Consider the following 167,693-nt stretch of genomic DNA (forward strand, 5'->3'; position numbering starts at 1 on the left):
TCGCCACCCGCAGCGACCTGGCGCGCCGCTGGCACGACCTGATGGACGTCAACGCCGGGCGCATCGCCGACGGCGAGGCCAGCATCGAAGATGTGGGCTGGGAGCTGTTCAGGCTCATGCTCGACGTCGCCAGCGGCCGCAGGAAGACCTGGGCCGAGCAGTGGAAGCTGCACAACGCGCTGGTGCTGTTCAATCCGGCGCCTGTGACCTGAGACCTTCAGAACGCAAAAAAGCCCGCACACCGGCGGGCTTTTTTCTTGGCAGCGAGCGGCGACTTGCGCCGCTCGGCATGCGCTCAACGCGTCGGCTTGAAGCCGCGCGGCTTCTGCGCATCGCGCGGCACGAACACCTTGCCGCCACCGCCGCCGCCATGGCCGCGGGGCGCGAAGCCGTCGCCATGGCCGCGCGGCGCGAAGCCCTCGCCACGACCGGCGCCGCCACCACCGAAGCCGCCGCCGCGCGGGGCGCTGTCGCCCCAGCCCGGCTTGCGGCCGTAGCCACCGCCGCCTTCATCGCGGCCGCCGCCGAAACCGGCATTGCCCGCATTCTGGAAGCCGCGCGGTGCACCGGCGCCCGGGCCGCGTGCATTGCGGTCGTTGAAGCCGCTGGCACCGGCGTAGTTGCTGCCGCCGCCGAAGCCGCCGCCATTGCCGCCGCGATGGCCACCGCCGCCGCCGAACTTGCGGTCGCGCGAATGGTTGTCACGGCTGTCGCGGCCGCGGAAGTCGCCCTGCGGCGGGCGCGATTGCGGCGCACGCTGCTGCGGCTCGAGACCCGGGATCACCTCGGACTTGAACTGCTGGCGGGTGTAGCCCTCGATGTCGAAGATCCGGCGGCGGTCGCGCTGCTCGGCGAAGGTGATCGCCAGGCCGTCGCGGCCGGCACGGCCGGTGCGACCGATGCGGTGGGTGTAGTCCTCGGCCTTCATCGGCAGGCCGTAGTTGAAGACGTGCGTGATGGTCGGCACGTCGATGCCGCGCGCAGCCACGTCGGTCGCCACCAGGATCTGCACCTGGCCCTGGCGCAGCGCCATCAGGCGGCGGTTGCGCAGGCCCTGGCTCAGGGCGCCGTGCAGCGCGACAGCGCTGAAGCCGTCCTGCTGCAGGTCGTTGGCGAGGCCGTCGCACTCGACTTGCGTGCTGGCGAACACGATCGCCTGGTTGATGGTCGTGTCGCGCAGCCAGTGGTCGAGCAGCTTGCGCTTGTGCTGCATGTTGTCGGCCCAGAACAGGCTCTGCTTGATGTTGGCGTGCTTTTCCTGCGGGCTGTCGATGGTCACGCGCTGCGGCTCGCGCATCACGCGCTGGGCCAGCTGCTGGATGCGCGGCGCGAAGGTGGCGCTGAACATCATGGTCTGCTGGCGTTCGATCGTGAGCTGGTTGACTTCGGCCAGGTCGTCGGAGAAGCCGAGGTCGAGCATGCGGTCGGCTTCGTCGACCACCAGGAACTTGACCTGGTCGAGCTTGATCTGCATCGAGCGCTGCAGGTCGAGCAGGCGGCCCGGCGTGGCGACCACGAGGTCGGCGTTCTGGAGCTTGGCGATCTGCAGCTGGTAGGGCATGCCGCCCACCACGTTGGCGATGCGCAGGCCGCGGCAATGCTTGACCAGGTCGATGGCGTCGTGCGCCACCTGCTGGGCCAGCTCGCGCGTCGGGCACAGGATCAGGGCGCCGGGCGTGGCGGCCTTGAAGTGGCGCGAATTGGTCGGGTCCTTGCGCTTGGGCTTCTTGGGCGGCGCTTCGCCGCGGGCGGCGGCTTCGGCGGCCAGGCGCTGGAACTCGGCCCTGCTGGCGGCTTCGGCTTCGGCCTGGCGCTGCAGCAGGGTGTGCAGCACGGGCAGCAGGAAGGCGGCGGTCTTGCCGCTGCCGGTCTGGCTCGACACCATCAGGTCGACGAAGCGGGTGGCGCCATCGGCACCGCCGCTGGCGGTCATGGCGCGCGGAATCACCTGCTCCTGCACGGTGGTTGGCTGGGTGAAGCCCAGGTCCTCGACCGCGGCGATCAGCTCGGGCGCCAGGCCCAGCTTGATGAAGCCGTTCGGCAGCTTGGGTTCGGCGGCGGTCTCGACCGCGTCCAGGGCCTCGAGCTCGGGCACTTCGGCGGCAACGGAAAGCGACTCGCTGATCACGGGGGAAACAGCGAAATCATCGGATTGCACAGGCGCGAACTCGCCCTGCGCTTCAAAAGCGTCGGTCATTGATTCAATCTCAAACGCGAGCGCTGCCGCAGGCGGCGCCCCGTCGGGTGGTGAAAAACATCAACCATCCAACGACGTTCAGCCGTCGACTCTCGTCGGGGCTGCGGCCCGTGATTCAGTCACTCAGCGTGACTCGGGCGCGATGTGCAAGATAGGGAGATGCAAGAAAACGCTGAAGGCTGTTCAGCGAAGCCTCGAATTATGGCATGAATCGGGGTTTTTACCTAATCTTCAATCCTGGAGCTTGAGGAAGGTGTCCCGGTAGTGCGCGAGTTCCTCGATCGACTCGTGGACATCGGCCAGCGCGGTGTGGGCCTGCTGCTTCTTGAAGCCGTTGTAGGCGGCCGGCTTCCAGCGCTTGGCGAGTTCCTTGAGCGTGCTGACGTCCAGGTTCCGGTAGTGGAAATAGGCCTCCAGCTTGGGCATGTACTTGACCAGGAAGCGCCGGTCCTGGCCGATCGTGTTGCCGCACATCGGCGAGCCGCTCTTGGGGATGTAGCGCGAGATGAACTGCATCAGCTCCTTCTCGGCCGCCGCCTCGTCGACCGTCGAGGCCTTGACCTTGTCGATCAGCCCGCTGCGCCCGTGCGTGCCCTTGTTCCAGGCGTCCATGGCGTCGAGCAGCGCGTCGCTCTGGTGGATCACCAGCACCGGCCCCTCGATGCGGGGTGTCAGGTCGGGTCCGGTGACGACCACCGCGATCTCCAGCAGGCGCTCTTTCTCGGGGTCCAGGCCGCTCATCTCGCAGTCGAGCCAGACGAGGTTCTGGTCGCTCTTCTTGAGCGTGGCGGGGGCGGTCGGTTCGGTGGTTTCGGGCATCGGGCGATTGTCGTCGATGGCCCGGCGCCGCCCGGCGCGCCGGACGCCCCTGCTGACAGCAGGCCGACCGGCGCGCCCGGCAGGAGACCCGGCAGGCAGGGGGCTAAACTCGGCCGCCATGCCCAGCCCCCTGCCCGCCTCCCTCCTCCTCACGATGGCCTTCGCGCTCGCGCTGGTCGCGGGCCTGGTCGTGAAGTTCTGGCTCGCCAGCCGCCAGGTGCGCCACGTCGCGCGCCACCGCCATGCCGTGCCGGCCGCCTTCCGGCAGGCCATCACGCTGGACGCCCACCAGAAGGCCGCCGACTACACGGTCGCCAAGACCCGCTTCGGCCTGCTCGAACTGGCCTGGGGCGCGGCCGTGCTCCTGGCCTGGACCCTGTTCGGCGGGCTCGACCTGCTGAACCGCCTGCTGCTCGACCTGCTGGGCGGCGGCATGTGGCAGCAGCTCGCGCTGCTGGCCGCCTTCGCGCTGATCGGCGGCCTGGCCGAACTGCCCTTCACGCTGTGGCAGACCTTCAGGCTGGAGGAGCGCTTCGGCTTCAACAAGATGACCTGGCGCCTGTGGCTCACGGACGCGGCCAAGGGCGTGCTGCTCGGGGCGCTGATCGGCCTGCCGATCGCGGCGCTGATCCTCTGGCTCATGGGCGCCGCCGGCAAGCTGTGGTGGCTGTGGGCCTGGGCCGCGTGGATGGGCTTCAACCTGCTGCTGATGCTGGTCTATCCGACCTTCATCGCGCCGATCTTCAACAAGTTCAAGCCGCTCGACGACCTCGCCCTGAAGGAGCGCGTCAATGCGCTCATGCAGCGCTGCGGCTTCGCCGCCAAGGGCCTGTTCGTGATGGACGGCAGCACCCGCAGCGCCCACGCCAACGCCTACTTCACCGGCTTCGGCGCCAGCAAGCGGGTGGTCTTCTACGACACGCTGCTGCGCCAGCTCAGTGCCGGCGAGGTCGAGGCCGTGCTGGCCCACGAGCTGGGGCACTTCCGCCACAAGCACGTGATGAAGCGCATGGTCGCGATGTTCGCCCTGAGCCTGGCCGGCTTCGCGCTGCTCGGCTGGCTCTCGGCGCACAGCTGGTTCTACACCGGCCTGGGCGTGCAGCCCAACCTGCTGGCGCCCAACGACGCGCTGGCGATCCTGCTGTTCATGCTCGCGCTGCCGGTGTTCGGCTTTTTCGTCGCACCGCTGCCGGTGCTGGTGTCGCGCAAGCACGAGTTCGAGGCCGACGCCTATGCCATCGCGCAGACCAGCGGCGCCGACCTGTCGGCGGCCCTGCTCAAGCTCTACCAGGACAACGCGTCGACCTTGACGCCCGACCCGCTGTTCGTGAAGTTCTACTACTCGCATCCGCCGGCCTCCGAGCGCCTCGCCCGCATGGCGGCCGCCTGAACCGAAAGCCGACCATGAGCAGCATGCTGAAAACCAAAGACTGGAAGACCCAGGCGCGCCGGGCGCTGAGCGCCACCGAGATCGTCGCCGCACTGTCGCGGCTCGAGGGTTGGAAACTCACGGGCGACGGCCCGGACGTCGCGATCGAGAAGCGCTTCGCCTTCGCCAACTACTTCGAGACCATCGCCTTCGTCAATGCGCTGGCGCTGGTGGCCCACCGGCACGACCACCACCCCGACCTCTCGGTGCACTACAACCGCTGCGTGGTGCGCTTCAACACGCACGACGTCGGCGGCCTCTCGGCGACCGACTTCGAGTGCGCGGGCCAGGCCGATGCCCTGCTCGCCTGATTTCCGCATGGAAAGCGCCCTTGGCTAAGCAGCAGCGCGGCGGCAGCACCGGCGCAGCCCTCCACGACGGGCTGGTGGTCGCCAGCCACGGCCGCCACTGCATGGTCGAGACCCCCGACGGCACGCGCCTGATCTGCCATCCGCGCGGCAAGAAGAGCCAGGCCCTGGTCGGCGACCGCGTGCAATGGCAGGCCAGCGAGGACGAGGGCACGATCGAGCGCGTGCTGCCGCGCAAGAACCTGTTCTATCGCCAGGACGAGATCCGCACCAAGTCCTTCGCGGCCAACCTCGACCAGGTGCTGATCCTGATCGCGGCCGAGCCCGAATTCTCGGAAACCCAGCTGACGCGCGCCCTGATCGCAGCCGGCGCCGAGCGCATCACGCCGGTCATCGCGCTGAACAAGAGCGACCTGGCGGTGCCCTTCGAGCGCGCCTCGAAGCGGCTGGAGCCCTACCGCCGCATGGGCTATCGCGTGCTGCCGATGTCGCTCAAGGCCGACGGCGGCGCCGGCCATGGCGAGCTGACCGAATTGCTGGCGGGCAAGGTGACGCTGGTGCTGGGCCCCTCGGGCGCCGGCAAGAGCACGCTGATCAACCTGCTGGTGCCCGGCGCCAGCGCGCTGACCGGCGAAATCTCGCAAGCGCTGAATTCCGGCAAGCACACCACCACCAGCACCACCTGGTACTGGGTCGACCCGGCGCGCACGACCGCGCTGATCGACTCGCCGGGCTTCCAGGAATTCGGGCTGCACCACATCGCGCCGATGCAGCTCGCCCACCTGATGCCCGACATCGCGCAGGAAGCCACGGCCTGCAAGTTCTACAACTGCAGCCACCTGCACGAGCCGGGCTGCGGCGTCATCGCCCAGGTCGAGTCGGCGACGCAGGCCGGGACGATCAGCGCCTCGCGCTACCGCATCTACGGCGAGCTGTTCGCCGAGCTCAGCCAGACCAGGTACTGAGCGCTAGGAAGATCCGCCCAGGATCTCGCCCAGCGCCTCGACCAGCGCACCGCACTGCTCCCGGGTGCCGACGCTGATGCGCAGGTACTGCGCGATGCGCGGCTGGGCGAAATGGCGCACCAGCACCGCGCGGGCGCGCAACGCCGCCGCCAGGGCCGCCGCATCGTGCGCGGGATGGCGCACGAAAAGAAAGTTGGCCTGCGAAGGCAGCACCTCGAAGCCCAGGTCCTCGAGCTGCAGCGCCAGGCCTTCGCGGGTGTCGATCACGGCATCGCGGGTCTTCGCGAACCAGGCCTCGTCCTCGAGCGCGGCCACGGCGCCGGCGCTGGCGAGGCGGTCGATCGGGTACGAATTGAAGCTGTTCTTGACCCGCTGCAGCCCGTCGATCAACGGCGCCTGCCCGCAGGCGAAGCCGACCCGCAGCCCAGCCAGCGAGCGCGACTTCGACAGCGTCTGCACCACCAGCAGGTTCGGATGGCGGGCCACCAGCGGCAGTGCGCTCTGGCCGCCGAAATCGACGTAGGCCTCGTCGACCAGCACCACGCGCTCGGGGCAGGCCGCCAGCAGCGTCTCGATCTGCGCCAGCGGCAATCCGCGGCCGGTCGGTGCGTTCGGGTTGGCGACCACGATGCCGCCGCAGCCCGCCCTGGCCCGCTCGGCCAGCGCGTCGGCGTCGATGCGCAGCGCCTCGTCGACCGGCTGCAGCGCGCAGGCGATGCCGTAGAGCTGCGCGTAGACGCGGTAGAAGCTGTAGGTGATGTCCGGCAGCAGCAGCGGCGCGTCCTGCTGGAAGAACGCGAAGAAGGCATGCGCCAGCACCTCGTCCGAGCCGTTGCCGACGAACACCTGCCGGATGTCGAGCCCGTGGCGGGCGGCGATCGCCTCGCGCAGCACGGTCGACTCAGGGTCCGGATAACGCTCCAGCCCCGACTCGGCGGCGCGCTGGATCGCATCGATCGTGCGCGGCGACGGCGGGTACGGGTTCTCGTTGGTGTTGAGCTTGACCAGGTTGGCGATGCGCGGCTGCTCGCCCGGCACGTAGGGCTCGAGCGCCGCGATGCGCGGGCTCCAGAAAGACGGCGTCATCCGAGCAGGCGGGCGAGCGTCAGCAGCGCCAGCAGCACCATCCACATCACGACCGAGCGCCAGACCAGGCCGACGACGCTGCGCAGGTGGCCGGGCTCGGGTTCGCGCCCGGGCGTGCTGCCGCCATCGGGCAAGGCGCCCCCGGCGAACGACTCCCCGGCCTGGGCGCGCGACAGCGGATCGTTGACCGGGACCGTGCTCAGCGTGCCGCCGCCGAGGCTCACGTTGACCGCGCCGGAGGTGGCCGCCAGGATCACGCCGTCGTTGCCGTTCGGGAAGCGGCGGGCGTCGTTGCGCCAGCAATCGATCGCCTCCTCGAAGCTGCCGACCACCGCGAAGCCCAGCGCCGTGATCCGCGCCGGCAACCAGTCGATGACGCCCCAGGCGCGGCCCGCGGCCTGCTGGACCCAGATGCTGGAGGGCTGCATCGAGGCGCCGTTCTTGTGGGCCCAGTAGCGCGAGACGAATTCGCTCATGCGATAGAAGACCGCACCGGCCGGCCCGAGGCCGACCGCCGCGAGGATCGAGAACCAGGCCAGCACGCCGAACACGTGCCGATGCGCCGCGATCACCGAATGCTCGATCACGTGGCGCACGATCTCGCTGCGCGGCAGGTTGGCTGCCTCGACCTGCTGCCAGTGGGCCAGCAGCGATCGCGCCAGCGGCTCGTCGCCTTCGTCGAGGGCATCACGGATGCCGGTGAAATGGTGGCTGAACTGGCGAAAGCCCAGCGTGACGTAGAGCAGCGCGATGCTCCACAGCACCGCGAAGGGCAGCCCCAGCGTGAGGATCAACGCCCAATGGACCGCCAGCGCCAGCAAGGTCGGCACCCCCACCGCGAGCGACCACGCGACCCAGCCGTGGTGCGGCTTGCCGGCATCGAAATTGCGGCTGGTCCAACGCGTCCACGCCAGCACGCCGCCGTAGACGGGGTTGTGGTAGGCCAGCGGGCGCACCTGCTCGATCAGCAACGCGCAGAGGATCGCAAAGAAGCTCATTGCTCGATGATAGCGACTGCCCCGGGGCGATCCGGACGCCCCGCGCCCCCGCTCAAGCGCTGAGGAAGCGGTAGAGGTTGCGCAGCATGCCGGCGGTCGCGCCCCAGACGAAGCGCTCGTGCGGCCCGTCCTGGTAGGGCATCGACAGCCACTCGCGCGCCGTCGCGTCCTCGCCGACCATGGCATGGCGGCGATGGTTGGCGGGATCCATCAGGAAGGCGAACGGCACCTCGAAGGCCGCCTCGACCTCATAGGAATTGAGGTTCAACTCGAAGCCCGGTCGCACCAGCGCCACCACCGGCGTCACGATGAACGAGGTGACCGTGGTGTAGGTCGGCAGGCTGCCGAGGACCTCGATGTAGTCGGCCGACAGGCCGACCTCCTCCCAGGCCTCGCGCAGCGCCGCGGCGGCGGTGTTGGCGTCCTCGGGGTCGACCCGCCCGCCGGGGAAGGCGACCTGCCCCGAGTGGTTCTTCAGGTGCGAGCTGCGCTCGGTCAGCAGCACCGTCGGCTGCTCCCGCATCACGATCGGCACCAGCACCGCGGCCTGCGCCGGCGCGCGGTCGAACATGCGCGGCTCGCGCCGCACCTCGGGCGTCCAGTCGGGCGGCGTGGCGAAGCGCGCGCGCAAGGCCCGGGCCCCGAGCTGCGCCGGATCCACCGCGGGCAGGCCGCTGTCGACACCGATCGGCGGCACCTCGCGCGGGTCGAAGGACTGCAAGGCCGGCGGGACGACGGCGTTGATGACTTCGACGGGAGAGGCGCGCATGGCCGGCGGTGATGTGGTCAAAAAAATGGGTCTCGACGAGTAAAAACGCAAAAAGCCCCGGCGCGATGACCAGGGGCCGACAACTAAATCACGAACAGTCCGTCCGCGCTCGGCGCCAATGCAAAAAGCCGCCTCGGACGGCGGCTTTCTGCACGGCAAGGGCGCGCTGCTTATTTTGCAGCCGCTGCGGAGGGGGCCTTGCCCGGCAGCTTTTCCTTGATGCGTGCCGAACGGCCGCTGCGCTCGCGCAGGTAGTACAGCTTGGCGCGGCGGACGTCGCCGCGGCGCTTGACTTCGATCTTGGCGATCAGCGGGCTGTAGGTCTGGAACGTGCGCTCCACGCCTTCGCCGCTGGAGATCTTGCGCACGATGAAGCCGCTGTTGAGGCCACGGTTGCGCTTGGCGATCACGACGCCTTCGTAGGCTTGCAGGCGCTTGCGCGAGCCTTCGACGACGTTCACGCTGACGATGACCGTGTCACCGGGCATGAAATCGGGAATCTGCTTGTTGAGCCGGGCGATTTCTTCCTGCTCGAGGGTCTGGATGAGGTTCATGATGTCCTGAGTTCGATCTTGTCCGCGCTACACAAAAGGCGCTGTGGGCTCGATGGCGCGACCTGGGGTCGCTTCACTGAACCCGGCGCGGCCGGCCAGAGGATCGGGGAACCGAGGATTATAGCTTTTTTTTGAGCGTCTTCTCGTCGATCGCGCCGAGGCGGCCGGCCTGCCTGGCCGCGTCGATCAGATCGGGCCGCTTGTCGCGGGTGATGGCGAGCCGCTGGTCGCGGCGCCAGCGCTCGATCTGGACATGGTGGCCCGACATCAGCGGCGCCGGCACGCCCTCGCCGCGCCATTGCTCGGGACGGGTGTAGTGCGGGCAGTCGAGCAGGCCGTCGAGCGCCGGATTGAAGCTGTCCTGCACGTGGCTGGCCTGGTCGCCGAGCACGCCGGGCTGCAGCCGCGCCACCGCATCGAGCAGCGCCATGGCCGGAATCTCGCCGCCGGAGAGGACGAAGTCGCCCAGGCTCAGCTGGTGCGTGACGCGAGCGTCGATGAAGCGCTGGTCGATGCCCTCGTAGCGGCCGCAGACCAGCACCGCGCCCTCGCCGCCCGCCCATTGCTCGACCTGCGGATGGCGCAGGGTCTCGCCGATCGGCGAGAACAGCAGCACCGGGGCCGCGGCGCCGCGGGCGGCCAGCGCCGCGTCGAGGCAGGCCGACAGCGGCTCGGCCATCATGACCATGCCGGGGCCGCCGCCGAAGGGGCGGTCGTCGATGCGCCGGTAGTTGCCCTCGGCGAAGTCGCGCGGGTTCCACAGCACCACCTCGACCTGCTTCGATTCGTAGGCGCGGCGCGTCACGCCGCTCGCCAGAAAAGGCGCGAACAGCTCGGGGAAGAGAGTGATGACGTCGAAGCGCATGGCGGCACCGGGGCCGGGCCTGGACGGCTCAGTAGTCGGGCTGCCAGTCGACCGTGATCAGCCGACCCGCCAGGTCGACCTTGTCGACGAAGGCCGAGACGAAGGGCACCATGCGCTCGACCGGCTTGCCGTCCTCGGTCGCATCGAGCACCAGCGTGGTCTGCGGGCCCGAGGCCAGCAGCTCGCGCACGCTGCCGAGCGCCACGCCTTCACGGTTGACCACCGCCAGGCCGATCAGGTCGACCCAGTAGTACTCGTCGTCGCCGGCGGTCGGGAAGCTGGAGCGCGGCACGAACACGCGCGCGCCGCGCAGCGCCTCGGCCGCATTGCGGTCGGGCACGTCTTCGGACGAGGCGACGATGACGTCGGAATGTTCCTTGGCTTCGCGGATCGCGAGCTTGAACGCCTGGCTGCCCGCTGCGCCCGGGGGCTGGAGCAACCATCGCTTGGAAGAGAACAGCGCCTCGGGTTCGGCGCTGTGGGGCAGGACCTTGAACCAGCCCTTGATGCCCCAGGCATCGGCGATGCGCCCGACTTCGATCGCATCCGCCGGCAATTCGGCGGCTTCGAGGGTGGGCAGCATCGCCTCGGCTACAGCTTAGGCCGCGGCCTTGGGGGCCGCGGCAGCGGCTTGCTTGATCAGGCGGGTGACCGTGGGCGAGGCTTGCGCGCCGACGCTCTTCCAGTAGGTCAGGCGGTCCTGGGCGATGCGGATGCTTTCCTCGTTTTCCTTGGCGGTCGGGTTGTAGAAACCCAGGCGCTCGATGAAGCGGCCATCGCGGCGAACGCGCTTGTCCGACACGACGATGTTGAAGAACGGACGGCCTTTGGAACCGCCGCGGGAGAGTCGAATGACGACCATGATTTATCCTTGGGGTGGTGCAGCAAACCCGCAAGGTTCGCCCACAGTGTTCTTTCAGCGTCGAGACACGCGACATGGCCACCCGGCCAGCGACACGCTGAAAAGCCCATGATTATAGCCCGCTCTCCCGATTCTCCAATTGCTGGCCCCGCCAGACCCCCCGAATGATCCAGATCCGCCCCAGCCGCGACACCGACGTCGCGGCCATCACCGCCATCTACGCCCACCACGTGCTGCACGGCACGGGCACCTTCGAGACCGATCCGCCGAGCGCCGCCGACATGGCCTCACGCCGCGCCGACGTGCTGTCGAAGAACCTGCCCTACCTGGTGGCCGAACGCGACGGCGAGCTGCTCGGCTTCGCCTACTGCAACTGGTTCAAGCCGCGCCCGGCCTACCGCTTCTCGGCCGAGGACTCGATCTACCTGGCCGATGGCGCCCGCGGCCAGGGCCTCGGCGCCCAGTTGCTGGCGGCGCTGTCGCAGGCGGCCGAAGCGGTGGGCGTGCGCAAGCTGATCGCGGTGATCGGCGACTCGGCCAATGCCGGCTCGATCGGCGTGCACCGCGCCCAGGGCTTCAGCCACGTCGGCGTGCTGAAGGACTGCGGCTGGAAGTTCGGCGAATGGCGCGACGTGGTGCTGATGGAGAAAGTGCTGGGCGAAGGCAGCACCACCCGTCCGGAATGAAAAACAAGACCGTGGCCGCCTGGCTGGCCTTCCTCGGCGGGCCGCTGGGGCTGCACTGCTTCTACCTGCGTGGCTTCTCGAGCCTGCTCGGCTGGCTGCTGCCGATCCCGACCGCGCTCGGCCTCTACGGCCTCGAGCGGGTGCGCCTGTACGGCAGCGACGACGGCCTGAGCTGGGCCTTGCTCCCCCTGCTGGGCTTCACGATCGCGGGCTGCGCCCTGACCGCCATCGTCTACGGGCTCATGACGCCCGAGAAGTGGAATGCGCGCTACAACGCCGGGCGCAGCGGCGACGCGGCGGCCGGCAACACCAGCTGGCTGACCATCGGCGCCGTGGTGCTGGCGCTGTTCTTCGGCAGCACGATCCTGATGGCCAGCATCGCCTTCAGCTTCCAGCGCTACTTCGAGCACGAGATCGAAGCCGGCCGGAGGATGTCGCAGTGACTCAGAAGACCTGGATGCCGATCCAGTAGGCGATCGCCGCCACGAAGGCCGAGGCCGGGATCGTCAGCACCCAGGCCCAGACGATGTTGCCGGCCACGCCCCAGCGCACCGCGCTGGCGCGCTGCACCGAGCCGACGCCGACGATCGCGCCGGTGATGGTGTGGGTGGTCGACACCGGGATGCCCAGCGCGGTCGCCAGGAACAGGGTCAGCGCACCGCCGGTCTCGGCGCAGAAGCCGCCGACCGGCTTGAGCTTGGTGATCTTCTGGCCCATGGTCTTGACGATGCGCCAGCCGCCGAACATGGTGCCGAGCGAGATCGCTGCATAGCACACGACGATGGTCCAGGTCGGCGGCAGCGTCGAATCGGCGGCCGCGTAGCCGGTGGCGATCAGCAGCATCCAGATGATGCCGATGGTCTTCTGGGCGTCGTTGCCGCCGTGGCCGAGGCTGTAGGCGCCGGCCGAGATCAGCTGCAGCGTGCGGAACCACCGGTCCACGCGCGACGGCGTCGAGCGCCGGAACACCCACGCCACCAGGATCATCATGAACGAGCCGAGCAGGAAACCGAGCAGCGGCGAGACGAAGATGAAGGCCACCGTCTTCCAGATGCCGGCCGCGATCAGCGAGCTCGAGCCGGCCTTGGCGATCACCGCGCCCACGATGCCGCCGATCAGCGCATGCGATGAGCTGCTCGGAATGCCGTAGTACCAGGTGACCAGGTTCCAGCTGATGGCGCCGACCAGGGCGCCGAACACCACGTGCACGTCGACGATGCCCGGCTGCACGATGCCCTTGCCGATCGTCGCCGCCACGCTCAGGTGGAAGACGAAGATCGCGATCAGGTTGAAGAAGGCCGCGAACACCACGGCCTGGCCGGGCTTGAGAACGCCGGTCGAGACCACGGTGGCGATCGAGTTCGCCGCGTCGTGGAAGCCGTTCATGAAATCGAAGGCGATGGCCAGTGCGACCAAACCCACCACCACCCAGAGGGCGACCTGAACCGTTGCCATTCGAAGGATTCCGTTGCTTCAGGAGTTCTCGAGGACGATGCCCTCGATGACGTTGGCGACGTCCTCGCACTTGTCGGTGATGGTTTCGAGCAGCTCGTAGATCGCCTTGAGCTTGATCACCTCGCGGACGTCGGGCTCCTCGCGGAACAGCTTGCTCATGGCGCTGCGCATCACGCGGTCGGCATCGGATTCGAGCCGGTCGATCTCCTCGCAGGTCTTCAGCGTGGCCTCGGCGGTGGCCGGGTCGGTGATCTTCGACAGGAACTTGACCGCGTCCTTGACCCGCTCGCAGCACTTCACGCTCAGCGTGGTGAGGCGCGTGATCTCCTCGGTCATGTGGCGCACGTCGTAGAGCGCCATGGTCTCGGCCGAGTCCTGGATCAGGTCGGCGACGTCGTCCATGGTGTTGATCAGCTTGTGGATCTGCTCGCGGTCGATCGGCGTGATGAAGGTCTTGTGGATCAGCCGGTTGACGTCATGCGTCACGCGGTCGGCCGCCCGCTCGGCGTTGTCGACGTCGCGGTTGTACTGCTCCCGCAGGTGCAGGTCGTTGTAGTTGGCCACGAGCTGCTCGAACGCGCGCGCGGCTTCGACGATGCGGTCGGCGTGCTGATTGAACATCTCGAAAAAATTCCCCTCGCGGGGCAGCAGCTTGCCGAACATGGCGCTCTCCTGGGTTCATGGGTCGTCGCAAGCACATGCCGGTGACGCCATCGTGAAAAACCGCGCAAGTGTAATGGGCGGGCCCGAAATGGCCTTCAGAGCCGCTCGATCCGCTGGTCCGCCACCTGTGCGAGTTGCTGGGACGTGACCTGCTCCGGGGCGATTTCCGCCAACGGCAGCAGGACGAAGGCGCGCTCGGCCAGCCGCGGATGCGGCAGGCGCAGCTGCGGGGTGTCGAGCACCGCGTCGCCATGGCGCAGCAGGTCGAGATCGAGGGTGCGCGGGGCGTTGCGATAGGGCCGCTCGCGGCCGGCACCGGCTTCGAGGCGCTGCAGCTCGGCCAGCAGCGCGTGCGGATCGAGCCCGGTCTGGAGCGCCACCACCGCGTTGACGAAGTCGGGGCCGCCCGCATTCACCGGCGCGCTGCGGTAGAGCGACGAGCGGGCGCTGACGCGGGTACGCGGCAAGCGGTCGAGGTCGTCCATGGCCCGGAGCACGGTCTCGCGCGCGTCGCCGAGATTGGCACCGATCGCGACGAAGGCCCTACTGTCCATTCACTCCGCCGCCACACCGCCGGCCTCGCCGGCACCGCCGCTGCGCGGCTTGCGCCGGCGGCGGCGCTTGCGCGGCGCATCCGAGACCTCGCCGTCGGGCGGCAGCGCGGTGTCGGCGTCTTCGCCCTCGGCCGGGCCGCCGGCGCGGCGCTCGGCCGGCGCCGGGGCCGGCGCGCGGGCCGGCACGCGCTGGCGGGTCTTCTTGTGCTGCTCGTCGCGCACCTGGTCCATCAGGTCCTGGCGGCGGATGTCGTCGGCGGTGCTGAATTCCTGCCACCACTCGGCGATCGCCTCGCCGACCTCGCCGACGTCGGCGCGCAGGCGCATGAAGTCGAAGGCGGCACGGAAGCGCGCCTGCTCGACCAGGCTGTGCGGCGTGCTGCCGCTGCGCTTGTCGAAGCGCGGCTGCATCATCCAGATCTCGCGCATGTCGGCGGCCAGCTTGCCGCGGCCCGAGACATCGCCGATGCGGGCGTTGAAGACATCGTCGATCGCGTCCTGCAGCGCCGGGAACGGCGGCTGCGGGCGCTGGCCGTGCCGACCCTCGACCCGCTGGGCCCAGCCGTCGCGCACGTCGGCCCACAGCACGCAGGCCAGCAGGAAGCTCGGCGCCACCGGCTTGCCCTCGCCGACCCGGCGGTCGGTGTCCTGCAGCGCGGCATGGACGAAGGGCGTGTCGGCGCGCTCGACCACGACGTCGAGCAATGGATAGATGCCGGTCGCGAGGCCGAGCTTGCGCAGCTGCGCCACCGTGGCCACCGCGTGGCCGGTCTGCAGCAGCTTGAGCATCTCGTCGAACAGCCGGCTCTGCGGCACGTCGGCCAGCAGCCGGCTCGATTCGACCAGCGGCGCCGCGGTCTTGGGCTCGAGCTTGAAGCCCAGCTGCGCCAGCTTGGCCGAGAAGCGGATGGCGCGGATGATGCGCACCGGGTCTTCGCGGTAGCGCGTGATCGGGTCGCCGATCATGCGCAAGGTGAGCTTCTTCGCATCCTTGATGCCGTTGTGGTAGTCGACCACGACCTGGCTGGCCGGGTCGTAGTACATCGCGTTGACCGTGAAGTCGCGGCGCGCGGCGTCCTCTTCCTGCGGGCCCCAGACGTTGTCGCGCAGCACCCGGCCGCTGGCGTCCACGGCGTGCTTCATGCCCGCGAGTTCGCCCTTGCTGGTGCGCTCGTTGCCGGCCACCTGCTCGGCGCCGGCGTTGTCCATGTAGGCGCGGAAGGTCGAGACCTCGATCACCTCGTGCTCGCGCCCGCGCCCGTACACCACGTGCACGATGCGGAAGCGCCGGCCGATGATGAAGGCGCGCCGGAACAGGCCCTTGACCTGCTCCGGCGTCGCATTGGTGGCGACGTCGAAATCCTTGGGGCGCAGCCCCAGCAGCAGGTCGCGCACCGCGCCGCCGACCACGTAGGCCTCGTAGCCGGCCTGCTGCAGCGTGGTCACCACGTTCCGGGCGCGCTCGTCGACCAGCGCCGGGTCGATGCCGTGGACCGAGGCGTCCACCTCCTGCCGCTTGCCGAAGCGGGCCTTGCCGCCGGAGCCCGGAGCACCGGATTTGCCGAGGAGTTTGTCGATGAATTTCTTGATCATTGGGGAGAGGGCTTGAGCCCTATTCGTTTTCGAGCATCGACCGGATCAGCGGGATGGTGATCGCGCGCTGGGTCTGCAAGGCATAGCCGTCGAGCTGCGCGAGCAGCTCCATCAGGCTGCCGAGGTCGCGGCTGAAGCGGTGCAGCATGTAGTCGAGCACCTCGTCGGACAGCACCACGCCGCGGTCGTCGGCCGCCTGGCGCAGCACCGCGCGCCGTTCGGCCTCGCTCAACACCTGCAAGTGGAACACATGGCCCCAGCCCAGCCGGGTGCGCAGGTCCTCGCGCAGCGGCAGGTCGGCCGGCGGCAGGGCGCCGGCGGCGACCACGCCGCGCTGCAGGCTCTGGGCGTTGACGAACCAGTTGAAGGCCGCGTGCTGCTGCACCGCGTTGTAGAGATGGACGTCGTCCAGCAGCACCGCGCCCCAGCGCTCGTCGAACTCGGGCGGGTTGACGGCCGCCGGGTCGAGCCAGCCGACGCTGGCGCCCTGCTCGCGCAGCGCGCCGCGGACCGCCTCCAGCAGGTGCGTCTTGCCGCTGGCGCCTTCGCCCCAGAGGTAGGTCGGCACCGGCGAATGGAGGGTGGGCGCGCGCGCGTCGCCGACCCACAGCTGCAGGTGCCGCAGGGCCGGCTCGTTCGGCCCGGCGAAGAAGCCCGCCAAGGTCGGGCCGCTGGCGATGCCGATGTCGAGCGCGAGCTGCTTCATGCCATGACCGCCGGGGGCGGCTGGGAGGGCGCGGACGACGCGAAGAAAGGGTTCATGAGGGATTGGCGCAGGACACGAAGTGGCAAGCGGGGGCCGGGTCGACCAGCGCCCTTAAAATCGTGGCGAATTCTATCGGCCCGCCCAGATCGGTTGCCGGCCCTCATTGTCCTCCTCCTTCCGCCCTCCCCTCTTCTGCCCGGTCCGACCATGAACTCCAACTCCACCACCCCGCTCAGCTACAAGGACGCCGGCGTCGACATCGATGCCGGCGACGCGCTGGTCGACCGCATCAAGCCGCTGGCGAAAAAGACGATGCGCGAGGGCGTGCTGGCCGGCATCGGCGGCTTCGGGGCCCTGTTCGAGGTGCCCAAGCGCTACAAGGAGCCGGTGCTGGTGAGCGGCACCGACGGCGTCGGTACCAAGCTCAAGCTGGCTTTCGAATGGAACATGCACGAAACCGTCGGCATCGACCTGGTGGCCATGAGCGTCAACGACGTGCTGGTGCAGGGCGCCGAGCCGCTGTTCTTCCTCGACTATTTCGCCTGCGGCAAGCTCGACGTCGACACCGCCGCGGCGGTGGTCGGCGGCATCGCCCGCGGCTGCGAACTGAGCGGCTGCGCGCTGATCGGCGGCGAAACCGCCGAAATGCCCGGCATGTACCCGGCCGGCGAGTACGACCTGGCCGGCTTCGCGGTCGGCGCGGTCGAAAAGTCGCTGATCCTGACCGGCAAGGACGTCCGGCCCGGCGACGTCGTGCTCGGCCTGGCATCGGCCGGCGTCCATTCCAACGGCTTCAGCCTGGTGCGCAAGGTGATCGAGCGCGCCGGCGCCGACCTGCCCGCCACGCTCGACGGCAAGCCTTTCCGCGAGGCCGTGATGGAGCCCACCCACCTCTACGTCAAGCCGGTGCTCGAGGCGCTGGGCAAGCACCCGATCAAGGCGCTGGCCCACATCACCGGCGGCGGCCTGCTCGAAAACATCCCGCGCGTGCTGCCCGAAGGCACGGCCGCCCACCTGAAGAAGGGCAGCTGGCCGCAGACCGAGCTCTTCGCCTGGCTGCAGAAGGTGGCCGGCATCGACGACATCGAGATGAACCGGACCTTCAACAACGGCATCGGCATGGTGGTGGTGATCGAGGCCGCCCATGCCGCCGCCTGCGCCGCCACGCTGCAGGCGGCCGGCGAGACCGTGCACACCATCGGTGTGATCGCCGAGCGCGGCACCGGCGCGGCCGTGGTCGTCGCCTGAAGCGCCCCGCCCGCGTGAGCGACCCCAACGCTGCCCCTTCGCGCTCCGTCGTCACGGCGAGCTACCTGCTGATGGCGGCGGGGCTGCTGCTGATCATGTGGCAGGGGTTGCTGCCGGGCCTGCTGTCCGCGTGCATCGGCTTCCTCGGCACGCGCTGGCTGGCGCGCGCCTTCGATCTGGCGCTGCGCCGGCGCCGCAAGATCAGCGCCAACGACCCGGCCTGGAGCGCGGCACCTGCGCTGCCGCGGGTGACGGCGGCGACGCTGGTGATGCTGGCGCCGATCGGCCTGCTGATCCTGGGCTTCTCCGAGGCCCGCGAGTTCGTGCTGAATGCGCCCGAGCAGTACAAGGAACTGCTCGACTACATCGCCCGCACGGTGCTCGAACTGCGGCTCAAGCTGCCACCGGACATCGGCGCCTACCTGCCGGAAGGTTCGGGCGAGGTGCAGCGCATGATCGCCAACTACCTGCGCGGGCAGGCCGGTTCGCTGGCGCTCACCGGCCGCGCCTGGCTCGGCGGGCTGCTGTTCGCCTATGTCGGCCTGATCGTCGGCTCGCTGGCCGCCGTGGCCATCCAGCCGCCCTCGCGCCGGCCGCTGGCGCGCGAACTGCGCGCGCGCATCGTGCTGTTCGGCGAGGCCTTCGGCCAGATCGTCGCGGCGCAGTTCTGGATCGCGGCCTTCAACACCTTCCTGACCGCCCTCTTCCTGCTGTTCCTGCTGCCGCTGTGGCACATGGAGCTGCCCTACACGCCGGCGCTCATCACCCTCACCTTCGTGGCCGGCCTGGTGCCGATCGTGGGCAACCTGATCTGCAACACGGTCATCACGCTGGTCGGGCTGTCGGTGTCGCCGCTCACCGCGCTGGTCTGCCTGGGCTTCCTGATCCTGATCCACAAGGCCGAATACCTGATCAACGCCAAGGTGGTGGGCAGCCGCACCCAGATGTCGGTGTGGGAACTGCTGGCCGTGATGTTCGTCGCCGAAGCGGTGTTCGGGCCGGCCGGGCTGGTGGCGGCGCCGCTGTTCTATGCCTACCTCAAGAAGGAACTGAAGACGGCGGGCCTCGTCTGATGTCCGAAAATGATCGAATCCGGTCCGCCGAGGCCGGGACGGAAAGCCGCCGCTCCTGAAAAATCTGGCGCATCATCCACTTTCGCTCCGGAGATGCCCCCCATGACCAGCTGTCTGATAGTGATCGACGCACAGGAGTCGTTCCGCCACCGCCCGTATTTCGACGCGCACGCCCTGCCGCCCTACCTGGCGGCGCAGAACGCACTGATCCATGGCTTTGCCGCCGCCGGCGCGCCGATCGTGCGGGTCTTCCACAGCGACGGGCCGGCGCTCGCCAGCAACGCCTTCGCGCTCGAATCGGGCCATGTGCGCCCGCTCGAGGGCCTGGCGCCCTTCGAGGCCGCCGCCACCTTCACCAAGCGCCGCCACAGCGCGCTGGTCGGCACCGGCCTCGACGTCTGGCTGACCCAGAACCGCATCGAGCGCCTGGTGGTCAGCGGCATCCGCACCGAGCAATGCTGCGAGACCACCACGCGCCATGCCTCCGACCTGGGCTGGCAGGTCGACTACGTGACCGAGGCGACGCTGACCTTCGACATGGTGCAGCCCGACGGCCGGCCGCTGCCGGCAGCGGACATCCAGGCCCGCACCGCCACGGTGCTCGACGGCCGGTTCGCCAAGGTGTGCAGCGCCGAGGAAGCGCTGGCCCGGCTCGCCGAATCGACATCATGAGCCCAGGCGGCGAGACGCTGCGGGTCGCGATCCTGGCCTTCGACGACGTCGAGGCCCTGGACCTTGCGGGCCCCTACGAGGTCTTCACGACCGCCTCCCGCATGCACCAGCGCGACGCGGCCGGCATGGCGCCGCCGTTCGAGGTGCAGTGCGTCGCCCGTTCCAGGGCGCCGGTGCGCATGCGCGCCGGCCTCCAGGTGCTGCCGGACCGCAGCTTCGAAGACCCGCCAGCGGTCGACTTGCTGATCGTCCCTGGCGGCGTGGTCGATGCGGCGATGGCCTGCGCAGCGACGCGCGAATGGATCGCCCGTGCCAGCCGCGAGGCCCGCATCACCGCCTCGGTCTGCACCGGCGCCTTCCTGCTGGCCGCCAGCGGCGCGCTGCACGGCGAAACGATCGTCACCACCCATTGGGAAGACGTCGCGGACCTGCGCGCCCGCTTCCCGGCGCTCGACGTCCGCGAAGGCGTGCGCTGGGTCGACCAGGGCCGCATCGTCAGCTCGGCCGGCATCACGGCCGGCATCGACATGAGCCTGCACCTGGTGGCCCGCCTGGCCGGCGAGCCGCTGGCGCTGCGCACCGCCCGGCAGATGGACTTCGCATGGACGAAGGCCTAGCGGCCGGCGCCGCAGATCCCGTCCGGGTCGTCTTCGCGCTGCTGCCGCACAGCCTGGTGCTCGACTGGGCCGGCCCGGCGGAAGCGCTGCGCATCGCCAACCAGCTTCGGGTGGCGGCCGGCCTGCCGCCCCGTTTCGAACTGGTGTTCGCGAGCCCCGAGCCCGAATCGGCCAGTTCGGTCGGCGTCCGGCTGGCCGGCCTGCAGCCGCTGCCGGCGGACTGGAGCGCGCCGACCTGGGTGGTGCTGGTCGGACTGCCGGGCGAGGCCATCGCGGTCGACAACCCGCCGGCGCGGGCCCTGCTGCACTGGCTGCGCGGCCTGCGGCTCGAAACCGGCCGGCTCGAACTGGTCACGGTCTGCGCCGGTACCCTGCTCGCGGCCCATGCCGGCCTGCTCGCGGGCCGGCGCGCGACCACCCACCACCACCACTTGGAGGAACTGAAGCAGGTCGAGCCGCGCTGCGAGGTGGTCGCCAACCGCGTCTTCGTGCTCGATGCGCCGCTCTACAGCAGCGCCGGCGTCACCACCGGCATCGACCTGATGCTGCACCGCATCGGCCAGGCCTGCGGCGAGACCCTGGCCGCCCGCGTGGCCCAGACCATGGTGGTGGCGATGCGGCGCGGCCCGCAGGACCCCGAGTTGTCGCCCTTCCTGGCCTATCGCAACCACCTGCATGCGGCGCTGCACCGGGTCCAGGACGCGGTCAGCGAGGCGCCCCAGGCCGACTGGACGGTGCCGCGCATGGCCGACGTCGCCCACACCTCGCCGCGCCACCTGACGCGGCTGTTCGTGGAGCATGCCGGCGTCGCGCCGCTGGCCTACCTGCGCCGGCTGCGGCTGGCCACGGCGCAGCTGGCGCTGCGCTCGGGCGCCAACGTGACGCGGGCGGCGGAACTGTCGGGCTTCGGCTCCGACACCCAGCTGCGCCGCGCCTGGCGCCAGTTCGGGCTGCCTGGCTCGCCCTCGACGCCAACCTGAATCCGGCCGGCGCGCTAAAGATATCCGCAGAAGCGAAGAATGTGGCCGTCCGGCTCTCGGATGGCGAATTCGCGCAGGCCCCAGGGCTGGGAGGTCGGCGCCTCGACCACCTGGACCCCGCGCTTCACGTAGGCCGCATGCAGGCCATCGATGTCCTGCCCGACGTGGATCACGATCTCGCCGCGCCACGGGCTGGCCTCGCGCCGCCCGCACTGCCAGAGGCGCAGATAGACCGGGTCGCCATAGCTGCGGTCGCCCTTCTTGACCCGCGCATAACTCGGCGGCTCGCCCGCGATGAAGTCGAGGTCGAAGCCCAGCACGTCGCAGAAATAGCGCGCCGCGCGCGCCGCATCGGCCACCGGCAGCACCGGCTGGACGCCATGGAACTGGTGCCGGGTGCCAAGGTCGGCCAGCGGCGCCTGGGCGGATTCCATCAGAACTCCGCCCGGCGCAGCGCGGCCACCCGCTCGGCGATCGCGTCGAGGTCGAGCGCGTCCTCGGCATGCGCGAGGTAGGTCTCGAGGTCGCGCACCGCGAACGCGGCATTGCCCTGTTCGGCGTGGGCCAGGCCCCGGTCGCGGTGCTCGCCCCAAGCCTCGGGCAGCAGCGCCACCAGCCGGTCCTGGACCGCGATGGCGCGCTGCCAGTCTTCCTGGGCCTGGTGGATCTCCTTCAGGTTGCGCAGCATCCGGCCGATGATCTCGCGCGGCGTCGCCGGCTGCAGGTACAGGCCCAGCGGGACGTCGAAGTCGCCGACCAGGCCGTTGCTGCGCTTGTAGGGCTCGAGCCGCTCGCTCAGCTCTTCGCGCGAGAGCGACTTGCCGGTGAAGGGATCGATCACCACCTGCCCCTTCGGCAGCGTGACCTTGAGCATGAAATGGCCCGGAAAGCCGACGCCGCGCGCCTGCAGGCCCAGCCCCTGGGCCAGCTCCATCCAGAGCACCGCGAGCGAGATCGGGATGCCGCGCCGGGTGCGCAGCACCGCGTTGAGGTAGCTGTTGTCGGGGTCGTAGTAGTCGTTGACGTTGCCGCCGAAGCTCAGGTCATGGAAGAAGAACTGGTTCAGCGAGCGCAGCCGATGCAGCGGCGCCGCGTCGGCCGGCAGGCGCCGCTTGAGGCGGGCGAGCAGCTGGTCGACATCGCCCAGCACCTGCTGGACGTCGAGTTCGGGGTATTCGTCCTGGGCCAGGCTCGCGGCCGCCTCCAGCAACGGGAACTGCTCGTCGCTCTTCACGAGCGATTCGAAGTATTCGAGAGCGGTGGGCGTCGAGAAGCGGAACGTCATGTGTCTTTGTAGAGGAGCGGACGGGGACCGTCAAGGCGCCACGGCGATCAGCGGCGCACGAAGCTGCGAAGCTTCAGGCCGGTCAGCGCGAGCAGCGCGAAATAGAGCAGCGCCCCGCCCGCGACCAGCGCGGCCAGCAGGCCGATCCGCTGCAGCCGATGGGCCTGCAGGCCGATCCAGTCGAAATGGCGGTCGCCCCAGAACAGCAGCACGCCGAGCACGGCGGAGGCGAACAGCACCTGGAGCAGGAACCTGCCCCAGCCCGCCAGCGGCCGGTAGCTGCCGCGCCGGATCAGCCCGACCAGCAGCCACAGCGCGTTGACCAGCGCCCCGATGCTGATCGTCAGCGTCAGCGCCGCATGCTGCAGCAGCGGCACCAGGAAGACGTTGAGGATCTGGGTCAGCACCAGGACGCCGACCGCGATCAACATCGGCGTGCGGGTGTCCTGTTTCGCGTAGTAGCCGGGCGCCAGCACCTTGATCGCCACCAGGCCGACCAGGCCGACGCCGTAGCCCATCAGCGCCACGCTGGTGCGCTGCACGTGCAGCGCGCTGAACTCGCCGTTGTGGAACAGCACCGCCACCAGCGGGCGCGCGAACACCAGCAGCGCCAGCGCGCAGGGCACCGCGAGCAGCACCACCAGGCGCAGGCCCCAGTCCAGCATCGCCGAGTAGCGCGCGTCGTCCTTGGCGGCGCGGGCGCTGGCCAGTTGCGGCATCAACACCACGCCGAGCGCCACGCCCAGCATCGCGGTCGGGAACTCCATCAGGCGGTCGGCGTTGGTGATCCAGCTGACGCTGCCGGTTGCCAGGTGGGAGGCGATCTGGGTGTTGATCAGCAGCGAGATCTGGGCCACGCTGACGCCGATCAGCGCCGGCAGCATGAGCCGCATCACGCGGCGGGTGGTCGCATCGCGCCAGGCGTCGCGCAGGGCGCCGAAGCTGGCGCCGATGCGCGGCATCATGCCCAGGCCGCGCAGGGCCGGGATCTGGATCGCGAGTTGCAGCAGGCCGCCCACCATCACGCCGACGCACTGGGCATAGATCGGCTCGATGCCGAAGCGCCTGAACAGCGGCGCCCCCCCCACGATCGCCGCGATCAGCGCCAGGTTCAGCAGCACCGGCGAGGCCGCCGGCACCGCAAACTTGCGCCAGGTGTTGAGCACGCCGCCGGCCAGCGCCACCAGCGACATGAAGCCGATGTAGGGGAACATCCAGCGCGTCATGACCACCGCGGCGTCGAAACCCTGCGGGTTGCGCTGCAGGCCGCTGGCCATGGCCCAGACCATCAGGGGGGCGCCGGCGACGCCCAGCGCGCAGACCACCACCAGGGTCCAGGTCAGCAGGGTCGCCACGTGGTCGACCAGCGCCTTGGCGCCGGGGTCGCCGCCCTCGGTCCGGGTGGCGGCCAGCACCGGCACGAAGGCCTGGCTGAAGGCGCCCTCGCCGAACACCCGCCGGAACAGGTTCGGGATGCGGAAGGCGACGTAGAAGGCGTCGGTCATCGCGCTGACGCCGAACACCGAGGTCATGAGGACGTCGCGGATCAGGCCGGTCACCCGGGAAGCGAGCGTCAGGAGCGAGACGGTGGAGGCGGATTTGAACAGGGACACGGGGCAGAAGTGTAGGCGCCCGCGCGTGCTCTTCCGGAGCCTGGCGGCGGTTTGGCGCAACTCGCCTATAATGGAGGGCTTTGCTGCATCATCCCCAGACCCTCAAGGAACACTGAATATGGCATCCGCCAAGCCCAAGAAGAAGAACCCGCGCCTCGCGTCGGGCCGTAAACGCGTCCGCCAGGACGTCAAGCTCAACGCCGCGAACACCTCGCTGCGCTCGAAATACCGCACCGCCGTGAAGAATGTCGAGAAGGCCGTGCTGGCCGGCGACAAGACCAAGGCGGCAGAAGCCTTCGCGAAGGCCCAGAGCGTCGTCGACACGGTCGCCGACAAGGGCATCTTCCACAAGAACAAGGCCGCTCGCGACAAGAGCCGCCTGTCGGCCAAGGTCAAGGCCCTGGCCCTCGCCCCTGAAAAGGCCGTCGCCGCCTGACGCTATCAGGCAAACAGCCCGGATCGGTTCGCCGATCCGCCGTTTGATCGGGGTGCGCTGCAGCAAAGTGAAAAACCGCCTTCGGGCGGTTTTTTCATGGGCACTTGATTCAGGTGGAGGTCTTGGGCAGGGCCGGCGCGTCCGGCACCAGGCAGGCCTCGGCCACCTGCAGGCCGTTGTCCTTGGCGAAGTTGACGCAGAAATCCCAGGCCATCGGCTCGAAATCGCGCAATTCGCGGTTCACCACCACGCACTTGATGCCGTTGATCACGGTCGGCACGCACCAGGGCGAATAGTTCAGGTGGCTGCCGGGCTGCGGACCGCCGGGGCGGAACGAGCACATCACGCCCGCCAGTCGCTCGGCCCAGTCGCTGGGACGAAAAGTGCGGCCATCCTGGGTGATTCCCTGAATGAAGATTTCTTTGGCGTTTGGAGAGACCATCGGTGGTGAGAGAAAAGCGCGAGCAGTTGCTGCGCCGCACAAGATTCTATCCGGGGGTCCCTCGGGCGACACGCCTGGGGGCATTGCTGTGATGCGCAATCCTCACTGAACTGTCGCGACCGGCCGCCTAGAATCCGCGTTCCCTTTTCCGGAGATCCGCATGAGCGCCACTGCCGCCCCCTCGTCGCCCCACGTCATGAACACCTACGGTCGCCTGCCGATCGCGCTGTCGCACGGCCAGGGCTGCCGAGTCTGGGACACCGAGGGCCGCGCCTATCTCGACGGCCTGGGCGGCATCGCGGTCAACACGCTGGGCCACAACCATCCCGAGCTGGTGCCGGCGCTGCAGGACCAGATCGCCAAGCTGATCCACAGCTCCAACTACTACTACGTGCCGGGCCAGGAACAGCTGGCCGCCAAGCTGACCGAGCTCTCGGGCCTGACCAACGCCTTCTTCTGCTGCACCGGGTTGGAGGCCAACGAGGCCGCGCTCAAGCTGGCGCGCAAGTTCGGCCACGACAAAGGCATCGAGCGGCCCGAGATCGTGGTCTACGAGGCCGCCTTCCATGGCCGCAGCATCGCCACCCTGTCGGCCACCGGCAACCCCAAGGTGCAGAAGGGCTTCGGCCCGCTGGTCGAGGGCTTCATCCGCGTCCCGCTGAACGACATCGAGGCGCTCAAGAAGGCCACCGAGGGCAATCCGAACGTGGTCGCGGTGTTCTTCGAGACCATCCAGGGCGAAGGCGGCATCCATCCGATGCGCTGGGAATACCTGCGCCAGGTGCGCGCGCTCTGCGACCAGCGCGACTGGCTCATGATGATCGACGAGGTGCAATGCGGCATGGGCCGCACCGGCAAGTGGTTTGCCCACCAGTGGGCGGGCATCTTGCCGGACGTGATGCCGCTGGCCAAGGGCCTGGGCTCGGGCGTGCCGATCGGCGCCGTGGTGGCCGGCCCGCGCGCCGCCCACATCTTCGGCCCCGGCAACCACGGCACCACCTTCGGCGGCAATCCGCTGGCCATGCGCGCCGGCATCGAGACCATCCGGATCATGGAAGAGCACAACCTGCTCGACAACGCGGCCACCGTCGGCGCCCACCTGAAGGCGGCGCTGGAGCGCGAGTTCGCGGGCTTGGCCGGCGTGAAGGAAATCCGCGGCCAGGGCCTGATGCTGGGCATCGAGCTCGACCGTCCCTGCGGCGTGATCCTGAACCGCGCCTGCGACGCCGGCCTGCTGCTGAGCGTCACGGCCGACAGCGTGATCCGCCTGGTGCCGCCGCTGATCCTCAGCATCGCCGAAGCCGACGAGATCGTGGCGATCCTGGCGCCGCTGGTGAAGGCCTTCCTGGCGGAGCCTCAGCCATGAACACGAGCGCGATACGGCACTACCTGCAGTTCTCGGATTTCGATGCCGACGACTACGCCCACCTGTTCGCGCGCGCGGCGCTGATCAAGAAGAAGTTCAAGGCCTACGAGCGCCACCAGCCGCTGGTCGACCGCACGCTGGCGATGATCTTCGAGAAGGCCTCCACCCGCACCCGGGTGAGCTTCGAGGCCGGCATGTACCAGCTCGGCGGCAGCGTGGTGCATCTCACCACCGGCGACAGCCAGCTGGGCCGCGCCGAGCCGATCGAGGACAGCGCCAAGGTCATCAGCCGGATGGTCGACCTGGTGATGATCCGCACCTACGAGCAGACCAAGATCGAGGCCTTCGCGGCCCATTCGCGGGTGCCGGTCATCAATGGCCTGACCAACGAGTTTCACCCGTGCCAGATCCTGGCCGACATCTTCACCTTCATCGAGCACCGCGGCTCGATCGCGGGCAAGACCGTGGCCTGGGTCGGCGACGGCAACAACATGGCCAACACCTGGCTGCAGGCCAGCGAGATCCTGGGCTTCAAGGTGCACGTCAGCACGCCCAGCGGCTACGAGGTCGACCAGTCGATCGCGGGGCTGCGCTCGAACGCCAGCTACCAGGTCTTCAAGGACCCGATGGAAGCCTGCCGCGGCGCCGACCTGGTGACCACCGACGTCTGGACCAGCATGGGCTACGAGGCCGAGAACGAGGCCCGCCGCGCCGCCTTCGCCGACTGGTGCGTCGACACCGAGATGATGCGCGTGGCCCAGCCCGACGCGCTCTTCATGCACTGCCTGCCGGCGCACCGCGGCGAGGAAGTCGAGGCCGACGTCATCGACGGCCCGCAGTCGGTGGTCTGGGACGAGGCCGAGAACAGGATGCACGTGCAGAAGGCGCTGATGGAGTTCCTCCTGCTCGGCCGCGTAGCCTGACCCTTCACGCCTGCGCCGCTTCCTTCGCGGCGCGCCGCAGGCAGTCGATGAACACCCGCGCGGCCGGCGTCAGCGCCTGGCTGTCGCGCACCAGCAGGGAAATCCGCAAGGTCGCCAATGGCGGGCCGGCCAGAGGCAGCCGCACGAGGCCGCTCGCCATGGGCTGCCCGCTGACGAGGCTGCCCGACAGCAGGGCCAAGGCGTCGGTCTGGTACAGCAGCATCAGTGCCATGTGGGTCGACTGGCAGGCAATGACATCGGCCGGTGCCGCGCTTCGGCGCGCCGCGAAGAGGCGCTGGAGCAGCGCCCGCCCATAGCCCGGCACCAGCCACAGGCAGCCCTGAAGGCTGGACAGCGAGCGGGCACTGGCCTGCGGATGGCCCTGCCGCGCGACGACCACCAGCGGCCGCTCCAGCAGCAGCTCGTGGTCCAGGCCGTCGTGGTCGGACTCGCCCGCTTCGCTGACCACGGCGAAGTCGTAGTCGCCGCCATGCCAGCGCTCGTCGGAGCTGGGCCAGGTCAGCTCCTGCAACTCCAGCGCCACGCCGGGTCGCCGGCCCCGGAAGTCGGCCAGCGCCGCCGGCAGCAGCTGGGCCGCCGTCGAGCTGAACGCGATCGACAGGCGGCCGCCAGTGCCATCGCGCAGTTCGGCGATTTCTTCCTGCGTGCGCCGCACTTCATTGAACAGCAGGTGACTGCGCCGCAGCAGGGCCGCGCCGATCTCGGTCGGCGCCACGCCCTTGACGCTGCGCGCGAACAGGTTCGCGCCGACCGCGCGTTCGAGTTCGCGCACCGCATGGGTCACGGCCGGCTGCGTGAGGGCCAGCCGGCGCGCCGCCGAACGGATGCTGCCGGCCTCGGCGACGGCACGAAAGATCTCGAGCTGGCGAAGGCTCGGGTACGGGGCGGCCGTCGAGGCAAAGGGCGCCAGGCTATCAATCGGATTGATCATCGACAAAACAACTCTGTCTTTTATTTATACCGTTGCTTTTCTACAGTGGAGCCCCTTCCCACGCAAGCCCTTCACGAGGAACCCCGATGACATCCCCTCTCCCCCGCTGGACCCGCCGCGCGGCCCTGCTCACCCTGGGCCTTGCGGCCGCCATCACCGCCCAGGCCCAGACCAAGCCGCCGGTGCGCATCGTGGTCGGCTTCGCCGCCGGCGGCGGCGTCGACACGATGGCGAGAATCCTGGCCGAAGGCATGGGCCAGGCGCTGGGCCAGACCTTCGTGGTGGAGAACCGGCCGGGCGCTGGCGGCCTGATCGCCGCGCAGGTCCTGAAGGCCGCGCCGGCGGACGGCAACACACTGATGCTGACCAACGACCACACCGTCGCGATCCTGCCGCACACGCTGAAGAATCCGGGCTTCGACACCGCCCGGGACTTCGCGCCGGTCGCCGTCGTCAGCGACCAGATCGTGTTCGCCCTGGCCACGCACCCCGGCACGGGCATCACGCAGCTCAAGGACATCGGCGCATGGGCCCGCCAGAATCCGGGCCAGGCCAACTTCGGCGTGCCGGCGCCGGGCAGCATGCCCGAGTTCGCGGTGGGCCTGCTGGCCAAGGGCCTGCAGGTCGACGCGACGCCGGCCGCCTACCGGGGCGGCTCGCCGCTGGTGATGGACCTGTCGGCAGGCCAGATCCCCTTCGGCGTCACCTCGACCTTCGAACTGATGCCGTTCGCCAAGACCGGGAAGGTCCGTTTGCTGGCGGTCTCGGGCAGCGCACGGCAGGCGGACCTGCCCGACGTGCCGACCTTCGCCGAACTCGGCATCCAGGGGCTCGAGCTGGCCAACGTGGCCGGTCTCTATGCGCCGGCCGGCACGCCGCCCGCCGTGATCGCACGCTACAGCGAGGCGGTGCGCGCCACGTTGTCTTCTGCCAAGACCAGGGAACGCCTCCAGGCCCTGGGCGCGACACCGAACTACGGCGGTCCCGACGCGCTGGCCCAGCGCATGCAGCGCATCTCCGACGCCTGGGGCCCCGTGATCCGCCAGTCCGGCTACCAACCGCAGTGAGAAAGCCATGCAAGACGACCTCCTCTTGAACGACAGCGCCGTTCGAACCTGCTTTTCGGCCGACTACGCCGAAGCCCGCGCCAAGTTCATCGCCGCCGCCCAGGGTGCCGGCGCCCATCTCGAACACCGGGTGCTCGAAGGCATCGCCGGTGCGCTGGGCGAAACCCTCGCGACCGACGTGGCGCTGCTCGGCACGGCCGACGCCGAATCGCTGGTGGTCCTCAGTTCCGGCGTCCATGGCGCCGAGGGCTTCTGCGGCTCGGGCTGCCAGGTGGCGCTGCTGCGCGACCCGGCCCTGCTGGGGCTGGCGCGCGAGCGCGGCGTGGCCCTGCTGCTGATCCACGCAGTCAACCCCTACGGCTTCTCGCACCTGCGCCGCACCAACGAAGACAACATCGACCTGAACCGCAACTTCATCGACTTCGCTCAGCCCACGCGCAACCCCGCCTATGCCGAGCTGCACGAGCTCATGCTGCCGGCGCAATGGCCGCCGACGGAAGACAACGCGCGCAGCATCGCCGGCTATGTCGCCCGCCACGGCGAGACGGCCTTCCGCGAGGCCGTGACCACCGGCCAATCCGAATTCCCCGACGGGCTGTTCTATTCGGGCATCGCGCCGAGTTGGAGCAACCGCACGCTGCGCGCCATCCTGCGGGCGCATGCCGCCCAGCGCCGGCGCATCGCCTGGATCGACGTCCATACCGGCCTCGGCCGCTGCGGCCATGGCGAAAAGATCCATGCCGGGCTGCCGGGCACGCCCGACAACCTGCGCGCCACGCGCGCCATCTGGGGCGCCGACGTCGTCGCCGCCTGGGAGGGCGATTCGGCCTCCCGCCAGGTGGTGGGCCATGCGGTGAGCGCGGTCTTCGCCGAATGCCCGCGGGCCGAGAGCGTCGGCATCGCGCTCGAATACGGCACCCGCAAGGCCACGGCCATGGAGGCCCTGCGCGCCGAACACTGGCTGCACCGCCACCCAGGCGCGGCGAGCGCCGAGCAGCGCGCAGGCATCAAGCAGGACCTGCGCGACGCCTTCTACGTGGACGACGACGAATGGCGCGGCATGATCGCGGGCCAGTGCCGCACGGCGCTGCTGCAGGGCGTGCTGGCGCTCGGGCGCTGAAGCGCCTGCGCCTGGCGGCGGGCTCGGCGTTCGATGACACCTGTGGCGTGTCCGATGTTGGAAATAACCGACACCACGAACCCGCGCCCGGCGCTACCTTTGCGCCATGACACAACGCCTCTGGGATATCTCCCCTCCCGTGCATGAGGGCGCGCCGGTGTTCCCCGGCGACACGCCCTACCGGCAGCGCTGGGCCGCGACGATATCGCCGGGCTGTCCGGTCAACGTCAGCGAGATCAGCCTGTCGCCGCATGTCGGCGCCCATGCCGACGCACCGCTGCACTACGACCCCGCCGGCGCGCCCATCGGCGAGCTCGATCTCGCGCCCTTCCTCGGTCCCTGCCGCGTGATCCACGCGATCGAGCGCGGCCCGCTGATCGAATGGGCGCACATCGCCCACGCGGTCGACGCGCTGCCGCCGCGCGTGCTCGTGCGCACCTACCGGCGCGCGCCGGTCGAACGCTGGGACGGCGCCCTCGCCGCCTACGCGCCGGCCACCATCGAGCGGCTCGCCGCCCTCGGCGTGACGCTGGTCGGCATCGACACCGCCAGCATCGACCCGGCCGACAGCAAGACCCTCGACAGCCACCAGGTGATCCGCCGGCTCGGCCTGCGCGTGCTCGAGAACCTGGTGCTCGACGAAGTGCCCGAGGGCGACTACGAACTGATCGCCCTGCCCCTCAAACTGGTGAGCGCCGATGCCTCGCCGGTGCGCGCAGTCCTGCGCCAACTCAACCCGGAATCCCCATGACACTCGACGACTGCCGGCGCCTCGACGCCGAAGACCCGCTGGCCGCGCTGCGCGACCGCTTCCTGCTGCCCGAGGGCGTGATCTACCTCGACGGCAACTCGCTCGGCGTGCTGCCGAAGACCGCGCCGGGCCGCATCGCCGAGGTGGTCGCCAAGGAATGGGGCGAGGGCCTGATCCGCTCCTGGAACAGCGCCGGCTGGTTCGACCTGCCGCAGCGGCTGGGCGACAAGGTCGCGCGGCTGGTCGGCGCCGCGCCGGGCGAAGTGGTCTGCACCGACAGCACCTCGATCAATCTCTACAAGGTGCTGTTCGCGGCCCTGAGCCAGGTGCTGCTGGCCACGCCCGACGCCAGCCCGCAGCGCCGCGTCGTGCTGAGCGAGCGCAGCAACTTCCCGACCGACCTCTACATCGCCGAGTCGATCTGCCGCGAGCGCGGCTTCACGCTGCGGCTGATCGAGGCCGACGAGCTGCCCGCGGCGCTCGACCAGGAAGTCGCGGTGCTGATGCTGACCCACGTCAACTACCGCACCGGTGCCATGCACGACATGAAGGCCCTCAGCGCCGCCGCCCACGCGGTGGGCGCGCTGACGGTCTGGGACCTGGCCCACAGCGCTGGCGCGGTGCCGGTGGCGCTCAACGACAGCGAGGCCGACTTCGCGATCGGCTGCGGCTACAAGTACCTCAACGGCGGCCCCGGCGCGCCGGCCTTCGTCTGGGTGCACGCACGCCATGCGGGCCAGTTCGCGCAGCCGCTGTCGGGCTGGTGGGGGCATGCGGCGCCATTCGAATTCACGCCGCACTACCGGCCGGCGCCGGGCGTCGCCCGCTACCTGTGCGGCACCCAGCCGATCATCGCGCTGGCCGGCCTCGAATGCGGGATCGACAGCGTGCTGGCCGCCGAGCCCTTCGACGCCGGCCGCGGCCCGATGGCAGCGCTGCGCGCCAAGTCGCTGGCGCTGACCGACGCCTTCATCACGCTGGTCGAGCAGCGCTGCGCCGGGCGCTTCACGCTGGTGACGCCGCGCGAGCATGGGCGGCGCGGCTCGCAGGTCTGCCTGGCCCTGCGCGACGGCGGCCCGGGCGCCTATGCGATGGTGCAGGCGCTGATCGCCCGCGGCGTGATCGGCGACTTCAGGGCCGGCGACGCCCAGATGCCCGACATCCTGCGCTTCGGCTTCACGCCGCTCTACCTCGGCTTCGAAGACGTATGGAACGCGGTCGAGCACCTGGTGCAGGTGCTCGACGGCGAAGAATGGCAACGGCCCGAGTTCAACCAGAAGCTCGCGGTGACCTGAGGAGAAAGACTTTCATGAGCACCGAACAAATCGTCCACGACGAAAAGGCGCAGCTCGACTTCAGCGCCTCGATGAGCTACAGCGACTACCTGAGCCTCGACCAGATCCTGACCGCGCAGCATCCGCGCTCGCCGGCGCACGACGAGCTGCTGTTCATCGTGCAGCACCAGACCAGCGAACTCTGGATGAAGCTCATGCTGCACGAATTGCGCGCCGCGATCCGCGCCATCGCCGAAGACGACCTCTCCATCGCCTTCAAGATGCTGGCGCGCGTGTCGCGGATCATGGAGCAGCTGGTGCATGCCTGGGACGTGCTGGCGACCATGACGCCGCCCGAATACAGCGCCATGCGGCCCTACCTCGGCGCCTCCAGCGGCTTCCAGAGCTGGCAGTACCGCTGCATCGAATTCGCGCTCGGCAACAAGAACGCCGCCATGCTCAAGCCGCACGCACACCGGCCCGAGCTGCTGGCCGAGGTCGAGGCCGCCTGGCGCGCACCGTCGCTGTACGACGAGGCGCTGCGGCTGCTGGCGCGGCGCGGCCTCGCCGTGCCGGCCGACCACCTGGAGCGCGACTGGTCCAAGCCCTACGAGGCCAGCGACGGCGTCGAGCAGGCCTGGCTGGTCGCCTACCGCGAGCCCAAGAAGCACTGGGAGCTCTACCAGCTGGGCGAAGAACTCACCGACCTGGAGGATGCCTTCCGCCTCTGGCGCTTCCGCCACGTGACCACGGTCGAGCGCGTGATCGGCTTCAAGCGTGGCACGGGCGGCACCGGCGGCGTAAGCTATCTGCGCAAGATGCTCGACGTGGTGCTGTTTCCTGAGATCTGGAAGCTGCGGACCGATCTCTAGCCAGCCCGCATCGACGTCCTTCGCAGCTTCGCATCGACAACAAGAGAGGAGACGAAGATGGACAACGATTTCTTCGGGGACGAGGAACTGGCGCTGCTGCGCGCGCATGGCATCGCGCTGTTCGCGCGCCGCGTGATCTTCGACGCCCGGCCGCCGCTGGACGAGGCCCGGGTCGCGGCGCTGCAGGCCCAGTGCGCCGGGCCGCTGCCGCCGGAGCTGCTGTCGCTCTGGCGCCTGACGGCGGGCGGGCGCATCGACTACGACCTGCACCTGCACATGAACGGCAACGAGGAGTCGGTGGTCTGGAGCGAACTCTTCCACGACGGCGGCGACGGCCCGCGCGACCTGCAGGGCTGGATCGACCACGAGCGCCAGGGCGCGCAGGAAGCGGCCGCCGACAGCGGCGAGGCCTGGGACGGCAAGCTGACGCTGCTGCCCTTCGGCGGCTTCGAGGACTGCGACCGGGTCTACGCCGTGGTCGAGCCCGGCCCCGACTACGGCCACGTGCTGGCCTGGAAGCAGGGGCTGCCGGCGCCCTGGGCGCACGAGCTGCACGAGGACGGCATGACCACCGTCGCCCACGACCTGTGCGCCGCCTTCGAGGCGCTGCAGCTCGACGAGGACCCGCTGGCGCCGGCGGGCGACTACTTCACCGGCCAGGCGCTGCTCGAATACCTCGACCAGCGCCACCAGGAACACGGCCTGTCGCTCGAGCTGATGGACCGGCTGATCGCCTTCTACCGGCGCGCCATGGTCGACTGGCGCACGCCGCTGGCGGCCGGCACGCTGGCACAGGACGCGCCGCTGGCGCGCGTCGCGCTGCGGCATGCGATCGCCACCGACGACGCCGAACTGGTCGCCCGCCTGGCGACCGCCGACGTGACGCTCCACGGGCCGCTGCTGGGCAGCGCGATCGCCACCGACCTGGCCCTGAGCCACGGCGCCCACCAGGCCGCCCAGGCGCTGGTCCAGGCCGGGGCGCCGGTGGCGCACGATGCGCTCGACTACATCGACAGCGCGGTCTCGCCGGAACTGGTCGGCCTGCTGCTGCAGCGCGGGGCCGAGCCCAGCGCCACCGCGATCGCCGAATGCGTGGCCTGCGGCGCGCCCGCGGCCGCACGCTTGATCGCCGAAGCCTACGGGCGGTCGCACACCGACCTGGCGGGCACCTACGCCGCCGCCCGGGACGGCATGCTGGCCGAACTCGAGACCGCCCTGGTCGAAGTGCATGCGGGTCGCCTCACCCACTACCTGGGCCCGGCGGGCCTGGCCAAGCGGGTCGACCACCTGCAGAGCTTCAGCCTCTGATCAGCCCTCGTAGAGCCAAGGCACGTCGAGCAGGCGCGCGCCCAGCAGGCGCAGGGCCGCGTCGCGCCCGAAGCGCCCCAGGCCGGTGGCATGGAAGATCGCGCCATTGCGCCGGGCCCGGGCCTGCACCTGGGCATTGCGCTGCCAGCGCGCCTCGGCGAAGCGCATCAACGCCGCCGGCACCGCCGCCGCGTCGCCGCCGTCCAGGGCCTCGGCCAGCGCCACCGCATCCTCGATCGCCATGCCCGCCCCCTGGGCCAGGTAGGGCAGCATCGGATGCGCCGCATCGCCGACCAGGGCGATGCGCTCGCCGGCCATCTGCGCCGGACCGCCGAGGGGCGGCCGGTCGTTGAGGGTCCAGGCGCGCCAATCGGGCACCGCCTCCAGCAGGGCCTGGAGCGCGGCGCTGGTGCGCCCGGTCGCGGCCTGCAGCGCCGCCAGGCTGGACGACTGGTCCCAGTCGCGCGCATCGCCGGCGGGCGCCGATTCGGCCAGCACCACCACGTTGAGCGCGTCGCCGCGGCGCACCGGGTAGGCCACCGCGTGCAGCCGGGGCCCGAGCCAGACCGTGACCTGCGTGCTGCGCAGCGCCGCCGGCAGCGCCGACTGCTCCACCAGCGCGCGCCACGCCGTGTGGCCGGTGGCCCGCGGCGGCGAATCCTCCAGCACGAACCGACGCACCGTGCTCCAGAGGCCGTCGGCGCCGATCAGCGCATCGCCCTCCCAGGCCCGGCGCTCGGTGCTGGACACGCAGACCGCATGGTCGCGCGCGACCACGCCGGTGACCCGCGCTGCGGTGGTCAGCGTGACGGCCCCGGTGCCGCGCGCCGCCGCCAGCAGCAGCGCGTGCAGGTCGGCGCGATGGACGCAGAAATAGGGGGCCGCATAGCTGTGCAGCATCGCATTGCCCAGCGGCAGGCGGGCGATCTCGCGGCCGTCGGTGGCGCTGCGAACCACCAGCGCATCGGGCCGCGCCGCGATCCGCACCAGCGGCTCCCAGACCTCCAGCTGCTGGAGCCGGCGCGTCACGTTGGGACCGAGCTGGATGCCGGCGCCGACCTCGCCGAAGGCCACCGCCTGCTCGAGCAGGTCGACCCGATGGCGGCGCCGGGCCAGCGCCAGCGCGCTGGCGAGGCCCGCGATGCCACCGCCCGCAATCAGGACATGGGCTGGCATGGAACGCACTCAGCGGGAGTGCGTGGCAGCGGTCTGGCCCTCGGCTTCGGCCTTCCGGCCGGCGCTGCCGCAACTGCCGCAGCTGTCGCAGGCGCCGCAGCCCGAACCCTTGGCGAGGGAAGCCGCCAGCTGCCGCGCCCGTTCGGCATCGACCAGGCCCGCGCGCTGCGTTCCCGCGGCCAGCTTGCCGGCCGCCGAGCGGCGCCAGTTCGCCGGCATCCAGCGCCACAGCGCATAGAACGCGGCCAGCGCGACGATCAATCCGACAATGATTTCCTGCGTCATCTCATCCTCCTGTGAGTGCCAGTGCCACCCGGTAGGTGATCCAGCACGCAATGTAGGCGAGCGCGAACAAATAGCCAGCCATGATCCAAACATAACGCCAGGAGCCGGTCTCGCGCTTGACGGCGGCCAAGGTCGAGATGCATTGGGGCGCAAAAACATACCAGACCAGCAGCGACAGCGCGGTCGCCAGCGACCAGCTGCCGGCGATCAGGGGCTCCAGCTGGCCGGCGACGTCGTCGCCGGTGGCCGACAGCGCATACACCGTGCCGAGCGCCCCCACCGCCACCTCGCGCGCCGCCATGCCGGGCACCAGCGCGATCGAGATCTGCCAGTTGAAGCCGATCGGCGCAAAGATGTGCTCCAGCCCGCGGCCGATCATGCCGGCCAGGCTGTACTGGATCGCCGGCCCGGCGGCGCCTTCGGGCGGCGACGGGAAGGTCGACAGGAACCACAGCAGGATGGTCAGCGTGAGGATGATCGTGCCGACGCGCTGGATGAAGATCCAGGCCCGTTCGTAGAGGCCCAGCGCCAGGTTGCGCAGGTTGGGCCAGCGGTAGGCCGGCAGCTCCATCATCAGCGGCGAGCGCTGCTGGCTGTCGCGGAAGCGCTTCATGACCCAGGCCACCGCCATCGCCGAGACGACGCCGAAGACATAGAGGGCGAACAGCACCACGCCCTGCAGGTTGAAGACGCCACCGACGGTGCGCGCCGGAATGAAGGCGGCGATCAGCAGCGCATAGACCGGCAGCCGGGCCGAGCAGGTCATCAGCGGCGCGATCATGATGGTCGTGATGCGGTCGCGCCAGTTGCTGATGGTACGGGTCGCCATCACGCCGGGGATGGCGCAGGCGAAGCTCGACAGCAGCGGGATGAACGAGCGGCCCGAGAGCCCGACGGTGCCCATCACGCGGTCGAGCAGGAAGGCGGCCCGCGGCAGGTAGCCGGAATCTTCCAGCGCCAGGATGAACAGGAACAGGATCAGGATCTGCGGCAGGAACACGATCACTCCGCCGACGCCGGCGATGATGCCGTCGACCAGCAGGCTCTGGAGCATGCCTTCGGGCACGATGCGCTTGATCAGTTCGCCGAAGGCGGCGGTGCCGTCCTTGATCGCGTCCATCGGCACCTCGGCCCAGCTGAACACGGCCTGGAACATCAGGAACATCGTGACCGCCAGCACCACCATGCCCCACACCGGATGCATCACGACGCGGTCGATGCGGTCGCTGGTGGCCAGGCTGCCCATCGGCTCGCGCACCGCCAGGCCCAGGATGCGGCGCACCTCGCGCTGGGTGTCGAGCACCTCGTCGAGGCCGGGCGCATGCCATGGCTGCGGCAGGGCGGCGGCCACCGGGGCGTCGAGGACTTCGAGCAGGCCCTGGGCACCGCCGCTGTGGACGCCGACGGTCTCGATCACCGGCACGCCGAGTTCGCGCGACAGCACGGCCGCATCGACCGCGATGCCCTGCTTCTTCGCCATGTCGGTCATGTTGAGCGCCACCACCATCGGCAGACCCAGCCGCTTGGCCTCGAGCACCAGCCGCAGGTTGAGCCGCAGGTTGGTGGCATCGGTCACGCAGACCAGCAGGTCGGGCAGCGCCTCGCTGCTCTTGCCGGTGACGACGTCGCGCGTCACGGCTTCGTCGGCCGACAGCGCATTGAGGCTGTAGGCCCCCGGCAGGTCGAGCAAGAAGACGCGCCGCCCGCCCGCCGTGCGCAAGATGCCTTCCTTGCGCTCGACCGTCACGCCGGCGTAGTTGGCGACCTTCTGGCGGCTGCCGGTGAGCAGGTTGAACAGCGCGGTCTTGCCGCAATTGGGATTGCCGAGCAGCGCGACGCGCTGCGGCGGGCTCGACGACACCGCGGCGCCGGGCTGGAAGTTCAGGGTCGCCTCAACCACGGCCGACCGCCCCCGGGGTCACGCGGATCAGCGACGCCTCGTGGCGGCGCAGCGCGAAGGTGGTGTGGCCCAGCCGAACGGCCAGCGGCTCCCGGCCGGGCACGCCGGTGGCGACGATGCGCACCGCTTCGCCCGGGACGAAACCGATCTCGGTCAGGCGCAGCACCAGTTCCCTGCCCTCGCCCTCTTCGGGCCGGAGCACATCGAGCACCGTGGCCCATTGGTGGTTGGGAAGCTGATCGAGGCTGATGGCGGCCGAGGCCGCGCCATTCGTTGTTGTCACCCGCGGAATCCAGAGAATACAAAATGAGAATTATTCTCGAAAACTCCGGCTTGGGGGCGATCTGGCACAAGAATCCCCTCAAGAAGGGGCGGTCCTTGCGCAGGACCGCCCAGGAAGTCAGCCGTCGGTCAGGCGGCCAGCAGCTGCCGCAGCACGAACGGCAGGATGCCGCCGTGCTGGTAGTAGTCGACCTCGATCGGCGTGTCGATGCGCAGCCGCACCGTGACTTCCTGATGGGTCCCGTCCGGGCGGTGGACCACGATCTTGACGTCCATCTGCGGCTTGAGCTCGCCGCCGATCACGACGTCGACCTTCTCGTCGCCGGTCAGGCCCAGGCTTTCCCAGGAGTCGGCGCCTCGGAATTGAAGCGGCAGCACGCCCATGCCGACCAGGTTGGCGCGGTGGATGCGCTCGAAGCTGCGCGCCACCACGGCCTTGATGCCCAGCAGCTGGGTGCCCTTGGCGGCCCAGTCGCGCGAGGAGCCGGTGCCGTATTCCTCGCCGCCGAAGATCACGGTCGGCACGCCCTGCGCGATGTACTTCATCGCGGCGTCGTAGATGAACATCTTCTCGTTGCCGGGCTGGAACAGCGTCAGGCCGCCTTCCTCGCGCGAGCCGTCGGCATCGGCCGGGATCATGAGGTTCTTGATGCGCACGTTGGCGAAGGTGCCGCGCATCATCACGTCGTGGTTGCCGCGGCGCGAGCCGTAGCTGTTGAAGTCGGCCTTCGACACGCCGTGCGCCTTGAGCCAGATGCCCGCGGGCGAGCTTTCCTTGATCGAGCCGGCCGGCGAGATGTGGTCGGTGGTGATCGAGTCGCCGAACAGCGCCATGATGCGGGCGCCCGTGAAGCCGGCATCGGTCGCGTGCGGCTTCATCTTGAAGCCCTCGAAGAACGGCGGCTCGGCGATGTAGGTCGACTTGGGCCAGTCGTAGACCTGGCCCTGGGTGCCCTTGATGCTGCTCCAGAGCTTGCCCGGGTTGGCCTTGATCTGCTCGTAGTTCTGGCGGAAGGCCTTGGCGTTCATCGCGAAGCGCAGGTTGTCGTCGATCTCCTTCGGCGTGGGCCAGATGTCGCCGAGGTAGACGTCCTGCCCCTTCTTGCCCTTGCCCACCGGCTGGGTCATGAGGTCGACCATCACGTTGCCGGCGATCGCGAAGGCCACCACCAGCGGCGGCGAGGCCAGGAAGTTGGCCTTCAGGTTCGGATGGATGCGGGCTTCGAAATTGCGGTTGCCCGACAGCACCGCGGCGCCGATCAGGTTGTTCTTGGTGATCGCCTCGTTGATCTCGGGCGTCAGGTCGCCGGCATTGCCGATGCAGGTGGTGCAGCCGTAGCCGGCCAGGTAGAAGCCCAGCTTCTCGAGATACGGCAGCAGGCCCGCCTTCTCGAGGTACTCGGTGACGATGCGCGAGCCGGGCGCCAGCGAGGTCTTGACGTGCGGCTTGACCGTGAGGCCCGCCTCCACCGCCTTCTTAGCCAGCAGGCCGGCGGCCAGCATCACGCTCGGGTTCGAGGTGTTGGTGCAGGAGGTGATGGCGGCGATCAGCACGTCGCCGTTGCCGATCGTGAGCTCGCCCTTGGCGGCGGGCAGCGGGTGGCGCAGCTTCAGCGTGTCGGCCGGCTGGTTGAAGCCGTTGGCCTCGTTCGGCTTGCTGTAGAGCTCGGAGAACTTGGTCGCCAGGTGGCCCAGGTCGATCCGGTCCTGCGGCCGCTTCGGGCCCGCGAGGCTCGGCGACACGGTGCCCAGGTCGAGCTTGACCACCTTGGTGTATTCCAGCTCGCCCGGCGCCGGCATGCCGAACAGCCCCTGGGCCTTGTAGTAGGCCTCGAAGCGCTCGACCTCGGCGTCGGTTCGGCCGGTGCCCTTGAAGTACGCCACGGTCATCTCGTCGACCGGGAAGAAGCCCATGGTGGCGCCGTATTCGGGTGCCATGTTGCCGATGGTGGCCCGGTCGGGCACCGCGATCGAGGCGGCACCCGGGCCGAAGAACTCGACGAACTTGCCGACCACCTTCTCGCCGCGCAGGATCGCCGTGACATAAAGCACCAGGTCGGTGGCGGTCACGCCTTCGCGCAGCTTGCCGGTGAGCTCGAAGCCGACCACGTCGGGCGTCAGCATGTAGACCGGCTGGCCGAGCATCGCGGCCTCGGCCTCGATGCCGCCCACGCCCCAGCCGACCACGCCGATGCCGTTGATCATGGTCGTGTGGCTGTCGGTGCCGACCAGCGAGTCGGGGTAGTAGACCGGGGGCTCGCCCTTGTCGTTGGGGCTCTTGTAGACCCCGCGGGCGAAATATTCGAGGTTGACCTGGTGCACGATGCCGAAGCCCGGCGGCACGACGCCGAAGGTGTCGAAGGCCTGCATGCCCCACTTCATGAACTGGTAGCGCTCGTTGTTGCGCTGGAACTCGAGCTTCATGTTGAGGTCGAGCGCCTTCGGCGTGCCGTAGTAGTCCACCATCACCGAGTGGTCGACCACCAGGTCGACCGGCACCAGCGGCTCGATGGTCTTGGGCGACTTGCCGAGCGACTGCGCGACGCTGCGCATCGCGGCCAGGTCGGCCAGCAGCGGCACGCCCGTGAAGTCCTGCAGCACCACGCGGGTGACGACGAAGGGCACCTCGTCGGTGCGCTCGGCATTGGGCGCCCAGTTGGCCAGCTGCTCGACATGCTCGGCCGTGACCTTCTGGCCGTCGCAGTTGCGCAGCACCGACTCGAGCACGATGCGGATCGAAACCGGCAGCTTGGCGACGTTGGGATAGTGCTTCGCGAGTTCCTTCAACGACCAGTACTTGCCGGCCTTGCCCGATGCGGTCTTGAAGGTCTTGAGCGTGGGGGCGAAGGCGTGCGCCGGGGCTTTGGCCATGAAGAAACTCCTGTGTTCGTGGAAGCTCCGCAAAGATAGCAGGGTTCGATGACCTCGGCTGCAGGCGGACGACTCAGGCCGCCAGCGCGCGCGGCCCGGGCGCCCGGGCGTTCCGCAGGCCCATCCACTGCAGTTCGGCGAACACCACCACCACCACCGCCTGGGCCAGCACCCAGGCCCAGCCCGGCGCAGCGATCGAGCTGCCCGTGACGGCCAGCAGGCCGATGCAGGCGAGCGCCCAGGCGAAGTTGCCGGCCACCACCCACCCGATCAGCCGGCGCGGCGGCAGCGCGCGGCGGGCCATCCAGGCCGCGGCAGCCGCGTAGGCCAGCAGGAAGACCCCGGTCGCCAGCAGCAACGGTGGCGGCAAACCGGTCCAGCGCGCCAGGGCCGTGCCGAAGATCAGCTGCAGCGCCCCGGTGGCGGCGCACGAGACGGCGTCGGCCGCCATCACGCGGGACAGGAAACGGGGGGAAGCAAAGAGGGACATGGCGAACTCCTTGGGTGTGGCGCGGCGGGCCCTTCCCGCCGCGTTGGAGTCGATGATTCCCGCGCTGCGGCGTCGGGTCGATGACCTCGCAGGTCATGGCCGTCCTGCGCCGCTTCACTAGGATGGCGGCCATGAACACCCTGAGCAGCGCCCCCCCGACCGCGGCCGACCCCTTCGGCGCCCACCTGCGCCACTGGCGCCAGCACCGGCGCCTGAGCCAGCTCGACCTGGCCCACGAGGCGCAGGTCTCCACGCGCCACCTGAGCTACGTGGAGACCGGCCGCGCCGAACCGAGCCGCGAGATGGTGCTGCGCCTGGCCGAGCGGCTCGACGTGCCGCTGCGCGAGCGCAATGCCCTGCTGGTGGCGGCCGGCTACGCCCCGATGTACCGCGAACGCTCGCTCGACGATCCGGCAATGGCCGCAGCGCGGCGGGCGGTCGACCTGGTGCTCAAGGGCCATGAGCCGTTCCCGGCGCTGGCGGTCGACCGCCACTGGAACCTGGTGGCGCACAACGCGATGGTGCCGATGCTGATGGCCGGCGCGGCCCCGCATCTGCTCGAGCGGCCGGTCAACGTGCTTCGCCTCAGCCTGCATCCCGAAGGGCTGGCGCCGCGGATCGCCAACCTGGGCCAATGGCGGGCCCACCTGCTCGAACGGCTGCAGCAGCAGATCGCCGCCACCGGCGACGCCGGGCTCGCGGCCCTGCACGACGAACTCGCGGCCTACCCGCATCCCCAGGTGGGCCACGATGCACCGCCCGCCGGTGCCGAAGCGCCCCACGTGGTCGTGCCCTTCCAGCTCGTGACGCCGCAGGGCGTCCTCAGCTTCATCAGCACGACGACGATCTTCGGCACGCCGGTCGACGTCACCTTGCAGGAACTGGCGGTCGAATCCTTCTTTCCGGCCGATGCGCAGACCGCGAATGCACTGAGCGCGCTCGCCGGCCGCTGACCGGGGCTGCGACGCGCGACCACACGCGCGTCGGTCATGGACGACATGCCAATGCGCCCGTCCAGCGCATGCCGGCGGCCGGGACGGCCCTAGCTTCGAGGTTTCGATCCACCGACACACCGGAGAACCGCCAATGAGCCATACCGACGAACAAGCCAAGCTGTGGGAGCTGATCAAGGACACCCGCTACGGCATGCTGACCCACCGCCACGGCGACGGGCAGCTTCACAGCCATCCGCTGACCACGCAGAACAAGAAGTTCGACGAGGGCGCGACCCTGTACTTCTTCATTCCGAAGGACGGCGAGATCGCGCGCCACGTCGCCACCGACCCGAGCGTCAACGTCGCCTACGCCGACACCGACGCCGACAGCTACGTCTCGGTCTCTGGCCAGGCCGCACTGCTCGACGATGCGGCGAAGAAGGAGGAGCTCTTCAACACCATGGCCAAGTCCTGGTTTCCCCAGGGCGCCGGCGACCCGAACCTGGGCCTGCTGGCGGTGCGCATCCTGGATGCCGAGTACTGGGACGTCGACGACAGCAAGATGGTGCAACTGTTCAAGATGGCCAAGGCGGCGGTCACCGGCCAGCCGCCGACCGACCTCGCCGAGCACAAGAAGCTCAACCTCGCCTGAGCCGCCGCCACCATGAAAAAAGCCCCGCGGGAGCGGGGCTTCGGGGTCTGACACGACAGCGAGGTCAGGCAGCGACCTTGTCGGCGATGTCCTTGTACTCGTCGATCTTGTCGAAGTTGAGGTACTGGTAGATCTGTTCGCTGGAGGCGTCGATCACGCCGACGTTGGTCATGTACTCCTCCTTCGTCGGGATGCGGCCCAGGCGCGAGCAGATAGCGGCCAGCTCGGCGCTGCCGAGATACACGTTGGTGTTCTTGCCCAGCCGGTTCGGGAAGTTGCGCGTGCTGGTCGACATCACGGTCGCGCCTTCGCGCACCTGCGCCTGGTTGCCCATGCACAGCGAGCAGCCCGGCATTTCGGTGCGCGCGCCGGCGTTGCCGAAGACGCCGTAGTGGCCTTCTTCGGTGAGCTGCTGCGCATCCATCTTGGTCGGCGGCGCGATCCACAGCTTGACCGGGATGTCGCGCTTGCCTTCGAGCAGCTTGGACGCGGCGCGGAAGTGGCCGATGTTGGTCATGCACGAACCGATGAACACTTCGTCGATGGTGGCGCCGGCCACGTCCGACAGCGTCTTCACGTCGTCGGGGTCGTTCGGGCAGGCCACGATCGGCTCGTGGATGTCGGCCAGGTCGATCTCGATGACGGCCGCGTAGTCGGCGTCGTCGTCGCCCTTGAGCAGTTGCGGGTCCTTGAGCCAGGCTTCCTGCGCCGCGATGCGGCGGGCCAGCGTGCGGCCGTCGGCATAGCCCTCGGCGATCATCCAGCGCATCAGCGTGATGTTGCTGTTGATGTACTCGATGATCGGTTCCTTGTTCAGGTGCACCGTGCAGCCGGCGGCCGAGCGTTCGGCCGAGGCGTCGCTCAGTTCGAAGGCTTGCTCGACCTTGAGGTCCGGCAGGCCTTCGATCTCGAGGATGCGGCCCGAGAAGATGTTCTTCTTGCCCTTCTTCTCGACCGTCAGGTGGCCGGCCTTGATCGCGTACAGCGGGATCGCGTTGACCAGGTCGCGCAGGGTCACGCCGGGCTGCATCTTGCCCTTGAAGCGCACCAGCACCGATTCGGGCATGTCCAGCGGCATCACGCCGGTGGCCGCCGCGAAGGCCACCAGGCCGGAGCCGGCCGGGAAGCTGATGCCGATCGGGAAGCGCGTGTGGCTGTCGCCGCCGGTGCCGACCGTGTCGGGCGTCAGCAGGCGGTTGAGCCAGCTGTGGATCACGCCGTCGCCCGGGCGCAGCGAGACGCCGCCGCGGGTGGCCATGAAGTCGGGCAGCTCGTGGTGCATCTTGACGTCGACCTTCTTCGGGTACGCCGCCGTGTGGCAAAAGGACTGCATGACCAGGTCGGCGCTGAAGCCCAGGCAGGCCAGGTCCTTGAGCTCGTCGCGGGTCATCGGGCCGGTGGTGTCCTGGCTGCCGACCGAGGTCATCTTCGGCTCGCAGTAGGTGCCGGGGCGAACGCCCTGGCCTTCCGGCAGGCCGCAGGCGCGGCCGACCATCTTCTGCGCCAGCGAGAAACCCTTCTTGGTGTCGACTGGGCTGACCGGCAGGCGGAACAGCGTCGAGGCCGGCAGGCCCAGCGCTTCGCGCGCCTTGGCCGTGAGGCCGCGGCCGATGATCAGCGGAATGCGGCCGCCGGCGCGAACTTCGTCGAACAGCACGTCGCTCTTGACGGCGAACTCGGCGATCACCTGGCCGTCCTTGAGCGCCTTGCCGTCGTAGGGACGCAGCTCGACCACGTCGCCCATGTTCATCTGGCTGACGTCGAGTTCGATCGGCAGCGCGCCGGAGTCTTCCATCGTGTTGTAGAAGATCGGCGCGATCTTGCCGCCCAGGCAGACGCCGCCGAAGCGCTTGTTCGGCACGTAGGGGATGTCTTCGCCGGTGAACCACAGCACCGAGTTGGTCGCGCTCTTGCGCGACGAGCCCGTGCCGACGACGTCGCCGGCGTAGGCCACCAGGTGGCCGCGCGCGCGCAGATCCTCGATGAACTTCACCGGGCCGCGCTTGCCGTCCTCCTCAGGCACGATGCCGGGGCGGGCGTTCTTGTGCATGGCGAGCGCATGCATCGGGATGTCCGGACGGGTGGTCGCATCCGGCGCGGGCGACAGGTCGTCGGTGTTGATTTCGCCGGCCACCTTGAAGATGCTGACGGTGATGCTTTGCGGCACTTCGGGCCGGCTGGTGAACCATTCGGCGTCGGCCCAGCTTTGCAGCACGGCCTTGGCGTTGGCATTGCCCTTGTCGGCCTTTTCCTTGACGTCGTGGAACTGGTCGAACATCAGCAGGGTCTTCTTGAGGCCTTCGGCCGCGACGGCGCCGACTTCGGCATCGTCGAGCAGGTCGACCAGCGGGCCGATGTTGTAGCCGCCGAGCATGGTGCCGAGCAGTTCGGTCGCCCGGGCGCGCGTCAGCAGCAGGCTCTTTTCGGTGCCATGCGCGACGGCCGCGAGGTAGCTCGCCTTGACCTTGGCCGCATCGTCCACGCCCGCGGGCACGCGGTGCGTCAGCAGGTTGAGCAGGAACTCGGCGTCGGCGACGGCCGGCGACTTCATGAGCTCGATCAGCTCGGCGGTCTGCTTGGCAGTGAGCGGCAGCGGCGGGATGCCGAGCGCGGCGCGCTCGGCGACATGGTCAACGTAGGCTTGCAACATCTTCTTTTCTCCGGAAACACAAAGGGGCGGGCGGCTCCCGCTGGGAAGCAAGAGCCGCGCCTTGGGGGATTACTGCGTCTTGACGGTCGGTGCCGCGTCGCCGCTTTCGAACAGGCTCTTGGGCGGGTTTTTCTTCATGTCCTCGGCCACCTCGAGCTGCTTGGCCGCCTGGCATTCGTCGGCCAGCCGCAGGCCCAGCTTCTGGCTCATGAGCATCGACTTGTTGCCCAGCTGCAGCCACATCGCCTCGCGCACCGGGTCCTCGAGCCGCACCGCGCCGGTGCGGCTGGAAACCGGGTGCAGGCGGTACTTGACGCCCGCGTGCGTCAGGGTGAAGAAGCCGGGCTTCTTGGGGTCGGCCTCGATGTTCACGCTGGCGCCGAGCTCGCACTTGATGGTGCCGGTGAGGATGGTCTCGGCCACCTTCAGGTCCTGCTCCGACAGGGTGACGTCGGTCTCTTCGCTGATCGGCTTGGCTTCTTCGACCTTCTTGATGATGCGCTTGGGCACCACCTTCTGCACGACCTTCTTGCCGGTCGTGTTGGCGGCCGGCTTCGCTGCGGAGCCGGTGGCAGGGGTCTGGGCCATGGCGGCCATCGGGAGAGCCAGGGCGGCAGCGGCGATCAGCGCAATTGTCTTCATGGGAATGGATCTTTCGGGGGGTTGGGTTTCAGGATGAAGAGGGCGCGAACCACGGCTGCGCCTCGGAAGGCAAGCTGCGGCCGGTGGCGTGCGCCCGTTCGAGCACCTGCCAGAAATGGCGATAGCTGGCACGATCATGCAATGTGCCATCGATGCTGACCGGCGCCCACGCGGCCAGCGCCGCGGCAGCCAGGATTTTTGTAGCGATTTGAATCTGCCGCTCGTCCGGCGCGAAGGCTTCGAGGATCGGGCGGATCTGGTTCGGGTGGATGCTCCACATCCGGGTGTAGCCGAATTCGACCGCCGCCTTGCGGGCGGCGGCGCGCATCGCGCCGACGTCGTTGAACTCGGTCACGACGCAATGCGACGGCACCTTGCCGTGCGCGTGCGCGGCTGAGGCGATCTCGAGCTTGGCGCGCACCACCAGCGGGTGGGTGAACTGGCCGGCGGCGCCCATGCCGTCGGCCGGGATCGCGCCGCCGTGCGAAGAGACGAAATCCATCAAGCCGAAGCTCAGCGACTGCACCCGCGGGTGGGCCGCGATCTCGAAGGCATGGTGGACCGCCAACGGCGATTCGATCAGCACGTGCAGCGGCAGCGCCTCGGCGCCGACGGCGTCGAGCGCCAGCGCGGCCTCGCGAACGTCGTCGACCGTCTCCACCTTCGGCACCATCAGGTGGCTCAGGCGATGGCCGGAGCGGCCGGCGATCGTCATCACGTCGGACGGAAACGCAGGATGGTCGACCGGATGGACCCGGACGCCGACGCGCATGCCCGGCGCCGCCGACAGCGCGAGTTCGGTCACCAGCGCCGCATGCTCGGACTCGCCGCCGACCGGCGCGCCGTCCTCGCAGTCGAGCGTGACGTCGAACACGCAGGCGCCGAACTCCTCGGCCATCTCGGCCTGCAGTGCCAGGCTCTTGCGCATGCGCGCCTCGACGCCGCTGTAGTGGTCGCAGACCGGCAGCGCCACGGTACCGGCCTGGGCGCCGAGCAGCACCTCGCGCGGATGGGGCACTGGATTCTCGATGCTCATGGTTTTTTCTGCGCCACGATGAACATGCGCGGGAAGGCCAATAGCAGCCGGCCATCGGCGCGCGCCGGGTAGGCGCGGGCGATGCGGCGTTCGTATTCGGCCAGGTAGCTGGTCTTCAGCTCGCTGGGCAAGGGATCGACGAAGGGCTTCAACCCGGTGCCGCTGACCCACTCGACGATGGCCGCCGCGGAGGCCATCGGATGCTGGTAGGCCGTGCGCCAGACGTCGACCGCCGCGGCCTCGCCGGCCAGCAGGTCGTAGTAGCCGTCGATGCCCAGCAATTCGGTGCGCAGCCGGTCGGGGTTCCCGATGGCCTGCGCCCAGGGTGCCTCGGCCGCCACCTCGCGCATCAGCCGATGCGTGGGTTCCTGGCGGTTGTCGGGCATCTGGATCGCCAGCACGCCCCCGGGCGCCAGCATCGCGAAGAGCCTGGGGATCAGGGCTTCGTGGTCGGGCACCCACTGCAGGGCGGCATTGGCATAGATGAGGTCGGGCGCCGCCTCGGGCGCCCAGGTGGCAATGTCGCCGAGCTCGAAGCGGGCCTGCGGCAGGCGCTGCCTGGCGCTGGCGAGCATCGGCTCGGAATTGTCGGTGCCGACCACCGCGGCAGCCGGAAAGCGCTGCACCAGCAGCTCGGTGGAATTGCCCGGCCCGCAGCCGAGGTCGAACACCCGCGCGGCCTGCGCCAGCGGCACCCGGGCCAGCAGCTCCCGGGCCGGACGGGTGCGCTCGTCCTCGTAGCGGCTGTAGAGCGCGGGGTTCCAGTCGAGCATGCCGGTCGTGGCTCAGAGCAGGTGGGCGACGCCGGCTTGCTCGTCGGTCAGTTCCTTGAGCGTCTTGTCGATGCGCTCCTGGCTGAAGGCGTCGATCGCCAGGCCGTCCACGACCTTGTACTCGCCGTTTTCGCAGGTGACGGGGAAGCCGAACATCACGTCCTTCGGAATGCCGTACTGGCCGTCCGACGGGATGCCCATCGTGACCCACTTGCCGTTGGTGCCCAGGGCCCAGTCGCGCATGTGGTCGATCGCGGCATTGGCGGCCGAGGCAGCCGACGACAGGCCGCGGGCTTCGATGATGGCGGCGCCGCGCTTGCCGACGGTCGGCAGGAAGGTGTTGGCGTTCCAGTCCTGGTCGTTGATCATCTTGGCGACGCTCTCGCCGTTGATGGTGGCGAAGCGGTAGTCGGCGTACATCGTGGGCGAGTGGTTGCCCCAGACGGTCAGCTTCTCGATGTCGGCCACGGCCTTGCCGGTCTTGGCGGCCAGCTGGCTGGCGGCACGGTTGTGGTCCAGGCGCAGCATGGCGGTGAAGTTCTTGCGCGGCAGGTCGGGGGCGCTCTTCATCGCGATGTAGGCGTTGGTGTTGGCCGGGTTGCCGACCACCAGCACCTTGACGTTGCGGCTGGCGACGGCGTTGAGCGCCTTGCCCTGGGCGGTGAAGATGGCGCCGTTGACGGCCAGCAGCTCGGCACGCTCCATGCCCGGGCCGCGCGGACGCGAGCCGACCAGCAGGGCGTAGTCGGCGTCCTTGAAGGCGGTCATGGGGTCGCCGTGGGCTTCCATGCCGGCCAAGAGCGGGAAGGCGCAGTCGTCGAGCTCCATCATCACGCCCTTGAGCGCCTTCTGGGCTTTTTCGTCGGGGATCTCGAGCAGTTGCAGGATGACCGGCTGGTCCTTGCCCAGCATTTCGCCGGAGGCGATGCGGAACAGCAGGGCGTAACCGATTTGGCCAGCGGCACCGGTGACGGCAACGCGAACAGGCTTCTTGCTCATGGGAATACTCCAGGAAATGATGAAAACGGGGCACGGCCGCGGAGTGCGGCCACGAGGTCGGGCCGGGACACGAAGCCCGGCCTTCGGGCCGTCTTCGATTTTATGCCGATTTGAGGTTTCGGTGGCGCCTGTCTTATGTCTTATATAAGATGTCGCCCCGAAGCACCCTCGCGGTGCACCCACGAAACCCCATGGCCACCTCTCCCTCCACTGTCGCCGAGCCCTCCACGCCGTCGTTCAGTCCGCTCTACCAGCAGATCAAATCTCTGATCCTGCAGAGCCTCCACGCCGGCGAATGGAAGCCGGGCGAGCCGATCCCGAGCGAGATCGAGCTGGCCGCACGCTTTCGCGTCAGCCAGGGCACCGTGCGCAAGGCGATCGACGAACTGTCGGCCGAAAACCTGGTGGTGCGCCGCCAGGGCAAGGGCACCTTCGTCGCGACCCACGCGGAGCAGCACGTGCAGTACCGCTTCCTGAAACTGGTGCCCGACAGCGGCGACGTCGACTCCGAAGGCCCGGCCGAGCGCGAGATCGTCGACTGCAAGCGCCAGCGCGCCAGCGCCGACGTCGCCCGCGCCCTCGCCTTGCGCACCGGCGACGCCGTGCTGCAGGTGCGGCGGGTGCTGGCCTACCGCGGCACGCCGACCATCCTCGAGGAGCTCTGGCTGCCCGGAACCCCGTTCAAGGGCCTGACCGCCGAGCGCCTCACCGCCTGGCACGGGCCGATGTACGCGCTGTTCGAGACCGAATTCGGCGTGCGCATGGTGCGCGCCGAGGAAAAGATCCGCGCCGTGCTGCCCGATGCTGCGCAGGCGGCCCTGTTGCAGGTCGTCACCTCGACGCCGCTGCTGAGCGTGGAGCGCGTGGCCTACACCTACCACGACACGCCCATGGAACTGCGCCGCGGGCTCTACCGCACCGACACCCATCACTATCGAAACGACCTCGGCTGACAGCGGCCTCGCGCGCCAACATCCGACCATCGCGGTGCGATGACCGGAGCGGCGAAAGCCGCGAGATGGTGCGTTGCAATAGAATTTTGAGTTGTTTGCTTTTCGCCAAAGAACAAGTAGCCCCTCGTAAAACCCGAAAGCCCCCATGACAGAGTTGGCCACCCCACCCCGACAGCCGCGGCGAGAGTTCCGCAATATCAACCCCCTTTCCGACCTCACCACCTACCGGCTGCCGCCGGCGGGCATCGTGTCGATCCTGCACCGCGTGAGCGGGGTGCTGATGTTCCTGCTGCTGCCGTTCATCATCTGGATGTTCGACACCTCGGTGTCCTCGGAGATCTCGTTCGCCCGCTTCACGGCCGCCTTCAACGTCGGCCTCGGCTTCGTCCCGGGCTGGTTCCTCAAGCTCGTCGCGCTGGCACTGATCTGGGCCTATCTGCACCACTTCATCGCCGGCCTGCGCCACCTCTACATGGACGTGAACCACCACGCGGTCGACAAGAAGTCCGGCAACAGCAGCGCGCTCGCCACCCTCGGCCTGAGCATCCTGCTGACCGTCGTCCTCGGCGCCAAGCTGTTCGGCCTCTACTGATTGCGCGAGGAAACTGAAATGTCTGTGAACTACGGCTCCAAGCGCATCGTCGTCGGCGCGCACTACGGATTGCGCGACTGGCTCAGCCAGCGCATCACCGGCGCCCTGATGGCGCTCTTCACCGTCATCCTGCTGGCGCAGGTGATCTTCAAGCGCGGCCCGATCGGCTACGACCTCTGGGCCGGCATCTTCGCCGCCCAATGGATGAAGGTGCTCACCTTCGTCGTCATCGCCTCGCTGCTCTATCACGTCTGGGTCGGCATGCGCGATGTCTGGATGGACTACGTCCAGCCGGTCGGCATCCGCCTGCTGCTGCAGGTTTTCACCATCGTCTGGCTTGTCGGTTGCGCGGGTTGGGCCATTCAAGTGCTCTGGAGGCTCTAAGCCCATCATGACCTACACCAAAGAACAAATCACCAAGCGCAAGTTCGACGTCGTCATCATCGGTGCCGGCGGCTCCGGCATGCGCGCCTCGCTGCAACTCGCACGCGCCGGCCTCAACGTCGCCGTGCTGTCCAAGGTGTTCCCGACCCGCTCGCACACGGTCGCGGCCCAGGGCGGCGTCGGGGCCTCGCTCGGCAACATGAGCGAGGACAACTGGCACTACCACTTCTACGACACGATCAAGGGCTCCGACTGGCTCGGCGACCAGGACGCGATCGAGTTCATGTGCCGCGAAGCACCGAAGGTGGTGTACGAGCTCGAACACTTCGGCATGCCCTTCGACCGCAATCCGGACGGCACGATCTACCAGCGTCCGTTCGGCGGCCACACCGCGAACTATGGCGAAAAGCCGGTGCAGCGCGCCTGCGCCGCCGCCGACCGCACCGGCCACGCGATGCTGCACACGCTTTACCAGAAGAACGTCGAAGCCCGCACCCAGTTCTTCGTCGAGTGGATGGCGCTCGATCTGATCCGCGACGCCGAAGGCGACGTGGTCGGCGTGACCGCGCTGGAGATGGAAACCGGCGACCTGCACATCCTGCAGGCCAAGACCGTGCTGCTGGCCACCGGTGGCGCCGGCCGCATCTTCGCGGCCTCGACCAATGCCTTCATCAACACCGGCGACGGCCTCGGCATGGCGGCCCGCGCGGGCATTCCGCTGCAGGACATGGAGTTCTGGCAGTTCCACCCGACCGGCGTGGCCGGCGCCGGCGTGCTGCTGACCGAAGGCTGCCGCGGCGAAGGCGCGATCCTGCTCAACAGCAACGGCGAACGCTTCATGGAACGCTACGCGCCGACGCTGAAAGACCTGGCGCCGCGCGACTTCGTCTCGCGTTCGATGGACCAGGAGATCAAGGAAGGCCGCGGCTGCGGTCCCAACAAGGACTACGTGCTGCTGAAGCTCGACCACCTCGGTGCCGAGACCATCCACAAGCGGCTGCCCTCGGTGTACGAGATCGGCGTCAACTTCGCCAACGTCGACATCACCAAGGAGCCGATCCCGGTGGTGCCGACCATCCACTACCAGATGGGCGGCATCCCGACCAACATCAACGGCCAGGTCGTGATCCAGAAGGGCGACGAGAACAGCGCCGTGGTCAACGGCCTCTACGCGGTGGGCGAATGCTCTTGCGTCAGCGTGCACGGCGCCAACCGCCTGGGCACCAACTCGCTGCTCGACCTGCTGGTGTTCGGCCGCGCGGCCGGCAACCACATCGTCGAGTTCAACGACAAGCTGAAGGAACACAAGGACCTGCCGGCCGATGCCGCCGACCGCACGCTGGAGCGCCTGAACCAGCTCGAGGCCTCGACCTCCGGCGAATACGCGCAGGACGTGGCCAACGAGATCCGCGCCGTCATGCAGCAGCACGCGGCCGTGTTCCGCAAGCAAGCCTCGATGGACGAAGGCGTGAAGAAGATCGCCGCCGTGCGCCAGCGCGTCGCCTCGGTCACGCTCAAGGACAAGTCGCGCGTCTTCAACACCGCCCGCATCGAAGCCCTCGAAGTCGACAACCTGATCGAGGTCGCACAGGCCACGATGGTGTCGGCCGCTGCCCGCCGCGAATGCCGCGGCGCCCACACGGTGGAAGACTACGAGCGTCCGGCCGACGATCCGGTCGCGCCGCTTGGCCGCAACGACGCCGAATGGATGAAGCACACGCTTTGGTACAGCCAGGACAACCGCCTCTCGTACAAGCCGGTCAAGCTGCAGCCGCTGACGGTGGCATCGGTGCCGCCCAAGGTGCGCACGTTCTAAGCCCACGAGAAAGCATCACAAGGTCATCACGATGAAGCGCACATTTCAAATCTACCGCTACGATCCGGACAAGGACGCCAAGCCCTACATGCAGACCGTCGAGATCGAACTCGACGGCCACGAGCGCATGCTGCTCGACGCCCTCATGAAGCTCAAGGCGCAGGATCCGACCCTGTCGTTCCGCCGCTCCTGCCGCGAAGGCGTCTGCGGCTCCGACGCGATGAACATCAACGGCAAGAACGGTCTGGCCTGCCTGACCAACATGCTGACGCTCAAGGGCACCATCGTGCTCAAGCCGCTGCCCGGCCTGCCGGTGATCCGCGACCTGATCGTCGACATGACGCAGTTCTTCAAGCAGTACAACTCGATCAAGCCGTACCTGCAGAACGACACCGTGCCGCCCGAGAAGGAGCGCCTGCAGTCGCCCGAGGAGCGCGACGAGCTCAACGGCCTGTACGAGTGCATCCTGTGCGCCAGCTGCTCGACCAGCTGCCCGAGCTTCTGGTGGAACCCCGACAAGTTCGTCGGCCCGGCCGGCCTGCTGCAGGCCTACCGCTTCATCGCCGACAGCCGCGACGAAGCCACCGGCGAGCGCCTGGACAACCTCGAGGACCCGTACCGCCTGTTCCGCTGCCACTCGATCATGAACTGCGTCGACGTCTGCCCGAAGAACCTGAATCCGACCCGGGCGATCGGCAAGATCAAGGAACTCATGGTGCGTCGCGCCATCTAGTCCCGACGAGCCCCCCGATGCCAGCCACCGACAACCCCTCCGAGCCGATCAGCGAGCGCGCGCTGAGCAAGCTCAAGTGGCGCTGCCGGCGCGGCTTGCTTGAAAACGACCTGTTCATTGCCCGCTTCTTCACGCGGCACGAGGCAAGCCTGACCCGCGGGCAGGCACAGGCACTGGAGACATTGATGGACCTGTCGGACAACGACCTGCTCGACCTCCTGCTCGCGCGAAAGGAGCCCGAGCCCGGATGGGCCGGGGCCGAGGTGGTCGAACTGCTGCAGCTGATGCGCAGCGACGGTGCGCAATCCCTATCTTCCTGATCCATTCTTTGAAAGACACTCGAAATGAAAGCATCCGAGAACAAGGCCACTCTGTCGTTCAGCAACGGCGGACAGAACGTCGAGCTGCCGATCTACAAGGGCACCTTGGGCCCCGACGTGATCGACATCCGCAAGCTCTACGCCCAGACGGGCATGTTCACCTACGACCCGGGCTTCATGTCGACCGCCTCGTGCGAATCGGCCATCACCTACATCGACGGCGACAAGGGCGAGCTGCTGTACCGCGGCTACCCGATCGAGCAGCTCGCGACCAACTGCGACTTCCTCGAGACCTGCCACCTGCTGCTGTACGGTGAACTGCCCGACGAAGCCAAGAAGACCACCTTCACCAAGCTCGTGACCAACCACACGATGGTCAACGAGCAGATGCAGTTCTTCCTGCGCGGCTTCCGCCGCGATGCCCACCCGATGGCCATCATGACCGGCCTGGTCGGCGCCCTGTCGGCCTTCTATCACGACAGCACGGACATCAACAATCCGAAGCACCGCGAGATCGCCGCGATCCGCCTGATCGCCAAGATGCCGACCCTGGTCGCCATGGCCTACAAGTACACCGTGGGCCAGCCCTACATGTACCCGAAGAACGAACTCAGCTATGCGGGCAACTTCCTGCACATGATGTTCGCCACGCCGTGCGAGGAGTACAAGGTGAGCCCGGTGCTCGAGCGCGCGCTCGACCGCATCTTCATCCTGCACGCCGACCACGAGCAGAACGCATCGACCTCGACCGTGCGCCTGTGCGGCTCGTCGGGCACCAACCCGTTCGCCGCGATCGCGGCCGGCGTGGCCTGCCTCTGGGGCCCGGCCCACGGCGGCGCCAACGAGGCGGCGCTCAACATGCTCTACGACATCCAGAAGGCGGGCGGCGTCGAAAAGATCGGCGAGTTCATCAAGCAGGTCAAGGACAAGAACTCCAACGTCAAGCTGATGGGCTTCGGCCACCGCGTCTACAAGAACTACGACCCGCGCGCCAAGCTGATGCAGGAAACCTGCAAGGAAGTGCTGGGCGAGCTCGGCCTGGAAAACGACCCGCTGTTCAAGCTCGCGATGGCGCTCGAGAAGATCGCCCTGGAAGACGAATACTTCGTCTCGCGCAAGCTCTACCCGAACGTCGACTTCTACTCGGGCATCGTGCAGCGCGCGATCGGCATCCCGGTGCCGCTGTTCACCGCGATCTTCGCGCTGGCCCGCACGGTGGGCTGGATCGCCCAGCTCAACGAGATGATCGGCGACCCGGACTACAAGATCGGCCGCCCGCGCCAGCTTTTCGAAGGCTCGGTCAAGCGCGACGTCAAGCCGATCGCCCAGCGCTGATTGCCGTCCGGCCCGCACCCAGGAAAGCTGCCCACGGGCAGCTTTTTTGCGTCTTGGCTGACACGGGCCGGCCGGCGGACCGAATAGCTTGGAGTCCTCATCCAAACGAAGGAGTTCCACCATGAAGAAGCTTGCCGCATTGCTCACCGTCATCTTCGCCGTGTCCGTGCCGCTGGCCGGCTGCAACACCATGAAGGGCGCCGGCCAGGACATCCAGAAGGGCGGCCAGAAGATGGAAGACGCCGCGCAGAAGAAGCAATAACTCCCGGGCCGCGGCGCCATCGCGCCGCGGCATCTTGGCCATCTCGGATCACGATGGCCAAAGCCTTGAAACAGGGGGAAAATACGGGCTTCCATCTCTGAACGAGATGCCAAGCCCCGATGACCTCCTCCGAACGCAGTTTTGCCCGCCGCATCGACCTCACGTCGCTGCAGTTGTTCGTGGCCGTCTGCGAGCTCGGCAGCATCGGGCGCGCGGCCGAGCGCGAATTCATCGCGGCATCGGCGATCAGCAAGCGGTTGTCCGACCTCGAAGCCACGCTCGGCACGCCCCTGCTCTACCGCCATGCCCGCGGCGTCGACCTGACGCCGGCCGGCGAAAGCCTGCTGCACCACGCCCGCTCGGTGCTCTACAGCCTCGAGAAGATGCAGGGAGAACTCAGCGAGTACGCCGACGGCGTCCGCGGCCATGTCCGGGTGCACGCCAACATTTCGGCCATCGTCCAGTTCCTGCCCGAGGACCTCGGGGCCTTCACCCGCGAGCACGACGCGATCAAGATCGACCTCGAGGAGCACCTGAGCAGCGAAGTGGTGCGGGCCGTCCATGAAGGCGCGGCCGACCTCGGCGTCTGCCATGTCGCCGAAGGCGGCAACGAGCTCCAGAGCCTGCCCTACCGCGACGACACGCTGGCCTTGATCGTGCCCGCCGGCCATCGGCTGGCGTCCCGGCGCTCGATCGCCTTCGTCGACTCGCTCGACTACGACCATGTCGGCCTGCACAGCAACAGCTCGATCTACGTCGCGATGCACCAGGCCGCGCTGGCCGCCAACCGCAGCATCCGGCTGCGCATCCACGTGACCGGCCTCGACGCGATGTGCCGCATGATCGAGAACGGCCTCGGCGTCGGCGTGATGCCGCTGCGGGCCTTCGAGCTGATGCAGGGCGGCATCGGCCGCGGCCTGACCTCCGTGGCGCTGCAGGACCCCTGGGCGGCACGCCAGATCCGGCTGATCGCCCGCGACTTCTCGACCTTGCCGGTCGCCGCCCGCATGCTGGTCAAGCACCTGCACACACCTGCTGTCGCGACGCCCGCGCAGCTCGCCGCCTAAGACAATCACCTCCCCACGAAAGAGACCCATGGCACGCACCCTCTACGACAAACTCTGGGACGAACACGTCGTCCACACCGAGGAAGACGGCACCGCGATCCTCTACATCGACCGCCACCTGGTGCACGAAGTGACCAGCCCGCAGGCCTTCGAAGGGCTGCGCGAGGCCGGCCGCAAGCTGTGGCGCATCAGCTCGGTGGTGGCCACGGCCGACCACAACACGCCGACCACCGGCTGGGAGCGCGGCTACGACGGCATCGCCGACCCGACCAGCAAGGAACAGGTCACGACCCTGGACAGCAACATCAAGGAATTCGGCGCCGCCGCGTTCTTTCCGTTCCTGAGCAAGCGCCAGGGCATCGTGCACGTGATCGGGCCCGAGTCGGGCGCCACCCTGCCCGGCATGACCGTGGTCTGCGGCGATTCGCACACCTCGACCCATGGGGCCTTCGGCGCGCTGGCGCACGGCATCGGCACCAGCGAGGTCGAGCACGTCATGGCCACGCAGACGCTGCTCGGCAAGAAGGCGAAGAACCTGCTCGTGAAGGTCGAGGGCAAGCTGCCGCTCGGCTGCACCGCCAAGGACATCGTGCTCGCGATCATCGGCCGGATCGGCACCGCCGGCGGCACCGGCTACACGATCGAATTCGCCGGCTCGGCGATCCGCGACCTCAGCATGGAAGGCCGCATGACGGTCTGCAACATGGCGATCGAAGCCGGTGCGCGCGCCGGCCTGGTGGCGGTCGACGAGAAGACCATCGCCTACGTCAAGGGCCGGCCGCTGGCGCCGACCGGCGTCGAATGGGACCTGGCGGTCGCCTACTGGAAGACCCTGCAGTCCGATTCCGACGCTCACTTCGACCTCGTGGTCGAGCTCGACGCCGCGCAGATCAAGCCGCAGGTCACCTGGGGCACCTCGCCCGAGATGGTGGTGCCGGTCGACGGCCGCGTGCCCGATCCCGACAAGGAGAAGGATGCCAACAAGCGCGGCGCGATCGAACGCGCCCTGGTCTACATGGGACTGGAACCCAACAAGCCCATGAACGACATCTTCATCGACAAGGTGTTCATCGGCTCCTGCACCAACAGCCGCATCGAGGACATGCGCGAAGCCGCGGCCGTGGTCAAGAAGCTCGGCCAGAAGGTCGCCAAGAACGTCAAGCTCGCGATGGTCGTGCCGGGCTCCGGCGTGGTGAAGGCGCAGGCCGAGCGCGAAGGACTCGACCAGATCTTCAAGGCCGCCGGCTTCGAGTGGCGCGAGCCCGGCTGCTCGATGTGCCTGGCGATGAACGCCGACCGCCTCGAGCCGGGCGAGCGCTGCGCCTCGACCAGCAACCGCAACTTCGAAGGCCGTCAGGGCGCGGGTGGCCGAACCCACCTCGTGAGCCCCGCGATGGCCGCGGCGGCCGCGGTGCACGGCCACTTCGTCGATGTCCGAACCTTCGCCTGATCCGGGAGCCCACACCATGCAAAAATTCACCGTACACAAGGGCCTCGTGGCACCGATGGACCGCGAGAACGTCGACACCGACGCGATCATCCCGAAGCAGTTCCTGAAATCGATCCGCAAGACCGGATTCGGCCAGAACCTGTTCGACGCCTGGCGCTACCTCGATCCGGGCGAACCGGGCCAGGATCCGGCATCGCGCAAGCCGAACCCCGACTTCGTGCTGAACCAGCCGCGCTACGCCGGCGCATCGATCCTGCTGGCGCGCCAGAACTTCGGTTGCGGCTCGTCGCGCGAACATGCGCCCTGGGCGCTCGACCAATACGGCTTCCGCGCGATCATCGCGCCGAGCTATGCCGACATCTTCTTCAACAACAGCTTCAAGAACGGCCTGCTGCCGATCGTGCTGCCCGAGGCGCAAGTCGCCCAGCTGTTCGACCAGACCTTCGCCTTCCCGGGCTACAGCCTGACGATCGACCTCGAGCGCCAGGTGGTCATCCAGCCGGACGGCGGCGAATTCGCCTTCGACGTCCAGGCCTTTCGCAAGTACTGCCTGGTCAACGGGCTCGACGACATCGGCCTCACGCTGCGCCACAAGGACGAGATCAAGGCCTTCGAAGCCGCGCGCCTGGCCCAGAAGCCCTGGCTGGCGCACACGATGCTCGACGCCTGAAGCCCTTTCATCTCTTTTCAAGCAATCCCTGACACCATGAAAATCGCAGTCCTCCCCGGTGACGGCATCGGCACCGAAATCGTCGCCGAAGCCATCCGCGTGCTCGAAACGCTCGACCTCAGGTTCGAGATGGAGTCGGCCCTGGTCGGCGGCGCCGCCTACGAGGCCCACGGCCATCCGCTGCCCGAGGCCACCCTCAAGCTGGCGAAGGAAGCCGACGCCGTGCTGTTCGGCGCCGTCGGCGACTGGAAGTACGACAAGCTCGAGCGCTCGCTGCGCCCCGAGCAGGCCATCCTGGGCCTGCGCAAGAACCTCGGCCTGTTCGCCAACTTCCGGCCGGCGATCTGCTACGAGCAGCTGGTCGGCGCCTCCAGCCTCAAGCCCGAGCTGATCTCGGGCCTGGACATCCTGATCATCCGCGAGCTGACCGGCGACATCTACTTCGGCCAGCCGCGCGGCCGCCGCACCGCGGTCGACGGCCACTTCCCGGGCGCCGAGGAAGCCTTCGACACCATGCGCTACTCGCGCCCCGAGGTCGAGCGCATCGCCCACGTCGCCTTCCAGGCGGCGCGCAAGCGCAGCAAGCGCGTGACCAGCGTCGACAAGGCCAACGTGCTGGAGACCTTCCAGTTCTGGAAGGACATCGTGACCGAGGTCGGCCGCGAGTACCCGGACGTCGAGCTCGACCACATGTACGTCGACAACGCGGCCATGCAGCTGGTCAAGGCGCCGAAGAAATTCGACGTCGTGGTCACCGGCAACATGTTCGGCGACATCCTCTCGGACGAGGCGGCGATGCTCACCGGCTCGATCGGCATGCTGCCCTCGGCCTCGCTGAATGCCAGCAACCAGGGCCTCTACGAGCCCAGCCACGGCAGCGCGCCCGACATTGCGGGCAAAGGGGTTGCCAATCCTTTGGCTACAATCCTGTCTGCTGCCATGATGCTTCGCTTCTCCCTCAACCAGCCCGAGGCTGCCGACCGGATCGAGTCGGCGGTCCAGTCCGTGCTGGCGCAGGGGCTGCGCACGGCAGACATCTGGTCCGCGGGCACGACCAAGGTCGGCACCCGCGAGATGGGCGATGCCGTGGTGGCTGCCATCACCAAAAAGACGATTACCGGCTAAACCAGCCCGCTTCGTCACGCCCTCCCCGGCTCTGACGAGCCGGGCGCAAAGAGAAGTTTTTTCTTTTTTCACAAGGGCACATTGAAATGGCGAACGCAAATCAACCTCTGGTCGGCCTCGTGGGCTGGCGCGGCATGGTCGGCTCGGTCCTGATGGACCGGATGCAGGCCGAAGGCGACTTCGGGCTCATCGAACCGGTCTTCTTCTCGACTTCCAACGCCGGCGGCAAGGCCCCGGCGATGGCCAAGAACGAGACCACGCTCAAGGACGCCCACGACATCGCCGCGCTCCAGAAGTGCGATATCGTCATCACCGCCCAGGGCGGCGACTACACGAGCGAGGTGTTCCCCAAGCTGCGCGCCGCCGGCTGGAAGGGCCACTGGATCGACGCCGCGTCCACTCTGCGCATGAACGACGACGCGATCATCGTGCTCGACCCGGTCAACCTGCCCGTGATCCAGAACGCGCTCGCCAAGGGCGGCAAGAACTGGATCGGCGGCAACTGCACCGTCAGCTGCATGCTGATGGGCGTCGGCGCGCTGTACAAGGCCGGCCTGGTCGAGTGGATGACCAGCATGACCTACCAGGCCGCTTCGGGCGGCGGTGCCCAGCACATGCGCGAGCTGCTGACGCAGTTCGGCACCCTCAACGGCGAAGTGCGGGCGCTGCTCGACGACCCCAAGTCGGCCATCCTCGAGATCGACCGCAAGGTGCTGGCCAAGCAGCAGTCGCTGAGCGCGGCCGAAACGGCCAACTTCGGCGCCCCGCTGGGCGGCAGCCTGATCCCCTGGATCGACAAGGACCTGGGCGACGGCATGAGCAAGGAAGAATGGAAGGCCGGCGCCGAGACCAACAAGATCCTGGGCCAGGGCGCGGGCTTCGGCACCGCGGCCACGCCGGTCGACGGCTTCTGCGTGCGCGTGGGCGCGATGCGCTGCCACAGCCAGGCGCTGACCTTCAAGCTCAAGAAGAACGTTCCCGTGGCCGACATCGAGGCCCTGATCGCCGCCGACAACGAGTGGGTCAAGGTGGTGCCGAACACCCGCGAAGCGACCGTCAAGGACCTGACGCCGGTGGCCGTCACCGGCACCATGTCGATCCCGGTCGGACGCGTGCGCAAGCTCGCCATGGGCCCGGACTATGTCGGCGCCTTCACGATCGGCGACCAGCTGCTGTGGGGTGCCGCGGAACCGCTGCGCCGCATGCTGCGCATCCTGCTGGAAGCCTGAGGGGAGGCATCGGGGGCCCGTCCGGGCCCCCGCCGTTGCGGCATCGCAACGGCAAATGCATGACGAAGTTTGCACGCACTGGGTAGATAAGGCCTGTCGCCTTGTCAGTGCAGGGTGTTGATGTTAACGTCCCCTTACACTTTTGGGCCGAGCTGCCCCTACCAGCATGACACGACAACCGTTGCCTGCGGCCCGCCTTTCGGCCACCTCCCCGAGTTCGACGACCCCTGGCCGGAGTCAGCTCACGCTCCTGAGCGCGGCGGTCGCCCTGGCTCTGGGCGGCGGCCTGGCCGCTGACGCCAGCGCCCTGGCGCTGGGACGGCTGAATGTGCAGTCGGCGCTGGGCGAACCTCTGCGGGCCGAGATCGAGGTCACCGAGATCACGGCGGCCGAAGCCGACAGCCTCAAGGTCAACATCGCCTCGGCCGAGGCCTTCCGCGCCGCCGGCGTGCCCTACAACGCGGCGCTGTCGGACGTCCGCGTCGGCGTCCAGAAGCGCGCCGACGGCCGCTACGTGGTGCGCCTCACCAGCAACCGCCTGCTCAGCGAGCCCTTCGTCGACCTGCTGCTCGAAGCCAACTGGGGTTCGGGGCGCGTCGTGCGCGACTACACGGTCCTGCTCGACCCGCCGACCAGCCGCCAGGCGGCCGCCCCGGTGGCGCCGGTGGCACCGCAGATCTCCGCCGCGCCCGCGCAGCGCGTCGTGCCGGCCGAAGTGCAGGCGCCGCCCGTGCGGCGCGAGCGCCCGGTTGCCGCAGCGGCACCCGCACCCGCACCCGCGCCCGCCGCTGCCGACAGCGGCACGGTGCGCACCTCGAACGGCGAGCAGGTCAAGGTCCAGCCGGGCGACACCGCAGGCAAGATCGCGGCCGCCTACAAGCCGGCCGAGGTATCCCTCGACCAGATGCTGGTGGCGCTGCTGCGCGCCAATCCCAACGCCTTCATCGGCGGCAACGTCAACCGGATCAAGGCTGGCGCGGTGCTCGAGTTGCCCGGCACGCCCCAGGCCGAGTCCGTTCCGGCCGCCGAGGCCCGCCGCACCGTGACGGCCCAGAGCCAGGATTTCGGCGAGTACCGTCGCCGCCTGGCCGACAACGCGCCGACCTCGAAGGTCGCCGACGCCGACCGCCAGACCTCCGGCAAGCTGCAAGCCAACGTCGAGGACCGCAACGCCGCCAACGCATCCAGCGACAAGCTCAAGATCTCCCAGGGCCTCGCCCCGGGCCGCCCGACCGAAGAGCAGATCGCCCAGGCGAAGCAGGCACAGGCCAGCAATGCACGCGTGGCCGAGCTGTCCAAGAACATCTCCGAGCTGAACAAGATCCAGGCCGCCAGCGGCGCGGCGCCCACGGCGCCGGCCCCCGCGCCAGTGGCACCGGCAGCCTCGACGGCACCGGCCGCTGCGGCGCCTGCGTCGGCCGCCAGCCCTGCACCCGCCGCCGCGGCGCCCGCCACCCCGGCCGCGGCGACGACGCCGGCCGTGGTCGCGCCGACGGTCGCTGCGGCCGCCGCGGCCGCCGATGCCGGTCTCAAGGCAGCCGCCCCCGCTGCGTCCGCACCGGCCGCCGCCGCACCCGCGGTGACGCCGCCCGTGGCCGCCGCCAAGCCGGTCGCCAAGGCGCCGCCTCCCCCGCCGCCCGCGCAGCAGAGCTTCTTCTCCGAACTGCTCGACAACCCGCTGATGGCCGGCGCGGCCGCGCTGATCGCGCTGCTGATCGGGTTCCTGCTCTACCGCGTGCTCGGCCGCAAGCGCCGCGACGCCGGCGACAGCGTCTTCATCGAAAGCCGCATCCCCAAGGACTCCTTCTTCGGCGCCAGCGGCGGCGAATCGGTCGACACCAAGAACCGCGGCAACTCGGTGGTGTCCTCGCTGTCCTACTCGCCGAGCCAGCTGGACGCCGGCGACGTCGATCCGGTGGCCGAAGCCGACGTCTACCTCGCCTATGGCCGCGACCTGCAGGCCGAGGAAATCCTGCGCGAGGCCCTGCGGGTCAATCCGGAACGCACTGCCATCCACCTCAAGCTGCTCGAGATCCACGCCAAGCGTCGCGACCTGCGCGCCTACGAAGCGCTGGCCGCCGACGTCCACAAGCTCACCGGCGGCACCGGCAGCGACTGGAACCGCGTGGTCGAGCTCGGCAAGGACCTCGATCCGGGCAACCCGCTCTACGAGACCGGCAGCCGCGGTGGCGTGTCCGCCGCCGAGGCCGCTGCCTTCGCCGGCACGCTGGCCGCCGCCAGCGCCCCCGCCCCGCTCGCGCCGACCCCGGAAGTCGAAGCCCCGCCGCCGGCCTTCGTGCCCTCGGTGGCCCCGCTGGACTTCGACCTCGAACTCAGCGCGCCGCCAGCCACCACCGCCCCGGCGCCCATCACGGCCAGCCTGCCGATCACGCCGGCCCCGGTGCACAAGCCGGTCCCGGCCGCCGCCGAGCTGCCGAGCACCGTCACGGCGCCGCTCAACGGCCATCTGCCGGCCGCCCCCGCGATCAGCCGCCTCGACCTCGAGAACGACTTCGATACCGCCCCCGGCGCCCTCGAGCCCATGGCGCGCGGATCGTCGCACGCCGACGAGGAGCGCACCCAGCCCGCGCCGCTGCGCGCCGGCCTGCCCGCCGATTCCGGCTTCATCGAATTCGACATGAGTTCGCTGGCTGGCCTGTCCAGCCGCACCCCGCCCGACACCGAGCGCGGCCGCCTCGAGGCGATCGACGACAGCAACGAGAACCCGCACGCGATCAAGCTCTCGCTGGCTCGCGAACTGAAGGCGCTGGGCGACGTCGAAGGCGCCCGCTCGCTGGTCGAGGAAGTCGCCGCCGAGAGCGCCGGCGACATCAAGGCCGAAGCCAAGCAACTGCTCGGCCAGCTGCGCTGAGCGGCCATGCGGCCGCCGATTCCGCTGTGAGGCTGGCCCTCGGTATCCGCTACAACGGACAGGCCTACCAGGGCTGGCAAAGCCAGCTCTCGGGCCTCACGGTGCAGGACAAGCTCGAGGCGGCCCTGGCCCAGTTCGCCGCCCAGCCGATCTCGACGCTGTGCGCCGGTCGCACCGACACCGGGGTCCACGGCCTGATGCAGGTGGTGCACTTCGATACCTCGGTCGAGCGCACGCCCTTCTCCTGGGTCCGCGGCACCAACCGCTTCCTGCCGCCCGACATCGCGGTCCAATGGGCGCAGCCGGTGCCCGACCAGTTCCACTGCCGCGCCAGCGCGCTCACCCGCCGCTACCTGTACGTGCTGTCGCAATCGCCGGTGCGCCCGAGCCTGGACGCCGGCCGGGTCGGCTGGACGATGCACGCGCTCGACGGCGATGCGATGCGGGCCGCCGCCGCCGTCCTGGTCGGCCAGCACGATTTCAGTTCTTTCCGTGCCTCGGCCTGCCAGGCGCGTTCGCCGGTCAAGGACCTGCGCCGGATCGCGATCACGCGCCATGGCGAGGGCGAACGCTGCCGCTGGCATTTCGAGTTCGAGGCCGACGCCTTCCTGCACCACATGATCCGCAACATCATGGGCTGCCTGGTTCGCATCGGCCGCGGCGACTCTCCGCCCGAATGGATGGCCGAGGTGCTGGCCGCGCGCAGCCGGGTGGTGGCGGCGCCGACCTTCTCGCCGGCCGGCCTGTATTTTCTCGGCCCGCTGTACGACGCCGGCTGGGGCCTGCCGCCGGAGGCGACGCTGCAGGCCGGAGGTGCTGCGTATGATGGTCCGCCATGAACGCCCCGCCCGCCCGCACCCGCATCAAGATCTGCGGCCTGACGCGTGAGGCCGACGTCGACGCCGCCGTCGGGGCCGGCGCCGACGCGATCGGCTTCGTGCTCTATCCGGCCAGCCCGCGCGCGGTGAGCGTCGAGCGCGCTGCCGAGCTGGCCGCGCGGCTGCCGCCCTTCGTGACGCCGGTGCTGCTGTTCGTCAACGAATCGGTGCCGGCGACCCTCGATGCGCTGGCGCGCGTGGCCGGTGCCATGGCCCAGTTCCACGGCGACGAACGGCCTGAACAGTGCTGGGAAGCCAGCGGCCGCGGTCGCCACCGCTACCTGCGCGCGGCCCGGATTCCGCTCGGCGCCGCCGGGGCTTCCTTCGACCTCGTAAAATACGCGTCCGATTACTCCCGCGCCACGGCCATCCTGCTCGACGCCCATGTCGAAGCCTACGGCGGTGGCGGCAAGGCATTCGATTGGTCACTACTTCCACCCGCCGTCGACGCTCACCTCGTCTTGAGTGGTGGGCTCGCACCTGCAAACGTGGGCGATGGCATTCGCCAGCTGCGGACGCGCTGCAGATCGCTGTCCGTTGACGTGAGTTCGGGCGTCGAGGCCGCCAAGGGCCTCAAGGACGCCATGAAGATTCACGCATTCGTGGCCGCCGTGCGTGCGGCCGATGCCCTTTCCTGACTGGCGCCCCGCTTCGATCCGCGGGCGCCGGCCCACCGAAGCGAGACCATGGAAACCTACCAGCAACCCGACGCCAGCGGCCATTTCGGCATCTACGGCGGCACCTTCGCCAGCGAGACGCTGACCCATGCGATCAGCGAACTGCGCGACGCCTACGCCCGCTACAAGGACGACCCCGAATTCCTCGCCGAATTCCACTACGAGCTGGCCCATTTCGTCGGCCGTCCCTCGCCCATCTACCATGCGGCGCGCACCAGCCGCGAGATCGGCGGCGCCCAGATCTACCTCAAGCGCGAGGACCTGAACCACACCGGCGCCCACAAGGTCAACAACACCATCGGCCAGGCCATGCTCGCCAAGCGCATGGGCAAGCCGCGCGTGATCGCCGAAACCGGCGCCGGCCAGCATGGCGTGGCCACGGCCACCATCTGCGCCCGCTACGGCCTCGAATGCGTGGTCTACATGGGCAGCCAGGACGTGAAGCGCCAGAGCCCGAACGTCTACCGCATGAACCTGCTCGGCGCCACCGTGGTGCCGGTCGAGTCGGGCAGCAAGACACTGAAGGACGCGCTCAACGAAGCCATGCGCGACTGGGTCACCAACGTCGAGAACACCTTCTACATCATCGGCACGGTGGCCGGCCCGCACCCGTACCCGACGATGGTGCGCGACTTCCAGAGCGTGATCGGCACCGAGTGCATCGCGCAGATGCCGGCCATGCTGGCGGCGCAGGGCATCACCGGCGAGGCCGAAGGCCGGCAGCCCGACGTGGTGGTCGCCTGCGTCGGCGGCGGCAGCAACGCGATGGGCATCTTCCACCCGTACATTCCGTTCGCCGGCACGCGGCTGATCGGTGTCGAGGCCGCCGGCGAAGGCCTGGACAGCGGCAAGCATTCGGCCTCGATCCTGCGCGGCAGCCCTGGCGTGCTGCACGGCAACCGCACCTACCTGCTGCAGAACGACGACGGCCAGGTGACCGAGACCCACAGCATCAGCGCCGGCCTCGACTATCCCGGCGTCGGCCCCGAGCACGCCTACCTGGCCGACATCGGCCGCGCCGAGTACGTCGGCATCACCGACACCGAGGCGCTGGAGGCCTTCCACTACCTGTGCCGCACCGAGGGCATCATCCCGGCGCTCGAATCGAGCCACGCCTTCGCCTACGCCATGAAGCTGGCGAAGACGATGCGGCCGGACCAGTCGATCCTGGTCAATCTCTCGGGCCGCGGCGACAAGGACATCGGCACCGTGGCCGACCTGTCGGGGGTCGACTTCTACGACCGGCCGTCGATGCGCGGCCTGCAAGTGAAGGGAGCCAAGTGATGCGCCGCATCGCCGCCACTTTCGAGGCCCTGCAAAAAGAAGGCCGCAAGGCGTTGATTCCCTATGTCACGGCCGGCTTCCCCTATGCCGACATCACGCCCGCGCTGATGCACGGCATGGTCGCCGCCGGTGCCGACGTGATCGAGCTCGGCGTGCCGTTCTCCGACCCGATGGCCGACGGCCCCGTGATCCAGCAGGCCGGCGAAGTCGCGCTGGCGCTCGGCGTCGGCATGACGCAGGTGCTGGCCATGGTCGCCGCCTTCCGCGAGCAGGACAACGCCACGCCGGTGGTGCTGATGGGCTACGCCAACCCGGTCGAACGCTATGACGGCGTGCATGGCAAGGGCGCCTTCATCCGCGATGCCGCGGCCGCCGGCGTCGACGGCCTGCTCGTGGTCGACTACCCGCCCGAGGAATGCGAGGACTTCGCCGCCGCCCTGAAGGCCCATGCCATCGACCTGATCTTCCTGCTGGCCCCGACCAGCACCGACGAGCGCATGGCGCAGGTCGGCCGGATCGCCAGCGGCTACGTCTACTATGTCTCGCTCAAGGGCGTGACCGGTGCCGGCCACCTCGACACCGACGCCGTCGGCCGCATGCTGCCGCGCATCCGCCGGCACGTGGGCGTGCCGGTCGGCGTGGGCTTCGGCATCCGCGACGCCGGCACCGCCCAGGCGGTCGGCGCGGCCGCCGACGCGGTCGTGATCGGCACCCGCATCATCCAGCTGATCGACGGCCAGCCGCGCGAGGCGGTCGTGCCGGCGGTGCGCGATTTCCTGGCCGGGATCCGCCAGGCGCTCGACGCCCTGCCCCGGTCCGCGACTGTCGGATAATCCACGCCAACGAAGGAGCACCATGAGCTGGCTTGAAAAACTGCTGCCCCCCAAGATCACGCCGACCGACCCGAGCGAGCGGCGCCAGATGCCCGAGGGCCTCTGGATCAAGTGCCCGAGCTGCGAAACCGTGCTCTACAAGACCGACCTGGAGCACAACCAGAACGTCTGCCCGAGCTGCGGCCACCACCACCGCATCGGCGCCCGGGCGCGGCTCGACGCCTTCCTCGACCCCGAGGGCCGCTACGAGATCGGCCAGGAAGTGCTGCCGGTCGACGCCCTGAAGTTCAAGGACAGCCGCAAGTACCCCGAGCGGCTCAAGGAGGCGCTCGAGAACACCGGCGAGACCGACGCCCTGGTGGTGATCGGCGGCTCGGTGCACAGCATCAACCTGGTGGTCGCCTGCTTCGAGTTCGACTTCATGGGCGGCAGCATGGGCAGCGTGGTCGGCGAGCGCTTCGTGCGCGGCGTCGAGACCGCCATCGAGCAGAAGGTGCCCTTCGTCTGCTTCACCGCCACCGGCGGCGCGCGCATGCAGGAAGGCCTGCTGTCGCTGATGCAGATGGCCAAGACCAATGCGGCGCTCACCCGGCTGGCCAAGAAGGGCCTGCCCTACATCAGCGTGCTGACCGACCCCACGATGGGGGGTGTGAGCGCCGGCTTCGCCTTCGTCGGCGACGTCGTGATCGCCGAGCCCAAGGCGCTGATCGGCTTCGCCGGTCCGCGGGTGATCGAATCGACCGTGCGCGTGACCTTGCCCGAGGGCTTCCAGCGCGCCGAATTCCTGCAGACCAAGGGCGCGGTCGACTTCATCTGCGACCGCCGCGAACTGCGCAAGACCATCGCCAGCACGCTGGCGATGCTGCTGCGACAGCCCGCCGACGCCGTGGATTAGGCTCGCCCCCCGGCCTGGCTGCGCCGGCCGTGGGACGTCAGCCCAGGGTGAAGGCGCCCTGCATCATGTTGCCGAGGACGATCGCGACCACCTGCAGCAGCACGATCGCGGCCAGCACCGACAGGTCGACCCCGCCGACCAGCGGAATGAAGCGGCGCAGCGGCCGCACCAGCGGCTCGGCCAGGCGCGCGATCAGGTCGTGCAGCATCGACGACGCATTCGGCACCCAGGACAGCACCGCGTGGACGATCAGCAGCGCGGTCAGCCCCGACACCGCGAGCTGAAGCAGCCCGATCAGCGACACCAGCGGCAGCACGGCCCAGCGCCCGATGCCGCCCAGCAGCAGCCACAGCAGCAGGAACTTGGCCAGCACCAGCAGCCAGGCCGCCACCGCGCTGGCCAGGTCCCAGCGCTTGACCGACGGAATCACGCGGCGCAGCGGCAGCACGATCCAGTCGCTGACCGCGAACACGAAGCGCCCGAGCGGATTGCCGAAAGGCACCCGGTGGTATTGCATGTAGAGACGCAGCAGGCAGGCGCCGCCCAGGAGGCCGACGATCACGTCGAGCAGGAACGAGGGGATCTGGTAGAACATGGCGCGTGGTCGTGAAGGGAATGCGATGATAGCCACGCCAAGGTTCATCGATGACGACACAACCCCTTCTGCGCGCCCTCCCATTGTTCCCGCTCGGCACGGTGCTGTTTCCCGACGGCCTGCTGCCACTGCGCATCTTCGAGGTCCGCTACCTCGACATGATCGGCCGCTGCCACCGCAACGGTGCCCCGTTCGGCGTCGTCTCGCTGACGCAGGGCCAGGAGGTTCGCCGCCCCGGCGCCGAAGCCGAGTCCTTCGCCGAGGTCGGCACCCTCGCCGTGATCCGCGAATTCGACGCCCCGCAGGCCGGCCTGATGCAGATCGAATGCGTCGGCACGCAACGCTTCCGGCTGCGCTCGAGCGAACTGCACAAGCACGGCCTCTGGACCGCCGAGGTCGACGCCGTGCCGGACGACCTGCCGCTGGCCCTGCCCGAGGACCTCCAGCACACGGCCGACGCCCTCCGGCGCCTGGTCAACACCCTCGAGGAACGGCGCCGCATGGAAGGTGGCGATGGCGTGCGGCTGCCGATCGGCGAGCCGCACCGCTTCGAGGATTGCGGCTGGGTCGCGAACCGCTGGTGCGAACTGCTGCCGATGAAGACCGAACTCAAGCAGCGGCTGATGGCGCTCGACAGCCCGCTGATGCGGCTCGAACTGGTCAGCGACCTGCTGGCCCGCGCCGGCATCGCAAAATAGCTGGCCCGGGGGCGCCGCCCGTTAAAATGGCAGGTTGCGCGCTTTTTGCCGCGCCCCCACTCCAGCGCCCATGTCCGACCACCTGACTCCTTCCGTTCCCGCGCCTGCCGCGGCCTCCGCACCGGCGCCCGCCGTCGACGACAACCAGCTCATCGCCGAACGGCGCGAGAAGCTCAAGGCGCTGCGCAGCGCGCAGGCGGACGGCAAGGGCGTCGCGTTCCCGAACGACTTCAAGCCCGGCCACCGCGCGGCGGCGCTCGTCGCAGCCCATGGCGAGACCGAGGCCGAGCTGCTGGAGGCCACGCCGATCGAAGTGAGCGTGGCCGGCCGCATGATGCTCAAGCGGGTGATGGGCAAGGCCAGCTTCGCCACCCTGCAGGACGCCACCGGCCGCCTCCAGCTGTACGTGCAGCGCGACGCGGTCGGCGACGAAGCCTACGCCGATTTCAAGCGCTGGGACCTCGGCGACATCATCGGCGCCGTCGGCACGCTCATGAAGACCAAGACCGGCGAGCTGTCGGTCAAGGTGACGCAGCTGCGCCTGCTGACCAAGAGCCTGCGGCCGCTGCCCGACAAGTTCCACGGCATGGCCGACCAGGAGCAGAAGTACCGCCAGCGCTACGTCGACCTGATCACCGACGGCGCCGCGCGCGAGCGCTTCGCGGCCCGCAGCAAGGCCGTCAGCGCGCTGCGCGAGTTCATGGTGGCCCACGACTTCCTCGAAGTCGAGACGCCGATGCTGCATCCGATCCCGGGCGGTGCCAACGCCAAGCCCTTCAAGACGCACCACAACGCGCTCGACCAGGAGATGTTCCTGCGCATCGCGCCCGAGCTGTACCTCAAGCGGCTGATCGTCGGCGGCTTCGAGCGCGTGTTCGAGATCAACCGCAGCTACCGCAACGAAGGCATCTCGGTCCGGCACAACCCGGAATTCACGATGATGGAGTTCTACGCGGCCTACTGGAACTACCGCGACCTGATGGACTTCACCGAGACGCTGATCCGCACCATCGCCGACAAGGCGGTGGGCAGCCAGCAGCTCGACTACCAGGGCAAGCCGGTCGACCTGAGCCAGCCCTTCGAGCGGCTGACGATCCGCGAGGCGATCCGCAAGCACACGGAAGCCGGCGACGGCGTCGACGATGCCGCCTGGCTGGTCAACGCACTGCGCAAGATCGGCCTCAGCGAGGAAAAGGACAAGCTCTCGCAGCGCAGCCTGGCGAGCCTGCAGGTGATGTACTTCGAGGAGACCGTCGAAGAAAAGCTCTGGCAGCCGACCTTCATCATGGAGCACCCGACCGAGATCTCGCCGCTGGCGCGCGCCAACGACGAGCGCCCCGAGGTCACCGAGCGCTTCGAGCTCTACATCACGGGCCGCGAGTTCGGCAACGGCTTCAGCGAGCTCAACGACGCCGAAGACCAGGCCGCGCGCTTCAACGCCCAGGTCGCGGCCAAGGACAGCGGCGACGACGAAGCCATGTTCTTCGACCACGACTTCGTACGCGCGCTCGAATACGGCATGCCGCCGACCGGCGGCTGCGGCATCGGCATCGACCGCCTGATGATGCTGCTGACCGACTCGCCGAGCATCCGCGACGTGATCCTGTTCCCGGCCTTGCGGCGCGAGTCTTGAGCCAGCGCGCACCCGCCATCGGGATCGACTTCGGGACGTCGAATTCCGCCGCCGCCTGCGTGGGCGCGGACGGGCTCGCCCGGCCGCTGCTGCTCGAAGGCTCGGCCATCGCCATTCCGACCGCGATCTTCTTCAATGCCGAGGACCGCAGCACCCATTTCGGCCGCGAGGCGATGGCGCTCTACCTGGCGGGCACCGAAGGCCGGCTGATGCGTTCGCTCAAGAGCATCCTGGGCAGCGCGCTGATGCAGGAGCCGACCGAGATCGACAACCAGCTGGTCAGCTTCGAGGACATCATCACGCTGTTCCTGGCCGAGCTGGGCGACCGGGCCCGGCGCCAGCTCGGCGCGGCGCCCGGCCGGGTCGTCATCGGCCGCCCGATCCGCTTCGTCGACGACGACGAGAAGCGCGACGCCCAGGCCGAAGCCTCGCTGCGCCAGGCGGCCGAGAAGGCCGGGCTGGGCGAGGTCACGTTCCAGTACGAGCCGATCGCGGCCGCCTTCGACTTCGAGCGCCGCGTGACGCGCGAATCGCTGGTGCTGATCGTCGACATCGGCGGCGGCACCTCCGACTTCACGGTGGTGCGGCTCGGCCCCGACCGGATGGAGAAACCCGACCGCGCCGGCGACGTGCTCGCCACCACCGGCGTCCACATCGGCGGCACCGACTACGACCAGCGCCTGAGCCTGGCCTGCGCGATGCCGCACCTGGGTTTTCGCCACCATGGCCCGCAGGGCCGCGAAGTGCCGAGCCGGACCTTCTTCGACCTCTCGACCTGGCACCTGATCAACTGGCTGCAGACGCCCAAGTCGATCCGCCAGGTGCAGGAGCTGCGCAGCAGCTACCGCGACACGCGGCTGCACGACCGGCTCATGAATGTGCTGGTGAACCGCGAGGGCCACCGCGTGGCCAGCGAGGTCGAGGAGGCCAAGATCCGCTCCTCGATGACCAACGGCGAGGTCTCGATCGACCTGTCGTGCGCGGAGCGCGGCCTGCAGGCCGCCTTGAGCGCGCCCGACATGGCGCAGCATCTGGCGGCGCTGCTCGACAGCGTGGTGGCCTGCGCTGGCGCGTGCGTGCAGCGCGCCGGCCTCCGGCCCGGCGACCTGGACGCGATCTACCTGACCGGCGGCTCGTCGGCGCTGCGGCCGTTCCAGCAGGCGCTGCGCGAGGCCTTCCCGGGGGTCGAGCTGGTCGAGGGCGACCTGTTCGGCGGCGTGGCGGCCGGCCTGGCCTATGCCGCTTCGGCCGCTTCCGCCAGCGAACGCACGCCCCAGCCGGCATGAAGTACCTCGCCGCGTACCCCGCGGCGCTGCGCGCCCAGGTCCAGACCCTGGTCGGCGAGGGCCGGCTCGGCGACTGGCTGCGCCAGCGCCACGGCGCCGCGCACGAGATCCGCACCGACCGCGCGCTCTACGACTACGTGAGCGAACTCAAGAGCGAGTTCCTGCGCAACGCCGAGCCGCTCTCGAAGGTGATGTACGACAACAAGCTGCACGTGATCCGCAACGCCCTCGGCACCCACACCACGGTCTCGCGCGTGCAGGGCGGCAAGCTCAAGGCCAAGCGCGAGATCCGGGTGGCGAGCCTGTTCAAGGAAGTGCCGATCGAATGGCTGCGGATGATCGTCGTGCACGAGCTGGCGCACATGAAGGAGCGCGAGCACGACAAGGCCTTCTACAAGCTCTGCCTGCACATGGAGCCCGACTACCACCAGCACGAGTTCGACCTGCGGCTGTACCTGACGCACCTGGACGGCGGCGGCGAGCGGCTGTGGACGCCCTCGGCCTGAAAGGCTAGGGCAGCAAGGCCACGGCCTGCGCGTAGTCGGAAGCGGCCTGGAGCCCCGCCCAGTCGGGCGCCGGGCCGCGCGGCAGCAGGCTTCGGCGGCGCCGCTCGCTGGCCGGATCCGGCTGCCAGCGTCCACTGCGCCGGGCCGCGGCGACGCCGTCGAGCAGCGCGTCGAGCGCTGCCCCCTCCCCCACGCTCTGGCTGCACAGCAGCGCCAGATCGCAGCCTGCGTCGAGCGCGGCCAGGGCCGCGTCGGTGTAACTCAATACCTGGCCGTCGATCCGGCGTGCCGCCTCCATGCTGAGGTCGTCGCTGAACACGGCGCCGTCGAAGCCGAGCTTGCCGCGCAGCACCTGCTGCAGCCACTTCGACGAGAAGCCGGCCGGACGGGCATCGACTTTCGGGTAGATCACGTGCGCCGGCATCACGGCGGCCAGCGTGCCCGTGAGCCAGTCGTAGGGCCGCGCGTCGTCTGCCAGGATGGCCTTGAGGCTGCGCCGGTCGACCGGGATCGCGACATGCGAGTCGGCCTTGACGAAGCCATGTCCCGGAAAGTGCTTGCCGCAGTTGGCCATGCCGGCCTGCAGCAGCCCGTGCATCAGGCTGCGCGCCAGCAGCGCCACCACGCGCGGGTCGCGATGGAAGCTGCGGTCGCCGATCACGCTGCTCTCGCCGTAGTCCAGGTCGAGCACCGGCGCAAAACTGAAGTCGACGCCGCAGGCCCGCAGCTCGCCGCCCAGCACCCGGCCGCAGGCGACCGCCGCCTGGGTCGCGCGCAGCGCGTCGCGCAGCCACAACTCGCCCAGCGTGCGCATCGAGGGCAGCCGCGTGAAGCCGTCGGTGCGGAAGCGCTGCACCCGGCCGCCCTCGTGGTCGACACAGACCAGGATGTCGGGCCGGATCGCCTTGATCTCGGCATTCAGCGCGATCATCTGGGCCCGGTCGCGCCAGTTGCGCGCGAAGTGGATCACGCCGCCCACCAGGGGGTCGGCCAGGCGCCGGCGGTCGGCCGGACTCAGTTCGGTCCCCGCCACATCGATGATCAGGGGCGCGTGCAAGGTCTTGTCGCTCATTCTTTGCGTTCGACCACGACGAAGCTCGCCGCATAGTCGGTTTCGTCGGTCACGGTCACGTGGGCGTGCAGTCCCTGGGCCTCGAACCAGTCCTTGAGACCGCCGTGCAGGACGATCACGGGCTTGCCGCTCTTCTCGTTGAGGATCTCGCACAGCCGCCAGCTCATCGGCATCCGCATGCCCATGCCCACCGCCTTGCTGAAGGCTTCCTTGGCCGAGAAGCGGGTCGCCAGGTAGCGCAGGCCGCGCTTCGGCCAGCGCGCGCTGCGGGCCTGCCAGATCGCGAACTCGGCCTCTCCGAGCACCTTGTGGGCGAAGCGCTCGCCCTGGCGCTCATAGGTGGCGGCGATGCGCCGGATGTCGCAGATGTCGGTGCCGATGCCGTAGATCACGCCAGCGTCGTCCTTCTATTGCGCTTCTTCGATGCGGCGCAGGTACTCGCGGGTCGCCGCGGCGTAGCCCAGCTCGAGCGCATCGGCGACGAAGGCATGGCCGATCGAGACCTCGCGCACGCCCGGCACCGCGCGCAGGAATTCGCTCAGGTTGTCGCGGCTCAGGTCGTGGCCGGCATTGACTTCGAGCCCGGCGGCCTGCGCGGCGCGGGCCGCCTCCACGTAGAGCTGCAGCACCTGGGCCGCCTTCGAGGTGTCGCGCGAGGCGGCGTAGCCCTCGGTGTAGAGCTCCACCCGATCGGCGCCGACCGCCTTGGCGGCCGCCATCATCTCGGGCGCCGGGTCCATGAAGAGGCTCACCCGCACCCCCAGCGCCCGGGTCTCGGCGATCAGCGGCCGCAGCCGCTCGGCGTCCTCGGGGAAGCTCCAGCCATGGTCGCTGGTGGCCTGGGTCTGGCTGTCGGGCACGAAGGTGGCCTGGTGCGGACGCAGCTCGCGCACGAACTCCATCAGGTTGTGGAAGGGATTGCCCTCGATGTTGAACTCGGCCGCCGGCCAGTCCTTCTTGAGCAGGCCCGACAGGTCGCGCACGTCGTGCGGCCGGATGTGGCGCTCGTCGGGGCGCGGGTGGACGGTGATCCCGTGCGCGCCGGCGTCCAGGCACAGCGCGGCGGCGAACAGCACGCTGGGGATGCCGAGCGGGCGCGTGTTGCGCACCAGCGCGACCTTGTTGAGGTTGACGGACAGGGCTGTGGACATAGGCGTGCTCATAGGGCTTGCAGATCCCGCATCATTTGCCGCGTGTGCAGCGTGGCGACGCCGCAATGGTAGTTGAGCAGCACCCGCAATTGGGTGCGCAGCGCACCGTGGATGCCGGCGCAAATTCTGAGCGTCGAGGCGAAAGGCGCCCGGTCGTCGAGCGCCGCCTGCAGGGCCTCCCATTCGGCGGCCCGCAGCGCCGGCTCGGTGTCGTCCGCCTGGCGCAGGCCGGCCTCGGGCACCAGCGCATAGCGCGCCGCCGGCGCCAGCGGCGTCAGGGTGGCGGTCTGGGCGTCCAGCGACGGCAGCAGCCCGACCGCACGCAGCAGCAGCAGCTCGAAGGCCCGCAGCCCGGCCGCCTGGGTCGCCGCCTGCGCCGCCCCATGGTCGCCCGCCAACACCTGGACCACCGCCGCGTAGGCGTCGAACAGCAGCTCATGCGGATCGTCGCGCGCCAGCAGGCGCATCAGCAGCTCGTTGACGTAGTAGCCCGACAGCAGCGCCTCGCCGGTCGGCATCACGTGGCCGCCCATCCATTCGGCCGCCTTGAGGGTCCGGATCTCGGCCTCGCCGGTGAAATTGAGCTGCAGCGGCTGCAGCGGCAGCAGCACCGGCCGGAAGTTGGAGCTCGGCCGCTTGGCCCCCTTGGCCACCAGTGCGATCCGCCCCAGGTGGCGCGTGAAGACCTCGAGGATCAGGCTCGTCTCGCTCCAGTCGTAGCGGTGGAGCACATAGGCCGGTTCATGCGAAACGCGCTTGACGGCCACTCACTCGTATCCGAAGGAGCGGACTCTGGCCTCGTCGTCGGCCCAGCCCGAGCGCACCTTGACCCACAGCTCGATGAACACCTTGGCGTCCATGAGCTTCTCGAGTTCCTGCCGCGTCTCGGTGCCGATGCGCTTGATGCGCTCGCCCTTGTCGCCGATCACCATCGCCTTGTGGCCGTCGCGCTCGACCACGATCGTGGCGGCGATGCGCAGCAGCCGCTTCTGGCCCTTCTTCTGGGGCGGCTCCTCCTCGAACTTGTCGATCAGGACGGTCGAGGTGTAGGGCAGTTCGTCGCCGGTCAGGCGGAACAGCTTCTCGCGCACCAGCTCGCCGGCCAGGAACTTCTCGCTCCGGTCGGTGAGTTCGTCCTCGGCGTAGAACCAGTCCTGCTCGGGCAGGTACTTCTCGCAGATGCCGAACAGGCGCTCGACGTCTTTCGCATTCTTGGCCGACATCGGCACGAATTCGGCGAACGCGTGCTTGCCCTGCATGGTCTGCAGCCAGGGGGCGATGTCGCCGCGGCGATGCACGTTGTCGAGCTTGTTGGCCAGCAGCACGGTCGGGATGCCCTTGCCGAGCAGCTTCAGCACGCGCTCGTCGGCCGGCGTGAAGCTGCCGGCCTCGACCACGAACAGGATCAGGTCGACATCGCCCACCGCGCCCTGCACGGTCTTGTTGAGCGACTTGTTGAGCGCATTGGCGTGCAGGGTCTGGAAGCCCGGCGTGTCGACGAAGACGAACTGGGTCGCGCCCAGCGTGCGCATGCCGGTGATGCGATGCCGGGTGGTCTGGGCCTTGCGCGAGGTGATGCTGATCTTCTGCCCGACCAGGGCGTTGAGCAGGGTCGACTTGCCCACATTGGGCTTGCCGACGATCGCCACCAGGCCACAGTGGCGGGTGCCCTCCGTGCCGTCGCCGGCCGGGGGGAGGATGGATTCGTTCACTTCGTTCATGGGGTTGCCTTCGCGCCTCGCGCCTTGAGCCGGATCAACATGGCCGCCGCGGCGGCCTGCTCACCGGCGCGGCGCGAGCCGCCGATGCCGCGTTCGCGCAGGCCCAGGTCGGGCACCTCGCATTCGACATCGAAAGTCTGCTTGTGTGCCGCCCCCAGCGTTCCGACGACGCGGTAGGCCGGCAGCTTCATTTTGTGACCCTGCAGCCATTCCTGCAATTCGGTCTTGGGATCCTTGGAGGCTGCCTCCATGCGCGGGCTGATCGCCACCGACTCGTAGAGCCGGTGCACCAGCGCCTGCGCCGCCGCGTAGCCGGCATCGAGGTAGACGGCGCCGATCACCGCCTCCAGCGCATCGGCCAGGATCGACGGCCGGTTCTGCCCGCCCGAGCGCGATTCGCCCTCGCCCAGCCGCAGCAAGGGCGACAGCGCCAGCTTGAGCGCCAGCTGGTGCAGGGTGTCCTGCTTGACCAGGTTGGCGCGCACCCGCGACAGGTCGCCCTCCGGCAGGGTCGCCAGCCGCGCGTACAGCAGGTGCGACACCGCCAGGTTCAGCACCGAGTCGCCGAGAAACTCCAGCCGCTCGTTGTGATCGGCCGAAAAACTGCGATGGGTGAGCGCCTGCTGCAGCAGACGCGCGTCGGCGAAGGAATGCTGGAGGCGCGCCTGCAGCGCGACAAGGCCGCCGTCGGTCACGGGGAAAACGTCAACGCGATTGGCCCCGGTACTTCAGGAGCAGGTAGGCCGGGCCGAACAGATGGATCTCGCGGTCGTAGGCGAACGAAACCACCACCTTGTCGCCGTCCTTCTTGACGTCGAGGTCCTTGCCGCTGACCGACTGGAAGTCGTCGATGGCCTGGGCCCGGTCGAAGATGGCGCGCACTTCGGGCACCGTCGACCCCGCCGTGGCCTTGCCGGCCGCCTTGGTGATCGCCTGGTACTCGATCAGCGTCGGGATCACCTGCGCCACCACCACGCCGACGCACGCCAGCACGATCGCGACGAAGAGCAACCCGATGAACGAGATGCCGCGCTGTTTCTGTCCTGTCTGCCTTGCTCTCATGCCCTCTACCCCTCCATCAAGAACCGGATGCTTATTGGAATGTGCCGATGCGCTTGAGATTGCCGAAATTCATCCACACCAGGAAGGCCTTGCCCACGATGTTCTGGTCCGGAACGAAGCCCCAGTAGCGCGAATCGAGCGAGTTGTCGCGGTTGTCACCCATCATGAAATAGTGGCCCGGCGGCACCTTGCACACCACGCCCTCGACACTGTAACGACAATTTTCCTGGTTCGGGAACGGCATGATCTCGGCCTCGGACAGGCCCGCGCGGCGGCTGTCGTCGTTGAGCAGGCGATGCGCCTTGCCGCCCAGGTCCTCGTTGTACTGCTTGAGGTAGCGCATCGTCTCCTCGTCGAAATACTCCGGGATCGCGACCTTGGGGACCGGCTGGCCGTTGATCGTGAGCTGCTTGTTGAGGTAGGACACCTCGTCGCCCGGCACGCCGACCACCCGCTTGATGTAGTCCATGCTCGGCTTGGGCGGGTAGCGGAACACCATCACCTCGCCGCGTTCCGGCGCCCGGCCCTCGGTGATCTTGGTGTTGATGACCGGCAGCCGCAGGCCGTAGACGAACTTGTTCACCAGGATCAGGTCGCCGGTGAGCAAGGTCGGCATCATCGAGCCCGACGGGATCTTGAAGGGCTCGAACAGGAAGGAGCGCAGCAGGAACACGGCCAGGATCACCGGGAACAGGCCGGCGGTCCAGTCCAGCCACCAGGGCTGCATCACCAGCCGTTCGCGCGCCTTGGTGTCGACCGTGTCGACCTGCGTGATGCCCTGGCGGGCGAGTTCCTCGCGCCGCTGGGCCAGCGAGGCGTCGAGCGCATCGGCCGCGCGCCGGCGCTTCGGCAGGAAATAGAAGCGTTCGGCCAGCCAGTAGAGGCCGGTGACCACCGTGGCCAGGAACAGCAGCAGCGCGAAGTTGCCTTCGACCACGCCGAAATACCAGGCGCCGATGTAGCCGACGAACGCGGCGAGGATCAGGGAAGTGAGAAATGCCATCTTAGTTTTCTTGTGTGCAGCCCCATGCCGGAGATGCCGCGGAACCGGCGTCGCATCGGGGGTGGTTCATCAGTCCTCGACTTGCAGGATGGCGAGGAAGGCCTCTTGCGGGACCTCGACCGAGCCGATCTGCTTCATTCTTTTCTTGCCCGCCTTCTGCTTCTCGAGCAGCTTCTTCTTGCGGGTGATGTCGCCGCCGTAGCACTTGGCGAGCACGTTCTTGCGCAGGGCCTTGATTGTCTCACGCGCGATGATGTTGACCCCGATGGCGGCCTGGATCGCGACGTCGAACATCTGGCGCGAAATGATCTCGCGCATCTTCGAGACCACCGCCCGGCCGCGGTACTGGCTCTGGCTGCGGTGGACGATGATCGACAGCGCGTCGACCTTCTCGCCGTTCAGCAGGATGTCGACCTTGACCACGTCCGAGGCCCGGTATTCCTTGAACTCGTAGTCCATCGAGGCATAGCCGCGGCTGACCGACTTCAGCTTGTCGAAGAAGTCGAGCACGATCTCGCCGAGCGGCATCTCGTAGGTCAGCATCACCTGGCGGCCGTGGTAGGCCATGTTCATCTGCACGCCGCGCTTCTGGTTGGCCAGCGTCATCACGACGCCGACGTACTCCTGCGGCATGTAGAGATGCACCGTCACGATCGGCTCGCGGATCTCGGCCATCTTGCCGACGTCGGGCATCTTCGACGGGTTCTCCACCATGATCACTTCGCCGTCGTTCTTCATGACCTGGTAGATCACGCTCGGCGCGGTCGTGATCAGGTCCTGGTCGAACTCGCGCTCCAGCCGCTCCTGCACGATCTCCATGTGCAGCAGGCCCAGGAAGCCGCAGCGGAAGCCGAAGCCCAGCGCCTGGCTCACCTCGGGCTCGTAGCGCAGCGACGAATCGTTGAGCTTGAGCTTCTCGAGCGCATCGCGCAGCGAGTCGTACTCGCTGGCCTCGGTCGGATAGAGCCCGGCGAACACCTGCGGCTGGATCTCCTTGAAGCCGGGCAGCGCCTCGGTCGCGGTGGCCGCGGCGCCGCCGGTGCCGGGCTTGATCAAGGTCACGGTGTCGCCGACCTTGGCGGCCTGCAGTTCCTTGATGCCGGCGATGATGTAGCCCACCTCGCCGGCCTCGAGCGAGGCGCGCGGCTCGTTGGCGGGCGTGAAGACGCCGATGTTGTCGGCGTTGTACATCGCGCCCGAGGCCATCATCTTGATGCGCTCGCCCTTGACCAGCCGGCCGTCGACCACGCGCACCAGCATCACCACGCCGACGTAGGGATCGAACCAGCTGTCGATGATCATCGCGCGCAGCGGACCGTCGGGATTGCCGCGCGGCGCCGGCATCCGCGCCACCACGGCCTCGAGGATTTCCTCGATGCCCATGCCGGTCTTCGCGGAACACGGGATCGCATCGGTCGCATCGATGCCGATCACGTCCTCGATCTCGGTGCGCGCGTTGTCGGGGTCCGCGTTGGGCAGATCCATCTTGTTGAGCACCGGCACCACTTCGACGCCGAGGTCGAGTGCGGTGTAGCAGTTGGCGACCGTCTGCGCTTCGACGCCCTGGCTCGCATCGACGACGAGCAATGCGCCTTCGCAGGCCGACAGCGAGCGACTCACTTCATAAGAGAAGTCGACATGGCCCGGCGTGTCGATCAGATTGAGGTTGTAGACCTGTCCGTCCTTGGCCTTGTAGTGCAACGCAGCGGTCTGCGCCTTGATGGTTATCCCACGCTCTTTCTCGATGTCCATCGAGTCGAGAACCTGCGCTTCCATCTCGCGCTCGGCGAGACCACCACAACGTTGGATCAAGCGATCGGCAAGCGTCGACTTGCCGTGATCGATGTGCGCAATGATCGAAAAATTTCTGATGTGATTCATCAACGGGAACGCTTAAGTACTTGAATTGGCTCGGGCGCAGAAGGCGTCAGGCAAGAAAAAAGGGCGCGTCCCCTAGAGACGCGCCCTGAACCAACAAGCAATGGCAACTGCAGTAGTTGGAACTTCATTGTAGGCAAAAAGGGGGGCGCGTACAGCCGGGCCAAAGCCCGGGAAGGGTCGTTGCAGGTCAGCAACATGCCACTTATTAACAACTTATCAACAGGATCGGTGGAGCAAATGCTTAACAACTTGTGGGCGAACTGTGGAGCGCCGGTGGACGGGCTACGGGAATCTCGCATCGTGAAGCACCTCGGACTGCTTATGCGACGAGCGGCGATCAGAGGCACCCTATTCTACCGAAATTCATCGTTAGCCGCCTCCTAAGTTAGCAACCACCAACCAAAATCCGTCGCCCGAAGTGTCAAAAAAATTTCTTGGGCGCTGCGGTCGGCGCGCGACACTGGCCGAAAAATGACCCCAAACCCGACTGCCGGGTGGGGCCACTTGACGCCCGCCGCCCGATCAGCGAGCCGGCCGGAGCAGCGCGTACTGCGCCCAGTCGCCGCGGCGGAACAGCAGGCTGACCGGCTTGCTCTTGTCCGCCTTGGCCAGGGCGGCGTCGAATTCCTTCAGGTTGGCCACCTCGGTGTTGCTCACCGCCAGCACCACGTCGCCTTCGCGCAGGCCGGCGCGCGCCGCCGCATCGCTGGCGGCATCGATCCGCACGCCACCCTTGAGCTTCAGTTCCTTCTTCTGTGCATCGGTGAGATCGCTCAGCGCCAGGCCCATCGACTTGGCGGCCGCGGAAGCCGAGGGCTTGGCGGCGGGTTCTTCGCGATCGGCGACCTTGGTCGGCTTGTCGGGCTCGATCTCGGCGATGGTCACGTTGATGTCGCGCGCGCTGCCGCGGCGGAACACCGTGATCGAGCTCTTGGTGCCCGGCTTGGTGTTGCCCACCAGGCGCGGCAGGTCGCTCGGTTTCTCGATGGCCTTGCCGTCGAACTTGGTGATGATGTCGCCCGGCTCGATGCCGGCCTTCTCGCCCGGCGAGCCGGCCTCGACGCCGCGCACCAGCGCGCCCTGCGCCTTGCCCAGGCCGATCGATTCGGCCACGTCCTTGGTGACCTGGTCGATCTGCACGCCGATGCGCCCGCGCGACACGCGGCCCGAGGCGCGCAGCTGGTCGGCGACGCGGCTCGCCTCGTCGATCGGGATCGAGAACGAGATGCCCATGAAGCCGCCCGAACGCGAGTAGATCTGGCTGTTGATGCCCACCACCTCGCCGCGCATGTTGATCAGCGGGCCGCCCGAATTGCCGGGGTTGATGGCGACGTCGGTCTGGATGAACGGCAGGTAGTCGCCGGTGTCGCGCTGCTTGGCGCTCACGATGCCGGCCGTGACGGTGTTCTCGAGGCCGAAGGGCGAGCCGATCGCCATGACCCATTCGCCCACGCGCAGCTTGGACACGTCGCCGACCTTGACCGCCGGCAATCCGGTGGCCTCGATCTTGACGACCGCGACGTCGGTGCGCTTGTCGGCGCCGATGATCCGGGCCTTGAACTCGCGCTTGTCCGGCAAGGTGACTAACACCTCGGAGGCGCCGTCGACCACGTGGGCATTGGTCATCACGTAGCCGTCGGGCGACAGGATGAAGCCCGAGCCGACGCCGCGTGGGCGCTCCTCGTCGGGCGCCTGCGGCCGGTTCGGGCGCGGCCCCTGGCGCGGGACCCCGGGCATCGGCTGGCCGAAGAAGCGGCGGAAGAACTCCTGCATCTCCTCGTCCGGCTCCCCGCTGGCGCCGCCCTGGGCGACCTTCTCGATGGTGCGGATGTTGACCACGGACGGGCCCACCTGGTCCACCAGGTCGGTGAAATCAGGCAGCGCGCGCGCCTGCGCATGCACAGGCGTCACGGGCAGCAGCGCGGTGGTCGAAGCGAGCGCGAGCGCGCAGGCCATCAGGGACGAACGGAAGCTGTTCCCCTTGATCTTGAGCATCATCGGTTTCTTTCGTTGAAGAGACAAAAACTGTCGGGTACGCGCTAGCGCGCGCGGACCAGGTTCTGGGCGAACGCATCCAGCGTCTGCGGCGGCACTTCGCCGACCGCGGTCAGCCACCAGTCGCCGTTCTTGTCGGTCAGGCGGCGCGTGAGCGTGTAGGTGGCGCCGAGCGCGAGCAGCACTTCCTCGGGCTTGCGCTGCGCATCGTAAGGCTCGATGAACAGCGACACGGTGGCCAGGCCATCCGAGAAGGTCCACTGCATCGTGTGGCCCAGGCTGTCGCCGCCCATCGGGCGGCGGAACGAGCTGACCGGCCGGAAGCCGGCGACCGGCTTGCCGAGCGCCCAGCCCTCGCGCTGCGCCGTGGTGCGCTCCAGCTCCGACTTCTCGACCCGGTAGCCGGCGGTGCTGCCCATCATCTGCGCCAGCGCGTGGGCCTTGACCGGCGCGTCGAGCTGGAGTTCGGAGAAGGCCGACTGCTCGATCACCTTGTTGTCGCGGTCGAGGGTCTGCAGCTTGACCACCAGGCCCGAGCGCCGCTCGCTCCAGACCCGGTAGCCGAAGCGCAAGCCGTCGCGGGGCTCGATCTGGACCACGTCGGTGTCGAATCCGGCGACGCGGTCCTTGCCGATCGCGCGCACGCCGTACGAGTCGGCGATCGACGAATCGGGCGCGCCCGACAGGTTCGGGAAGATCTCCAGGTTCTCGCGCTTCTCGCGCTTGACGACCTTCGAGTCCGGCAGGAAGGTGACGACCTGGTCGTTGCGCCGGAAGGTCGAGCGCGGCGGCCCCGACAGGGCCTCGATGCGCTCCATCTGGAGGTCGCCCTCGCAGACATGCCAGATGCGCGCGCTCGACAGGTTGCCGGCCGGCGCCGACACCACGAAGGTGCCGACATAGCTGCGCTGCCGGGCCGCCGCATGCATGCGCTCCAGCCACTCGACGACGCCCATGGCGGGCAGGTCGCCGCCTGCGGCAGCGGGCGCGCTTCTCGCGGCGGCCGGGGCAGGACGGCTCTGGGCGAGCGACACCTGCGCCATGCACAACGCCGCCACCAGAACCAGGAATCCGCGTGCGGAGATCGGCATCGAATGAGTCATTGCAGAGGCTGCCGGCGCTGGCGTCAGCGCGACGGCCGGTCGAAGGTGGCGTTGCGCAGGAAGCCCGAGGGCATCTGCGAAGCGCCTCCGGCTTGCTGGTGGGCTTCGAGCAGCTGGTCGAGCCGCGGATCGCGCAGCATGACCTGCGGATTGCCGTTGCCGATCATGACCCGGGTCGCAGCGAGGCTCGGCGCCGCCGGCTTCGTCGCCTCGGCCGTGGCGACGACGGCCGGAGCGGCCTGCTGCAGCGCCAGCTGGGCGCCGGCCGCGCGGGAATCCGCGACGCCGACCCAGTTCCAGCCGATCGCTGCCGCCGCCGCCAGCGAAGCGGCGCCGGCGACCAGCTTCCAGCGGAACACGGGCTCGTTGGCCGCTTCGACCCGCAGCCGCGCCGGCGCGGACTCGGCTGCCACGGGCTTGAGCGCCGGCACCGGGGGCTCGGCCGCCAGCCGGCTCTGGAACCGGGACAGGAAGGCCGAGGTGTCGCTGCAGGCGGCATGGCCACCCGAACGCAGGACGTCGCCCACCAGGTGATAGGTCTGCCAGGTCGCCCGCAGTTCGGGGTCGACGCCCAGCCGGCCGACCACGTCGGCAAATTCGCCGTCGCGCAAATGGCCGTCGGCGAGCGCGGAAACCTGCTCTTGGACTGTGTTTGTTTGCTTCATCTCATTCACCTGCTTACCAGCGCTTGCCCGACTGGTTGTCCAGCAAGGGCTTGACCCGGGTCGAAATAGCCTCGCGGGCGCGGAAAATCCGCGACCGCACCGTGCCGATCGGACAATTCATGACCTCGGCGATCTCTTCGTAACTCATGCCCTCGATCTCGCGCAGCGTCACCGCCTGCCGCAGTTCAGCCGGCAGCGCTTCCATCGCCGCCTCGACGGCAGCCGCGATTTCATTGGCCGCCAGCACGGTTTCGGGGGTCTCGTCGCTGATTGGTTCGTTTCCGGGCCGGTAAGTTTCATCGTCGTCGTCAGAAGACGATCGCAGGGCGCTCTCGGAGATGGTCGGGTCGCGCTTCATGTCGACCAACGCCTTCTTCGCCGTGTTGACCGCGATCCGGTAGAGCCAGGTGTAGAACTGGGCCTCGCCGCGGAACTGGTGCAGCGCGCGGTAGGCGCGGATGAAGGTTTCCTGGGCGATGTCCTCGACCAGGTTGACGTCGCGCACCATGCGGCCGATCAGCCGTTCGATCCGCCGCTGGTACTTGATCACCAGCAGCTCGAAGGCCTTCTGGTCGCCCGCGACGGTGCGCTGGACCAGCTGGAAATCGACCTCGCCCGGGCTTTGCGCCCCGGCGGGCGCGTCGGTCGGGCCGGTGCCGGGCGGCACGGGAGGCGGAGACACTGTCATACGCGGGGATGATGCACCGGCGCCGCCGCCGGGTCCGCGTCGGCAGGGACCACGCGCGCATGGAGGGCGCGCCGCAGATCCAGCCAGCGCTCGGGCATGGCCTGGCGGTCGACCCAGATCCAGCGCCGCGACCGCGCAGGCGGGTCCAGGCGCACCAGCAGCAGGGATTGCAGGTCGAGCGCCACGCTGGCGCGGGCCGAGCGCAGCGGGGCGCCGCCCGACATCGACCAATGCCGGCCATCGAAGGCCAGTTCGCCCGGCGCGGCACTCTGCAGCAGGCCGGTCCAGGCGGCCGCGCCGGCGACGACGGCGCTCAGCGCCAGCATCGCCTGGCGCCAGTCGAAGCCGTCGGCCTGCAGGGACGCGAGCGTGACGCTGGCGACGCCGAGCGCCCAGAGCGAGACCAGAAGGTGGCGCGCATAGCGCGAACGCCCCACCGGATAGTTCACCGACGGGGCGCTGTGCATGGGTCGGAAAGTATCAAACGCGCTTGAACACCAGCGTGCCGTTGGTGCCGCCGAAACCGAAGTTGTTCTTGACCGCGACGTCGATCTTCATGTCGCGCGCCTCGTTGGCGCAGTAGTCGAGATCGCACTCCGGATCCTGGTGGAAGATGTTGATCGTCGGCGGGCTCTTCTGGTGATGCAGCGCCAGGATCGTGAACACCGACTCGATGCCGCCGGCGCCGCCCAGCAGGTGGCCGGTCATCGACTTGGTCGAGTTCACGACCAGCTTGCGGGCGTGATCGCCGAAGGCGTTCTTGATCGCGTTGGTCTCGTTCAGGTCGCCGAGCGGCGTCGAGGTGCCGTGCGCATTGACGTACTGCACCTGGTCGGCGTTGACGCCCGCATTGGCCAGCGCCATCTGCATCGAGCGGCGCGGGCCGTCGACGTTGGGCGCCGTCATGTGGAAGGCATCGCCGCTCATGCCGAAACCGGAGACCTCGGCGTAGATCTTGGCGCCGCGCGCCTTGGCCCGTTCGTACTCCTCGAGCACGACCACGCCGGCGCCCTCGCCGAGCACGAAGCCGTCCCGGTCCTTGTCCCAGGGCCGCGAGGCGGTCTTGGGGTCGTCGTTGCGCGTCGACAGCGCACGCGCCGCGGCGAAGCCGCCCAGCCCGAGCGGCGAGACGGTCGATTCGGCGCCGCCGGCGATCATCACGTCGGCATCGCCGTACTCGATCATGCGGGCCGAGGTGCCGATGGCATGCAGGCCGGTGGTGCAGGCGGTGACGATCGCGATGTTCGGGCCCTTGAATCCATACTTGATGGACACATGGCCCGAGATCATGTTGATGATCGACGCCGGCACGAAGAACGGCGACACGCGGCGCGGGCCGCGGTTGACCAGTTCGGCGTGGGTGTCCTCGATCAGCGGCAGGCCGCCGATGCCGGAGCCGATGTTGCAGCCGATGCGCACCGCTTCTTCTTCGGACAGCGCGTCGCCGGTGGGCAATCCGCTGTCCTGCACCGCCTGGATGGCGGCAGCGAGCCCGAGATGGATGAAGCGGTCCATGTGGCGCGCTTCCTTCTCGGGAATGTAGTCCTTGATGTCGAAGCCCTTGACCTCGCCTGCGAACTTGCAGGCGAAGGCGCTCACATCGAACTTGGTGATGGTGTCGATGCCCGAATTCCCGGCCAACAGGTTGGCCCAGGATTCGGTGACGGAATTTCCGACAGGAGCGAGGCAACCGAGTCCGGTCACGACGACGCGGCGTTTGGTCATGCCGGCATACCTTTCTGGGAGCTGAGACCGCCCTGGAGCGAGCGGTGCCTCAGCGCGGCCGTATCAGGCCTTTTGATTCTTGGTGGCGTAGTCGACGGCGTTCTGGACCGTCGTGATCTTCTCGGCGTCTTCGTCGGGGATCTCGATGCCGAATTCGTCTTCGAGCGCCATCACGAGTTCGACCGTGTCGAGCGAGTCCGCGCCGAGGTCGGCCACGAAGGCCTTCTCGTTGGTGACCTGGGACTCTTCAACGCCGAGTTGTTCGGCAATGATTTTCTTGACACGTGCTTCGATATCGCTCATTTGGTTCCCTCTGAGGGTTGTAGGTAATCGGTTGATTTTAGCCGGCCGCATTGTGGCATTTGCCGCACGGCCGTGGGTGAAAGCGCTTGCGTTCCTGGGGCTACATGTGCATGCCGCCATTCACGTGCAGTTCCTGCCCCGTGATATAGGCGGCCTGCGGCGACGCCAGGTAGGCGACCGCGTGGGCGATGTCGGCGGGTTTGCCGAGATGCCCGAGGGGGATCTGGGCCAGCAGCGCCTGCTGCTGCGCCTCGGGCAGGCTGGCCGTCATGTCGGTCTCGATGAAGCCCGGCGCCACGCAGTTGACGGTGATGCTGCGGCTGCCGAGTTCGCGCGCCAGCGCCCGCGTCATGCCCGCCACGCCGGCCTTGGCCGCCGCGTAGTTGGCCTGGCCCGCGTTGCCGGAGGCACCCACCACGCTGGTGATGCTGATGATGCGGCCGTAGCGCTGCTTCATCATCGGCCGGATCACGGCGCGCGACAGGCGGAAGACGGCCTTCAGGTTGGTGTCGAGCACCGCGTCCCAGTCGCCGTCCTTGAGCCGCATGGCGAGCGTGTCGCGCGTGATGCCGGCGTTGTTGACCAGCACGTGGACCGCGCCGTACACCTTGACGATCTCGTCGACCAGGGCGTCGACCGCGGCGCCATCGTTGACGTCCAGCACGCAGCCGCGGCCATCATGGGCCGCCAGCGCGGCCGTGATCTTGGCGGCGCCCTCCGCCGAGGTGCCGGTGCCGATGACCTTCAGGCCGCGCTGGGCCAGTTCGAGCGCGATGGCGGCGCCAATGCCGCGGGTCGCACCCGTGACCAGGGCGACCTGGCCTTCGAATTTGGGAATACTCATGACTGAACCTGTGGGTGGGCGCTCAGGCGCCGAGCAGTTGCCGGGTTTCGGCGAGCGTCGCCGGATCGTAGAGCGAGGCCGCCGCGACGGCCGGGGCGATCCGCTTGGCCATGCCGGCCAGCACCTTGCCCGGGCCGCATTCGACGATGGCCTCGACCCCGCGCGCCTCGAGGGCCTGCACGGTCTCGACCCAGCGCACCGGGCCCGCCGCCTGGCGCACCAGGGCGGCGCGGATGCGCTCGGGGTCGGTTTCGACCGCGACATCGATGTTGTTGACGACCGGAATCCGGGGCGTCGCCAGCGCGACCGTCGCCAGCCGCTCGCGCAGCGCCTCGGCCGCCGGCTTCATCAGGCTCGAATGGAAGGGCGCGGACACCGGCAGCGGCAGCGCCCGCTTGGCGCCGTTGGCTTTCAGCACCTCGCAGGCCTTGTCGACCGCCGCCTTGCTGCCGGCGATCACGGTCTGCATCGGGTCGTTGAAATTGACTGCTTCCACCACCTCGGCGCTGCCGGGTCCGAACGAGGCCGTGACCTCGGCGCAGCCGGCCTGCACCTTGGCGGCCTCCATGCCCAGCACGGCCGCCATCGCGCCGACGCCGACCGGCACCGCCTGCTGCATCGCCTGGGCCCGGAAGCGCACCAGCGGTGCCGCCTGCGCCAGCGTCAGCACACCCGAGGCCACCAGGGCCGAGTATTCGCCCAGCGAATGGCCGGCGACCACCGACGGCTCGGCGCCGCCTTCGGCGCGCCAGGCACGCCAGGCGGCGATCGCGGCGACCAGCATCACGGGCTGGGTGTTGGTGGTCAGGGCCAGCGCTTCCTTGGGGCCTTCGTGGATCAGGCGCGCGATGTCTTCATCGAGCGCATCGGAGGCTTCGCGCAGCGTTTCGGCGACCGCCGGGTGGTCGCCCCAGGCGTCGAGCATGCCGACCGCCTGCGAACCCTGACCCGGAAAGACGAATGCAAAGGATTTCATGATCTTGTGTCTCCTGGGCGCTGCGGCCCGCCAGGGGCCACGCGCTCCATTACTTAGTAGGTCAGCAGCACCGCACCCCAGGTGAAGCCGCCGCCGACGCCCTCGAGCATCAGCGTATCGCCCTTCTTCACCTTGCCCGAGCGCACCGCGGCGTCGAGCGCCAGCGGGATGGAGGCAGCCGAGGTGTTGCCGTGCTCGTCGACCGTCACGATGAGCTTGTCGCGGGCGAGCTTCAGCTTCTTGGCCGTGCCTTCCATGATCCGGATGTTGGCCTGATGCGGAATCAGCCAGTCGATGTCGGCCTCGGTCTTGCCGGCCTTGGCCAGGGTGGCGCGGGCGGCTTCCTCGAGCACGCGGACCGCCAGCTTGAAGACCGCCTGCCCATCCATGTGCAGCAGCGGCTTGCCCAGCACCTCGCCGCCCGCCACATGGCCCGGCACGCAGAGGATGCCGACATGCTTGCCATCGGCGTGCAGATCGCTCGCCAGGATGCCCGGCTCGTTGCTGGCTTCGAGAATGACGGCGCCGGCGCCGTCGCCGAACAGCACGCAGGTCGTGCGATCGTTGAAATCGAGGATGCGCGAGAACACTTCGGCACCGACCACCAGCGCGCACTTGGCGCTGCCGGTGCGAATCATCGCGTCGGCCACCGTCAGCGCATAGACGAAGCCGCTGCACACCGCCTGGACGTCGAAGGCGGCGCAGCCCGCGATGCCCAGCTTGTGCTGGAGGATCGCCGCCGACGACGGGAACACCATGTCGGGGGTGGAGGTGGCGACGATGATCAGGTCGATGTCGGCGGCGCTGCGGCCGGCGGCTTCGAGCGCGTGCTTCGCGGCTTCCAGGCCGAGGTCGCTGCTCGACACCTCGGGGGCGGCGAAGTGGCGGGCGCGAATGCCGGTACGCTCGATGATCCACTGGTCGGAGGTCTCGATGCCGCGGGCGGCGAGTTCCTGGGCCAGGTCGTCATTGGTCACGCGGCGCGGCGGCAGGAAGCTGCCGGTGCCTGTGATGCGGGAAAAAGGGGTCATCAGACGTGGAGCGCCGGCGTGTCGGCCGGCGCCGCCGAGTCTTGCCGCGCGAGCAGTGGCGCGGCGTGGGCGATGCGGGCCCGCACACGGTCGAGCAGGTTGTTGCGAGCGGCATCATAAGCGCGATCGAGGGCATGGCCGAACGCCACCTCGTCCGCGGAGCCATGGCTCTTGAACACCAGGCCGCGCAGGCCGAGCAAGGCGGCGCCGTTGTAGCGCCGGTGGTCAAGCCGCTTCTTGAGCGCTTTTAGAACCGGATATGAAACGATCGCGGCGAATTTACTGAAGATGCCGCTGGAGTACTCGATGCGCAAAAAGTCCACGATCATCGAAGCCACGCCCTCGGTGGCCTTCAGCGTCACATTGCCGACGAATCCGTCACACACCACGATGTCGGTGGTGCCCTTGAAGATGTCGTTGCCCTCGACGTTGCCGTAGAAGTTCAGATCCTGCGAATTGGCCGCTTTTCGAAGCAGTTGGCTCGCTTTTTTGATGGTTTCGCTGCCTTTGATGGCTTCCTCGCCCACGTTGAGCAGGCCGACGCTGGGCGATTCGTTGCCCGTCAGCGCCGACACCAACGCCGAGCCGAGCACCGCGAACTGCAGCAGATCCTCGGCGTCGCAATCGACATTGGCGCCAAGGTCCAGCACCGTGGTCGCCCCCCCCTTGCTGTTGGGCAATTGCGGGGCGATGGCGGGACGGTCGATGCCGTCGAGGGTTTTGAGCAGATAGCGTGCGATCGCCATCAATGCCCCCGTGTTGCCGGCAGAAACGGCCGCCTGCGCGGCGCCGTCCTTCACCTGCTGGATCGCGACGCGCATCGACGAGTCTTTTTTCTTGCGCAGCGCGACCTCGATGGGGTCGTCCATGCCAACCACTTCACTGGCACCGATGACGGTGGCGCGAGGGTGCGTGAAGCCCGCCAGCGCAGCCGGCGCACCGACCAGCAGCAGCGACGCCTCGGCGTGGCGCTCGAGGAACGCCCGGCAGGCCGCAAGCGTGACGCGCGGCCCGTGGTCGCCGCCCATGCAATCAACGGCGATCGTGATCACGGGCGGCACTGGAGCGGATGCTGAGGACGTAGCCATCAAAACAAAGGCCCGACGCTACAGGACAAGTAGCCTCGGGCCTTGGCCTGGGAGCGGAAATCAGGCTTCGGACTTGGTCTTGAGGACCTTGCGGCCACGATAGAAGCCGTTCGGGCTGATGTGGTGGCGCAGATGCGTTTCGCCGGTGGTCGGCTCGACGGCGATGCCGGGCACGCCCAGCGCGTTGTGCGAACGGTGCATGCCGCGCTTCGACGGCGACTTCTTGTTTTGCTGGACGGCCATGATGGCTCCTGGAAATGTTGGGTGGGTTGGTGGTGTGCACGCGAGCCCCGGTCGATCCTGTGATCTTGGGGCCATACGGGTCCACATACCCGGCAGCGCGCGCGAAGCCCATGATTATAGCCCATCCACGACATCAAGGCCAGTACCCGGGCCGCGCGCGTCCGCTCAGCCCTTGTCGGACTTGTCCGAGCGCAGGGCGCCAAGCACGGCGAAGGGATTGGGACGGGCCGCTTCGGCGCCGTCGAAGTCCGGGTCGACGGCCGACAGCCGGGTCGGCTGCGGACATACCTCGTGCCGCGGCGTGACGGGGATTTCCATCAGCAGTTCGTCCTCGATCAACGCATGGAGGTCGAAATCGCGGCTGGCGACCAGCACGTCCTCGTCGGACACTTCGTCCTCGGCCGCGGCGGTGGCCTCGTCGGGGGCGAACCGGAACCAGCGATCGACCTTCAGCGCCAGCTCGACCGGCGCCAGGCAGCGCTGGCAGATCAGGGGCGCGCTCGCCTGGGCGTCGAGGTGCAGCCAGGACACGGGGGCGCCATCGGCGCCGCTGCGCGACTGGCCGGTCGCCACCCAGCGCACCGTGGCGTCGGCGGCGGGGTCGGCCAACTCGGCGCTCAGGCGCTCGAAGCCCGACAGGGGATCGTTGCCGGACAGGGTCGCGGCGGCGTCGGCGAAGCCGTTCACGTCGAGCCGGCCGGGGACAAATTCTTTGCTCATCGACGCCAGTCTAAACCGCTCACGCACAATCGGGACCATGCAACGCCAAGTGATCCTTGCCTCGACCTCCCGCTACCGGCGCGAACTGCTGACGCGCCTGCGCCTGCCCTTCGACGTCCAGGCGCCGGAGGTGGACGAAACCCCGCTGGCGGGCGAAGCGCCGCGCGCGCTGGCCGAGCGGCTGGCGCTCGAGAAGGCGAACGCGGTCGCCCGCCGCTTTCCGCAGGCCGTCGTGATCGGCTCCGACCAGGTCGCCGACCTGGCGGGCGAGCCCCTGGGCAAGCCCGGCGACCACGCCCGCGCCACCGAACAGCTGCGCCGCATGCGCGGCCAGACCCTGGTCTTCCAGACCGCGGTCGCCGTGGTCTGCCACGCCAGCGGCTTCGCCGAGCGCGACCTGGCGCCGGTGCGGGTGGTCTTCCGCGCTCTGGAAGACGCCGCGATCGAGCGCTACCTGCGGGCCGAGGAGCCCTATGACTGCGCCGGCAGCGCCAAGAGCGAGGGCCTGGGCATCGCGCTGCTGGAGGCGATCGACAGCGACGACCCGACCGCGCTGGTCGGCCTGCCGCTGATCCGCACCGCGCGCATGCTGCGCGCCGCCGGAGTCGACCTGCTGTGAGCACCCCGGCCCTGGGCAAGCTCTACCTGGTGCCGGCGCCGCTCGATTTCGGCTGCGACGAACAGGCGCCGCTCGAGGACGCGCTGCCGCGCGGCACGCTGGCGACGGCCGCCGGCATCACCCACTGGATCTGCGAGAACGCCAAGTCGGCGCGCGCCTACCTCAAGCGCATCGATGCCGTCTGTCCGCTCGCGGCGCCACTGCAGTCGCAGCAGATCCAGGAGTTGCCGCGCGAAGTCCACAAGAAGGGGGATCATGCGGGGCAGTTCGACGCCCGGCCCCTGCTCGCGCCCGCACTCGCCGGACACGATGTCGGCCTGCTCAGCGAGGCTGGGATGCCCGCCGTGGCCGATCCCGGCTCGTCGGTGGCCCGGGCTGCGCACGAGCTGGGCATCGTGGTGGTGCCGCTCACCGGACCGGTTTCCCTGCTGCTCGCGCTGGCGGCCAGCGGGCTCAACGGCCAGAATTTCGCCTTCGTCGGCTACCTGCCGCAGGACGCCGACGCCCGCACCCAGCGGATCCGGGAACTCGAATCGCTGGCGTTGCGAACCGGCCAGACCCAGCTCTTCATCGAGACGCCCTACCGCAACGCCGCCCTGCTGCAGGCGCTGACCCAGACGCTGCAGCACAACACGCGGCTGGCCGTGGCGCGCGGACTGACGCTCGCCTCCAGCAGCGTACGCAGCGACACGGTGAAGGCTTGGCGCGCCAGGCCGATGGCCACCGACGGCCGCGCGCCGGCGGTGTTCGCGATCGGCCGCTGAGACCCGCTCGCCGATGCAAATTTCCAACGCCATGCGCTGGGCGGCGCGGACGCAGTTCTTCTGTTCGGGTTTCGTCTTCGCGACCTGGGGCGTGCACATCCCGACCGTCAAGTCCCACTACGGCGTCGACGAGGCGGAACTGGGCCTGGCGATGCTGGCCGCCGGCGTCGGCGCCCTGGTCGGCCTGACCCAGGCCAGCCGCTGGATCGGCCGTGCGGGCGCCCGCCGCACCGCCGGCGCCTGCGGCGCGACCTACGCCCTGCTGCTCGCCGGGCTGCTGGCGATGCCGAGCTTCCCGGCCCTGCTGGGCCTGCTGGCGGTGTTCGGCATCGTCACCAGCGTGTTCGACGTCGCCATCAACGCCGAAGCCGCGCAGTTGGAACTGCGCTGCGGCCGACCGCTGATGAGCGGGATGCACGGCATGTTCAGCCTGGGCGGCATGGTCGGCGCCGCGACCGGCAGCGCCGCCCTCGCGGCCGGCCTGCGCCCCCAGTGGCACCTGCTGCTCGTCGCCGGCGCGATGGCCTTGACCGTCGTCGTGGCGGCCCGTTCGATGCTCCCGCCCGAGGCCACGGCCTCCGCCAGCGCCGACCACGGCTTTCGCCTGCCGCGCGGCGCGCTGGCCCTGCTGGGCCTGCTGGCGGCACTGGGACTGATCGCCGAAGGCGCGATCTACGACTGGAGCGTGCTTTATCTGCAGCAGGAACTCGGCAGCCCCCAGCAGCAGGCGGCGCTGGCCTACGCCAGCTTCTCGGCGGCGATGGCGCTGGCCCGTTTCGGCGGCGATGCGCTGCGCGCGCGTTTCGCGCCGCCCGTGCTGCTGCGCGCCAGCGCGCTGCTGGCCGCGGGGTCGATGGCGCTGGTGCTGCTGACCGACCGGCCCTGGCTCGCACTGGTCGGCTTTGCCGGGGTCGGCGTCGGCTTCGCCAACGTGGTGCCGATCCTGTTCGCGGCTTCCGCGCGGGTCCCGGGCGTGGAGCCCACCCGCGGCATCGCCGGCGTGTCGGCGCTGGCCTATCTGGGCTTCATGGCGGGCCCGCCGGTGATCGGCTTCCTGGCTCAGCTCAGCTCGCTGACCCACGCGCTCTACCTGGTGGTGGCCTTCGCCACGGCGCTGGCCATTTCTGCGCGCCACGCCGATCCGGCGTGAGCGCGCCGGCCCTCAGCGCAGGGCCGGCGCCGCGTGCAGGGCCCGCACCGACGCATCCGCCAGCGCCGCACCGAACTTCTTGGCCAGTTTTTCGGCGACGTTGTCGCGCCGCGTGTAGTCGATCACTTCCTCGGCCTTGATGACGTCGCGGGCGACCAGGTCGACGTTGCCGAGCTGGTCGGCGAGGCCGAGTTCGATCGACTGCTGGCCGCTCCAGAACAGGCCGCTGAAGAGGCCCGGCGTGTCGGTCTTGAGCCGTTCGCCGCGGCCGCTCTTGACCACCTCGATGAACTGGTTGTGGATCTGGCCGAGCATCTGCTGCGCGTGCGCCTTCTGGGCGTCGTTCATCGGGCTGAACGGGTCCATGAAGCCCTTGTTCTCGCCCGCCGTGAGCAGCCGGCGCTCGACGCCCACCTTGTCCATCAGGCCGGTGAAGCCGAAGCCGTCCATCAGGACGCCGATGCTGCCCACGATGCTGGCCTTGTCGACGAAGATCTTGTCGGCCGCGGCGGCGATGTAGTAGGCCGCCGAAGCGCAGGTTTCCTCGACCACCGCATAGACGGGCTTGTTGTACTTGGCGCGCATGCGCTTGATCTCGTCGTTGATGATGCCGGCCTGCACCGGGCTGCCGCCCGGTGAATTGATCAGCAGCACGATGCCCTTGGCGCCGTCGTCCTCGAAGGCGGTCTTCATCGCGGCGACCACGAATTCGGCGCTGGCGTCGGCACCGGCGGCGATCTCGCCCTTGATCTCGATCACCGCGGTGTGCGGCGTCGCCTTGGCGGTGGCGGGCGTGCCGCGCGACATCGCGAACCAGAGCAGGAAGACGAAGAAGGCAAGCCAGCTCAGCCGGACGAAGGTCTTCCAGCGGCGGGCGGCGCGCTGCTCGCGCACCGCGGCGAAAGCCAGCTTCTCGAGCGTCGCGCGCTCCCAGCCCGGCGATGAGGTCGGATCGTTCTTTGCCATGGTTCTCTTGCCGTCTGCGGAAAATGGAGGCGCCGGGCGCTCGAAGGGCTCGAAACCCTCGGGCTCCGTGCGGTTGGAATCGGTCATGTCAGAAGGCTGCTTGAAGGTTCCAGGCAGTATGCCAGTGCACCACGCCGTCCCGCTCGCTCAGTGCGATCTTCACCAGGCCGCCGCGGCAGGGCCCGCCGGCACATTCGCCGGTGTCCGGCTTGTACACCGCCCCATGGGTCGCGCACAGCAGCCACTGGCCCGAGTCGTCGAAGAAGCGGTCGGGCTGGAAGTCCATTTCCATCGCCACGTGGCTGCAGCGGTTCAGATAGGCGTGGGGCGCGCCTTCGAAGCGCACGGCGAAGGCCCGGCAGGTCTCGCCGCCATGCACGACGTCGAAGGGCACCGCCCGGCCGCCCTCGACCAGCTCGGCCGAGTTGCACAGGGGAATCGGCTCGCTCATGGCCGGCTCAGGCGTTCTTGGCCAGCCACTGCGCGAGCGCGGGAACCGAGTGCGCCACATGCAGCGGCGCCAGGGCGTCGAAGCTGTCCGGCTCGTGGGCGCCGTAGCTGACGCCGACACCGGCGCAGCCGGCATTGATCGCCAGCTGCAGATCGTGGGTGGTGTCGCCGATCATGAGCGTGCGGTCGGCCGGGATGTCCAGCTCTTCCATCAGTTCGAGCAGCATGCGCGGGTGCGGCTTGCCGAAGGTCTCGTCGGCGGTTCGGGAGGCGTCGAAGCGGTCGCGCAGCGCGACGGTGGACAGGGCTTCGTCGAGCCCGCGGCGCGACTTGCCGGTGGCGACCGCCAGCTTGTGGCCGCGCGCGCGCAGGGCATCGAGCATCTCCAGCACACCGTCGAACAGCACCAGGTCGTCCTGGTGCTGCAGGAAGTGGAAGCGGTAGCGGTGGCCCAGCTCGGCGTATTTCTCCTTCGGCACGTCCGGCGCGGCGCGCGCCAGCGCCTCGGCCAGGCCGAGGCCGATCACCCAGGCGGCATCGCTCTCGCTCGGCCGGGCGCCGCCGACGTCGACCACGGCGGCCTGGATGCAGCGGGCGATCAGCCGCGTGGAGTCGTAGAGGGTGCCGTCCCAGTCGAAGGCGATCAGGTCGAAACGGCGGGGTCGGGAGTCAGTCATGGGCTTGGACGAAAGGATGGGTGGCGAGCGCTTCGAGCGCGGCGGGCGGCATCAGCACCCGCAGCTCGGGCGGCAGGTCGGCCTGGAGGGCGATGCGCTCGGCGCTCGCGGGATGGGTGAACTGCAGCCGCCATGCATGCAGGAACATGCGCTTGAGGCCCAGCTTCTGCAAGGCCCGGTTGCGCTCGAAGACGCCATATTTGTCGTCGCCGGCGATCGGATGGCCGGCCGAGGCGAGGTGGACGCGGATCTGGTGGGTGCGGCCGGTCTTGATGGTCACGGCCAGCAGGGAGAAGCCGGCGGCGTCGCCCGCCAGTTGGCAGCGGGCCAGCACCTTGACCAGCGTGACCGCGCGCATCGCGTCCGGGTGGTCCTTGGCGACCACGCGCACGCGCCGCTCCCCCTCGGCGGCGCCCGCGGCCGCCGGCAGCAGGTACTTGGCCAGCGGCGCGTCCAGCACCTTCTTGTTGGCCGGCCAGGCACCTTCGACCAGCGCCAAGTAGGTCTTGCCGGTCTCGCGCTCGCGGAACTGGTCCTGCAGCGCGGTCAGGGCGCTGCGCTTCTTGGCCACCAGCAGGATGCCGGAGGTCTCGCGGTCCAGCCGGTGGACCAGTTCGAGGAAGCGTGCCGCGGGCCGGGCCCGGCGCAGTTGCTCGATCACGCCGAAGCTCACGCCGCTGCCGCCATGCACCGCCACGCCGGCCGGCTTGTCGATCGCCAGCAGCGACTCGTCTTCGAGCAACAGCGGAAACTCGCGCGCCGGCGCCGCCGGCGTGGCGCCCTCCTCCGCACGCGCCGACACCCGCACCGGCGGCAGCCGCACCAGGTCGCCGGCCGCCAGCCGCGACTCGGCCTGGGCCCGTCCCTTGTTGATGCGCACCTCGCCGGAACGGATGATCCGGTAGACGTGGGTCTTGGGCACGCCCTTGAGATGGCGGAACAGGTAGTTGTCCAGCCTTTGGCCGGCGGAATCCTCGTCGACCGTCAGAAAGCGAACTTCTGCCGCCGCGGGGCCCGGCTTCGCACCTATAATGTTTTTCACCAGCGCGGTCTTGTAAGTGCTTGATTAATCAGAAGTTTAGAGCACTGCAGGGAGCGCTGTGAGGTCGATGCCGCTTTGAGGCAGCGTCCGCAGGCCACGCGCAAGAGCGCAAGGCGGCGGGCCCTGCACCCGAGTCAAGCCGACGCCCACGAAACACCGATACGGAATACCCCAGCCGGCAGGCCCCAATCTGCCGGCGGATCGAAGCGAGTCCCTTGTGTTGATGCTGCTGATTCAACTGATCCTGCGCTGGCAAAAGCCGGCAGCGTCAGCCATTGAATCGCCGCCAGCGCGCGCCACCCCTGCGCCAGTTGCTATAAAAATAGTAGCAAATCGACTTCTCATGCGGCTCGCGCTCATCCACGCGCCCCCACCCCGTCTGGCATCGAGTTGACTCTCGATGGGGTCGGCTGCGCTCGCGCGGCGGCCCCCAGCAGCCTGGGTTCAGCGGCAATTCCTTCGTTTCGCGAGCGTCGTCCGTGCATCGTTAGGTCCGTCATGGACCGGTAAGAGCGATACGAACAGATATAAGGACAACGCATCATGAAACGGATGCTGATCAACGCCACGCAGCCTGAAGAGCGCCGCCTGGCCATCGTCGACGGGCAGAAGCTCCTCGACTACGAAATCGAGATCGAAGGGCGCGAACAGCGCAAGGGCAACATCTACAAGGCCGTCGTCACGCGCGTCGAGCCCTCCCTGGAGGCCTGCTTCGTCGACTACGGCGAAGACCGCCACGGCTTCCTGCCGTTCAAGGAAATCTCCAAGCAGTACTTCGCCGAAGGGGTCTCGGCCAGCCAGGCCCGGATCCAGGACGCGATCCGCGAAGGCCAGGAACTGGTCGTGCAGGTCGAGAAGGAAGAGCGCGGCAACAAGGGCGCGGCGCTGACCACCTTCATCTCGCTGGCCGGGCGCTATGTGGTGCTGATGCCGAACAACCCGCGCGGCGGCGGCGTCAGCCGGCGCATCGAGGGCGACGACCGGGCCGAGTTGAAGGAGGCCATGGACCAGCTGGAGTACCCGAAGGGCGCCAGCATCATCGCCCGCACCGCCGGCATCGGCCGTTCGGCACCCGAGCTGCAATGGGACCTGAACTACCTGCTCAAGCTCTGGAGCGCCATCGACGGCGCCGCCAAGGGCGCCAAGGGCGCCTTCCTGATCTACCAGGAATCCTCGCTCGTGATCCGCGCGATCCGTGACTATTTCAATCACGACATCGGCGACATCCTGATCGACACCGACGACATCTACGACCAGGCGCAGCAGTTCATGGCGCACGTGATGCCCGAGCATGCGGCCCGGGTGAAGCGCTACCGCGATGACGCGGCGCTGTTCAGCCGCTTCCAGATCGAGCACCAGATCGAATCGGCCTATGCCCGCACGGTGCAGCTGCCGAGCGGCGGCGCGATCGTGATCGACCACACCGAGGCTTTGGTCTCGGTCGACGTCAACTCGGCGCGCGCCATCAAGGGCGGCGACATCGAGGAAACCGCCACCCGCACCAACCTGGAAGCCGCCGATGAAGTGGCGCGCCAGATGCGCCTGCGCGACCTCGGCGGCCTGATCGTGATCGACTTCATCGACATGGACGAGTCGAAGAACCGTCGCGAGGTCGAAAGCCGCCTGCGCGACGCGCTGCGGCAAGACCGCGCCCGGGTGCAGTTCGGCTCGATCAGCAAGTTCGGCCTGATGGAAATGAGCCGCCAGCGCCTGAAGCCGGCGCTCAGCGAAGGCTCGTCGATCCCCTGCCCGCGCTGCGGCGGCTCGGGCCACATCCGCGACACCGAATCGAGCGCGCTGCAGATCCTGCGCATCATTCAGGAAGAGTCGATGAAGGACAACACGGCCGCCGTGCATGTCCAGGTGCCGGTCGAGGTGGCGTCGTTCCTGCTGAACGAGAAGCGCCCCGAGATCGCCAAGATCGAGCTCAAGCAGCGCGTCACCGTGCTGATGGTGCCCAACAAGACGCTCGAGACGCCCAACTACAAGCTCGAACGCCTGAAGCACGACGATCCGCGCCTCGACCACATCGAGGCCAGCTACAAGATGGCCGACGAGATCGAGGATCCGACCTCGGTCACGCGCCGCTCGCAGGAGCCGACCAACAAGCAGACGCCGGTGATCAAGGGCGTGCTGCCCGACGCGCCGGCGCCGGTTGCGGTGCCGAAGCCCGAGGCGGTGCGCCCACCGGTGGCGGCACCGGCGCCCGTGGCCGCACCCGCTCCGGTGGCGGCGCCCGCCAAGTCGGCCGAGTCCGGCCTGTTCGGCTGGATCAAGAGCCTGTTCGGCGGCGCCCCGGCACCGGCGCCGGCGCCGGCCGTGATTCCGGTCGAAGCGCCGAAGCCGCGCCGCGAAGGCCGCGAAGGCCGCGACGGCCGTGGCGGACGCGATGGTGAAGGCGCGCGCAGCGCGCGCGACGGTGAACAGCGCCGTGGCGGCCGCGGTGAAGGCCGCGGTGGCCGCGATGGCGAGGCTCGCGGCGGTGAAGGCCGTGGCGGCGAACGCCGCGGCGGCCGCGGTGGCGAGCGCCGGGATGGCGAGCGCCGCGAAGGACGCGAAACCCGCGGCGAGGCGCGCGCCGACAGCCAGGTCCGGGAACCGCGGGAGCCGCGTGAGGCGCGTGAACCGCGCGAAGCCCGCGCCCCGCGCGACGGCGAGCGTCGCGGCCGCGGCGAGCGCCGCGACGGCGAAGCCCGCCAGTTGCCGGCCGAAGCCGCCGACGTCCAGTTGGACGCCCAGGCGCTGTCGCCCAGTGCCGGCGAGGGCAGCGAGACGGCAGCCCCGGCCGAACGTGCACCGCGCGGACGCGGCGAGCGCCGAGAACGCGGCGAGCGCAACGGCGACGGCGGCCGCGAACGCAATGGCGACACGACCCGCGACGCCCAGGGCGAAGCCAGCCCGGACGGCGCCGCCAACGAGCGCGGCGCACGCAACGGGCGCGAAGACCGCCCGCCGCGCGGCGAACGCAGCGACGGCCGCCGCGAGCGGCGCAGCGACGCTCCGGCACGCCTGTCGGAAGAAGCAGCGGGCGCAGCCGCATCGACGCTGCCCGAAGCGGGCGCACTCGGCGCCCCCGAGGCCGCCCCTGGCGCCGAAAACCAGGGCGAAGCGGCACCGCGGCGCGACGGCGACGAACGCCGCGGCCGTTCGCGCGACCGCTACGGCCGTGACCGGCGCGAGCGCGGTCCGCGCGAGGAAGGCGGCGAGGCCGAAGCGGTGCCCGCCGCCGCGGCACCGGTCGAAGCGGAAGAAGCCGTCGTCCGGTCGGCCCTGCCGCCGGCGCCGGTGCGCACGGAACGCCCGGCCGCACCGCCCGCAGCTCCGATCGTGGTCGAGGCCAAGGCGCCTTCCTCGCGCGCCCTGCCGAAGGTCCAGCCTTTCGAATTGCCGCTCGATGAGCTGGCGCAGGTGGCGGAAGGCTCCGGTCTGCACTGGGTCAACTCGGACGCCGAACGGGTGGCCGAGGTGCGGGCGGCCATCGCCGCCGAGCCCCAGCCCCAGCACGTGCCGCGCGAGCGCCCGCCGGCGATCGTGATCGACGAGGGTCCGCTGGTGCTGGTGGAAACCCGCCGCGACCTGGGATCGATGACGCTGCCCTTCGAGGACGCGGCACGCGGCGCCAACGCGACGCACTGAGGCGGCGGCGGAGAGCCGGCGCGAGCCGCTCTTCCGCGACGCTCCACTTTGAAGGGAGGCCTTTCGGCCTCCCTTTTTCGTTTCTGACGCACGCCCGTCGCCCATTTGCAACCGTTCGTCGGCTGGCGCAGCCCCTTGCGCGGACCCGCAGATCACGCACCACAAACGAAACCATCGGTACTAATCCGCAAAAGCGCGATTGGCGTGCAGAAACAACACCAGGATGTTCTTCCGTGTTAACAATTTGTTATACAAAAGGACTACACTGCAATCGTCGAAGGTAAGCCGGTCCCGCCCCTCTGTATCAACGCAAAGACGAGGGATCAGCCTACGCCTTTTGGCGGACCATGTAAGGCTTTTGCTGACACCACGAAGGCCACGACATATGTTCAAATTCTTGCTGATAGTAGTAAAGCGTTACACTGCCCCGCTCTAGGTTGAGGCAGTACCCGTTACGGGGGAATTTCAGATGTTTCGTTCCGATTCGACCACCAGCGGCAACGTGGTCCGACGCTTTCCCCCAGAGGGTGGGGGCCCGTCTGCACCGCCGCTGGAGGCCAGCCCGCCCCGGCTGTCGATCCTCCAGCGCATCGTCAAGCGCGCCGTCGACATCGTCGGGGCGCTGGTCTTCTTCGCCCTCTTCGGACCGCTCTATGTCATGGTGGCCCTGGGCGTGCTGATCAGCATGGGCCGGCCGGTGCATTTCTGGCAGACCCGCCTCGGCGAACGCGGCCAGCGCTTCCGCTTCTACAAGTTCCGTTCGATGGTGCGCAATTCGGACGATGTCCTGGACGAGTTCCTTAGCCGCAGCGACATGGCCCGCACCGAGTGGGACACGTTCCAGAAGCTGGAAAAGGACCCCCGCATCACGCCGATCGGCGTGGTCATCCGCAAGCTGAGCCTGGACGAGCTGCCGCAGTTCTGGAACGTCCTCAAGGGCGACATGAGCCTGGTCGGGCCGCGTCCCTGCATGGAACGCCAGCGCAGCCTCTACGGCCGCGGCTGGACGCATTACTGCGCGATGCGCCCCGGGATCACCGGCCTGTGGCAGGTCAGCGGCCGCAACCGGCTGTCCTATGCGCGCCGGGTCGAACTCGACGTGGAATACGTCACCAACTGGTCGCTGTGGCTGGACATCAAGATCCTGTTTCGGACCGTGCGCGCCGTGGTCAGCGGAGAGGGTTCGCGGTGACCCGGATCCAGCCTGTCATCCTGTGCGGCGGCAGCGGCACCCGGCTCTGGCCGCTGTCGCGCAAGACGCTGCCCAAGCAGTTCGCGCCGCTGATCGGGAACAAGAGCCTGTTGGCGCTCACGCTCGAGCGCCTGCGCCGGCTCAATCCCGAAGTGACCTGCGTGGCCGCGGAGGAGCATCGATTCCTGGTGCAGGAGGCGATCGACGCCGCGCTGGTGACCGGCAAGCAGCTGCTCGAGCCGGTGGCCCGCAATACCGCCGCGGCGATGGCCGCCATGGCGCTGCTGGCCGACCCGGAAGAACTGCTGCTGTTCGCGCCGGCCGACCACCACATTCCGGAGGCCGAGCGCTTCGTCGCCACGATCCAGAAGGGCATCCCGGCGGCGCAGGCCGGCTATCTCGTGACCTTCGGCGTCGAACCGTCGTTCCCCAGCACGGCCTACGGCTACATCCGCCAGGGGCTGCCGCTCGAGGCGACGCTGGGCGACGACGCCGGGCATGCGGTCGCCGCCTTCATCGAGAAGCCGCCGGCGGAACGCGCCGAGCAGATGCTGCTGGAAGGCGGCCATCTCTGGAACGCGGGCATCCTGCTGGTCCAGGCCAAGGTCCTGATCGCCGCCCTGCAGACGCACGCCCCGGACATCCTGGAAAACTGCAGGCTGGCCACCGCCGCGATCGAAACCGACGGCGACTTCATGCGCATGGACAGCGCCGCCTTCGGACGCTGCCGCAGCCAGAGCATCGACTACGCCGTGCTCGAGCAATGCGATCGCGTCGCGGTCATCCCGTTCCAGGGCCGCTGGAGCGATGTCGGCAGCTGGAACGCCGTGGCCGACCTCCACGACACCGATGCCCACGGCAACCGGATCAGCGGCCAGGGCTTCGCCATGGGCGCGACCAACACCTTCATCCACGCGCCCAGCCGGCCGGTGGTGGCGCTCGGCACCAAGGACCTGCTGGTGGTCGACACGCCGGACGCGCTGCTGGTCGTGCACCGCGAGTGCGCCGAGCAGGTCAAGGACGTGGTCGCGCTGCTGACCACGCACGGCCACAGCCAGGCCACCCGGCACCGCCGCATTCCCAGGCCCTGGGGCGCCTACGACAGCATCGACGACGGCGAGCGTTTCGCGGTCAAGCGGCTGACGGTCAAGCCGGGTGCGCGGCTGGCGCTGCGGATGCACCACCATCGCGCCGAGCACTGGGTGGTGGTCAAGGGGACGGCGCGCGTGGTGTGCGACGACAAGACGGTGCTGGTCAAGGAGAACGAATCGATCTATATCCCCGTGGGCGCGGTCTATCGGCTGGAGAACGCCGGCAAGATGGCCCTCGAGGTGGTCGAGGTGCAGACCGGCGGCTACCTGGGCGAGGACGACATCGTGCGCTTCGCCGATGTAGATTCACTCGACATCGGCGGCGCGAAGAAGATCGCCTGACCTTTTCAACAGCGACCTGGCGAGATTTCAATGAACGAGTTGCACAAGCGGATTTTCGTGGCGGGCCATCGCGGCATGGTCGGCAGCGCCATCGTGCGCTGCCTCGAAGCGCGGGGCTACACCCGGATCATCACCCGCAGCCGCGACGAGCTCGACCTCACCGAACAGGCGCAGGTGCGGGCCTTCTTCGCCGAAGAACGACCCGACGAAGTCTATGTCGCGGCGGCGAAGGTCGGCGGCATCCATGCCAACAACAGCTACCCGGCCGAATTCATCTATTCGAACCTGATGGTCGAAGCCAACCTGGTTCACGAGTCGTGGCGCAGCGGCGTCGCCAGGCTGCTGTTCCTCGGTTCCAGCTGCATCTACCCGCGTCTGGCGCAGCAGCCGATGTCGGAGGACGCGCTGCTGACCGGCAAGCTCGAACCGACCAACGAACCCTATGCGGTCGCCAAGATCGCCGGCATCAAGCTGTGCGAGAGCTACAACCGCCAGTACGGCTGCGACTTCCGCAGCGTGATGCCGACCAATCTCTACGGGCCGGGCGACAACTACCACCCGGAGAACAGCCATGTGCTGCCGGCGATGATCCGGCGCTTCCATGAGGCGAAGGCCAACGACGCGCCGGCCGTCGTGATCTGGGGGACCGGCTCGCCGAAGCGGGAGTTCCTCCATGTCGACGACATGGCGCGCGCCTGCGTGCACGTGATGGACCTGCCGCGGGACACCTATGCCGCCCACACCGATGTCATGGCCAGCCACCTCAACGTCGGCACCGGCGAGGACCTGTCGATCGCCGAGCTCGCGCAGCTGGTGAGCGAGGTGGTGGGCTACCAGGGCCGCATCCAGTACGACTCCAGCAAGCCCGACGGCGCGCCGCGCAAGCTGCTGGACGTGTCGCGCATCCGCGGGCTCGGCTGGACGCCCTCGATGGCATTGCGCGCGGGCATCGCGCACGCCTACGAAGACTTCTGCAGCGAAGCCCTGGTCGCCTGAGGCGGCCCCGTCGCGGCGGTATGCCAACCATGGGCGCCTCCTTTCTGTCCCTCGTTCCGCCGGGCGCCGGCGGCGTGCGGGACTATGCGAGCCTGATCGGCCAGTCGCTGCAGGCCCCGCCGCTCGAGATGACCCGCACGACCGACGTCTCGTCGCTGTCGGGCGACTGCCTGCTGCTGCATTTCAGCGGCTACGGCTACCACAAGCGCGGCCTGCCGCTCTGGCTGGTCGAGCAGGTGCGCCACCTGCGCAGCCGGTTCCAGGCCTTCGGCGTGGTGTTCCACGAGCTGTACGCCTCCAGCCCCCCCTGGGGATCCGCCTTCTGGCTCGGCGCCTGGCAGAAGCGGATCGCTCGCGAGCTGCTCGATCTGTCGGATTTCTGGCTGACCAACCGGGAGGAGTCCGGCCGCTGGCTGCTGGCGCGGCGCGAAGCGGCGCCGCACCGCGTGCTGCCTGTTTTCTCGAACGTGGGCGAGCCGGCCTCGATCGACACCGACAGGGCGCCGCATCTGGTCGTCTTCGGCGGCCCCGGCGTGCGCGCCAATGTCTATCAATGGGGCGGCGGCGAAGTGTTCGACTGCGCCCGCCGCAGGGGCCTGGTCATTCACGACATCGGCCCCCCGCTGCAGGATGCCGAACTGGCGCAGCGCCTGGTGCTGGAAAAAGCCGTCGTGCACGGCAAGCTGTCGGCGCAGGCGGTGAGCCAGGCCTTGTCCGGCGCCAGCTACGGCGCCCTCTCCTATCCCCTGGACTACGCGTCGAAGAGCGGCGTGCTGGCCGCCTACAGCGCCCACGGCCTGTGCCCGATCCTGCTCTGGAACGACTACCGGCCGCACGACGGACTGGTCGCCAACCTCAACTACCTGCCCGGCTTCGGCGCGCTCGAGCACGTCGATGCGCGCACCGTCGGCCGCGAGGCGCGCCAATGGTACGAGCCGCATTGCGTCGATGCCCATGTCGCCGCCCTGCGGACGATGCGCAGCGAGGCCCGGCGATGAGCCCCCGCCCGGCCGCTCCGAAGGGGGCTCGCACCGCAGTGCGAAGCACGGAGGTTGCTCCGTGAGCGATATCGGCTATTTGTGGTCCTTGCGGGAGCGCCCGGCGCTCGGGTCGCGGCGCTGGTGCATCGTCTGGGCCAAGCGGGCCCTGCATTCCGTCGCGCTGCTCAAGATCATCATGGCGCGGCGCAGCTTCCGCGCCCGCGGGGCCGAGGTCGGCGCACTGTCGATCCTCGACCGCTTCGCGCTCAAGGGCCCGGCCGCCCACCTGAGCGTCGGCGAGCATTGCTTCATCTCGGGCTCGTCGGAGATCGTGGCCCTCGACCAGGTCCGCATCGGATCGCGCGTCGTGATCAACGACCGGGTCACGATCCTCACGGCCAGCCATCATGTCGGGGATCCGGGCTGGCGATCTTTCAAGAAGCCCGTGCGCATCGACGACTATGCCTGGATCGCCGTCGGCGCCACCATCCTCCCGGGCGTCACGATCGGCTACGGCGCGGTGGTCGGCGCCGGCGCGGTGGTCGCCAAGGACGTGCCGCCGCTGGCGGTCGCCACCGGCAATCCGGCCGTCATCCGCCTGAACGCGCGCCCCGCCGACCTCTGCTACGACCCGGTCGCCCTGCTGCCTCCTTTCGAGGCCTGGATCGGACGCCGTGCCGATCCGGCCGGTCCGACGAATTCGCCCGTGCACGGCGTCGAGCCGCGGCCATGACGCCGGTCCTGGTCACGCACCCCGGGCTGCAGCACTCGCACCAGCTCGCCCTGGCGCTGCACGAGCGTTCGCTGCTGCAGTCCTTCTGGTCCGGCGTGCCGGTGGTGGCCGAAGGCGAGGCGCTGCCATGGTGGCTGCCCGCCACCTACCGCTCGAAGGTGCGCACCGTCGAGATCCCGCGCGCGCTGCGGCGCCATCCGGCGCGCTTCCAGCTGGCCCTGCGGATGTCGAACGCGGTGAACATCGGCATTCCGGGTTCCGACATGGTGCACCGCGTGTTCCACTGGTTCGACCACTGGGCGGCGCGGCAGATCCTGCAATTCAAGCCCAAGGTCGTGGTCGCCTACGAGAATGCGGCCTTCCACACCTTCCAGGCGGCGAAGGCGATCGGCGCGCGCTGCGTGCTGGATGCGGCCGCCTTCCACCACGAGACCGCGGCCCGCCTGCTGGGCACGCCGGCGACCCCCTACACGCCCGAGATCAATCGCCGCAAGGACGAGGAGATCCGGTTGGCCGACCTGATCCTGACCTGCTCGCCACTGGCCGCCGAGAGCTACACCGCGCATGGCGTGCCGGCCGACAAGGTGCGCCCGATGATGCTGGGCGCCGAGCGGCCGCCCGGCCTGCGCGGCTGGCAGGCCCACGACGGTCCGCCGCGTTTCGTCTTCGCCGGCGCGCTGAGCCGGCTCAAGTCGATCGACAGCATCGTCGCCGCCTTCCGGCGGCTGCACGCCGAGGGCATCGCCTACGACCTGGCGTTCGTCGGCGGCGTCGCCGACGCCGAGCTGCTGCGCGCGGTGCTCGCCACGCCCCATGCCCGCCATACGCCGAACGTGCCGCAGGGCGAGCTGTTCTCGATCCTCGCGCGCGCCGACTGCCTGCTGCTGCCCTCGCGCTTCGACTCGTTCGGCATGGTGGTCGCCGAGGCGATGGCGTGCGGCACGCCGGCCGTGGTCTCGACGAACACCGGCGCCAAGGCGATGATCGAGGCTTTTCCGGGCAGTGGCTGGATCGTCGAGCCGGGGGTGGATGCCTTGCATGCGCAGTTGCGGCAACTGGCGCAAGAGCCTGAACGCTTGCATGCGGCCCGGTCCATCGCGCGCCAGTCCGGCGATGCGTTTTCGTGGGCCAGCTATCGCCACCGGGCCGGAGAGTTGTTCGAGGAATTTGTTCAATGAGTACCACCGCCACTTTCTCGCACGCAGCGGCGCGGCCGGCGTCGATGACCCGTGCGGGCAAGGCCTTCATCGCGGTGTTCCTGGTCGTCGTGCTGGAAGGCGCGGTGCGCAAATGGGTGGCCTCGTCGGCCACCCTGCCGCTGCTGCTGGTGCGCGACCTGCTGGCGATCTACGTGGTCGCCTACGCCCTGCGCAACGGCGCCCTCCAGCGGCAGCGGGGCATCACCCAGGCACTGCTCGTCTGGTCCTGCCTGGTCATCGCCTGGGGTCTGCTGCAGCTCGTGGTCGGCCAGAGTACGCCCACCGTGCTGCTGATCGGGCTGCGCTTCTGGCTGCTGTACATCTGGTTCGGGGTGGCCGCCGCCGCCACGATGAACGAAGCCGACTACCGGGCGGCGCTGCGGGTGGCGGCCTGGAGCCTGCTGCTGATGGCGCCGCTGGTCGTGCTGCAGCATTTCTCGCCGCCGGGCGCACGCATCAACAACCAGATCGACAGCGACGAGGCCGACATCTTCCTGGTGATCGCCGACGTGGTCCGCACCACCGGCACCTTCAGCTTCACCGCCGGCTTCACGACCTACCTGGCGCTGATGGCACCGCTGGTGTTCGCGGCGGTCGGGTCGCGCAAGCGGCCCGGGCGCCAGACGCTGTTCGCGGCGGCGCTGTTCGCCGCCTTCGTGGTCACGAGCGTGGTGAGCGGCTCGCGCGCCGCCGTCATCCTCTCCGGGGTGATGGTCGTCGCCTACTTCGTCGGCCGGCTCTGGCTGGCGCAGGGCAAGGCCAGGACCCGGGCGCTCGTGGGCGTCGTCGCCGGGATCGTGCTGCTCGCCGCTCTGCTCTATGTCTTCCGCGGTGCGATCGCGATCACCGGGCAGCGCTTCCAGGAGGCCTCCGAGGTCGAGACCTTCTGGGGCCGCATCTTCACCATCTTCATCGGCCAGTCCGTGGCCTTCGATGACTTCACCTGGATCGGCTACGGCATCGGCCTGGGCTCCAACCTGGCCAGCTATGTGCGCACCGGCAGCACCGGCGCCTTCGCGCTGGCCGAAGTCGAGGCCAGCCGGATCCTGCTCGAAGGTGGCCTGATCGGCTATGTGTTCACCGTCTTCAAGGTGGGCGTCATCGTCGTCGGCGTCCGAAAGGCCTGGCGGCTGTCCAACCGGCTGCACTCTGCCTATCCGATCCTGCTGTGGGCGGTCGTCTCGCTCGCGCTGCTGACCTGGTCGGCCATCGGGCAGCTGACGGCCCACGGCCTGCTGGGGCTCATGCTCGCGTTCGGCCTGCTGGTGTTCCGGCATCCCACGGTCGAGTTCTTTCCTCCTCGCCATCCATCCGCGTGAGACTGCTCCATCTGATTCCCAAGGTCGATCCCCGCGCCGGCGGAGCGATCGAAGGCGTGCTTCGAATCCACCAGGCGCTGGTCGCGCTCGGCCACGAGAGCGAACTGGTGTCGCTCGACGACCCCGCGGCGCCCTGGGTCAGCGAATGCCCGGCGCCGCTCCATCCGCTGGGCCCCTCGCGCGGCGCCTACCAGTACAACCCCGACGCGGTCGCCTGGCTGCGTGCGCATGCGGGCCGCTACGACGCGGTGATCGTCAACGGCCTCTGGCAGTACGCCAGCTTCGCCGCCTGGCGTGCCCTACATTCGGCACCCACGCCCTACTTCGTCTACACCCACGGCATGCTCGATCCGTGGTTCAAGCGGCGCTATCCGCTCAAGCACCTGAAGAAGTGGCTGTACTGGCCCTGGGCGGAGTACCGCGTGCTGCGGGATGCGGCGGCGGTGATCTTCACCTGCGAGGAAGAGCGCCTGCTGGCCCGCCAGTCCTTCTGGCTCTACCGCGCCCGCGAAGTGGTCGGCTCGTACGGCACCTCCGAGCCGCCTTCGGATGCCGCGGCGCTGAGCGAAGTCTTCCTGGCCCGCTTTCCCGAGCTTCGGGGCAAGCGCGCCTTGCTCTATCTCGGGCGCATCCACGAAAAGAAGGGCGGCGACCTGCTGGTCGAGGCCTTCGCCCGGGTCGCTGCCGATTCGCCCTCGCTGCAACTCGTGATGGCCGGGCCGGGCGATGAGCGCCTGGTGGCGCAGCTGCGCCAGCGCGCCGCGGAGCTCGGCATCGCCGACCGGATCACCTGGACCGGCATGCTGCAGGGCGACCTCAAATGGGGTGCCTTCCATTCGGCGGACGCGTTCTGCCTGCCCTCGCACCAGGAGAACTTCGGCATCGCCGTGGTCGAGGCGCTGGCCTGCGGCAAGCCCGTCCTGATCAGCGACAAGGTGAACATCTGGCGCGAGATCGCGCAGGACGGCGCCGGGCTCGTGGCCCCGGACACGCTGGCCGGCACCGTCGACACGCTGCAGCGCTGGCTGGCGCTGACGCCGGCCGAGGCCGCCGCCATGCGGCTGGCGGCCCGGCGCTCGTTCCGCGATCGCTTCCAGGTCGAGCAGGTCGCGCAAACGCTGGTCCGGATCGTGAGCGAACGAACGCCGGGGTCGGGCAGCGCTGCGCCGCCACCGGGTCCGCGCCCTGCCAAGGCCGCCATGCTGCCCGAGGGTCAATGAAACTTCTTGTCTACGGAATCAACTTCGCACCGGAACTGACCGGGATCGGTAAATACACAGGCGAGATGGTGGCCTGGCTCGCGGCCAGGGGGCACGAGGTGCGGGTGGTGACAGCCCCGCCCTACTACCCGGACTGGTCGGTCCGCGCGGGCTACAGCGGATCGCGCTACGCCCGCGAGGACTGGCGCGGCGCCACCGTCTACCGCACGCCGCTGTGGGTGCCGCGCAAGGTGACCGGGCTGAAGCGGCTGGTCCACCTGGCGAGCTTCGCGCTGTCGAGCCTGCCCACGCTGCTCGCCCAATGGCGCTGGAAACCCGACGTCGTGTGGGTGACCGAGCCGCCGCTGTTCTGCTCGCCGGCGGCACTGGCCTTCGCCCGGCTGCGCTCGGCGAAGGCGTGGCTGCACATCCAGGACTACGAGGTCGACGCGGCCTTCGAGCTCGGCCTGCTCAAGGGCGCCGGCGTGCGTTCGATCGTGGCCGCCGCGGAGCGCGGCCTGATGCGCCGCTTCGACCGCATCTCGACCATCTCGTCGCGCATGATGGAGCGCGCCAGCCACAAGGGCACCGAAGCCGCGCGGCTGGTCTCGCTGCCGAACTGGGCCGACGTGTCGGCCGTGCAGCCGCTGCAGGCGGCCAGCCCCTATCGGGCGGAACTGGACATCGCGCACGATGCCGTGGTCGCGCTCTACTCGGGCAACATGGGCGCCAAGCAGGGCCTCGAGGTGCTGGCCGAGATGGCCCGGCTGCTGCAGCACGAGCCCGGACTGACGTTCGTGTTCTGCGGCAACGGCGCCGGCCGCACGGAGCTGATGCAGCGCTGCGCGCAGCTTTCGAACGTGCGCTTCCTCGACCTGCAGCCGGTCGAGCGGCTCGGCGACCTGCTCGGCCTGGCCGACATCCACCTGCTGCCGCAGCGCGCCGACGCCGCCGATTTCGTGATGCCGTCGAAGCTGACCGGCATGCTCAGCAGCGGCCGGCCGGTGGTGGCCGGCGCCAGGCCCGACACCGAACTGGGCAAGGTCGCCGCCCAATGCGGGCTGGCGGTGCCGCCGGACGACGCCCGGGCCTTCGCGGATGCGGTGCTGACGCTGGCCTCCCAGCCCGATCTGCGCCGCCAACTGAGCCTGCGCGCCCGTGCCTTCGCCGAAGCCAACTTCGACCGCGACGCCGTGCTCGCCCGCTTCGAGAAGGACCTCGAAGCCTGCATCGCCGTCCCCACAACGAAAAGAGCCGGCGAAGCCCGGCTCTAGTTGGTGAAACACCGCGGAACCGGCTCTGCCGGGCCGCTGGTGTTGCCCCGGCAGGGGGCTGAGGAGGCGCCCGGACACGAAGTGCCGGGCAACCTGGAGGGCGAGCTTATTGCTCTTCGGGCAGGATGCTCTCGTAGTTGTAGTTGGTGTAGCGGTAGCGGCCGTACTTGTAGGCGGCGTAGGCCCTGCGGTTGACGTTCATGCCGTTGAGCAGCACGCCCGTGGCCGCCTTGCCGCCCATCGCCAGGCGACGGGTGCTCTCCTTGAGCTCGCCCATCGTCGACAGGCTGGCGCGCGCCACCAGCAGCACGGTGCCCACGTGCGTCGCCACCGTGCTGGTGTCGGCAGCAACCAGCACCGGCGGCGCGTCGATGACGACCAGGTCGTACTGCTCGGAGAGGCGCTCGAGGGTCGACTTGAACGAGTCCGACACCAGCAGTTCGGCCGGGTTGGGCGGCAGCTGGCCGGTGGCCAGGAAGTCCAGGCTGGGCACCACCTGGCGGTGCACGGTCTGCTGGATCGTCAAGCTGCCGGCGATCAGTTCGGACAGCCCCCCATGGCGCTGCAGGCCGAAATACTGGTGCGTGTGGCCGCGCCGCAGGTCGGCGTCGATCAGCAGGGTGCGGCGGCCGGCCGCGGCCATCAGCGCCGCGAAATTGGCGGCCACGAAGCTCTTGCCCACGCCCGGCGTGGGGCCGGTGATGAGCACCCGGTTGTTGGGCGACTCCAGCATCGCGAACTGCATGGCGGTTCGCAGGCTGCGCAGGCTCTCGACGGCCGGATCGTCGGCCTTCTCGATCGTCAGCAGGCGCACCCCGGTCGCGCCGCTCAGGCGCCGGGCCGCAATCGCCTCCTGCGCCGGGCTCAATGGAATGGTCGAGAACACGGGCAGGCCGATGTCGGCCTCGACCTCGTGCGGATCCCGCAGCCGCTGCTCGACGAAGGCGTTGCGCAGGAAGGCGGCGCAGATGCCGAGGAACAGGCCCAGGGCCAGGGCCGAGGCGACGATGACCTGGCGGTTCGGCTTGATCGGGAACGACGGCGCGATCGCATCGTCGAGCACCCGCACGTTGCCCACCTTGCCCTCCTTGACCAGCCGCAGTTGCATCGCGTTGTTGAGCAGCGACTGGTAGAGCTCGGTGTTCACCTTGACGTCACGCTCCATGCGCACCGCCTCCTGCTGGAGCGCGGGCAGGCCCTTGATCCGGATCGTGATGTTCGAGATGTCCGAGCGCAGCGCCGCGATCTGGCCATCCAGCGTCTGCACCAGCGGGTGATTGGCGGTGAAGCGCGCCTCGAGTTCCCGCCGGCGCTGCTCGGCGTCCAGCAGCTTGCTCTGCCGGTCGACCGCCTGGGCCAGCACCGACGAGGCCTCCTCGGTGAAGGAGACCATCCCCTTCTGGTTGCGGAAGCGGTTGTAGGTTTCTTCGGCCGCTTCCATCTGGCGCTTGTACATCGGCAGCTGGACATCCAGGAAGGCCAGCGTCTTGCGCGCTTCGGCCGCCTTGCGCTCCACGTTCTGCAGCACGTACTGCTCGCCCACGGCGTTCAGGATCTGTGCCGCCCGGTCGGGATTGGTGTCCTGCAGCGTCACGTTGATGATGCCCGAGGACTTGCCCCGTTCGCTCAGCCCGAGGCCGGCCTGCAATCCCAGCGCGGTCGGCAGCGTGCCGAGGCGCTGCAGGTTGAACTCGGCGCCCGGCTTGCCGGCCAGCCGGTTGATCATGAGCTCGATCGGCCCGGCCGCCGTCTGTGCCTTCAGCGCCGTGCCGACCGTGCCGGTCAGGGGCTTCGACAGCATCGGCGAGGCCAGCGTGTACTGCCCGCCTTCCTGGGCGGTCACCGTGAACAGCGCGCCCTCCAGCGACTTCGGAACGTCGAACTGCGCCACCTCGATCAGTTCCCGCCCCGACACATAGCCGCCGAAGCCGAGGAATCCGGGGTCGGACAGCCCCGTCGAGCGCCGTGCCAGCCAGCCGCCGACATAGGGGACGTAACGGGGGCTGGCGGCGATGTAGAGCTTGATCGCCTCGACCGCCTTGCCGGCGATCATGCGCGAGCGGATGATCTCCATCTCGGCCGAACCCGGCGTCTTGACGTCGAACAACGCGCCGCCGGCTTCGCTCAGGATCCCCTTGCTGCCTTCGGGATCTTCCACCTGGATCACCAGGTTGGACTCGTAGATCGGGCGCTCGAGCAGCGCGTAGACCACGCCGCCCAGGAACACGACCAGCGTGATGAAGGCGATGAGCCACTTGTTCGCCACCAGCACTTCGAGGTAGTGCCCGATGTCGAAATCCTCCTCCTCCGCCGCTTCGAACGCACTGGGATTGGATTTGGGGGTGAGTGTGGAATTCATCGACTGGATACTCTTGAAATGCGTTGGACCCATTGCTGGGTGCCGTCTTCGATGAGCGTCAGCGCACGCTCGAAAGAGGCGCGACCGGAGCCATACGGGTCCGGCACGTCCTGATCGCTGAACTCACACAGGCGAAATACCTTGCCGGCGGCAAAGAGGTAGCGCTCCTCGATCGACCGGCGCTGCTTGCCGTCCATCACGAGGATCAGGTCGGCGCGCTGGCAGGCGTCGAGGCTGATCTGCTTCGCGCGGTGCGCTTCGATGGCGACGCCGCGCTGGTGCATCAGGTCGCGCGCGATCTCGTCCGCGGGCTCCCCCACCATCGCGGCCAGCCCTGCGGACGCGACCTGCGCGTCGGGCAGCGCCGCGACCAGCAGGCCTTCGGCCATCGGACTGCGGCAGATGTTCCCGATGCACACGACGAGGATGTTCCGGATGGTCACGATCGGTCCGCTATCGACCGCCGGACGTGCTGCCGCCGCGATAGAGATACGAATACCCGTACGAGGTGGTCGGCAGGATCAGGTTCAGCACCCGGTTCCACTGCACCAGCGGCACAGGATCCACATAGACCACGTCCTTCGGCCGGAGGGCGAAGCCGTCGGCCATGGCGATGGCCGTCGGCGTGCGCGCGTTGAGGTGGAAGATCGACTGGCCACCCTTGGCTTCGTTGCGGATCACGTAGATCTGCAGCGGATTGGCCGTGTTCAGGTTCACGCCGCCCGCCTCGATCAAGGCGTCGCTCAGGCTGAGCCGGCCGTTGCGCATCGTGACGCCCATCTGGGTCGTCACCTCGCCCATCACCACGACCTTGCTTTCGTCGCGGCTGCGCACGTACACCATGTCGCCCGGCTTGAGGGGGATGCGGCTGGGGTCGATGCCGGCGTCCGCCATCGCCAGCAGGTTGAGCTGGGTCATCTTGCCGTCGCGCGTGAGCATGATGGCGGAACGGTCGCCGTTCGGCGACACGCCGCCGGCGCGGTTGAGCGCCTCCGCGAGGGTCATCGGGATGTCGCTGAACAGCATCAGGCCCGGAGTCCGGATCTCACCGTCCATGTAGGCGCGCTTGCTGCGGAAGGCATTGACGCGCACGCTCAGCTGCGGGTCCCGGTAGACGCGCGACAGGCGCTTGACGAGGGCGGCCTCCGCCTCCTCGATGGTCATGCCCGCGACCACCAGCGAGCCGACGTACGGAAAGCTCAACTGGCCCGTGGTCGACACGATGTAGCCGGGCGCAGCGGCCACGGCGGCGCCGTCGCCCCCGACCGAAGGCGGGGCGCCCGAACTGTAGGAAATCTCCGGATGATCGAGCACCGCGATGCCCAGCACGTCGCCGGGCCCGATCCGATACGGGCCGGTGTCGCCGACCAGCTTCATCACTTCGGGGCCGAGCGTCGTTTTCTGGGTCGCCGCGCGTTGCGCCCCGATCAGCTCGGGCGTGATCTCGGTCAGCGCGCCGGCCGGCGGCGGGTCGATGTCGGCCGTGGAAAAGCCCGAAGGCGAAACAGCGGCCGCAGCATCATTGCTGGCTGAACTGAAGCCCGGCGCCAGCGGCGCGCAGCCTTGAACCAGCAAGCCCACCGAAGCCAGCAGCGCGACAAGTAGTAAAGAATGCTTCAAGTGCAGCTCCGCATCGTGACCCTGGAATGAATACTTTTGCAAACAGTTACGACTGTACATCAGTATGGGCCCGGGTTTCAAACCCTTTGTCGGCTTAGAGCTTAAGGCAGAGAAATTGTCCTACACGATGCCGAAATAGCACGATTCCGGGCATTTTCCAAGCCGGCCCGATCTTGCGATGCAACAAGATCGAGAGACTTGCCCGCTACCGATTCGATAGCAGCGAAACCAGATGCAACAAGCCCCGGTCAGGGACTTTCTGTCTGGGCCGCGCGCTTCCAGGCGGCCGACGCCTGGTCGGCGTCGTCGCGCGCCTCGGCCAGCTGCGCCAGCGCCTGCCAGGCCCGGCGATGCAGGCTGGTGTCCTGCAGGCCCAAGCCGGCCTGTGTGAGCAACTGTTGCGCCTTCCCCCACAGCTGGCGCTTCATGCAGGCCATGCCGGCCAGGTACTGCAGGTTGGCATCGCGCGGGTTGTTGCGCTGCGCCGCTTCGATGCGTGCCAGCCAGTCGGCATCGACCGAATCGAGGCCGGCCTCGAGCGCGCGGACCAGTTTCACGCGCAAGGATTCGCCCAGGCCCTGCGGATGCTGGACCATGCGCTCCCAGACCGGCAGCAGCCAGGCCCGCGCCAGGGTCAGGTCGCCGCGCAGCGCCACCATGCGCTGGGCGGCATGGATGGCGACCTCGGGCATCTCGCGCTCCGCGGGCTCGAACTCGCTCCAGGCGCGCAGCAATTGGGCCGGATCGTGGGCGCCCGACAGCAGCTCGGTGGCCAGTCCGCGCACGATGCTCTGCGCCGCCGCCTCCGAGAAGGCCCGGTGCTTGGCCAGCAGCCGGGCGGTCTCGAGGGCCTCCAGCGTGCGCCGGTCCTGGCGCGCGGCCTTCAGGCGCAGCCGCAGGGCCAGCGTGCGCCGCTGCGCGCCCTGCGGCAGTTCGCCGAGCCGCGCCAGGGCGGCCGGCGCGTCGCCATCGTCGAGCGCCCAGCGGGCCGCGCGCAGCTGCACGCCTTCCCGCGTTTCGGGCGAGAGCTGCGGGCCGCGGTCGGCGCTCTCGTTGAGCGCCTGCTGCAGATGCGCATCGCGGGCCGGACGGTCCTGCAGCGATTGCGCGCTCTCGGCCGCCAGCAGGTGCGCGATCACGCGGACCTGAAGCGCCTGCGGCAGCCCGGCGTCGAGCGCGGCCAGCCGGCGCTCCTGCGACAGCGCCGCCTGGGCCGCCTTGCGGGCCCGGGAGAAGCGCCCGGCCAGCAACTGCGCCGCGGCATCGAGCAGCGCCACGTGCAGCGCGCGCTCCTTTTGCTGCAGCCGCCATTGGCGCGCCTGCTTGGGCAACGAGAACAGGGCGGCCAGTCCGCGCAGCGCGAGATGCAGCAGCACGAAAGCGGCGAACAACAGCAGCAGCACCAGGTTCAGCGACAGATCGACCCGCCAGGGCGGCCAGAAGACCGTGATCGTGCCCTGGTTGTTGCCGGCGAACAGCGCCACGGCGGCGGCGATGCCGAACAGGGCCAGGAACCAGAGGACGGCGCGCATGGCTTCGGGCCTGCCCTAGCGCCCGGCGGCCGCCGTGGCGAGCGCGGCCAGGGTCTCGTCGACCCGCGGCGGCTCGCTGGTGCGGATCTGGGCCTGCACCTGCTGCACCAGCGTGGCCGCGGCCTGGACCCGGCGCGAGGCCGGGTCGAAGTAGCGGTTGATCGATGCCGAGACGGTCGCCATCTCGCCGCGCGCCGTGTCGACCTGCCGCGAAAGCAGCGCCAGCCGGGCATTGAGCAGCTTGAGCTTGAGGTTCTCGCGCAGGAAGAAGGTTTGCTCGGGCGTCAGCAGCACCGCCTCGGGCCGCTCGATGCGCCCCACCCTCAGCAACGAACGGGCCTCGGTGCGCACCATCATCAGGAAGCGCTGCCACCAGGGCGCATTGGCCGGCAGCGGCTCGACCTGCAAGGTGTCGAGCCCGCCGCCGCGCACCGCCACGGCGTTGAGCGCCGGCAGGTCGTCGACCAGCCGCATCAGTTCGTCGAGCTTCTGCAGCGCTTCGCCGTTGTCGGCGCTGGCGCTGCTGCGCAGCCGGTCGGCATCATGCTGCATGGCGCGCTGCAGCGGCGCCAGCCGCGGCTGCGCGGCGCGGGCGATGCGCGTGTCGCCGGCCTTGAGCGCGGCCAGCAGCGGCTGCACGTTGCCGGTGACCTGGGCCTGCTGCAGGGCCAGCCGCACGGCGGCCTCGATGTCGATCACCAGGTTCTCGTCGCGCGAGCGCGAGAGGCTCTGCATCAGCTCCTCGAGCTGGGAGCGTTGCAGCGCCACTTCGCCGACCCGGGTCTCGGCCAGCGCCAGCCGGGCGGCGGTGTCGCGCACGACCTCCTGCGCCTGGCGCGCCAGGGTGCGGGCTTCCAGCGACTGCGACAAGGCATCTGCGCTCTGGCGGGCCAGTTGTTCCTGCATGCCGCTGACCTTCTGCCAGAGCGCGAACGCCATCAGCAGGGCCGCCACGGCAACCAGGGCGAGCAGGCCGAAGGCGAGCCGCGACAGCAGCGCCGCCGCGGCCGGATGGCCGACCGGCAACGCAGCCGGCACCGGTGCGCGCAGTGCGGGTTCCGGCAGGGGCTCGTTGAAGACAGGCGCGTCGCTCATGCCAGGGATTCTATCGACGCGACCAAGGCCGACAGCGAAGGGCGCGCGACCTGAACGCGGCCGAAACCGGCGGCGCGCGCGGCCTCGGCGATGCGCTCATGGGTGACGAGCGCACGGGCCTGCTGCCAGCCGGTGGCGGGCATCAGGCGGCACAAGTTGGCGATCGCCTCCGAGCTGCTGAAGAGCCACGCGGCAGCGCCGCTGGCGCCTTCGGCCGCCAACCGGCGCTCGGCCTCGCCGAAGGGCGGCGGCAGGCGGCGATAGGCGGCCACCGCATCGCAGGCGCCGCCCTGGGCCTCGATCTCGCGGGCCAGCCAGTCACGTCCCGTGGCCTGCCCCGCGGCATCGCCGCCGCGCACGATCAGGATCCGGACGCCCGGACGGACCTGGTCCGCCACGCGGGCCCAGAGCTGCTCGGAATCGAACTGCGCCGCATCGGCGGGCGGGGCGTCGATCGCCGCCGGCGGCACGCCGGCCGCGCGCAGCCCGCGCACGGTGCCCGGACCGGTGGCCCAGAAGCGCAGGGGCGCCGGCAGCGGCCGGTCGAGGCCGCGAAAGAAATGCCCGGCCGCCGCGGCGCTGACGAACATCAGCGCGTCGTAGTCCGACAGGCGCCGCCAGGCGGCCTGCAGCGGCGCGGGATCGTCGAGCGGCGCGATCGCGATCAGGGGCAGCGCCACCGCGTCCACGCCGGCGGCGCGCAGGTCGTCGACCCAGCGCGCGGCTTCCGTGGCCGGTCGCGTGATCAGCAGCATGGACGAACCGGGAGCGGCCTCATCCCTGCAGCAGTCGTGCCGCTGCTTCGCCCAGCGCCGTGGCCTGGGCCGCATCGGCCGCCTCGGCCACCAGCTGGGCCCGCACCAGCGGCGTCAGGCCTTCGGGGTCGCCCAGCGCCGCGTCGATGCGCAGGCGGCCGTCGGGCTGCCAGCGCGCGTGGGCGGCCAGCGGCATCGAGCAGCTGCCGCCCATCGCGCGGCTGACGGCGCGCTCGGCGGCGGTCGCGAGGCCGTCGCGGCCGCTGGCCAGCGGCGCCAGCAGCGCCAGCAGATCGGCGCGCTCGGCCCGGACCTCGATGCCGAGCGCACCCTGCCCGGCCGCCGGCAGCATGGTGTCGGGTTCGAAGCATTCGCGGATGCGGCGCTCGAGCGCCAGCCGCTTGAGCCCGGCGGCGGCCAGCACGATGGCGTCGTACTGGCCCTCGTCGAGCTTGCGCAGCCGGGTGTCGAGATTGCCGCGCAGGGGCTCGATGCGCAGGTCGGGCCTGAGGGCGCGCAGCAACACCACGCGGCGCAGGCTCGAGGTGCCGACCACCGCGCCCTGCGGCAGTTCGGCGAGCGAGGCGTAGCGCGGCGAGACCAGCGCATCGCGGGGGTCTTCGCGCTCGAGCACGCAGGCCAGCGCGAAGCCCTCGGGCAGGTCCATCGGCACATCCTTGAGCGAATGCACCGCGATGTCGGCGCGCCCGTCCTCGAGCGCGTTTTCGAGTTCCTTGACGAACAGGCCCTTGCCGCCGACCTTGCTGAGCGAGCGGTCCAGGATCTGGTCGCCGCGGGTGGTCATGCCCAGCAGTTCCACCGTGTGGCCCTGTTCTTGCAGGAGCGCCTTGACGTGCTCGGCCTGCCACATGGCCAGGCGGCTTTCGCGCGTGGCGATCACGATGTTGCTCAAGACCGTTTTCCAAATGAGAAAGAGACCGGAGGATGCTAGCATGTTGCGCCGCAGCAACGCAGGCGCATCCCCAGTCCAAGAGGAGAAGTTTCGAATGAAGACGAGCCCCGCACCGGTTGCCGCGAAGCGCCGGACCCGAGACGAAGACCTGCCGCTGATCGCCGACATCCGGCTGCTCGGGCGCATCCTGGGCGACGTGATCCGGGAACAGGAGGGTGACGAGAGCTACGCGCTGGTCGAGAAGATCCGCACCCTGTCGGTGGCCTTCCGGCGCGATGCCGACCATGCCGCGGACCGGGCACTGAAGAACCTGCTGAAGGGGCTCAGCGCGGCCGAGACCGTGAGCGTGATCCGCGCCTTCACCTACTTCAGCCACCTGGCCAACCTGGCCGAGGACCGGCACCAGATCCGCCGCCACACCGAGGCCGAGCGTGCCGGCGAGAGCGCCGAGGGCAGCCTGGAGACGGCGCTGGGGCGCATCCGCAAGGCCGGCATCAAGCCCGAGGCGGTGGTCGAGTCGCTGGCCCACAGCTACGTCTCGCCGGTGCTCACGGCGCACCCGACCGAAGTGCAGCGCAAGAGCATCCTGGACGCCGAGCGCGCCATCGCGCAGCTGCTCACGGCGCGCGACGAGATCGCGCTGCGCCAGCGCGCCTTCGCCGGGGGCAAGGATGCGCTGACACCGGTCGAGTACGCCGACAACGAACGCCAGATGCGCACCCGCGTGACCCAGCTGTGGCAGACGCGCCTGCTGCGCTTTTCGAAGCTCACCGTGGCCGACGAGATCGAGAACGCGCTGAGCTACTACGAGGCGACCTTCCTGCGCGAGATCCCGCGCGTCTATGCCGAGCTCGAGAAGGCCCTGGCCCATGGCGGCAGCGTGCCTGCGGTGGCGCCGTTCCTGCGCATGGGCCAATGGATCGGCGGCGACCGCGACGGCAATCCCAACGTGACCGCCGAGACCCTCGAATACGCCCTCAAGCGCCAGAGCGAACTCGCGCTGCGCCACTACCTCACCGAACTGCACTACCTCGGCGGCGAACTGTCGCTGTCGGCCGGGCTGGTCGACGTGTCGGTCGAGATGCAGGCGCTGGCCGAGCGCTCGCCCGACAAGAACGAGCACCGCGTCGACGAACCCTACCGCCGGGCGCTGACCGGGATGTACGCGCGGCTCGCCGCCACCTTGCGCGAGCTCACGGGCGGCGAGGCCGCGCGCCACGCGGTGCGGCCGCAGAACCCCTACGCCACGGCCGAGGAACTGCTGGCCGACCTGCACACCATCGAGGAGTCGCTGGCCGACCAGCACGGCAGCGTGCTCGCCGCGCCGCGCCTGCATCCGCTGATCCGGGCGGTCGAGGTGTTCGGCTTCCACCTGGCGACCGTCGACCTGCGCCAGAGCTCCGACAAGCACGAGGCGGTGGTGGCCGAGCTGCTGGCCACCGCCCGCATCGAGCCCGCCTACGCCGCGCTGTCCGAAGAGGACAAGCAGGCGCTGCTGCTGCGCCTGCTCGACGACGCCCGGCCGCTGCGCGTGCCCGATGCCGACTACTCCGCCCTCGCCCGGAGCGAACTCGCGATCTTCGCCGCCGCCCGCACCGCACGCGCGCGCTTCGGCGCGGCGGCGATCCGCCACTACATCATCAGCCACACCGAGACCGTGAGCGACCTGCTGGAAGCCCTGCTGCTCCAGAAGGAAGTCGGCCTGCTGCGCGGCACGCTGGCCGACAACGCCACCTGCGACCTGATCGTGGTGCCGCTGTTCGAGACCATCGAGGACCTGCGCAACGCGGCGCCGATCGTGCGCGCCTTCTACGCCCTGCCCGGCATCCATGCCCTGATCCAGCGCTCGGGCGCCGAGCAGGACGTGATGCTGGGCTACAGCGACAGCAACAAGGACGGCGGCATCTTCACCAGCAACTGGGAGCTCTATCGCGCCGGGCTGGCGCTGGTGGCGCTGTTCGACGACCTCAATGCGCACAGTGGCGTGGCGATCCGCCTGCGCATGTTCCACGGGCGTGGAGGTACGGTGGGACGCGGCGGCGGCCCGAGCTACCAGGCCATCCTCGCGCAGCCCCCGGGCACCGTGCGCGGCCAGATCCGCCTGACCGAACAGGGCGAGGTGATCGGCTCGAAGTACGCCAACAGCGAGATCGGCCGCCGCAACCTCGAGACCCTGGTGGCCGCGACGCTCGAGGCCACGCTGCTGCCGACCGCCAAGGCCGCGCCCGCCACCTTCGTCGCCGCGGCGGCCGAACTGTCGGCGGCCAGCATGGCGGCCTACCGCGCGCTGGTCTACGAAACGCCGGGCTTCGGCGACTACTTCTTCAGCGCCACGCCGATCCGCGAGATCGCCGAGCTGAACATCGGCTCGCGCCCGGCCTCGCGCAATCCCAGCCGCAGCATCGAGGACCTGCGCGCCGTGCCCTGGAGCTTCAGCTGGGGCCAGTGCCGCCTGACCCTGCCGGGCTGGTACGGCTTCGGCTCGGCGATCGAGCGCTTCCTCGCCCAGGCCGCCAACCCGGCCGCGCGCAAGGAGCGCCAGGCGCTGCTGCAGCGCATGTACGCGCAGTGGCCCTTCTTCCGCACGCTGCTGTCGAACATGGACATGGTGCTGGCCAAGAGCGACCTGGCGCTGGCCTCGCGCTACTCGGAACTGGTGGCCGAGAAGAAGCTGCGGCAGAAGGTGTTCTCGATGATCGAGGCCGAATGGCACCGCACCTCCGACGCGCTGACGCTGATCACCGGCGCCAGGCAGCGCCTGGAAGGCAACGCCGACATGCAGCGTTCGATCCGCCACCGCTTCCCCTACATCGATCCGCTGCACCACCTGCAGGTCGAGCTGATGCGCCGCTACCGCGCGGGCCAGGTCGACGAGCGGCTGCAGAAGGGCATCCACATGTCGATCAACGGGGTGGCGGCGGGCCTGCGCAACACCGGCTGAGCAGGCGCGAGCGGACACTGTCCGCGATCTCCTACACCCATTCACGGCCAAGTGGAAAAAAAGGCCATGGCATAGCGAGTACCCTGACCCCCACGTTCACAGCTCTCGCAATCGCGCGGCGGCTTCAGGGTCGTTCACAGGAAAACTCCGCCATGTCATCCCCGCAATCGCTCGTCCGTTCCCCGATCGACTTCGTCAGCGGCGACTTCGACGCGCTGGCTTCGCACATGCGACATTGCGCGCGGGCCCAGGGACGATGGTTCGCGGTCCGCAGCCATCTGCAGCAGGTGCGATCAGTCGCCGCTGGCCGGATCGTGACGATGGCCTGCGCGGCCGGCATGCTCGCCATCGGACTGTTCGTGTTCGCTTGAGCGCCGCGGCGGTCGTCGACCGGCTCGACACCCTCAGCCGGTACGCACGCGCACTGCTGCTCGGGCCGCACGAGCCGGTCGAGGCGCCGATCCGCGCCGAGCTGTTCGGCGCCCAGCGCTTCGCGCAGCACGGCCACAGCCTGGCGCGGGCGCAGGTGGTGCAGTCCGCCGACGCGCGCAGCGACGGCAAGCCCTTCTTTCCGCGGGTCGACAAGAACCTCGAGTCGCTGCGCAGCGCCTTCGACTACATCGCGCTGGTCTCGCAGAGCGGACGCTACGTGTCGCCGGCGGCCGAGTGGCTGCTCGACAACTTCCACCTGGTCGAGGCCCAGCTGCAGCAGATCCGCGAGGGCGTGCCGCGCCGCTACTACGCACGCCTGCCGAAGCTCGCGGCGCCGCCGCTGGCCGGACTGCCGCGCGTCTACGGGATCGCCTGGGCCTACGTCGCGCACACCGACAGCGTGCTCAACAAGACGCTGTTCACGGCCTTCCTCGATGCCTACCAGGACATCGACGAGCTCACGCTCGGCGAGCTCTGGGCGCTGCCGACCACCCTGCGCGTGGTGCTGCTCGAGAACCTGCGCCGCGTGGCCGAGAGCATCGCCGAGAACAAGGTGGCGCGCGAGGTGGCGCACGCGGCCTGGGACGCGGCCGATTCGCTGTCGTCGCACGAACTGGACGTGTTGTATCGCGCGCTGCAGAGCCGCGGCATGCAGGACAGCAACCTGACCCAGCTCTGGCAGCGGCTGCCGGTCGAGCACGGCGAGCATCCGCCCGCGCTCATCAAGTGGACCGAGCAGCACTGCCCGAACGGCCCGGCGCTGATCGCCGACGCCCAGTCCGCGCAGGCGGCCGCCAACCTCACGGTCGGCAACATCATCACGACGCTGCGGATGATCGGCCAGGTCGACTGGGCCGACCTGATCGAGCCCGTGAGCCGCTCTCTCCGCGTGCTGCGCGAGCTGCCGAGCTTCGGCCGCGAGAGCGAACTCACGCGCCAGCAGATCACGCAAGCGATGGAACAGGTGGCCCGCAGCACCCGGAAAACGGAGCGCGAGGTGGCGCAGGCCGTGGTCGGGCTCGCGCTGCAGGCCGTCGCCGATGCCGAAGCCCCCGGCAGCCCGCAGCCGGCCCGCGGGGCCGAACGGACGGCCGGCTACTACCTGTTCGGCGAAGGCCGCCCGGGACTGGTCGCCGCGCTGGCGCCGGTGCGCAGCGATGGCCGGGCCGCGCCGCCGCCGCGCCACCGCCGGCCCGGCAACTGGCGCCTGGCGCTCTACCTGGCGGCCATCGCGACCGGCACCTCGCTGCTGCTGGCCGCCGCGGTGCACGGCCTGAACCGCCACGGCTGGCCCGAGGCCGGCTGGACCTCGGTGGTGGCCCTGGTGCTGCTCGCCTGGCCGCTGTCCGAAGCGGTGATCGCGCTGGTGCACCGCATCGTCGCGGAATCGACCCGGGTCCGGGCCCTGCCCCGGCTCGAATTCGCCGCCGGCATTCCGCCTGCGCACCGCGTGCTGGTGGTGGTGCCTTCGATGCTGAGCTCGATCGAAGCCAACGCGCAGCTGGCCCGGCGGCTCGAGCTGCACTGGCTCGCGAACCGCGAGGACCAGGCCCAGTTCGCGCTGCTCACCGACTGGACCGATGCCGACCAGGCGTCCATGCCCGGCGATTCGCTGCTGCTGGACGACGCGCTGCGCCGGATCGGCGCGCTCAACGACAGCTATCCCGGCGCCGGCGACACGGTGCGCTTCCTGCTGCTGCACCGGCCGCGCACCTGGTCCGAGAGCGAGCAGCGGTGGATGGGCTGGGAGCGCAAGCGCGGCAAGCTCGAGATGCTGCTGCGCCTGCTGGCCACCGGCGACGCCAGCGGCTTCGAGGCGCGAGCCGCCGGCGCGGGGCTGGCGGACCGCATTCCCTACGTGATGACGCTCGACAGCGACACCGGCCTGCCTCCCGGCACGCTGCGCGAGCTGGTGGCGGTGGCGGCGCACCCGCTGAACGCACCGCAGACCGACCCCGCCGGCCGGCGCGTCACGGCCGGCTTCGGCATCTTCCAGCCGCGCATCGTCACGCCGTTCCCGGAGCGCCACGAGCGCTCCCCCTTCCACTGGATGTTCGCCGGCCAGTGCGGCCTCGACCCCTACAGCAACAGCGCCTCCGACATCTACCAGGACGTCTTCGGCACCGGCTCCTTCACCGGCAAGGGGCTGCTCGACGTCCAGGCGGTCCACGCCACGCTCGACCGCCGGCTGCCCGACGGCGCCGTGCTGAGCCACGACCTGCTCGAAGGCACGGTGGCGCGCTGCGCCGTGGTGAGCGACCTGGTGCTGGTCGAGGACCATCCGCACCACGCCGGCGTGGCCGCCTCGCGCGTGCATCGCTGGACCCGCGGCGACTGGCAGCTGCTGCCGCTGATGCTGCGCCCGCGGCGCTTCGGCATCGACGCGCTCGGGCTCTGGAAGATGAGCGACAACCTGCGCCGCGCCCTGGTGGTGCCGGCCTCGGCGGCGCTGCTGGCCTGGGTCGTCTTCACGGCGGCCCTGCCGCTGTCGTGGGCGCTGGCCGCCGTGGCATCGGCCCTGGTGCTCGGGCCGCTGCTGGGCGCGCTGGCGGGACTGGTGCCGACCCGGCGCTCGATCGAACTGCCGCATTTCTTCGATGTCGGCGGCACCGAGCTGCTGCGCGCACTGGCCGGCGCGGGCTGGCAGTTCGTGCAGCTGGCGGCGCAGGCCCGCCTGCTGCTCGATGCCAGCGTACGGTCCGTCTGGCGGCTGCTGGCGAGCCGCCGGCATCTGCTGGAATGGACCACCGCCGCGCAGGCCCAGGCGCAGGCACGCTACGCGTTGGGCGATTTCGTCCGCGGCTCGGCGCTCACCAGCGCCGCCTGCATCGCGCTCGCCCTGGCATCGCTGGCGAGCCCGCACCCCTGGCTCGGCGCCACGCTCTTCGCGCTGTGGGCGCTGGCGCCGCTGGCGGCCTGGTGGAGCAGCCGCACACCGACCGGTGGCGCGCGCGAACTCGAAGCCGAGCACCGGCGCTACCTCGAGACGCTGGCACGCGACTGCTGGCGCTTCTTCGAGCACGTCGTCGGCCCCGACGACAACCACCTGCCGCCCGACAACCTGCAGCTCGAGCCCGAGCCGACCGTGGCGCACCGCACCTCGCCGACCAACATCGGCATGTACCTGCTGGCCTGCTGCTGCGCCCGCGAGTTCGGCTGGATCGGCACCCCGGCGCTGGCCGGGCGGCTGGCCGCCACGCTCGACGCCATCGACCGGCTCGACAAGCACGCGGGCCATCTCTACAACTGGTACGACACCCGGAGCCTGCAGAAGCTGCCGCCGGCCTACGTGTCCAGTGTCGACAGCGGCAACCTCGCCGGCCACCTGATCGCGGTGGCGCAGGCCTGCCGCGGCTTCGCCGCCGAAGGCAGCGACGCAGCGGCGGCCGCGGCGCTCGAGGCGCTCGCCCGACGCTGCGAGACCCTCTGCGCCGGGATGGACTTCAGCGGCCTCTACGACACCAAGCGCCACCTGTTCCACATCGGGCTGCGGGTCGACGACGACCTGCTCGACGCCAGCTACTACGACCTGCTGGCCTCCGAGGCGCGCCTGCTGAGCTTCCTCGCGATCGCCAAGGGCGACGTGCCGCGGCGCCACTGGATGGCGCTCGGGCGGCCCTTCCTGTCGGTCGGTGTGCTGCCCGGGCTCAAGTCCTGGTCGGGCTCGATGTTCGAGTACCTGATGCCGACGCTCGTGATGGCCGAGCCCGAGGGCGGGCTGCTCGAGGTCGCGATGCGCGCCGCGATCGGCGAGCAGCAGGTCTTCGGCAGCGCCCAGGGCCTGCCCTGGGGCGTCTCCGAATCCGCCTACTTCGCGCAGGACCATTCGCTCGCCTACCAGTACTCGCCCTTCGGCGTGCCGCGGCTGGCGCTGCGCCGCACGCCGCCGGCCGACCGCGTGGTGGCGCCCTACGCCAGCGCGATGGCGGCGGCGATCGCGCCGGCCGACGTGGTGGCCAACCTGCGGCGGCTCGAATCGCTCGGCGCGCGCGGCGAGTTCGGCTTCTACGACGCGGTCGACTTCACGGTCTCGCGCCAGACCGAAGGCCAGGCCTTCACCGTGGTGCGCAACGTGATGGCGCATCACCAGGGCATGTCGCTGGTGGCCTTGTGCAACGCGGTGCGCAGCGGCGCGGCGCGGCGCTGGTTCGGCAGCGCGCCGCTGGTGCAGGCGCACGCCTCGCTGCTGCACGAGCGCACGCCACGCCAGATCATCGGCAGCGCCGATCCGCGCACCCCGCCCGAGCCGGCCACCGGCGAGGCGGCGCCGGTGTTCCAGCCGCGCACGGTCGATCCGATGGGCGCCGGCTTCCAGCCGTCCCACCTGTTGTCGAACGGCCGCTACACGGTGGCGCTGCGCGCCAACGGCGCCGGCGTCAGCCGCTGGCGTTCGTTCAACGTCAGCCGCTGGCGCGACGATCCGCTGCGTGACGGCTACGGCTGCTTCTTCTATGTGCGCGACGCGCAGACCCACGCGCTGGCCTCGCTGACCGCGCTGCCGGCGCCGGGCGCCGGCTGGCGCTACGGCGCCCGCTTCCTGGCCGACCAGGTGCAGTTCGAAGCCAGCGGCCCGGGCCTGCAGACGCGCATGACCGTGCTCATCAGCCCGGAGGACGACACCGAGCTGCGGACGGTCGAACTGCACAACACGGGCAGCGAGACCCGGATCCTCGAGCTGATCTCGTACTTCGAGCCGGTGCTGTCGAACCCGAAGGCCGACGAGGCCCATCCGGCCTTCGCCAACCTGTTCGTCGAGAGCCGCTGGGAGCCGGGCTGGCGGGCGCTGCTGATGGCCCGCAAGCCGCGCCTGCATGGCGACCCTGTGGTGGCCGCCGCCCACTTCGTCGCCGCGGTCGATGCGCAGGTGCTGACGGTGGCCTGCATGACCGACCGCCGCGCCTTCATCGGGCGCAACCGCACGCTGGCCGAGCCCGCGCTCGACGCCCAGCCGCTGGCTGCCGACGGCACGCCGGTCAACGGGCTGGACCCGATCGCCTGCCTGCGCGTCACGCTGTCGATCGCGCCGGGCGCCAGCGCGCGCCTGACCTTCGCCACCGCGGCCGGCGACAGCATCGAGGCGCTGATGCCCTGCATCGACCGCTACCTGCAGCCGATGCACGTGGAGCGGGCGACCCGGATGGCGGCCACCTTGGCGCAGGTGCGGCTGCGCGACCTCAGCATCGACCCGGCGAAGAACCTGGCGCTGCAGGACCTCACGACCATCCTGACCTACACCACGCCGCGCACCATGCGCGACCGCGGGCTGATCGACCTGCGCCAGATCTGGCGCTTCGGCATCTCGGGCGACAAGCCGATCGTGCTGGTGATGATCCATTCGATGGCCGGCAAGGGCCTGGTCGACACGCTGCTGCGGGCCCAGCCCTGGTGGGGCTTCGGCGGCGTCGCTTGCGACCTGGTGGTGATCAACGGCGAGCCGCATTCCTACCTGATGCCGCTGCAGCGCGACATCGAGGCCCTGCGCAGCCGGGTCGCGCAGCAGACCCAGAACAGCTTCCCGCGCAACGATGCGGCCGGCTTCTACCTGTTGCGCGACGCCGAACTGACGCCGGCCGAGAAGGCGGCGCTGTCGAGCCTGGCGCGGGCCGTCTTCACGGCCGACGGCCGCACGCTGGAATCCCAGGTGGCGGCGCTGCGCGAATCGGCGGGCCCGCCCGCCGAAGGCGCGGCGGCGAGCCCGCCGCTGGCGATCGCCCGGCTTCCCGCGGTGGCGCACCTGGCCGACACGGCGACCGCGCCGACCGGCGCCTTCGATGCGCAGAGCGGGGAATTCCGCTTCGAGGTCGACGTCAACCGCCGCACCGCGCGGCCCTGGGTCAATGTCATCGCCAACGCCGGCTTCGGCTTCCAGGTCTCCGAATCGGGCACCGGCTACACCTGGGCCGGCAACAGCCGGCTGCACCAGGTCACGCCCTGGTCCAACGATCCGGTCCAGGACCCGGCCTTCGAGCACTACCTGCTGCAGGATCTCGACAGCCGAGAACTGCTGCCGCTGACGCCTGCCGCCCGGGGCGGCGCCGCGGCCAGGCACCGGGTGCGGCACGGCCAGGGCTACACCGTGTTCGAATGCCTGCACCGCAACGTGGTGCTGGAGACCACCTTCTTCGCCGATCGCGAAGAGCGGATCAAGCTGGTGCAGGTGAAGGTGCGCAACGAAGGCGTCGGCGCGCGCCGGCTGCGCGCCGTCGCGATGGTCGAGTGGCAGCTCGGCGCGGCCCGCGGCGAACGCCGCACGGTCCACACCTGGAAGCCCGAGGACCTGCCGGCGGTGTTCGGCCAGCAGCGCGAATCGAGTGCCGGCTTCGGCGGCAGCAGCGGCTTCCTCGCCATTGCCGGGCTGGCCGGCCTCGGCGGGACCACGCAATGGACCTGCGACCGCAGCGAGTTCTTCGCCGCCGGCGGCAGCATCGCGCTGCCCGACAGCCTGGCCGGGCGTGCCGGCAGCGGCCTCGACGCCTGCGCGGCGGTGGCCGGCGAGTTCAGCCTGGCGGCCGGCGCGAGCGCCGGCTTCAGCTTCATGCTGGGGCATGCCGACAACGCCGAAGCCGCCGTCGAGATGGCCAGGCGCTGGCAGCAGATCGACATCGGCGAAGCGCTGGCACGGGCGCGCGGCTTCTGGGACGACCTGCTGGGCCGACTGCAGGTGCGCACCCCCGACCCTTTGTTCGACGCCATGGTCAACCGCTGGCTGGTGTACCAGACGCTGTCCTGCCGCCTCTGGGCCAAGGCCGGCTTCTACCAGGCCGGCGGCGCCTTCGGCTTCCGCGACCAGCTGCAGGACGCGATGGCCTTCGCGCTGACCGACCCGCTGCGCCTGCGCGAGCAGATCCTCGTCAACGCGGCGCGGCAGTTCCCCGAGGGCGACGTCCAGCACTGGTGGCACATGCCCGGCGGCGCCGGCGTGCGCACGCATTTCTCGGACGACCTGCTGTGGCTGCCCTTCGCCGCCGCCCACTACGTGGAAGTCAGCGCCGACCGCTCGCTGCTCGAGGAGCGGGTGCCCTTTCTCGACGGCCCCGCGATCCCCGAGGGGGCCGAGGACGCCTACTACCCGCCGCGCACCAGCGAGCAGAGCGCGAGCATCTACGAGCACGGCGCCCGCGCGATCGACAAGAGCCTCGCGACCGGAGCGCACGGGCTGCCGCTGATGGGCACCGGCGACTGGAACGACGGCATGAACCGGGTCGGCCACGAAGGCCGCGGCGAGTCGGTCTGGCTCGCCTGGTTCCTGTGCAGCGTGGTCGAGCGTTTCGCCCCCTTCGCGCTGGCGCGCGGCGAGGGCGAGCGCGCCAAGCGCTGGCTGGCCGCCCGGCAGGGATGGATCGCCGCGCTGCACGCCGCCGGCTGGGACGGCGCCTGGTTCCGGCGCGCCTTCTTCGACAACGGCGCGCCGCTCGGCTCGTCGATCAACGACGAATGCGCGATCGACCTGATCGCGCAGGCCTGGTCGGTGCTCTCGGGGGCGTCGGACCCGGCGCACACGGGGGCGGCGCTGGCGTCGATGAAGTCGCACCTGCACGATGCGCGGCTCGGCCTGATGCGGCTGCTGGACCCGCCGCTCGCGCATTCGCCGAACAACCCGGGCTACATCCAGGCCTACCCGCCCGGCGTGCGCGAGAACGGCGGCCAGTACGCCCATGCCGCCGTCTGGGCACTGATGGCGCAGGCGCTGGACGGCGACGTCGAAGGCGCGTGGCAGACCTTCGAGGGGCTGAGCCCGGCGCACCGCGCGCAGCACCCGGAGCGCGGCCCGCTCTACGAGATCGAACCCTACGTGATGGCGGGCGACATCTACAGCGCCGCGCCCTACGCGGGTCGGGGCGGCTGGAGCTGGTACACGGGCTCGGCCGCCTGGCTGCACCGGGCGGCGGTGGAGACCCTGCTGGGCCTCTCGGTGCGCGGCGACCAGCTCGCATTGACGCCGCGCGTGCCGGCCGACTGGCCGGGGTTCGAGATCGCGCTGCGGCTGGCCGGCAAGCGCTTCACGCTGCGGCATGGAGCGGCGGGGTCGGCGCCGTCGACGCACCGGGCGGCGATCGGCGAGTGGGTGATCTGGCGGATGTGGCCGCAGGACGCGATCGTGCAGATCGGCTGAACCCGCGACCCCTTCAGTCTCCCAGCAGTTCCCCGATCGGCTGCAGGTCTTCGACATGGTCGCAGACCGCCTTGACGACCATCATGATCGGGATCCCCAGCAGCAGGCCCCAGATGCCCCACAGCCAGCCCCAGAAGATCACGCCGACGAACACCGCCACCGGGTTCATGCGGCTGGTCTTGCTGGTGAGAAAGGGCACCAGCAGGTTGCCGATCAGCGTGTGGATGACCAGCGAAGTGCCGCCGACCAGCAGCGCCATCTCGATGCCGTTGAACTGCAGGAAGGCGACCAGCGCGGCAGCGGCCATCACGATCACCGAACCGATGTAGGGAATCAGGTTGGTGACGGCCGCGAGGATGCCCCAGACCGCCGCGTTCTCGAGGCCGATCGCCCAGAACGCGAGGCCGGTGGCGACGCCGACCAGGGCGCTGGTGAGGATCTGCACCAGCAGGTAGCGCTCGATATGGCCCGTGATGTCGTCGAGCACATGGACCGTGATCTTCTTCTTCTGCAGGCTGGGGCCCGTGATCTTGACCAGCTTGCGGCGGAAGGTGTCGCCGCTGCCGAGCGCGAAGAAGGTCAGGAAGGCGACCAGCGTGAGCTGGCCGGCGGCGCCGATCAGCCCCACCGTGCCGCTCCACAGGTAGTCGCGCACATTGAAGGACGGCCGCTCGATCACCACCCGCGCCACGCCCTTGCGCGCGGCCACCTTGGCCGAGTTCTCCTCGGCCGCCTGCTCCAGTTGGGCCGCGGCCTTCTGGACGGTGTCGAGCGTGCTGGAATCGGCGCTGCGGGGGCTGGCGCGCATCGCCAGGCGCAGCTTCTGCGCCGCCAGGGGCAGCGAATCGACCAGTTCGGCGGCACTGCCGGCCAGCGAATAGCCGGTCCACCCGAAGCCACCCCCGAGGCCGAGCAGGATCACGGCCGCGCCGATCCAGCGCGAGATCCTCCAGCGTTCGAGCAGGTCGACCAGCGGTGCGAGTGCGTAGGTCAGCATCAGGCTCACCATCAGCGGGATGAAGACCGCCGCCGCCCAGCGCAGCGCGAACACGCTGGCCAGCACCGCCAGCACCACCAGCGAGGCACTGCGGACGTCGACCGGCATGTGCAGCAGCACGCGGTCGGGCTCCTGCGCTTCGGCCGCCACGACCGCCACGGCGGGCTCGGGCACGGCGGGCACGGCGCGCGCGACGGGCTCGGGCGCGGCGGACACGGGTGCGGCGGGCTCGGTCACCGGGCGTCCCTGAGCGCTTCGCGCACGGTCGACAACTGGCGCCGCGACACCATCACCGGCTCGGGAATGCCGTCCAGCCGCAGCGCCCAGCCTTCGGCGTCCTCCCCGTCGTCGTATTTCTCGAGCGAGCGGATGGCCGCCCGGGCCACCAGCGCGTTGCGATGGACGCGGACGAAGCGCGACGGATAGCGCTCCTCGAGCTCGGCCAGCGAACCGTCGAAGATGTGGCTGCGCGAGGCGGTCCGCACCGTCAGGTACTTGAGCTCCGACTTGAGGTACAGGATCTCCGACAGCGGCACCCGCTCGGTGCGCCCGCGGTCCTGGATCAGCAGCACGTCCTGCGGCTCGGCGACCGGCGGCCGCCGGTCCTTCAGGTAGCGCTCGGCCTTCTGCAGCGCCTGCTGCAGGCGCTCGGCGCGCACCGGCTTGGTCAGGTAGTCGACCGCCTCGAGTTCGAAGGCCGTGACCGCGTGGGCGGCGTAGGCGGTCACGAACACCACCGCCGGCGCCGCCGGCCGGGCCCGGATGCGGCGCGCCAGCTCGAGCCCGTCGAGGCCCGGCATGTGGACGTCCAGCAGCACCAGGTCGAAGCGGGCGCGCGTCAGCTGGTCGAGGGCGCCTTCGCCATGGGCGGCTTCGGCCACGACTTCCGCGGGCGGCGCCTGGCAGTCGGCCAGCAGGCTGCGCAGGCGCGAGCGCGCCAGCGATTCGTCATCGACGATAAGGGTGCGAAGAGGGGGCGACGTGCTCATGTTTCAGCAGGAATGGCGATCCGGACGCGATAGCTCTTGTCGTCCATGCCGGCGCTGAACTGCGCCTGCATGTCGTGCAGCAGGCGCAGCCGGTCGCGCACGTTGTCCAGCGCGATGCCGTGGCCGCGCGGCAGCGGCGCATCGGCCCAGCGCAGCGGCGGCAGGCTGTTGATGACCTCGATCAGCACCATCGCGCCGCGGCGCTGGGTGCGGATGCGCAGCCGGGCCCCCTCGGGGCTGGGCTCGACGCCGTGCTTGACCGCGTTCTCGACCAGCGGCTGCAGCAGCAGCGGCGGCAGGCGGGCCCCATGGGCGTCCGGATCGATGTCCCAGCGCACGCGCAGCCGCTCGCCGAAGCGCACCTGCTCGATCGCCAGGTAGCGCTCGGCCAGCGCGATCTCGTCGGCCAGCGTGACCGACTCGCTCGGGTCGGCCAGGGCCTGTCGGAACAGCTCGCTCAGGTCTTCGAGCATGGCCTCGGCCTTGGCCGGCTCCTGCCGGACCAGGGCGATCGCGCTGTTGAGGGTGTTGAACAGGAAGTGCGGTCGGATTCGCGACTGCAGCTCGGCCAGCCTTGCCGTGGTGGCCGCCGGCGTCTGGCCGCGGGCGCGCAGCGCCAGCGCCGCCATCATCAGCCCGGCCAGCAGGGCGCCGGCCAGCGCGCTGGCCAGCCACGGCGCCTGCCCGACCACGCCGGTCAGCCGCAGCAGGCCGCAGCCATACAGGGCGGCCAGGGCGCCGAGCAGGGCGCCCGTCGCATACTGCCCCGGCGCCGGCAGCCGGCCCAGCAGCTTCTTCAGCGCGCAGGTGGCGAGCAGCCAGGTCAGCGTGGCCGGCAAGGCGCCGCCGGTGACCGTCGCGGCCAGCAGCAGCCATTCGGACAGCGTCGCGGCCGCGAACAGCGTGGCGACCGCCACCACCACCTCGACGAACAGCACCATGCGCAGTACAACCCCGGTCTGGCAGGCGTCGAACAGGGCCCTCGCGGGACGTGCGGGCCCCTTCGCCCTGGCGGTCGAAGGCGTGGCGGGTGGCGTCGCCGGCGACGCCGAAGGGGTGGCCGATAAAATCGACGGGTTGCGCATCGCAGAAACAATGGGTGACAAACCCATTATTGCCTCCCGAACGGTTCCCATGACTCAAAACCAACTCGACAAGAAATCCGAAGCCTGGTCCGCCCTGTTCTCCGAACCGATGAGCGACCTCGTCAAACGCTACACGGCCAGCGTGTTCTTCGACAAGCGGCTGTGGCAGGCAGACATCGAGGGTTCTCTGGCGCATGCCGGCATGTTGGCAGCCCAGGGGATCATCGGCGCGCAGGACCACGCCGCCATTCAAGGCGGGATGAAGCAGATTCGCAACGAAATCGAATCCGGCGCCTTCGACTGGAAGCTCGACCTGGAGGACGTCCACCTGAACATCGAGGCCCGCCTGACCCAGCTGGTCGGCGATGCCGGCAAGCGGCTGCACACCGGCCGCAGCCGCAACGACCAGGTCGCCACCGACGTGCGCCTCTGGCTGCGCGGCGAGATCGACCTGATCGGCGGCCTGCTGGTCGACCTGCAGAAGTCGCTGCTGGCGCTGGCCGACAAGAACGTCGAGGTCATCCTGCCGGGCTTCACCCACCTGCAGGTGGCCCAGCCGGTGAGCTTCGGCCACCACATGCTGGCCTACGTCGAGATGTTCTCCCGCGACGCCGAGCGCCTGGTCGACGTCCGCCGCCGCGTGAACCGGCTGCCGCTGGGGGCCGCCGCGCTGGCCGGCACCAGCTACCCGCTGGACCGGGAGGCGGTGGCCCGGGCGCTGGGCATGGAGGGGGTGTGCCAGAACAGCCTGGACGCGGTCAGCGACCGCGACTTCGCGATCGAATTCACGGCCGCCGCCTCGCTCGCCATGGTCCACATCAGCCGGCTGAGCGAGGAGCTGGTGCTGTGGATGAGCCAGTCCTTCGGCTTCATCGACATCGCCGACCGCTTCTGCACCGGCAGTTCGATCATGCCGCAGAAGAAGAACCCGGACGTGCCCGAACTGGCGCGCGGCAAGACCGGCCGCGTGGTCGGCCACCTGATGGCGCTGATCACGCTCATGAAGGGCCAGCCGCTGGCCTACAACAAGGACAACCAGGAAGACAAGGAGCCGCTGTTCGACACCGTCGACACGCTCAAGGACACGCTGCGGATCTTCGCCGAGATGGTCGGCGGCATCACGGTCAAGCCCGAGGCGATGGAAAAGGCCGCGCTGCGCGGCTACGCCACCGCCACCGACCTGGCCGACTATCTGGTCAAGAAGGGCCTGCCCTTCCGCGACGCCCACGAAACCGTGGCGCATGCGGTCAAGGCGGCGATCTCGCACCAGGTCGACCTGTCAGAGCTGCCGCTGGCCGTGCTGCAGAGCTTCAACCCGACCATCGAGAAGGATGTCTACGGCGTGCTGAGCCTGCGCGGCTCGCTCAACGCCCGCAACATCCTCGGCGGCACGGCGCCGGCGCAGGTGCGCCAGCAGATCGCCCGGCACCAGGCAAGGCTGGCCTGACACGCACCGCCTCAAGGGCCAAACCGTGAAGTCCTGGCGCCATAGACCGACGGACGGAGGCCGTCGACCCTCAGTTATGTTCCCAAATGTAAGAATGTAGTGCTAAAGTTTGGCATGCTTCGCGCTTACGAATTCGGGTGAACCCTGTCTTCGAAGCGGCTCCCGAGCGCCGAACTCCATGGAAAAACACCGCTGCGTCATCGTCATCCTGACCTTCAACTCCGCCTCGATCATTCGTGAGACCGTGGCGCGGGCGAAGAAGGCAAGCCCCCACATCGTCGTGGTCGACTCGCATTCGTCGGACGGCACCCCCGCGATCGTCGAGGCGCTGGGCTGCACCGTCCTGCAGCGCCCGTTCTCCAACTACAGCGACCAGCGCAACTGGGCCATCGCCCAGGTCGAGGGCAGCTGCGACTGGCAGCTCCACCTCGACGCCGACGAGGTGCTCGACGACCGCGCGGTGGCCGAAATCGGTGCCGTGCTGGCCGGCCAGCCCGCCTTCGATGCCTACCTGATCCGGCGCCGCGACTATTTCATGGGCAAGATGCTGCGCTTCAGCGGCGTCAATCCGTGGCACCTGCGGCTGTTCCGTTCGGGCCTGGGCCGCTGCGAATCGCGGCTCTACGACCAGCACTTCATCAGCAGCGCGAAACCGGGCCGCCTCGACGGCTTCATGCACGACAAGAACTCCGCCCGCCTGGCCGACTGGATCGCCAGCCACAACCGCTGGAGCGATGCCGAGGCCAAGGAGAAGCTCGGCCCCCGCGTCGCCGGCGACAATGTGCTGCAGCCGCGCCTCATGGGCGACGCCCGCGAACGCACCCGTTTCATCAAGGAGCTCTACTACAAGCTGCCGACCGGGGTCCGCTCGCTCGGCTATTTCGTCTACCGCTACGTCTTCCGGCTCGGCTTCCTGGACGGCACCACAGGCTTCTACTTCGCCTTTTTCCAGGCCTTGTGGTTTCGCATGCTGGTCGACGCGAAGATGTACGAGCAACGCCATCAACACCCATCGAACTGACTTCACAGGGAGTGACTCTCGCATGCGCAAATACAACGCCTCCAAACGAATGCTGGTCACCGGCGGCGCCGGCTTTCTCGGCAGCCACCTGTGCGACCGCCTGATCGAGCAGGGCCACGACGTGCTGTGCGTCGACAACTTCTTCACCGGCACCAAGCGCAACGTCGAGCACCTGCTCGACCATCCGCGCTTCGAGCTGATGCGCCACGACGTGACCTTCCCGCTCTACGTGGAAGTCGACGAGATCTTCAACCTCGCCTGCCCGGCCTCGCCGATCCACTACCAGCACGATCCGGTGCAGACCACCAAGACCAGCGTGCACGGCGCCATCAACATGCTCGGCCTGGCCAAGCGGGTGCGGGCCAAGATCCTGCAGGCCTCCACCAGCGAGGTCTATGGCGACCCGGAGATCCATCCGCAGGTCGAGTCCTACTGGGGCCGTGTCAATCCGATCGGCCTGCGCAGCTGCTACGACGAAGGCAAGCGCTGCGCCGAAACGCTGTTCTTCGACTACCACCGCCAGCACCAGCTGCGCGTCAAGGTGGTGCGCATCTTCAACACCTACGGGCCGCGCATGCACATGAACGACGGCCGCGTGGTGTCGAACTTCATCGTCCAGGCGCTGAGGGGCGAGGACATCACGATCTACGGCGATGGCCAGCAGACGCGCAGCTTCTGCTACGTCGACGACCTGCTCGAAGCGATGCTGCGCATGATGGCCACCGGCGACGAGATGCCGGGCCCGATCAACATCGGCAATCCGGGCGAGTTCTCGATGCTGGAGCTGGCCAACAAGGTGATCGCGCTCACCGGCTCGAAGAGCAAGCTGGTCAGGCAGCCGCTGCCCGCCGACGATCCCAAGCAGCGCCGGCCCGACATCTCGCTGGCGCAGCAGGAGCTCGGCGGCTGGGCGCCGCGCACGCAGCTCGAAGAAGGCCTGAAGAAGACCATCGCCTACTTCGACCAGATTCTCTCGGAACCCAAGTCGGCCTGACCCCATGAACATCACGATCATCGGCACGGGCTATGTCGGCCTGGTGACCGGCGCCTGCCTGGCGGACATCGGCAACAACGTCTTCTGCCTCGACGTCGACGCCAGCAAGATCGCCACCCTCAACGCCGGGCGCATCCCGATCTACGAGCCCGGCCTGGAAGCCGTCGTGGAATCGAACGTGGCGGCCAGGCGGCTGACCTTCTCGACCGACGTCGAGGCCTCGGTGGCCTTCGGCGACGTCCAGTTCATCGGCGTCGGCACGCCGCCCGACGAGGACGGCAGCGCCGACCTCCAGTACGTGCTGGCCGCGGCGCGCAACATCGGCCGCTACATGGACGGCTTCAAGGTCGTGGTCGACAAGTCGACCGTGCCCGTGGGCACGGCCGACAAGGTGACGGCCGTGATCCAGGAGGAGCTCGACCGGCGCGGCCGCTCCGACCTCCGGTTCTCGGTCGTCAGCAACCCCGAGTTCCTGAAGGAAGGCGCGGCGGTCGAGGACTTCATGCGGCCCGACCGGATCGTGATCGGCTACAGCGACGACGACAACGGCCGCGAGGCGCTGGCCTGGATGCGCCGGCTCTACGCGCCCTTCAACCGCAACCACGAGCGCACCCGCGTCATGGACGTGCGCTCGGCCGAGTTCACCAAGTACGCGGCCAACGCGATGCTGGCCACCCGCATCAGCTTCATGAACGAGCTGGCGAACCTGGCCGACCGGGTCGGCGCCGACATCGAGGCGGTGCGCCAGGGCATCGGCTCCGACCCGCGGATCGGCTACAGCTTCCTGTACGCCGGCACCGGCTACGGCGGCAGCTGCTTTCCGAAGGACATCCAGGCGCTGACCCGGATCGCCCGCGACAACGGCCAGGCGCTGCGGGTGCTCGAGGCGGTCGAGGCGGTCAACGACGAGCAGAAGAACGTGCTGACCAACAAGGTGCTGGCGCGCTTCGGCACCGACCTCGCCGGGCGCAGCTTCGCGCTCTGGGGGCTGGCCTTCAAGCCCAACACCGACGACATGCGGGAGGCGCCGAGCCGGGTCGTGCTCGACGTGCTGCTGCGCGCCGGCGCAAGGGTGGTGGCGCACGATCCGATCGCGATCGAGGAGACCCGGCGCGTGCTGGAGCTCGATTTCGCCGATGCGCCCGAGCTGCTCGACAACGTCCGCTTGGTCGCCGCCAAGGACCCGATGGAGGCCCTGGCCGGGGCCGATGCGCTGATCATCGTCACCGAATGGAAGGCCTACCGCAGCCCGAACCTCGAACGGCTCAAGGCGCTCATGAAGACACCGGTCGTCTTCGACGGCCGCAATCTCTACGAGCCGGGCACCATGAAGGACGCCGGCATCGTCTACCAGGGCATCGGCCGCAACAGCCAGTGAACGGGGCGGGCTGACGAGTCGTTACCATTTGCGGCCGCGTGGGCAGGAAGCTGCCAACGCTTTCCGGTCGAAGAACGTTGCTTCCTGATGGTGTCGATGAAAGCTGCTGCCCGCCTTGCCCTTTTCTCCCTCGCGTTCGCGGGCGCGCTGGCGGCCCAGGCCGAGCCGCTGCCCGGCGGCGGCTCGGCGCTGTCGCCCGCGGCCGCCCCCTCCCCCGCCTACAGCGCCGCGCGCGCCCGCTGGCAGGGAGACCTCTCCGCCTTCGCCGCGGCCGACCGCGAACGGCTGCCCGAGCCCGGCGGCGTGGTCTTCGTCGGCAGTTCCACGATCCGCATGTGGTCGCGGCTGGCGCAGGATTTCAGCCAGCAGCCGGTGATCGTCAACCGGGGCTTCGGCGGCTCGACCATGGCCGACTGCAGCCTGTTCGCGTCCGAGCTGGTGGTGCGCTACCAGCCGCGGCTGGTCCTGGTCTATGCCGGCGACAACGACCTGGCCGAGGGCCGCACGCCGCTGCAGGTGCTCGAAAGCTTCGCCCAGTTCGCCAGCACCGTGCGCGCGGCCCTGCCCGACACCCGCATCGCCTACATCTCGGTCAAGCCCAGCCCCTCGCGCGAAAAGCTGCTGCCCGGCATCCGCGAAACCAACAACGTGATCGGCGCCTACCTGAAGCGGCTGCCCAACAGCGACTACATCGACGTCTTCACGCCGATGCTGGCGGCCGACGGACGGCCGCGGCCGGAGCTGTTCCGCGGCGACCGGCTGCACCTCAACGACGAGGGTTACCGGCTCTGGCAGTCGGTGATCGCCTCGCACCTGCAGCAAACGCCGCCCGCCGGGACCTCAGTCGCCCAGGGCACCCGATAGCGGCAGGGCCGGCGGCTTCTGCCGCCCGTCCCACCACAGCGTGGTCCGGGCGACGCCGTAGAGCCAGCCGAACACCGCCGCCAGCAGCAGCACATCGCCCCACCAAGGCCGCGCCGTCTGGCTGTCGCCGTAGACCGCCAGCACCAGCAGCACCGCCACCAGATGGGCGCAGAAGACCGGCAGCGACGCGCTGCCCAGGTCCTCCAGCCACTGCAGGCGGGGAATGCGCCGCATGAAGGCCGGCCCGAAGCGGACCGCCACGATGCCCAGCACCGCCAGGTTGACCAGCCGCAGCGGCCCGAGCTGCCACTTGTCGAACAGCAGGTTCAGCTCGACATCGCCGCCGAAGGGCGCCTGGCCGTTGATGCCGTGGTGCCGCCACCAGAAGCCGTAGAGCGCCGCCGCACCGGCGAGCAGCACCAGCCAGGGCGGAAAGCGCAGCGGCTGCGCGCCGGGCGCGTTGCGGCCGGCGCCGATCCAGAGGCCGGCGAACCAGAGGAACTGCCAGGCGAAGGCGTTGAAGGCGCCCATCTCGTGGAACGGCACCGCCAGGCCGGTGTGGCGCACGGTCTGGCCGTAGAGCCATTCGCTGAGCCCGAACTGCGCCAGCGCCCACAGGCTGGCGCTGGCCACCATCACGCCGGTCCAGCCGTGGCGCAGCGCGAAGGCCAGCACCCAGGGGCTCAGCAGCATGAAGAAGATGTACATCGGCAGGATGTCGAGCAGCGCCGGCTCGTAGATCAGCAGCAGCGAGTAGAGGAAGCCCTCGTGCGGATTGGCCAGATAGAACGACAGAAGATTCTTGACCGCCGGCTGATCGATCCGCAGCCCCACGGCAGAAATCACCGTGAAGAGAAACAGCAAGGTCGCGGCCTGGCTCAGGTAGACCTTGAGCGCGCGGCGCCAGAAGGCCCGCCGCATCGAATCGACGCCCTGGGTCCGCGCGATGCGGCTGTAGACCAGGCCGGAGACGAAGGCCGACAGCAGCACGAAGCCCTCGGCCGCCGACACGAAGCCGAAGGGCTGTCCGAGCGGGTCGGTCAGCCGGGTCGGCAGGTGGGTGACGGTCATCAGCACGAGCATGAGCCCGCGCAATGCATCGATTTCCCAGTAGCGTTTCATCGGTCGACGTGATCTGTGAGCGGTACGCGCGAGACCCGCACGACGAGCCCCGAATTGTAAGGAACGGGCCTCGGGCCGGGCGCCGCCCAGGGGCAAATGGGCTACGCTCGACGCGCTACGGACCGGATGGAGAGAAAAAACTTGAGCCGAACGACACCCGCCTTCCTGCTGGCTGCCAGCGTCTTCCTGGCCGCGGGCGCGGCCCATGCGCTGCAGATCACCAGCCTGACGCCGCAGGGCGAAGTCTCGCGGGTGCGCCAGGTGGTCGCCAAATTCGACCAGCCCGCGGTGCGCTTCGGCGACCCCAAGGCGCCGGCCCCGCTGGCCGTCGCCTGCGCCGACGCCGAGGCCGGCAAGGGCAGCGGCCGCTGGACCGGCGACCGCCAATGGGTCTTCGATTTCGACAACGACCTGCCGCCGGGCGTGCGCTGCACGGTGACGCCGGTGGCCGGCTTCCAGTCGGCCACCGGCGCCGCGCTGACCGGACCCGAGAGCTGGCGCTTCAACAGCGGCGGCCCCTTCATCCGCAACTGGCAGCCCAGCTACGGCAAGATCGACGAGCAGCAGGTCTTCATGCTCGAGCTCAACGGCCCCGCCACGCCCGAGAGCGTGCAGGAGAACGTCTGGTGCGCCGCCGGCGGCATCGGCGAGCGCATCCCGGTCCGGCAGGTCGGCGGCGACCAGCGCGCCGCCCTGCTCAAGGCGCTCGGGCGCGACAAGGACGCCGAGCGGGCGCCGCAGCGCTTCCTGACCCTGCAGTGCAACCGCACGCTGCCGCCGGCCAGCCGGGTGCAGCTGGTCTACGGCAAGGGCGTCGCCACGCCCTCGGGCGTGGTCAACAACGTCGAGCGGCGGCTCAACTTCGATGTGCGCGAGCCCTTCGCGGTCTCGTTCAGCTGCGAGCGCGAGAACGCCCAGTCGGCCTGCCTGCCGCTCAAGCCGATGGTGCTGCGCTTCAATGCGCCGGTGGCGCGCAAGCTGGCCGCGGCCATCACGCTGGCCGGCGCCGGCAAGTCCTTCAAGCCGCAGTTCGACGACAACGCCGCCCGGGACGACGATGGGGTGGTCGAGTCGCTGAGTTTCGCCGGGCCCTTCGCCGAACAGACGCCGTTCACCATCACGCTGCCGCCGAAGTTCGAGGATGCCTCGGGCCGCCCGCTGGCCGCGCCCGACAGCTTCCCGCTCAAGGTCGCGACCGGCCTGATGCCGCCGCTGGCCAAGTTCGCCGCCTCGCCCTTCGGCGTGGTCGAGCGGCTGGCCGAGCCCGGCGGCGTGGCGCTGATGCCGGTCACGGTGCGCCGGGTCGAGCCGGCGCTGCAGGTGCAGGCGCTGACCCTGGGCGCGGCGCCCGGCCAGGTGAGCGACCTGAATCCGAAGAGCGACGCCGACATCATTGCCTGGTTCCGCAAGGTGCGCCGCTACGACAACTACAACGTCTCGCGCAAGCTGGCCGCACGCGACGTCAAGGGCGCCTTGCCGAAGGTGATCGACAAGGACGAGCGCGACAGCATCCAGACCCGCATGGTGTCGCTGCTCGGCGGCCAGGCCGGCGTGCGCACCCTGGACATGCCGAAGACCGACGGCGGCGACCCGCGGCCCTTCGAGGTCGTCGGCATCCCGCTGACGCCCGGCTTCCACGTGCTCGAGATCGCCTCGCAGAAGCTCGGCGATGCGCTGCTCGACGAACGCTACGGCAGCGGCCGCACGATGTACGTGCGCACCACCGCGCTGGCCACCAACCTGGCGGTGCATTTCAAGCTCGGCCGCGAGAACGCGGTGGCCTGGGTCACGACGCTGGACAAGGGCAGCGTGGTCGCCAACGCCGCAGTGCGCGTGTCGGCCTGCGATGGCCACGAAGTGGCAAGAGGCACCACCGACGCCAAGGGGCTCGTGACGCTGACCGGCATTTCGCCCGACGCGCCCTCCTGCGCCAGCGACGACGACTACGAGGCCGGCGCCTACTTCGTCAGCGCCCGCGCCAAGGACGCGCAAGGCGTCGAGGACCTGGCCTTCACCTGGAGCGACTGGCAGCGCGGCATCGAGCCCTGGCGCTTCAACGTGCCGACCAGCCTCGAAGCGCAGCCCGACCGCATCGCCCACACGGTGTTCGACCGCACCTTGCTGCGCGCCGGCGAGACGGTGTCGATGAAGCACCTGATCCGCAGCCAGACCCAGAAGGGCTTCGGCCTGCCCGAGTCGCTGCCCGATCAGCTGGTCGTCACCCATGCCGGCAGCGGCCAGCAGTTCACCCAGCCGCTCCAGTGGCGCAAGACCGCCACCGGCGGGCTCAGCAGCGAAAGCAGCTTCGCCGTGCCGCCGGCGGCCAAGCTCGGGATCTACCAGGTCGAGCTGAGAAGCGGCAAGGCGGGCGGCGCCAGCGCCGAGGAAGGCGGTCCGGGCAGCTACGCCAGCGGGCAGTTCCGGGTCGAGGAGTTCCGCCTGCCGGTGCTCGAGGGCCGGATCGGGCCGAGCGACAGCAAGCCGCTGGTGGCCATCGGCGCGCTGCCGGTCGACCTGCAGATCAACTACGTGGCGGGCGGCGGGGCGGCGGCGCTGCCGGTGCGCGTGTCGGCGCTGGTGCGCGGCAAGCAGCCGGCCTTCCCCGACTTCGACGCCTTCAGCTTCGCTCCCCCCAGCAAGGAAGGCGACGAGGCCGCCGACGATCCGCGCGTGATCGCCGACAAGCTCCCCCTGACGCTGAACCGCGAAGGCGCCGGCCGGCTCACGATCGACAAGATTCCGGTCGCCAAGGCCAGCCCGCGCGAACTGCTGCTCGAAGCCAGCTATGCCGACCCCAACGGCGAGGTGCAGACCTTGCGCAGCACCCACACGCTGTGGCCGGCCACGGTCGTCGCCGGCATCAAGACCGAAGGCTGGGTGTCGGCCAGCCAGAAGCTCCGATTCCAGGCGCTGGCGCTCGACCTGGCGGGCAAGCCGCAGGAAGGCGTGACGCTCAACGTGCGCGCCATCGCCCGCATCACGACCACCAGCCGCAAGCGCATGGTGGGCGGCTTCTACACCTACGACAACAAGACCGAGGTGAAGGAGATCGGCACCATCTGCAGCGGCAAGAGCGACGCCCGCGGCCTGCTGCTGTGCGAGGTCGAGCTCAAGGAGCCGGGGCAGGTCGAGCTGATCGCCAGCGCCACCGACAAGGACGGCCGCGACAGCCGCGCCGCGAGCTCGGTCTACGTCACGCGCCAGGGCGAGCTCTGGTTCGGCGGCGACGACCACGACCGCATCGACGTGCTGCCCGAGAAGAAGAGCTACCAGCCCGGCGAGGTTGCCCGGTTCCAGGTCCGCAGCCCGTTCCGCTTCGCCACCGCGCTGGTCTCGGTCGAGCGCGAAGGCGTGATCGAGACCCACGTGGTGCAGCTCAACGGCCAGGACCCGACCGTGACCCTGCAGGTCAAGCCCGAGTGGGGACCCAACGTCTACGTCAGCGTGCTGGCGCTGCGCGGGCGGCTGCGCGACGTGCCGTGGTACAGCTTCTTCACCTGGGGCTTCCGCGCGCCGCGCGAATGGTGGACCGCCTTCTGGTACGAGGGCAAGGAATACGTGGCGCCGACCGCCCTGGTCGACCTGAGCAAGCCGGCCTACCGGTTCGGACTGGCCGAGATCCGCGTCGGCACCCAGTCGCACCGCATCGACGTCAAGGTCGCGAGCGACAAGCCGGCCTACCCGGTGCGCAGCCAGGCGCAGATCACGATCAGCGGCCGGCTGCCCGACGGCAAGCCCGCGGCCGGCGCCGAGGTGGCGGTGGCGGCGGTCGACGAGGCGCTGCTCGAACTGCTGCCCAACGACAGCTGGAACCTGCTCGAGGCCATGCTGCAGCGGCGCAGCTGGGGCGTCGGCACCTCGACCGCACAGATGGAGATCGTCGGCCGTCGGCATTACGGCCGCAAGGCCGTGCCCGCGGGCGGCGGCGGCGGCAAGAGCCCGACCCGCGAGCTGCTCGACACCCTGCTGCTGTGGAAGCCGGCCGTGGTGCTGGATGCCAACGGCCAGGCGACGCTGACGGTGCCGCTCAACGATGCGCTGACGACGTTCCGGATCGTCGCGGTGGCCGACGCCGGCACCGGGCTCTTCGGCACCGGCCAGGCCTCGATCCGCGCCACGCAGGACCTGCAGATCATCAGCGGCCTGCCGCCGCTGGTGCGCGAGGACGACCAGTTCCGGGCCCAGCTCACCTTGCGCAACACCACGACCAGCGCGATGAAGGTCGAAGCCACGCCGCGTGCGACCCTGCTCACGCTGGCACCGCAGACGGTCGAGATCCCGGCCGGCGAAGCGCGCGAGCTGGCCTGGACGGTGACGGCGCCGGCGCAGCTGGCGCAGACCCGGGCCGAGGCGATCCTCTGGGAGATCGAGGCCCGCGACACGCTCGGCGGCGCCCGCGATGCGCTCAAGGTGCGCCAGCGCATCCTGCCGGCGGTGCCGCTGACGGTGCAGCAGGCGACACTGGTGCAGCTCGACGGCCCGTTCACGCTCGACGTCGGCCCGCCGGCCGACGCCCTGCCCGGCCGCGGCGGCCTGCGGATGTCGCTGCAGCCGCGCCTGGCCGAAGGCCTGACCGGCGTGCGCGACTGGTTCGCGGCCTACCCCTATGCCTGCCTGGAACAGAAGGCCAGCAAGTCGATCGGCCTGCGCGACGGCAAGGGCTGGCAGGCGGTGGTGGCGCAGCTGCCGACCTACCTCGACGGCGACGGCCTGGCCAATTACTTCCCGCCGCGCGATGGCGAAGCGAATCGCGGCAGCGACATCCTGACCGCCTACCTGCTGGCATCGACCCACGAGGCGGCCGCGCTCGACCCGGCCTTCGCCCTGCCCGAGACGGCGAGTGCACCGATGATGCAGGGCCTGATCGCCTTCGTCGAAGGCCGCATCCAGCGCGAGTTCTGGAGCCCGCGCAAGGACCTCGACGTGCGCAAGCTGGCCGCGCTCGAGGCCTTGTCGCGCTACGGCAAGGCCCAGGGCCGCATGACCGGCAGCATCACCATCGCCCCCAACCAGTGGCCGACCAGCGCGCTGATCGACTGGCTGCAGATCCTGCGGCGGGTGGCGGACGTACCGCAGCGCCAGCAGCGCCTGGACGAAGCGAACAACGTGCTCAGGGCGCGCCTGAGCTTCCAGGGCACGCGCCTCGGCTTCAGCACCGAGCAGGACGACAACTGGTGGTGGCTCATGGCCAACGGCGACGTCAACAGCGCGCGGCTGCTGCTGGCGGTGCAGGACGATCCGGCATGGAAGGACGACATCGGCAAGCTGGCCAACGGCTTCATCGGCCGCCAGCAGAACGGCGCCTGGCGCACCACCACCGCCAACCTGTGGGGCGGCCTGGCGCTGGAGAAATTCTCGAAACGCTTCGAAAGCGCGCCGGTCAGCGGCATCACGGCGGCCACCCTGGGCACGGCCAAGGCCCAGGTCGACTGGCGCAAGGTCGAGCCGGTCAAGGTCGGCGACCCCGGCGGCGCGCCGAACCAGGCGAGCGCCTTCGGCGCACCGGCGTCGCCCGGCATGCTGCGCAACAACACGATGTTCGTGCCATGGCCGGCCGCCGGCGGGCGCGACACGCTGCTGGTCACGCAAAGCGGCAGCGGCAAGCCCTGGCTCACGCTGCAGTCGCTGGCCGCGGTGCCGCTGAAGGAACCCTTCGCGGCCGGCTATGCGATCAGGAAGACCGTGACGCCGGTCGAGCAGGCCGTGGCGGGCGTCTTCACGCGCGGCGACGTGCTGCGCGTAAGCCTCGAAGTCAACGCCAGCGCCGACATGACCTGGGTCGCGATCACCGACCCGATCCCCGGCGGCGCCACCATCCTCGGCGGCGGCCTGGGCCGCGACTCGCAGATCGCCACCCAGGGCGAGAAGCGCTCGGGCAGCGGCTGGCCGGCCTTCGAGGAACGCAGTTTCGAGGCCTTCCGGAGCTACTACGAATACCTGCCCAAGGGGGTGGTGAAGATGGAATACACGCTGCGCCTCAACAACGTCGGCGACTTCGCGCTGCCGCCGAGCCGGGTCGAGGCGCTGTATGCGCCCGAGATGTTCGGCGAGATGCCGAACGCGCGGGTCAAGGTGGAGGCGGCGAAGTAGCGCGGCGCCAGGGTTGAGCTCGCGCTCGATCTTGCGCACACTGCGCGATCGACCCTCTCGCATGGAGACATGATGTGTAGAAGTATCAAGACCCTGTTCAACTTCGAGCCGCCGGCGACCGAAGAGGAAATGCGTGCGGCATCGCTGCAGTTCGTGCGCAAGCTCAGCGGCTTCGCCCGCCCGTCCAAGGCCAACGAGGCGGCCTTCGATCGCGCGGTCGAAGACGTCACGGCCGCGGCCCGGGCGCTGATCGAATCGCTGGTGACCACGGCCGATCCGCGCGATCGCGAGATCGAGGCCGCGCGCGCCCGCGCACGGACCGCCGTTCGCTTCGGCACCCAGGCTTGAAGATGCCGACCGTCGAACAATTGCAGCGACTCCTCGAACCGCTGTTCCCGGGCCTGATGGGCGTTCGCCTGGTCACGCTGGCGCCCGACCGCGTCGTTGCGGAGTTGCCCGTGCGGGCCGACCTCTGCACCGCCGGCGGCATCCTGCACGGCGGCGCCTCGATGGCCTTCGCCGACACCCTGGGCGCCGTCGGCACCCTCCTCAACCTGCCACCGGGCAAGCGCACCACCACCACCGACTCCAGCACCAAGTTCATCGGCGGGGCGCGCGTCGACACCACGGTGGTTGGCGAATCGGTGGCGCTGCACCGGGGCCGGACCACGATGGTGTGGCAGACCACGATCCGCTCGGCCGAAGGCAAGCTGTGCGCGGTGGTCACGCAGACGCAACTGGTCATGGATGCATAGCCCGAAGACACCGACCGACCCCTGGCTCGACCGCTGGCTGCCGCAGGTGGTGGCGCACGCCGATGGCGCGGCGATCCTCGAACTCGGCTGCGGCAGCGGCCGCGACACCCGGACGCTGGCCGCGGCGGGCCTGCGGGTGGTGGGCATCGACCTCAGCGCCGACGCCATCGAGGAGGCCCGCGCCCGCGTGCCCACGGCGGCGTTCCATTGCCAGGACATCCGCGCGCCCTTTCCGCTGGCCGCCGGCACGGTCGGCGTGGTGGTCGCCAGCCTCTCGCTGCACTATTTCGACTGGCCGGAGACGCTGGCACTGGTCGAGCGCATCTGTGGGCAGCTGCGGCCCGGCGGCCTGCTGCTGTGCCGGCTCAACTCGACCCGCGACTTCCATCACGGTGCCCGCCGCGACCTCGAAGCGGGCGCCGACAACTTCTACCTGGTGGACGGCATCCCCAAGCGCTTCTTCGACCGCGCCGCGGTCGACCGGCTGTTCGCCTCGGGCTGGCGCCTGCTCAGCGCCGACGAACAGGTCGTCGAGCGCTATCAGCAGCCCAAGGCGCTGTGGGAAGTCATCCTCGAGCGCCTCGAACGATAGGCGCACTCGCAGCACCGCCTCCGGATTGAAGGCACCATTCGACCATTCGACCATTCGACCATTCGACACCAAGGAACACCTCGTCATGTCCCTCCAGCTCTGGCTCGCCTTCGTCGCCGCATCGGCGGTGCTGCTGATCATTCCCGGGCCCACCATCCTCACGGTCATCAGCTATTCGGTGGCGCACGGCAAGCGCGCCAACCTGCCGCTGGTGGCGGCGGTCGCGCTCGGCGACTCGACCGCGCTGGTCGTCTCGCTGCTGGGCCTCGGCGCCCTGCTCGCGACCTCGGCCTTCTGGTTCACCGCCATCAAGTGGGTCGGCGGCCTGTACCTGCTCTACCTCGGCATCAAGCTGCTGCGCGCCGGCATCTCGCCGGCCGTGCTGGCGGCGCCGGCCGCGCCCGGCTCGCGCTGGCGGCTGTTCGCCAACACCTACCTCGTGACTGCGCTCAATCCCAAGGGCATCGTCTTCTTCGTCGCCTTCCTGCCGCAGTTCATCGATCCGCGCGCGGGCGTGACGCAACAGCTGTGGGTGCTGGCCCTGACCTTCGTCTGCATGGCCGCGCTCAACGCCACGCTGTATGCGGTGTTCGCGGGTTCGGCGCGGCGCCTGCTGGCCTCGCCGCGGGCGCAGCGGCGCTTCAACCTCGCCGGCGGGTCGCTGCTGTCGGCCGCCGGCGTCTGGGCCCTGCTGGCCCGGCGCCCGGTGTGAGCCGCCGGCCTCAATAGCGGTACGGATCGTTGGGGCGGCGATCGTAGCGGTTGGGCACGCCGTCGCGGTCGCGATCGCGGTCCATGTAGACGCCACCCCGCGGCGGCGGCGGGCGGTAGTTGTCGTAGGGCGCGACGATGCAGCCCGACAGCGTCAGGGCAGCGAGAACGAGTGCGAGGCGCTTCATCGAGATCTCCTTGGGTTGGAGATTCCATCGTCGAGCGCACCGGTGTCGGCCCCGCATCGGCAGCACGCAGAAGCGTGAAGTCCGTTACCGGATGTGCACCTCGGCGCCGTCCACGCCCAGATAGGCCCGGGCCAGCGCATCGTCGCCGGCGATCTGTGCCGCCGTGCCCTGGGCCACGATGCGCCCGCCCTCGATGACGTAGGCGCGATCGGCCAGCGCGAGCGCCAGGCTCGCCATCTGGTCGACCAGCAGAATGGTCATGCCCTCGGCGCGCAGGCCGTCGAGGGCCGCGAACAGTTCGGCGATCACCTTGGGCGCCAGGCCGAGCGAGGGCTCGTCGAGCAGCAGGATGCGCGGCCGCGCCATCAGGCCGCGCGCGATCGCCAGCATCTGCTGCTCGCCGCCCGACAGCAGCCCGGCGCGCTGCTGCTGCCGCTCGCGCAGGCGCGGGAAGCGGGCGAACATCTCTTCGACGCGCGCCTCCCGATCCTGCGGCTGGCGGAAGGCGCCGAGGCGGATGTTGTCGAGCACGCTGAGCTCCGCGAACACCTGCCGGCCCTCGGGCACCAGCACCAGCCCGCGCCGGACGATCAGCTCGGCCGCCAGCGCGCCGAGCTCGTGCCCCTGCAGATGGATGCCGCCCTGCACCGGCCGATGCAGGCCGGCCAGCGAACGCATCAGCGTCGACTTGCCGGCCCCGTTGGCCCCCAGCAGCGCCACCACCTCGCCTTCTCGCACCTGCAGGTCGATGCCATGCAGCACCGGCTCGGCGCCATAGCCCGCCACCAGCGCGCCGACCCCGAGCATCTCCCCGGCCATGCCGGGCGCGGGCCGCAGGCGCACCGCCTCGGGCGCCGCCAGCGCCTCGCCGAGATAGGCCTGGCGCACGCGGGGATCGGCCTGCACCTCGGCCGGCGCGCCGGTCGCGAGCAGCTGGCCGGCGTCGAGCACCACCACCCGGTCGGAGATGCCCATGACCAGCTCCATGTCGTGCTCGACCAGCAGCACGCCGACGCCGGCCTCGGCGATCTGGCGCAGCAGGACCGCCAGGCGGTCCTTGTCCTCGCGCGAGAGGCCGGCCGCGGGCTCGTCGAGCAGCAGCACCTGCGGCTCGGTCGCCAGCGCCCGCGCGATCTCGACCAGGCGCCGGTCGACATGCGCGAGATCGGCGGCTGGCGTGTCGCCCGGCCCGCGATAGCCGCAGAAGGCCAGCAGCGCACGGGCCCGCGCCCGCTGCGCCGGGGCGGCGAAGGCACCGGCGCCGAAGAGCCCGCCGAGCGCGCCGCGGTGCAGCGCCAGCAGCACGTTGTCTTCCACGCCGAGGCTGCCGAACAGCTGCGAGCTCTGGTAGGTGCGCGCCACGCCGCGGCGGGCGATCGCGTGCGAGCCCAGGCCCTGCAGGATCTCGTCGCCAAGCCTGAACAGGCCGCCGGTGGGCTTGTAGAAGCCGCTCAACATGTTGAGCACGGTGGTCTTGCCGGCCCCGTTGGGCCCGATCAGGCTGGTGATGCGGCCCGGCGCGGTGTCGAAGCCGACGCCGTTGACCGCGCGCACGCCGCCGAACTGCATCGTCAGCGCCTCGGCCCGCAGGGCGGCGCGAGGCCGCGCGCCCAGGGCGGGCAAGGTGGCTTCGACTGCCGGCGCCGCGGCGCCGCCAGCGCGCTTCGGCCGCGGCAGGAGCCGCCGCCACAGCCCCACGGCGCCTTCCGGTGCCACCCAGAGCACCACCAGCAGCATGGCGCCGAAGAACAGCAGGCGGTACTCCTCCAGACCGGAGAGCAGCTCGGGCAGCAGCGCGACGATGATCGCGCCGGCCAGCGGTCCCGCGACCGAGCCGGCGCCGCCGAGCACGACCACCAGCACGAACAGGATCGACTGGCCGAAGCCGAAGCTGCTCGGCGTCACGAAGCCCGACAGCGGTGCGAACAGGCCGCCCGCGATGCCGGCCGCCGCCGCCGAGACCGCGAAGGCCACGGTCTTGACCACCAGCGGATCGATGCCGATCGACTCGGCCGCGGTCTCGCTGTCGCGCACCGCGCGCATGGCCGCGCCCCAGCTGCCGCGCGAGAGCCAGGCGAACAGCGCCAGCGCGACCCCGGCGGTGAGGATGGCCAGCATCGCCATCGCCTTCTCGCCGCTGGCGGCGAAGGGCAGCGCGGGCGCCGTGAGGCCCATGATCCCGTTCTGGCCGCCCGTGAGATCGCGCATCTCGATCACGCCGTGCTCGACGATGAAGCCGAAGGCGATCGTGATCATCGCCAGGTAGGGCCCCTTGACGCGCAGCGCCGGCAAGGCGAGCAAGGCGCCCATCGCGCCGGAAAGCAGCGCGGCGACCGGCCAGGCGGCCCAGAAGCTCCAGCCGGCCCGGGTCGTGAGGATCGCGACCGTGTAGGCGCCGATGGCATAGAAGCCCACGTGGCCGAAGGACACCTGCCCGGTCAGCCCCTGCAGCACGTTGAGGCCGATGCCCACGATGGCCAGCAGCGCCACGTTGGCCAGCACGAAGACGTAGTAGCCGTTGACGCCGGCCGCGGCCGCGAGGCCGGCCAGCAGCAGCACCAGCACGGCCGCGATCTGGCCACTGGAGCCGAGGCCCAGCCGATTCGACGCGGGAGCAGGAGGGACCTGCACGAGGGGCAGCACGACGCTCATACCTTCTTCACCTCCGCGCTGCCGAACAGCCCGTTCGGCCGCAGCGCCAGCACCGCGATCACCAGCGAGAAGCTCAGGATCTGGGTGTAGCTCGAGCCCAGCGTGGCGCCGATCAGCGATTCCAGGATGCCGAACAGCAGCCCGGCCACCATCACGCCCCAGGGACTCGTGATGCCGCCGAGGATCGCGACCGCGAAAGCCTTGAGGCCGAACAGCGTGCCCATGTCGGCGTTGACGTTGAAGAGCGGCGCGATCAGTACGCCGGCGACGCCGGCGAAGGCCGCCGACAGCGCAAAGGCCAGCGCCACCACGCGCCGGATCGGAATGCCCATGAGCCGCGCGGCATCGCGGTTCTGCACCACCGCCAGCATGGCGACGCCCCAGCGCGTGCGGCGCGACACCGCGTGCAGCGCCCCCGCCAGCGCCATCCCGACCACCGGGATCACCAGCTGCAGCGGGTAGACGCCAAGCCCGACCTCGCCCACCGAGACCGGCGACACGGCCAGCGGCGACGGCAGGCTGCGCGGCTCCTTGCCGAAGGTGAAGAGCACCGCGTTGTCCAGCACGATGCCGAGCGCGACGGTGGCGATCAGCCAGGCGTTGGAGCCGCGACTGGCGAAGGGCCGCACGGCCAGGAACTCCACCACCAGGCCGTACAGCGCGCACAGGAGCAGCGCCAGCAGGATGGCCAGCGCCACCGGCCAACCCAGCGTCTGCGCGAAGGTGAAGGTCAGCACCGCGCCGAGCATCATCGAGCTGCCCTGCGCGAAGTTGACCGTGCCCGAGACGGCATAAGTCACGTAGAACCCGAGGGCCATCAGCCCGTACATGCTTCCAAGGCCGAAGCCACCGAGGAGCGCTGACAACATCGACATCTTGGAAGTCCCGGCCGCGTGCTCAGTTGGTCGACAGGCCGACCGGCAGGATGCGGTTGTCGACGAACTGCGCCCAGACATAGTCGTCGGCGCCCAGCGCGTCGTGGTTGGCGGCCGTGAACGGCGTCCTGTAGCTCTTGATCAGGCCGTCGTAGCTGGCGATCTTGTAGAAGCCCTGGCGCACCGCGTCGCCATCGGTCGAGCCGGCCTGCGCGATCGCCAGCGCCGCCAGGTGCATGCCGTCGTAGGCGTTGGCCACGCCCACCGCCGGCGTGATGTCGCCCGGGCCCTTGATGGCCAGGTACTTGGCGACCAGCGACTTGATCACGCGCTCGCCGACCGGCGACTGCTTGCCGAAGAAGCTGTAGGTCTGGACGAAGTGCACGTCCTTCGCGTTCGGACCGGCGAGCTCGGTGAAGCGGCCGCCCGCGGGGCCCCAGTGCGAGACCACCGGCACCTTCCAGCCCATGCGGTCGAGCGACTTCACCACCTGCGCCGACGGCCCGACGTTGGCGACCAGGAACAGGGCATCGGCGCCCGCGGCCTTCAGGCGCGTGAGCTGCGGCACCATGTCCAGGTCGCTGGCCTCGAACTTCTCCACGCCGGCCGGCGCGATGCCCTTCTCGGCCAGCGCCGCCTTCAGGCCCTTCTCGTTCGATTCGCCCCACGGGTTGTTGACCAGGATCATGCCGGGCTTGGCCGACTTGAAGGTCTTCTGCGCGTACTGCAGCATGGCGCGGTCGACGGTCTCGTCGACCGCCGAGACCCGGAAGGCGTAGTTGGGATTGGCGCCGTTCTTCGTGATCGGCGTGCCGGCCGCCCAGGGCCCCATGAAGGGCACCTTCTCCTGGTTCGCCAGCGGCACGATGGCCATCGAGACCGGCGTGTCGAGGCCGCCGAAGAGCACCGCCACCTTCTCCTTGTAGATCAGCTCGCGGGCCGCGACCACGCCCTTGGCCGGGTTGGCCTCGTCGTCGCGGCGCACCAGTTCGAGCTGGCGGCCGCCGAGCAGGCCACCCTTGGCGTTGACCTCGTCGATGGCCAGCTGGAGGCCGCGCGAGATCGCCTCGCCGGAGAGGGCCGACTGGCCCGAGAGCGCGGTCACCAGGCCGATCTTGATCGGCTCGGCGGCAGCGGCGACAGTGCCCCACAGGGCGGCGAAGGCAAGCGCGCAGGCGCTCGAAACAAGAGTGCGGCGGGCAAAGAGGGACATGCGAATCTCCGTGGATGGGACTCCCGCCGGAATGCAAGCGCCGTGCCAGTGTCGCCAATTCACGATAATTCACGCGCACATTTCTGAACATGGATTGTTCACAATCGGCACACAACTTGCAGACAAACAGCGTCACCGCGACCTGGAGATCCCGAATGAACGCCCGCTACCTCGGCCCGCTGCCCACGCACGGCCGCTTCGACTACCTGCCGATCACGCGGCGCGCCGACCATGCCTGGCCCAACGGCGCCCGGCTGGCGGTCTACCTGGGCTTCAACCTGGAGCATTTCGCCTTCGGCGAGGGCATGGGCGCATGCATCGGTCCGGTGCATCCGCACCCGGACGTGCTCAATTTCTCGTGGCGCGAGTACGGCAACCGGGTCGGTGCCTGGCGCTGCCTCGAGCTGTTCGACAGCCTCGGCCTGCCGTCGAGCACCCTGCTCAACACCGCGCTCTACGACCACTGCCCGGAACTGGTCGCCGCCTCGGTGGCCCGCGGCGACGAACTCATCGGCCACGGCCACAGCAACTCCGAGCGCCAGTCCGACATGGCCGAGGCCGACGAGGCCGCGCTGCTGGCCGACTGCCGCGAGCGGATGCGCCTGGAAAGCGGCCAGGCCCCCACCGGGTGGCTCTCGCCCTGGATCTCGGAAAGCCCGCTCACGCCCGACTTGCTGGCCGAGGCCGGCTACGGCTACACCCTCAACTGGTGCCACGACGACCAGCCGCTGCGCATGCGCACGCGCAGCGGCCGCACCCTGTGGTCGGTGCCCTATCCGCAGGAGCTCAACGACATCCCGATGATCATCGCCCGCCAGATGGACGCCAAGGACTTCGCCCGCATGGTGATCGACAACGCCGACGAGATGCTCGAACAGTCGCGCCGCCAGCCGCTGGTGATGGGCCTCGCGCTGCACCCCTACATCGTCGGCCAGCCCTACCGGCTGCGCCACCTGCGCCGCGCGCTCTCCCACCTGGCGCGCATGCGCGACCGCGGTGAGCTATGGTTCACCACGCCGGGCGCGATCTGCCGGCACATGGAAACGCTGGAACCCAAGTGATGAAACCCGAGGCCCCCACCGACGAAGACGCCGACGACGTCGAGCAGCGTATCTACGGCGCGGTCTTCGACAGCGTCATGAACCAGCGCCTGACGCCCGGCACCAAGCTGCCCGAGGCCTCTCTGTGCGAGCTGTTCGGCGTCAGCCGCTCGGTGGTGCGCCGTGTGCTGCAGCGCCTCGCGCACGACTACATCGTGCAGCTTCGGCCCAACCGCGGAGCCATCATCGCCATGCCCTCGCCCGAGGAAACGCGGCAGATCTTCGAGGCCCGGCGCGGGCTCGAAACGCTGGTCGTGCGGCTGGCGACCCAGAACGCCACCGCGCGCGACCTCAGCGAGCTGCGCCAGCAGTTGCGCCAGGAGCACGACGCCATGCACCGCTTCGACCAGCCGGCCTGGGCCCGGCTCGCCAGCTCCTTCCACCTGCGCATGGCCGCCCTGGCGCGCAATCCGATCCTCGAACGCTACCTGGCCGAGCTGGTGTCGCGCTGCTCGCTGATCGTCGCGCTGTACGAGCCGCCCGGCAATGCCGCCTGCGAGCACGACGAGCACGAGCGCATCGTCGACTGCCTGGCGCGCGGCGATGCCGAGGGCGCCGCCCGGCTGATGGACGAGCACCTGCGCGAGCTGGAGCGCAACGTGTCGGTGCAGCGCGCCGCCCCCGAACGCACGCTGGCGCACCTGCTCGGGATGGCATGACCGGCCGGCGCTCGCTCGCCATCGCGCTGGCCGTCCTGCTGGCGGCGCCGGCTTGGGCCGGTCTCGCGAGCTTCGACGAGGTCCGGCGCGATTTCCGCCCGTCCGACACCGCCGTGCTGGACCGCGACGGCCTGCTGCTGCAGCGCGTGCGCACCGACGCCAGCGTGCGGCGCGGCGACTGGATCGTGCTGGCCGACATCTCGCCAGCCCTGCGCAGCGCGATGCTGCTGAGCGAGGACCAGCGCTTCTACGAACACAGCGGCGTCGACTGGCGCGCGGTGTCGGCGGCGGCCTGGGGCAATCTCTGGAACACCCGGACCCGCGGCGCGTCGACCATCACCATGCAGCTCGCCGGCCTGCTCGACGACGACCTGCGCCGCGCCGGCGGCGGCCGCAGCCTGGCGCAGAAACTGGGCCAGACGGTCGCCGCCCAGCAGTTGGAGCGCCAGTGGCGCAAGGACCAGATCCTCGAGGCCTACCTCAACACCGTGCCTTTCCGCGGCGAGATCGTCGGCATCGACGCCCTGTCGCGCACGCTGTTCGGCAAGGCGCCGCATGGGCTCGACGGCCGCGAGGCGGCGGTGGCGGCCGCGCTGGTGCGCGCGCCCAACGCCAAGCCCGCGCTGGTGGCGCAGCGCGCCTGCGAGCTGCTGCGGGCGATGGAGCCGGGCGCCAAGCCCGACTGCGCGGCGCTCGACATGTTCGCGAGCGCCGCGCTGCAGCGGCGCGCCTTCGATCCGAGCGAAGGCATCGCGCCGCACCTGGCACGCCGGGCGCTGAAGGAAGTCGGCCATCCGGTCCGGCCGCTGCGCACCACCCTGCGGGCGCCGCTGCAGCGTTTCGCGCTCGATGCGCTGCAGCGCCAATTGCGTGAACTGCGCGGGCGCAACGTCGAGGACGGCGCGCTGGTGGTGCTGGACAACGCCAGCGGCGAGGTGCTGGCCTGGGTCGGCTCGTCCGGCACGCTGAGCCGCGCGGCCGAGGTCGACGGCGTGCTCGCGCAGCGGCAGCCGGGCTCGACCCTCAAGCCCTTCCTGTACGCGCAGGCGCTGGCCGAGCGCAGGCTCACGGCCGCTTCGCTCTTGGACGACTCGTCGGCCCAGATCAACACCGCCGGCGGCCTCTACATCCCGCAGAACTACGACCGGCAGTTCAAGGGCTACGTCTCGGTGCGCACCGCGCTCGCGGCCTCGCTCAACGTGCCGGCGGTGCGCACGCTGGTGATGGTCTCGCCCGAGGCCTTCGCGCGCCAGTTGCGCGCGGCCGGCTTGCCGCTGGCGCAGAGCGGCGACTACTACGGCTACAGCCTGGCGCTCGGCAGTGCCGAGGTCTCGCTGCTGGCGCTCACCAACGCCTACCGGACGCTGGCCAACGGCGGACGCTTCGGCAACACCCGCGACCTGCCCGGGCCAGCTCCCGCGGCCAGGGACCAGGCCACGGCCATCGATCCGCGCGCCGCCTTCATCGTCGGCGACATCCTGGCCGACCCGAACGCCCGTGCCCGCACCTTCGGCCTCGACAGCGTGCTCGGCACCCGCTTCTGGAGCGCCGTGAAGACCGGCACCAGCAAGGACATGCGCGACAACTGGGCGATCGGCTGGTCCGCGCGCTACACGGTCGGCGTCTGGGTCGGCAACGCCAGCGGCGCGCCGATGTGGGACGTGAGCGGCACCAGCGGCGCCGCGCCGGTCTGGGCCCAGACGATGGCCTTCCTGCATCGCAGCGAACCGAGCCGGGCGCCGGCGCCGCCGGCCGGCGTGCTGCAGGCGCCGGTTCGCTTCGGCGACGCGCTCGAGGCGGCGCGCAGCGAGTGGTTCATCGCCGGCACCGAGCAGCCGCTGTTCGCGATCGCGCCCGAGGCCTCGACGGCACAGGCGGCGCCGCGCATCACGGCGCCGGCGGACGGCACGATCCTCGCCCTCGACCCCGACATCCCGCCGGATCGCCAGCGCGTGCGCTTCGAGGCCGAGGGCCGCGGCGTGCAATGGCGCATCGACGGCAAGCCCCTGGCGCGCGGCGCCAGCGCGCAATGGCTGCCCTGGCCCGGCCGGCACCGGGTGCAGCTGGTCGATGCACGCGGCCAGGTGGCCGACGAGATCAGGCTCGAAGTGCGCGGCGCGGGCGTGGTGGCGGGGGCCGGGCGCTGAAGCAGGCGAAGGCGTCCGACGGCTGTCAGCCGCGACCGACGGCAGGCAACCGACCAACGGCGTACAGCCGGCCCGCGCCGCGGCCCACGCCCTCTCAGGCTGGCGGCTGCTGCCGCTCACGCCTCGCCGGCGCTATACCTTCACACATGGGAGTTCGCTCCACACCGCGACGGAGGCCGTGATGCTGATCAAGATGACAACCGTGCCGCAAGCCCAGGACCCGCAGATGGTGGTCGCATGGATTCGCGCCTGCATCTGGGCCGGCATCGAGGGTTGGCCCTTCTGCAGGCTGAAGTAGTGGCCGATCAGCCGCCGCTCGCTTCCCGCGCGCGCCGGGCTTCGTAGGCCAGCAGGTGCGCGTAGGCGATCCGCAGCGGCGTGACCCGCTCGCCGCCGTCGGCACCGCGGCGCAGCAGGTCACCCACGATGTGATCTGCTTCGATGGCGGCACCGCGCTCGATGTCCTTGAACATCGACGCCGTCATCGACGAACCCCTGGCGTTCAGCATCGCATGGGCGCGTGCCAGCGACTCCTGGCGCGGCGCGAAGCCGTTGTGGGCCAGGATCGCGGCGCACTCGTCCACCATCGCGTCCGCCACGTCGGTGCCGCCGCTCTGCACGATGTCGCCGACGGTGGCGCGCATCAGGCAGGTCATGCTGGCGGCCGAGGCGATGAACATCCACTTCTCCCACATGTCCTGCAGGATGTTGCCGGAGGCGCGGGCGTCGAAGTTCGCGCCGGCGAAGGCGGCTTCGAGGCCCTGCACCCGGGCCGAACGGGCCCCGTTGAACTCGCCGAAGGTCAGGCCGTGCATGTCGTTGTGGTGCAGCACCGTGCCCTCGTCGTCGAGCGAGGCCGAGATCATGCACAGTCCGCCGAGCACGCGCTCGGCGCCGAAGCGAGCGCCGAGTTCGTCCAGATGGCGCATGCCGTTGAGCAAGGGAAGAATGGCGGTCCCGGGCCCGACCGCAGGCGCGAACGACGCCATGGTCTGCGCCAGGTCGTAGGCCTTGCAACCGACGACGACCACGTCGTAGGGCCCACCGATGGCGTCGGCCTGTACCGAAGGCGGTGCGGGCAGCCGCAGGCCGCCTCGAGGGCTCTCGATCACCAGCCCGGTCTTTGCCAGCTGCGCCGCGCGCCGCGGCCGCAACAGGAAGGTGACGTCCTTGCCGGCCTCGAGCAGCCGGCCACCGAAATACCCGCCCAGCGCGCCCGCGCCCACTACCAGGATCCGCATGAATCTTTCCTCGTCGATGTTGGACGGGGGATTCTGCGCCGTTGCCTGCCAGTCTGCTGGCGAGCGCGGTCAGTAGCTCTTGTACGGCAGGAACTTGCCCGACAGCACCACGTTCACGCGGTCGCCCTTGGGGTCGGGCTGGCGCTGGATGTCCATGCTGAAGTCGATCGCGCTCATGATGCCGTCGCCGAACTCCTCGTGGATCAGCGCCTTGATGGTCGTGCCGTAGACGCTCACCACCTCGTACCAGCGGTAGATCAGCGGATCGGTCGGCACCGGCGTGGGCAGCGAGCCCTTGTAAGGCACCACCTGCAGCCACTTCTGCTCTTCGGCCGTGAGGCCGAAGATCTTGCCGATCACCTTGGCCTGGGCGGCGTCGAGCGTCATCTGGCCGAGGCAGGCGGCGGTGGTCCACTCCTTCGACAAGCCGACCTTCTTCGCCACGTCGGCCCACTGGATGGCCTTCGCCACCTTCACGGTGATGATCTTCTCGGTGACGTCGTTGCGGTTCATTTCGAATGCTCCTGTGGGTCGATGCGGTCGGCAACGGGCGTTGCCATGCACCAGACACAAGCAACTGCCGTGCCGCGATGGTGCACCGGTTACAGGGCGCGAGCGGTCCCGAAGATAATAGGCATTGCGCAGCCACAGAACCCAGGAGCCCTTTCCCGTGCCAGACCTGTCCAAGATCACGACCATCGAAGACCTGCGAGCCATCGCCAAGCGCCGCGTGCCACGCATGTTCTACGACTACGCCGACTCCGGCGCCTGGACCGAAGGCACCTACCGCGCCAACGAGAGCGACTTCCAGAAGATCCTGCTGCGCCAGCGCGTGGCGGTCAACATGGAAGGGCGCTCGACCCGCACCACGATGATCGGCCAGGAGGTCGCGATGCCGGTGGCGATCGCCCCGACCGGCCTCACCGGGATGCAGCATGCCGACGGCGAGATCCACGGCGCGCGGGCGGCCAAGGCCTTCGGCATCCCGTTCACACTCTCGACCATGAGCATCTGCTCGCTCGAGGACATCGCCGAGAAGACCGATCGCCATCCCTTCTGGTTCCAGCTCTACGTGATGCGCGACCGCGACTTCATCGAGCGCCTGATCGAGCGCGCCCGCGCCGCCAACGTGAGCGCGCTGCAGCTCACGCTCGACCTCCAGATCCTCGGCCAGCGCCACAAGGACATCAAGAACGGCCTCACGGCCCCGCCCAAGCCGACGCTGAAGAACCTCATGAACCTGGCGACCAAGCCGCGCTGGTGCATGGGCATGCTGGGCACCAAGCGCCGCACCTTCGGCAACATCGCGGGCCACGCCAAGGGCGTGAAGGACTTGTCTTCGCTGTCGTCATGGACCGCCGAGCAGTTCGACCCCACGCTCAGCTGGGCCGACGTCGAGTGGATCAAGAAGCTCTGGGGCGGCAAGCTGATCCTCAAGGGCATCATGGACGTCGAGGACGCCCGCCTGGCAGCGGCCAGCGGCGCCGACGCACTGATCGTCTCCAACCACGGCGGCCGCCAGCTCGACGGCGCGCCCTCCTCGATCGCGGCGCTGCCGGCGATCGCCGAGGCGGTGGGCACCGAGATCGAAGTCTGGATGGACGGCGGCATCCGCAGCGGCCAGGACGTGCTCAAGGCGCGCGCACTGGGCGCCCACGGCACCATGATCGGCCGCAGCTTCCTGTACGGCCTCGGCGCCTACGGCGAGGCCGGCGTGACCCGCGCGCTGCAGATCATCCACAAGGAACTCGACATCACGATGGCCTTCTGCGGCCGCACGCAGATCGACCAGGTCGACTCCAGCATCCTCTTGCCCGGCACGTTCTGAAGACGCACTGCCAGCCGGGTCACGGTCCCGGCCGACAGCATCGGCGGGCTGCATGGGGCATCATCGGAAGCGCCATAACAACTCGATAGAAGCACTTCTCCATGAGCTCCGCCGCGTCCGCCGCGGGGACGGCTGCCGCCGTCGATCCCGCCGCCTCCCACCGCCCCTACACCACCGAAGAAAAGCGCCACCGCATCTTCGCGATCATGGCCGCCTCTTCGGGCAACCTGGTCGAGTGGTTCGACTTCTACGTCTACGCCTTCAGCGCGCTCTATTTCGCGCCCTCCTTCTTCCCCAAGTCCGACCCGACCGCGCAGTTGCTCAACACCGCGGGCGTGTTCGCCGCCGGCTTCCTGATGCGCCCGATCGGCGGCTGGCTGTTCGGCCGCGTCGCCGACCGCTACGGCCGCCGCACCTCGATGCTGATCTCGGTCACGATGATGTGCGCCGGCTCGCTCGCCATCGCCTGCCTGCCCACCTACGCGGCCATCGGCGCCTGGGCGCCCTTCCTGCTGCTGGTCTGCCGGCTGTTCCAGGGCCTGTCGGTGGGCGGCGAGTACGGCACCACCGCCACCTACATGAGCGAGGTCGCGCTGCGCGGCCAGCGCGGCTTCTTCTCGTCCTTCCAGTACGTCACGCTGATCGGCGGCCAGCTGCTGGCGGTGCTGGTCATCGTGGTGCTCGAACAGCTGCTGAGCGAGGCCGAGCTGAAGGCCTGGGGCTGGCGCATCCCCTTCGTGATCGGCGCCATCGCGGCGGTGGTGGCGCTTTTCCTGCGCCGCACCTTGCACGAGACGCAAAGCGCCGAGTCGCGCGCCAACAAGGAGGCCGGCAGCCTCGCGGGACTCTTCAAGCATCACAAGGCCGCCTTCTTCACGGTGCTCGGCTACACCGCCGGCGGCTCGCTGATCTTCTACACCTTCACGACCTACATGCAGAAGTACCTGGTCAACACGGTCGGCCTGCCGATCAAGACCACCAGCTATGTGATGACGGTCGCGCTGTTCGTCTACATGTGCATGCAGCCGCTGTTCGGCGCGCTGTCCGACCGCATCGGCCGGCGCACCAACATGCTGCTGTTCGGCGGCCTGGGCGCCGTGGCGACGGTGCCGATCCTGACCGCGCTGCAGAACGTCACCAGCCCCGTCGCGGCCTTCCTGCTGATCATCCTGGCGCTGGCGATCGTGAGCTTCTACACCTCCATCAGCGGCATCGTGAAGGCCGAGATGTTCCCGCCCGAGGTGCGCGCGCTGGGCGTCGGGCTGGCCTATGCGGTGGCCAATGCGATCTTCGGCGGCTCGGCCGAATACGTCGCGCTGGGGTTGAAGTCGATCGGCCACGAGAGCGCCTTCTTCTGGTACGTGACCGGCATGATGGTGCTGGCCTTCGCGGTCGCCTGGCGGCTGCCGAAGCAGGCCTCCTACCTGCACCACGACCACTGAATCAGGCTTCGGCTTCCCACATCGTCGGGTAGCGGCGGATGAAGCCGTCCGGCGTGACCTCGAGCATCGCCTCGTAGTCGAAGCGTGGCGCGGCGTACCAGTAGTCGCTGTCGCTGCGCCGCTCGTAGCGCTGCTGCAGCTCGGTCAGGCCGCCGCCGTCGAGGTCGAGCCAGGCCACCGGCGCGTCGGCGGCCTCGCCGGCCGCCAGGTGCAGCCGGCGCAGCTGCAGCAGGTTGGTCGCCGGCGTGAAGCCGAGGTCGAGATCGACGCAGTGGCCGAGTTCGGCCACCGGCACGTCATTGAGCTTCCAGCCGCCATGGGCATCGTGGACGATCGACAGGTCGATCGCCTCCCCGCCGAGCCAGCCGCGCACCGTGCACCACTGGGTGTGCCAGGCGCGGTCGCAGCGCACGCGGTAGTGCAGCTGGGCGACCCGGCCGTCCTCGTGGCGGAAGGCGGCCCCGCCGTCGATCTGCCAGTTCTCGCCCGCGCGCTCGAGCCGGCAGACGTCGTGGCCCGGTTGCCCGAGCCGGCGCCAGAGGATCGTTGCGAGCGTCTGCATGGGCCGGATCATGGCACCGGCATGCCATCCAGCGCAAGCCTCGCCAAGGCAACGCTGGGCGACAATCGACGGCGTGACGACCGCACCGATCCGCCGCATCGCCCACCTCGACATGGACGCCTTCTATGCCTCGGTCGAACTGCTGCGCTACCCGCAGCTCAAGGGCCTGCCGATGGTGATCGGCGGCGGCCGGCGCAAGGTCGACGAGGCCCTGCGCGCCGTGCCCGAGGGCGGCACCCTGGCCGACATCCCGGTGGCCGCCTTCCCGCTGCTCAAGGACTACGCCGGCCGCGGCGTGATCACCACCGCCACCTACCCGGCACGCCAGTTCGGGATCGGCTCGGCGATGGGACTCATGAAGGCCGCCAAGCTGTGTCCGCAGGCGCTGATCCTGCCGGTGGATTTCGACGAATACCGCCGGTACTCGCGCCGCTTCAAGGAGGTCATCACCGAGATCGCCCCGCTGATGGAGGACCGCGGCGTCGACGAGGTCTACATCGACTTCACAGAGGTGCCGGGCGGCCAGCGCGAAGGCGGGCGGGTGCTGGCCCGGCTGATCCAGAAGTCGATCTTCGAGGCCACCGGCCTGAGCTGCTCGATCGGCGTCGCACCCAACAAGCTGCTGGCCAAGATGGCCAGCGAGTTCGACAAGCCGAACGGCATCTCGATCGTCTTCGAGCACGACCTGCAGGCCCGCATCTGGCCGCTGCCGTGCCGCAAGGTCAACGGCATCGGACCGAAGGCCGACGAGAAGCTGCAGGGCCACGGCATCCACACCATCGGCGAGCTCGCCGCGAAAGAGCGCGACTGGCTCGTCGCCCACTTCGGCAAGGCCACCGGCGCCTGGATGCACGAGGTCGCCTGGGGCCGCGACGAACGGCCGGTCGTGACCGAGAGCGAGCCGGTGTCGATGAGCCGGGAGACCACCTTCGAGCGCGACCTGCACGCCGTGCGCGACCGGGCCGAGCTCGGCGCCATCTTCACCCGCCTGTGCGAGCAGCTGGCGGCGGACCTGCAGCGCAAGGGCTATGTCGGCAAGACCATCGGCATCAAGCTGCGCTACGGCGACTTCAGGATCGCGACCCGCGACCAGACCATCGAATGCTTCACGGCCGATGCGAAGGCGATCCGCCGGATCGCCGGCCAATGCCTCAAGCGGGTGCCGCTCGAGCGGCCGTTGCGCCTGCTCGGCGTGCGCGTGGGCACGCTGGCCAAGGCCGGCGAAGCCGACGCCGAGCCGGTGGCCCCAGCCGGCACGGTGCGCCGCGGCAAACCGGCGGCCGACGAGGCGGCCGCGCAGACCGCCTCCTTGTTCTAGCGCGCCGGAAGCGCCGGCACGCCGGCCTGCCACTGCGGCCAGTCGGCCACGATGTGATCGACCACGCGGCTGCCGACGAGCTCGATGTTCTGGACCGTCTCGGCGAAACCGCCCGCGGTTTCGCCCGGCGCCGGATCCAGATGCTGCAGCGTGGTCTCGCGCGGGTTGCCCTGGTCGAAATTGACCGCCCCGCGCAGGCTCATCACCCGGTCGGTCCCGTGCTGCCGCTTGATCACCAGCGTGATCGCGGCCGCTTCCATCTCGGTGATCACGTAGTCGTCGGCGCCATACAGCTTGGCGATGTATTGCGCCTGGTTCGACATGCCCGGCCCGTGGAAGAAGGTGTCGCCGGTCATGTGGGTGCCGGTGCCGACGAAGGGCGCGCGGCGCGCCGCCGCCTGCGGGTAGCGCAGCCGGTAGGCCTTGGCCGAGTCGGAGTCCTTCAGCGGCGTGTCGGCCGAGAGCTTCATCGCCCAGGCCACCAGCGTCGGGTTGAGCTTGAAGCGGCGGTACTCCTCGTAGCCCTTGCGCGGCATGAAGGTCGGCTCGCCGGCCTTGTTCTCCTCCGGCGCCCAGCGATGCCCGAGGTCGTAGTCGACCAGCCAGGTGGCCCAGCTGACCTCGCCGATGGTGCCGCGCGACGGCGGCGTGCCCGCCACGCCCGAGATCACGTAGTAGGCCTTCGAGAAGTCGAACTTCGGACTCGTCAGGATGGCCTGCATCGACGACGACGAGTTGACCTTGCCCATGCCGAGCACCGCTCCGCAGACGCCGTCCGGGTTGCAATACACGGGCTGCAGCGCGCCGGGCACCGTGACCGGCACGGCGTCCTTCCAGTAGCGCTCGTACCAGTGCTGGAACTCGCCGGCACGGTCGCCGGTGTTCTGGCCGATCTCGAACATGGCGCCAACGAAGACCTTGACCTTGACCGGTTCGGCGACGCGCGTCGGCGCCACCGAGGTGCACGCCGCAGCGAGCACCGCCACGGCAGGAAGCGCACCCCAGCGGGCGCGACGAGACCAGACTGACGACATGGAAAACTCCGGGAAAAAGGGGAATGGACAGGAAAGAAAGGACGCGGCCGCGGGCGGGCATCGCACCGGCAACACTTGCGGCGTCCTACAGCGGTGCGCCGACCTCGGCGGCAGGCTCTGAAGCCTGTCCGCTTGTTCGGTCGAGATTGTCGCAAACACCATGCCCACCGTGAATCAACGCCCCGTTCCCCTTGCCAATGGACTGGTCTACGTGAACCCCGACATGCCGGGCTGGAGCCGGGTCCGCCGGGGCGCCGGTTTTCGCTATCGGGACACCGGCGGCAACTGGCTGCGCGACGACGGCGAGATCCTGCGTATTCGCCGCCTGGCAATTCCTCCGGCCTACGACAAGGTGTGGATCTGCCCGGTCGCGAACGGACATCTGCAGGCCACCGGGATCGACGCCCGAGGCCGCAAACAGTACCGCTATCACGTCGAATGGCGCCAGTTGAAGGACGAAAGCAAATTCGAGCGGCTGGAAGCCTTCGGCCGGGCGCTGCCCGCGATCCGCCGCCGCGTGGCACGCGACCTGGCCTCCGGCGCCAAGACGGCACCGCTGTCGCGGCCATTGGTCCTGGCCACCCTGGTGCGGCTGCTCGACACCACCTTCCTGCGCGTGGGCAACGAGGAATACGCCAGCAGCAACGGCTCCTACGGCCTCACGACGCTGCGCAACAAGCACGTCGACATCCAGGGCAGCGCGCTCAAGCTGCGCTTCCGGGGCAAAAGCGGAGTCATGCACGAGGCCCGGGTGGACGATGCGCGCATCGCGACGATCGTGCGCAGGTGCCAGCAGCTGCCCGGCCAGGAGTTGTTCCAATACCCATCGGATGACGGCACACCGCGCGCCATCTCGTCCACAGATGTGAACGACTACTTGCGTCATATCGCCGACGGCGACTTCACCGCCAAGGATTTCCGCACCTGGCATGGAACTGTTCAAGCGCTGGAGCTGACCCGCATCGCCTGCACCTCAGGGGAGCCGGACGCGGTGCGCTACAGCGCGAAGGAGATCCTCTCGGCGGTGGCGAAACAGCTGGGCAACACGCCGGCGGTCTGCAAGAAATCCTATGTGCATCCCGCTGTGCTGGCGCTCGGCAGCGCGCTGGCCGCCAAAAGCGACGCCATCGGGGAGATCTGGACCCGGATCGGCGCGCGGACGCAGGGCAGGCGCCATCTGTATGCCGCGGAAGCCCGATTGCTGGAATTCCTGAGGCAACATCGGTTGGCGTCGAAACGCAAAACCGGCGCGCCCAAAGCAAAACGCCCAGCCTTTTGAGGGGCTGGGCGGATTGGGCTGTAAGAGCCTGACGATGACCTACTTTCACACGGGAACCCGCACTATCATCGGCGCTGAGTCGTTTCACTGTCCTGTTCGGGATGGGAAGGAGTGGGACCAACTCGCTATGGTCATCAGGCATAAAGGGTTGTCACCTT

The 167,693-nt window shown here is 69.4% G+C and carries 153 protein-coding genes, 1 rRNA gene and 1 pseudogene; 78 read left to right on the forward strand and 77 right to left on the reverse strand.

Annotation, left to right across the window (positions count from 1 at the left end):
• A pseudogene (locus QTI33_RS29450) lies at positions 1-212 on the forward strand (UxaA family hydrolase); the annotation flags it as partial.
• An 83-nt stretch (positions 213-295) separates the two neighbouring features.
• Here QTI33_RS29450 and QTI33_RS29455 read toward each other — a convergent pair.
• Positions 296-2,197 carry a DEAD/DEAH box helicase gene (locus QTI33_RS29455; protein ID WP_286510040.1) on the reverse strand — a complete coding sequence of 634 codons (1,902 nt, stop codon included), beginning with the start codon at positions 2,195-2,197 and terminating at the stop codon, positions 296-298.
• 231 nt (positions 2,198-2,428) lie between these two features.
• The gene (gene orn / locus QTI33_RS29460) at positions 2,429-3,016 is read right to left on the reverse strand and encodes an oligoribonuclease (protein WP_286510041.1); all 588 of its coding nucleotides are present in this window, start codon (positions 3,014-3,016) and stop codon (positions 2,429-2,431) included.
• Positions 3,017-3,134: 118 nt separating this feature from the next.
• Here orn and QTI33_RS29465 point away from each other — a divergent pair, with 118 nt between their 5' ends.
• From QTI33_RS29465 to rsgA, 3 genes are read left to right on the forward strand one after another with little or no spacing between them, the layout of a single operon-like run.
• On the forward strand, positions 3,135-4,406 hold the full coding sequence (locus tag QTI33_RS29465; RefSeq protein ID WP_286510042.1) for a M48 family metallopeptidase: 1,272 nt from the start codon (positions 3,135-3,137) through the stop codon (positions 4,404-4,406).
• A gap of 14 nt (positions 4,407-4,420) precedes the next feature.
• Positions 4,421-4,756 carry a 4a-hydroxytetrahydrobiopterin dehydratase gene (locus QTI33_RS29470; protein ID WP_286510044.1) on the forward strand — a complete coding sequence of 112 codons (336 nt, stop codon included), beginning with the start codon at positions 4,421-4,423 and terminating at the stop codon, positions 4,754-4,756.
• A complete protein-coding gene (gene rsgA, locus QTI33_RS29475; protein ID WP_444814908.1) occupies positions 4,723-5,718 on the forward strand; it encodes a ribosome small subunit-dependent GTPase A in 996 nt (331 codons plus the stop codon). Before QTI33_RS29470 ends, rsgA begins: the two co-directional genes overlap by 34 nt.
• A 3-nt stretch (positions 5,719-5,721) precedes the next feature.
• Here rsgA and hisC read toward each other — a convergent pair whose 3' ends face one another.
• The 7 genes from hisC to rpsP form a co-directional block, all read right to left on the reverse strand.
• Complete coding sequence (gene hisC, locus QTI33_RS29480) at positions 5,722-6,804, reverse strand: histidinol-phosphate transaminase (RefSeq protein ID WP_286510046.1); 1,083 nt, start codon at positions 6,802-6,804, stop codon at positions 5,722-5,724.
• A complete protein-coding gene (locus tag QTI33_RS29485; protein WP_286510047.1) occupies positions 6,801-7,802 on the reverse strand; it encodes a CobD/CbiB family protein in 1,002 nt (333 codons plus the stop codon). The genes hisC and QTI33_RS29485 overlap by 4 nt, the downstream gene beginning before the upstream one ends.
• Before the next feature lie 52 nt (positions 7,803-7,854).
• The gene (locus QTI33_RS29490) at positions 7,855-8,571 is read right to left on the reverse strand and encodes a CoA pyrophosphatase (RefSeq protein WP_286510048.1); all 717 of its coding nucleotides are present in this window, start codon (positions 8,569-8,571) and stop codon (positions 7,855-7,857) included.
• Between the two features lie 170 nt (positions 8,572-8,741).
• Entirely contained in the window at positions 8,742-9,125 is a 384-nt protein-coding gene (gene rplS / locus QTI33_RS29495; protein WP_286510050.1) for a 50S ribosomal protein L19, read from the reverse strand.
• A 118-nt stretch (positions 9,126-9,243) separates the two neighbouring features.
• Entirely contained in the window at positions 9,244-9,990 is a 747-nt protein-coding gene (trmD, locus tag QTI33_RS29500) for a tRNA (guanosine(37)-N1)-methyltransferase TrmD (protein ID WP_286510051.1), read from the reverse strand.
• 28 nt (positions 9,991-10,018) lie between these two features.
• Positions 10,019-10,573 (reverse strand): ribosome maturation factor RimM, encoded by a 555-nt coding sequence (rimM, locus tag QTI33_RS29505; protein ID WP_286510053.1) that lies wholly within the window; start codon positions 10,571-10,573, stop codon positions 10,019-10,021.
• Between the two features lie 15 nt (positions 10,574-10,588).
• Positions 10,589-10,852 carry a 30S ribosomal protein S16 gene (gene rpsP, locus QTI33_RS29510; RefSeq protein ID WP_028248676.1) on the reverse strand — a complete coding sequence of 88 codons (264 nt, stop codon included), beginning with the start codon at positions 10,850-10,852 and terminating at the stop codon, positions 10,589-10,591.
• Between the two features lie 164 nt (positions 10,853-11,016).
• On the opposite strand from rpsP, the gene QTI33_RS29515 reads away from it, so the two are divergent.
• Together QTI33_RS29515 and QTI33_RS29520 are read left to right on the forward strand one after the other, a co-directional pair.
• Positions 11,017-11,538, forward strand: a complete 522-nt coding sequence (locus QTI33_RS29515) for a GNAT family N-acetyltransferase (protein ID WP_286510054.1) — start codon at positions 11,017-11,019, stop codon at positions 11,536-11,538.
• Complete coding sequence (locus QTI33_RS29520; protein ID WP_286510055.1) at positions 11,535-11,981, forward strand: TM2 domain-containing protein; 447 nt, start codon at positions 11,535-11,537, stop codon at positions 11,979-11,981. The genes QTI33_RS29515 and QTI33_RS29520 overlap by 4 nt, the downstream gene beginning before the upstream one ends.
• A gap of 1 nt (position 11,982) precedes the next feature.
• On the opposite strand, the gene QTI33_RS29525 is transcribed toward QTI33_RS29520, so the two are convergent.
• From QTI33_RS29525 to hda, 5 genes are all read right to left on the reverse strand, one after another.
• The gene (locus QTI33_RS29525; protein ID WP_286510056.1) at positions 11,983-12,993 is read right to left on the reverse strand and encodes an inorganic phosphate transporter; all 1,011 of its coding nucleotides are present in this window, start codon (positions 12,991-12,993) and stop codon (positions 11,983-11,985) included.
• A gap of 18 nt (positions 12,994-13,011) precedes the next feature.
• Positions 13,012-13,656: a DUF47 domain-containing protein gene (locus QTI33_RS29530; protein ID WP_286510057.1), complete on the reverse strand. Its 645-nt coding sequence runs from the start codon at positions 13,654-13,656 to the stop codon at positions 13,012-13,014.
• Between the two features lie 95 nt (positions 13,657-13,751).
• Positions 13,752-14,210, reverse strand: a complete 459-nt coding sequence (gene folK / locus QTI33_RS29535; protein WP_286510058.1) for a 2-amino-4-hydroxy-6-hydroxymethyldihydropteridine diphosphokinase — start codon at positions 14,208-14,210, stop codon at positions 13,752-13,754.
• Positions 14,211-15,803, reverse strand: coding sequence for a polynucleotide adenylyltransferase PcnB (gene pcnB / locus QTI33_RS29540; protein WP_286510060.1), 1,593 nt, complete (start codon positions 15,801-15,803; stop codon positions 14,211-14,213). It lies immediately after the preceding gene.
• Positions 15,804-15,822: 19 nt separating this feature from the next.
• Positions 15,823-16,509: a DnaA regulatory inactivator Hda gene (hda, locus tag QTI33_RS29545; protein WP_286510061.1), complete on the reverse strand. Its 687-nt coding sequence runs from the start codon at positions 16,507-16,509 to the stop codon at positions 15,823-15,825.
• Positions 16,510-16,716: 207 nt separating this feature from the next.
• Between hda and purM the strand changes: the two genes are divergently transcribed.
• The 5 genes from purM (at position 16,717) to QTI33_RS29570 (ending at position 21,099) form a co-directional block, all read left to right on the forward strand.
• On the forward strand, positions 16,717-17,757 hold the full coding sequence (purM, locus tag QTI33_RS29550) for a phosphoribosylformylglycinamidine cyclo-ligase (RefSeq protein WP_286510062.1): 1,041 nt from the start codon (positions 16,717-16,719) through the stop codon (positions 17,755-17,757).
• A gap of 71 nt (positions 17,758-17,828) precedes the next feature.
• Entirely contained in the window at positions 17,829-18,830 is a 1,002-nt protein-coding gene (locus QTI33_RS29555; protein WP_286510250.1) for an AI-2E family transporter, read from the forward strand.
• A 102-nt stretch (positions 18,831-18,932) separates the two neighbouring features.
• Entirely contained in the window at positions 18,933-19,502 is a 570-nt protein-coding gene (locus QTI33_RS29560; RefSeq protein WP_286510064.1) for an isochorismatase family protein, read from the forward strand.
• Positions 19,499-20,119, forward strand: a complete 621-nt coding sequence (locus QTI33_RS29565) for a DJ-1/PfpI family protein (protein WP_286510066.1) — start codon at positions 19,499-19,501, stop codon at positions 20,117-20,119. Before QTI33_RS29560 ends, QTI33_RS29565 begins: the two co-directional genes overlap by 4 nt.
• Complete coding sequence (locus QTI33_RS29570; protein WP_286510067.1) at positions 20,104-21,099, forward strand: GlxA family transcriptional regulator; 996 nt, start codon at positions 20,104-20,106, stop codon at positions 21,097-21,099. Before QTI33_RS29565 ends, QTI33_RS29570 begins: the two co-directional genes overlap by 16 nt.
• Before the next feature lie 14 nt (positions 21,100-21,113).
• On the opposite strand, the gene QTI33_RS29575 is transcribed toward QTI33_RS29570, so the two are convergent.
• The 3 genes from QTI33_RS29575 to murJ are packed head-to-tail and all read right to left on the reverse strand — an operon-like array spanning position 21,114 to position 23,997.
• A complete protein-coding gene (locus tag QTI33_RS29575; protein WP_286510068.1) occupies positions 21,114-21,533 on the reverse strand; it encodes a bleomycin resistance protein in 420 nt (139 codons plus the stop codon).
• The gene (locus QTI33_RS29580) at positions 21,533-22,384 is read right to left on the reverse strand and encodes a SirB1 family protein (RefSeq protein WP_286510069.1); all 852 of its coding nucleotides are present in this window, start codon (positions 22,382-22,384) and stop codon (positions 21,533-21,535) included. The genes QTI33_RS29575 and QTI33_RS29580 overlap by 1 nt, the downstream gene beginning before the upstream one ends.
• A 47-nt stretch (positions 22,385-22,431) precedes the next feature.
• Positions 22,432-23,997: a murein biosynthesis integral membrane protein MurJ gene (gene murJ, locus QTI33_RS29585; protein WP_286510070.1), complete on the reverse strand. Its 1,566-nt coding sequence runs from the start codon at positions 23,995-23,997 to the stop codon at positions 22,432-22,434.
• Between the two features lie 118 nt (positions 23,998-24,115).
• Here murJ and rpsT point away from each other — a divergent pair, with 118 nt between their 5' ends.
• On the forward strand, positions 24,116-24,433 hold the full coding sequence (rpsT, locus tag QTI33_RS29590) for a 30S ribosomal protein S20 (protein ID WP_286510071.1): 318 nt from the start codon (positions 24,116-24,118) through the stop codon (positions 24,431-24,433).
• Positions 24,434-24,542: 109 nt separating this feature from the next.
• Here the strand turns inward: rpsT and QTI33_RS29595 are convergent, their stop codons facing one another.
• Complete coding sequence (locus tag QTI33_RS29595; RefSeq protein ID WP_286510073.1) at positions 24,543-24,875, reverse strand: DUF3579 domain-containing protein; 333 nt, start codon at positions 24,873-24,875, stop codon at positions 24,543-24,545.
• A gap of 160 nt (positions 24,876-25,035) precedes the next feature.
• Here QTI33_RS29595 and QTI33_RS29600 point away from each other — a divergent pair, with 160 nt between their 5' ends.
• The gene (locus tag QTI33_RS29600) at positions 25,036-26,241 is read left to right on the forward strand and encodes an aspartate aminotransferase family protein (RefSeq protein WP_286510074.1); all 1,206 of its coding nucleotides are present in this window, start codon (positions 25,036-25,038) and stop codon (positions 26,239-26,241) included.
• The gene (gene argF, locus QTI33_RS29605; RefSeq protein ID WP_286510075.1) at positions 26,238-27,164 is read left to right on the forward strand and encodes an ornithine carbamoyltransferase; all 927 of its coding nucleotides are present in this window, start codon (positions 26,238-26,240) and stop codon (positions 27,162-27,164) included. Before QTI33_RS29600 ends, argF begins: the two co-directional genes overlap by 4 nt.
• A gap of 4 nt (positions 27,165-27,168) precedes the next feature.
• On the opposite strand, the gene QTI33_RS29610 is transcribed toward argF, so the two are convergent.
• On the reverse strand, positions 27,169-28,116 hold the full coding sequence (locus QTI33_RS29610; protein WP_286510076.1) for a LysR family transcriptional regulator: 948 nt from the start codon (positions 28,114-28,116) through the stop codon (positions 27,169-27,171).
• 86 nt (positions 28,117-28,202) lie between these two features.
• Between QTI33_RS29610 and QTI33_RS29615 the strand changes: the two genes are divergently transcribed.
• The 6 genes from QTI33_RS29615 (at position 28,203) to QTI33_RS29640 (ending at position 34,508) form a co-directional block, all read left to right on the forward strand.
• Positions 28,203-29,183: a Bug family tripartite tricarboxylate transporter substrate binding protein gene (locus QTI33_RS29615; protein ID WP_286510078.1), complete on the forward strand. Its 981-nt coding sequence runs from the start codon at positions 28,203-28,205 to the stop codon at positions 29,181-29,183.
• 7 nt (positions 29,184-29,190) lie between these two features.
• Positions 29,191-30,303 (forward strand): M14 family metallopeptidase, encoded by a 1,113-nt coding sequence (locus tag QTI33_RS29620; RefSeq protein ID WP_286510080.1) that lies wholly within the window; start codon positions 29,191-29,193, stop codon positions 30,301-30,303.
• A 106-nt stretch (positions 30,304-30,409) separates the two neighbouring features.
• On the forward strand, positions 30,410-31,054 hold the full coding sequence (gene kynB / locus QTI33_RS29625) for an arylformamidase (protein WP_286510082.1): 645 nt from the start codon (positions 30,410-30,412) through the stop codon (positions 31,052-31,054).
• Entirely contained in the window at positions 31,051-32,349 is a 1,299-nt protein-coding gene (kynU, locus tag QTI33_RS29630; protein ID WP_286510084.1) for a kynureninase, read from the forward strand. Before kynB ends, kynU begins: the two co-directional genes overlap by 4 nt.
• 14 nt (positions 32,350-32,363) lie before the next feature.
• Positions 32,364-33,200, forward strand: a complete 837-nt coding sequence (kynA, locus tag QTI33_RS29635) for a tryptophan 2,3-dioxygenase (protein WP_286510086.1) — start codon at positions 32,364-32,366, stop codon at positions 33,198-33,200.
• Between the two features lie 57 nt (positions 33,201-33,257).
• On the forward strand, positions 33,258-34,508 hold the full coding sequence (locus QTI33_RS29640) for an SMI1/KNR4 family protein (RefSeq protein ID WP_286510088.1): 1,251 nt from the start codon (positions 33,258-33,260) through the stop codon (positions 34,506-34,508).
• Here QTI33_RS29640 and QTI33_RS29645 read toward each other — a convergent pair whose 3' ends face one another.
• The 6 genes from QTI33_RS29645 to QTI33_RS29670 form a co-directional block, all read right to left on the reverse strand.
• Complete coding sequence (locus QTI33_RS29645) at positions 34,509-35,684, reverse strand: FAD-dependent monooxygenase (RefSeq protein ID WP_286510090.1); 1,176 nt, start codon at positions 35,682-35,684, stop codon at positions 34,509-34,511.
• 9 nt (positions 35,685-35,693) lie between these two features.
• The gene (locus QTI33_RS29650) at positions 35,694-35,969 is read right to left on the reverse strand and encodes a DUF6587 family protein (RefSeq protein ID WP_286510091.1); all 276 of its coding nucleotides are present in this window, start codon (positions 35,967-35,969) and stop codon (positions 35,694-35,696) included.
• A 1-nt stretch (position 35,970) separates the two neighbouring features.
• Positions 35,971-37,869, reverse strand: coding sequence for a ferrous iron transporter B (gene feoB / locus QTI33_RS29655; RefSeq protein WP_286510093.1), 1,899 nt, complete (start codon positions 37,867-37,869; stop codon positions 35,971-35,973).
• Complete coding sequence (locus tag QTI33_RS29660; RefSeq protein WP_286510095.1) at positions 37,862-38,152, reverse strand: FeoA family protein; 291 nt, start codon at positions 38,150-38,152, stop codon at positions 37,862-37,864. Before QTI33_RS29660 ends, feoB begins: the two co-directional genes overlap by 8 nt.
• Positions 38,153-38,280: 128 nt before the next feature.
• Positions 38,281-41,022 (reverse strand): aconitate hydratase AcnA, encoded by a 2,742-nt coding sequence (acnA, locus tag QTI33_RS29665; RefSeq protein ID WP_286510097.1) that lies wholly within the window; start codon positions 41,020-41,022, stop codon positions 38,281-38,283.
• Between the two features lie 73 nt (positions 41,023-41,095).
• The gene (locus QTI33_RS29670) at positions 41,096-41,512 is read right to left on the reverse strand and encodes a hypothetical protein (RefSeq protein WP_286510099.1); all 417 of its coding nucleotides are present in this window, start codon (positions 41,510-41,512) and stop codon (positions 41,096-41,098) included.
• Positions 41,513-41,643: 131 nt separating this feature from the next.
• On the opposite strand from QTI33_RS29670, the gene QTI33_RS29675 reads away from it, so the two are divergent.
• The gene (locus QTI33_RS29675; protein ID WP_444814909.1) at positions 41,644-42,465 is read left to right on the forward strand and encodes a helix-turn-helix domain-containing protein; all 822 of its coding nucleotides are present in this window, start codon (positions 41,644-41,646) and stop codon (positions 42,463-42,465) included.
• Between the two features lie 133 nt (positions 42,466-42,598).
• The gene (locus QTI33_RS29680) at positions 42,599-43,099 is read left to right on the forward strand and encodes a pyridoxamine 5'-phosphate oxidase family protein (RefSeq protein ID WP_286510104.1); all 501 of its coding nucleotides are present in this window, start codon (positions 42,599-42,601) and stop codon (positions 43,097-43,099) included.
• A 64-nt stretch (positions 43,100-43,163) separates the two neighbouring features.
• Here QTI33_RS29680 and QTI33_RS29685 read toward each other — a convergent pair whose 3' ends face one another.
• The 5 genes from QTI33_RS29685 to QTI33_RS29705 form a co-directional block, all read right to left on the reverse strand.
• Positions 43,164-45,749 (reverse strand): bifunctional aconitate hydratase 2/2-methylisocitrate dehydratase, encoded by a 2,586-nt coding sequence (locus QTI33_RS29685; RefSeq protein ID WP_286510106.1) that lies wholly within the window; start codon positions 45,747-45,749, stop codon positions 43,164-43,166.
• A 69-nt stretch (positions 45,750-45,818) separates the two neighbouring features.
• Complete coding sequence (locus QTI33_RS29690; protein ID WP_286510107.1) at positions 45,819-46,391, reverse strand: hypothetical protein; 573 nt, start codon at positions 46,389-46,391, stop codon at positions 45,819-45,821.
• A 28-nt stretch (positions 46,392-46,419) separates the two neighbouring features.
• Positions 46,420-47,427 carry an HpcH/HpaI aldolase/citrate lyase family protein gene (locus tag QTI33_RS29695; protein WP_286510108.1) on the reverse strand — a complete coding sequence of 336 codons (1,008 nt, stop codon included), beginning with the start codon at positions 47,425-47,427 and terminating at the stop codon, positions 46,420-46,422.
• Positions 47,424-48,200 carry a trans-aconitate 2-methyltransferase gene (tam, locus tag QTI33_RS29700; RefSeq protein ID WP_286510109.1) on the reverse strand — a complete coding sequence of 259 codons (777 nt, stop codon included), beginning with the start codon at positions 48,198-48,200 and terminating at the stop codon, positions 47,424-47,426. Before tam ends, QTI33_RS29695 begins: the two co-directional genes overlap by 4 nt.
• A gap of 12 nt (positions 48,201-48,212) precedes the next feature.
• Positions 48,213-49,199 (reverse strand): malate dehydrogenase, encoded by a 987-nt coding sequence (locus QTI33_RS29705; RefSeq protein ID WP_286510110.1) that lies wholly within the window; start codon positions 49,197-49,199, stop codon positions 48,213-48,215.
• A 191-nt stretch (positions 49,200-49,390) separates the two neighbouring features.
• Here QTI33_RS29705 and QTI33_RS29710 point away from each other — a divergent pair, with 191 nt between their 5' ends.
• From QTI33_RS29710 to accD, 19 genes are all read left to right on the forward strand, one after another.
• Entirely contained in the window at positions 49,391-50,152 is a 762-nt protein-coding gene (locus tag QTI33_RS29710) for a GntR family transcriptional regulator (protein WP_286510111.1), read from the forward strand.
• Between the two features lie 145 nt (positions 50,153-50,297).
• The gene (sdhC, locus tag QTI33_RS29715) at positions 50,298-50,744 is read left to right on the forward strand and encodes a succinate dehydrogenase, cytochrome b556 subunit (protein ID WP_286510113.1); all 447 of its coding nucleotides are present in this window, start codon (positions 50,298-50,300) and stop codon (positions 50,742-50,744) included.
• 18 nt (positions 50,745-50,762) lie between these two features.
• The gene (sdhD, locus tag QTI33_RS29720) at positions 50,763-51,128 is read left to right on the forward strand and encodes a succinate dehydrogenase, hydrophobic membrane anchor protein (protein ID WP_286510114.1); all 366 of its coding nucleotides are present in this window, start codon (positions 50,763-50,765) and stop codon (positions 51,126-51,128) included.
• A gap of 7 nt (positions 51,129-51,135) precedes the next feature.
• The gene (gene sdhA / locus QTI33_RS29725) at positions 51,136-52,944 is read left to right on the forward strand and encodes a succinate dehydrogenase flavoprotein subunit (protein WP_286510116.1); all 1,809 of its coding nucleotides are present in this window, start codon (positions 51,136-51,138) and stop codon (positions 52,942-52,944) included.
• Between the two features lie 31 nt (positions 52,945-52,975).
• On the forward strand, positions 52,976-53,677 hold the full coding sequence (locus QTI33_RS29730; protein ID WP_286510117.1) for a succinate dehydrogenase iron-sulfur subunit: 702 nt from the start codon (positions 52,976-52,978) through the stop codon (positions 53,675-53,677).
• 17 nt (positions 53,678-53,694) lie between these two features.
• Positions 53,695-53,997, forward strand: coding sequence for an FAD assembly factor SdhE (locus tag QTI33_RS29735; protein WP_286510118.1), 303 nt, complete (start codon positions 53,695-53,697; stop codon positions 53,995-53,997).
• Positions 53,998-54,021: 24 nt separating this feature from the next.
• Positions 54,022-55,332 carry a citrate synthase gene (gene gltA, locus QTI33_RS29740; RefSeq protein ID WP_286510119.1) on the forward strand — a complete coding sequence of 437 codons (1,311 nt, stop codon included), beginning with the start codon at positions 54,022-54,024 and terminating at the stop codon, positions 55,330-55,332.
• Between the two features lie 121 nt (positions 55,333-55,453).
• Positions 55,454-55,594, forward strand: coding sequence for an entericidin A/B family lipoprotein (locus tag QTI33_RS29745; RefSeq protein ID WP_286368405.1), 141 nt, complete (start codon positions 55,454-55,456; stop codon positions 55,592-55,594).
• A gap of 119 nt (positions 55,595-55,713) precedes the next feature.
• On the forward strand, positions 55,714-56,661 hold the full coding sequence (locus QTI33_RS29750; RefSeq protein WP_286510120.1) for a LysR family transcriptional regulator: 948 nt from the start codon (positions 55,714-55,716) through the stop codon (positions 56,659-56,661).
• 28 nt (positions 56,662-56,689) lie between these two features.
• Positions 56,690-58,111, forward strand: coding sequence for a 3-isopropylmalate dehydratase large subunit (leuC, locus tag QTI33_RS29755; RefSeq protein ID WP_286510122.1), 1,422 nt, complete (start codon positions 56,690-56,692; stop codon positions 58,109-58,111).
• A 16-nt stretch (positions 58,112-58,127) separates the two neighbouring features.
• A complete protein-coding gene (gene leuD, locus QTI33_RS29760) occupies positions 58,128-58,781 on the forward strand; it encodes a 3-isopropylmalate dehydratase small subunit (RefSeq protein ID WP_286510124.1) in 654 nt (217 codons plus the stop codon).
• Between the two features lie 36 nt (positions 58,782-58,817).
• The gene (gene leuB, locus QTI33_RS29765; RefSeq protein ID WP_286510125.1) at positions 58,818-59,906 is read left to right on the forward strand and encodes a 3-isopropylmalate dehydrogenase; all 1,089 of its coding nucleotides are present in this window, start codon (positions 58,818-58,820) and stop codon (positions 59,904-59,906) included.
• Between the two features lie 86 nt (positions 59,907-59,992).
• On the forward strand, positions 59,993-61,135 hold the full coding sequence (asd, locus tag QTI33_RS29770; RefSeq protein ID WP_286510127.1) for an aspartate-semialdehyde dehydrogenase: 1,143 nt from the start codon (positions 59,993-59,995) through the stop codon (positions 61,133-61,135).
• 166 nt (positions 61,136-61,301) lie between these two features.
• Positions 61,302-64,007, forward strand: a complete 2,706-nt coding sequence (locus QTI33_RS29775; protein WP_286510128.1) for a FimV/HubP family polar landmark protein — start codon at positions 61,302-61,304, stop codon at positions 64,005-64,007.
• Positions 64,008-64,033: 26 nt separating this feature from the next.
• A complete protein-coding gene (gene truA / locus QTI33_RS29780; protein WP_286510129.1) occupies positions 64,034-64,846 on the forward strand; it encodes a tRNA pseudouridine(38-40) synthase TruA in 813 nt (270 codons plus the stop codon).
• Positions 64,843-65,523: a phosphoribosylanthranilate isomerase gene (locus QTI33_RS29785; protein ID WP_286510130.1), complete on the forward strand. Its 681-nt coding sequence runs from the start codon at positions 64,843-64,845 to the stop codon at positions 65,521-65,523. Before truA ends, QTI33_RS29785 begins: the two co-directional genes overlap by 4 nt.
• A 48-nt stretch (positions 65,524-65,571) precedes the next feature.
• Positions 65,572-66,846 carry a tryptophan synthase subunit beta gene (gene trpB / locus QTI33_RS29790; protein WP_286510131.1) on the forward strand — a complete coding sequence of 425 codons (1,275 nt, stop codon included), beginning with the start codon at positions 65,572-65,574 and terminating at the stop codon, positions 66,844-66,846.
• Positions 66,846-67,679 carry a tryptophan synthase subunit alpha gene (gene trpA, locus QTI33_RS29795; protein ID WP_286510132.1) on the forward strand — a complete coding sequence of 278 codons (834 nt, stop codon included), beginning with the start codon at positions 66,846-66,848 and terminating at the stop codon, positions 67,677-67,679. The genes trpB and trpA overlap by 1 nt, the downstream gene beginning before the upstream one ends.
• A 22-nt stretch (positions 67,680-67,701) precedes the next feature.
• The gene (accD, locus tag QTI33_RS29800) at positions 67,702-68,574 is read left to right on the forward strand and encodes an acetyl-CoA carboxylase, carboxyltransferase subunit beta (protein WP_286510133.1); all 873 of its coding nucleotides are present in this window, start codon (positions 67,702-67,704) and stop codon (positions 68,572-68,574) included.
• A 37-nt stretch (positions 68,575-68,611) separates the two neighbouring features.
• On the opposite strand, the gene QTI33_RS29805 is transcribed toward accD, so the two are convergent.
• Positions 68,612-69,169, reverse strand: coding sequence for a YggT family protein (locus QTI33_RS29805; RefSeq protein WP_286510134.1), 558 nt, complete (start codon positions 69,167-69,169; stop codon positions 68,612-68,614).
• 50 nt (positions 69,170-69,219) lie between these two features.
• Here QTI33_RS29805 and QTI33_RS29810 point away from each other — a divergent pair, with 50 nt between their 5' ends.
• The 4 genes from QTI33_RS29810 to QTI33_RS29825 all read left to right on the forward strand — a co-directional run bounded on the left by QTI33_RS29810 (position 69,220) and on the right by QTI33_RS29825 (position 73,292).
• Positions 69,220-69,867: an LON peptidase substrate-binding domain-containing protein gene (locus QTI33_RS29810; RefSeq protein ID WP_286510136.1), complete on the forward strand. Its 648-nt coding sequence runs from the start codon at positions 69,220-69,222 to the stop codon at positions 69,865-69,867.
• A gap of 70 nt (positions 69,868-69,937) precedes the next feature.
• Positions 69,938-71,500 carry a lysine--tRNA ligase gene (lysS, locus tag QTI33_RS29815; protein ID WP_286510137.1) on the forward strand — a complete coding sequence of 521 codons (1,563 nt, stop codon included), beginning with the start codon at positions 69,938-69,940 and terminating at the stop codon, positions 71,498-71,500.
• On the forward strand, positions 71,497-72,786 hold the full coding sequence (locus QTI33_RS29820; protein ID WP_286510138.1) for an Hsp70 family protein: 1,290 nt from the start codon (positions 71,497-71,499) through the stop codon (positions 72,784-72,786). The genes lysS and QTI33_RS29820 overlap by 4 nt, the downstream gene beginning before the upstream one ends.
• Positions 72,783-73,292, forward strand: coding sequence for a YgjP-like metallopeptidase domain-containing protein (locus tag QTI33_RS29825; RefSeq protein ID WP_286510139.1), 510 nt, complete (start codon positions 72,783-72,785; stop codon positions 73,290-73,292). The genes QTI33_RS29820 and QTI33_RS29825 overlap by 4 nt, the downstream gene beginning before the upstream one ends.
• 4 nt (positions 73,293-73,296) lie before the next feature.
• Here QTI33_RS29825 and nagZ read toward each other — a convergent pair whose 3' ends face one another.
• The 22 genes from nagZ to QTI33_RS29935 all read right to left on the reverse strand — a co-directional run bounded on the left by nagZ (position 73,297) and on the right by QTI33_RS29935 (position 92,563).
• Complete coding sequence (gene nagZ / locus QTI33_RS29830; RefSeq protein ID WP_286510141.1) at positions 73,297-74,364, reverse strand: beta-N-acetylhexosaminidase; 1,068 nt, start codon at positions 74,362-74,364, stop codon at positions 73,297-73,299.
• The gene (gene acpS, locus QTI33_RS29835) at positions 74,361-74,756 is read right to left on the reverse strand and encodes a holo-ACP synthase (protein ID WP_286510143.1); all 396 of its coding nucleotides are present in this window, start codon (positions 74,754-74,756) and stop codon (positions 74,361-74,363) included. The genes nagZ and acpS overlap by 4 nt, the downstream gene beginning before the upstream one ends.
• A gap of 15 nt (positions 74,757-74,771) precedes the next feature.
• Entirely contained in the window at positions 74,772-75,515 is a 744-nt protein-coding gene (locus QTI33_RS29840) for a pyridoxine 5'-phosphate synthase (RefSeq protein WP_444814910.1), read from the reverse strand.
• Between the two features lie 8 nt (positions 75,516-75,523).
• Entirely contained in the window at positions 75,524-76,282 is a 759-nt protein-coding gene (gene recO, locus QTI33_RS29845) for a DNA repair protein RecO (RefSeq protein ID WP_286510146.1), read from the reverse strand.
• Positions 76,283-77,236, reverse strand: a complete 954-nt coding sequence (era, locus tag QTI33_RS29850; protein WP_286510147.1) for a GTPase Era — start codon at positions 77,234-77,236, stop codon at positions 76,283-76,285.
• The gene (gene rnc / locus QTI33_RS29855; RefSeq protein ID WP_286510148.1) at positions 77,233-77,931 is read right to left on the reverse strand and encodes a ribonuclease III; all 699 of its coding nucleotides are present in this window, start codon (positions 77,929-77,931) and stop codon (positions 77,233-77,235) included. Before rnc ends, era begins: the two co-directional genes overlap by 4 nt.
• Positions 77,932-77,941: 10 nt before the next feature.
• On the reverse strand, positions 77,942-78,298 hold the full coding sequence (locus QTI33_RS29860; RefSeq protein WP_286510149.1) for a DUF4845 domain-containing protein: 357 nt from the start codon (positions 78,296-78,298) through the stop codon (positions 77,942-77,944).
• 31 nt (positions 78,299-78,329) lie between these two features.
• On the reverse strand, positions 78,330-79,301 hold the full coding sequence (lepB, locus tag QTI33_RS29865; protein ID WP_286510150.1) for a signal peptidase I: 972 nt from the start codon (positions 79,299-79,301) through the stop codon (positions 78,330-78,332).
• A gap of 69 nt (positions 79,302-79,370) precedes the next feature.
• Positions 79,371-81,182: a translation elongation factor 4 gene (gene lepA / locus QTI33_RS29870; protein WP_286510151.1), complete on the reverse strand. Its 1,812-nt coding sequence runs from the start codon at positions 81,180-81,182 to the stop codon at positions 79,371-79,373.
• A 522-nt stretch (positions 81,183-81,704) separates the two neighbouring features.
• The gene (locus QTI33_RS29875) at positions 81,705-83,180 is read right to left on the reverse strand and encodes a DegQ family serine endoprotease (protein WP_286510152.1); all 1,476 of its coding nucleotides are present in this window, start codon (positions 83,178-83,180) and stop codon (positions 81,705-81,707) included.
• Between the two features lie 41 nt (positions 83,181-83,221).
• Complete coding sequence (locus QTI33_RS29880) at positions 83,222-84,280, reverse strand: MucB/RseB C-terminal domain-containing protein (RefSeq protein ID WP_286510154.1); 1,059 nt, start codon at positions 84,278-84,280, stop codon at positions 83,222-83,224.
• A gap of 23 nt (positions 84,281-84,303) precedes the next feature.
• Positions 84,304-84,945, reverse strand: coding sequence for a sigma-E factor negative regulatory protein (locus QTI33_RS29885; RefSeq protein WP_286510155.1), 642 nt, complete (start codon positions 84,943-84,945; stop codon positions 84,304-84,306).
• A 13-nt stretch (positions 84,946-84,958) separates the two neighbouring features.
• Complete coding sequence (gene rpoE / locus QTI33_RS29890; protein WP_286510156.1) at positions 84,959-85,633, reverse strand: RNA polymerase sigma factor RpoE; 675 nt, start codon at positions 85,631-85,633, stop codon at positions 84,959-84,961.
• The gene (locus QTI33_RS29895; protein ID WP_286510158.1) at positions 85,630-86,100 is read right to left on the reverse strand and encodes a hypothetical protein; all 471 of its coding nucleotides are present in this window, start codon (positions 86,098-86,100) and stop codon (positions 85,630-85,632) included. Before QTI33_RS29895 ends, rpoE begins: the two co-directional genes overlap by 4 nt.
• Positions 86,101-86,113: 13 nt before the next feature.
• The gene (gene fabF / locus QTI33_RS29900; RefSeq protein ID WP_286510159.1) at positions 86,114-87,358 is read right to left on the reverse strand and encodes a beta-ketoacyl-ACP synthase II; all 1,245 of its coding nucleotides are present in this window, start codon (positions 87,356-87,358) and stop codon (positions 86,114-86,116) included.
• 63 nt (positions 87,359-87,421) lie between these two features.
• Positions 87,422-87,661, reverse strand: coding sequence for an acyl carrier protein (acpP, locus tag QTI33_RS29905; protein ID WP_007830471.1), 240 nt, complete (start codon positions 87,659-87,661; stop codon positions 87,422-87,424).
• Between the two features lie 100 nt (positions 87,662-87,761).
• Positions 87,762-88,505 carry a 3-oxoacyl-ACP reductase FabG gene (fabG, locus tag QTI33_RS29910; RefSeq protein ID WP_286510161.1) on the reverse strand — a complete coding sequence of 248 codons (744 nt, stop codon included), beginning with the start codon at positions 88,503-88,505 and terminating at the stop codon, positions 87,762-87,764.
• 22 nt (positions 88,506-88,527) lie between these two features.
• Positions 88,528-89,481 carry an ACP S-malonyltransferase gene (gene fabD, locus QTI33_RS29915; RefSeq protein ID WP_286510162.1) on the reverse strand — a complete coding sequence of 318 codons (954 nt, stop codon included), beginning with the start codon at positions 89,479-89,481 and terminating at the stop codon, positions 88,528-88,530.
• Positions 89,482-89,534: 53 nt separating this feature from the next.
• Complete coding sequence (locus QTI33_RS29920) at positions 89,535-90,512, reverse strand: beta-ketoacyl-ACP synthase III (protein ID WP_286510163.1); 978 nt, start codon at positions 90,510-90,512, stop codon at positions 89,535-89,537.
• A complete protein-coding gene (gene plsX / locus QTI33_RS29925) occupies positions 90,512-91,564 on the reverse strand; it encodes a phosphate acyltransferase PlsX (RefSeq protein ID WP_286510165.1) in 1,053 nt (350 codons plus the stop codon). Before plsX ends, QTI33_RS29920 begins: the two co-directional genes overlap by 1 nt.
• Before the next feature lie 96 nt (positions 91,565-91,660).
• Positions 91,661-91,843 (reverse strand): 50S ribosomal protein L32, encoded by a 183-nt coding sequence (rpmF, locus tag QTI33_RS29930; protein WP_028248601.1) that lies wholly within the window; start codon positions 91,841-91,843, stop codon positions 91,661-91,663.
• A 165-nt stretch (positions 91,844-92,008) separates the two neighbouring features.
• Positions 92,009-92,563, reverse strand: coding sequence for a YceD family protein (locus QTI33_RS29935; protein WP_286510166.1), 555 nt, complete (start codon positions 92,561-92,563; stop codon positions 92,009-92,011).
• A gap of 37 nt (positions 92,564-92,600) precedes the next feature.
• On the opposite strand from QTI33_RS29935, the gene QTI33_RS29940 reads away from it, so the two are divergent.
• Genes QTI33_RS29940 through QTI33_RS29950 form a run of 3 tightly spaced genes read left to right on the forward strand, consistent with a single transcriptional unit; the run spans position 92,601 to position 95,096 of the window.
• Positions 92,601-93,182 (forward strand): Maf family protein, encoded by a 582-nt coding sequence (locus QTI33_RS29940; RefSeq protein WP_286510167.1) that lies wholly within the window; start codon positions 92,601-92,603, stop codon positions 93,180-93,182.
• On the forward strand, positions 93,179-93,946 hold the full coding sequence (locus QTI33_RS29945; protein WP_286510170.1) for an SAM-dependent methyltransferase: 768 nt from the start codon (positions 93,179-93,181) through the stop codon (positions 93,944-93,946). The genes QTI33_RS29940 and QTI33_RS29945 overlap by 4 nt, the downstream gene beginning before the upstream one ends.
• Before the next feature lie 13 nt (positions 93,947-93,959).
• The gene (locus QTI33_RS29950) at positions 93,960-95,096 is read left to right on the forward strand and encodes an MFS transporter (RefSeq protein ID WP_286510171.1); all 1,137 of its coding nucleotides are present in this window, start codon (positions 93,960-93,962) and stop codon (positions 95,094-95,096) included.
• Between the two features lie 12 nt (positions 95,097-95,108).
• On the opposite strand, the gene QTI33_RS29955 is transcribed toward QTI33_RS29950, so the two are convergent.
• Genes QTI33_RS29955 through QTI33_RS29970 form a run of 4 tightly spaced genes read right to left on the reverse strand, consistent with a single transcriptional unit; the run spans position 95,109 to position 98,231 of the window.
• Positions 95,109-96,149 carry a S49 family peptidase gene (locus QTI33_RS29955; RefSeq protein ID WP_286510172.1) on the reverse strand — a complete coding sequence of 347 codons (1,041 nt, stop codon included), beginning with the start codon at positions 96,147-96,149 and terminating at the stop codon, positions 95,109-95,111.
• Position 96,150: 1 nt separating this feature from the next.
• A complete protein-coding gene (locus QTI33_RS29960; RefSeq protein ID WP_286510173.1) occupies positions 96,151-96,513 on the reverse strand; it encodes a Rieske (2Fe-2S) protein in 363 nt (120 codons plus the stop codon).
• 7 nt (positions 96,514-96,520) lie between these two features.
• Entirely contained in the window at positions 96,521-97,189 is a 669-nt protein-coding gene (locus tag QTI33_RS29965; protein ID WP_286510174.1) for an HAD-IA family hydrolase, read from the reverse strand.
• Positions 97,182-98,231 (reverse strand): RluA family pseudouridine synthase, encoded by a 1,050-nt coding sequence (locus tag QTI33_RS29970; protein ID WP_286510175.1) that lies wholly within the window; start codon positions 98,229-98,231, stop codon positions 97,182-97,184. The genes QTI33_RS29965 and QTI33_RS29970 overlap by 8 nt, the downstream gene beginning before the upstream one ends.
• A gap of 543 nt (positions 98,232-98,774) precedes the next feature.
• Here QTI33_RS29970 and QTI33_RS29975 point away from each other — a divergent pair.
• The 10 genes from QTI33_RS29975 (at position 98,775) to QTI33_RS30020 (ending at position 112,192) form a co-directional block, all read left to right on the forward strand.
• On the forward strand, positions 98,775-101,867 hold the full coding sequence (locus QTI33_RS29975) for an Rne/Rng family ribonuclease (RefSeq protein WP_286510176.1): 3,093 nt from the start codon (positions 98,775-98,777) through the stop codon (positions 101,865-101,867).
• A 469-nt stretch (positions 101,868-102,336) separates the two neighbouring features.
• Entirely contained in the window at positions 102,337-103,059 is a 723-nt protein-coding gene (locus QTI33_RS29980; protein WP_286510177.1) for a sugar transferase, read from the forward strand.
• Complete coding sequence (locus QTI33_RS29985) at positions 103,056-104,492, forward strand: mannose-1-phosphate guanylyltransferase/mannose-6-phosphate isomerase (protein WP_286510179.1); 1,437 nt, start codon at positions 103,056-103,058, stop codon at positions 104,490-104,492. Before QTI33_RS29980 ends, QTI33_RS29985 begins: the two co-directional genes overlap by 4 nt.
• Positions 104,493-104,522: 30 nt before the next feature.
• Entirely contained in the window at positions 104,523-105,488 is a 966-nt protein-coding gene (gene fcl, locus QTI33_RS29990; RefSeq protein ID WP_286510180.1) for a GDP-L-fucose synthase, read from the forward strand.
• Positions 105,489-105,517: 29 nt separating this feature from the next.
• Positions 105,518-106,486: a hypothetical protein gene (locus QTI33_RS29995; RefSeq protein WP_286510182.1), complete on the forward strand. Its 969-nt coding sequence runs from the start codon at positions 105,518-105,520 to the stop codon at positions 106,484-106,486.
• Positions 106,487-106,547: 61 nt separating this feature from the next.
• Positions 106,548-107,201: an acyltransferase gene (locus QTI33_RS30000; protein WP_286510185.1), complete on the forward strand. Its 654-nt coding sequence runs from the start codon at positions 106,548-106,550 to the stop codon at positions 107,199-107,201.
• The gene (locus QTI33_RS30005) at positions 107,198-108,379 is read left to right on the forward strand and encodes a glycosyltransferase family 4 protein (protein WP_286510187.1); all 1,182 of its coding nucleotides are present in this window, start codon (positions 107,198-107,200) and stop codon (positions 108,377-108,379) included. Before QTI33_RS30000 ends, QTI33_RS30005 begins: the two co-directional genes overlap by 4 nt.
• Complete coding sequence (locus tag QTI33_RS30010; RefSeq protein ID WP_286510189.1) at positions 108,376-109,719, forward strand: O-antigen ligase family protein; 1,344 nt, start codon at positions 108,376-108,378, stop codon at positions 109,717-109,719. Before QTI33_RS30005 ends, QTI33_RS30010 begins: the two co-directional genes overlap by 4 nt.
• On the forward strand, positions 109,716-110,939 hold the full coding sequence (locus QTI33_RS30015; protein WP_286510191.1) for a glycosyltransferase: 1,224 nt from the start codon (positions 109,716-109,718) through the stop codon (positions 110,937-110,939). Before QTI33_RS30010 ends, QTI33_RS30015 begins: the two co-directional genes overlap by 4 nt.
• Complete coding sequence (locus QTI33_RS30020) at positions 110,936-112,192, forward strand: glycosyltransferase WbuB (RefSeq protein ID WP_286510193.1); 1,257 nt, start codon at positions 110,936-110,938, stop codon at positions 112,190-112,192. The genes QTI33_RS30015 and QTI33_RS30020 overlap by 4 nt, the downstream gene beginning before the upstream one ends.
• 106 nt (positions 112,193-112,298) lie before the next feature.
• Here the strand turns inward: QTI33_RS30020 and QTI33_RS30025 are convergent, their stop codons facing one another.
• The 7 genes from QTI33_RS30025 to hemC all read right to left on the reverse strand — a co-directional run bounded on the left by QTI33_RS30025 (position 112,299) and on the right by hemC (position 120,508).
• On the reverse strand, positions 112,299-114,551 hold the full coding sequence (locus QTI33_RS30025) for a polysaccharide biosynthesis tyrosine autokinase (RefSeq protein ID WP_286510194.1): 2,253 nt from the start codon (positions 114,549-114,551) through the stop codon (positions 112,299-112,301).
• Entirely contained in the window at positions 114,548-114,988 is a 441-nt protein-coding gene (locus tag QTI33_RS30030) for a low molecular weight protein-tyrosine-phosphatase (RefSeq protein WP_286510251.1), read from the reverse strand. The genes QTI33_RS30025 and QTI33_RS30030 overlap by 4 nt, the downstream gene beginning before the upstream one ends.
• 16 nt (positions 114,989-115,004) lie before the next feature.
• Entirely contained in the window at positions 115,005-116,171 is a 1,167-nt protein-coding gene (locus tag QTI33_RS30035) for a polysaccharide biosynthesis/export family protein (RefSeq protein ID WP_286510195.1), read from the reverse strand.
• Between the two features lie 248 nt (positions 116,172-116,419).
• Entirely contained in the window at positions 116,420-117,703 is a 1,284-nt protein-coding gene (locus QTI33_RS30040) for a heme biosynthesis protein HemY (RefSeq protein ID WP_286510197.1), read from the reverse strand.
• 15 nt (positions 117,704-117,718) lie between these two features.
• Positions 117,719-118,798, reverse strand: a complete 1,080-nt coding sequence (locus tag QTI33_RS30045; RefSeq protein WP_286510200.1) for a uroporphyrinogen-III C-methyltransferase — start codon at positions 118,796-118,798, stop codon at positions 117,719-117,721.
• Positions 118,795-119,553, reverse strand: coding sequence for a uroporphyrinogen-III synthase (locus tag QTI33_RS30050; RefSeq protein WP_286510202.1), 759 nt, complete (start codon positions 119,551-119,553; stop codon positions 118,795-118,797). The genes QTI33_RS30045 and QTI33_RS30050 overlap by 4 nt, the downstream gene beginning before the upstream one ends.
• A gap of 19 nt (positions 119,554-119,572) precedes the next feature.
• Entirely contained in the window at positions 119,573-120,508 is a 936-nt protein-coding gene (gene hemC / locus QTI33_RS30055; protein WP_286510203.1) for a hydroxymethylbilane synthase, read from the reverse strand.
• Positions 120,509-120,560: 52 nt separating this feature from the next.
• Here hemC and ppc point away from each other — a divergent pair, with 52 nt between their 5' ends.
• The 3 genes from ppc (at position 120,561) to QTI33_RS30070 (ending at position 131,952) form a co-directional block, all read left to right on the forward strand.
• Complete coding sequence (gene ppc, locus QTI33_RS30060) at positions 120,561-123,407, forward strand: phosphoenolpyruvate carboxylase (protein ID WP_286510205.1); 2,847 nt, start codon at positions 120,561-120,563, stop codon at positions 123,405-123,407.
• Positions 123,408-123,559: 152 nt separating this feature from the next.
• Positions 123,560-123,778, forward strand: a complete 219-nt coding sequence (locus QTI33_RS30065) for a hypothetical protein (RefSeq protein WP_286510207.1) — start codon at positions 123,560-123,562, stop codon at positions 123,776-123,778.
• Positions 123,775-131,952 (forward strand): glycoside hydrolase family 94 protein, encoded by an 8,178-nt coding sequence (locus tag QTI33_RS30070; protein WP_286510208.1) that lies wholly within the window; start codon positions 123,775-123,777, stop codon positions 131,950-131,952. Before QTI33_RS30065 ends, QTI33_RS30070 begins: the two co-directional genes overlap by 4 nt.
• A gap of 13 nt (positions 131,953-131,965) precedes the next feature.
• Here the strand turns inward: QTI33_RS30070 and QTI33_RS30075 are convergent, their stop codons facing one another.
• The 3 genes from QTI33_RS30075 to QTI33_RS30085 are packed head-to-tail and all read right to left on the reverse strand — an operon-like array spanning position 131,966 to position 135,023.
• Positions 131,966-133,123 carry an AI-2E family transporter gene (locus tag QTI33_RS30075; RefSeq protein ID WP_286510252.1) on the reverse strand — a complete coding sequence of 386 codons (1,158 nt, stop codon included), beginning with the start codon at positions 133,121-133,123 and terminating at the stop codon, positions 131,966-131,968.
• A gap of 59 nt (positions 133,124-133,182) precedes the next feature.
• Positions 133,183-133,938: a LytR/AlgR family response regulator transcription factor gene (locus tag QTI33_RS30080; RefSeq protein WP_286510209.1), complete on the reverse strand. Its 756-nt coding sequence runs from the start codon at positions 133,936-133,938 to the stop codon at positions 133,183-133,185.
• Positions 133,935-135,023, reverse strand: coding sequence for a sensor histidine kinase (locus tag QTI33_RS30085; protein WP_444814913.1), 1,089 nt, complete (start codon positions 135,021-135,023; stop codon positions 133,935-133,937). Before QTI33_RS30085 ends, QTI33_RS30080 begins: the two co-directional genes overlap by 4 nt.
• A gap of 49 nt (positions 135,024-135,072) precedes the next feature.
• Between QTI33_RS30085 and argH the strand changes: the two genes are divergently transcribed.
• The 5 genes from argH to QTI33_RS30110 all read left to right on the forward strand — a co-directional run bounded on the left by argH (position 135,073) and on the right by QTI33_RS30110 (position 140,727).
• On the forward strand, positions 135,073-136,470 hold the full coding sequence (argH, locus tag QTI33_RS30090) for an argininosuccinate lyase (protein WP_286510213.1): 1,398 nt from the start codon (positions 135,073-135,075) through the stop codon (positions 136,468-136,470).
• Positions 136,471-136,648: 178 nt separating this feature from the next.
• Positions 136,649-137,491 carry a glycosyltransferase family 2 protein gene (locus QTI33_RS30095; RefSeq protein ID WP_286510215.1) on the forward strand — a complete coding sequence of 281 codons (843 nt, stop codon included), beginning with the start codon at positions 136,649-136,651 and terminating at the stop codon, positions 137,489-137,491.
• Positions 137,492-137,513: 22 nt separating this feature from the next.
• Positions 137,514-138,485: a UDP-glucuronic acid decarboxylase family protein gene (locus tag QTI33_RS30100; RefSeq protein WP_286510217.1), complete on the forward strand. Its 972-nt coding sequence runs from the start codon at positions 137,514-137,516 to the stop codon at positions 138,483-138,485.
• A 4-nt stretch (positions 138,486-138,489) separates the two neighbouring features.
• On the forward strand, positions 138,490-139,863 hold the full coding sequence (locus QTI33_RS30105) for a UDP-glucose dehydrogenase family protein (protein WP_286510218.1): 1,374 nt from the start codon (positions 138,490-138,492) through the stop codon (positions 139,861-139,863).
• Between the two features lie 96 nt (positions 139,864-139,959).
• Complete coding sequence (locus tag QTI33_RS30110; protein ID WP_286510220.1) at positions 139,960-140,727, forward strand: SGNH/GDSL hydrolase family protein; 768 nt, start codon at positions 139,960-139,962, stop codon at positions 140,725-140,727.
• Here QTI33_RS30110 and opgC read toward each other — a convergent pair.
• On the reverse strand, positions 140,704-141,849 hold the full coding sequence (opgC, locus tag QTI33_RS30115) for an OpgC domain-containing protein (RefSeq protein WP_286510222.1): 1,146 nt from the start codon (positions 141,847-141,849) through the stop codon (positions 140,704-140,706). The genes QTI33_RS30110 and opgC overlap by 24 nt on opposite strands.
• A gap of 126 nt (positions 141,850-141,975) precedes the next feature.
• On the opposite strand from opgC, the gene QTI33_RS30120 reads away from it, so the two are divergent.
• The 5 genes from QTI33_RS30120 to QTI33_RS30140 all read left to right on the forward strand — a co-directional run bounded on the left by QTI33_RS30120 (position 141,976) and on the right by QTI33_RS30140 (position 149,998).
• Entirely contained in the window at positions 141,976-147,939 is a 5,964-nt protein-coding gene (locus QTI33_RS30120; RefSeq protein WP_444814911.1) for an alpha-2-macroglobulin family protein, read from the forward strand.
• A 72-nt stretch (positions 147,940-148,011) separates the two neighbouring features.
• A complete protein-coding gene (locus QTI33_RS30125) occupies positions 148,012-148,287 on the forward strand; it encodes a DUF2277 domain-containing protein (RefSeq protein ID WP_286510227.1) in 276 nt (91 codons plus the stop codon).
• A 2-nt stretch (positions 148,288-148,289) separates the two neighbouring features.
• The gene (locus QTI33_RS30130; RefSeq protein WP_286510229.1) at positions 148,290-148,694 is read left to right on the forward strand and encodes a PaaI family thioesterase; all 405 of its coding nucleotides are present in this window, start codon (positions 148,290-148,292) and stop codon (positions 148,692-148,694) included.
• Positions 148,687-149,286 carry a class I SAM-dependent methyltransferase gene (locus QTI33_RS30135; protein WP_286510231.1) on the forward strand — a complete coding sequence of 200 codons (600 nt, stop codon included), beginning with the start codon at positions 148,687-148,689 and terminating at the stop codon, positions 149,284-149,286. Before QTI33_RS30130 ends, QTI33_RS30135 begins: the two co-directional genes overlap by 8 nt.
• 85 nt (positions 149,287-149,371) lie before the next feature.
• Positions 149,372-149,998 (forward strand): LysE family translocator, encoded by a 627-nt coding sequence (locus tag QTI33_RS30140; protein ID WP_286510233.1) that lies wholly within the window; start codon positions 149,372-149,374, stop codon positions 149,996-149,998.
• Between the two features lie 10 nt (positions 149,999-150,008).
• Here the strand turns inward: QTI33_RS30140 and QTI33_RS30145 are convergent, their stop codons facing one another.
• The 4 genes from QTI33_RS30145 to QTI33_RS30160 form a co-directional block, all read right to left on the reverse strand.
• Entirely contained in the window at positions 150,009-150,185 is a 177-nt protein-coding gene (locus tag QTI33_RS30145) for a hypothetical protein (protein ID WP_286510234.1), read from the reverse strand.
• Between the two features lie 84 nt (positions 150,186-150,269).
• Positions 150,270-152,837, reverse strand: coding sequence for a branched-chain amino acid ABC transporter ATP-binding protein/permease (locus tag QTI33_RS30150; protein ID WP_286510236.1), 2,568 nt, complete (start codon positions 152,835-152,837; stop codon positions 150,270-150,272).
• Positions 152,834-153,712: a branched-chain amino acid ABC transporter permease gene (locus QTI33_RS30155; RefSeq protein ID WP_286510237.1), complete on the reverse strand. Its 879-nt coding sequence runs from the start codon at positions 153,710-153,712 to the stop codon at positions 152,834-152,836. The genes QTI33_RS30150 and QTI33_RS30155 overlap by 4 nt, the downstream gene beginning before the upstream one ends.
• Before the next feature lie 22 nt (positions 153,713-153,734).
• Positions 153,735-154,925, reverse strand: a complete 1,191-nt coding sequence (locus QTI33_RS30160; protein WP_286510238.1) for an ABC transporter substrate-binding protein — start codon at positions 154,923-154,925, stop codon at positions 153,735-153,737.
• A 155-nt stretch (positions 154,926-155,080) separates the two neighbouring features.
• On the opposite strand from QTI33_RS30160, the gene QTI33_RS30165 reads away from it, so the two are divergent.
• The 3 genes from QTI33_RS30165 to pbpC are packed head-to-tail and all read left to right on the forward strand — an operon-like array spanning position 155,081 to position 158,831.
• Positions 155,081-155,986: a polysaccharide deacetylase family protein gene (locus tag QTI33_RS30165; RefSeq protein WP_286510239.1), complete on the forward strand. Its 906-nt coding sequence runs from the start codon at positions 155,081-155,083 to the stop codon at positions 155,984-155,986.
• The gene (locus QTI33_RS30170) at positions 155,986-156,684 is read left to right on the forward strand and encodes a GntR family transcriptional regulator (RefSeq protein ID WP_286510240.1); all 699 of its coding nucleotides are present in this window, start codon (positions 155,986-155,988) and stop codon (positions 156,682-156,684) included. The genes QTI33_RS30165 and QTI33_RS30170 overlap by 1 nt, the downstream gene beginning before the upstream one ends.
• The gene (pbpC, locus tag QTI33_RS30175) at positions 156,681-158,831 is read left to right on the forward strand and encodes a penicillin-binding protein 1C (RefSeq protein ID WP_286510241.1); all 2,151 of its coding nucleotides are present in this window, start codon (positions 156,681-156,683) and stop codon (positions 158,829-158,831) included. The genes QTI33_RS30170 and pbpC overlap by 4 nt, the downstream gene beginning before the upstream one ends.
• Positions 158,832-159,136: 305 nt before the next feature.
• Here pbpC and panE read toward each other — a convergent pair whose 3' ends face one another.
• Positions 159,137-160,072, reverse strand: coding sequence for a 2-dehydropantoate 2-reductase (panE, locus tag QTI33_RS30180; RefSeq protein ID WP_286510243.1), 936 nt, complete (start codon positions 160,070-160,072; stop codon positions 159,137-159,139).
• A 69-nt stretch (positions 160,073-160,141) separates the two neighbouring features.
• Positions 160,142-160,585: a cyanase gene (gene cynS / locus QTI33_RS30185; protein ID WP_286510244.1), complete on the reverse strand. Its 444-nt coding sequence runs from the start codon at positions 160,583-160,585 to the stop codon at positions 160,142-160,144.
• A 157-nt stretch (positions 160,586-160,742) separates the two neighbouring features.
• Between cynS and QTI33_RS30190 the strand changes: the two genes are divergently transcribed.
• Positions 160,743-161,900, forward strand: a complete 1,158-nt coding sequence (locus QTI33_RS30190) for an alpha-hydroxy acid oxidase (RefSeq protein WP_286510245.1) — start codon at positions 160,743-160,745, stop codon at positions 161,898-161,900.
• A gap of 101 nt (positions 161,901-162,001) precedes the next feature.
• The gene (locus QTI33_RS30195) at positions 162,002-163,342 is read left to right on the forward strand and encodes an MFS family transporter (protein WP_286510246.1); all 1,341 of its coding nucleotides are present in this window, start codon (positions 162,002-162,004) and stop codon (positions 163,340-163,342) included.
• Between the two features lies 1 nt (position 163,343).
• Here QTI33_RS30195 and QTI33_RS30200 read toward each other — a convergent pair whose 3' ends face one another.
• Positions 163,344-163,904 (reverse strand): putative glycolipid-binding domain-containing protein, encoded by a 561-nt coding sequence (locus QTI33_RS30200; RefSeq protein WP_286510247.1) that lies wholly within the window; start codon positions 163,902-163,904, stop codon positions 163,344-163,346.
• 112 nt (positions 163,905-164,016) lie between these two features.
• Between QTI33_RS30200 and QTI33_RS30205 the strand changes: the two genes are divergently transcribed.
• Positions 164,017-165,222: a Y-family DNA polymerase gene (locus QTI33_RS30205; RefSeq protein ID WP_286510254.1), complete on the forward strand. Its 1,206-nt coding sequence runs from the start codon at positions 164,017-164,019 to the stop codon at positions 165,220-165,222.
• On the opposite strand, the gene QTI33_RS30210 is transcribed toward QTI33_RS30205, so the two are convergent.
• Positions 165,219-166,256, reverse strand: coding sequence for a purine-nucleoside phosphorylase (locus tag QTI33_RS30210; protein ID WP_286510248.1), 1,038 nt, complete (start codon positions 166,254-166,256; stop codon positions 165,219-165,221). The two genes, QTI33_RS30205 and QTI33_RS30210, sit on opposite strands and share 4 nt — an antisense overlap.
• Positions 166,257-166,416: 160 nt before the next feature.
• On the opposite strand from QTI33_RS30210, the gene QTI33_RS30215 reads away from it, so the two are divergent.
• Positions 166,417-167,535 (forward strand): DNA topoisomerase IB, encoded by a 1,119-nt coding sequence (locus tag QTI33_RS30215; protein WP_444814912.1) that lies wholly within the window; start codon positions 166,417-166,419, stop codon positions 167,533-167,535.
• A 26-nt stretch (positions 167,536-167,561) separates the two neighbouring features.
• Here the strand turns inward: QTI33_RS30215 and rrf are convergent.
• Positions 167,562-167,674, reverse strand: a 5S ribosomal RNA gene (rrf, locus tag QTI33_RS30220).
• Positions 167,675-167,693 lie beyond the last annotated feature (19 nt).

The organism is Variovorax davisae (assembly GCF_030316845.1).
In the GTDB taxonomy this organism is placed as follows: domain Bacteria; phylum Pseudomonadota; class Gammaproteobacteria; order Burkholderiales; family Burkholderiaceae_C; genus Variovorax; species Variovorax davisae.

Bases quoted from the DNA above. Each gene is read 5' to 3' on its own strand.
- QTI33_RS29880 (WP_286510154.1), bottom strand. From the start codon at position 84,280: ATGACTCATTCGATGCCGATCTCCGCACGCGGATTCCTGGTTCTGGTG.
- rpsT (WP_286510071.1), top strand. From the start codon at position 24,116: ATGGCATCCGCCAAGCCCAAGAAGAAGAACCCGCGCCTCGCGTCGGGC.
- fabF (WP_286510159.1), bottom strand. From the start codon at position 87,358: ATGACCAAACGCCGCGTCGTCGTGACCGGACTCGGTTGCCTCGCTCCT.
- hisC (WP_286510046.1), bottom strand. From the start codon at position 6,804: ATGACGCCGTCTTTCTGGAGCCCGCGCATCGCGGCGCTCGAGCCCTAC.
- fabG (WP_286510161.1), bottom strand. From the start codon at position 88,505: ATGAGTATTCCCAAATTCGAAGGCCAGGTCGCCCTGGTCACGGGTGCG.
- QTI33_RS29735 (WP_286510118.1), top strand. From the start codon at position 53,695: ATGCCAGCCACCGACAACCCCTCCGAGCCGATCAGCGAGCGCGCGCTG.
- QTI33_RS30150 (WP_286510236.1), bottom strand. From the start codon at position 152,837: ATGAGCGTCGTGCTGCCCCTCGTGCAGGTCCCTCCTGCTCCCGCGTCG.
- leuB (WP_286510125.1), top strand. From the start codon at position 58,818: ATGAAAATCGCAGTCCTCCCCGGTGACGGCATCGGCACCGAAATCGTC.
- QTI33_RS30140 (WP_286510233.1), top strand. From the start codon at position 149,372: ATGTCCCTCCAGCTCTGGCTCGCCTTCGTCGCCGCATCGGCGGTGCTG.
- nagZ (WP_286510141.1), bottom strand. From the start codon at position 74,364: ATGAGCGACAAGACCTTGCACGCGCCCCTGATCATCGATGTGGCGGGG.
- QTI33_RS29960 (WP_286510173.1), bottom strand. From the start codon at position 96,513: ATGAGCGAGCCGATTCCCCTGTGCAACTCGGCCGAGCTGGTCGAGGGC.
- QTI33_RS30110 (WP_286510220.1), top strand. From the start codon at position 139,960: ATGAAAGCTGCTGCCCGCCTTGCCCTTTTCTCCCTCGCGTTCGCGGGC.
- QTI33_RS29730 (WP_286510117.1), top strand. From the start codon at position 52,976: ATGAAGCGCACATTTCAAATCTACCGCTACGATCCGGACAAGGACGCC.
- QTI33_RS29675 (WP_444814909.1), top strand. From the start codon at position 41,644: ATGAACACCCTGAGCAGCGCCCCCCCGACCGCGGCCGACCCCTTCGGC.
- sdhC (WP_286510113.1), top strand. From the start codon at position 50,298: ATGACAGAGTTGGCCACCCCACCCCGACAGCCGCGGCGAGAGTTCCGC.
- QTI33_RS30025 (WP_286510194.1), bottom strand. From the start codon at position 114,551: ATGAATTCCACACTCACCCCCAAATCCAATCCCAGTGCGTTCGAAGCG.
- QTI33_RS29860 (WP_286510149.1), bottom strand. From the start codon at position 78,298: ATGAGAGCAAGGCAGACAGGACAGAAACAGCGCGGCATCTCGTTCATC.
- kynU (WP_286510084.1), top strand. From the start codon at position 31,051: ATGACACTCGACGACTGCCGGCGCCTCGACGCCGAAGACCCGCTGGCC.
- accD (WP_286510133.1), top strand. From the start codon at position 67,702: ATGAGCTGGCTTGAAAAACTGCTGCCCCCCAAGATCACGCCGACCGAC.
- QTI33_RS29995 (WP_286510182.1), top strand. From the start codon at position 105,518: ATGGGCGCCTCCTTTCTGTCCCTCGTTCCGCCGGGCGCCGGCGGCGTG.
- QTI33_RS29485 (WP_286510047.1), bottom strand. From the start codon at position 7,802: ATGAGCTTCTTTGCGATCCTCTGCGCGTTGCTGATCGAGCAGGTGCGC.
- QTI33_RS29920 (WP_286510163.1), bottom strand. From the start codon at position 90,512: ATGACCCCTTTTTCCCGCATCACAGGCACCGGCAGCTTCCTGCCGCCG.
- QTI33_RS29600 (WP_286510074.1), top strand. From the start codon at position 25,036: ATGAGCGCCACTGCCGCCCCCTCGTCGCCCCACGTCATGAACACCTAC.
- QTI33_RS30130 (WP_286510229.1), top strand. From the start codon at position 148,290: ATGCCGACCGTCGAACAATTGCAGCGACTCCTCGAACCGCTGTTCCCG.
- QTI33_RS30165 (WP_286510239.1), top strand. From the start codon at position 155,081: ATGAACGCCCGCTACCTCGGCCCGCTGCCCACGCACGGCCGCTTCGAC.
- pcnB (WP_286510060.1), bottom strand. From the start codon at position 15,803: ATGATCAAGAAATTCATCGACAAACTCCTCGGCAAATCCGGTGCTCCG.
- QTI33_RS29885 (WP_286510155.1), bottom strand. From the start codon at position 84,945: ATGAAGCAAACAAACACAGTCCAAGAGCAGGTTTCCGCGCTCGCCGAC.
- ppc (WP_286510205.1), top strand. From the start codon at position 120,561: ATGAAGACGAGCCCCGCACCGGTTGCCGCGAAGCGCCGGACCCGAGAC.
- QTI33_RS29895 (WP_286510158.1), bottom strand. From the start codon at position 86,100: ATGCACAGCGCCCCGTCGGTGAACTATCCGGTGGGGCGTTCGCGCTAT.
- orn (WP_286510041.1), bottom strand. From the start codon at position 3,016: ATGCCCGAAACCACCGAACCGACCGCCCCCGCCACGCTCAAGAAGAGC.
- hemC (WP_286510203.1), bottom strand. From the start codon at position 120,508: ATGCTAGCATCCTCCGGTCTCTTTCTCATTTGGAAAACGGTCTTGAGC.
- QTI33_RS29955 (WP_286510172.1), bottom strand. From the start codon at position 96,149: ATGACCGATTCCAACCGCACGGAGCCCGAGGGTTTCGAGCCCTTCGAG.
- tam (WP_286510109.1), bottom strand. From the start codon at position 48,200: ATGCTCGACTGGAACCCCGCGCTCTACAGCCGCTACGAGGACGAGCGC.
- QTI33_RS30155 (WP_286510237.1), bottom strand. From the start codon at position 153,712: ATGTCGATGTTGTCAGCGCTCCTCGGTGGCTTCGGCCTTGGAAGCATG.
- QTI33_RS29580 (WP_286510069.1), bottom strand. From the start codon at position 22,384: ATGACGTTCCGCTTCTCGACGCCCACCGCTCTCGAATACTTCGAATCG.
- QTI33_RS30010 (WP_286510189.1), top strand. From the start codon at position 108,376: ATGAGTACCACCGCCACTTTCTCGCACGCAGCGGCGCGGCCGGCGTCG.
- QTI33_RS30065 (WP_286510207.1), top strand. From the start codon at position 123,560: ATGTCATCCCCGCAATCGCTCGTCCGTTCCCCGATCGACTTCGTCAGC.
- lepB (WP_286510150.1), bottom strand. From the start codon at position 79,301: ATGGCATTTCTCACTTCCCTGATCCTCGCCGCGTTCGTCGGCTACATC.
- cynS (WP_286510244.1), bottom strand. From the start codon at position 160,585: ATGAACCGCAACGACGTCACCGAGAAGATCATCACCGTGAAGGTGGCG.
- acpP (WP_007830471.1), bottom strand. From the start codon at position 87,661: ATGAGCGATATCGAAGCACGTGTCAAGAAAATCATTGCCGAACAACTC.
- pbpC (WP_286510241.1), top strand. From the start codon at position 156,681: ATGACCGGCCGGCGCTCGCTCGCCATCGCGCTGGCCGTCCTGCTGGCG.
- QTI33_RS29750 (WP_286510120.1), top strand. From the start codon at position 55,714: ATGACCTCCTCCGAACGCAGTTTTGCCCGCCGCATCGACCTCACGTCG.
- QTI33_RS29610 (WP_286510076.1), bottom strand. From the start codon at position 28,116: ATGATCAATCCGATTGATAGCCTGGCGCCCTTTGCCTCGACGGCCGCC.
- rpoE (WP_286510156.1), bottom strand. From the start codon at position 85,633: ATGACAGTGTCTCCGCCTCCCGTGCCGCCCGGCACCGGCCCGACCGAC.
- QTI33_RS29620 (WP_286510080.1), top strand. From the start codon at position 29,191: ATGCAAGACGACCTCCTCTTGAACGACAGCGCCGTTCGAACCTGCTTT.
- QTI33_RS30125 (WP_286510227.1), top strand. From the start codon at position 148,012: ATGTGTAGAAGTATCAAGACCCTGTTCAACTTCGAGCCGCCGGCGACC.
- QTI33_RS30205 (WP_286510254.1), top strand. From the start codon at position 164,017: ATGGACGCCTTCTATGCCTCGGTCGAACTGCTGCGCTACCCGCAGCTC.
- QTI33_RS30210 (WP_286510248.1), bottom strand. From the start codon at position 166,256: ATGTCGTCAGTCTGGTCTCGTCGCGCCCGCTGGGGTGCGCTTCCTGCC.
- kynB (WP_286510082.1), top strand. From the start codon at position 30,410: ATGACACAACGCCTCTGGGATATCTCCCCTCCCGTGCATGAGGGCGCG.
- QTI33_RS29575 (WP_286510068.1), bottom strand. From the start codon at position 21,533: ATGGAATCCGCCCAGGCGCCGCTGGCCGACCTTGGCACCCGGCACCAG.
- QTI33_RS29810 (WP_286510136.1), top strand. From the start codon at position 69,220: ATGACGACACAACCCCTTCTGCGCGCCCTCCCATTGTTCCCGCTCGGC.
- hda (WP_286510061.1), bottom strand. From the start codon at position 16,509: ATGAAGCAGCTCGCGCTCGACATCGGCATCGCCAGCGGCCCGACCTTG.
- QTI33_RS29975 (WP_286510176.1), top strand. From the start codon at position 98,775: ATGAAACGGATGCTGATCAACGCCACGCAGCCTGAAGAGCGCCGCCTG.
- QTI33_RS29785 (WP_286510130.1), top strand. From the start codon at position 64,843: ATGAACGCCCCGCCCGCCCGCACCCGCATCAAGATCTGCGGCCTGACG.
- lepA (WP_286510151.1), bottom strand. From the start codon at position 81,182: ATGAATCACATCAGAAATTTTTCGATCATTGCGCACATCGATCACGGC.
- QTI33_RS29875 (WP_286510152.1), bottom strand. From the start codon at position 83,180: ATGATGCTCAAGATCAAGGGGAACAGCTTCCGTTCGTCCCTGATGGCC.
- QTI33_RS30020 (WP_286510193.1), top strand. From the start codon at position 110,936: ATGAAACTTCTTGTCTACGGAATCAACTTCGCACCGGAACTGACCGGG.
- QTI33_RS30005 (WP_286510187.1), top strand. From the start codon at position 107,198: ATGACGCCGGTCCTGGTCACGCACCCCGGGCTGCAGCACTCGCACCAG.
- QTI33_RS29560 (WP_286510064.1), top strand. From the start codon at position 18,933: ATGACCAGCTGTCTGATAGTGATCGACGCACAGGAGTCGTTCCGCCAC.
- panE (WP_286510243.1), bottom strand. From the start codon at position 160,072: ATGCGGATCCTGGTAGTGGGCGCGGGCGCGCTGGGCGGGTATTTCGGT.
- leuD (WP_286510124.1), top strand. From the start codon at position 58,128: ATGCAAAAATTCACCGTACACAAGGGCCTCGTGGCACCGATGGACCGC.
- QTI33_RS29695 (WP_286510108.1), bottom strand. From the start codon at position 47,427: ATGAGCATCGAGAATCCAGTGCCCCATCCGCGCGAGGTGCTGCTCGGC.
- sdhD (WP_286510114.1), top strand. From the start codon at position 50,763: ATGTCTGTGAACTACGGCTCCAAGCGCATCGTCGTCGGCGCGCACTAC.
- leuC (WP_286510122.1), top strand. From the start codon at position 56,690: ATGGCACGCACCCTCTACGACAAACTCTGGGACGAACACGTCGTCCAC.
- QTI33_RS29680 (WP_286510104.1), top strand. From the start codon at position 42,599: ATGAGCCATACCGACGAACAAGCCAAGCTGTGGGAGCTGATCAAGGAC.
- QTI33_RS30050 (WP_286510202.1), bottom strand. From the start codon at position 119,553: ATGCTGCTGATCACGCGACCGGCCACGGAAGCCGCGCGCTGGGTCGAC.
- QTI33_RS29565 (WP_286510066.1), top strand. From the start codon at position 19,499: ATGAGCCCAGGCGGCGAGACGCTGCGGGTCGCGATCCTGGCCTTCGAC.
- QTI33_RS29465 (WP_286510042.1), top strand. From the start codon at position 3,135: ATGCCCAGCCCCCTGCCCGCCTCCCTCCTCCTCACGATGGCCTTCGCG.
- QTI33_RS29455 (WP_286510040.1), bottom strand. From the start codon at position 2,197: ATGACCGACGCTTTTGAAGCGCAGGGCGAGTTCGCGCCTGTGCAATCC.
- fabD (WP_286510162.1), bottom strand. From the start codon at position 89,481: ATGAAATCCTTTGCATTCGTCTTTCCGGGTCAGGGTTCGCAGGCGGTC.
- purM (WP_286510062.1), top strand. From the start codon at position 16,717: ATGAACTCCAACTCCACCACCCCGCTCAGCTACAAGGACGCCGGCGTC.
- QTI33_RS30095 (WP_286510215.1), top strand. From the start codon at position 136,649: ATGGAAAAACACCGCTGCGTCATCGTCATCCTGACCTTCAACTCCGCC.
- QTI33_RS29690 (WP_286510107.1), bottom strand. From the start codon at position 46,391: ATGAAGACAATTGCGCTGATCGCCGCTGCCGCCCTGGCTCTCCCGATG.
- QTI33_RS29685 (WP_286510106.1), bottom strand. From the start codon at position 45,749: ATGTTGCAAGCCTACGTTGACCATGTCGCCGAGCGCGCCGCGCTCGGC.
- QTI33_RS29950 (WP_286510171.1), top strand. From the start codon at position 93,960: ATGCAAATTTCCAACGCCATGCGCTGGGCGGCGCGGACGCAGTTCTTC.
- QTI33_RS30080 (WP_286510209.1), bottom strand. From the start codon at position 133,938: ATGAGCACGTCGCCCCCTCTTCGCACCCTTATCGTCGATGACGAATCG.
- QTI33_RS29980 (WP_286510177.1), top strand. From the start codon at position 102,337: ATGTTTCGTTCCGATTCGACCACCAGCGGCAACGTGGTCCGACGCTTT.
- QTI33_RS29490 (WP_286510048.1), bottom strand. From the start codon at position 8,571: ATGCGCGCCTCTCCCGTCGAAGTCATCAACGCCGTCGTCCCGCCGGCC.
- QTI33_RS30120 (WP_444814911.1), top strand. From the start codon at position 141,976: ATGGAGAGAAAAAACTTGAGCCGAACGACACCCGCCTTCCTGCTGGCT.
- gltA (WP_286510119.1), top strand. From the start codon at position 54,022: ATGAAAGCATCCGAGAACAAGGCCACTCTGTCGTTCAGCAACGGCGGA.
- fcl (WP_286510180.1), top strand. From the start codon at position 104,523: ATGAACGAGTTGCACAAGCGGATTTTCGTGGCGGGCCATCGCGGCATG.
- QTI33_RS29595 (WP_286510073.1), bottom strand. From the start codon at position 24,875: ATGGTCTCTCCAAACGCCAAAGAAATCTTCATTCAGGGAATCACCCAG.
- QTI33_RS30170 (WP_286510240.1), top strand. From the start codon at position 155,986: ATGAAACCCGAGGCCCCCACCGACGAAGACGCCGACGACGTCGAGCAG.
- QTI33_RS30100 (WP_286510217.1), top strand. From the start codon at position 137,514: ATGCGCAAATACAACGCCTCCAAACGAATGCTGGTCACCGGCGGCGCC.
- QTI33_RS30085 (WP_444814913.1), bottom strand. From the start codon at position 135,023: ATGCGCAACCCGTCGATTTTATCGGCCACCCCTTCGGCGTCGCCGGCG.
- QTI33_RS29710 (WP_286510111.1), top strand. From the start codon at position 49,391: ATGGCCACCTCTCCCTCCACTGTCGCCGAGCCCTCCACGCCGTCGTTC.
- QTI33_RS29555 (WP_286510250.1), top strand. From the start codon at position 17,829: ATGGCGGCGGGGCTGCTGCTGATCATGTGGCAGGGGTTGCTGCCGGGC.
- QTI33_RS29615 (WP_286510078.1), top strand. From the start codon at position 28,203: ATGACATCCCCTCTCCCCCGCTGGACCCGCCGCGCGGCCCTGCTCACC.
- QTI33_RS29825 (WP_286510139.1), top strand. From the start codon at position 72,783: ATGAAGTACCTCGCCGCGTACCCCGCGGCGCTGCGCGCCCAGGTCCAG.
- asd (WP_286510127.1), top strand. From the start codon at position 59,993: ATGGCGAACGCAAATCAACCTCTGGTCGGCCTCGTGGGCTGGCGCGGC.
- QTI33_RS30200 (WP_286510247.1), bottom strand. From the start codon at position 163,904: ATGCAGACGCTCGCAACGATCCTCTGGCGCCGGCTCGGGCAACCGGGC.
- trpB (WP_286510131.1), top strand. From the start codon at position 65,572: ATGGAAACCTACCAGCAACCCGACGCCAGCGGCCATTTCGGCATCTAC.
- QTI33_RS30045 (WP_286510200.1), bottom strand. From the start codon at position 118,798: ATGAGCGACGCGCCTGTCTTCAACGAGCCCCTGCCGGAACCCGCACTG.
- QTI33_RS29640 (WP_286510088.1), top strand. From the start codon at position 33,258: ATGGACAACGATTTCTTCGGGGACGAGGAACTGGCGCTGCTGCGCGCG.
- rpsP (WP_028248676.1), bottom strand. From the start codon at position 10,852: ATGGTCGTCATTCGACTCTCCCGCGGCGGTTCCAAAGGCCGTCCGTTC.
- opgC (WP_286510222.1), bottom strand. From the start codon at position 141,849: ATGAAACGCTACTGGGAAATCGATGCATTGCGCGGGCTCATGCTCGTG.
- kynA (WP_286510086.1), top strand. From the start codon at position 32,364: ATGAGCACCGAACAAATCGTCCACGACGAAAAGGCGCAGCTCGACTTC.
- QTI33_RS29935 (WP_286510166.1), bottom strand. From the start codon at position 92,563: ATGAGCAAAGAATTTGTCCCCGGCCGGCTCGACGTGAACGGCTTCGCC.
- lysS (WP_286510137.1), top strand. From the start codon at position 69,938: ATGTCCGACCACCTGACTCCTTCCGTTCCCGCGCCTGCCGCGGCCTCC.
- QTI33_RS29965 (WP_286510174.1), bottom strand. From the start codon at position 97,189: ATGACTGACTCCCGACCCCGCCGTTTCGACCTGATCGCCTTCGACTGG.
- QTI33_RS29650 (WP_286510091.1), bottom strand. From the start codon at position 35,969: ATGACGCAGGAAATCATTGTCGGATTGATCGTCGCGCTGGCCGCGTTC.
- QTI33_RS29570 (WP_286510067.1), top strand. From the start codon at position 20,104: ATGGACGAAGGCCTAGCGGCCGGCGCCGCAGATCCCGTCCGGGTCGTC.
- QTI33_RS29940 (WP_286510167.1), top strand. From the start codon at position 92,601: ATGCAACGCCAAGTGATCCTTGCCTCGACCTCCCGCTACCGGCGCGAA.
- QTI33_RS30160 (WP_286510238.1), bottom strand. From the start codon at position 154,925: ATGTCCCTCTTTGCCCGCCGCACTCTTGTTTCGAGCGCCTGCGCGCTT.
- QTI33_RS29775 (WP_286510128.1), top strand. From the start codon at position 61,302: ATGACACGACAACCGTTGCCTGCGGCCCGCCTTTCGGCCACCTCCCCG.
- QTI33_RS30195 (WP_286510246.1), top strand. From the start codon at position 162,002: ATGAGCTCCGCCGCGTCCGCCGCGGGGACGGCTGCCGCCGTCGATCCC.
- folK (WP_286510058.1), bottom strand. From the start codon at position 14,210: ATGGACAGTAGGGCCTTCGTCGCGATCGGTGCCAATCTCGGCGACGCG.
- QTI33_RS29645 (WP_286510090.1), bottom strand. From the start codon at position 35,684: ATGCCAGCCCATGTCCTGATTGCGGGCGGTGGCATCGCGGGCCTCGCC.
- argF (WP_286510075.1), top strand. From the start codon at position 26,238: ATGAACACGAGCGCGATACGGCACTACCTGCAGTTCTCGGATTTCGAT.
- acnA (WP_286510097.1), bottom strand. From the start codon at position 41,022: ATGGCCAAAGCCCCGGCGCACGCCTTCGCCCCCACGCTCAAGACCTTC.
- QTI33_RS29530 (WP_286510057.1), bottom strand. From the start codon at position 13,656: ATGTTCGGCAAGCTGCTGCCCCGCGAGGGGAATTTTTTCGAGATGTTC.
- argH (WP_286510213.1), top strand. From the start codon at position 135,073: ATGACTCAAAACCAACTCGACAAGAAATCCGAAGCCTGGTCCGCCCTG.
- QTI33_RS30215 (WP_444814912.1), top strand. From the start codon at position 166,417: ATGCCCACCGTGAATCAACGCCCCGTTCCCCTTGCCAATGGACTGGTC.
- era (WP_286510147.1), bottom strand. From the start codon at position 77,236: ATGAACGAAGTGAACGAATCCATCCTCCCCCCGGCCGGCGACGGCACG.
- QTI33_RS29840 (WP_444814910.1), bottom strand. From the start codon at position 75,515: ATGTCCACAGCCCTGTCCGTCAACCTCAACAAGGTCGCGCTGGTGCGC.
- sdhA (WP_286510116.1), top strand. From the start codon at position 51,136: ATGACCTACACCAAAGAACAAATCACCAAGCGCAAGTTCGACGTCGTC.
- QTI33_RS30145 (WP_286510234.1), bottom strand. From the start codon at position 150,185: ATGAAGCGCCTCGCACTCGTTCTCGCTGCCCTGACGCTGTCGGGCTGC.
- rpmF (WP_028248601.1), bottom strand. From the start codon at position 91,843: ATGGCCGTCCAGCAAAACAAGAAGTCGCCGTCGAAGCGCGGCATGCAC.
- QTI33_RS29805 (WP_286510134.1), bottom strand. From the start codon at position 69,169: ATGTTCTACCAGATCCCCTCGTTCCTGCTCGACGTGATCGTCGGCCTC.
- QTI33_RS30040 (WP_286510197.1), bottom strand. From the start codon at position 117,703: ATGCGCGCCGTCCTCTGGTTCCTGGCCCTGTTCGGCATCGCCGCCGCC.
- QTI33_RS29670 (WP_286510099.1), bottom strand. From the start codon at position 41,512: ATGTCCCTCTTTGCTTCCCCCCGTTTCCTGTCCCGCGTGATGGCGGCC.
- QTI33_RS29525 (WP_286510056.1), bottom strand. From the start codon at position 12,993: ATGGCAACGGTTCAGGTCGCCCTCTGGGTGGTGGTGGGTTTGGTCGCA.
- QTI33_RS30105 (WP_286510218.1), top strand. From the start codon at position 138,490: ATGAACATCACGATCATCGGCACGGGCTATGTCGGCCTGGTGACCGGC.
- trmD (WP_286510051.1), bottom strand. From the start codon at position 9,990: ATGCGCTTCGACGTCATCACTCTCTTCCCCGAGCTGTTCGCGCCTTTT.
- QTI33_RS29745 (WP_286368405.1), top strand. From the start codon at position 55,454: ATGAAGAAGCTTGCCGCATTGCTCACCGTCATCTTCGCCGTGTCCGTG.
- QTI33_RS29705 (WP_286510110.1), bottom strand. From the start codon at position 49,199: ATGAGCAAGAAGCCTGTTCGCGTTGCCGTCACCGGTGCCGCTGGCCAA.
- rplS (WP_286510050.1), bottom strand. From the start codon at position 9,125: ATGAACCTCATCCAGACCCTCGAGCAGGAAGAAATCGCCCGGCTCAAC.
- QTI33_RS29470 (WP_286510044.1), top strand. From the start codon at position 4,421: ATGAGCAGCATGCTGAAAACCAAAGACTGGAAGACCCAGGCGCGCCGG.
- trpA (WP_286510132.1), top strand. From the start codon at position 66,846: ATGCGCCGCATCGCCGCCACTTTCGAGGCCCTGCAAAAAGAAGGCCGC.
- QTI33_RS29515 (WP_286510054.1), top strand. From the start codon at position 11,017: ATGATCCAGATCCGCCCCAGCCGCGACACCGACGTCGCGGCCATCACC.
- QTI33_RS29520 (WP_286510055.1), top strand. From the start codon at position 11,535: ATGAAAAACAAGACCGTGGCCGCCTGGCTGGCCTTCCTCGGCGGGCCG.
- QTI33_RS30135 (WP_286510231.1), top strand. From the start codon at position 148,687: ATGCATAGCCCGAAGACACCGACCGACCCCTGGCTCGACCGCTGGCTG.
- rimM (WP_286510053.1), bottom strand. From the start codon at position 10,573: ATGCTGCCCACCCTCGAAGCCGCCGAATTGCCGGCGGATGCGATCGAA.